The sequence below is a fragment of the Streptomyces netropsis genome, assembly GCF_014203545.1.
Classification (GTDB): Bacteria; Actinomycetota; Actinomycetes; order Streptomycetales; family Streptomycetaceae; genus Streptomyces; species Streptomyces netropsis.
Genome location: NZ_JACHJG010000004.1, coordinates 337,266 through 533,391, shown reverse-complemented (window position 1 = coordinate 533,391; position 196,126 = coordinate 337,266). Strand labels below are relative to the sequence as shown.

Genomic DNA, 196,126 nt, shown 5'->3' with positions numbered 1-196,126 from the left:
GGCGAAGCTGAGAACTTAAGCGCCAGTAAACGGCGGTGGTAACTATAACCATCCTAAGGTAGCGAAATTCCTTGTCGGGTAAGTTCCGACCTGCACGAATGGCGTAACGACTTCTCGACTGTCTCAACCATAGGCCCGGTGAAATTGCACTACGAGTAAAGATGCTCGTTTCGCGCAGCAGGACGGAAAGACCCCGGGACCTTTACTATAGCTTGATATTGGTGTTCGGTTCGGCTTGTGTAGGATAGGTGGGAGACTGTGAAGCATGCACGCCAGTGTGTGTGGAGTCGTCGTTGAAATACCACTCTGGTCGTGCTGGATGTCTAACCTGGGTCCGTGATCCGGATCAGGGACAGTGTCTGGTGGGTAGTTTAACTGGGGCGGTTGCCTCCTAAAGAGTAACGGAGGCGCCCAAAGGTTCCCTCAGCCTGGTTGGCAATCAGGTGTTGAGTGTAAGTGCACAAGGGAGCTTGACTGTGAGACCGACGGGTCGAGCAGGGACGAAAGTCGGGACTAGTGATCCGGCGGTGGCTTGTGGAAGCGCCGTCGCTCAACGGATAAAAGGTACCCCGGGGATAACAGGCTGATCTTCCCCAAGAGTCCATATCGACGGGATGGTTTGGCACCTCGATGTCGGCTCGTCGCATCCTGGGGCTGGAGTCGGTCCCAAGGGTTGGGCTGTTCGCCCATTAAAGCGGTACGCGAGCTGGGTTTAGAACGTCGTGAGACAGTTCGGTCCCTATCCGCTGTGCGCGTAGGAATATTGAGAAGGGCTGTCCCTAGTACGAGAGGACCGGGACGGACGAACCTCTGGTGTGCCAGTTGTCCTGCCAAGGGCATGGCTGGTTGGCTACGTTCGGGAGGGATAACCGCTGAAAGCATCTAAGCGGGAAGCCTGCTTCGAGATGAGTATTCCCACCCCCTTTGAGGGGTTAAGGCTCCCAGTAGACGACTGGGTTGATAGGCCAGGTGTGGAAGACCGGTAACGGTTGGAGCTGACTGGTACTAATAGGCCGAGGGCTTGTCCTCAGTTGCTCGCGTCCACTGTGTGGTTCCCGGGTTGCGAACAGTCGCACCGGTTGAACCAGTATCACCTTAATTAAAGAGTGTGCTTGTTCGCTTGGAACACCCGAAGGTGTTTCGGTGGTCATTGCGTTAGGGAAACGCCCGGTTACATTCCGAACCCGGAAGCTAAGCCTTTCAGCGCCGATGGTACTGCATGGGGGACCGTGTGGGAGAGTAGGACGCCGCCGAACAATATTTCAAGGACCCTTGGTCCCAGCGTTCACGCTGGGACCAAGGGTCCTTTTTGTTTTTTGCCGAAGCGCGCCTGCCAGCCGGGTGCGCGAGAATGACTGCGGTACCCGAAGACAGGAGTCACGTCGATGTCCACCAACTCTCCCGACGATCGATCGGGCAGCGAGCCGAGGCGTGGTGCCCCTCGCGGGCCTCGACGCGACGACACGCGCGGCGGTTTCCGCCGCGACGACCGCCGCGATGACCGTCCTGCCTTCCGTCGTGACGACCGTGGTGACGACCGTCCCCGTGGCCCGCGCCGGGAAGACGACCGTGGTGGACGGCCGTCCGGCGGTGGCTACGGCCAGCGCCGTGACGACGACCGCGGTGGTCGCCCCACCGGTGGTGGCTACGGCGGCCCCCGCCGTGACGACCGTGGTGGTCGTCCCTCCGGGGGCGGTTACGGCGGCCCGCGTCGTGACGACGACCGTGGCGGCTTCCGTCGCGATGACCGTCGTGACGACCGTGGTCCCCGTCGTGATGACGACCGTGGTGGCCGTCCCGGTGGTTTCGACCGCCGTGACGACCGCGGTGGCCGCCCCACCGGTGGCGGCTACGGCGGCCCCCGCCGCGACGACCGTGGCGGCGACCGTCCGGCGTTCCGACGTGACGACCGTCGCGACGACCGCGGCCCGCGCCGCGACGACGACCGTGGCGGCCGTCCCTCCGGCGGTGGCTACGGCGGTCCCCGTCGTGACGACGACCGCGGCGGCTTCCGCGGCGGCCGCGACGACCGTGGCGGCGACCGCCCCGGCTTCCGTCGTGACGACCGTCGTGATGACCGTGGTCCCCGTCGTGATGACGACCGTGGTGGCCGTCCCGGTGGTTTCGACCGCCGTGACGACCGCGGTGGCCGCCCCACCGGTGGCGGCTACGGCGGCCCCCGCCGCGAGGACGACCGCGGTGGCCGTCCCTCCGGCGGTGGCTACGGCGGCCCGCGTCGTGACGACGACCGTGGCGGCTTCCGTCGCGATGACCGTGGTCCCCGTCGTGATGACGACCGTCCGACGTTCCGTCGCGACGAGCGTGCCCCGCGCCGCGAGGACGACCGCGGCGGCTTCCGTCGTGACGACCGCCGTGACGACCGTGGCGGCGACCGTCCGACGTTCCGCCGTGACGAGCGTGCCCCGCGCCGCGAGGACGACCGTGGCGGCCGTCCCTCCGGCGGTGGCTACGGCGGTCCCCGTCGTGACGACGACCGCGGCGGCTTCCGCGGCGGCCGCGACGACCGTGGTCCGCGCCGTGATGACGACCGCGGTGGTTACCGCGGCGGTCGCGATGACCGCGGCTCGCGTCCGTCGTACCGCGACGACCGGCAGGGTGGCGGCGGCTACCGGGGGCGCGACGACCGTTCCGGTGGGTACGGGCGTCGTGACGACCGACGTGACGACCGGCGCGACGACCGCGAGCCGGTGAAGCGCCTGCCCATCCCCGACGACGTGACCGGCGACGAGATCGACAAGGACGTCCGGCAGGAGCTCATGAGCCTGCCCAAGGGCCTTGCCGAGGAGGTCGCGCGCAACCTCGTCATGGTGGCGAACCTGCTGGACGAGGACCCGGAGCAGGCGTACGCGTACTCCCGGATCGCGCTGCGGCTCGCCTCGCGCGTCGCCGCCGTGCGCGAGGCCGCCGGCTTCGCCGCGTACGCGACCGGCAAGTACACCGAGGCGCTCGCCGAGTTCCGTGCCGCCCGCCGTATGACGGGCTCCGTCGAGCTGTGGCCCGTCATGGCGGACTGCGAGCGCGGCATGGGCCGTCCGGAGCGCGCGCTGGCCATGGCCGGCGAGCCCGAGGTGGCGAAGCTGGACAAGGCCGGCCAGGTCGAGATGCGCCTGGTCGCCGCCGGTGCCCGCAAGGACATGGGCCAGGCCGACGCGGCCGTCGTGACGCTGCAGGGCCCCGAGCTGGCGTCGAACTCGATCCAGCCGTGGACCGCCCGACTGCGTTACGCCTACGCCGACGCGCTGCTCGCGGTGGATCGCGAGGGCGAGGCGCGCGAGTGGTTCGCCAAGGCCCTCGAGGCCGACCAGGGCGGGATGACGGACGCGTCCGACCGGCTCGCGGAGCTCGACGGCGTGGAGTTCACGGACGCCATGGGCGACGAGGACACCGCCGAGGCCACCGAGACCGCCGCCACCGTCGAGGTCGTCGCGGACGAGGCCGGGACGGCGGACGAGGAGTCGGCTGACTCCGAGGACGCGGCTGTCGAGGGCGTCGAGGCTGTCGAGGCTGTCGAGGACGTCCAGGGCTCCGACGACAAGGGCTCCGACGACAAGAGCTGATCGCTGAACGTGGAGGGCGGTACCCCGGAGACCCGGGGTACCGCCCTCCACGCATGTCCGGACGCGTGCCCGGTTCAGCTGCTCAGTTCAGCGCGAGGCTGCGCAGGACCAGGCCGGTGGCCGGCTTGGGGCCGAAGGACGTCGACTTGCGGGGCATGGTCACGCCCTGCGCGGCGAGCTCCCGTACGACGTCCTCGTGGACCGGGTGCATCAGCACGGCCGTGCCGCCGTGGCGCTCGGCCTGGGTGACGGCCGCCGCCGTCTCGTGGATGTAGCCGATGTGCTCCGGGTCGTCCGCCACGTGCCAGACGTGCTCCAGGAGCACGGAGTGCAGGACCGTCGCGTCGAGCGTGCGCCACGCCTCCGGGCGGTCGGCGGGGACCGTACGGGCCAGGAGGCCCGGGTCCGGGCGGTCGAGGAGGTGGAAGCGGCCGTCACCGGCGAGCACGAAGGCGTTGCCCCCCTCGCCGACGGCCTCGGCCAGGGCGTCGAGCGCGTTCGACAAGGGGCCCTCGATGGTCCGTACCCGGAAGACGCCCTCCACGGCGGCCAGGGCCTCGGCGACCGGGAGACGGTGCAGGAGACGGTGGATGGCCCGTACCCGCAGCGGGTAGCGGGAGGTGTCCACCAGCAGGACCAGACCGAAGTCCCAGGGGCCGGAGGCGGGCTGCTCGGCGCGCAGCCGCAGGTAGGTGGCCCAGCGGTGGTGGCCGTCGGCGATCAGGGCCTGCTGGTGGGAGAGGTCCTCGTCGATCCGGGCCAGGTCGTCCGCGTCGGTGATGGACCACAGGCGGTGGGCGTAGCCGTCCTCCGTGGTCGTCGACAGCAGCGGCTCGCAGCGGATGACGCGCTCGATGACCTCCGCCGCGCCCGTCGTGGCGTTCTCGCCGCCCCGGTAGGAGAAGAGCAGGGGTTCGAGATTGGCCCCGGTGTCGCGCATCAGGGCGGCGCGGTCCTCGACGATGTGCGGCATGACGTCCTCGTGGGGGAGGACGGCGCCTTCCTCACGGGGGCTGAGACGGAGGGCGCCGATCAGACCGCGCTGCAGTATGCCGTCACCGCGCTGCTCGTAGACGTACAGCGCGGGCTCGGGGTCGGCGGCGAGGATGCGCTCCTCCTGCCATTGCCGCAGCGTCTCCGCGGCCTTCCGGTGCCGGTCGGCGGCGGTGGCGGCCTGCGGGAGGATCAGCCGCACGATGTTGTGCGGGTCGGCGGTCTCCAGGTGGCGCAGCCCGTCCGGCCGCACGACGACGTCATAAGGGGGCGAGGTGACAGCGGCGAGACTGCCCACTCGCTCGGGGACGTAGCGCAGCCCTCGGAAGGGGGCGAGTTGAAGACCCTGCCCTGCGTGACCTGGAGTGCTCATTGGGAAATGTTATGTCTCATGGGCGGATGAGCAATGATCTGGGAAGAGACGTACAGCACAAGGAGAGATCACACGATGAACCAGACCGTCCGGACCGGCCCCGACGGCAGCGCGAAGCGGCTCAGCGAGGCCTATGACACGGCGCTGCTGGATCTCGACGGCGTGGTGTACGCGGGCGGCGAGGCCATCGCGCACGCCGTCGCATCGCTGGGCACGGCCCGGGACGGGGGCATGCATCTCGCCTACGTGACGAACAACGCCGCCCGTACCCCGGAGACGGTGGCCGGGCACCTGACCGAGCTGGGGGTGCCGGCCGAGCCGACCGACGTGATCACCTCCGCGCAGGCGGTGGCGCGGCTGATCGCCGATCAGCTTCCCTCCGGATCACGGGTGTTGGTGATCGGCGCGGAGGGGCTGCGGGTCGCGCTGCGCGAGCGCGGGCTGGTGCCGGTGGACTCGGCGGACGACGATCCGGCCGCCGTGGCGCAGGGCTACGGCGGTCCCGACATGCCGTGGTCGCGGCTGGCGGAGGCGTCGTACGCGGTGGCGCGCGGGCTGCCGTGGTTCGCCTCGAACACGGATCTGACGATTCCGAGTGCGCGGGGCATCGCGCCGGGCAACGGCGCGGCGGTGCAGGTCGTCCGGATAGCCACGGGCGCGGAGCCGCAGGTGGCGGGCAAGCCGCTGCCGCCGATGCACCGGGAGACGGTGCTGCGCACGGGCGCGGAGCGGCCGCTGGTGGTCGGGGACCGGCTCGACACGGACATCGAGGGCGCGCACGTGGGCGGCGTGGACTCGCTGCTGGTCCTCACCGGTGTGACGACGGCGGCGCAGCTGCTCGCGGCGGCGCCCGAGCACCGGCCGACGTACGTGGCCGAGGATCTGCGGGGGCTGCTGGAGCCGCAGCCGTCGGTGGAGGCCGCCGGTGACGGCTTCCGGTGCGGTGGCTGGACGGCTGCCGCCGACGGCGAGGCGCTGGTGCTGGACGGGGACGGCGACCGTGTCGACGCCCTGCGCGCGCTGAGCGCGGCGGCGTGGACGGCGGCGGGGGAGGGCTCCTGCGGGCTGGACGCGGCGGAGGTGCTGGCGCGGCTCGGCTGGTAGCGGGTTGTCCTGCCGACGGCCGGCCGTGTGTGCCGCCTGCGGCGGCGGGCGCCCTGCGGGCGCGTCCTCAAGCGCCGGACGGGCTTATTGCAGCCCGTCCGGCGCTTGAGGACACCGCACAGCAGCCCGTCCGGCGAACGCGGGCCCGCTGTGCCGACGGCTGTCACGCCAGTTCGGCGAGCAGGTCCTCTTCCGAGGCGCCGCGGCGCCAGTAGCCCGTGAAGGTCACCGCGCGGCGGTCGAAGCCGCGTTCGCCGACGAGGTGGCGGCGGAGGGCGCGGACGGTGCCGGACTCGCCGGCTATCCAGGCGTACGGGGTGCCGGCGGGCAGTTCCGCGGCGCGGAGGGCGTCGAGCACGGGCTCCCGGTCGGCGCCGCGGACCAGCCAGGTGATGTCGGCGTCGGCGGCGGTGGGGAGGTCCTGGACGTCGTCGGCGTGCGGGACCTCGATCCAGACCTTGGCCCTGGTGCCCGCCGGGAGCCAGGCGAGGATGCCGGCCGTGGCGGGCAGGGCGGTCTCGTCGGCGGTGACGAGGACCCAGTCGGCGTCGGCCGGCGGCTGGAAGTCCGCGCCGCCGTTCTCCGTGGCGACCGGGGCGAGCAGAACGGCGCGGTCGCCGGGGCGGGCGGCGTGGGCCCAGGTCGAGGCCGGGCCCGCGTGGCCGCCCGACGCGTCCTCCCCGACACCGTGCAGCACGAAGTCGACGTCCATCTCGTCCGGCCCGTAGCGCATCTCCCGGACGGTGTAGGTGCGCATGACGGCCCGTTCGGACGGGTCCTGGGCCCGCCACTCGCCGAACCAGCTCTCGTCGCGGGCGGGCAGGGCCGGCGCCTCCTGCCCCGGCTGGGGCAGGAACAGCTTGAAGCGCTGGTCGCGGCCGTCGACGACCACGTCGCGGAGTTCGTCGCCGCCGAAGGTGATGCGGACCATGGCGGGGCTGATCCGCTCGGTCCGTACGACGTGCGCGTCGAGGAAGCGGTAGGGCGGGGCGTCGGTCATGCGGCGGGTGTCCTTTCGGGCGTCGTCAGGAGGCGTGGCGGGCGGTGGACGCCGGGCGGCCTCAGCTGACCTTCTTGGCCTTCTCGATCGCGGCGGCGAGGCCCTCGAGGAGGGGGGCACAGCCGGCGTAGGAGTAGCGCGGCTCGCTGAGCCAGGGGGTGATCTGGCCGGCCTTGACGGCGGGGAGCCCCGCCCAGGTGGGCTTGGACTCGAGGTCCTTGGGCTGCAGGGCGGAGGTGCGGTTGTCGAGCAGGATCAGATCGGCGGCGTACTTGCCGGCGTTCTCCCAGCTGAGGCTCTCGAAGAAGCCGCCGGTGACCTTGTCGGGGACGATGAAGTCGACGCCGAGCTGCTTGAAGTAGGTGAGGTCGGCGTAGACGCTCGGCTCGGAGACGTAGAGCAGGTCGGCGGAGCCGGACGCGCAGAGGACCTTGAGGCCCTTCTTGGCCTTGGCGGCCTTGCGCAGGGTCTCGGACGCCTTCTCGAAGCGTGCCTTCGCGTCCGTGACCTTCTTGGCCTTGAGGTCGGCGCCGAGCGACCCGGCGAGCTCGGCGTAGCGCCCGATGACCTGGGTCAGCGAGACCTTCGTGACGTTGAGGCCGACGCTGGGGGCGAGGCCGAGGATCTTCTTCTTGCTGTCGTCCGGCACGTACCAGAGGTCCTGCGCCTGGAGCATGTTGGTGACGAGCAGTTCGGGGCTCATGGCCGCGTACTTCTCGACGTTGAACTCGCCCCAGGCGTTGCCGAGGACCGTCACCTTGTCGACGTCGAGGTCGCCGGCCTGCGGGTCGGGCTTGCCGTCCTTGAGCTTCGTCGGGCCGAAGACGCCCGCGCACTCGAAGCCGAAGTCGTGGAGGGCGGCGGCGGTGCCGGTGAAGGCGACGACCTTCTTCGGGGTCTTGTCGGCCTTGACCGTGGTGCCCCGGTCGTCCTTGAAGGTCCAGGGGCCGGAGCCCGAACCCGAGGCTGAGTCGTCCGAGTCCTTCGAGCCGCCACCCCCGCAGGCGGTGAGGAAGGCGCCGATGCCGAGGGCGCCACCGGCGGCGAGGATGCCGCGGCGGGACGGGGAGGAGGTGCGAGGGGTGCTCATGGACGTACTTCTCTCGGGAGTGCGTTCGAACGAACCTCGTTCGATGGGGTGGCGTCAGGGTAGGCTAACCTAACCGGGTGTTGGTCGAGAGTCCCCCCCAAACCTCAGCGGAACCGCCGAAATCGGCGGGGCCCCGCAGTCGGAACACGGCACGTGCCGTGGGGCTGCTCGCCGCGGTCGCGCTGCTGGCGCTGGTCGTCGTCGCGAGCATCGCCGTCGGCGCCAAGCCGATCCCCCTGGACCAGGTCTGGCACGGGCTCTTCCACGCCACGGGCAGCGACACCGATGTGGTCGTGCGGGACGTGCGCGTGCCCCGCACCCTGCTCGGACTGCTCGTCGGCGCCGGGCTCGGACTCGCCGGCGTGGTGATGCAGGCACTCACCCGCAACCCGCTCGCCGACCCCGGACTGCTCGGCGTCAACGCCGGAGCCTCGGCCGCGGTCGTCTCCGCCGTCACCTTCTTCGGCGTCACGTCGGTCCGCGGATACGTATGGTTCGCCTTCCTCGGCGCGGCCGTCGTCGCGGTGGTGGTCTACGCGCTCGGCGGCAGCCGGGGCGCGACCCCCGTACGGCTCGCGCTCGCGGGCACCGCGGTGACGTACGCGCTCTACGGGTTCGTCAACGCCGTCCAGCTCCTCGACTCCGCCGCGCTCGACAAGATGCGCTTCTGGACGGCCGGTTCGCTCGCCGTCGCCGACCTGCACGTCGTACGGCAGATCGCGCCGTTCATCGCGGCCGGTGTGCTGATCGCCCTGGCGCTCGCCCGCCCCCTGAACGCGGTGGCGCTCGGCGACGACACCGCGCGGGCGCTCGGCGCCCGGCTGACCCGGACCCGCGTCCTCGCGATGGCCGCCGTCACGCTGCTGTGCGGCGCGGCGACCGCAGCCTGCGGCCCCATCGTCTTCATCGGTCTGATGGTCCCGCACATCGTCCGCAGCCTCACCGGCCCGGACCTGCGCTGGGTCATGCCGTACGCGGCCGTCCTGTCGCCCGTGCTGCTGCTCGGCGCGGACGTGATCGGCCGGGTCGTCGCCCGGCCCGGCGAACTCCAGGCCGGCATCGTCACCGCGCTCATCGGCGGGCCCGTCTTCATCCATCTCGTACGTCGCCGGAGGATGGCCCAGCTGTGACCGCGAAAACGATCCGCACCCGCGGCGGGCTGTCCCTGCGCGTGGCCCCCCGCTCGGCGCTCGTCGTGCTGCTGCTCCTGGCCCTCGCGCTCACCGCCTCGGTCGTCCTCATCGGCACCGGCGACTTCCCCATGACACCCGCCGAGGTCCTTGCGACCCTGACCGGCGGCGGCACCCCCGCCCAGGAGTTCATCGTCCATGACCTGCGGCTTCCGCGCGTCCTGGTCGGGCTGCTCGTCGGGGCGGCCCTCGGGCTCGCCGGCGCGGTCTTCCAGTCCGTCTCCCGCAACCCGCTGGGCAGCCCCGACGTGATCGGTTTCGGCCAGGGCTCGGCGGCCGGGGCCCTCACCGTCATCGTCCTCTTCCACGGCGACACGTTCGCCGTGGCGGGCGGCGCCGTCGTCGGCGGTGTGATCACCGGTCTCGCCGTCTATCTGCTCTCGTGGCAGAAGGGCATCCACGGCTACCGCCTCGTCCTCGTCGGCATCGGTGCGACCGCCGTGCTCACCGCAGCCCGGGACTACCTCATGACCAAGGCCGACATCGTCGACGCCGCCCGGTCGATGGTGTGGATGGTCGGCTCGCTCAACGGCCGCGACTGGGCCCAGGTATGGCCGCTGCTCATCGTGTGCGGCGTGGTCTTCCCCGTGGTTTTCGGCCAGGGACGGTCCCTTCGGATGCTGGAGATGGGCGACGACGCCGCGTACGCGCTCGGCGTACGGGCCGAGCGGTGCCGGCTCGTGCTGGTGGTGGCCGCCGTCCTGCTGACCGCCGTCGCGACCGCCGCCGCCGGGCCCGTCGCCTTCGTCGCGCTGGCCGCGCCGCAGCTCGCCCGGCGGCTCACCCGCGCCCCCGGCCCCAACCTGGCCGCCGCCACCTGCATGGGCGCGGCCCTGCTGGTCGGCGCCGACTGGGCGTCCCAGCGGGTCTTCGGGGCGGACCAACTGCCCGTCGGGGCCGTGACCGGCATGCTCGGCGGCTGCTATCTGCTGTGGCTGCTGGTCACCGAGCGCAAGGCGGGCCGGATATGAGCGGGCCGCACCCCCACCGCCGGCCTGCTGCCGACCAGCCGCACAGCGCCCAGGATTCCAGGAGAGACCCCATGAGCCGACTGGCGGCCGAATCCGTCACCCTCGCCTACGACCGGCGCGTCATCGCCGAGGACCTCTCGGTCGCGGTGCCCGACAACTCCTTCACGGTCATCGTCGGCCCCAACGCCTGCGGCAAGTCCACGCTGCTGCGCGCCCTGTCGCGGATGCTCAAGCCGACCGCCGGATCCGTCCTCCTGGACGGCTCGGCCATCGACTCCTACCCCGCCAAGCAGGTGGCCCGCACGCTCGGGCTGCTGCCGCAGTCCTCGGTCGCCCCCGACGGGATCACCGTCGGCGACCTCGTCGCCCGCGGCCGCCATCCGCACCAGGGACTGCTGCGGCAGTGGTCGCGGGAGGACGAGCGGATCGTCGTCGAGTCCATGGCCGCGACCGGCGTCGACGCGCTCGCCGAGCGGTACGTCGACGAACTCTCCGGCGGGCAGCGCCAGCGGGTCTGGATCGCGATGGCCCTCGCCCAGCAGACCCCGCTGCTGCTCCTCGACGAGCCGACCACCTACCTCGACATCCAGCACCAGATCGAGGTCCTCGACCTCTGCGCCGAACTGCACGAGGAGCAGGGCCGCACCCTGGTCGCCGTGCTGCACGACCTCAACCACGCCGCGCGCTACGCCACGCATCTGATCGCGATGCGCGACGGGCGGGTCGTCGCCGAGGGGGCGCCGACGGACGTGGTGACGGCCGAGCTGGTGGAGCGGGTGTTCGGGCTGCGCTGCCAGGTCATCGAGGACCCGGAGACCGGGACGCCCCTGGTCGTACCGGCCGCCCGGCGGTCGCGGACCGCTACAGCAGCGACCGCAGGCGCAGTACGTCCCGCAGGCTCGCCTGCACCCTGACCCGGCCGCTGGCCCAGGCCTTCGCGAACTTCAGCCTGCCGTCGACCAGCGCCACCAGATCGTCGCCGGACATCGTCAGGGCGATCTCCGCCCGCCGCTCGGGGGTGCCCGGAAGGGTCTGCACGTCCTGGATGTGGCCGCCCGCGAGATGACCCACGAAGGTGACGTCGAGGTCGGTGATGTGGCAGCTGAGCGAGCGGTCGGGCGTGGCGGCGCTGCGGAGGTCACCGCTCGCCCCCGCGAGGTTCTCCGCCAGCCGGTCGAGTGCGCCGCGGCACTCCTCGATGGTCGCCATCGGTATGGACGGTACCCCAGCGGACCGCGTACGCCGCTCAGGCACCGTTTGGAGGTAGCGTCGGAGCCATGACCGATCCGATGACCGGCGCGCGGGAGCTGCCGGTGCCCGAGCCGGAGCACCCCGCCCCGGACGCCGGTGCCGCCCGGCCGCTGCCGCTGCCGCTGGGCGTCGACCGCACCCCCACCGGCGACGCCGCCGTGGACGCCCAGCTGGCCAGGCTGGCCGACGCCGACCACCTCGCGGCGAGCGGCCACCTGGAGGTGTACGAGGATGTACACCGGGGCCTGCGCGACGCGCTCACCGCGCTCGACCGGCGCCCCGGCCCGTCCGCACCGTCCGTGCCCGTCGGGTCCCCCGCTTCGTACGACAACAGGAGCTGAACCACTCGTGGCAGTGACCCGCCCGCGCCGCAGCCGACTCGACGCCGAGCTGGTGCGCCGGAAACTCGCCCGCTCCCGCGAGCACGCGAGCCAGCTGATCGCGGCGGGCCGGGTGACCGTCGGCGGCACGACCGCGACCAAGGCGGCCACCCAGGTGGAGATCAGCGCCGCCGTCGTCGTCACCCAGGACGAGAACGACCCCGACTACGTCTCCCGCGGCGGCCACAAGCTCGCGGGCGCCTTCGCCGCGTTCGTCCCGCTCGGGCTGAAGGTCGAGGGCCGCCGCGCGCTCGACGCCGGCGCCTCCACGGGCGGCTTCACGGACGTCCTCCTGCGCGCGGGCGCGGCCCACGTCGTCGCCGTGGACGTGGGCTACGGACAGCTCGCCTGGTCGCTCCAGAGCGACGAGCGGGTCACCGTGAAGGACCGCACGAACGTCCGCGAGTTGACGCTGGAGCAGATCGACGACCAGCCCGTCGACCTGATCGTCGGCGACCTGTCCTTCATCCCGCTCGGCCTGGTGCTGCCCGCCCTCGTGCGCTGCGCCGCGCCCGACGCCGACCTGGTGCTGATGGTGAAGCCGCAGTTCGAGGTGGGCAAGGAGCGGCTCGGCACCGGAGGCGTGGTGCGCAGCACCCAGCTGCGGGCCGAGGCGGTCCGCGCGGTCGCCGCCCGGGCGGCGGGGCTCGGGCTCGGCGTGCTGGGCGTGACGGCGAGCCCGCTGCCCGGACCCTCGGGCAACGTCGAGTACTTTCTGTGGCTGCGCGCCGGAGCGCCCGAACTGGACCCGGCGGACGTTGACCGTGCAGTGGCGGAGGGGCCCCGTTGACCACTTCAGAAGCAGCATCAGCAGCATCGCAGGAGCAGATCCCGGCGGGGGAGGAGACCGGCGGACGCAGGGTCTTCCTCCTCGCCCACACCGGCCGCCCGGCGGCCATCCGCAGCGCCGAGCTGGTCGTCCAAGGGCTGCTGCGCTGCGGAATCGGCGTGCGGGTACTGGCCGAGGAGGCCGCCGACCTGCCGCTGCCGCCCTCGGCCGAGCTGGTGGAGGCCGGCCCGGACAAGCCGGACGTCCTGGAGGGGTGCGAGCTCCTGGTGGTGCTCGGCGGGGACGGCACGCTGCTGCGCGGCGCCGAGTTCGCACGGCGCTCCGGGGTGCCGATGCTGGGCGTGAACCTCGGCCGGGTCGGCTTCCTCGCCGAGGCCGAGCGGGACGACCTCGACAAGGTCGTCGACCGGGTCGTGACACGGGCCTACGAGGTCGAGGAGCGGATGACCCTCGACGTCCTCGTGCGCAACGACGGACACGTCGTGCACACCGACTGGGCGCTGAACGAGGCGTCGGTCGAGAAGGCCGCGCGCGAGCGGCTGCTGGAGGTCGTCACCGAGGTCGACGGCCGGCCGGTCTCGCGGTTCGGTGGCGACGGCGTCGTCTGCGCCACCCCGACCGGCTCCACCGCCTACGCCTTCTCGGCCGGCGGCCCGGTGGTCTGGCCGGAGGTCGAGGCGCTGCTGATGGTCCCCATCAGCGCGCACGCGCTCTTCGCCAAGCCCCTGGTCACCGCGCCGGACTCGGTGCTCGCGGTGGAGGTGCAGCCGCAGACGCCCAACGGCGTGCTGTGGTGCGACGGCAGACGGACCGTCGAACTTCCGGCGGGTGCGCGCGTGGAGGTACGGCGGGGCGCGGTGCCGGTGCGTCTGGCGCGCCTGCACCACGCCTCGTTCACGGACCGGTTGGTCGCGAAGTTCGCCCTGCCCGTCGCCGGGTGGCGGGGCGCGCCGCACTAGCCGTGTGGCGGATCTTCGGCTACGGGTGGTCGTGCCGACGGCTGGCCGTGTGTGCCGCCTGCGGGCGTCTTGCCGCCTGCGGCGGCGGGCGCCCTGCGGGCGCGTCCTCGAACGCCGGACGGGCTGGACTGGCTGAGCTCAGCCAATCCAGCCCGTCCGGCGTTCGAGGACGAAACGGCGGGTCAGCCGCCGGACGGGTCCGCCCGTCAGAGCAGTCGCCTGCGTGCCTCGGCGAGAGCCGAGTCGCGGCCTTCCGCCAGTTCCTTCTCCGTGAAGACGTCCGTGCGGATCCGCGGCGGGATGCCCGCGCCGTCGTAGGTCGTTCGGCCGTCCTCCGCGCTCAGGAACTCCTCGTTCGGGAGCCAGAACTTCCAGCCGTTGGGCAGGGTGCGCTCCAGCTTGTCGGAGAACAGCCCCTGGGTGTTCTCACCGATCAGCGTGGGCTTCGGCCCACGGCCCAGCAGCGCCTGGGTGAGCGTCTCGCCCGCGCTCATCGTCAGCCGCCCGGTGAGGACGGCCAGGGGCCCGGTGTAGACCGGCCCCTGGTGCGGGCGGACCCGGACCGGCTCGGCGGGGGTGAACTTGCGGGGGTCGCGGGCGTCGTTCCGCGCGTGCTTGAGGTAGGCCGGGTAGGACCGGTCGGTCAGCCGCTCGGCCACGTCCAGGGCGAGGCGGTCGGAGCCGCCGCCGTTGAGCCGCAGATCGAGGATCAGGCCGCGCAGGGCCTTCGGCCCGCTCGTCCGGGCGGCGGTGAAGACGTCGTCGAGGGCCTTGCCCAGCACGGCCTTGTCGTCCTCGTAGCCGTTGCCCTGCCCGTAGCCCTGGAAACCGGTGATGCGCAGGAAGCCGATCCGGTCGCTGCCCTCGGAGTAGGTGATCATCCCGTTCGCCCGGGAGAGCCGGAGATCCCCGACGGCGCCGGCGAGGACCGCCTTGTCGATGCGCTTCCGCGCGGCCTCGTCGGGCAGGACGGTGTCCTCGCGGATACCGGAGAAGTACTCCTTGGGCCTCGTGAGGTCGACCAGTCCGGTGTGCCCGTCGTGCAGCGGCCGGATCATCTCCGACAGGATCGAGAACAGCTCGGCCGGGCCGGTCGTGCGGGTGATCCGCGGCCGGAAGCGGTCCCGTACGGCGTTCCAGTCGACGTTCCGGGCGGCGAAGAAGGGATAGTTCTCGGCGTAGGTCTGCCAGTAGGCGTCGAAGACGTCCCGCGGGTCCGCCTCGGTGCCCGGGGCGGGGGCGGTCCCGCCGTGGCAGTTCGCGGGCAGCGCGGCCGTGCGGCGCAGCGTGCGGTGGCCCACGTTGTCGGCGAAGGCGAGCTCCGCCCGGTCCGGGCCCGTCGCGTTCACCGTGACCACGTCGCCGTCCTGCCGGAAGGGGCCCGTGGCGGTCGGCCGGGTGGCGGTCAGCTCACCGGGAACGCAGCTGACGGCCGTGGTCTCGTACGTCCGCAGCAGCCGCCCGCCGTTCTCGACGGAGACGACCGTGCCGTAGCCGTCCATCCGCCACGTGCCCTCCAGCCCCGCCGGGCGGGGGCTGTGCGCGACCGCGTCCCCGGTGCCGACGGCGGTGGTCAGGGCGACCGCGGCGGCGAGCAGGAGCGTGGTGACGCGGGGAGTGCAAGATCGAACGGTCATGCGGACCTCATCGTGTGTGCTGTCGGACCGGCGGGAACTGCCGACGACAAGCCTTGTCCGTAAGGGGTTCGGGGGCCATGGAGTGATCACCCGGACCGGTGGTGGGGCTGTCCCCAGGACGGTCGGTGGGGGTGGCCGTCGCGAGGCGCCCTCAGAACCTCGTATGGTCGTATCCGTGTTGGAGGAGATGCGGATCCGGTCCTTGGGCGTCATTGATGACGCGGTGGTCGAGCTGTCACCCGGTTTCACCGCGGTGACCGGCGAGACCGGCGCGGGCAAGACCATGGTCGTCACCAGCCTCGGTCTGCTGCTCGGCGGGCGCGCCGACCCCGCCCTGGTGCGGGTGGGCGCCAAGGCCGCCGTGGTCGAGGGGAGGATCACCGTCGACCACCGGTCGCCCGCGGCCGTACGGGCCGAGGAGGCCGGCGCCGAACTCGACGACGGCACGCTGCTCATCAGCCGCACCCTCTCCGCCGAGGGGCGCTCGCGCGCCCACCTCGGCGGCCGGAGCGTGCCCGTGGGGCTGCTGGCCGAGCTGGCGGACGACCTCGTCGCCGTGCACGGCCAGACCGACCAGCAGGGGCTGCTGCGCCCGGCCCGGCAGCGGCAGGCCCTCGACCGGTACGCGGGCGACGCGGTGTCCGTGCCGCTCGCCAAGTACGGCGGCGCCTACCGCAGGCTGCGGGCCGTCGTCGCCGAGCTGGAGGAGCTGACCACGCGCGCCCGTGAGCGTGCCCAGGAGGCCGATCTGCTGCGCTTCGGCCTGGACGAGATCGCCGCCACCGAACCCCTGCCGGGGGAGGACGCCGAACTCGCCGCCGAGGCCGAGCGGCTCGGCCACGCCGAGGCCCTCTCCTCCGCGGCCACCGCCGCGCACGCCGCCCTCGCCGGGAACCCCGAGGACCCGGAGGCGTTCGACGCCACCAGCCTCGTCGCGGGCGCGCACCGCACCCTGGAGTCCGTGCGCTCCCACGACCCCGCCCTCGCCTCGCTCGCCGAGCGGCTCGGCGAGCTCGGCATCCTGCTCGCGGACGTGGCCGGGGAGCTGGCCGGTTACGCCTCCGACCTCGACGCCGACCCCCGCCGGCTCGCGGCGGTGGAGGAGCGGCGCGCCGCCCTGACCCACCTGACCCGCAAGTACGGGCCGGACATCGCCGCCGTGCTGGCCTGGGCCGAGGAGAGCGCGGCCCGGCTCGGCGAGCTGGAGGGCGACGACGACCGCATCGGCGAACTCACCGCCGAGCGGGACGCGCTCCGCGCCGAGCTGGGCGAGCTGGCGCAGGCACTGACCGACGCCCGTACGGAGGCGGCGAAGCGATTCGCCGACGCGGTCACCGCCGAACTCGCCTCGCTCGCCATGCCGCACGCGCGCGTCACCTTCTCCGTCCGGCAGACCGAGGTGGACGTGCCGGAGTCCGGCATCGAGGTCGCCGGCCGGGCCGTCGCGTACGGTCCGCACGGCGCCGACGACGTCGAGCTGCTGCTCGCCCCGCACCCCGGCGCCCAGCCGCGCCCCATCGCCAAGGGCGCGTCCGGTGGTGAGCTGTCCCGCGTCATGCTCGCCGTCGAGGTGGTCTTCGCGGGCTCCGACCCCGTGCCGACGTACCTCTTCGACGAGGTCGACGCCGGTGTCGGCGGCAAGGCCGCCGTCGAGGTCGGCCGCCGGCTGGCCCGGCTCGCCCGGACCGCGCAGGTCGTGGTGGTCACCCACCTCCCCCAGGTCGCGGCCTTCGCCGACCGCCATTTGGTGGTGGAGAAGACCCACGAGGGCTCGGTGACCCGAAGCGGCGTCCAGGCCATGGAGGGCGAGGACCGGGTGCGCGAACTCTCCCGCATGCTGGCGGGCCAGGAGGACTCCCAGCTGGCCCGCGCCCACGCCGAGGAACTCCTGGCCGCGGCCCGCGAAACGGGGCACTGAGCGGTCCCCCGACGGGCACCGACCGGGCGCGGGGCGACGCCCGGCCGGGCTCTGACCGGGCCGGGGGCGGCCGCTCGTCGGCGATGGCGCGGCCTGGTCTTGGTTACGGACACCCTGGTCACTCATGTGAGTGAATCCGTGGATGCGTGGGCGAGGTAAGGCCGACAAATCACGCAATGCTGGTGCAGGGATGTCGGTGGGGGCTGGCATCCTGGGCTCAGCACCGTGTCGTACGACTCTGCCCGACTCTGCCCGACTCCGCCGACGTCGAATCAGGAGCTCCGCCCGCGTGAGCAGTACACCCGGCCCGTCGCACACGCGGCCGTCCCTGCACGCCGTACAGGTCCTGGGCAGCGGGAGCGCGGGCAGTGGCGCGCACGTACGGTCGCTCGCGGCCGGACTCGTGGCGCGCGGACTGCGGGTGACGGTGTGCGCGCCGCGCGGGACGGGGGAGGGGTACGCCTTCGCGGGCTCGGGAGCCTCGTTCGCCCCGCTGCCGACGTGCGCGGACGCGTCGGCGGTCGCCGGGATCCGGGCCGCCAGCCTCAGCGCCGACGTCGTGCACGCGCACGGACTGCGCTCGGGGGTGCTGGCGGCGCTGGCGCTGCGCGGCCGGCACACCCCGCTGGTCGTCACCTGGCACACGAAGGTGCGCGCGCAGGGCGCGCGGGCCCAGGTCGTGCGGCTGATGGAGCGGCGCGCGGCACGGGCCGCGGCCGTACTGCTCGGCGCCTCGTCGGACCTCGTGGACCGGGCCCGGCGGCGCGGCGCGCGCGACGCCCGGCTGGCGCCGGTGGCGGTGCCCGCGCCGCGCCCCGGACCACCGGATGACGACTCCCTGCGGCACAAGGCTCGCGCCGAACTCGGCGCGGTGGCCCGGCCCTTGCTGGTCGCCGTCGGCCGTCTGGAGCCGGGCCGGGGGTACGGCCCGCTCCTCGACGCCGCCCGGGCCTGGCGCGAGCTGGATCCCGAACCCCTGCTGATCGTGGCGGGCGAGGGCCCCGAGCGGCCGTGGCTGCAGCACCGGATCGAGACCGAGGCCCTGCCGATCCGGCTGGTCGGCCGTCGCGACGACGTGCCCGAACTGCTGGCGGCGGCCGATGTGGCGATCCTGCCGAGCCGTTGGGAGGCCCGCTCGCTCCTTGCCCAGGAGGCGCTGCACGCGGGCGTCCCGCTGGTCGCGACGTCGGTCGGCGGCGTCCCCGACCTGGTCGGCGACGCCGCCGAACTCGTCCCCTACGGTGACCCGGACGCCCTGTCCGCCGCCGTCACCCGTCTCCTCGACGACCCCGCCCGCCGCGCCGAACTCGTCACCGCGGGCCGTGCCCAGGCGGCGAGCTGGCCCTCCGAGGACGACACGGTCGCCCACGTCCTGAGCATCTACGACGAGCTGAGCCAGCGGGGTGCCTGACGGCGTCGGACACGGTGCCGTCCGGCCTCTGCCCGGCCGGGGTCTGCCCGCCGGGACGGTGCACCGTCGCGGTACGAGCCGTCGGGCCCGGCCCGGCCCGACCGGTCCGGCGACGGCCCGGTCCTGAGCGGGCCTGGCTTGTGGCAGCGGCCTGGCGCCGTGCGGCCGGGCAGGTGGGGTGGTGCGGCCCTGTCGGCCGGCAGGCCGCCGGATCCCGGCGGCCGGTAGTGCGGATCGGCACGGTCAGCCAGGTGGTGAGGCCCTCGCAGGGTCGGCGGCCGGACCCCAGCAGCAGCCCGGAGTCCGACTCCGTGCGGCCGGCCAGGCACGGCGGCGCGGTACGTCGTCGGGCGCGCGCCCGACGCCGGATCCCGGCGGCCCCGGCACTGCCGGATGGGCCCGGCCGGCCGGGCGCCGTGGCGCCACCCGGGCCGACGCGCGCCCGCCCGCGCGGGGCCGGTGTGCCCGGCCGGTGGAGCCACCGTGTTCACGTCACTTGCCGCGAGGCGTGCAGGGCCGGGGCGGTGCCGGGGGACGAGGCCTGGTCAGGTGACTGCCCCAGGCGGCGGCCGCCCGGCCGGCACGGCAGACCGGTGGTCCGGCGCCGAGCCGGGGCCCGGCCGGTGGGGCCGCTGTGTTCATGCCACATGCCGCCGGGCCTGGAGGGCCAGGCTCAGGGCCAGGGCCGTCTGTGGGTCCTCCAGGTCCGTGCCCAGCAGACGGGCGATGCGGGCCAGGCGGTCGTAGAGGGTCTGGCGGTTGAGGTGCAGCTCGCGGGCGGTCTCCGCCTTGCGGCCCGCGTGGGCGAGATAGGTCTCCAGAGTCGGCAGGAGCGGCGGGCGGGCGGCGCGGTCGTGGGCGAGGAGCGGGCCGATGACCCGCTCGACGAACGCCGCCAGATCGCCGTGGGAGCGCAGCCGCCACAGCAGCAGGTCGACGTCCAGCCGCCGCACGTCGTGCCAGGGCCGGTCCGGCAGCCCCTGCGCCGCCGTCGCCGCGTCCGCCGCGTGCCGCAGGGCCGCACCCGCCGTCGCCCAGCCGACCGCCGCGCCGACCACCACGACCGGCGGCCGGGAACCCGCCCGTTCCGGCCACGCCCGCTCCACCCCGGCCCGTAGCGCCGCCGCCACCCGCTCGGCGACCGCCGGCCGGTCGGCCTCCTCGCGCAGCCCGACCAGCAGCGGCATCCGGCCCTCCGGCAGGCGCACGCCCAGCAGCACCGGCGCGCCCACCGCCGTCAGCTCCTCCCGCACCGCATGGGCCAGAGCCGCCCAGCTGTCCGCCGGTGCCGGTCCCGCATGCCGGGCCTCCGGCCGCAGGACCACCGGCAGCAGCGGCCCCGGGCCCGGCCTGAAGCCCAGGACCCGGGCCTGGGCGGGCGCGTCCGCCGGGTCGAGCCGCTCCTCGGCGAGGTCCGTCAGGAAGTCGCCGCGCCCCCGCGCCGCCAGCTCCTCCTCCTGGCGCTCCTGGAGCAGGACGACCGCCAGCAGCCCCGCCGTGCGGTCCGCGGCGATGCGGTGCACCGGTGCGAGCGGCGCGTTCACCGGCAGGACGGCCAGCCGTGCCCGTACCGCGTCGGGGCCCGGGCCGCTGCCCGGGATGTCGGCGAGCACGCTGCCCGCGAGGCCCCCGCCCGGGGCGGCCCGGGCCCGCAGGCCCTCCCAGACCTGGAGCGGATCGGCGGCGCCCGGCTGAGGCGTGGGCCCGGTCGCGTACAGCAGCCGGCCGTCCGGCGTCTCCAGGAAGACCGGGTTGCCCGCGAAGCCCGCGAACAGTCTGAGGATCTCGGGCACCCCGCCCCCGTCCAGCAGCACCCGCGTGCACTGGCGGTGCACCTCCTCGGCGCGGCGCAGCAGGGCGTAGTGCTCATTGACCAGCTCGGTGTGGATCTCCTCGGTGACCGCCACGAACGGCACCTCCCGGTGCAGCTGGACGAGCGGCAGACCGTAGGAGCGCGCCGTGTCCACCACCGCGGTGGGCAGCGTCGCGAAGCGCGCGCCCAGCTCCACCACCAGGGCCGCGATGTCCCGCTCCACCAGTCCGCGGACGAAGGCGCGCTGCTCGGCGGGGCGGGTGCCCACTCCCAGGCCGGTGGTCAGCAGCAGCTCGCCGCCCTTGAGCAGGGTGGCGATGTTCGGCGACTCTCCGGCGTGCACCCAGCGCACCGGCCGGTCCAGCCGGTCGGCGGCGGCCACGACCTCGGGCAGCCCCCGGCGCAGCGCGGGCAGTTCGAGAGCCCGCGCCACGGTGATCGTCCCTTGCGGGCCTCGCGGTTCCATGCCCCGATCCTCGCAGGGAACGCCGACGGCCAGGCCGGAAGGCCGCCGCGTCACCCGTCCCGGGCCGCCTCGGCCACGGCGGCCGGAGCGCCGCCGCGACCGTACGCGTTCCGCCCGGTCAGCCCCCGAACGCGCTCGACGCCGTCAGCCGCAGCGCCGTGTCGATCAGCGGCACGTGGCTGAACGCCTGCGGGAAGTTGCCCACCTGCCGCTGCAGGCGCGGATCCCATTCCTCCGCGAGCAGGCCCAGGTCGTTGCGGAGCGCCAGCAGCCGCTCGAAGAGCTGCCGGGCCTCGTCCACCCGGCCGATCATCGCGAGGTCGTCCGCCAGCCAGAACGAGCAGGCCAGGAAGGCCCCTTCGTCACCCTCCAGCCCGTCCACGCCCGCGTCCTCGCCGGCGGTCGGGTAGCGCAGGACGAAGCCGTCCGGCGTCGACAGCTCGCGCTGGATGGCCTCGATGGTGCCGATGACGCGCTTGTCGTCGGGCGGCAGGAAGCCCATCTGCGGGATCAGCAGCAGCGAGGCGTCCAGCTCCTTGGAGCCGTACGACTGCGTGAAGGTGTTGCGCTCCTTGTCGTAACCCTTCTCGCAGACGTCCCGGTGGATGTCGTCGCGCAGCTCGCGCCAGCGCTCCAGCGGGCCGTCCACGTCCCCGGACTCCAGGAGCTTGATGGTGCGGTCCACCGCCACCCAGGCCATCACCTTGGAGTGCACGAAGTGGCGCCTCGGGCCGCGCACCTCCCAGATGCCCTCGTCCGGCTCGTTCCAGTGGTCCTCGAGATAACCGATGAGGCGCAGCTGGAGGAGCGAGGCGTAGTCGTTGCGGGCGAGCCCGGTCATGTGCGCGAGGTGCAGCGCCTCGGTGACCTCGCCGTAGACGTCCAGCTGGAGCTGGCCCGCCGCGCCGTTGCCGATCCGGACCGGGCCGGAGTTCTCATAGCCCGGCAGCCACGGCAGCTCCGCCTCGCCCAGCTCGCGCTCTCCCGCGATGCCGTACATGATCTGGAGGTTCTCCGGGTCGCCGGCGACCGCGCGGAGCAGCCACTCGCGCCAGGCCCGCGCCTCTTCGCGGTAGCCGGTGCGCAGCAGCGAGGAGAGGGTGATCGCGGCGTCCCGCAGCCAGGTGAAGCGGTAGTCCCAGTTCCGGGAGCCGCCGATGTCCTCGGGCAGCGAGGTGGTGGGCGCGGCGACGATGCCGCCCGTCGGGGCGTAGGTGAGCGCCTTGAGGGTGATCAGCGAGCGGACGACGGCGTCCCGGTAGGGGCCGTGGTACGTACAGTGCTCGACCCACTCCCGCCAGAACTCCTCCGTCGACTCCAGCGACCCCTCCGGGTCGGGCAGCGCCGGCGGCTCGCGGTGCGAGGGCTGCCAGCTGATGGTGAAGGCGACCCGCTCGCCGGGGGAGACGGTGAAGTCGGAGTAGGTGGTGAGGTCCTTGCCGAAGGTCTCGGCCGAGGTGTCCAGCCACACCGAGTCGGGGCCCGCGACGGCCACCGTGCGGTCGCCGACCTTGTGCACCCACGGCACGACCCGCCCGTAGGAGAACCGCATCCGCAGCGAGGAGCGCATCGGCACCCGGCCGCTGACGCCTTCCACGATCCGGATCAGCTGGGGCGCGCCGTCACGCGGCGGCATGAAGTCGATCACCCGCACGGTGCCGCGCGGGGTGTCCCATTCGGATTCGAGCACGAGGGAGTCCCCCCGGTACCGCCGCCGGTCCGCGTACGGTGGCGCCGCCCCCGAGGGGTGTGCGGGACCGATGCGCCAGAAGCCGTGCTCCTCGGTGCCCAGCAGCCCGGCGAACGTCGCGTGGGAATCAAAGCGGGGGAGGCACAGCCAGTCGGCCGTGCCGTCCCGGCAGACAAGGGCGGCGGTCTGCATATCGCCGATGAGTGCGTAATCCTCGATACGCCCGGCCACGTCATCTCCAGTCGAACGGCCACGTGACCCCGAAGGGTCCTCTTGCGGTCAAGCGATCTTTGACGAGCTCTTGTTCCGGGGAGGGGCAGGGATGGTGCCGTGCCGGCCGGCTCGCTGCATGTGTCCGTGCAGGATACGACGCCCAGTTGGTGTGACGCGCGACAGTTGGTGGAGGAAACTGTGCCGAATGGGTGGCCCGGGAGGCCGGACCGGACGGGCCGGCGGAGGTGTCCGCGAGGGGTCGCCGAGGGGGCGGGGAAGGGGCGCCGAAGGGACACGAAGGAGGCACCCCGAAGCCCTCGAGGGGCCCGTCGAGGAGCCGCCACGGCCTCGCCGGACGCGTCCGGCCCCGGGCGCTGATACCCTGGTACCCCGTGGACCGGTGGGCGCAAGACCCCCCAACCGCAGCGACGGCACCCCCGAAGAAATCCGGGTGATCGCCGATACGCACCTCACCTCGCGACCACGGGAGCCCCCCTTTGGCCATTGCCGCAAAGCCCACGACGACCAAGCACCTCTTCGTCACCGGGGGTGTCGCTTCCTCGCTCGGCAAGGGGCTGACCGCCTCCAGCCTGGGTGCGCTGCTCAAGGCGCGGGGTCTGCGGGTCACGATGCAGAAGCTCGACCCGTACCTGAACGTCGACCCCGGCACGATGAACCCGTTCCAGCACGGTGAGGTGTTCGTCACCAACGACGGCGCCGAGACCGACCTCGACATCGGCCACTACGAGCGCTTCCTCGACGTCGACCTCGACGGCTCCGCCAACGTCACCACCGGCCAGGTCTACTCCACCGTGATCGCCAAGGAGCGGCGCGGCGAGTACCTGGGCGACACCGTGCAGGTCATCCCGCACATCACCAACGAGATCAAGCACCGCATCCGGCGCATGGCGACCGACGACGTCGACGTCGTGATCACCGAGGTCGGCGGCACCGTCGGCGACATCGAATCGCTGCCGTTCCTGGAGACGGTCCGTCAGGTCCGCCACGAGGTCGGCCGCGACAACGTCTTCGTCGTGCACATCTCGCTCCTGCCGTACATCGGCCCCTCGGGCGAGCTCAAGACCAAGCCGACCCAGCACTCGGTCGCCGCCCTGCGCAACATCGGCATCCAGCCCGACGCGATCGTGCTGCGCGCCGACCGCGAGGTGCCGACCGCGATCAAGCGCAAGATCTCGCTGATGTGCGACGTCGACGAGGACGCCGTGGTGGCCGCGATCGACGCCCCCTCGATCTACGACATCCCCAAGGTGCTGCACACCGAGGGCCTGGACGCCTACGTCGTGCGCAAGCTCGACCTGCCGTTCCGCGACGTGAACTGGACCCAGTGGGAGGACCTGCTGGACCGCGTCCACAACCCCGACCACGAGGTCACCGTCGCGCTCGTCGGCAAGTACATCGACCTGCCCGACGCCTACCTCTCGGTCACCGAGGCCATCCGCGCCGGCGGCTTCGCCAACCGCGCCAAGGTCAAGGTCAAGTGGGTCGCCTCGGACGACTGCAAGACGCCCGCGGGCGCCAAGAAGCAGCTCGCCGACGTCGACGCGATCTGCATCCCGGGCGGCTTCGGCGACCGTGGTGTGAACGGCAAGGTCGGCGCGATCACCTACGCCCGTGAGAACAAGGTCCCGCTGCTGGGCCTGTGCCTGGGTCTGCAGTGCGTCGTCATCGAGGCCGCGCGCAACCTCGCCGGCATCGAGGGCGCGAACTCCACCGAGTTCGACCCGGCCACCGCCAACCCGGTCATCTCCACCATGGCCGAGCAGATGGACATCGTCGCCGGTGAGGGCGACATGGGTGGCACCATGCGCCTGGGCATGTACCCGGCGAAGCTCGCCGAGGGCTCCATCGTCCGTGAGGTCTACGACAACGAGCCCTACGTCGAGGAGCGCCACCGTCACCGCTACGAGGTGAACAACTCCTACCGCGCCGAGCTGGAGAAGAAGGCCGGTCTGGTCTTCTCGGGCACCTCCCCGGACAACAAGCTCGTCGAGTACGTCGAGTACCCGCGCGAGACGCACCCCTACCTGGTCGCCACCCAGGCGCACCCGGAGCTGCGCTCCCGCCCGACCCGTCCGCACCCGCTCTTCGCGGGTCTGGTCAAGGCGGCCGTCGCCCGCCAGCAGTCCGCTCAGCAGGGCTGATCGCGGGCCGACCGGCAGTCGGCCTATACGGTTACCGGGGTGAGGGTCTTCCAGGAGACCCTCACCCCGGTCTCTGTTTTTCGGAAGGACGCACATGGGCATCAAGGACAACGCCGAGGAGTGGCGGGTCACCGAGACGAAGACGCCGTTCGTCGGCAACAAGACCAGCGTGGTCACGGACGCGGTGGTGATGCCGGACGGCTCGACCGTCACGCGCGACTACCAGGTGCACCCCGGCTCGGTCGCCGTCCTCGCCCTCGACGAGCAGGACCGGGTGCTGGTCCTCAAGCAGTACCGCCACCCGGTGCGCCAGCGGCTGTGGGAGATCCCGGCCGGTCTGCTCGACATCCCCGGCGAGAACCCGCTGCGCGCGGCCCAGCGCGAGCTGTACGAGGAGGCGCACGTCAAGGCGGAGGACTGGCGGGTCCTCACCGACGTCTACACCACGCCGGGCGGCTGCGACGAGGCCGTACGGGTCTTCCTGGCCCGCGATCTGTCCGACGTGGAGGGCGAGCGGTTCGAGGTCTCCGAGGAGGAGGCCGACATGGAGCTGGCGCGCGTGCCGCTGGACGAGCTGGTGCGTGGCGTCCTCGCGGGTGACCTCCACAACAACTGCCTGGTCGTGGGCGTCCTCTCGCTCGCCGCGGCGCGGGCCGCGGGTGCCCTCGACGACCTCCGCCCGGCACAGGCGCCGTGGCCTGCCCGGCCGTTCGAGGTGTGAGCGGTCCCCGTAGCCTGATCTTTGCCGTCTGCGGCGGCGGGCGTCCTGCGGGCGCGTCCTCAAGCCCGTCCGGCGCTTGAGGACACCGCCGCGCAGCGGTGGTGCAAGGCGCGACCCCGTCGGACGATACGGCCAACCGAATAGGTGATCTTCGGTGAGGCGGATCGGGCTTCCCCCGAGGTGTGGCGGACGGTGAACTAGGCTCGAAGCGTTCCCGCCGCGGCCGCGACGGGCTCGTGCGTGCAGGTGGACGGGAGTGGGCCCCGTGGCGGAGCAGGCGGTGGAGACCGGAGGACTGGCGGCGGCTCCGCCCGAGCGGCGGCTGTCCGCCATGGGTACCGGGGTGAGAACCCGTCAGGTCCGCGCCGCGTCGGACCGGTTCGTCGGCCGGGGCCGCGAGCTCAAGGCGCTGCGCGCCGACATCGTCCGCGCCGGGCTCGACACGCTCTCCGGCCGCAAGACCCCGCGCAGCCGGGTGCTGCTCATCGCCGGACGGCCCGGCTCCGGACGCACCGCGCTGGCCGAGGAGCTGGTGAGACGGCTGGCCGAGGAGTACCCGGACGGGGTAGTGCGCGCCCGCCTCACGGGGGTCGACGGGGAACCCGTCCCCACCGAACGGACCGCCCGCGCCCTGCTCACCGCGCTCGGCGCGCCCGTACCGGCCGGGGCCGGGGAGGACGAGCTGACCGAGGCGCTGCGCGGCGCGCTGGACGGCCGCCGGGTGGTGCTGCTCTACGACGACGCGGCGGGCGCCGAGCAGGTGGACCCGCTGCTGCCGGACGAATCGGCGTGCTTGGTCGTCGCCGTCTCCCGGGGGCCGCTGACGGGCGTCCCCGATGTGCGGCCCTGCACCCTCGGCGGCCTCGACGTGGCCGCCGCCGTCGATCTCCTGGAGTGGTACGCGGGCCCCACCCGGATCACCTGCGACCCGGTGGCCGCGGCCTGCGTCGTGGAGGAGTGCGGCGGTCAGCCCGCGGCACTGGTCCTCGTCGGTGGCTGGCTCGCGGCCCGGCCCAAGATGTCGGTCGTCGACGTGGCCAAGCGGCTGCGGGAACTGGCGCCCGCCGAAGGTCACGAAGGGGTCGGCGGCCGTCCGCTGGGCCGGGCCTTCCGGCTCGCCTACGAATCGCTGCCGCAGACCCCCGCCCGGATCCTGCGGCTGCTCGCCCTGGCCCCCGCCGGGCTCGTCGACGCCCACACCACCTCCGCGCTGGCGGGCTGTTCGGTCTCCGCCGCCCAGGCCGCGCTGGAGGAATTCACCGTCCAGGGGTTCCTGCGCGCCGAACCCGCCGAGGTGCCGGCCGTGTCCGCCGGGGCACCGGGTGTGCCGGGTGGGCCGCTCGGGGCCGCCACCCGGTCCTGCGAGCCGCCGGCCCCCCAGTACCGGGTGCCCGGCTGCCTCGCGCCGATGCTGCGGGCCGCGCTGTACGAGCGGGAGCGGCCCGCCGAGGTGGAGTTGGCGCGGGCGCGGATGCTGGAGCGGACCGTACGCCAGCTGCACTCCTGCCGGGCCATCACCGAAACGGGGGACCTCGCCACCCGGAAGAGGATCGCCGAACTGCCGCGCCCGCTGCGCTTTCCCACCCGGCAGGCCGCCGAGGAGTGGCTGCTGGCGCGGCTGCCGTCGCTGCTGGCCGCGGCCCGGCTGGCGGTCGAGGACGGTCGGCTCGACACCCTCGCCCGGCGGTTGGTCTCCGCGCTGACCCGGGCGCTGACGGCCCATCTGGGGGCCGAGCGGGCGGCGCCGGAGCTGTACGGACTGCACCAACTGGTCCTCGACGTCGCCCAGCGCTGCGAGATGCCCCTGGAGAAGGGCGCGGCGCTGCTGAACCTCGGTGACCTGGACGCCCGCGCCGGACGCACGACGGAGGCGCTGGACCGCTACCGGGAGGCGCTGCGGGCGGCGCGCGAGTCGGGTGACCCGTACGCCACCAGCCGCTCGTTGGAGTCCATCGCCGCCGCGCACCAGGAGCTCGGCGACTGGCAGCGTGCCGCCGACTGGTACCGGCGCGGACTCGAGCTGCGGCTGACGCGGGGTGAACTCGCCGACGAGGCGCGGCTCTACGGGCGGCTCGGCGCGGTGTACACCTACGCGGGCGAGTGGGGCGACGCGCTGCGCAGCTGGCGCGCGGCGGCGGCCGCGTGCCGCAGGCTGCGGGACCTGCCCGGCCACGCGCGGGCACTGAGCGAGGCCGCCCGGGTGCAGGAGTACGCGGGCCGGCCGCAGGAGGCGTTGCGCACCTGCCTGGAGGCGGTGGAGTGCGCCCGGCAGGCGGGCGACACCAGGCTGCAGGCGGCGGTCCGGCTGCGGCTGGCGGACACCCTGGAGCGCCTCGGCGACCCGGCGGCCGCCGATCTGCACCGCACCGAGGCCGAGCGGCTCCTGGAGGCGGCTCCCGCGGGCGTAGGCGCCGCCGAGCCGGAGGGGGCCGGCGATCCGCAGTCCGGCGCGGCCGGGACCCGGATAGCCGGGGGTGGTGGGATCTCCGGCCTCGCCGGAACCACGACCTCGAAGGCGGCTCAGAACCGGACCCAGAACCGGACCCAGAACCGGCAGGGCCAGCAGGTCCCGAAGGGCAGCCTACGAAATCAGTAGTGGTTCGCGAAAAGATTGACCCTTTACAAGGCTAGACAGCGCGAGATCCTTCATTAGACTGGTCGGGCCGCGATCGACGCGGTCTGCTCTGGTATGCCCCGGCATATCCGGATTAGCCTGTCATTATCTGATTCAAGGACCGTGATCGACGTGAAGGTCGGCATCCCCCGCGAGGTCAAGAACAACGAGTTCCGCGTGGCCATCACGCCCGCCGGCGTGCATGAGCTGGTGCGTAACGGCCACCAGGTCTACGTGGAGAAGAACGCCGGTGTCGGCTCCTCCATCACCGACGCCGAGTACGTCGCCGCCGGGGCGAACATCCTGGAGACGGCCGACGAGGTGTGGGAGACCGCCGACCTGCTGCTGAAGGTCAAGGAGCCCATCGCCGAGGAGTACCACCGCCTCCGCAAGGAGCAGACGCTCTTCACCTACCTGCACCTCGCCGCCTCCCGCGAGTGCACGGACGCGCTGCTGGAGTCCGGCACCACCGCCATCGCGTACGAGACCGTGGAGACCGCGACCCGCGCGCTGCCGCTGCTCGCCCCCATGTCCGAGGTCGCGGGCCGGCTGGCCCCGCAGGTCGGCGCCTACCACCTGATGCGCTCGGCCGGCGGCCGCGGCGTGCTGCCGGGCGGCGTCCCGGGTACCTCGGCGGGCAAGGCCGTCGTCATCGGCGGTGGCGTCTCCGGCTGGAACGCGGCCCAGATCGCCATCGGCATGGGCTTCCACGTCACGCTGCTCGACCGTGACATCAACAAGCTCCGCGAGGCCGACAAGATCTTCGGCACGAAGATCCAGACGATCGTCTCCAACGCCTTCGAGCTGGAGAAGGCCGTCGTCGAGGCCGACCTCGTCATCGGTGCCGTCCTCATCCCGGGCGCCAAGGCCCCGAAGCTGGTCACCAACGAGCTCGTCGCCAAGATGAAGCCCGGAAGTGTCCTTGTCGACATTGCGATCGACCAGGGCGGCTGCTTCGAGGACTCCCGTCCCACCACCCACGCGGAGCCGACCTTCGAGGTCCACAACTCCGTCTTCTACTGCGTCGCCAACATGCCGGGCGCGGTGCCGCACACCTCCACCTACGCGCTGACCAACGCCACGCTGCCCTACATCGTGGAGCTGGCGAACCGCGGCTGGCAGGAGGCGCTGAGCCGGGACGCCGCTCTCGCCAAGGGTCTCAACACCCACGGGGGACAGGTCGTTTACGGCCCCGTCGCCGAGGCGCACGGTCTGCCGCAGGTCGAACTGAGCGCGCTCCTCGGCTGACTTCTCCGCTGAATCCCGGTGCGTCGTCAACGCGACACACCAAGAGCGTGCACCCGGCCGGGCCTTGCTGAGCAAGGCCCGGCCGGGCTGTTTTCGCATCGGCGCACCCGCCCGTGAAAGTTCCGGGTTATGGGCCGTACACCCTTGACAGAAGGCTGTTCGATTGCCGACACATCGCGCTGTCTCCGGCGGATTGTGTTGCTGCGAACCGCCGACACGCCATAGAGTCGCAGACCGTCGGCATGGTGCCACGCTGACCTATCTAGATGTTTCCTGGTCACCAAGGAGGTAGGACGACTTGTGAATGAGTCGACATTTGCTCCCGGGGGTGGTCACCCAGGAATGTCTGCGCAGGGCCAGAGTCCCGTGGGGCTCGAAGCTGTCGGCTCCGTCGCTGTCCACACCTTCGCAGCCCGCCACCACATCCAGAGCACGACGACGACAGCCCACCAGAGCATGGACGGCCATCACGTGAACGCCATGGCCGGCGACCGCGGCGGCAGAGACTCCGCCCCTCTCGCCGACTACGAGGACGTGCCCGAGGGGCACTTTTACGACCCCGACGCGGAGTACGAGCCCGATCCCGAATACGCTGCCACGCTCGCGCCCGACGCCGCCCGTCAACGTCGCGAGCGCATCGGCCCCACCGGACGGCCGCTGCCCTACTTCCCGATCCCGGGGCCGCTGACCGACCACGGCCCCGCGAAGATCATCGCGATGTGCAACCAGAAGGGCGGGGTCGGCAAGACCACCTCGACCATCAACCTGGGCGCCGCGCTCGCGGAGTACGGACGCCGGGTGCTGCTCGTCGACTTCGACCCGCAGGGCGCCCTCTCCGTCGGCCTCGGCGTCAATCCGATGGAGCTGGACCTGACGGTCTACAACCTGCTCATGGAGCGGGGCATGCAGGCCGACGAGGTGCTGCTGAAGACGGCCGTGCCCAACATGGACCTGCTGCCCAGCAACATCGACCTGTCCGCGGCCGAGGTCCAGCTCGTCAGCGAGGTGGCCCGCGAGTCCACCCTCCAGCGGGCGCTCAAGCCGCTGATGGCCGACTACGACTACATCGTCATCGACTGTCAGCCCTCGCTCGGTCTGCTCACCGTCAACGCCCTGACGGCGGCTCACAAGGTGATCGTCCCCCTGGAGTGCGAATTCTTCGCGCTGCGCGGTGTGGCCCTGCTCACCGAGACGATCGAGAAGGTCCAGGAGCGGCTCAACCCCGAGCTGGAGCTGGACGGCATCCTCGCCACGATGTACGACTCGCGGACCGTGCACAGCCGCGAGGTCCTCGCGCGCGTCGTCGAGGCGTTCGACGATCACGTCTACCACACCGTCATCGGCCGTACGGTGCGCTTCCCCGAGACCACGGTCGCGGGCGAGCCCATCACCACGTACGCGTCGAACTCCGTCGGTGCCGCCGCCTACCGTCAGCTCGCCAGGGAGGTGCTCGCCCGGTGTCACGCCGAGTGAGTCTGCCCGGCGCCGACGAACTGTTCCGCACCACCGGAGGGATGGGGCTCCAGTCCTCCTCCCCCCGTCGGCAGGCGAGCGGCGAGGCGCCCCCGCGGGTCCCCGGCCAGGCCGCCGAATCCGACTCCGCGCCCGAGCAGGGCGCCGGGGCCAATCCGGACGGACACGAGCGCGGTGGCCGCGGCGGAGCCGGTACGGACCGTGAGCAGCCCGACGGGCGGCGCTCCGCCGCCGCGGACCGGGACCGCCCCACGGGCGCCCGGCCGGCGGCCGCGCAGAGCGAGCCCGCCGCCTCCGCCCAGGGCCGCCGCCGGGGCCGGGGTGCGGGCCGCCGGCCCAGCGGCCGTGAGCGGCACGACGAGAAGATCACGGTCTATGTCTCCGCCGAGGAGCTGATGGACCTCGAACACGCCCGGCTGGTGCTGCGCGGCGAGCACGGACTCGCCGTCGACCGCGGCCGGATCGTGCGGGAGGCCGTCGCGGTCGTCCTCGCCGACCTGGAGTCGCGCGGCGACGCGAGCATTCTCGTACGGCGGCTGCGCGGGCGCTGAGCGGGTGTGCCCCGATAGCCTGGCCTGCCCCGTACGGGACGGCCCGTACCGGCTCCGGGGGTCCCCGTACCCACGCGTCGTGCCGGGCTCCCGTGCCCGGTCCGTCAGGGCCGCCCCTCCCCAGCACCATGGACCCCGATCGATGCCGACACACCCGCCCGCCCGCCGAACCCTCGGCCACGGCGCGGCCCGGCCACCGCAGGAACCGCCACCGGCACCACGGGCACCGCAGCCCCCGGCCGATGCCGCGGGCGAGGGCGGCACAGCCCCCGCCGACGCCCGGTTCACCGTCCGGCTCGCCAACTTCGAGGGCCCGTTCGACCTGCTCCTCCAGCTGATCGCCAAGCACAAGCTGGACGTCACCGAGGTCGCCCTGTCGAAGGTCACCGACGAGTTCATGGCACACATCCGGGCCATGGGCCCGGACTGGGACCTGGACCAGACCACCGAGTTCCTCGTCGTCGCGGCGACGCTCCTGGACCTCAAGGCCGCCCGGCTGCTGCCCGTCGCCCAGGTCGAGGACGAGGCGGACCTCGCACTGCTGGAGGCCCGGGACCTGCTGTTCGCCCGGCTGTTGCAGTACCGGGCGTACAAACGCATCGCGGAGATCTTCAGCGGGCGGCTGGCGGCGGAGGCCCGCCGGTACGCCCGCACCGTCGGCCTCGAACCGCACCACGCCGAGCTGCTCCCCGAGGTCGTCCTCGGTATCGGCGCGCACGGCCTCGCCGAGCTCGCCGCGAAGGCGATGCGGCCCAAGCCGCGGCCCGAGGTGTACGTCGACCACATCCACGCGCCGCTGGTCAGCGTCCGCGAGCAGGCCGACGTCGTCGTGGCCCGGCTGCGGGACGCGGGCGAGGCGAGCTTCGGACAGCTCACCGCGGACGCCCCGGACACCCTGACGGTCGTGGCGCGCTTCCTGGCGCTGCTGGAGCTCTACCGCGAGCGGGTGGTCGTCCTGGACCAGGAGCAGGCGCTGGGCGCGCTGACGGTCCGCTGGACGGGCGCGGCGGACGCCCGGCCGGTGGTGACGGACGAGTTCGACCGCGAGCCGGGCGAGGACCCCGGGGAAGGCCCGCAGCAGGAGCAGGAGGAGACGGCATGAGCGACGAGGCACACGGACACGAGGACGCGCCCGCGGGGCCGCGGAGGGCGACGGCGGTCGCGGACCTGCCCCTGGGGCCCGCCCTGGAGGCGGTGCTGATGGTCGTCGACGAGCCGGCCACCGAGGAGCACCTCGCCAGGATCCTGGAGCGGCCCCGCCGCGAGGTCGCGCAGGCGCTGCGCGAGCTCTCCGAGGAGTACACCGCGCAGGGGCGCGGCTTCGACCTGCGGATGGTGGCCGGCGGCTGGCGCTTCTTCACCCGTCCCGCGTACGCCGACGCCGTCGAGTGCTTCGTCCTCGACGGCCAGCAGGCCCGGCTGACACAGGCCGCGCTGGAGACCCTGGCCGTGGTCGCGTACCGTCAACCGGTCAGCCGATCGAGGGTCTCCGCCGTTCGTGGAGTGAACTGCGACGGCGTGATGCGCACCCTCCTCCAGCGGGGTCTGGTGGAGGAGACGGGGACGGAACCCGAAACAGGTGCGATCCTGTACAGGACGACGAATTACTTTCTGGAGCGAATGGGCCTGCGTGGCCTGGACGAGCTCCCGGAGCTAGCGCCCTTCCTCCCCGAGGCGGAAGCGATCGAGGGCGACACTCAGGAAGGTGTGCCGTCGTTCGATCCGGACGCACCGGACACCGACGCAGACGACAAGACGGAACTTTGATGCGAAGCAGCGGCAGGAACAGCGGAAGCGGCAACCGGGACGACCGGGGCGCACGAGGCGGGTCCCCCCGGCCGGCGTCCGGGGGCGGACGCTCCGGTGGCGGGCGCCCCGAGGGCGGTCGCTCCGGCGGCGGTCGCCCTGAGGGCGGTCGCTCCGGCGGCGGCTACGGCGGTGGCGGTCGTTCCGGCGGCGGGCGCCCCGAGGGTGGTCGCTCCGGCGGCGGCTACGGCGGCGGTCGCCCCGACGGCGGGCGTTCCGAAGGCGGGCGTTCCGAAGGCGGTCGTTACGACGGCGGCCGCTCCGGGGGCCAGCGCGACGACCGGCCGCAGGAGCGTCCGCGCCGTCCCCGCCCGGAGGAGCGCCGCTACGACGTGGGCCCCGACGCCGAGCGCACCCGCGGCGGCGCCACCAGCGGCCGCACCAGCGGTCCCACCAGCAGCGGCCGCGGCGCGTCGGCCCGCGGCGGCGCCAAGGGCGGCCCCCGCAGGAGCCCCACCGCCGGTGCCGGCGGCCGGACCAGCGGGCCCGCCCGCGGTCACTCCGTCCCGGCCCGCCCGCGCGAGCTCGACGCCAAGATCGAGGAGCGCAACCGGGAGCGGCACAACAAGCCGCAGGTCAAGACCCCCAAGACGTTCCCCGGTGCCGAGCAGGAGGGTGAGCGTCTGCAGAAGGTGCTCGCCCGTGCCGGCATGGGCTCCAGGCGCGCCTGCGAGGAGCTCATCGAGCAGTCCCGGGTCGAGGTCAACGGCGAGATCGTGATCGAGCAGGGCCTGCGCGTGGACCCGGAGAAGGACGAGATCAAGGTCGACGGCCTGACCGTCGCCACCCAGTCCTACCTCTTCTTCGCGCTCAACAAGCCGGCCGGCGTCGTCTCCACCATGGAGGACCCCGACGGCCGCCAGTGCCTCGGCGACTACGTCACCAACCGCGAGACCCGGCTCTTCCACGTCGGCCGTCTCGACACGGAGACCGAGGGCATCATCCTGCTCACCAACCACGGTGAGCTGGCCCACCGCCTCACCCACCCGAAGTACGGCGTCCAGAAGACCTACCTCGCCGCCATCACCGGCCCGCTGCCGCGTGACATCGGCAAGCAGCTCAAGAGCGGCATCCAGCTGGAGGACGGCTGGGCCCGCGCCGACAACTTCCGGGTGATCCAGCAGACCGGCAAGAACTACCTGGTCGAGGTCACCCTCCACGAGGGCCGCAAGCACATCGTGCGCCGCATGCTCGCCGAGGCGGGCTTCCCGGTCGAGAAGCTGGTCCGCACCAGCTTCGGCCCGATCCCCCTCGGCGACCAGAAGTCCGGCTGGCTGCGCCGTCTGACCAACACCGAGGTCGGCATGCTCATGCGCGAGGTCGACCTCTAGGCCTGGCGGCTCTGCTGGACGTCTGGCCGCCTGCGGCGCGTCCTCAAACGCCGGACGGGCTTGATGTGGCCGAGCTCGCCACATCAAGCCCGTCCGGCGTTCGAGACGGCCCCGCGGTGGTCACCCCACCACCCCGGCCGAGGCGCGGCGCACGCGGACGAGGAAGTCCTCGACGCGGGCGCGGTCCGGCTCGGGCGGCAGCGGGGTCCGGTCCGTCGCGGCATCGGTCTCGGCCCGCAGCCGGTCCATCCAGGCCGCGACCTCCGGCCACCCCACCTCTCCGCGCCTGACGGCCAGCAGCCGCTCGCGCTCCTCGCCCACATCGAGGGTCAGCACGCCCGTACGCAGCAGATCGCGCCCGCTCGTCAGGAGGCGAAGCAGATGCATGGCGTGCTTCCAGCGGGGCGCGCCGTGGGTGCGCAGATCGGCATCGATCTTGCGGCGCTGGGCGGTGGCGTAGCCGGTGAAGGACTGGTGGGCCCGGCGGGAGAGGAACGCCTCCCGCAGCGACAGCAGCTCGCGGCCGGTGTCGTCGACGCGCTCGACGAGCGGCGAGTGCAGGCACTCCAGGACGTTGGGGTTGGCGCGCAGCGCCAGCTCGCAGAACCGCTCCAGCTCCCAGGAGAACTGCTCCTCGGCCGGCCCGTCGACGTGCGTCGGCGGCTTGTCGAAGCGCCAGAAGAGCGGTGCCGGCGCGGCGTACACCCCACGCCGGTCGGTGTCGCTGGCCGCCGTCGCCAGCCCGAAGGCGCGCGAGCCCGTCACACAGGCGTAGACCGTGTGCCGGGCGACGAGCCCGTGCCCTTCCGTGACGGACGGGTCGACGGTGGCCGAGGCTTCGGGGGAGGGGCGCATGGCCGCGATTGTTCCCCGGCCCGCCCCTGCGTGTCACCGTGATTTCGACGGTCTACGACCACACCTCGAGGCCCAGCGCCTTGCCCTCCTCGTCGCGCCGGACCTCCATCATCCCCTCGACCGCGTCGCGGCTGATCCGGCCGTACACGTGCGGGAAGAGCGTCTGCGCCGGCACCCCGGGCGGCGGCGTCGGGTCCGCCGCCTCCCAGCGGACCATGACGTCCAGCTTGTGCTCGTCGATCAGCAGCACCATCAGCGGACCGGTGGTCTCGCGGTAGAAGGCGGACGCCACGGCGAGCGTCGTCTCCTCGTCCGGGGAGCAGTGCACGAAGCCGTCGGTCGCCAGCGAGGCGGGGGAGTAGGGGCGGTCGGGCACGGCCAGCCAGTCGTCCAGGGGAACCAAGTGGAAGATCATGGACATGTTCTACCCGACGCGGGCGCGCCCGTCCCGGAGGGCGGTCGCCGGGAACGGGCCGCCGCACGGCTGGCTAGGGTGGGCGGACACGCATGATCCACGTACGAACCACGCGAACGCACACCACCGCGGCCGCCCTCCGCAAGGACATCGCCCAGTGAGAACCGCCCTCGTCATCGGCACCGGACTGATCGGCACCTCCGCCGCGCTCGCCCTCGCGGGCCGCGGGGTCCAGGTGCATCTCATGGACCACGACCCCGCCCAGGCCCGGACGGCCGCCGCCCTCGGCGCCGGTACGGACGAGGCGCCCGAGGGGGCCGTCGACCTCGTCATCGTGGCCGTACCGCCCGCGTACGTCGCGAACACCCTCGCCGAGGCGATCCGGGGCGGGCTCGCCCGCGGCTACCTCGACGTCGCCAGCGTCAAGGGCGGCCCGCGCCGTGAACTGGAGGCGCTCGGCTGCGACCTCACCGGCTACCTCGGCACGCACCCGATGGCCGGCCGGGAGCGCTCCGGCCCGCTGGCGGCCACCGCCGACCTCTTCGAGGGCCGCCCCTGGGTGCTCACCCCCACCCGGGACACCGACACCGAGGTCCTCAACCTCGCCCTCGAGCTCGTCGCACTGTGCCGCGCGGTCCCCGTCGTCATGGACGCCGACGCCCACGACCGGGCCGTCGCGCTCGTCTCGCACACCCCGCAGCTGCTCTCCAGCATGGTCGCGGCCCGGCTGCGGGACGCGGACGAGACGGCCGTGCGCCTGTGCGGGCAGGGCATCCGTGATGTGACCCGGATCGCGGCCTCGGACCCCCGGATGTGGATCGACATCCTCTCCGCCAACCCCGGCCCGGTCGCCGACGTCCTCGCGGCCGTGGCCGGTGACCTCGACGAGACGGTACGGGCCCTGCGCGCCCTGCAGTCCGCCGAGGAGGACAAGCGCGACGAGGGCGCGGCCGGCATCGAGGACGTCCTGCGGCGCGGCAACGCCGGCCGCTCCCGGGTCCCCGGCAAGCACGGCGCCGCCCCGGCCGCGTACGAGACGGTGACCGTGCTCATCGGCGACCAGCCGGGCGAGCTGGCCCGGATCTTCGCGGACGCGGGCCGTGAGGGCGTCAACATCGAGGACGTCCGGATCGAGCACGCCACCGGTCAGCAGGCGGGTCTGATCCAGCTGATGGTCGAGCCGACCATGGCTCCGGGCCTCACGGCGGCGCTGCGGGAGCGGGGCTGGTCGATCCGGCAGTAGGGCCGCCGCCCGTCGGCAGGGGCCCTACGGCGGGGGCCGGAGACCATCGGCTGCGCGGGGCGGTCCGGGGAGCCAGTAACCTTGACCGGAGGCTCTCTCGGGCCCGTACCGCAAAAATTTTCCCGCCCTGTGCTTGAGGAAGGTGTCTGACACCGTGGAAACCGCCGCCCGGACCGTACCGGCAGCAGTGATTGTCGGCATCGACGGCCCCTCCGGCACGGGCAAGTCCAGCACCTCCAAGGCCGTGGCCGCCAAGCTCGGGCTGCGCTACCTGGACACCGGCGCCCAGTACCGGGCGATCACCTGGTGGATGCTGAACAACGGCATCGACGTGAACGACGCCGAGGCCGTCGCCGACGCCGCCGGCAAGCCCGAGATCATCTCCGGCACCGACCCCTCGGCGCCGACCATCACGGTCGACGGGGCCGACGCGGCCGCGCCCATCCGCACCCAGGCGGTCACCGCCGCGGTCAGCGCCGTCAGCGCGGTGCCCGAGGTGCGGACCCGGCTGACCGAGCTGCAGCGCGCGATCGCCGCCGAGGCGCCGCACGGCATCGTGGTCGAGGGCCGCGACGTCGGCACCACCGTGCTGCCGGACGCCGACCTCAAGATCTTCCTCACCGCCTCCGCCGAGGCCCGCGCCGCCCGCCGCAGCGGCGAGCTGAAGGGCAAGGAGGCCACCGACCTGGCCGCCACCCAGGCCGCCCTGATCAAGCGGGACGCCGCCGACTCGGGCCGCAAGACCTCGCCGCTGGCGAAGGCGGCCGACGCCGTCGAGGTGGACACCACCGAGCTGACTCTCGACCAGGTCATCGAGTGCGTCGTCACCCTGGTCGAGGAGAAGCGGGCGGCCGCGTGACGGGTTCGGTGACGGGCTCCGAGCCCGGTGCCGCCGTCGGCCGGCGGATCGGCATCGGGCTCATGTACGGGCTGTGGAAGCCGCGTGTGCTGGGTGCCTGGCGGGTGCCCGCCGCGGGGCCCGTCGTGCTGGCCGTCAACCACTCCCACAACATCGACGGTCCGATGGTGATGGGCACCGCGCCCCGGCCGGTGCACTTCCTGATCAAGCGGGAGGCGTTCGTCGGCCCGCTGGACCCGTTCCTGCGCGGGATCGGCCAGCTGAAGGTGGACCGGACGACGGCCGACCGGGCCGCGATCACCGACGCGCTGGGCGTGCTGGAGCGCGGCGGCGTGCTGGGGATCTTCCCCGAGGGCACCCGGGGCGAGGGCGACTTCGCGTCGCTGCGCGCCGGGCTCGCCTATTTCGCGGTGCGCTCCGGCGCACCGATCGTGCCGGTCGCGGTGCTGGGCAGCGCCGAGCGGCGCGGCCGGGCGATACCGGGCCTGCCGCCGCTGCGCAGCCGCGTCGACGTGGTCTTCGGTGACCCCTTCGAGGCGGGCGACGGCAGCGGCAGGCGCACCCGCGCGGCGCTGGACGCGGCGACGACCCGCATCCAGGGGCGGCTCGCCGCACACCTGGCGGACGCCAAGCGGCTGACCGGCCGCAGCAACGACGAGACTTGAGTAGCGGGACCGCACAGGCGGTCCCGACCGATGACGAAGTACTCCGAAAGAAACAGGGAACGGACTTCATGAACGACCAGATCCACTCCGGCGACGAGCACGGTGAGCTTGGCGACGCCGAGTACGCGGAGTTCATGGAGCTCGCGGCCCAGGAAGGCTTCGACCCGGAGGACATCGAGGGCGAACTCGCCGCCGCCGGGCACGGGCCGCTGCCCCGCCTCGCCGTGGTCGGCCGCCCCAACGTCGGTAAGTCGACGCTGGTGAACCGCATCATCGGCCGCCGCGAGGCCGTCGTCCAGGACAAGCCCGGCGTCACCCGTGACCGTGTGACGTACGAGGCCGAATGGGCCGGCCGCCGCTTCAAGGTCGTCGACACCGGCGGCTGGGAGCAGGACGTGCTGGGCCTCGACGCCTCCGTCGCCGCCCAGGCCGAGTTCGCCATCGAGGCCGCCGACGCGGTGGTCTTCGTCGTGGACGCCACGGTCGGCGCGACCGACACCGACGAGGCCGTCGTCAAGCTGCTGCGCCGGGCCGGCAAGCCCGTCGTGCTCTGCGCCAACAAGGTCGACGGCCCGTCCGCCGAGGCCGACGCCGCGATGCTGTGGTCGCTGGGCCTCGGCGAGCCGCACCCGGTCTCCGCCCTGCACGGCCGCGGCACCGGCGACATGCTGGACGCCGTCCTCGAGGCGCTGCCCGAGGCCCCGGCCCAGACCTTCGGTGCCACGGTCGGCGGTCCGCGCCGGATCGCCCTGATCGGCCGCCCGAACGTCGGCAAGTCCTCGCTGCTGAACAAGGTGGCGGGCGAGGAGCGGGTCGTCGTCAACGAGCTGGCCGGCACCACCCGCGACCCGGTCGACGAGCTGATCGAGCTGGGCGGCGTGACCTGGAAGTTCGTGGACACCGCCGGCATCCGCCGCCGAGTCCACCTCCAGGAGGGCGCCGACTACTACGCCTCGCTGCGTACCGCGGCCGCCGTGGAGAAGGCCGAGGTCGCGGTCATCCTGATCGACGCGAGCGAGTCCATCAGCGTCCAGGACCAGCGGATCATCACGATGGCCGTCGACGCCGGCCGGGCGATGGTCGTGGCGTTCAACAAGTGGGACACGCTGGACGAGGAGCGCCGCTACTACCTCGAGCGCGAGATCGAGACCGAGCTCGGGCAGATCACGTGGGCCCCGCGGGTCAACGTCTCGGCGGCGACCGGTCGCCACATGGAGAAGCTCGTCCCGGCGATCGAGACCGCCCTGGCCGGGTGGGAGACGCGCATCCCGACCGGGCGGCTCAACGCCTTCCTCGGTGAGATCGTCGCCTCGCACCCGCACCCGATCCGTGGCGGCAAGCAGCCCCGCATCCTGTTCGGCACCCAGGCGGGCACCCGCCCGCCGCGGTTCGTGCTCTTCGCCTCCGGCTTCCTGGAGGCCGGCTACCGCCGCTTCATCGAGCGCCGTCTGCGCGAGGAGTTCGGCTTCGAGGGCACGCCGATCCACATCTCGGTCCGAGTGCGTGAGAAGCGCGGTCGTAACAAGTAACGCGAGCCGGGACCGGCCGGGGGTCCGGGGGTTGCCCCCGGGACGGCACGGTTCGGTACGGGTGCGTGAGAAGCGCGGTCGTAACAAGTAACGGCAAGTGGGGCGCGCTTCGCCTCGGACCCGGCCGGGACCCGGGCGAAGCGGTTCCGGACGGGCGCGCGAGCGGCCGTGCGAAGTGACCGGGGCGCGCGGTTCCGGCTAGAAGCCGCGCATCCGGTTGTCGCGTGGAGCGGGCGGCAGCGCGGCGGGCACCGGCCCGCCGCGCTGCCGCCCGTAGTACGAGTCCCAGGAACCGGTGTAGCCCGACTGCCCGGAGTACGACGACTGCCCGGACTGGCCCGGGGAGTTCTGCCCGCCGTACGCCCGGTGCTGGGCGCCGAAGCCCTTGAACCCCAGGTCCTCCTCGCCCGAGCGGTCGCCCGGGAGCGCCCGGAACGACCTGCGGTACTCGGAGTAGAGCGCGTCGTAGATCGGCGTGACCGAGACGGCGAGGGCGTCCGGGGCGGCGTCGCGGGGTGGCCGCATGCCGGGGATGTGGTTGTACGAGGTCCTGGATGCGGGATCGTATGTGTACACATCAGTGCCAACGACCCCGTGGCCCGTCGGATGCGGGCCCGACCGCGAATGGCCCGCCGGTACGTGGCGGGCGGGGTGCATTCCGCTGATCATGTGCCCGCGAGCGGCATCGCGGCCGCGACCAGCTGACCGCGCGCCGCGGCCCGGTCGAGCGCCTCGCGCAGCAGGTCCTCGCGCGGCTGCTGGCCGATCGTGCCGACCGGGGCCGCGAAGACCAGCACCCGCTGTGTCTTGTTGACGGCCGACCGCCACTCGGCGGCGACCTGCATCGCCTGGTGCGCCTGCCACCAGGCGGTGGGCGTGCCGCCGCCGGTGCCCGGCTGGAGGACCGCGTGCAGCTGGCCCATGGCCAGCAGTACCGACCAGCCCGGGGTGGGCGCCGGGACCTGGTCGACGGCGGCGACCGGTGTGAAGCCCTGCTCGATCAGCAGCGGCAGGAAGACGTCGACCGGCCCGTCCGTGCCGGGGCGGGCGATGGGGACGAGCGGCTCGACGACGAGCGCCGGCTGCAGCTCGCCGCCGATCAGGAGCAGCCCGCTGGTCACCCCCAGCTCGGCCTGGAGGGGGCTGTCGGGGGTGATCGGCGCCGGGGCGCTCTGCTCGTTCGCTGCGGTGATGGACCGCACCGCTCCCTGGAGCTGTTCCTCGGAGACGGGAACGACCTGGGAGGGGATGCAGGCGGCGTGCGCGAAGGCGAGCACGGCCGTCTCCTCGCCGACGAAGAGCACGGTGCTGGTGCGCTCCCGCTCGGTGTGGCCGGGGGTGCGGCAGGAGGTGCAGTCGTAGCTGCCCGGGGCACTGTCACCGCCGAGCAGTCGGGCGGCTTCTTCGTCACCGATCTCGGCACGTACGTCGTCGCTGACGTCGAGCATGCGCGGCACGGGGGGCTCCTCGGAACGTGGGTCGTCACGTGCCGGGCGGTTCCCGGCACGTAACGAGACAACGGGCGATCCCGGGCAGGGGTCACGCCCGGGCCGGGCCCCGGGACGGCTTTCGGGGAAGATCACCAAAAGTTCCCCGGATCCGCTACCGATTCCTCATCACTTCGAGAACGAGTTGGTGATCAGGGCCAACCTCGAAGCCCTCACCACGGTCTAACCTCTCAGTAGGCGGGCTGCTTGGTAACGTCCGCGGCAAACGGCTGCATACGGGGACGAATGCACATCTCATTCCTGATTCACAACGCGTACGGAATCGGTGGCACGATCCGCACCACGTACAACCTCGCGAGCACGCTCGCCGAGCAGCACGACGTGGAGATCGTCTCCGTCTTCCGTCATCGCGAGGAGCCCGTCTTCTCCCCCAGCGCGAAGGTGCGGCTGCGCCACCTGGTGGATCTGCGCAAGGGCAGTCCGGGCTACGAGGGCGACGACCCCGAGCAGGAGCGCCCCGCCTCCGTCTTCCCCGCCACCGAGGGCCGCTACAAGCAGTACAGCGCGCTCACCGACCGGCGGATAGCGGAGCACCTGGGGAGCCTCGACTGCGACGTCGTGGTCGGCACCCGCCCGGGCCTCAACGTGCACATCGCGCAGCAGGCCCGGCGCGGTCCGGTCCGCGTCGGCCAGGAGCATCTGACGCTGAGCACCCACACCCCGCAGCTCAAGCTGACCTTGCGCACGCACTACCCACGGCTCGACGCGGTCACCACCGTCACCGAGGCGGACGCCGCGACCTACCGCAAGCTGATGCGGCTGCCCGGCGTGCGCGTCGAGGCGGTGCCCAACAGCATCCCCGCCCCGGCCCTCGCCCCCGCGGACGGCAGCGCCAAGTGGGTGGTCGCCGCCGGCCGGCTCGCCCCCGCCAAGCGCTACGACGTGCTGATCCGCGCCTTCGAGAAGGTCGTCGCCGAGCGTCCCGACTGGCGGCTGCGGATCTACGGCGCCGGCGCGGAGCGCGCGAAGCTGCGCGCCCAGATCGACAAGCGCGGTCTGTACAACCACGTCTTCCTCATGGGCCCCGCCAATCCCCTGGACCCCGAGTGGGTCAAGGGCTCCATCGGCGCGGTGACCTCCAGCCTCGAATCCTTCGGCATGACCATCGTCGAGGCGATGCGCTGCGGGCTGCCCGTCGTCTCCACCGACTGCCCGCACGGGCCCGGCGAGATCATCAACAACGGGGTCGACGGTCTGCTGGTACCCACCGGCAAGGTCGACAAGATAGCCGCCGGGCTGCTGAAGCTGATCAACGACGACGAGCTGCGCCTGCGGATGGGCCGCGAGGCGCTCTCGAGCTCGGCCCGCTTCGACCCGGCCCGGGTCGCCGGGCGCTACGAAGAGCTCTTCACCGACCTGACCGGGCGCGGCGGCCTGCGCGGCTCGCTGCACCGCACCCGGGGCGCCCTGCTCAGCAGCGCGTTCCAGGCCAAGGACGCCAGTCGGTCCGCCCTGCGAAAGGTGCGTGCCTGATGACGTCTCCCGCCCAGCCCGCCGGCGCGTCCGACGCGGCCGGTTCCGGGCAGCCCCACCCGACCGACACTCCCGAGGAGCCCGCCACCGTGTCTGCCCCTCCCCTGGCCTTCGGCATGGGCAACAACCCCACCGCCGACTGCATCGCGGACTCCGCGGGCGGACTCACCTTCGACCTCGACGCCCCCGAGCGCACCGACGCCTCGGACCACTGGTCCGCCGCGCTCGTCCTGCGCCGCCGGGCCGGCGGCGCGGGGGACGGGGGCGAAGAGGCGGAAGAGGTCCGCCTTCCGCTGACCCCCAACGGCGACGGCCGGCTGCGCGCGGTGCTGCCCAGCACCGTCGCGCTGCCCGAGGGCCGCTGGGACGTCCACGTCGCCCAGGGCGACGAGGTCCCGGTGCGGCTCGTGCCCGGTCTGCTCGATCTGCGCTCGCTGGTCGACCGCAGACCCGGCCCCAGCACCTCGCCGCTCGCCGTCCGCATCCCGTACGCGACCAAGCACGGCAACCTCTCGCTGCGCAGCTGGCTGCGCGGCCCCCACGCCGAGGCCGGGGACATCCTCCTCGACGACGACGGCCTGACCGTGCACGGCGTCCTCTACCGGGTCGAGGACCCCGAGGCATGGCTCGCCGACGCGGTGGTGGAGGCCCGCTGCCGCCGCGACGCCGAGCTGGTCGTCACCGCCCCGCTCACCGCCGACGGCCCGGACTTCACCTTCACCCTGCCCTACGCGGAACCGGCCGCCGAGTGGCGGGGCGGCCCGGACGTCTGGGATCTGACGCTGCGCCGCCCGGACGGCACGGACCCGGTCCGGATCGCCCGCATCCTGGACGACGTCGTCGACAAGCAGCAGATTTTTGCTTATCCGCCGCGCGCGATCGACACCCCCTACGCGGCTGCCCAGGCCGGCCCGTATTACACCGCCGACAACGACCTTTCGGTCCGGATCGACGAGCGGCCCCCGGCCGCCCGGTAGTCCTGTCGGCACCCCGGGGCCTTCGACCGTGAAGGAGGGCCGTCGAGGACAGTAGCTGTCCTCGACGGCTGGCAGACTCGGTCACATGTTGGAGACCTCGGCACGACTGCTGCGCCTGCTGTCCCTCTTGCAGGCCCACCGCGACTGGTCCGGCCCGGACCTCGCCGAGCGGCTCGGGGTGACGCCCCGCACGGTGCGGCGGGACGTCGACCGGCTGCGCGAGCTGGGCTACCCGGTGCACTCCGCGCCCGGCACCGCCGGCGGCTACCAGCTGGGCCCCGGCGCCCAGCTGCCGCCGCTGCTGCTGGACGACGAGGAGGCCGTGGCCGTCGCGGTGGGACTGCGGACGGCGGCGAGCGGCGGCGTCGAAGGCATAGAGGAGACGTCCGTACGGGCGCTCGCCAAACTCGAACAGGTCCTGCCCGAACGGCTGCGGCGCCGGGTGAGCGCCCTGAACGCCTTCACCGTGCCGATGCCCGTCGGCCCCGGCCGGCCCGCCGTCGACGCGGAGGTCCTCACCGAGCTCGCCCACGCCTGCCGGGACAGCCACCGACTGCGCTTCGACTACCGCGACCACGGGGGCGGCGCCACCCGGCGGACCGTCGAGCCGCACCGGCTGGTGTACGCCCAGCGCCGCTGGTACCTCGTCGCGTGGGACACAGACCGCGCGGACTGGCGGACCTTCCGCGCCGACCGCATCACCCCCACGCCGCCGCACGGACCGCGCTGCGCCCCCCGGCAACCGCCCGCCGAGGACCTGGCCGCGTACGTCTCCCGGGGCGTCTCCACCAACGTCTACGCCGAGCAGGCCACCGTGCTGCTGCGGGTACCCCTCGAGGAGGCGGCACAGCGCGTCTCGCCCATGGCCGGGGTGCTGGAGGCGGTCGACGAGCACAGCTGTCTGCTGCGTACGGGTGCGCACACCCTCGATGTGATGGTCGTTCACATCGTGCTCATGGGCTTCGACTTCGAGGTACGCGAACCCGAGGAGCTGAACGACCGCATACGGGAGGTCAGGGACCGGCTCGGTCGGGCTCTACCGGAGGCGAAGGCTCAGCCAGCTGCGCCACCTCCGGATGGTGATGGTCGAAGGCCGGTGACTCGGAGCGGATCCGGGGCAGGGTGAGGAAGTTGTGCCGGGGCGGCGGGCAGGAAGTCGCCCACTCCAGCGAACGCCCGTAGCCCCAGGGGTCCTCGATCTCCACCTTCGGAGCGTACTTCGCGGTCTTCCAGACGTTGTAGAGGAACGGCAACGTCGACAGCCCGAGCAGGAACGCGCCGATCGAGGACACCGTGTTGAGCGCGGTGAAGCCGTCGGCCGCGAGGTAGTCCGCGTACCGCCGGGGCATGCCCTCGGCGCCCAGCCAGTGCTGGACCAGGAACGTGAGGTGGAAGCCGACGAACAGGGTCCAGAAGTGGATCTGCGCCAGCCGCTCCTCCAGCATCTTCCCCGTGAACTTCGGCCACCAGAAGTAGAAGCCCGCGAACATCGCGAAGACGACCGTCCCGAACACCACGTAGTGGAAGTGCGCGACCACGAAGTACGAGTCCGTGACCTGGAAGTCCAGCGGTGGCGAGGCCAGGATCACCCCGGTGAGTCCGCCGAAGAGGAAGCTCACCAGGAAGCCGGTCGCCCACAGCATCGGCGCCTCGAAGGACAGCGACCCCTGCCACATCGTGCCGATCCAGTTGAAGAACTTCACCCCGGTCGGCACGGCGATGAGGAAGGACATGAAGGAGAAGAAGGGCAGCAGCACCGCGCCCGTCGCGAACATGTGGTGGGCCCAGACCACCACCGACAGGGCGGTGATCGCCATGGTCGCGCCGATCAGCATCACATAGCCGAAGATCGGCTTGCGGGAGAAGACCGGGATGATCTCCGTGATGATGCCGAAGAACGGCAGCGCGATGATGTAGACCTCCGGGTGGCCGAAGAACCAGAACAGGTGCTGCCACAGCAGCGTCCCGCCGTTCTGCGCCTCGAAGACCATCGAGCCGAACCGCCGGTCCGCCTCCAGGCAGAGCAGCGCCGCGGCGAGCACGGGGAAGGCCATGATGATCAGGATCGAGGTGAACAGCACGTTCCAGGTGAAGACCGGCATCCGGAACATCGTCATCCCCGGGGCGCGCATCCCGATGATGGTGGTGATGAAGTTCACCGCGCCGAGGATCGTGCCGAAACCGGAGAGCGCCAGTCCCATGATCCACATGTCCGTGCCGACACCCGGCGAGCGGACCATGCTGTTGAGCGGCGCGTAGCCGGTCCAGCCGAAGGTCGCGCCGCCCTGCGGGGACAGCAGCGCGGCCACCACGATCAGACCGCCGAAGAGATACAGCCAGTACGCGAACATGTTGAGCCGCGGGAACGCCACGTCCGGGGCGCCGATCTGCAGCGGCATGATCGCGTTGGCGAAGCCCGCGAAGGCCGGTGTCGCGAACAACAGCAGCATGATCGTGCCGTGCGCGGTGAACGCCTCGTTGAACTGCTCGTTGCTGATCAGCTGCAGCCCGGGGCGGGCCAGTTCGGCGCGCATCAGCATGGCCAGCAGTCCGCCCGCGAGGAAGAAGGCGAACGAGGTGATCAGATAGAGATGCCCGATCTTCTTGTGGTCCGTGGTCGACAGCCAGTCGACGACGATCCGCCCGCGGTGCCGCTCCCGGACCTGCCCGGCGGACGCCTGTGCGGTGTCGGTCCCCATCCGCGTACCCCTTCGCTTCAGCTCACACGGGCCCTCGGGCACCCGTCATGATGCTCGTCACGGGGGCGGGGCGCGAGGGTGCCTCACGCGTCCGGCGTGTCGGTCGGCCACCGTCCGGCCGTCTCCGTCGGGCCCCGGGCGAGGTGGCGGAGGGCCGCGAACGGCCCCGGCCGGGCCGGGCGGGAGACCTCTCAAACACGTGCCCGGGACTCGTGTGCCCGACAGGCGGAATTCTTCCTTCCGTTCGACGCGGGCCCGCACTTCCGAAGGCCGGGAATTACCCCGGGGTAATGACTTCGAAGCGCCTTTCCGGTGAAAGTTCCACCGTCCCGGGGGGCGTTTCGGGAGGCGTTCGGAAAAGGCCTGGTGAATTCCCCTCGGAAGTCGCCGGAAGGCCTGGTGCGGGAGATGAGAAGGCCCGTACGAGTGACCTGCGTTACGGCAAACCGGCGCGAGTTTTCTGTAACAGAAGTGTGACCAGTGGCGGACGTGGGGCGGATGTGGTCATGGCACGCCCCGCCTTCCACCGGTCCCGCCCGGCCGCCTACGGTGGCTGTCATGGCACCTCTACCGAACCTTCCGACGGACCCCGACGACGCCCCCGAGGCGTACGTGGGACTCGACGCCACGGCTGCCGCCGACCGGGCGCGGGAACGCGGCTGGGCGACCGTCCGGGCGCTGCCGCCCGGCGCGATCATCACCATGGAGTACCAGGTGGGCCGGCTCAACTTCGAGGTCGAGGGCGACACCGTACGGCGCTGCTGGAAGGGCTGACCGGGTCCGGCGGACCCGCGCGTGCCGCCGCATGCGGATCGGCCCCGGAAGCTCTCATGCAGATCGGCCCCGGAAGCTCGGTGAGAGCTTCCGGGGCCGATCCGTACGGCGCGTCGTTCCGGCGCGGGGGAGTGGTGCGTACCGCCCCGCGCTCGGTGGTCCGGTCAGCCGCCGACGGTGCGGCCGCGGCCCGTGGCCGGGAGCACCGGCGAGGTGCGCGGCGCCCGGTCGGAGTGCGGCGGGCGGCGGCTGCCGGTCGGGGTGACCGGCGTCCGCTCGGAGCGGGTCGTGTGCGGCCGGGGCGACAGGTGGGGCCTGCCGTCGGGCACGCGCGCACCGGCGCGGCTTCCGGCGCCCACCGGCTCGCGGGCGGGCAGTTCGTCGTCGACCGGGGTGCGCGGGCCGCCCAGGGCGATCGGCGCGACGGGGGCCGGTACGAGAGCGGTGCGCTCGCGCAGCCGGTGCCAGATGCCCAGCAGCCACGCCTCGGCGACCGCCATCGGCGCCTCGAACCACGGCAGGGAGAGCAGCACCAGCAGTCCGGCGCTCCAGCCGAGCGTCACATCGCTGATCCAGTGGGTGCCCAGGTACACGGTCGTCATGCCGACCCCGAGCGCGAGGAGCGCGGCGCTGACGGAGGCGACCCGGCGGCTGCGCGGCGTGGTGGCCAGATAGGCGAGGACGCCCCAGGTCACCACCGCGTTCGCGGTGTGGCCGGAGGGGAATATGTCGCCGCCGGCGAACATCTCGTTGGAGCCGATCGAGGTGGCGTAGTGCGGGCCGAGCCGGCCCATGCCGATCTTCGCGGCGCCCACGGTGGCGTTGAGCAGCAGCAGCGAGGTGCCCAGCACCAGCAGCGGACGCAGGGTCTTCTGCCGGTAGGTGCACCAGCCCAGCCAGGCGGCCACCGCGACCGCGGTCGGGCCGCGCTGGCCCAGGACCACGAAGTAGTCGAGGAAGGTGTGGATCTCCGGCCACTGCTTGTACGGCCGGAAGAGCATGACCTGCCAGTCGAAGCGCACGGGCCAGGACGTGGTGAGCACGCCGACCACGATCGCCACGTAGACCGTGAGGGTCGCCACGAAGATCCCCAGACGTGTCCGGGTCATCCGTGGTCGCACGGGTTCGGTGGGGTGCTCCTCCACGTGGGCGAGCTCGTCGTTGGTACGCACTCAATGGACGTTACATTGCGTGACGGGAGGCTTCGGCCGATCAGGCCTCATTGTGATGGCGATGTGATGTGGAATGCGTCTCAAGCCGGACCGTCATCACTTCGAGCAGACTTCGACCAGCGGGAATAAGAAACGCCTAAAGAATCCCCCGCCGGATGCCGTACGAGGTCCGCGATGCGTTAATTCTCTTTTGTGCGACACCGTTTATCAGTGCTTGGCCGAGGCGTTCCGCGCCGTTTCCCGCCGGTCCGGTCCGGCCCCCGAATCAACGATCATGGCGGGCCGGAGCCGTGCAGCCAGAACGCTCCGTAGAGCGCCGACACCAGCGCCACCACCGCGACCGTCCCCACCGCCCGGGCCGTCCGCAGCCGCGCGAGCGCCGCCGCGAGGGGCAGCAGCAGCGGGAAGGCGGGCATCATCAGGCGCGGCTTGGAGCCGAAGTACCCCTTGGCGGTCAGGGCGAGCAGCAGGACCACCCCGGCGTAGACGAGGAGCGGCAGCGGCTGGCGCTGCCGGACCCCCGCCACGTACAGCCGGATCACCAGGGCGACGCCGATCAGCAGGCCGACCCCGGCGGGCCAGGCGGAGCCCGTGAGGCGCCCGGCGATGAAGGAACCGAAGGCCAGCCCCCCGTCGAAGCCGTTGCCCCAGCCGCCCTGCACGTCCAGATAGCCGGTCACGCTCCCGGTCCGCACGCCGACCCAGGCGAAGTACGCGAGCCAGCCGAGCGGAGCGAGCACCACCCCGAGCGCCATCCGGGCGAGCGGCTCCTTCCCGCCCGTGCGGCGTGCCCGCAGCAGCGTCACCGCCGCTGTGATCCACACGGCCGCGACGACCGCCGCCCCCACCGGCCGGGTCAGCCCGGCCAGTGCCGCGAGTGAACCCGCCCACACCCACCGCCCGGTCAGCACGCAGTACACGCTCCACGCGGCCAGCGCCGTGAAGAGCGACTCGGAGTAGGCCATCGACTGCACGATGCCGACCGGCAGCGCCGCCCACAGCGCGGCGAGCGCGATGCCGGTGCGCCGCCCGCCGACCCGGTCGCCGACCGCGAAGACCGCCCAGGCGGCGAAGAGCGAGGCGACGGCGCTGATCGCGAGCCCCGCGTCGGCGGCCGAGAGCGGGAAGACGGCGGACAGCGTCCGCTCCAGCCAGGGCAGCAGCGGGAAGAACGCCAGATCGGAGTGGACCTTGCCGCCACTGAGATGCAGCGTGTAGCCGTAGCCGTCCTCGGCTATCCGGGAGTACCAGAGGGAGTCCCAGCGGGCCGAGAGCAGCTGGTGCGGATCCTTGCCCGCGGCCCACCCCCACACCGCGAGCACCACGATTCCCAAGCACCGGATCCCCGCGTACACCAGCAGCGCGGGGGCGGCGTGCCGCAGCGCCGCGCGGGCGCCGGGAAGACGGCCCGTACCGGCGGCCGCGGGGGCGCCCGAGGTGGTGGGGGAAGCGAGATCGGTCACCGACCGATTGTCCAGCATGCACACCCGTGCCCCGGGCGGTCCGTCGTTCGACGTGAGCGAGGCCACGTATGACGGTCCGGGACTCGCGTACGCTGTCGACTCACTCGCCCAGGTCACCTGCGGGTCCACAGTCCCCCAAGGTCCGCGGTCGGCGGCGAGCGCGCATGACACGGAGGTGTGTGAATGTCCGGGACGACCACGGCCGGCCCCTCACGGGCGGCGGGCGTTCCCCGGCAGCGGTCCCGGTACGGCCAGCGGCAGCGGCCGCGCCGCGGGCACGGGCCGGGAGCCGGGGCGAGCCGCTGGACCGTGCTCGTCGTCCTGTGCGTCAGCCTGCTGCTGGTCGCCGTCGACGCGACCGTGCTGCACGTCGCCGTGCCGGCCGTCACCGAGGACCTGCGGCCCGGTGCGATCCAGCTGCTGTGGATCGTCGACGTCTACCCCCTCGTCTGCGCCTCGCTCCTCATCCTCTTCGGCACCCTCGGCGACCGGGTGGGCCGCCGCCGGGTGCTCCTCCTCGGCTACGGGCTCTTCGGCGTCGCCTCCGCGCTCGCCGCGGTCGCCACCACGCCGGAGGTGCTCATCGGGGCCCGGGCGCTGCTCGGCGTCGGCGGCGCGATGATCATGCCCGCGACGCTCTCGATCCTCCGGCAGGTCTTCCCCGACCGCCGGGAGCGGGCGCTGGCCATCGGCATCTGGAGCGCCGTGGCCGCCGTGGGCGCGGCCGCCGGCCCGCTGCTCGGCGGATTCCTCCTCGAACACTTCTGGTGGGGTTCGGTCTTCCTCATCAACATCCCGCTGATGGTGGTCAGCCTCCCCATCGGACGATGGCTGCTGCCCGAGTCGACCGGCGACCGCAACGGACCGTGGGACGTCCTCGGCGCGCTGATGGCCGCCTTCGGACTGTTCGGCGTGGTCCTCGGCGTGAAGCGGGCGGGCGGCGGCGAGTTGCTGAGCCTCGCCACCGTCGTGCCGACGGCCCTCGGCGTCGCCCTGCTGATCCTCTTCACCCGCCGGCAGCGGCGCCGCAAGCACCCCCTCGTCGACCTCAGCCTGTTCGCCCGGCCGGCCTTCGGCACCTCCGTGGGCTGCATCGTGCTGGCCATGCTGGCGCTGGTCGGCCTCGAGCTGATAGCCGCCCAGTACCTCCAGCTCGTCCTCGGCCTCACCCCGCTCGAAACCGGTCTGCGGCTGCTGCCGCTCACCCTCGCCGCGATGGCCTCGGGCCTCGCCGGCTCCCGCATGCTGCACCGCTTCGGCCCCCGCGCGATGGTGAGCCTTGGCTTCGTCCTGACCGCCGCGGCGGTCCTCTCCCTGACGCTGATGGGCCAGCACGACCGGCCCGGTGTCCTCGTCGCGGGCTTCGTCCTCCTCGGCTTCGGCCTGGAGACCACGCTCTTCGGGGCGTACGAGTCCATGCTCAGCGAGGCCGCCGCCGAGTCCGCGGGCGGCGCCGCCGCGATCGGCGAGACCTCCTACCAACTCGGCGCCGGCATCGGCATCGCCCTCCTGGGCACCGTCATGAACGCCGCCTACGCCCCCGGCGTCACCTCCGCCCCCGGTGTGCCGAGCGCGGCCGGTGCGGCCGCGAGCCACTCGCTCGGCGAGGCGTACGAGGTCGCGCACCGCCTCGGCGGCCCGGCCGGCGAGGCCCTGCGCACCGCCGCACGCGACTCCTTCGTCCACGGCCTGCACGTCACCCTCGTCGTCAGCGCCGGGCTGCTGCTCCTCGGCGCGCTCGCGGCGCTGCGCCTGCCGCGCGTCATGGAGTGCGGCGCGCCGTCCGGCGGGGGTTCGCCCTGTGACGCAGGCGACGGCGAGGCAGCGCCTCGCGACCGTGCCCCGGTGGGCGGGGCCACGGCGGGCTGACGGCGCACCGCGTGGCTCGGCCCACGAGGGTCTGGACGGCGGGGGTTACCCGGTCGTAGCGTCGGGGCGACTGGGATGATCACACCGCGGGCGGAGATCGCGTCCGTCCCGAGCCGGAGGCCGAGCATGTCCGTACGCACGCTGCCGTCGTTCGATCCGCGCGACCCGCTGGGCCTCGACGATCTGCTGACCGACGAGGACCTGGCCGTACGCGACACCGTCCGCCGGTGGGCCACCGACCGGGTGCTGCCCCACATCGCCGACTGGTACGAGCGCGGCGAACTGCCCGACATCCGTGAACTCGCCCGCGAGCTGGGTTCCCTCGGCGCCCTCGGCATGCAGCTCACCGGCTACGGCTGCGCGGGTGCCAGCGCCGTCCAGTACGGCCTCGCCTGCCTGGAGCTGGAGGCCGCCGACTCCGGCATCCGCTCGCTCGTCTCCGTCCAGGGCTCCCTCGCGATGTACGCCATCCACCGCTTCGGCTCCGAGGAGCAGAAGCGGCAGTGGCTGCCCGGCATGGCCGCCGGCGAGATCATCGGCTGCTTCGGGCTCACCGAACCCGACCACGGCTCGGACCCCGCGGGCATGCGCACCCACGCCAAGCGCGACGGCGACGACTGGGTGCTGACGGGCCGCAAAATGTGGATCACCAACGGCTCGGTGGCCGGGGTCGCGGTCGTCTGGGCACAGACCGACGACGGCATCCGCGGTTTCGTCGTCCCCACCGACCGTCCCGGCTTCTCCGCACCCGAGATCCGGCACAAGTGGTCGCTGCGCGCCTCCGTCACCAGCGAGCTCGTCCTCGACGAGGTACGGCTGCCCGCCGACGCGGTGCTCCCGGAGGTCACCGGGCTGCGCGGGCCGCTCAGCTGCCTCAGCCACGCCCGCTACGGCATCGTCTGGGGCTCGATGGGCGCCGCACGCGCGAGCTTCGAGTCGGCGCTCGACTACGCGAGGACCCGTGAGCAGTTCGGCAAGCCGATCGGCGGCTTCCAGCTCACCCAGGCCAAGCTCGCCGACATGGCCGTGGAGCTGCACAAGGGCATCCTGCTCGCCCACCATCTGGGGCGGCGGATGGACGCGGGGAAACTGCGGCCGGAGCAGGTCAGCTTCGGCAAGCTCAACAACGTGCGGGAGGCGATCGAGATCTGTCGTACGGCCCGTACGATCCTCGGCGCGAACGGGATCTCGCTGGAATACCCCGTGATGCGGCACGCCACGAACCTGGAATCGGTGCTCACCTACGAAGGCACCGTCGAGATGCACCAGCTCGTGCTGGGCAAGGCGCTCACCGGCCTCGACGCGTTCCGGTGAGCACCCACCCCCCTGTCGCTTCCGACCCCCGGACCCCCGGCTGGTAACCCCCCGACCGTGCTGGTTCTGGTTGCTGCGTCTTCCGGGGGGCGACCCCCGGACCCCCAGCCGGTAACCCCCGACCGCGCTAGTTCTGGTTGAAGAAGCCGCCGTTCGCGCGGCCCGTGTGCTCGCCGCTGACCACCTTGTAGTCGGCGGGGGTGAGCAGGAAGACGCGGTTGGCCACGCGCTCGATCGTGCCGCGCAGGCCGAAGGTCAGGCCGGCCGCGAAGTCCACGACGCGCTTGGCGTCGTTGGGCTCCATGCTGGTGAGGTTCACGATCACCGGGACACCCTCCCGGAACAGTTCGCCGATGCCACGGGCGTCCCGGAAGCCGTCCGGGGTGACCGTGGCGATGCGGGTGCCCTGCTCCTGCGCGGCCTCGTCGGTCACCAGCACCTTCGGGTTGGTCACCCAGGAGTCGCCGGGCACCGGTCCCTCGGCGTCGGCGTAGTCGTCGTCGTAGTAGCGCTCGTCATCGCTGTCGTCGACGAGGCCAAGCCAGGCACTCGCCTTGCGCACCGATCCCATGGACGCCTCCTCTCACACGCGGTGTGTTCCGCCCGCTCCTCTATGGTCGTCCATGATGCGGATGATGTGCCAAGTGGATAGCCGCCACACGTGGATTTCGTGACGCATCTGGTGCAAAGCGGTTGGCGATGCGTCAGAAACCCCGAGATGTCCGCCACAGGCGCTGGACCTGGGCATATGCGACGACGATCGGGGTGTGGGCCCCGGCTCGGCGCGTTCCTCCGGTCATTAGGATGCCCGGGTTGATCGGCACCACACACGGGGGCGGGATTTGTTCGGGATTATCAGGCCTTGCAGGCACCGGCTGTCCGAAGGGATGCGGGCCGAGTGGATGGCTCATCTCTGCGGACTGTGTCTCACCCTGAGGGGGGATCACGGTCAGTTCGCGCGAATAGCCACGAATTATGACGGGCTGATCATATCCGTCCTCGTCGAGGCGCAGTCGCCCCGTTCCGAAGGGGCGAACTCCTGGCGGCGTACGGCCGGGCCGTGTCCGCTGCGCGGCATGCGCACCGCGTCCGTGGCGAAGGGTGAGGGCGCGCGGCTGGCGGCCTCCGTCTCGCTCGTGCTGGCCTCGGCGAAGATGCGCGACCATGTCGCCGACGGTGACGGAATGTTGGCGCGGCGGCCGGTGGCGGCCGCGGCCCGCAAGGTCGCCGCCAAGTGGGACCGGGCGGGCGCGCGCACCGGTTCGGACCTGGGGTTCGACACCTCCGTGCTGGTCGAGGCCGTCGAGCGGCAGTCGGGGATCGAGGCACTGGCCGGAATCGGCACACCGCTGCTGGAGGTCACCGAGCCGACCGAGACGGCCACCGCCGCCGCCTTCGGGTACACGGCGGTGCTGGCCGGACGGCCGGAGAACCGGGCGCCGTTGGAGGAGGCGGGCCGGCTCTTCGGACGGCTCGCGCATCTGCTGGACGCCGTCGAGGACTTGGCCGAGGACGCCGAGGCCGGTGCGTGGAACCCGATCGCCGCGACGGGGACCGACCTCGCCGAGGCGCGGCGGCTGTGCGACGACGCCGCGCACGGGGTGCGGCTGGCGCTGCGCGAGGTCGAGTTCGGCAGCAAGGGGCAGGGCAGGCTCGCGCACCTGCTGCTGGTGCACGAGCTGGAACGCGCGGTCGACCGGGCGTTCGGCACGTCCGGCTGCGGACACCAGGAGCATCAAGGGGCCGAGGGGCACCAAGCGCACGAGGGGCACCAAGGCGCCTTCGGGCCGCCGCCGGTGATGCCGCCCGGCGCGCCGCCGGAGCCGCCGAGGCGGGGGAGGCGGCGCGGGCTGCTGGCCGGTTGTGCGGTCTGGTCCGCGCTCTTCTGCACGTGCCAGGTGTGCTGCAGCGGGGAGTACCACGACCCCTGGGACGGCGAGAAGCGCGAGGGTTGGTGCCACAAGTGCGACTGCGGTGACTGCGGCGACTGTGGCAATTGCTGTGACTGCTGTGACTGTTGCGGTAAGTGCTGTGAGGGATGCGACTGCGACTGCGGCTGTGACTGCTGACGCCACGTAGGTACGTGTGCCGGGCCGGAGGTGCCAGGACTCCGGCCCGGCGGGCGCGGCAGGGTGGAGCGGATCGTGCGAGGGGGAGGGGATGCGGCCGACGGCCGCGGACGTGAAGACGTGCTGAAACGGCGTGATGCGGGCGGGAGTGCCTCGGCTGCCCCGTCAACGCCGGTGGCCGCGCCATGACATGGCGGGCCGGCGTCGGGCGCCGGCGGGCGGAGTCAGCCCGAACAGGACGCCGACCACACCCGACCGAAGTCGATGTGGCCCCGCGTGACCAGCCGATGTCCTGAGTCCATGGGGTAAGTGGAACAGCCATCCGTTTCCGCGTCAATCCCGTACCGGTCGTCCGGTGAGATGCGGTGCTCAGAGTTCGGACAGGCTTGACAGCGAGCCGTGGCCCCGGAATAGCCTCAAGCCTTGGCCCGTGCTGAGGGGCGCGGCCAACTGTGAAGGCGCCACCGTCCCGTGTTCGATCTCTGCATCCACGGAGCCTGCGCATGCCCGCGTGCCCCCCGTACCCGGCCTCCCTCCCCGTCGACTCCCCGGTCGCCCCCGGCCTCGCCCCCTCCCTCGTCCTCGTCGGCGCGGGCCCGCGCGGCACCGGCCTCGTCGAGCGGCTCGCCGCCAACGCGCCCCGGCTCTTCGCGGGCGGGCGCCTCGACCTGCACCTCGTGGACCCGTACCCGCCCGGCGGCGGCCGGATCTGGCGGTCCGACCAGTCACCGCTGCTGTGGATGAACTCCCTCGCCGAGGACGTCACGATGTACACCGACGCGTCCGTGGAACGCGAGGGCCCGGTCGTGCCCGGCCCCTCGCTCGCCGAGTGGGCGGCCGGGATCCGCGACGGGGCCGAACACGCCCCGCTCGACGCCGAAACGGCGGCCGAGGCACGGGGGCTGACCGGACAGAGCTTCGCCAGTAGGCGGTTGCAGAGCGCCTATCTCGGCTGGGTGTACGAACGATCGGTGGCCGCCCTGCCGCCCGGGATCACCGTCCACGAGCACCGGCGACGAGCCGTACGCGTCTCCGGGCCGCGCGGCGGGCGGCAACGGGTGTGGCTGGAAGGGCAGGCCGAGCCGCTCGTCGCCGACCTGGTCGTGCTCGCCCTCGGCCATCTGACCGCCGAACCCGACGCCGAAGAGAGCACCCTCGCCGCCTTCGCCGCCACCCGTGGACTGACGTACCTGCCACCCGAGTTCACCGCCGACAGCGATCTGCGCGGTCTGCGCCCCGGCGAGCCGGTCATCGTCCGCGGCTTCGGCCTCGCCTTCTTCGACCTGATGGTCCTGCTGACCGAAGGGCGCGGCGGGCGCTACACGACGGATGCCGAAGGCACCGTGACGTACCACCCCTCCGGGCGCGAACCCGTCCTGCACGTCGGATCGCGCCGCGGCGTCCCGTACCGCTCGAAGATCGGCTACACCTGGCGGGGCGAGCGGCCCCCGCTGCCCCGCTTCCTCGGCCCCGCCGAGGTCGAGGAACTGCGCCCCCGGCCCGGGCCGCTCGACTTCCACCGCGACCTGTGGCCCCTGATCGACAAGGAGCTGGGCTTCGCCCACTACCACCGGCTGTTCACCGCCCACCCGGAGCGGACGGGCGTCGACTGGCCGGAGTTCGAGAAGAGGTACGCCGACCTCGACGCGGGCAGCGCCGAACTCCGGGCACTCGTCGCCTCCTGCGTCCCCGACCCCGCCGACCGGCTCGACCTGACCGCGCTCGACCACCCCCTGGACGGGGTGCGCTTCCCGGGCGCCGACTCCCTGCAGGACGGGCTGCGGGCCCACATCGAAGCCGACCTCGCCCGCCGCCACGACCCGCGCCACAGCCCCGACCTCGCCGTCTTCCTCGGTCTGCTCTCCGTCTACGGGCAGCTCGTCCGCCTCGGCGACACCGGCCCCCGGTGGCACGGCTTCTTCAGCTACCTGGCCTCCGGACCGCCCGGCCCCCGGCTGCGACAACTGCTCGCGCTCTCCCGCGCGGGCGTGGTGCGCTTCCTCGGCGCGGACACACGCGTCGAAACCGACGCCGTGCGCGGCCTCTTCCGGGCACGCGGGGCGAGCGCGCCCGGGCCGGGCGTCGAGGCCGCCGCGCTCGTCGAAGCCCGGCTGCCCGCGCCCACCGTCGCCCGCTCCCGCGATCCGCTGCTGCGCGGCCTGTACGGCGAGAGCGCCGTCACGCCCGCCGGGCTGCTCGCCGTCGACCCCGGCGACGCCCGCATCCTGGGCCGCGACGGCCGGCCGCACCCGCGCCGCTTCGCCCTCGGGCCGCACACCGACGCCCGCGCCTCCGGCGCCTTCGCCCGGCCCCGGAGCAACGCGCCCGCCTTCCGGCAGAACGACGCCCTCGCCCGCGCCGCCCTCACCTTCCTGCGCGGGCTCTCCTGTCGCGGCGTGCCAAGCGCCGGTGCCTGAACCTCCGCGACCCTCACCCACACCTACCCAGGGAACCCCCATGCCCGTACCCACCCGGCCCCTGCACCTGGCCGTCGCCATCGACCGGCCCGGCGTCTTCGACGCCGAGCCGTACGTCCGCGCGGCCCGTCTCGCCGAGCGCGGCCGACTCGACTTCGTCACCCTCGGCGACGGCTTCACCCCGCCCCGGCGGGGGCAGGGCCGCCCCGACGCCCTCGCCACGCTGTCCCGGGTCGCGCCCGCCACCCGGCGGATCGGGCTGGTGCCCACCGTCACCACCACCTACACCGAGCCCTTCCACGTCTCCTCCGCCGTCGCCACCCTGGACTGGGTGAGCCGGGGCCGGGCGGGCTGGTCCGTCGGGGTCTCCGCGACCCCGGCCGAGGCACGGCACTTCGGCCCCCGGCCCGCCCTGCCCGCCGCGGAGCTGTGGCGGGAGGCGGAGGCGGTCACCGATGTCGTCGCCCGGCTCTGGGACAGCTGGGAGGACGGCGCGGAGATCCGCGACGTGGCGACCGGACGGTTCATCGACCGCGACAAGCTGCACCACGTCGACTTCGAAAGCCCCCGCTTCAGCGTCCGCGGCCCCGCCATCGTGCCCCGGCCCCCGCAGGGCCGGCCGGTCGTCGCCGTCGACGCCACCGAACCGCTGCCCCGCGCGGCCGCCGCCCGCCACGCCGACGTCGCGTTCATCCGGACCCGGAACGCCTGCGGTCTGAGGGCGGTCCGCGCCGCCGCCGACGACTTACGCCGCCGTGTCCGCGCCGAGGGCCGCGTCCCCGCCCGGACCGTGATCCTCGCCTCCCTGTCCGTCGCGCTCCACACCAGCGCCGACGCCGTCGCCCTCGCGGACCTGGTCGGCACCTGGTACGCGGACGGCGTGGTGGACGGCTTCCACTTCCGGCCGACGGACGTCGACCGCGACCTCGCGCTGCTCGTCGACGGCACAGTGCCCGTACTCCAGCACCGCGGTCTGCCGCGCTCCTTCTACCCGGGCGCGACCCTCCGCGAGCACCTGTGTCTGCCCCGCCCCGCCAACCGCTACGCGCTCGCCAGGGAGACCGCATGACCACCCGCACCGGGCACCGGCAGCTCCACCTCGCCGCGCACTTCCCCGGCGTCAACAACACCACCGTCTGGGCCGTCCCGCCCGCCGGCCCGACCACCACCCCTGCCGGAGACGCTGCGCGCCGCCTCCCTCATTTCGGCAGCCAGATCGACTTCGCCTCCTTCGAGCACCTCGCGCGCACCGCCGAACGCGGGCTGTTCGACTTCTTCTTCCTCGCCGAGGGGCTGCGGCTGCGCGAGCACAAGGGGCAGGTGCACGACCTCGACGTGGTCGGCCGGCCCGAATCGATCACCGTGCTGAACGCCCTCGCGGCCGTCACCGAACGGCTCGGCCTGGCCGCGACGGTCAACACCACCTTCAACGAGCCCTATGAACTCGCCCGCCGGCTCGCCTCCCTCGACCACCTCAGCGGCGGTCGCGCCGCCTGGAACGTGGTCACCACCTCCGACGCCTTCACCGGGGAGAACTTCCGGCGCGGCGGCTATCTCGACCGGGCCGACTGCTACACCCGCGCCGCGGAGTTCGTCGCCACCGCCCGCGAGCTGTGGGACTCCTGGGCACCCGACGGAACGCCACGCCCCTTCGCCCACCACGGGCGGCACTTCGACATCGCCGGGCAGTTCGACGTGGCGCGCTCCCCGCAGGGGCACCCCGTCGTCATCCAGGCGGGCGACTCCGACGAGGGCCGCGACTTCGCCGCCGCCACCGCCGACGTCGTCTTCACCCGGCACGGCACCCTGGAGGCGGGCCGCGCCTTCTACGCCGACGTCAAACGCCGCCTCGCCGCGCACGGCCGACGGCCCGAGGACCTGAAGATCATGCCGGGCGTGACCTTCGTCCTCGGCGACACCGCCGCCGAGGCCCAGGAGAAGGCCGCGGAGATCCGCGCGGCGCAGGTCTCGCCGCAGACCGCGCTGCTCGCCCTGGAACAGGTCTGGGGCCGGGACCTGTCCGGCTACGACCCGGACGGTCCGCTGCCCGAGATCGACCCCGACCCCGGCGGCGAGGTGGCCCAGGGTCGGGTCAGGATCGCCGACCCCCTCGCCGTCGCCGCCAAGTGGCGCGCCCTGTCCCGGGCCAAGGGACTCTCGATACGGCAGACCGTGATCGAGACGACCGGACGGCAGTCCTTCGTCGGCACCCCGTCGGAGGTCGCCGACGGGCTGACGCGGTTCGTCGAGGCGGACGCCGCCGACGGCTTCATCCTCGTTCCGCACCTCACCCCGGGCGGGCTCGACGACTTCGTCGACCAGGTGGTGCCCCTGCTCCAGGAGCGTGGCGCGTTCCGTACGGAGTACACGGGCTCGACTCTCCGCGAGCATCTCGGCCTGCCGCTGCCCGCGGTGAAAATAGCGTGAAAGGTTGGCGACCATGAGCTCTGACGCACAACAGCAGTGGAAGGCGTGGCGCGAGCAGCGCACCGAGGCGGTCTCGGCACCGTACGGGCCACTCGCGCTCACCGGCACATACTGGCTCGCCGATATCGCCCATAACTTGGAGGGGCGAATTCCGGCCGCCCCGGGGCAGTGGACCGACGAGGGTGACGACGTGCTGCTCACCGCCACGGCGGCCGACGGCCTGACCGTCGACGGGCGGCCGTTCACGGGCACGGTCCGGCTCACCGTCGACGGCGGTCCCGAGACAGCCCGCGTCGCACACGGCGACCGGCGGCTGCCGGTGCTGCGCCGCGAGGGGCTGTGGGCGGTCCGGGTCTTCGACCCGGACGCGGCGAACCGCCGGGAGTTCGCCGGCATCGACGTCTTCGACCACGACGAACGCTGGGTGCTGCCCGGGCTGTTCCGCCCGTACGAGCAGCACCGCACGGTCGCGGTGGAGAACGCCGACGGGCGGGAGCGGGGGCTCGGCCTCGCCGGTGAGCTGGCGTTCACCGTCGGCGGCGAGACGCACACGCTGCGGGTCGCGACCGAGGCCGACGGCTCGCTGTGGACGGTGTTCGCCGACGGCACGAGCGGCGGGTCCAGCTACCGCTTCCGCTTCCTGCGGCCGCCGGCGCCCGACGCCGACGGCAAGGTGACCGTCGACTTCAACCGTGCGCTGCTGCCGCCCTGCGCCTTCGCCGACCACTTCGTCTGCCCCTTCCCGCCGCCCGGCAACACCCTGCCGATCGACGTCCCGGCGGGGGAGCGGAACCCCATCGCCCGATGACCCGTCGAAGCGGTGCGACCCGGTGGGTCGAACCGCGCCCCGCCCCGGCGGCACAAGCCGTCGGGGCTCTCGGTCGTGCCCGGACGGGCGTCCGAAAGGTGCTCTTGCGCCGCAAGGTCCACGGCCCGAATACTCCCGAACAGCGCTTGTCAGGGGCACGGCGAAAGCGGAACCCGGTGTGCCTCTTGGCTGCGCCTCACGGGCCCGCGCACCCCGGCGGACCCCCGACCCCACTCGGGAGGAACAACGTGAGGATCAAGCGCACCACCCCCCGCAGCGGTACCGCGAGACGCGCTCGGCTGATCGCCGTGGCGTCCTCGCTCGCGGCCGCGTCCGCACTCGTCGCCACCAACGCCCACGCCGAGGCCGGTTCGGCCGCGGCACCCGCGACCGCCGCCCAGTTGTCCGCGGCGTCCTCGGCCGTGCGGACCGCGGACGTCCCCGGCACCGCCTGGATGGTCGACAAGAAGACCGGCACGCTCCTGGTCTCCGCGGACTCCACCGTCTCCGCGGCGGAGATAGCGAAGATCAAACGGGAGGCGGGCGCCAACGCCGACGCGATACGCGTCGAGCGGGTCTCCGGCACCTTCTCGAAGTTCCTGCGCGGCGGCGACGCCATCTACGCCCCGAGCTGGCGCTGCTCGCTCGGCTTCAACGTCCGCAGCGGCAGCACGTACTACCTTCTGACCGCCGGCCACTGCACCGAGGGCAACCCGGCTTACTACAGCAACTCCGGTCACACGACCAGCATCGGCCCCACCACCGGATCGAGCTTCCCCGGCAACGACTACGGGATCGTGAAGTACACCAACACCTCGATCGCGCACCCGAGCGAGGTCAACCTCTACAACGGCAGCTCCCAGAAGATCACCTCCGCCGCCAACCCGACCGTGGGGCAGAGCGTCCAGCGCAGCGGCTCCACGACCGGTCTCAAGAGCGGCAAGGTCACCGGCCTCAACGCCACGGTCAACTACGGCAACGGCGATGTGGTCTCCGGCCTCATCCGCACCACCGTCTGCGCCGAACCCGGTGACAGCGGCGGCGCCCTGTTCGCCGGCTCGACCGCCCTCGGCCTCACCTCCGGCGGCAGCGGCAACTGCCGCTCCGGCGGGACGACCTTCTTCCAACCGGTCGTCGAGGCACTGAACGCCTACGGGGTGAGCATCCCCTGACACCGGTCCTCGCCTGAGCATCGCGCACGACACCTGAACCCGTCCGACCCCCTTCCGGCCGCGAGCACGCACCTTCTTCCCCCTCGCCTGCGGCCGGCGGGTGCCAGAGCCCCCGATCCGTGCCCGGGTCGGGGGCTCGACCCCTGCCCGCCGGGGGCATACCGTGGAAGACGACACCCGAAGCGGATGGCTGGGGGTCGTGATGGTCGAAGAGCTGGTGGTGGCGGCGGTGGCCGCGGGCTCGGTCTGCGCGCTGTACGTGGCGTCGGCGGCCCGGGTGGTCAAGCAGTACGAGCGCGGCGTGGTGCTGCGGCTCGGGCGGCTGCGGGACGAGATCCGTCCACCGGGGTTCACCATGATCGTGCCGGGCGTCGACCGGCTCCGCAAGGTGAACATGCAGATCGTCACCATGCCCGTCCCCGCGCAGGAGGGCATCACCCGGGACAATGTGACCGTGCGGGTCGACGCGGTCGTCTATTTCAAGGTCGTGGACCCGGCCGAGGCCGTCATCCAGGTCGAGGACTACCGCTTCGCGGTCTCGCAGATGGCCCAGACCTCACTGCGTTCGATCATCGGCAAGAGCGACCTCGACGATCTGCTCTCCAACCGGGAGAAGCTCAACCAGGGGCTCGAGCTGATGCTCGACAGCCCCGCCATCGGCTGGGGCGTGCACATCGACCGCGTCGAGATCAAGGACGTGTCGCTGCCGGAGACGATGAAGCGCTCGATGTCCCGGCAGGCGGAGGCCGAGCGCGAGCGCCGGGCCCGTGTGATCAACGCGGACGCCGAGCTGCTGGCGTCGAAGAAGCTCGCCGAGGCGGCCGCGACCATGTCCGAGCAGCCCTCCGCCCTCCAGCTGCGGCTCCTGCAGACCATCGTGGCGGTCGCGGCCGAGAAGAACTCCACGCTGGTGCTGCCCTTCCCCGTGGAGCTGCTGCGCTTCCTGGAGCGGTCGGCCCAGCAGGGCCCGCCCGCGCCCGCCGCGCCACCGGCTCCACAGCCGGCCCCGCCCCCTCCCGAGCCCGTCCCGCCCGCTCCCGAATCGGTGCCGCTGGACCCGTCGCCGACTCCGGACGCCGCGCTGCCGCCCGGGTTCCCGCAGTCCGTCCGGGCTGATGGCGAGACGCCGGGCACAGGTGGACCGCCGGAGCCAGGCTCCGGAGGGATACCGCCCGGGCCGGTGTGAGCCAGCTTGCTCTGCCGAGGAGTCGCTCCCTCGCGCCCCCTTCCGTAACGCCTGCCTCTCGTAGCGACTGACACCCGCGCCCGCGAGCGTGATGCGCGCGCCCCTGGGCGCGCGCATAGCCATGCGCGCAACCGGAATTCATACTTGTGCACTCCCTCCGCCGGTCGGGATACTCGACGGGCAACTTGGCATGGACGCGCCTTTCGTACAGGGGAGGCGGGCCTGTGTCGCCTGTCCTCCGGGTCCAGGCCACCCCTACCGCCGGGCCCAACCCCCACTGGAGGTGCCGAGTTGAAGCCCAGCCTCATGCGTGCGCGCACCGCCCTGGCCGCCGCGGCGGTGGCCGCGCTCGCGGCAGTGACCCTCGGTCCGCAGAACGCCGGCGCCTCGATCGCCCCGGAACCGCGCGCGTTGTCCGCGGCCTCGGCCGGGCAACTCGCGAGAACGCTTCCCGCTCGGCTGAAGGACGTGGGGGCCGGTTCGTACTACGACGCCGCAGCCAGGAAGCTCGTCGTCAACATCACCGACCGGAAGGCCGCGGGAGAGGTCCGCGAGGCCGGTGCCGAGCCCAGGGTCGTCCGCTTCTCGCAGGTCCGACTCACCTCCGCGAAGTCGGTGCTGGCCTCCCGGGCCGCGATCCCCGGTACCGCCTGGGTGGCGGACCCGAGAGTCAACCGCGTCGTCGTCACCGCCGACCCCACGGTCACGGGCGCGAAGCTGAAGCGACTCAACGAGGTCGTCGGTTCCCTCGGCGAGACGGTGGTGGTGCACAGGTCGTCCGCCAGGCTCATGCGCTTCGTCCAGGGCGGTGACGCGATCTACGGTCCCACCGCGCGCTGCTCGCTCGGGTTCAACGTCCTCAGGGCCGGCAGGCCCGCCTTCCTGACCGCAGGTCACTGCGGCAACGCCGTCACCGACTGGTCCGCGAGCCGGGGCGGGCCGGTGATCGCCCGCACCGCCGGGTCCAGCTTCCCGGGCAACGACCACGCCCTCGCGGAATACACCGACCCGACTGTCGCGCCCCCTCGCTCCGTCAACCTCCACAACGGCCGGTCGCAGACCATCCACGGCTTCCGTGACGCGGTCCTCCGGGAGGCCGTCTCGCGCAGCGGGTCCACGACCGGGCTGCGCGGCGGCAAGGTCACCGGCCTCGACGCCACGGTGAACTACCAGGAGGGCACGGTCACCGGGCTGATCCAGACCGACGTCTGTGCCGAGCCGGGTGACAGCGGCGGCGCCCTCTTCGCCGGTGACCGGGCGCTCGGGCTCACCTCGGGCGGCACCGGCAACTGCACCTCGGGCGGGACGACTTACTATCAGCCGGTGGGGGAGGCCCTGGCGGCGTACGGCGCGACCCTTCCGTAGCGGACGCGGACCGCTCTCCACGGACAGCGGCCCCCGGACACACCTCCACGGTGTCCGGGGGCCGCCCCATGTGCGGGTCGTGCATTTCGTGCGGGTCATGCCGGGCTGTCTGTCGTTCCGGGGCGGTGGCCTCAGAACTCGAAGACGACGCCCTTGCCGTCCGACGCCATGCACGGGTTGGCGAACTTGTGCTCGTACGAGACGCGGTGGCCGTCCCAGACACCTTCCGCGGTGATGACGATCGGGCGGTACTCCTTGGTGCAGACCCGGTCGGACTTCGTGGTGACGAGGGCCTTGAAGTCCCCGTCGACGGCACGCAGCTGGTCGCAGGCGGCGCGTGCGGCCGGGTGGGTACCCGAGGCCTTCGGCGTGCAGGTGAGTGTCACCGCGCGCTGTACGCCCGAGTCCGCCGCGCTCTCGCCCTCACCGACGGTCAGCACCAGTGCAGAGGGCGCGAACAGGCTCTGCGTCTGCGCCGAGGGTGCGGCGGTCGCCGCCGTTCCGACGCTCAACAGGCCGCCCAGCGCCACGGCGGCGCCCAGCGCGATCCCCCCAGTGATGTACCGCATTACGAACACTCCTTTGTTGGTTGCTTCAGATAACGGACGGAGTCTTGCGTAAGGCGAGCATGAACGCACGCTCATCGAACACTTTCAGTCGCTGGTTGAAAACCCTGTGTAGTGGCGCGATTTCGTGTGAGGCAGGTCTCGTATGTGTCCTCGGGGAAACGACGGGTGTTGACGGGTGCCCGGATTGGGTGGGAATAGTGTGAATTAATGTTTCAGGAGTGTTGACCAGCAAGGATTCCTTGTAATCATTGCTGAAATAACAAAGAAGCCTTCAAAAGAATGATTTGCGGCGCGGTTGACCATTGGATCTAATGATCCGCAGCCCGCCTCGAGAGACCCTCGCAGTCCGGCTGAAAAGAGGCTCGCCCGATGACAGCGCGGCGGCCGGAGCGATTCAGGAGCGCCGCAGCAATGGCCGAAGAGCACTCAGGCAGACCCTCGGGCCCCGTCTCACGCGGCCCTTTCGTCACTGCCGTTCGCGCCTTCCGACGCGACCGGACCGGCATGGCCGCGCTCGCCGTCGTCCTGCTGTGTGCCGTCCTCGCGCTCGCCGCCCCGCTGATCGCCGCGCTCTACGGCAAGGACGCCACCGAGCACTACGGGCAGAACACCCCCGGCCTGCTCAGCCCCGAGGGCCTGCCCGTCCTGCCCGGCGGCGGCATCTCGGCCGACCACTGGTTCGGCATCGAACCCGGCCTCGGCCGCGACGTGCTCGCCCAACTCCTCTACGGCATGCGGACGTCACTACTGGTCGCCCTGGCCTCCGTCGCCGTCATCGCCGTCGTCGGCATCGTCCTCGGCGTCACCGTCGGCTACCTCAGCGGCATCGCCGACCGGGCCTTCACCTTCGTATGCAATGTGCTGCTCGCTTTCCCGACACTGCTGCTGCTCCTCGCGCTCGGCCCCGTCGTCGAGACGCGCTTCGTCGACCCCGGCGAGAACGAACCCGTCTGGATGCAGTTCACCGTGCTCATCCTGGTGTTCGCCGCCTTCGGCTGGGTGCCGCTGGCGATGGTCCTGCGCACGGCCGTACGGTCGCTGCGCGAGCGGGAGTTCATCGAAGCGGCACGGGCCCTCGGGGCGAGCCGTCGGCACATCGTCTTCCGTGAACTGCTGCCCAACGTCTGGGCGCCGGTGCTCGTCCACATCACGCTCGCCGTGCCCGGCATCGTCACCGCCGAGGCCGCGCTGTCCTTCCTCGGCGTCGGCATCGACGAGCCCGTCCCCGACTGGGGCCGGATGATCTCCCGGGGCTCCGAGGTCTTCTACGACGACCCGACCTACATGGTCTTCCCCGGCGTGGCCATCCTCGTCTTCGTCCTCGCCTTCAACCTCCTCGGCGACGCGGTCCGGGACGCGCTCGATCCCCGGACCGCGCGCTGAGGCTTCCGCCGGAAGCGTTGCCGACTGCGGGTCGGCTTCGGCTTGTCGCGCGGTTCCCCGCGCCCCTCACGGGGCGCGCCGCTTCCCCTTCCCCTTCCCCTTCCCGATCAACGGAGTTCACCATGGCCCGCATCCGTCCGCGCATCACAGTCGTCCCGGCGCTCGCCACCGCCGCCGCCCTGCTGATGTGCTCCTGCTCGGCGGGCGCGGGCAAGGGCGCGGAGGGGGCCAAGGGCGGCGGCGCCACGGCTGCCAAGAGCGGTCAGCGGCTGACCGTCGCGCTCGGCACCGCCGCGGACAGCCGGGGCCCGGCGCCCGCGGTGTCCGGCGCACGGTCCGGCGGCACCGTCAAGGTCGCCAACCTCAACGACTACTCCCACCTCGACCCGCAGAAGGTCTACGCGGGCGAGGGCTACAGCACCTCGCTGCTGTGGGGCCGCCAGCTGACCCAGTACCAGGTCGTGGACGGCAGGCCCAAGCTGGTCGGCGACCTGGCCACCGACACGGGGAAGTCCTCCGACGGCGGCCGCACCTGGACCTACCGGCTCAAGGACGGCGTCGCCTGGGAGGACGGGAAGCCGATCACCTCCGCGCACATCAAGTACGGCATCGAGCGCACCTTCGCGCCCGGCTTCGAACTCGGCCCCACCTACTGGCCGGAGTGGCTCACCGACTCCGAGGACCGCAGCGCCGCGGTCAAGAAGTACGGCGGTCCGAAGGACGGTGACCTCAAGGCGATCGAGACCCCCGACGACAAGACCATCGTCTTCCGCTTCCCGAAGCCGCAGTCCGACGTGCCGTACATGGCGGCCCAGTCCTCCTCCTCGCCCGTGCGCGAGGACAAGGACACCGGCACCGGCTACGACGTACGGCCGTTCGCCACCGGACCGTACAAGATCGTCGAACACAAGCAGAACCAGAGCCTGACCCTGGAGCGCAATCCGCACTGGAAGGCGGAGACCGACCCGATCCGCCACCAGTACCCCGAACGCTTCGAGTTCACCTTCGGCAAGAAGACCCTCAACACCGCGCAGGAGGTCTTCAACGCCCGCGGCTCCGGCCCCGACACCGTCACCACCAAGGACGAGGTGCCGCCGGAGCTGTACGCCGAGGCCGCGCGCGACCCGAAGAAGAAGGAACTGATCGTCGCGGGCAGCCGGGGCGCCTACACCAACGACCTCTACATCAAGAACAGCCGGGTCACCGACCCCGAGGTCCGCAAGGCCATCCACTACCTCTTCCCGCGCGAGCAGGCCCGCCAGGTCCTCGGCGGCCCGCGCCTGGGCGACTTCGCCACCACCCTCTCCTCACCCGCCGTCGTCGGCTGGAAGAAGTACGACCTCTACCCCGTCAAGCCCACCGGCGACATCGAGAAGGCCAAGGAGCACCTCGCCCGGGCCAAGACCAAGGTCACCACCTTGACCTACGCCTACGAGAGCGACGCCCCCGAGAAGGACCGCCTCGCCCAGGTCCTCGTCGACGCCTTCGCCAAGGCGGGCGTCAAGCTGGTCGTCAAGCCGCTGGAGAAGGCGACCTTCCACAACGAGGTCTTCCGCGGCCCCGCCCCCTACGACATGTGGCTGTCCACCAACTCCGTCGACTGGCCCACCCCGGCCACCCTGCTGCCCGACAGCTTCCACAGCAAGCTCGACGCCCTCGCCAACTCCATCCGCTACGCCAACCCCGAGGTCGACAAGGAGCTGGAGCGCATCGCGGGGATCGGTGACGCCCAGCAGAAGGCCGACGCCCTCATCGCCCTGGAGCGCACCGTGATGAAGGACGTCCCGGTCGTGCCCTTCCTCTACACCAGCGTCTCCCAGTTCCGCGGCGCGAACATCGGCGGCGCCGCCATCCACCCCATCTACGGGTCCATCGCCGCCGCCTCGCTGTACCTCAAGAAGTCCTGAGAAGAGTCCTGAGAAGCATGACCGGCTACGTCTTCCGGCGGGCCCTGCAGGCCGCGGCGGTGCTCCTCGCGATCACCGCCGCCGCCTTCGGGCTCTTCTACGCCGCACCCTCCGACCCGGCGCTCATCGCCTGCGGCCCCAAGTGCGACACCGCACAGGTCGAGGCCGTCCGCCACAGCATGGGACTCGACCAGCCCCTCGTCACCCAGTACACCGACTATCTGCGCGGCCTCGTCGCCGGGCGCACCATCGCCGACGTCGACGGCAGCTCCATCGACTGCGCCGCCCCCTGCCTCGGCTACTCCTACACCCTTCACCAGCCCGTACTCGACGCCATCGGCGACCGGTTCCCCGTGACGCTGTCACTCGCCGCCGGCGCGCTCGTGGTGATCGGGGTGCTCGGCGTCGGCGTGGGCTTCCTCGCCGCCCTCCGCCGCGGCACCCTCACCGACCGGCTGCTGTCGGGCTTCACCCTCGTCGGCGCGAGCGTGCAGATCTACTTCCTCGGCTACGCCCTGCAGTATCTGCTCGTCTACGCGAGCGACCTCTTCCCGCTCCCCGGCTACAGCCCTCTCGGCGACGGGCCGGGCGCGTGGGCGGCGGGCCTGCTGCTGCCGTGGCTCGTCCTCGGCTTCGTCAACGCCGCCGTCTTCGCCCGCCTCGCCCGCGCGCAGATGCTGGAGACGATGCACGAGGGGTACGTGCGCACCGCGCGCGGCAAGGGCCTCGGCGTCCTGCGGGCCCATCTGAAATACACGGCGCGCGGCGCCGCCGCCCCACTGGTGCAGCTGCTCGGCCTGGAGGCGGGTGCGCTGTTCGGCGGGGCGTTCATCACCGAGACCGTCTTCGGACTCGGCGGGGTCGGCAAGCTCGCCGTCGACGCCGTCGTCCAGAACGACCTGCCGACGGTGGTGGGCACGGTGCTGCTCGCCGCCTTCTTCGTGGTGGTGTTCGTGGCCGTCGCCGACCTGGTGGTGGCGTGGCTCGACCCGAGGGTGAGGCTGGCATGACACCGGTTCTTCGCGTACGCGACCTGACCGTCTCCTTCTCCGGCTCGGACGGTGCGGTGACCGCCGTCGACGGCCTCTCCTTCGACCTCGCCCGCGGTGAAGTCCTCGGCCTGGTGGGGGAGTCCGGCTCGGGCAAGTCGACGGTGGGGCTCGCGGCGATGGGGCTGCACGACGCCGCCCGGACGAGTGTCGGGGGCAGCGTCACCGTCGGGGGCGTCGAGGTCGTCGGCGCCCCCGACGCCCGCCTGCGCGGTCTGCGCGGTGCGCGGATCGCCATGGTCTTCCAGGACGCGCTGGCCTCGCTGTCGCCCTTCCACTCCGTGGGGGAGCAACTGGCCGAGGCGTACCGGATCCACTCCGGCGTCGGCCGGGCCGCGGCCCGCACCCGGGCGGCGGACATGCTGGACCGGGTCGGGATCCCGGCCGCCCGGGCCCGGGACTATCCGCACCAGTTCTCGGGCGGGATGCGGCAGCGCGTCATGATCGGCATGGCGCTGGTCAACGCGCCGGACGTACTGATCGCGGACGAGCCGACGACCGCGCTCGACGCGCGGGTGCAGCGGCAGGTGCTCTCCCTCCTCGCGGAGTTGCGCCAGGAGAGCGGCACGGCGGTGCTGCTCATCACGCACGACGTGGGCGTCGTCGCCGAGACGTGCGACCGGATGCTGGTCATGCGCGGCGGCCACCTGATCGAGGAGGGCCCGACCGGCCGACTCCTGACGACCGCCGAACACCCGTACACCCGCGCCCTGATCGGCGCCGCCCCCACCTTGACGTCGACACCGGGCACGCGCTTGCCAACTGTGCCTGCGGCACGGGCCGGGGCGTTTCTTTCCGCCGCGACGGCGAGTCGCCCGGCGGCGGTTTCCGGCGGTGCCGGACTGGGGGCTGGCCTTGCTGGGCACCGCCGGTCCGCGTCGCCGGGGCCGGGCGACGCCGCGGCGGGGGCTGCCCCGGAGGACGCGGCACGGGCCGGGGCGTTTCTTTCCGCCGCGACGGCGAGTCGCCCGGCGGCGGTTTCCGGCGGTCCCGGACTGGGGGCTGGTCTTGCTGGGCACCGCCGGTCAGCACCGCCCGGGCCGGGCGACGTCGCGGCGGACACGACTGCCGCGGCGGAAGAGCTGGGTGCGTCATCGGCCGGGGAGATCCTTTCCGCCGCGACGGCGCGTCGGTCCGCGTCGCCGGGCGCCGTCGCGGCGGACGGCATCGTGATGGGTTCCGGCGCGGCCGAGGGGCCACTCGCCGAAGTCGTCGATCTGCACGTCGAGTTCGGTGGGCGGCGGCGGGGGCCGTGGGGGCGGCGGGGGGAGCCCGTGCGGGCCGTGCGGGGGGTCGGTTTGCGGATCGAGCCGGGGGAGACCCTCGGGCTCGTCGGGGAGTCGGGGTCGGGGAAGTCCACCACCGCCCGCGTCTTCGCGGGGTTGCAGCGGCCCACCGCCGGAGGCGTCCGCTTCGACGGGCGGGACATCGCGCGCGCCGCCGTCGACGCCCGGCTCCGCCGCGAGCTGAGCCGCGATGTGCAGCTGGTCTTCCAGGACCCCTACGCCTCGCTCAACCCGCGCCGCACCGTCGAGGAGATCGTCACCACCGGGCTACGGATCCACACCGACCTGGACGCGGCCGCCCGCCGCGCCCGTGCCGCCGAACTCCTCGAACAGGTCGGGCTGGACCCCGCCCATCTGACCCGCTACCCGCACGAGTTCTCCGGCGGCCAGCGCCAGCGCATCGGCATCGCCCGCGCGCTCGCCCCCCGCCCCCGGCTGATCATCGCGGACGAGCCGGTCTCCGCCCTCGACGTGTCCGTGCAGGCCCAGGTGCTCAACCTGCTCATGGACCTCCGCGACGAGCTCGGGCTCTCCCTGCTCTTCGTGTCGCACGACCTCGCCGTCGTACGGCACTTCTGCGACCGCGTCGCCGTCATGCGGGCCGGGGTCGTCGTGGAGAGCGGCCCGCGCGACGAGGTCTTCGACGAACCGAAGGCCGTCTATACGCGGGAGCTGCTCGCCGCGACGATGTGACCTCCGGGGTGAAAACTCCGCGCCGCCGCTCGTGGAGGGGACGGGCGGTGGCGCGGGACGGTGCTCCGCGCCGCCGCCCGTGGCTTCATTCCCCGGGCAACGGCCCGGGCAGCGGCCCCGGCAGGGGACCGAGCGCCGCCCCGGGCAACAGCCGCAGCGCGTCCTTGCGCGGGGCGGCGCGGAGCAGACGCAGCAGCACCGCGGGGTGGACCAGGCCCGCCGGGCTGCCGAGCATGTGCTGGACGCGGGCGAACCGGCGGTAGACCGCGGGGTCGTCGGGAAGGACGGCGAGGAGGTTGAGCACGTACCAGCGGGCGATCCGGTGGACCATCGACGGCCGGCAGGCACGGCCGGCCGGGTCGACGCCGGTGGTCAGCATCCACGGCGCGCGGACGATCCGGGCGCAGCGCCGCTGGAACCGCTGGGCGAGCCCGGCCGGGTCACCGGCCGTGGCGCACTGCCGGACCATGCTGCGCAGCAGCGTGGCCTCGGCGGCGGCGACGGTCATCCCCTGCCCGTAGACGGGGTTGAAGGTGCACACCGAGTCGCCGAGCGCGATCAGCCCGTCCGGCCAGGGGGTCACCTTGTGGAAGAGCGTCCAGCGGTTGCCGGGGTGGGTGTAGCGGTGGGCGCGGGAGAGCGGTGTGCCCTTGGCCACGCACGCGGCGACGTCGGGATTGCGCAGCGTGGCCGCGAACTCCTTGAACCCCGCCTCGTCCGTGGGGGGCAGGTCGCCGGCCGCCGCGATGAGGCAGACGATCCAGCGCCCGCCGTCGACGGTGAGGATGCCGCCGCCGCGCGGCACGTCGGGGGCGTGCGGGGCTTCGACGGAGGCGAGCCAGTCGTGCCGCTGCCCGGTCTCGGGGATCCGGTACAGCCGTGAGGTGTAGGTGAGCCGGGTGTCGACGACGAGCTGCTCGGGGCGGGGGAAGTCGGCCTTCTCCAGCCAGCGGGGCAGCCGGGAGGCGTGCCCGGTGGCGTCCACGATCAGATCGGCCTCGATGGTGAGGCTGCCGGCGGTGGGCCGCTGGGAGAGCCGGCGGCCGGTGACCCCGCGTGCCTGGTTGGTGGTGCGGTCGATGACCAGGCCGTCGGCGTGGAAGCCGTCGAGGGTGTGCACCCCGGGCAGGGCGCTCACGCGGCTGCGCAGCCGGTCCTCCAGCGTGGGCCGGCTGAAGGACTGCAGCGGTATGCCCAGCGGGGTGCGCGGTGCCCAGCCGGTGGGCAGCAGGGTGCGGTAGGACGCGCCGAAGTCGAAGACGGGGGCCTCGAGGGCGGCGAGCTCACCGCGCAGACCGGGAAAGAGGGCCTCCAGAAGCTGGCCGCCGTGGGCGAGCATGCCGTGCGGGTGATGGGCCTGCGGCACCCCGTCGCGCGGGCCGCCGCCGGGGCGCAGCCGGTCGCGTTCGAGGATGGTGACCCGGGCGAAGGTCTCCGAGAGCACCCGGGCGGCGAGCAGTCCCGCGTATCCGCCGCCGATCACCACGGCGCGGTCCCAGCGGTGTGGCCTCCGGGCTCCGCCCCTGTCCTCGCCCGTTCCGAACGCCACAGCCGCCTCCCCCTTCCGCCGGAGGCGTCGGCGCGCCTCCGCAGCCCGAGCCCACCTCACCAGGGTGGCCTCGCGGCTTGGCCGACACCACCGCTCACCAGAGCATCTGTCGGCGCGCGCGTGCTTCCAAGCGCCGGGCCCGGAGCCTCAAGAGGGCGTCATGCCGTGCGTCTTCCGCCGGAAGGCGGCGCACACGAAAGTAATCACGGTGCCCGCCACCGCCCACGCGGACAGCACCAGCAGCGGGCCGGTCAGCGCGTTGCCCCCGAAGTAGGCGATGGAGCGGGCGGACCAGGTGCCGGCGCCCGGGGGGAGGGCGGGGCCGACGGCCCGCCAGAAGCCCGGCAGCAGTGGGTAGGGGTAGGCGCCGCCCGCGCTCGGATTGCCCATCACCACGACGATCGCGATGGCGAGGCCGATGCCGAGGACGCCCGCCAGCCCCTGGAGGGCCAGTGTGATGGCGCCGACTGCGAAGACCAGCAGCGCGCCCAGGCCCCACAGGCCGAGGATGCTGCCGGGCAGCGCACCCAGGACGGGGCCCGCGATGACGGCGCCGCCCAGACCCGAGGCGATCGAATAGAGGGCGAGCGCGGCCAGCCGGACGAAGGCCCGCCGGGGGTTGGCGGGGCGCGCGCCGCCGCTGATGGCGAGGATCGCGGCGCACAGATATCCGCCCACGCACCAGCCCACCACCAGGTAGAACGAGGACAGCCCCCGGGCGTCGCCCTTGGCGGCGGGGGCGATGTCGACGACCTTCACCTCGCGCTTCTCGGCCCGCTCGGCGCGGGTGACGACCGTCTCGACGGCCTGGGAGAGCGAGGCGCCGGCGCCACTGGCGACGAGCAGGGTGTCGGTGTTGCCGCGCGGGTCGACGATCAGCGCCGCGTCGGTGTCGCGGTCGTGGATCTGCCGCTCGGCCTCCGCCCGGTCGCCGACGGCGCGCGGGTCGAGGGGGTCGCCCGGCAGTTTGCCGAGCTTCTCCGTCAGCTGCCCGCTGATCTGCTGCGGGGCGACGACGCCGAGCGGGACGTCGGTGGGCTTCGGGCTGTGGAAGGCGCCGATGTAGGAGGTGATGAACGCGAGCTGGAGCACCAGCACCCCGACCACCAGCAGCGCGGCACGCCCGGTCACGGCGTTCCGTACCTCCTGGAGGAAGGAGGGGTGGGTGCCGCCGGTCATGTAGCTGGCCATGCGTCGCTCCTCGCCGCGCCGGTTCGTTCTCCGGTTCGTTCGCCGGTGTGATCCTTTTGTCCTCATATGGTGCGGGGCTCGATGGATCGCCGCAGGTGGCGTGGGCCGTTCGAGCGGGCTGGGGGCAGGCCGGGGCCAGGCCGGGGGTGGCTCAGGCCCGGGCGGCCGAATTCATTCGTACGAACGTTCGAGTCGTGGTTTATGGTGGATACGGGAGGGCGGTCCGGGTCGGTCAGGGGGTGCACAAGCGCAGGAGGTGCGATGGCAGGGTTCACGCACCTGCACACCGCGTCGGGGTTCTCGATGCGGTACGGGGCCTCACACCCGGGACGGCTGGCCGAGCGGGCCGCCGAGCGCGGCATGGACGCGATCGCCCTCACCGACCGCGACAGCCTCGCCGGGGCGGTCCGGTTCGCCAAGGCGAGCGCGAAGGCCGGGGTACGGCCGCTGTTCGGCGTGGACCTGGCCGTACGGGAACCCGAGCCCGAGCCGAGCCCGACCGTCCGGCGGCGCACCCCGGTGCGCGGCGGGGCGTTCGTCGACGAGTCTGCGCCCCGCGCGGTCTTCCTCGCCCGGGACGGCGCGGCCGGCTGGGCGGCGCTGTGCGGGCTGGTCTCCGCCGCCCACGCGGGCGGCACCGAGCAGCCCGAACTGACCCGGGCCGATCTCTCGGGTCTCTCAGGTCTCTCGGGTCTTTCCGGCACGGTGGCCGCCACGACCGGGGACTCCCCGGTCACCGTGCTGCTCGGCGCGGACTCCGAGGTCGGCCGCGCGCTCGCCGCCGGCCGCCCCGACCGGGCCGCGCGACTGCTCGCCCCCTGGCGTGAACTGTTCGGTGCCGCCCTGCGGCTGGAGGTCGTCTGCCACGGCCGCACCGGCACCGGCCCCGGCTCCCTGCGGCTCGCTGCCCGTACCACCGGCTTCGCCGTCGAACAGGGCGTACGGGCCGTCCTCAGCAACGCCGTGCGCTACGCCGACCCCGGGCAGGGGCCCGTCGCCGACGTCCTCGACGCGTCCCGGCGGCTGGTGCCGATCGACCTCCGCAGGCCCGAGGGGCTCGACAGCGGTGAGCGCTGGCTCAAGGGGCCCGGCGACATGGCCGCCCTCGCCGGACGGATCGCGGAGGCCGCCGGCTTCCGGCGCGACACCGCGCACCGGCTGCTCGCCATGACCGAGGAGACCGCCGCCGCGTGCCTCGTCGACCCCGAGGACCACCTGGGCCTGGGGTCCGTCCACTTCCCCGAGCCCCATCTGGTCGGAGCCGGGCCGCGCACCGCCGACCGCGTGCTGCGGTCCCGCTGCGCGGCGGGCCTGGTGCTGCGCCGCCACGACCGCGACCGCCGCTACTGGGACCGGCTGGACCTCGAACTGCGCACCATCGAACAGCGCGGCTTCGCCTCGTACTTCCTCACCGTCGCCCAGGTCGTCGACGACACCCGCGCGCTCGGCATCCGGGTCGCCGCCCGGGGCTCCGGCGCGGGCTCCCTCGTCAACCATCTGCTCGGCATCGCCCACGCCGACCCCGTCGAGCACGGACTGCTGATGGAGCGCTTCCTGTCGAGGCGACGGGCCGCGCTGCCCGACATCGACATCGACGTCGAGTCCGCGCGCCGCCTGGACGTCTACCGCGCGATCTTCGACCGGTTCGGCGCGGAGCGGGTCGCGACCGTCGCCATGCCCGAGACCTACCGGGTGCGGCACGCCGTGCGGGACGTGGGCGCGGCCCTCGGCATGGACCCCGCCGAGGTGGACCGGCTCGCCAAGGCCTTCCCGCACATCCGGGCGCGTGACGCCCGGTCCGCCCTGGCGGAACTGCCCGAGCTGCGCGGCGTCGCCGCCGGACGGTACGGGCCCACCGACAAAAGGCTGTGGGACCTCGTCGAGGCGCTGGACGCGCTGCCGCGCGGTATCGCCATGCACCCCTGCGGCGTACTGCTGTCGGACGCGACGCTGCGCGGCCGTACCCCCGTCGTGCCGACCAGCGGCGAGGGGTTCGCGATGTCCCAGTTCGACAAGGACGACGTGGAGGACCTCGGGCTGCTCAAGCTCGACGTCCTGGGGGTGCGGATGCAGTCCGCGATGGCGTACGCGGTGGGGGAGGTCGAACGGGCCACCGGGCGCCGGGTCGACCTGGACGACCCCGCCCAGGTGCGGCCGGGCGACCGGGCGACCTACGAGCTGATCCGGTCCACCGAGACGCTCGGCTGCTTCCAGATCGAATCACCCGGCCAGCGGGATCTGATCGGGCGGCTCCAGCCCTCGACCTTCCACGACCTCGTGGTCGACATCTCGCTCTTCAGGCCCGGCCCGGTCTCGGCCGACATGGTGCGGCCCTTCATCGAGGCCCGGCACGGGCGGGCACCCGTCCGCTTCCCGCACCCGGACCTGGCGGAGGCGCTGGGCGAGACCTACGGCGTGGTCGTCTTCCACGAGCAGATCATCGAGATCCTGCGGATCATGACCGGCTGCGGCCGGGACCTCGCGGACGAGACGCGCCGCGCGCTGTCCGACCCCGAGCTGCTGGGCCGGGTGCGCGCCTGGTTCGCGGCCGAGGCGGCGGGACGCGGCTACTCGCCCGACGTCGTCCACCGCACCTGGGAGATCGTCGAGGCCTTCGGTTCGTACGGCTTCTGCAAGGCGCACGCCGTCGCCTTCGCCGTGCCCACCTACCAGTCCGCCTGGCTGAAGGCGCACCACCCGGCGGCCTTCTACGCCGGGCTGCTCACGCACGACCCGGGGATGTACCCGAAACGCCTGCTGCTGGCGGACGCGCGGCGGCGCGGGGTGCCGATCCTGCCGCTGGACGTGAACCGGTCGGCGGCGGCCTATCGGATCGAACTGGTGTCCGAGAAGGAGGGGTACGGCATCCGGCTCGCGCTCTCCGAGGTGCACGGCATCACCGAGGCCGAGACGGACCGGATCACGGCCGGCCGCCCCTACACCTCGCTCCAGGACCTGTGGCTGCGCGCCCACCCCTCCCGGCCCGTCACCGAACGGCTCGCGCGGGTCGGGGCGCTGGACGCCTTCGGCTCCAACCGCCGGGACCTGCTCCTGCACATCGCCGAGCTCCACCGGCGGCAACGCGGCGCCACGGCTCAACTGCCGCTGGTCGACAGCGCACGGGCCGAGCCGGCCGGTCTGCCCGACCTCGACGACGCCGAGCGCCTCGGCGCGGAGCTGAGCGTGCTCGGCATGGACACCTCGCGTCATCTGATGTCCGACCACCGGGCGTTCCTGGCGGAGCTGGGCGCGCTGCCGGCGAAGCGGCTGCGCGACGCGCGGCACGGCGAGACCGTCCTGGTCGCGGGCGCCAAGTCCGCCGTCCAGACCCCGCCGATCCGCTCGGGGAAGCGGGTCGTCTTCACCACCCTCGACGACGGCACGGGCCTGGTCGACTGCGCCTTCTTCGACGACTCCCACGCCGCGTGCGCGCACACGGTCTTCCACTCCTGGCTGCTGCTGGTCCGCGGGGTGGTGCAGCGCCGCGGACCGCGCAGCCTTAGCGTGGTGGGCGCGGCGGCGTGGGACCTGGCGGAGCTCACCGCGCTGCGCGCGGAGGGCGGGCTGGGCGCGGTGGCGGAGGTGCTGGCGCACCCCGCGGTTCCCGCCGGCGCGGGTCCGGACCGGCGCATCCGGATGTCCACCGGGTACGCCATGCATCCGTGGGCGGATCTGCGGCCGGCGGGTGAAGGGGCGGCCACGGGGCGCAAGTTGTGGCACGCGAGCCAGGGGAGTGCGGGATGAACACGCGAAGGCTTTCCCCGGTCCCGCCCCTTCCCGAAACCGGGGCCAGGCCCCCGGCCCCCGGGGGCGCGCCGCGCGCGGCGGCCCCAAACGTCGGCCGGGCCGACAAGCCGGCCCGTCCGGCGATCGAGGACCGGGGGTCCGGGGGCGGAGGCACCGTCCTGTACGTGCACTTCCACCCCGCCGCCGGGACCGCTCTGGAGGAGGAGACCTACGACGGACTGCTCGCCCTCCTCGCCGAGGTGACGCCCGTCGTCCAGGCGCTGCCCCCCGACGCCGCGCTCATGGACGTCCGGGGCGCGCTGCGCTACTTCGGGCACGACCCGGCCGAACTCGCCGGCATCCTGCGGGTCCGGACGCTCGCCCACCACGCCGTGGACTGTACGGTCGGGATCGCGGGCAACCCGATGCTCGCGCGGATGGTCGCGCAGGACGGGGCGCCCGGAGCGGTCCGCGGACTTCCCGGCGAACCGGACGCGGTGAGGGCGTTCCTCGCGCGCAGACCCGCCGCCGCGCTGTACGGGGTGGGGCCCGCCACCGCCCGCACCCTGTGCTCGTACGGCCTCGACAGCATCGGCCGGATCGCCGAGGCGCCGCTGTCCGCGCTGCAACGGATCCTCGGCGCGGCCGCCGGGCGCCGGATCCACGAACGGGCGCGCGGTATCGACCCGACCCCCGTCACCCCCGACGAGCGGGCCCGCTCGATGGGCGCCGAGCACCGCTTCACCCACGACGAGCTGGACGCGGAGCACCGGCGCCGCGCGCTGCTCACGCTCGCCGACGGCCTGGGAGCCCGGCTGCGGGAGGGCCGGCAGGTCGCCCGCGGGCTGACGCTCACCGTCCGCTACGCCGACGGCTCCTCGACCACCCGCTCCAGGACCTTCGCCGAACCCACCGCGCACACCCCCGCGCTGACCGCCACGGCATACGCGCTGCACGGCGCACTCGGACTGCAGCGCGCCCGGGTGCGGGCCGTGGCGCTGCGCGCGGAGGGGCTCGGCGACGCCGTACTCGCCTCGCGCCAGCTGACGTTCGACCTCGCGGACGACAAGGCGTACCGCATCGAGGCGGCCGTCGACCGGGCGCGGGCGCGCTTCGGGGTGGCCGCGGTGGGGCCCGCGGCGACGCTGGACGTGGCGTGAGCGAGCGCGGGGGCCGATGGGCCGTTCGTGTCGCATGTATTGACCGGTGTCCGACCGGCCCGCATCCTACTCGGAAGTAATGTGACGGGCTCTCAGCCCGCTTTCCGGCCTGCCGCCACCCGGATCGCCGGGTGGACATCAGTGTGCTCATCACCCCATCGCGAGGTGTTCGGATGACGCTGTCCTGGAGACCCCTCCGCACCCTTCTGCCCGCGCTCGCCCTGGCGTTCGCCGCCGTAGCGGCACCGAGCGCCGCGGCCGCCGCCCCGTCCCGCACCCCGGCCGTGAGCAGCGGGTGGAACGACTACTCCTGCAAGCCCACCGCCGCCCACCCCCGGCCCGTCGTCCTCGTGCACGGCACCCTCGCCAACTCCGTCGACAACTGGGTCGCCCTCGCCCCCCACCTGGTGAGCCGCGGCTACTGCGTCTTCTCCCTCGACTACGGACAACTGCCGGGAGTTCCCTTCTTCCACGGCCTCGGTCCGGTCGCGAAGTCGGCCGAACAGCTCTCCGCGTTCGTCGACAAGGTCCTGGCGGCCACCGGCGCGCCCGAGGCCGACCTGGTCGGCCATTCCCAGGGCGGCATGATGCCGCGCCACTACCTCAAATTCCTCGGCGGCGCGGCCAAGGTGAACGCCCTCGTCGGCATCGCCCCCGACAACCACGGCACGACCCTGCTCGGCCTGACCAAGCTCCTCGACCTCGTCCCCGGCGCCCGCGACGCGATCCACGGCCTCACCCCCGGGCTGACCGACCAGGCGGCGGGCTCCGACTTCCTGCGTCGCCTCAACGAGGGCGGTGACACCGTGCCCGGCGTCCGCTACACGGTGATCGCGACGCAGTACGACGAGATCGTCACGCCGTACCGGTCGGGTCATCTCTCCGGCCCCGACGTCCGCAACGTCCTCATCCAGGACCGCTGCTCGCTCGACCTCTCCGGGCACGTGGCGATCGGCGTACTCGACCGCCTGGCCTTCCACGAGATCACCAACGCCCTCGACCCCGCCCACGCCACCCCGACCACCTGCGCCGGCTGACCACGATCACCCGGACGCCGGGAGGGCGCGAGTGCGAGGGGACGCTCGCGCGGGTAAGGGCCTCGCAGCAGACGAGGGCCGTGACCTTCGGTCACGGCCCTCACCGCCGTCCCCCGGCACCCGAGGGGTGCCTGGGAACGGACGAACGGGAGCGGTGATCGCCGGACTCTGTTTGACTGGGCGTCATGCACCAGTGGTCCAGCGGGAACTGACGGGAGAGCTCCCCCGCCCGGAGCGGGGTGAGGCCAGGGTGGGGGATGGTCGAAGGTGCCCGAGAGAACACGAGCGGCCCACGCGGTCCTGACCGATGTGGTCACGCTGCTGTCCGAGCTGGAATTCGCCGGCGATCCCGACCAGCGGGTCTGGTTCGCCGAGCTCGTCGGCGACGGCCTGGCCAGGCCGGTCGAGTGTCTTCGCAAGAACATGCGACTCGATCTCGTCGGCATCGCCCGTGACGCACTGGCGCAACCCGGAGGGGGCGAGGCGCTCACGAGTGCCGTGCGGCTGCTGTGCGGCGACGCCGCGGCCGAGGACGTACTGCGTACGCTCTCCCCGCCCGTCCTGCCGGCCGGTCTCTTCGACGAGCGCACCGAGGCCCAGGTGCGAGAACTGCTGCGGAAGTTCGGTGAGGCGGACACCCGGCGGCTGCGGGACCTCACGGCCCGGTGGACGGGACTGGACCTGTCCGCCGACCGGTCGGCCCCCGTGCTCTTCGACGAGCTCCTGGACCACGCGGCACAGCCCGACGGGGTGCCACCCGCCGTGGTCCTCCTGGAGTGCGCCGCGCGGGTGAACGAGCGGCTGGCGCAGCGGCTGGGGCTCGTCTGTGACGACTGGGCGGGACGCCAGGGCGCCCTCGCCGCCCTCGCCGCGCGCCGGGCCGAGATGGCGGACAGCCAGGCGGACCCCTCGGTGCCCAAATGCCTGGTGGTCATGCTCGAACCGGCCGACGACGGCACCGGCGAAGTGCACGTACGGCACTGGATCAACGATGTCGCCGGTGTCTGGGCGCCCCGGCAGGGCGAATGCGTGACCGTCGCGCCGCACCGGCTGCACCGGGCGGTCGGGCAGGCCCTCGCCCGGGGGGACGCACTGTGGGCCCGGACCCCGGACTCGGATCACGAGATCCCCGCGTACGTGGAGTTCGTCCTCCCCTTCCACCTGCTGAACCTGGACATGGCGGCCCTGGACGTGTCGGAGGGCGGCGCCTCGCCGCTTCCCCTGGGACTGGCGTACGGCGTTCATCTGCGCAGCCTGGAGCGGATGCGCCAGGCGAGCTCACGCCAGATGCGGTTGTGGCGCGAGCGCTGGAAGGTCGCGCACAGCGGGGACGTCGCGCAGCGTCTGATCTGGCGGCAGGAGGACTCCGGCCGGGGCGGCTGGCTGGCCGGGCTGCGCGCCGACAACAAGGTCGCCGTGGTCGAACTGCGGGGTGCGGCCGTCGAGGACCAGGCGCTGCCCGCCCTGCGGGAAGCCGTGTACGAGGGGATCGGCGTCGCGATCTGGGACCGCCGGGAGACCTGGCCCGCGGAGACCGGCGCCACCGTCCGCCAGCTGCTGTCGCACGCGGTCCGTCAGCTGCCGTATCAGGTGTACCGGGAGCGGATCGCCGCCGCCGCCGACGCGGACGGAGCGGGACAGTTGGGCAGACACATAGCGGTTCTGTGGGACGACCCGTACCGGCTCGTCGACCGGGACGCCCTGCACGACCACGAGGAAGAGGAGGTCCCGGCATGACGGAGACGGGGGCGGCGGGAGAACCGCAGACGGCACAGGGGTCGCACGAGGAGGACGCCCGGCGGGGCACGACGGGCTACGGCACCCCGGTATCCGCCCCGTCCGGCTGGCGGGTCTTCCACGCGACGGGCGACGCCCCGGTGGGGGCATCCGTCCGCCTGCCCGCCCCGCCGCCCTGGCGCGAGTTCGGCGGCGAGCCGCTCCAGCCGCCGCCCGGCGACGACCCCCGGGCCACCGAGCGACGCCTCGGCACGGCCCAGGCCAGGCCCCAGTTACGGGACGAAGAGGTCGACCTGGTCAATGCCGCGCTGCTGCTGCGCCGGCCGATCCTGGTCAGCGGGCCGCCCGGAGTCGGCAAGTCCACCCTCGCCTACCTGGTGGCGCGGGAGCTGGGGCTCGGCCGCGTCCTGCCCTGGTCCGTCGTCAGCCGCACCACGCTCAAGGACGGCCTCTACGCCTACGACTCCATCGGCCGGGCGCAGGCGATCGCGGCGTGGCGGGCGGGCGAGGAACGCGAGGAGGCCCCCGAGATCGGTGACTACGTCACCCTCGGCCCCCTCGGCACGGCCCTGCTCGCCTACGAGCGCCCCCGCGTGCTGCTGGTGGACGAGCTGGACAAGAGCGACATCGACCTGCCCAACGACCTGCTCCACGTGATGGAGAACGGCTGCTACGACATCCCCGAACTCGTCCGCAGCCCCCAGCGGGAGGCGACGGTCGTCACCGACGACCCGAACGGGAGGGCCGTCGTCCACGGTGGCCGGGTGGAGTGCCGCGAGTTCCCCGTCGTGATCATCACCAGTAACGGCGAGCGCGAGTTCCCCGCCGCCTTCCGCCGCCGGTGCCTGCCCCTGGAACTCCGTCCGCCCGGCCGCGAGCAACTCGTGTCCATCGTGGTGAGTCATCTGCGGCGCAGGCCGGAGGGGATCGAGGGGCTCCTGGACCACTTCGAGAAGAGCGTGGCCGCCGGTGGTACGCAGACCGTCGACCAGCTCCTCAACGCCGTCCAGTTGATCGCATCGGGCGGTTTCCACGACGACGAGGCGGGGCGTAAGCTCGTCGAGATACTCCTTCGCGACCTCGCGAAAGGCCGCTGATGACCGGGACCCCCAGAGAACGATCCCCTGTCCCCGGCGACGCGCGAGAGGGACAGCCGGCCGACGCGGACCGCACCGGCGTCGGGGAGCCGGACTGGCGGGAGTACGCCGACGCCGTCTGGCTGACCGCCGCCCGGCTGCGCCACCCCCCGGCCGCCCCCTCGGCACACGACCCTCCCCTCCCGACGGCCCACGGCACCGAACGCGACGACGACGTTCCCGGCAGGCCGGACGCGCCGCCCGACGCCGCACCGAAGGCTCCGGTTCCCCCGCCTCCCCTCGACCACGCGCCCCAGGCCGCACCGGAGCCCAAGCCGTACGGGGACGAGGTGCCGATCCCGGTGCGTCCCACCCGCCCCGCGGAACGGCCCGATCCGATCCCGCCCCCCGTCGTGCGGAACCAGTCGTTGCTCGCCAAGGCGCTCCACCGGCTCGGCCGCCGCGTCCCCTCCCGGTACCGGACGGAGCTGGACGAGGAACGCACCGCCCGGCACGGCATCATCGACGGTCTGTGGATGCCGTATCTGCGGCCCACACCGGAGCGAGCCTTCGATCTGGTGGTACTCGCCGACGACGGACCCACGATGCCGGTCTGGGCCCGGGAGGTGGAGCGCATCACCGTCGAGGCGGAGCGCAGCGGCGCCTTTCGTGACGTGCGCACCGCCCGCCTCGCACTGGCACCCGCCCGCGCCGGCCTGCGGCTGCCCGGACATCGCACGGCGGACCCCGCCGAGTTGATCGACGGCCGGGGCACCCGGGTGTTCCTGGTGGTGACCGACGGCCTCGGAGCGGAGTGGGCGGGGCCCGGAGCGCAGCGACTCCTGCACCAGTTGTCCACGGCCGGCCCCACCGCACTGGTACATCTGCTCCCCACCTACCTCTGGCACCGCTCCTCCGTCCGCCCCCGCCCCAGCCGACTGGAGTCGGGCGGTTTCGGCACGTCCAACCAGGCCATGGGGTACGGAGATCCGTCCGTCGGCGGTGATCCGACGCGCCCCATGCCGCCCCGGGGCGGTCCCGGCGGAACGTTCCCCGTTCCGGTCCTGAGCCTGAAACCGGCCGCCTTCGGGCTCTGGGCAGAACTGGTGACCGGAGAGCCGGGGCTGAGCCGGCAACTGCCCGTGGTCTTCCCCGACGAATTACCGAGGGCCGCCGCGGCCTCCGGTCTGCGCGCTCCCCGCACCGGCACACCCGCCGCGGCAGCTCGCGCCGTACGCCGGTTCGAATCCCTGGCCACCCCGACGGCGCGGCGGCTGGCCACCCATATCGCCGCCCTGCCCTTCGAGTTCGAGCTGATCGAGCAGCTGCGGCACCGCATGGTGCCGCAGGCGTCACCCGCCCATCTCTCGGAGATCCTCATGGGCGGGCTGATCGACTGGCGCGCCCCGGACCGGGGCGGCCCCGACTTCGCGAACGGCGTCCGCGAGGCACTGCTCGCCCTCGGCACCCGCAGTCAACTGGCCCGGGTGGTCACCAACTTCGCGGAACTGCGTGACGGCCGTGAGCGGGGCGGCCGGCTCAAGGCCATCCTGCGCGACCCGGGCTCGGTCGCCCTGCCGGAGGTCTCCGAGGCGGGACAGGCGTGGCTCCGGGTGGAGCTCGCGGTGCTGCGCGCACTGTCCGGCCCCTACAGCCGTCGAGCGGGGGAGCTCGCCCGGCGCGCGGCACGGGAGCTGGGCTCCCTCGGGGACGCACCGGGCGTATCCGCGGGGGGTAGCGAAGGATCTTCCTTGGGCATGAATGAAGCGAATGATCCGGATACGTCCGGCACGCCTGAAATTCCAGGAGACGTTGTGCAACCGACATCCCCGATCACCGAGGACCGGAAGGCTGACCCACAGATGGAGCGCGATACTTCGGAGATCCGGGTCATCCGCACCGGCCGGCCCGCGGTCATGGGAAACGTCCCCCAGAAGAACCCCAACTTCACCGGCCGGGAGAGCCTCCTCGACAGCATCGAGGAGCAACTGCGCGGCGACGGCACCACCGCCGTACTGCCGCAGGCGCTGCACGGCATGGGCGGGGTGGGCAAGTCCCAGCTCGCCATCGAATACATCTACCGCCACAGCCACGAGTACAACGTCATCTGGTGGATCCCCGCGGAGCAGGAGAGCCTGATTCTCGGAGCCCTCTCGGAGCTCGCCCGCCGCCTCGGACTCGACGTCGGTCCGCAGGCCAACACCACGGTCCCGGCGGTCCGCGAGGCGCTGCGCAGCGGAAAGCCGTACGACAACTGGCTCCTGGTGTTCGACAACGCCGAGGACATCGACGTCGCACGCCGCTACTTCCCCACCGACGGCCCCGGCAAGATCCTCATCACCTCGCGCAATCGCGAGTGGGAGCGGATCGTCCCACCGCTCAGCGTGGACGTGTTCACCCGGGCGGAGAGCGTGGCACTGCTCCAGCGCCGGGCCCGCGGCATGTCCGACCAGGACGCCGACCGACTGGCCGACGCGCTCGGCGACCTGCCGCTGGCCGTGGAGCAGGCCGGTGCCTGGATCGCCGCCACCGGCATGCCCGTGGCCGAGTACGTCGAACTCCTGGAACAACGCACCCCGGGCATCCTCCAGCTCGATCCCTCACCCGACTATCCGGTCTCGGTGGCCGCGGCCTGGAACATCTCCCTGGAAAGCCTCGCCGAGTCCAACCCGGCCTCCCGGCAACTGCTCGACATCTGCGCCTGCATGTCGCCCGAGCCGATCCCGATCTCCGCGCTGCGCGCCTCCCGGGCGATCGAGATCACCCCGGAACTCGACCCGGTGCTGCGCAATCCCGTGCTGATCGGCCGTGCCACCCGCGACCTCAACCGCCTCTCGCTCATCAAACTCGACCACGGCACAGGCACCCTGCAGATGCACCGGCTGATGCAGGCCGTCCTGCTGGAGTCCATGACCGCGGAGGAAGCCGCCCGGACGCGCCACGCGGCGCACGTCCTGCTCGCGGCGGCCAAACCGGGCGCCCCGCACTCGTCCGACCAATGGGTGGCCTATCAGCGGCTGCTGCCGCACGTCATCGTCTCGGGGGCGGTGCGCAGCGACGATCCATGGGTCCGCGAGCTCATCAACGACATCGTCTTCTACCTCTACTACTGGGGCGCGCACGAGACCGGCGCGTCACTCGCCCGCGAGGCGTGGAACGCCTGGCTCGGCCAGTCGGGCGAGGAAGACACCCAGGTCCTCCAGATGGGCAAACTCCTCGCCTACTTCCTGCGGCTGCTGGGGATCGGCGAGGAGGCGCACGCGCTCAACGAACAGGCGCTGGAGATCTCCCGACGCCCCGGGGTGCCCGAGGAGGAGCTCATCGACTCCATGTGGCAGATGGCGGGAGCGCTGCGCTACCGAGGCGACTTCTACGCGGCGCGCGACCTCGACGTCGAGGCCACCGGCCGGGCTCTGGACCTGTTCGGTCCGGAGGACCCGGGGGCGCTCCAGGCGGCGCACAGCTACGGCGTGTCGCTGCGGCTCTGCGGCGAGTTCGCCAAGGCCAGGGAGCTGGACGAGGAGACGGTGCGACAGTGGGAGCTGCTGTACGGCCCCAACAGCGGTCTCACCCTCAACACGCTCAACGGGCTGGCCATCGACATCCGCGAGAGCGGCGACTATCCGGCAGCCCGCAAGCTCCAGGAGGAGACCTACCGGGTCAGTACCGCGGTCAACGGCGTCGACAACGCCGCCACCGTGCGCGCGGCCCGCAATCTGGCCGTGTGCCGCCGCCGTGACGGATCGCTCGCGGAGGCCGCCGAGTTGAGCGAGGAGACGCTCAAGCGGTTCACCGACCGGTACGGCCGGGATTTCCGGGACACCCTCGCCACGGCGATGAACGTATCCGTCGACCGGCGGCTGCACGGCGATCTGGACTCCGCGCAGGAACTCGGCGAGGACACAGCCCGCCGGTACCGCGCCACGCTCGGTGCGAACCACCCCTTCTCGCTCGCCGCCATGGTCAACCTCGCGGCGACGGAGCGGGCCCGGGGGCGCCACGCGCGGGCCGAGGAGCTGGACGCCGAGGCGGGCCGACGCCTGCGCGCCACCCTGGGCGACCGGCATGTCACCACACTCATCGGTGACCTCGGCGTGGCCAACAACCACTACGCGCGCCTCGACTTCGCCGCCGCCCACGCGGTGGACTCCGCCGCACTCGTGGTGCTGGAGGAGGTCTGCGGGCCGGACCATCCGGTCACCCAGTGCTGCCGGGCCAATCTCGCACTGGACCTGCGGGCGCTGGGGCGCAATCAGGAAGCCGACGACATGCACGCGAGGGCCGTGGGCGCGCTGTCGCGATGCGTCCGCGCCGGGCACTACTGGCTGGAGGCGGCCAACGCGCACCGGCGCATCGAATGCGACATCGCGCCGATGCCGATGTAACCGCCTCCGAAGAGCGGAGCGGGCCGGCCGCTCGGTCCCGATCAGCCGGCGCCGGGCGTGGGTGCCGTGACCGGTCCGGCCCGCTCCGGACTGTCGCCGTACCCCGCGTCCCCCGAACGCCGCCCGCTGCGGTCGGCCAGCCACCGCACCAGGGCGAGCAGCGGCTGGGTCGCGATCGTGGTGGCCAGGGCCATCAGTACGAACACGGAGTACAGCGGTCCCGCGATCAGCCCTGCCTGCAGGCCCGCGTTGAGCGCGATCAGCTCGGTGAGACCCCGCGCACTGAGCAGCACCCCGATGGTCCGGGCATCGTCGCGCCCCACACCGCAGAGCCGGGCGGCACCCAGCCCGCTGCCCACCTTGGCCAGCACACCGAGCAGCGTCACCAACGCCAGGACCACCAGACCCGCACCGTCCAGCCCACCGACCGACACATTGCTGCCCGAAATCACGAAGAAGAAGGGCAGCAGCAGACCCGAGACATCGTTGAGCGGCCGCACCAACTCGGCATCGAGGGTGCCGCCCGCCTCACGCGGAACCACCGCGCCGGCCAGCAGGGCACCGAAGATCACATGCAGCCCCAGGGCACTGGTGACCCAGGCCGAGGCGCAAGCGAAACCCACCAGCACCGCCAATCGGTACGAGGCATCCAGATGACGACGCCACAACAGTCGACGCAGCAATGGTCGCGCCCCGAGCAGCATCGCCGCGGTGAAGAGCAGCGTGAGCCCCAGCCGCACGCCCCAGTGGGGCTCGCCGTGACCACCGGCGTCGAGGAGCGCGCCGACGAGCACCGCCCAGCCCATCACGTCGATCAGCCCGGCGGCGGACATGGCGATCACCCCGGGCAGCGTCCCGGCCAGCCCGTTCTCCCGCACTATGGCCGTCAGGACCGGTACCGCGGTGATCGAGAGCGCCACCCCCAGGAACAGCACGGCGGAAACCGGCATCCCGGCCGGAGCGCCCAGCCGTGCCAGTTCCTCGCGGAAGAGCAACGCGGCTCCGACGCCCGCGGCCATGGGCACGAGGAAGGCCGCGAGCGACACCGTCACCACGGTCCGCGCGCGCTGCCTCAGGATCGAGAGATCGAGCTCGTACCCCACCCCGAACAGGAAGACGACCAGTGCGAGCTGGGAGAGCGCATTGAGCATCGGCGCGATCCCGGGCGGGAACAGCTGACGTGCCACGGCGGGCGCGACCGCGCCGAGCAGCGTCGGTCCCAGGGCGATGCCGGCGATCAGCTGCCCCACGATCACCGGTTGGCGCATCCACCGCGCCAACCGCCCGGCAGCATGGGCGACGACGATGACGACGGCCGCTGCGCCGACGAAGTGCGTGATCATCGCGTCCGGGCTCATGAGACACCTCTGGAGTCGGGTACGGACGAAGTCCAAGCGAAGTATCTTGCCCAGAATACGAGGAAACTGACGGCACGTTATCCGATGGGGGACGCATGACCACGGTGGTTTTCGTTCATGGCACGGGAGTTCGGGAGCCGGGATTCGGGGAGCTGTTCCAACGGGTCGGCGACGGCCTGGCGCACCGCACTCCCGGGGTGAAGCTCATCCCGTACTACTGGGGTGCGGAGCACGGGGCACGCCTCGCGGCGGACGGCGCCAGCCTGCCCGCCGAAGGCACCGCGCGCGGCGTGCCCGACCCCGGCACGACGGAGCCGGACGGCACGGACGCCGACGGCGAGAGCGCCCAGTGGGAGCAGCTGTACCGGGACCCGCTGGCCGAGCTGAGCGCGGTCGCCCTGGCCCCGGCGGGCCCCGTCGCCCGGCCCGAACTCCCGCCCGGCGCCCCGCACCCCTCCGAGCTGCCCCGCCTCCTCCTCGCCCGGCTGGCGTCCTCGCCCGAGGTGAGCGACGCGACTCTGCCCGGTGTCCGCCGCGCCGCCGCCGATGTCTCCCGCAGCCCGCTGCTGGGCCCCGCCGCCCAGGCACTGCCGGCCGCCGACGCCGAAACCGGCGCTCTGGAGCACCTGCTGGCCCGTGCGGTGGTCGCGACGTGCCTGCGCTCCCTCCTCGACGCGGACGCCCCCGTCATCCCCGACGGAGAACAGCGCGACAGGGCGGTGCGGCAACTCGCCACCGCCATGGGGGCGCCGGCGGCCGGCATGGAACGCGGTGCCGCCTCCCTCCTGCTGCGCCCCGTCGTGCGCGCCGGATCCCGCTACGCGGTGCGCCGCCGTCGGGCTCTCACCCAGGCCGCGCACCCCGCCGCCGGGGACGTCCTCCGCTACCTCGCCCACGGTGAACCCGTTCGAGCGGGGCTGTGCGCGACCCTGGAGGGCCTCGAAGGTCCGGTCGCCGTCCTCGGGCACAGCCTGGGCGGCATCATCGCCTTCGACACCTTGGTCCGCCGCGCCCACCCGGCCGTGCGGTCGCTGGTCACTGTGGGATCCCAGGCACCGTTCCTCTACGAGATCGGCGCGCTGCCGAGCCTCGGCCATCCCTCGGTGCTTCCCGGTCACTTCCCCGCCTGGCTCAATCTCTACGACCGCCGCGACCTCCTCTCCCACGTCGGCGGCCCGCTCTTCCCCGGCAGGGTCCGGGACGTCGCCATCGACAATCGGCAGCCCTTCCCCGCATCGCACAGCGCCTACTGGGCCAACCCCGCCGTGTACGCCGCCATCGCCGGGGAACTCACATGACCGCCCCTCCGGCCGACCGGGTCTTCGCGCTCGTCGTCGGCATCGAGCGCTACGCCGCGGGCCCGTCGTGGGAGCTGCCCGGCCCGGCCCGGGACGCCCTGCGCTTCAGGGACTGGCTGCTGGCGCGCGGCGTTCCCGAGCGGAACGTCATGCTGCGCCTCGCACCGGCCGCGGGGTTCACCGCGCGGCCGGACTACGGCCCCGCCGACCACGCGTCCGTCCGTCACGACCTGGTCACCCGTCTTCCCGCTCTGGACGGCGACGTGCTGTGGATCTGGTGGGGCGGTCACGGCGTCCTCGCCGAGGACGAACACATCCGGCTGTACACGGCCGACGCCACCGTCTCCGACAAACGCAATCTGGACCTGGAATCCGCCCGCAGATATCTGGCCAGCGACGCCGTCGCCGGCTTCACCCGCCAGATCTGGGTCGTGGACGCCTGCCAGACCTTCGCCGAGGAGCATGCCCACCGGCAGGGCCTGCCCGGGGAGCAACTGCCGCTCGGCGGTCGGGAGAACGTCCACGAGCAGGTCCTGATGCTCGCCGCCGACCGGGGCCAACGCGCCGCGAACGACCCCGTACGCGCCACCGGCCTGTTCTCCGCCGCCCTCCTCGACATCCTCCACGAGGACACGAACGCCGCGGCGGCGGCCGGTCCGGCGGACATCGAGGCGCTGTTCGGCCGCGTACGCGAACGGATGGCCGAGTTGCGGCTCGCGGGACACACGGGACAGTTGCCGCGACTGGTGCTGCACGGAGCGGACCGCACCGAGACATCGCGACCGGCCCCGGCCGCCATACGCCCAGGCCGCGTCAGGGCACACCTGATCGACGCCCTGCTCGCGTACCCGTTCATGACGGATCCGGCACAGCGGCAGATCATGGTCCGTCTGCTGGACACGCCCGCCGTCCAGACCATGCACCGGGGCAGCGACCCCCGCTCCGACGCCACGGCGGTCTACCTGGGGTTGCGCCGGATCCCCGACGGCCTCTGGTTGCTGTACGACGCCGTGACCCTGCTGGATCCCGACGAGGAACTCGCCACCGGACTGGAATCGGCCGTCCTCGCCTGTTACGCCCTGCAGGAAAGCGGATTGCGATGATCGAGCGGGGTTCCGACACCGGTTCGGTTTCGCCATCATGGGTAACACGTCAGGACGGACGGAACGCCCGGGATGCGCTGTGGCCGGCGATCCGTGCACGAAGTGGGGGACGCTGAGTGGACGAGCCGGTGCGCGCTGACTGCTTGACGTCGGACCTGGCCGACCTGGGCCGCGTGGACATCACCGCCCTGCGGTCCGTGCCGCGCTCGCTCCGGGCCGGCCGCCTGCTCGAAGAGGTGCGGCGGGCCCGCGGCCGGGCCTGTGTGGACACTCCTCCGGGAAGGGCCGAGTGACCCGGTCCGACGCCGGACAGCAGCCGCTCACCCTGCCCGGTGTGTGCTTCGACGCCCTGGCCTCCGGAGGCGGATCCGCACGGGAGTCCTCCTTCCTGGCCGCCGGCGAGCGTACCCGCCGACTGCTGCTGCTCGGTGAACTCCTGGACCTGCTGGAAGAACAACCGGCGGCGCTGGGACCACTGCCGCCGGCGGCGGCCGCCTGGGAAGCCATCGGCCGCGCCGCCCGCGCCCGGCCCTCGGCGGTGGAAGAACTGCTGAGCGCGCCCCAGGTGGGCAACTGGATCGCACATGCCCTGCGGCGCCTGCACGGCACCGCGGGCGGGCCGCCGCTGTGGGTGGACACCGGGCACGTGCACGCGCTCTCCGTCGTCGCCTGCCTGCGGGCCGGTGTGGACGGGGCCACCGAGGTCCCGGTCCGCAACGGTGACGTCATGCTGCCGACCCTCGGGCTGGCCCGGCTGCCCGGTGCCACGTCCCCGTACACCACGGCACGGGCGGACGTCCGGGGCGGCACGCTCCACCTCACCCGCGGCACGCGTTCGACCGCCGTCGAACCCCTGCGAGCGGGCCGGTCCGCCACCTGGCTCGCCCTGCGGAGCGTGGACGACCGGGGCCGGGTGGTCCTCGACGATCTCGACCCGTACCGCGACCTCGACGACCCGGTACCCCCCGACCCCCTCGGCGGCGCCGAATTCCAGGCCTGGCGGACGGTCTTCGGCGAGGCCGTGGAGATCCTCGCGGCCGACCCGGCACCCGGCCCGGGCCGGCCGGTCCTCACCGACCTGCGCTGCCTCGTCCCCTGGGGGCCGGCTCTCGCCGCCGCGGGAGCCGAGCGGCTTCCCGTCCGCAGCGCATCCACCGCGGACGCCTACGGATCCATGGTGCTCTCCCGTCCCCCGGACGGTCTCGCCCTCGCCGAGACGCTCGTGCACGAACTCCAGCACGGCAAGCTCGGGGCGATCATGCACCTCTTCCCCCTGCTCGACGACGACCGGGCCGAGACGTACTACAGCCCGTGGCGCCCGGACCCGAGGCATCTCACCGGCCTGCTGCACGGCGCCTACGCCTTCACCGGCGTCGCCGGCTTCTGGCACGACCGGCTCGGCGGACCGCACCACGACACGGCCGCCTTCCAGTTCGCCCTGCGCCGCCTGCACTGCCGCCACGCCGTGGCCACGTTGCTGCGGCACGCCCGGCTGACCGACGTCGGACGCCGACTGGTGCACGGCCTGGCGGCGACGCTCGACGCATGGCTGAGGCGCCCGCTGGACGTCCGCGTCGTCCGGCGGGCCCGCGCCGCGGCCCGCAGCCACCTCGTCGAATGGCGGCTGCGCAATCTGCGGTGGGACGCCGCCACCGGGACCACGCAGGTGACCGGGGGTCTTCAGCACGGTGTCTGGTACGACGACCGGGTCCGGCTCTACGGCCTGCCTCCCGGTCTGCTCGCCGATCCGCGGACCGCCGACGAGTACCTGTGCGCGGGAGACCCCGCCGCCGCGCTCCCGCGCTACGCGGAGGCCCTGCGCCGCGACCCCGGGGACGCGCACGCGCAAGCGGGCTGGCTCCTCGCGGCGGCCGCCCTGCGACCCCGGCTGCGCCCGGCACTACGACTGCCGGAACGCGCCGCCCACCTCATGGCCTGACCCGCGGCACGCCCTGCGCCCCCGCGCCCCCCGGCAAAACGAAAGCGAGGACCGCGACCATTCGGTCGCGGTCCTCGCTCTGCAAGTGTCCGAGGGGGGACTTGAACCCCCACGCCCGATAAAGGGCACTAGCACCTCAAGCTAGCGCGTCTGCCATTCCGCCACCCGGACAAGGTGTCTGCCTTCGGGGCCGTGGCCCCTCCGACATGGAAAACAATAGCAAACATCCAGGGGTGCTCGATCACCCGGCCGGGCGCCCGGAGGGGACTCGTGACGGGCGTGTGTCGGCAGCATTGCGGCCTTGGGCTGTGCGGGCGGGAGAGAGAGGATGGCCGTGGACCCACGCCGGGGCCGCCGGGCTGCGGCGGCTCCCGGCGGCGAACCACGAGGAGGCAGCGTGAGCGAGTCGAAGCCGGGCCGTAGCGGAACGGGCCGGAGCGCCGAGGACGAGGTCGTCGACCTCTGCCGTGATCTGATCCGGATCGACACCAGCAACTACGGCGACCACTCCGGCCCCGGCGAGCGCGCCGCAGCCGAGTACGTCGCCGAGAAGCTCGCCGAGGTGGGGCTCGAACCCCAGATCTTCGAGTCCCACAAGGGACGGGCCTCGACGGTGGCGCGGATCGAGGGCGAGGACCCCTCCCGGCCCGCGCTGCTGATCCACGGCCACACCGACGTCGTGCCCGCCGACGCCGACGACTGGACCCACCACCCCTTCGCCGGCGAGATCGCGGACGGCTGCCTGTGGGGCCGCGGCGCGGTCGACATGAAGGACATGGACGCGATGACGCTCGCCGTCGTCCGCGACCGGATGCGCTCCGGCCGCAAGCCGCCGCGCGACGTCGTCCTCGCCTTCCTCGCCGACGAGGAGGCCGGCGGCACCTACGGCGCCCGGTTCCTGGTGGACAAGCACCCCGGGCTCTTCGACGGGGTGACCGAGGCGATCAGCGAGGTCGGCGGCTTCTCCTTCACCGTCAACGAGAACCTGCGGCTGTATCTGGTGGAGACCGCCCAGAAGGGCATGCACTGGATGCGGCTCACGGTCGAGGGCACCGCCGGGCACGGCTCCATGACCAACAGTGACAACGCGATCACGGAACTGTGCGAGGCGGTCGGCCGGCTCGGCCGGCACCGGTTCCCGGTCCGGGTGACCAAGACCGTGCGGTCCTTCCTCGACGAGCTGTCCGACGCGCTCGGCACCCCGCTCGACCCCGAGGACATGGAAGCGACCCTCGCCAAGCTCGGCGGCATCGCGAAGCTCATCGGGGCGACGCTGCGCAACACCGCCGCCCCGACGATGCTCGGCGCGGGGTACAAGGTCAATGTGATCCCGGGGCAGGCGACGGCCCACGTCGACGGCCGCTTCCTGCCGGGGTACGAGGAGGAGTTCCTCGCCGATCTCGACCGGATCCTCGGGCCAAAGGTCAAGCGCGAGGACGTTCATGCCGACAAGGCATTGGAGACCACCTTCGACGGCAACCTGGTCGACGCCATGCAGACGGCGCTCAGGGCCGAGGACCCGATCGCGCGCGCCGTGCCGTACATGCTCTCCGGCGGCACCGACGCCAAGTCCTTCGACGACCTGGGCATCCGGGGCTTCGGGTTCGCGCCGCTCAAGCTGCCGCCGGAGCTGGACTTCGCCGGGATGTTCCACGGCGTGGACGAGCGAGTGCCGCTCGACGGACTGAAGTTCGGCGCGCGGGTGCTCGACCGGTTCCTGGACGAGGCCTAGGAATTCGCGAAGCTGTGCGCATCCGCCGCGCGCTTAACCGGAAAGGGTGAATGGCCAAAGCATCACGTAGCTCGCCCACCTCCTCGTCGTTACATCTATGCGGTCCGCGGCTGGGACCGCATTGCCAACAAGGAGGAACCAATGCTCAAGAAGGTTGTCGCTGCTGCGGCTGCCACCAGTGGTCTCGTGCTCGCCGGTGCGGGCGTGGCCGCTGCGCACTCGGGCGCTCAGGGAGCTGCCGTGGCCTCGCCCGGCGTAGTTTCCGGCAACGTGGTGCAGGTCCCGGTCGAGGTGCCGGTGAACATCTGCGGCAACACGGTCAACGTTGTCGGGCTGCTGAACCCTGCCTTCGGCAACACCTGCGTCAACAAGTGACGTTGTTCCTCAACCCGTAAGGGTGTGGACCAAGGCGGCCCCGGAGTGCGCGCCATGCGCTCCGGGGCCGCCGGGCATTCGGCGCACGGCCGACTCGGCCGTGCGCATTTCCGCTTGGTAGAAGGCAGAAGGAATAGCTATGCGACAGGTCGCCAAGAAGGGCTTGCTCACAGCAGCGGCGGCAAGCGGCGTACTCGCCGTGACCGGCGGCTACGCCGCACACGCGGACTCGGGTGCCCTGGGCACCGCCGCGCACTCCCCGGGCATCGCGTCCGGCAACACCGTCCAGGTCCCGGTGCACGTGCCGGTCAACGCCTGTGGCAACACGGTGAACGTGGTCGGGCTGCTCAACCCCGCCTCGGGCAACAAGTGCGCCAACGTGTCCGGCGGTCACGGCAAGGGCCACGATGACAAGGGCCACGGCCACGACGGCAGCCACGGCAACGGCCATGGCAGCAACGGCCACGGCAACGGTCACGGCGGCGGTGCCGCCGCCGACGGGAAGAGCGTCGGCTCGCCGGGCATCGGGTCCGGCAACGTCGTCCAGGTCCCGGTGCACGTGCCGGTCAACGCGTGCGGGAACAGCGTCGACGTCGTCGGCATCGGCAACCCCGCCATCGGCAACGAGTGCGTCAACCACAGCCATGGCCACGGCCAGCAGGGCCCGGGCCACAAGCCGCCGCACGAGCGGCCCGGTCACCCGGCCCCGCACGAGCCCCCGGCGAAGCACAACCCGCCCGCCGAGAAGCCCGGGCACAAGCCCCCGGCGAAGCACACCCCGTCGGCCGAGAAGCCCGGCCACAAGCCGACCGGTCACGCCAAGCCGCCGACCGAGGTGAAGGCCGCCCACGAGGAGGAGGCCTCCTTCCCGGTGGCCAAGGCCAGCGAGCTCGCGCACACCGGTGCGGGCCAGCTCGGCATCGCCGTCCCGGCCGTGGGACTCCTGCTCGGCGGCGCGGTGCTCTACCGCCGCGCGCGTGCCGCGCAGGGCTGAATCACACCGCTTGATCCCGGACATCATTAGTCCGGGACCGGCAGCCAGGCCGACAGCACGGAGCGGGCCCCGCAGTAGCGGGGCCCGCTCCGTACGCTTTCACCACGTGGCACGCACCTGGCGGATGATCCGACGCCGCAGCCGCACCCTGCGGCTGCCGTCGGGATAAAGACGCAGTCGGTCCAACTCCCAGTGTCCGTACTCGGCATGGTCGGTCAGCAAGCGAGTGGCTGCTCCTCGGGAGACCCCTCGAGGCACATACACATCACAGAATTCGTATTCCGGCATCGCATCTATTGTGCGGGAACGGGCTCGGTGCGGATAGCGTCTGCACTATGTCTGATGCTGCGCAGCCAACCGCTGCCGAGGTACGCGCCGCCGCCGAGGCGGTCAAAGCCGCGCTGGACCGCCACCTCGATGCCGTCGAACACCGGTCGGGGGCGACCGATCCGGCTGTCTACGCCGCGTTCAACGAGCTGGCCGCGACAGCCGAGGCGTACGACGAGCTGTTGTACGACGCCTATGACGAGGTCACCCCCTTCGAGATCCCCGGTGACGACACGCTGCCCGCATACGCCGGGCCCGAGGAGCCCAGCGCGCTCAGCGTGCTGATCCGCAGGGACTACGCGGTGGTCGAACCGCACCGGCTCCTCGCCCAGGCCCGGCGCGTCGCCGACCTCGATCCCGACATCGACGCGCCCCCGGGCGCGCCGGGGAACGCGGCGGACCTCGTCGGCAGCAGCGTCCACGCCGCCCTCGGGGTGCTCTTCGGAGAGTACGAACCGGACGAGATCGCATCCCGGCACAAGGAGTTCGGCCTGGAGGAAGGCGATTCCACCCTGTGGGTGGCGGCGGCCGACGACCCCGCCGAGCCCGGCGAATGGCTGTCCGCCCCCTTCGAGCAGGCCGATCCGCAGCGGGTCATCTGCCGCTTCGACGTCAGCGCGGTCTTCGACGAGGAACTCGACCTCGACGAGGACGGTGACGACGAGGACGGTGACGAGGCTGCCCCGGACGGTGCCGAGGAGCAGGACGGGGACGCGGGGCCCGCGGGCCCCGGGCGCTGAGGGACCGTCCTCATCGAGGTCGGTGACCCCGGGCCGGGGCGGGCGGCCGCCCCGGCCCGGGGTCACCCGTCAGCGCTCACACCTCGGACTGTGGTGCCCGCAGCAGGGACCGCAGTCGGGTGGTCCGCTCCTTCGCCGGGATCTCGGCCACCGCGCGGGGCAGTGCCTGGTCCACACCGTGCACGACCGACAGATGCCGCTCGCCCCGGCTGAACGCGGTGTAGATCCACGACCTCGTCAGCTCCTGGGCGGCGTCGCCGGGCAGCACCACCACGGCCGCCGGCCAGCGCGTACCGGCCGCCTGGTGCGCGGTGACGGCCCAGCCGTGCCGCACGGTCCCGCCCACCCGCTCGGGCGGTACGACGACGGGCGAGCCCGCGCAGTCCAGCCGGAGCCCCGCCGCGTCCGCCGAGACGACCGTGCCGGGGACCATGCGGCCCGGCGCCGGTACGTAGGCGACCCGGTCGCCCGGGTCGAAGCCGCCGAAGCGGCCCGGGCCGGGGTTGAGCCGCTCCTTCAGCGCCGCGTTGAGCGCCCGGGTGCCGACGGCACCGCCGTGGCCCGGCGTGATCACCTGGGTGTGCTCGGCGGGCACGCCGATGGCGCGCGGCACCGAGTCCGCGACGAGCTGCACCGTGCGGTGCACGGCCTCGCCCGCGTCCCGGACCGGGACGATCACGACCTCCTTGCCGGGGGCGTCCACCGTGGTCAGCTCACCGACCCCGATCCCCGACACCAGCTCGCCGATCGGGCCCGTGTCCGGGGTGCGCGAGACGACCGCGGGGCAGGCCCGCGCGGCCACCACGTCCGCGAAGACCCGGCCCGGGCCGGCCGACCACAGCACGCCGGGGTCACCGCTCAGCACCAGGCGGGTGCCGTCCGTCAGCGACTCCACCAGCATCGCCGCCGTCTCCACGTCCAGCTGCGGTGCGTCCAGCACGGCCAGCACATCGAGCGCGAGGGCGCCTTCCGCGTCCCGTCCGGGGCCCTCCTGGCCGGACAGCAGCCCGGCGACGGTGACCGCTTCGAGGTCGCCGAGCGCGACGAGACGCCGCTTGCCGTCCTCGGTGTGTGCGGCGGCGCACGCCCGCAGGCCCAGGGCGCGGGCCGCGACGACGAGGGCGAGGGGCTCCGCGCGGGCCGCCTCGCCACCGCTGTGCGTCACCAGCCCGGAGGCCGCGACGGCACGGATCAGTTCCGCGGCGGAGGGGGAGGGCGCGCCGGCCGCGGCGGCCTCCCAGTCGGGAGCGGCACCGGGGCCCGCGTCGGACGCCGGCGGAGCGTCATCGGTCCCGCTGTCGGTACCGGAGCCGGCTCCGGCCTCCTGCCCGTCATCACCGCCGTCCGTGACCGTCTCGGCGTCCGCCTCGGCTGCCACGGTGGCCTCCGCCGGGTCCGCGCCGAAGGTGCTGATCAGCCGGGCGAGGCCGTCGGCCAGGCTTTCCTCCGCCATCGCGTAGCGGTCCAGCCCCAGCAGCAGGCGGACCGGGACCTCCGGCTCCGAGCCGTCCGGCTCGGGGCGGGCGGCTCCCGGGGTCTCCAGGGCCTCCTGGAACACCAGCACCGAGCCCTCCGCGAGCGCGCTCTGCAGCGCCTCGTCCGGCTCCGGCACCGACTGCTTGCCGAGCGCGGTGCGCAGCACCGACGCCTCCAGCACGGTGTGCCCGGCCAGGGCGGCGCGCTCCAGCAGCCAGCCGACCAGGGCCTGGGCCCGGCGCTCGTCACCCGGACCGCACTCCGGGCCCAGCAGCGCCCGCGCGAAGCCGTCGGCCTGCTCCGGGCGCACGCCCGGGACGGCCAGCAGCTGCCAGGGGTCCTCGCGCAGGGCCTCGGCGGCCTGCTCCCTGAGCACCCCGACCACCTGCTCGGCCAGTGTCTGGGGGGCGCCCCCCGCGGTGAGCACCTGCCGTACGCCGTCGAGTCCCTCGGCGCCGATGTGCGGCGTCGGGCGCGGCGGAGCGGGGGCCGCGGCCGCCGTCGGCGCGGGTGCGGGGGTCCGCTCCGGCCGGGGGGAAGCGCCGCTCCCCGGCACCGGCGCACCGGCGGCACGCCTGCCGCCGGACGGCCCGGTGAAGAACGACGCCGCCGAGCGCTCCCCGCTCTCCACGGCCCGCACCGCGGCCGCCAGCGCCTCCGCGGCGGCGGACCGGCTGCCGCCGTCCGATCCGGGGGCTTCGGCGCCCGGCTCGGACGCCGGTGCCGGTTCCTCCCGCGCGCCGTCCTCGGCCTCGGAGACCTCGCCCTCGGAGCCGTCCGCCCCGGCGTCGCCGCCCGAAGCGGCCCCGGCGTCGTCGGCAGGCGATGCGCCGTCGCCCGGCTCGCCCGGCTCGCTCGCGGCGGCCTCCTCGGGGGAGGGCGCGGGCGCGTCCTCTACGGCGAGGGGGTCGCGGTCGGTACTCACAGCGTGCTCCAGTCCTGATCGGGATAGCGGTGCACGGGCGCCGACACATCGTCGAGCGCCTGGCAGATCTCGTCTGGAAGAGTAAGGCTCTCCACTGACAACGTGGCTCTGAGCTGCGTCGCGTTCCGCGCGCCGACGATCGGGGCGACCACGCCGGGGCGGTCGCGCACCCATGCGAGGGCCACCTGTAAGGGGGTCGTGGCGAGGCCGTGGGCCGCCGTGGTGACCGCGTCGACGACGCGGGTGGCGTCGGCGTCCAGATAGGGCTCGACGAAGGGGGCGAGGTGGTCGGAGGCCCCCCGCGAGTCGGTGGGCGTCCCGTGGCGGTACTTGCCCGTCAGCACGCCCCGGCCGAGCGGCGAGGACGGCAGCAGCCCGATGCCGAGGTCGCGCGCGGCGGGCAGCACCTCGCGCTCGATGCCGCGCTGCAGCAGCGAGTACTCCATCTGCGTGCTGGCCAGCCGGGTCCGTGTGCCCGGTCCGGCGAGCTGCCAGGTGGCGGCCTTGGCGAGCTGCCAGCCGCAGAAGTTGGACACCCCGGCATAGCGCGCCCGGCCACTGCCGACCGCTATGTCGAGCGCCTGCAGCGTCTCCTCGATCGGTGTGTGGGGGTCGAAGGCGTGGATCTGCCACACGTCGACGTAGTCCGTGCCCAGCCGCGTCAGCGAGGCGTCGAGCGCCGAGAGCAGATGGCCCCGCGAGCCGTCGAAGCGCCGGTCGGGGTCCGGGACGCTGCCCGCCTTGGTCGCGACGACCAGATCGCGGCGCGGCACCAGGTCCTCCATCAGCCGGCCGAGGAGGTACTCCGCGCCGCCGTCCGCGTAGACGTCGGCGGTGTCGACGAGGGTGCCACCGGCCTCCCAGAACACCTTGAGCTGCTCGGCGGCGTCGAGTTCGCCGGTGTCCCGGGCCCAGGTGAGGGTGCCGAGCCCGATCCGCGATACCCGTAGTCCCGTGCGGCCGAGATGCCTTAGCTCCATGAGGGCTGAGGTTACTGGCCGTGGCCGAGGCCGTGGCCGCCTGTGGACAACGTGCCGATGACGTACCCCAGGTCGGCGCGCTACAGTCCCCGGAACAACGACGTTACTGATCGGTAAGGGGAGCCCGCATGGGTCGGATGAGGCTCGGAATCAACCTCGGCTACTGGGGAGCCGGGATGGACGCGGACAACCTCGCGGTCGCCCGCGAGGCCGACCGGCTGGGCTACGCGGTCTGCTGGGCGGCCGAGGCGTACGGCTCCGACGCGCCCACCGTGCTCTCCTGGGTCGCGGCGCAGACCGAGCGGATCGACGTCGGTTCGGCGATCTTCCAGATCCCGGCCCGTACGCCCACGATGACGGCCATGACGGCCGCGACCCTCGACTCGCTCTCCGGCGGCCGGTTCCGCCTCGGCCTCGGCGTCTCCGGCCCGCAGGTCTCCGAGGGCTGGTACGGCGTGAAGTTCGACAAGCCGCTCGCCCGCACCCGCGAGTACGTCGAGATCATCCGCAAGGCCATGTCCCGCGAGCGCGTCGCCCACGACGGCGAGCACTGGACGCTGCCCCTGCCCGGTGGGCCCGGCAAGCCCATCAAGCTCACCGTTCACCCGGTGCGCGAACAGATCCCGCTCTACATCGCGGCCATCGGCCCGAAGAACCTCGAGCAGACCGGCGAGATCGCCGACGGTGCCCTCGTCGTCTTCTTCGCCCCCGAGCACGCCGAGGAGACCACCCTGGGCGCCCTGCGGGCCGGCCGCGCCAAGGTGGGCAAGGACCTCGACGGCTTCGACCTCGTGCCGACCGTGCCCATGGCCGTCGGCGACGACGTGAACGCCCTCGCGGACCTCTTCCGCCCGTACACCGCCCTCTACGTCGGCGGCATGGGCAGCGCCAAGCAGAACTTCTACAACAAGCTCGCCCAGCGCATGGGGTACGAGAAGGCGGCCGCCGAGATCCAGGAGAAGTACCTCTCCGGGGACAAGGCGGGCGCCGCGGCCGCGGTGCCGCGCGAGCTGATCGACTCCACCACCCTGCTCGGCCCGGTGGAGCGCGTCGCCGACCGGATGCAGGCCTACGCGGAGGCCGGGGTCACCACCCTGTCGCTGGCCCCCGCCGGATTCACCCTGGACGAGCGGATCGCGAGCCTGCGGGCCGGCGTCGACGCCCTGGAGCGGGCCGGCCTCGCCTAGGCCTGTCCGGCGGATCCTCGGGTGCACCTCCGGTGCGCGGAGGCGTCCTCAATCGCCGGACGGGCTCGAATAAGCCTGTCCGGCGATTGAGGACACGCCCGCAGGGCGCCCGCCGCCGCAGGCGGCAAGAAGGTGCAAGCAGCAGTCCGCAGGACGACCGCGGCCGTGGTGGGGGCTCGGGGTGCCTTCCCCGCCACGGCCGTCACCGAGGACAACGCCCCGTACGGCCCCGTGGTTACGCGCCGCGGCCCCCCTTCGTCCTCCCGCCGCCGTCCGGCATTCGGCCGAGTGCACGGCCCCAGCGTTTGCCGCCTCCCGCCCATGGCACTTGACTTTGCCTTCGGGACGTCGTGCACGGAGGTGGCAGTCATGCTCTCGGCCAGAAACGTGTTCCAGGAGATCCTCGACAACGACGAGTCGTACCAGCTCTTCTGCTCCATCGCCGCCAGCGGCGAAACGCAGGGGGGCTGGGAGAACGGCCGGATCGCCGCGCTGGTGCCACCGGAACAGCAGGCGCTCGCGCCAAAGATCGCCCGGCACGGTGCGGACGAGGACAAGCACGGCCGGATCTTCCTGGCTTTGCTGCGCAAACGGGGGCTGCAGCCGGTCGCCGTCCCACCGGAGACCGACTACACGGCCATCCTCGAACGCCAGGGCATCGGTCTTCCCCATGCCAAGCTGCGCGCCGAGACCCCCCTCACCGAGCGGGACATCGTCACCTACCTCGCGCACAGCCGGGTCACCGAGCAGCGCGCCTCCGACCAGATGGACATGCTCACCAAGCACTTCGGCGAGCACCCCGAGGTCGGCAGGGCGATCAAGATGATCTGCCACGACGAGGCCAACCACCTCGCCTACTGCCACGAGGAGCTGCTGCGGCTCGCCGCCGCGGGACACGGCCGGACGATCCAGGCGGTCCTCCGGGAGAGCGCCCTCGCCGAGATCGTGGTCTACCGGGACGTCAGCCTCGCGGTGATGGGCCACATGGGCCGCATCCTGCGGTGGCCGAAGGCCAAGTCCGCGTCGCTCACGGCGGGCATCCGCGCCATGTACGGGTACGAGCGGCTCGGCGGCTGGCGGCGGATGGTCGGCCTGCGGCCGCCCGGCCGCCTCGACGCGCTGGGCGGCCCCGCCGACCCCGCCCCCGAGTTCGCCTGACCCACCGCGGCCCGCCCCACGGGCACCGCGCCCTCAGAGCCAGCCACGCCGCTTGAAGAGCCGGTGCAGCAGGACCTCCAGCACGGCCAACAGGGCCAGCACCGCGGGATATCCCCAGGGCTGGTGGAGCTCCGGCATGTGGTCGAAGTTCATCCCGTACACCCCGGCGATCATCGTCGGGAGGGCCGCCATGGCCGCCCATGCCGAGATCTTGCGCATGTCGTCGTTCTGCTGGACGCCGGTCTGCGCGAGATGGGCCGACAGGATGTCCGAAAGCAGGCGGTCCAGGCCCTCCGCGGACTCGTTGGCCCGGGTCAGGTGATCACTCACATCGCGGAAGAACGGCTGGGATCCGCTGTCCACGAACGGCAGCCGCGCCTCCGCGAGCCGGGTCATCGGCTCGGCCAGCGGGACCGTCGCCCGCCGGAACTCCACGACCTGCCGCTTGAAGGCGTAGATCCGCGAGGCGGTGTTCCTGTTGTCCCCGCCGACCGGCGCGAACACCTCGGCCTCCAGCTCCTCCAGGTCCACCTGGAGCGCCGCCGCCACGTCGATGTAGTGGTCCACGACCGCGTCGCTCACCGCGTACATCACCGCCGTCGGGCCGTGCTTGAGCACCTCCGGCTCGTGTTCCAGCCGCTGCCGCACGCGCGCGAGCGGGCTCTCCTCACCGTGCCGGACCGAGACGACGAAGCAGTCGCCGACGAACAGCATCAGCTCACCGGTGGTGACCGTGCCCGCCGCGTCGTCGTAGGTGGTGGGCTTGAGCACCATGAACAGCGAGTCGTCGTACACCTCCAGCTTCGGCCGCTGGTGCGCGTTGAGCGCGTCCTCGACGGCCAGCGGGTGCAGCCCGAACTCGTTCGTCACCAGGTCGAACTCGTCCTCCGTGGGCTCGTACAGCCCGACCCACACGAAGGAGTGCCCCTTGGCGCGCGCCTCCTCCAGCGCGTCCGAGAGGTCGGCGGGGCCCTCCGTGCGGCGGCCGTCCCGGTAAATGCCGACGTCGACGATCACGACAGGCATTCTTCCGCCAATCCGCCCGCAGCGCACCGGCTGGACGCGTGGGGACGGACGTAGGGTGGTCGTCATGCCCACGCTGATCCTGCTCCGGCACGGCCGGTCCACCGCCAACACCGGCGGAGTGCTCGCCGGGTGGACCCCCGGGGTCGCCCTCGACGAGCGGGGCGCCGCCCAGGCGGCCGCCCTCCCCGCCCGGCTCCGGGCCGTGCCGCTCGCAGCCGCCGTCACCAGCCCGCTCCAGCGCTGCCAGGAGACCCTGGCGCCGCTGCTCGCCGCGCGGCCGGAGCTGCCGTCGCACACCGACGAGCGGATCGGCGAATGCCACTACGGCGACTGGTCGGGCCGCAAGCTCGCCGAGCTGCACGAGGAGCCGCTGATGGCCGTCGTGCAGCAGCACCCCTCCGCCGCCGCCTTCCCCGGCGGGGAGTCCGTACGCGCCATGCAGGCCCGGGCGCTGGACGCGGTCCGCGACTGGAACGAGCGGATCGAGCGGGAACACGGCCCGGACGCCGTCTACCTCATGTGCACGCACGGCGACATCATCAAGGCGCTCGTCGCCGACGCCCTCGGCCTCCACCTCGACCTCTTCCAGCGGATCGCCGTCGACCCCTGCTCGGTCACGGCCATCCGTCACACCCGGCTGCGCCCCTACCTCGCGCGTCTCGGCGACACCGGTGACCTGGCCGATCTCGCCCCCAGCGGGCAGCCGCCCGCGGAGCGCGAGGGGGACGCGGCCGTCGGGGGTGGTGCGGGAGCACCGTGATCGTCGTGCGCAGTAGGGTGGTGAGGCGGGGGCGCCCGCCTCGCTGCCGGTGATCACCTCGCCGGAGCAGGCCATATCGGCCCGCACAGACCCGCACAGCCACTCCGACCACCCGAACCAAATGGAGCAGGACGTTGTCCCGTCAGGTGTTCCTCTATGACCCGCCGGACCGATTCGTCGCCGGCACGGTCGGGCTGCCGGGCCGCCGCATTTTCTTCCTCCAGGCCTCGGCGGCCGGCCGGACCACCAGCGTCGTGCTGGAGAAGACCCAGGTCGAGGCGCTCGCCGAGCGCATCGACGAGCTGCTGGACGAGGTGGTCAGGCGCACCGGCGGCAATGCCCCGGTGCCGGCCGTGGCCCCCGCCGAACTCGCCGACACCGCCCCCCTGGACACCCCCGTCGAGGAGGAGTTCCGGGTCGGCACCATGGCGCTGGCCTGGGACGGCGAGCACGAGCGGATGGTGGTGGAGGCGCAGGCCCTCGTCGAGCTGGCGGCGGACACCGAGGAAGACCTCGCCGAAGCCGAGGAGCGGTTGCTCAAGGACGAGGCGAACGGGCCGCCGATGCTGCGCGTGCGGCTGACCGGCACCATGGCCCGCGCGTTCGCCAAGCGCGCCCTCGAAGTGGTCAACGCCGGCCGCCCGCCGTGCCCGCTGTGCAGCCTGCCGCTCGACCCGGAGGGACACGTATGCCCGCGCCAGAACGGATACCGCCGCGGAGCGTGACCCCGCACGAGCTGCTGGCCCTGGGCGAGCTGACGGTGCGCGGCCGGGTCCGGGAGGCGTCCAACGCGGTCCTGTACTGCACGGTCGCCCACGAGGGCGTCAGCGCCGCCTGCGTCTACAAGCCGGTCGCCGGGGAGCGCCCGCTGTGGGACTTCCCCGACGGGACGCTGGCGCAGCGCGAGGTGGCGGCGTACGAACTCTCCGAGGCCATGGGCTGGGGCCTGATCCCGCCGACGGTGCTGCGCGACGGCCCGTACGGCGAGGGCATGTGCCAGCTGTGGATCGAGGGCCCGGACGAGGAACAGGCCGCCGGCGCGGAGCTGCTGGCGCTGGTCGAGGGCGAGGAGCCGGGGCCGGGCTGGAAGGCCGTCGGCTTCGCGGAGGTGGGGGAGGACCGCACCGCGCTGCTGGTGCACGCCGACGACGTGCGGCTGCGGCGGCTGGCCGTGCTCGACGCGGTGATCAACAACGGTGACCGCAAGGGCGGCCATCTGCTGCCCGCGGCCGACGGACGGCTGTACGCGATCGACCACGGCGTGACCTTCAACGCCGACGACAAGCTGCGCACCCTGCTGTGGGGCTGGGCCGGCGAGCCGCTGACCGAGGAGGCCCTGGAGGCCCTACGGCGACTTTCGGCCGATCTGGCCGAGGGGTGCCCGCTCGCCGCCCGACTGGCCGAGCTGATCACACCCGTCGAGATCGAGGCGTTGCGCGAACGTGTCGCGGATCTCCTGCGGACCGGACGGCACCGCGAACCCAGTGGTCAGTGGCCCGCCATCCCCTGGCCGCCGGTCTGACACGGCCTGTTGGAACAGATTGGCCGAGGACGCGCAAGAGTGCGTCTTCGGCCAAGAGCCGAGTCCGGTTCGTATCCGGAACATGCGTCCGGTTAGGCTTCAGGACATGCATGCCTGGCCCGCTTCTGAGGTACCCGCCCTGTCTGGCAGTGGCCGCGACCTCCGGATCCACGACACCGCGACCGGCGAGCGAGTGACCCTCGCCCCCGGTCCCGTCGCCCGTATCTATGTCTGCGGCATCACGCCGTACGACGCCACCCACATGGGGCACGCGGCGACCTACAACGCGTTCGACCTCGTGCAGCGCGTGTGGCTCGACACCAAGCGGCAGGTCCACTACGTCCAGAACGTCACCGACGTCGACGACCCGCTGCTCGAGCGGGCCCTCGCCAACGGCGACGACTGGACCGCGCTCGCCGAGCGCGAGACCGCCCTCTTCCGCGAGGACATGACCGCGCTGCGGATGCTTCCGCCGCGGCACTACGTGGGCGCCGTGGAGTCGATACCGAAGATCGTCCCCCTGGTGGAGCGGCTGCGCGACGCCGGAGCCGCCTACGAGCTCGAGGGCGACGTCTACTTCTCCGTCGAGTCCGACAGCCACTTCGGCGAGGTCTCCGGCCTCGACGCGGAGGCGATGCGCCTGCTGTCCGCCGAGCGCGGCGGCGACCCGGACCGCCCCGGCAAGAAGAACCCCCTCGACCCCATGCTGTGGATGGCCGCCCGCCCGGGCGAGCCCAGCTGGGACGGCGCCTCCCTCGGCCCCGGCCGCCCGGGCTGGCACATCGAGTGCGTCGCGATCGCCCTCGAGCACTTCGGCATGGGCTTCGACGTGCAGGGCGGCGGCAGCGACCTCGTCTTCCCGCACCACGAGATGGGCGCCTCGCACGCCCAGGCGCTCACCGGTGAGCACCCGTTCGCCAAGACGTACGTCCACGCGGGCATGGTCGCCCTGGACGGCCAGAAGATGTCCAAGTCCAAGGGCAACCTGGTCTTCGTCTCCCGGCTGCGCCGCGACGGCGTCGACCCCGCCGCCATCCGGCTCGCCCTGCTCGCCCACCACTACCGGGCCGACTGGGAGTGGACCGACGCCGTCCTGACCGAGGCCGTCGAGCGCCTCGGCCGCTGGCGCGCGGCCGTCTCGCGCCCGGACGGACCGTCCGCCGACGCCCTGGTCGAGGAGATCCGCGACGCCCTCGCGGACGACCTCGACGCCCCCACCGCGCTCGCCGCGGTCGACCGCTGGGCCGCCGCCCAGGCCGCCGACGGCGGTACGGACGAGGGCGCGCCCGGCGTCGTCTCCCGGGCCGTCGACGCACTGCTCGGCGTGGCCCTGTGACGGGCTGACGCCCGCACGACCCCAAGGAGGGCGCTCCCCGGCTCGAACAGCCGGGGAGCGCCCTCCTTCGTTGGTGAAAGGCGGCGTGTGCGGCGGGCCGCCGGAGGCGCCGGTGTGCTGAGGTGAGGAGCTCGGTTCGTCCCCGTCCACCCTCTGCTCGACGGAAGGCGCACACCATGGAAGCCTCCCTCGCCCGCCGAAGACTCCTCGGCGGCCTCCTGGGCGCCGGCGCCGCCCTCGGCGTCGGCGCGGTCGCCGGGCCGCTCGGCCCCCCGGCCCATGCGGCCCCCCGGCCGGCTCCCCGCCCGGTGGCGGACTGGCCCACCGAATTCCCGCTGCCCGACGGCTTCCGGCCCGAGGGCATCGCCATCGGCCCCGGCCCGTACGCCTGGTTCGGCTCGCTCGGCGGCGGTTCGCTCTACCGCGCGAGCCTGGCCACCGGCCGCGGCAGGACCGTCCCCACCGGCACCGACGCCCCGACCGTCGGCCTCAAGACCGACGAGCGCGGCCGGATCTTCATCGCGGGCGGGGCCTCACGACAGCTCCGCGTCGTCGACGGCCGCACCGGCAGGATCCTCGCCGCCTACGACGTGGGCACCCCCGCGACCTTGGTCAACGACGTGGTGCTCACCCCACGGGCCGCCTGGTTCACCGACTCCACCCAGGCCCGCGTCCACGGTCTGCCGCTCGGCCCGCGCGGCGAACTGCCGCGCCCCCGCGACGTGATCAGCCTCCGTCTGAAGGGCGAGTGGGTCGAGGCCCCCGACGACGGCTTCACCTCGAACGGCATCGCCCGGACCCCCGACGGACGGGCCCTGCTGGTCATCAACGTCCACGCGGCCGGCGGCAGCCTCTTCCGCGTCGACCCCCGCACCGGGGACGCGCGCCGCGTCGACCTGGGGGGCAAGAAACTCCCCGACGGTGACGGCGCGCTGCTGCTCGGCCGCACCCTCTACGTCGTCCAGCAGTTCCAGAACGCCGTCGACGTACTGCGCCTGGACCGCGGCGGTCTGCGGGGCAGGGCGGTCGGCCGGATCACCGACCCCCGCTTCAGGATCCCGACGACGGTGGCCGCCCACCGCGACCGGCTGTACCTGCCCAACTCCCGCTTCGACGTGGAGCCGACGCCCACGACGACCTACACGGCCGTCGCCGTGCCGCGCCGCTGAGACGGCGGCGCCCGGGGCGCCCGCGCCGTTCGCGGTCGTCCCGGGCGCTCCCGCGTCACCGGTCTTCGGAGGGTCGCTCAGTCCTCGCCGTCCGGCCCCTCGGGGGCCGGTCCGGGGCCGGTGTCCTCGTCGGACGCCGGCGGCTGCGACTCGTCCTTGGGCTGCGGCTTCGGCGGCCGCGTACGGCCGCTGGAGGTGTCGCGGAGGTACGAGGAGTCCCGGCCGTCGGCGACCGGGGGGTCGGCCGCGAGGCCGCCCGGCTGGCCCGGTCCGGGCTGGCCGTCGCGGCGCCGCAGATAGCGCTCGAACTCCCGGGCGATGGCCTCGCCGGAGGCCTCCGGCAGCTCGGCGGTGTCCCGCGCCTCCTCCAGCGACTGGACGTACTCCGCGACCTCGCTGTCCTCCGCCGCCAGCTGGTCCACGCCCAGCTGCCAGGCCCGCGCGTCCTCCGGCAGGTCGCCGAGCGGGATACGCAGGTTGGCCAGGTCCTCCAGGCGGTTGAGGAGCGCCAGGGTCGCCTTCGGGTTCGGCGGCTGCGAGACGTAGTGCGGCACGGCCGCCCACAGGCTCACCGTCGGGATGCCCGCGTGGGTGCACGCCTCCTGGAGAATGCCGACGATGCCGGTCGGGCCCTCGTAGCGGGACTCCTCCAGATCCATGGTGCGCGCCAGGTCCGGGTCGGAGGTGACACCGCTGACCGGCACGGGCCGGGTGTGCGGGGTGTCACCGAGCAGCGAGCCCAGGATCACGACCATCTCCACCCCCAACTCGTGGGCGAAGCCGAGGATCTCGTTGCAGAACGAGCGCCAGCGCATGCTCGGCTCGATGCCCCGGACCAGGACCAGATCGCGCGGTGTCGCCCCGCCCGTGCGCACCACGGAGAGCCGGGTGGTCGGCCAGGTGACCTTGCGGACCCCGCCGTCCAGCCACACCGTGGGCCGGTTGACCTGGAAGTCGTAGTAGTCCTCGGCGTCGAGCGCCCCGAAGACCTCGCCCTTCCACTCGCGGTCGAGGTGCGCGACCGCGCTGGAGGCGGCGTCCCCGGCGTCGTTCCACCCCTCGAAGGCACAGATCATGACCGGGTCGATCAGCTCGGGAACCCCCTCAAGCTCGATCACCCAGCGCCTCCTTCCGACCGGGGCGGAACGGGGGTCCGTGCCACCGCCGGTTGCAGTTCCGTGCAGTTCTGTCGCGTGTCGTGGGCCCGCCGGTCGCCCGTCGCCGGCCCGCTCCCCGCGTGCGACCTTAAGCCTACGGCTTCCGCGTCCCGCGGTCGCGGCCCCGGTACGACGGGACCCACCGGTCCGGCCGGTCCCGGGGAGCACCGGCGGGACACGCGTCGAGGGGAGAGACGCGCGTCTCTCCCCTCGACGGGTGATGCCATGCCGCCGGCGGGCCGGCGGCGGCCGGGTGTCAGCCCTTGTCGCCCAGCATGCCCTTGACCTTGGCGCGGACGTCCTCGGAGTCCAGGCCGCGGATCGTCAGGGTCGTGCGGCGGCGCAGCACGTCGTCGACCGTCTCGGCCCACTCGTGGTCACGGGCGTAGACGACCTGCGCCCAGATCTCGGGGCCGTCGGGGTGGATGCGCTCGGCCAGCTCCGGGTTCTCGTTCGCCAGGCGCGCGATGTCGAAGGACAGCGAGCCGTAGTGCGAGGCGAGGTGACGGGCGGTCAGCGGGTCCATCCGGCTGCCGGGCTCGCGGTCCACCAGCAGTCGGTGGGCCACCGCGTTGGGGTTGGAGACACCGGGCAGCGGGGTCCGGCGGACCAGGCTGGAGATGGGCTCCATCTCCTCGGTCAGCGGGCTGCCGGGGAGCTTGGCGAGCTTGCTCATGACCGTACGGCCGATGTGGCGGTAGGTCGTCCACTTGCCGCCGGCGACGGACAGCATGCCGCCCTTGCCCTCGGAGACGACCGTCTCGCGCTTGGCCTGGGCCACGTCGCCGGGGCCGCCCGGCAGCACGCGCAGACCGGCGAAGGCGTACGTCATCAGGTCGCGGTCGAGGTCCGCGTCCTGGATGGAGAACGCCGCCTCGTCGAGGATCTGCTGGATGTCCTCCTCGGTGGCGCGGACGTCGGCGGGGTCGCCCTCGTACGCGGTGTCGGTGGTGCCGAGGAGCAGCTGGTCCTCCCACGGGAGGGCGAAGGTGATGCGGTACTTGTCGATCGGGGTGGCCATGGCGGCCTTCCACGGCGACTTGCGCTTCATCACGATGTGCGCGCCCTTGGAGAGGCGGATGGAGGGGGCCGCGCCCTTGTCCTCCATCGTGCGCAGGTGGTCGACCCAGGGGCCGGTGGCGTTGAGCACGACGCGGGCGTTGACGCCGAACTCGGCGCCGTCGGTGCGGTCCTTGAGCTCCGCGCCGGTCACCTTGCCGTGCGTGAAGCGCAGACCGGTCACCTCGGCGTGGTTGAGGACCACGGCACCGGACTCGACGGCCGCGCGGACCGTCATGACGGCCACGCGCGAGTCGTTCATCTGGTGGTCGTAGTAGACCGCGACGGCCTTGAGGTTGTCCGTGCGCAGACCCGGGTTGGCGGCCTGGGCCTTCGCCGGGGAGATGACCTTGCCGACGCCGTCGCCGAAGGCGGACAGCGCGGAGTAGGCGAAGACACCGGCGCCCAGCTTGGCGGCGCCGACCGGGCCGCCCTTGTAGACCGGCAGGTAGAAGGTGAGCGGGTTGACCAGGTGCGGGGCCACGTCCTTGGCCAGCACCCGACGCTCGTGGTGGTTCTCCGCCACCAGCTTGACCGCGCCGGTCTGCAGGTAGCGCAGACCGCCGTGGACGAGCTTGGAGGAGGCGGAGGAGGTGGCGCCGGCGAAGTCGCCGGCGTCCACCATCGCGACCCGCAGCCCGGACTGCGCGGCGTGCCAGGCCACCGAGGTGCCCAGGATGCCGCCACCGATCACCAGGAGGTCGTATGTCGCGTTCGACAGTCGGTCCCGGGTCTCGGCGCGGCTCGGGTTGGCACCGGCAGCCGGGTGCGTTCCCAGGGTCGGAACGCTCTGCGGGGTTGTCATGATTACTCCTCGTCCTCGATCCAGCCCATGGTCCGCTCGACGGCCTTGAGCCAGCTCTTGTACTCGCGGTCACGCGTGTCCGCATCCATGCGGGGGGTCCACTCGGCGGCCCGGCGCCAGTTGGCGCGAAGGGCGTCGGTGTCCGGCCAGAAGCCGACGGCGAGGCCGGCGGCGTAGGCAGCGCCGAGGCAGGTGGTCTCGGCGACCATCGGGCGCACCACGGGTGCGTCCAGGAAGTCCGAGAGGGTCTGCATCAGCAAGTTGTTGGAGGTCATGCCGCCGTCGACCTTGAGCGCGGTCAGCTCGACGCCGGAGTCCTTCGTCATGGCGTCGGTGATCTCGCGGGTCTGCCAGGCGGTGGCCTCGAGCACGGCGCGGGCGATGTGCGCCTTGGTGACGTAGCGGGTCAGACCCGCGATGACGCCACGCGCGTCGGAGCGCCAGTAGGGGGCGAAGAGGCCGGAGAAGGCCGGCACGAAGTACGCGCCGCCGTTGTCCTCGACGGAGCTGGCGAGCGTCTCGATCTCGGCCGCGCTCTTGATCAGGCCCATCTGGTCGCGCATCCACTGCACGAGGGAGCCGGTGACGGCGATGGAGCCCTCGAGGGCGTAAACCGGCTTCTCGTCACCGATGCGGTAACCGACGGTCGTCAGCAGGCCGTTGTAGGAGTTGACGGGCTCGTCGCCGGTGTTCATCAGCATGAACGTGCCGGTGCCGTACGTCGACTTGGCCTCGCCCTCGGAGAAGCAGGTCTGGCCGAACAGGGCCGCCTGCTGGTCGCCGAGCGCGGAGGCGACGGCCACGCCGTCCAGCGCGCCGCCCTTGGCGGTGCCGTAGACCTCGGCGGAGGAGCGGATCTCCGGCAGCACCGCGACGGGGATCTCCATCGACTCCGCGATGCGCTCGTCCCAGGCGAGGCTGCGCAGGTTCATCAGCATCGTGCGGGAGGCGTTGGTGACGTCGGTGACGTGCACGCCGCCGTCGACACCACCGGTGAGGTTCCAGATGACCCAGGAGTCCATGGTGCCGAAGAGGATGTCGCCGCGCTCGGCGCGCTCGCGCAGGCCCTCGACGTTGTCCAGCAGCCAGCGGACCTTCGGGCCGGAGAAGTAGCTCGCCAGCGGCAGGCCGGTCTCGCGGCGGAAGCGGTCCTGGCCGACGTTGCGGCCGAGCTCCTTGCAGAGCGCGTCGGTGCGGGTGTCCTGCCAGACGATCGCGTTGTGGACCGGCTCGCCGGTGTTCTTGTCCCACAGCAGCGTGGTCTCACGCTGGTTGGTGATGCCGATCGCCTTGACGTCGGCGGAGGTGATGCCCGCCTTCTCGATCGCGCCGGCGACGACCTGCTGGACGTTGGCCCAGATCTCGGTGGCGTCGTGCTCGACCCAGCCCGGCTTCGGGAAGATCTGCTCGTGTTCCTTCTGGTCGACGGAGACGATGCGGCCGTCCCGGTCGAAGACGATGCAGCGGGACGAGGTGGTGCCCTGGTCGATCGCGGCGATGAACGGACCCGTGCCGTGGGAGCCGGTCGTGGTGTTCGCGTCGGTCATGGTGTGTGCTCCTGGAAAAGTCTGAAGGTCTCGGCGGCGGTGCTCAGAACGCGATCTTGTGGATGCCTGCGGCGAGCGCGGCACCGACGAGCGGTCCGACCACCGGTACCCAGGCGTAGCCCCAGTCCGAACCGCCCTTGTTGGGCAGCGGCAGCAGCGCGTGCACTATGCGCGGGCCGAGGTCACGGGCGGGGTTGATGGCGTAACCCGTCGGGCCGCCGAGCGAGAGGCCGATCCCGACGACGACGAAGGCGACCATCAGGGTGCCCGTGCCGCTGGTGGCCAGGCCCTTGGTCAGACCCAGGGTGAGGATGAAGAGCACCAGCGCGGCGGTCCCGATGATCTCCGTGACGAGGTTCTGCACCGCGTTGCGGATCTCGGGGCCGGTGGAGAAGATGCCCAGCACCGGGCCGGCCTGGGGGGTCACGGTCTGGTCGACCATGCCCTCCTTGGGGTTCAGGCTCGCGACCAGCTCGGGGTCGGTGAGGTGAGCCTGGAACTGACCGTAGTAGGCGAGCCACACCAGCGTCGCGCCGATCATCGCGCCCAGCAGCTGGGAGCCGATGTAGAGCGGCACGTCGCTCCACTCGACCGCGCCGTCGAGGGCGAGGCCGAACGTGACGGCGGGGTTGAGGTGCGCACCGGACTTGGCGCCGATGTACGCACCGGCCAGTACGGCGAAGCCCCAGCCGAATGTGATGGCGAGCCAGCCCGCGTTGAGCGCCTTCGAGCGCTTCAGGGTGACGGCGGCGCACACGCCGCCGCCGAGCAGAATCAATACTGCGGTACCGATGAGCTCACCGGTGAAGATGTCGGAGCTGGACACCCGCGACTCCTTTGTCCTTCGTCCAGGGGAAGGCGAACCCCGGGTCCCTCCGGTGGTCCGCGCCCTCCGAGAGGGCGTTGATCGGTCCCGCGGCAGTGTCCACCATAGCGAATATTGTCGTTAGGTGTTCGACAATGCCGACCGATGAACGGCAGTTTTCTGCACGGTTAAGGGCGCGTCAAGGGTCCTGTGACCGAAAACTCGCGGTTCCATGGCTGAAAACCATCGTTCGGCTACTGGCTGGTACTCACTGCTACTGGCCGGTATCCGACGGTGCCGATCTTGGTGAGATGTCGATCTTGATCCGTTTTCCCGGAGTCGATTCTCGCCCCGCGCCCGCCCCTGGCTCAGACTGTTTCCGGTCGGTGGCTGATCGGTTCTCGGCCAGCGCCCCGCCGGGCGGGAGGCCCGACGCTCAGAAACGCCCCGCGCCCAGGTCGCGGGAGACGGCCCGCGCGCAGTCCCGCACCGCCGCCACCAGCTGTGCGCTCAGCTCCCCGCCCTCGCGCACGCGCTCCACCGCGCCGGTGATGCCCACCGCGCCCACCGGCATCCGCCGCCGGTCGTGGATGGGGGCGGCGACCGAGGCCACGCCCTCCCAGGTCTCCTCGACGTCCGCGGCCCAGCCGCGGGCCCGGGTCAGATCGAGGAGCTCCTCGAATTCACCGAGGCCCGTCACCGTGTGCGGCGTGAACGCCTCGCGCTCGGTCTCCGTCACCTCGCTGTGCGCCACCGGGTCGTAGGCGCACAGGACCTTGCCCAGCGCGGTGCTGTGCAGCGGCTGCATCGCGCCGACCTCCAGCACCTGGCGGCTGTCGTCGGGCCGGAAGACATGGTGGATGATCAGCACGCCCTGCTGGTGGAGCACGCCCAGATAGACGCTCTCACCGCTGGACCGCGCCAGGTCGTCCGCCCAGACGAGCGCCCGCGCCCGCAGTTCGTGCACGTCCAGATAGCTGTTGCCCAGGCGCAGCAGTTCCGCGCCGAGCTGGTAGCGCCCGGAGGCGGGGTCCTGCTCGACGAAGCCCTCCTGCTGCAACGTCCGCAGGATGCCGTGCGCGGTGCCCTTCGCGAGCCCCAGCGCGGAGGCCACATCGGACAGACCGAGCCGTCGCTCACCTCCTGCGAGCAGCCGCAGCATCGCCGCCGCCCGTTCGAGCGACTGGATGGTCCGTGCCATCGAGCAACCTCCTCAAATGCCGTTCGGCAATGCTGAACACTATCGGCCGATGCCGACCAAGGGGTAGCTGACCGCGGACCCTTCCATGATCGCCGAGAGCGCGGGGCGACTCGCACCAGGGCCCCCACCAGCCAGTATCGGACGACTGTTTCAGGCCGCGTTCCCGTCGCACCAGTCCGCCCGGCAGATGAGATGCCCACTCCCTTCCGTGGTGGTGCCAGCTACGCTGACGACGTGCGCCTTCTGCCGGAAGGCGTAAAGCCGACAGCCGTCGCAACCCCGGGAGCACTTCCATGGCCTCGTACACGCCATCGACCGCCAGTTCCGCCCGAGCCTCCGCCCTGCGTGAGGCGCTCGCCACCCGCGTCGTGGTGGCCGACGGGGCGATGGGCACGATGCTCCAGGCGCAGGACCCCAGCCTCGAGGACTTCCAGCAGCTGGAGGGCTGCAACGAGATCCTGAACGTCACCCGGCCCGACATCGTGCGCTCGGTGCACGAGGAGTACTTCGCCGTCGGCGTGGACTGCGTGGAGACCAACACCTTCGGCGCCAACCTCGCCGCCCTCGGCGAATACGACATCCCCGAGCGCATCTTCGAGCTGTCGGAGTCGGGCGCGCGGATCGCCCGCGAGGTCGCGGACGAGTTCGCCGCGCGCGACGGCCGTATCCGCTGGGTGCTCGGCTCCGTCGGCCCGGGCACGAAGCTGCCGACCCTCGGCCACGCCCCGTACGTCAAGCTGCGCGACGCCTACCAGCAGAACATCGAGGGCCTGATCGCCGGCGGCGCCGACGCGATCCTGGTGGAGACCACCCAGGACCTGCTCCAGACCAAGGCGTCCGTCATCGGCGCCCGCCGCGCCCTGAAGGCGGCCGGCGCCGATCTGCCGCTGCTGGTCCAGGTGACCGTCGAGACGACCGGCACCATGCTGCTCGGCTCCGAGATCGGTGCGGCGCTCACCGCCCTGGAGCCGCTGGGCATCGACATGATCGGCCTCAACTGCGCGACCGGTCCGGCGGAGATGAGCGAGCACCTGCGCTACCTCTCCCGCCACGCCCGCACCCGGGTCTCCGCGATGCCCAACGCCGGCCTGCCGGTCCTGGGGAAGAACGGGGCGCACTACCCCCTGACGCCCGTGGAGCTGGCGGACGCCCACGAGACCTTCGTCCGGGAGTACGGGCTCTCGCTCGTCGGCGGCTGCTGCGGCACGACCCCCGAGCACCTGCGGCAGGTCGTCGAGCGGGTCCGGGACATGCGGCCCACCGAGCGGCAGCCGCGACCCGAGCCGGGCGCCGCCTCGCTCTACCAGACGGTCCCCTTCCGTCAGGACACCTCGTACCTGGCCATCGGCGAGCGGACGAACGCCAACGGCTCGAAGAAGTTCCGCGAGGCCATGCTGGAAGGCCGCTGGGACGACTGCGTCGAGATGGCCCGTGAGCAGATCCGCGAGGGCGCCCACCTGCTCGACCTCTGTGTCGACTACGTCGGCCGGGACGGCGTCGCGGACATGGCGGAGATCGCGGGCCGGTTCGCCACCGCCTCCACGCTGCCGATCGTGCTGGACTCCACCGAGCTGGAGGTCATCAGGGCGGGCCTGGAGAAGCTGGGCGGCCGGGCCGTCATCAACTCGGTGAACTACGAGGACGGCGACGGGCCCGAGTCCCGCTTCGCCAAGGTCACCGCGCTCGCCGTCGAGCACGGCGCGGCGCTCATCGCGCTGACCATCGACGAGGAGGGCCAGGCCCGTACCGTCGAACACAAAGTCGCCATCGCCGAGCGGCTCATCGACGACCTCACCACCAACTGGGGGGTGCTGGAGTCGGACATCCTCATCGACTGCCTCACCTTCACCATCTGCACCGGCCAGGAGGAATCGAGGGGCGACGGCATCGCCACCATCGAGGCGATCCGCGAGCTCAAGCGCCGCCACCCCGAGGTGCAGACCACGCTCGGCCTGTCCAACATCTCCTTCGGCCTCAACCCGGCCGCCCGGATCGTGCTCAACTCCGTCTTCCTGGACGAGTGCGTCAAGGCCGGCCTCGACTCGGCGATCGTGCACGCCTCGAAGATCCTGCCGATCGCCCGGCTGGAGGAGGAGCAGGTCAAGGTCGCGCTGGACCTGGTCTACGACCGCCGTGCCGAGGGCTACGACCCGCTGCAGCGGCTCATGGAGCTGTTCGAGGGCGTCAACACCAAGTCGATGAAGGCCGGCCGGGCCGAGGAGCTCCTCGCCCTGCCGCTGGACGAGCGGCTCCAGCGCCGCATCATCGACGGCGAGAAGACCGGCCTGGAGGCCGACCTCGACGAGGCGCTCACCACGCGCCCCGCCCTGGACATCGTCAACGACACCCTGCTGGAGGGCATGAAGGTCGTCGGCGAGCTGTTCGGCTCCGGCCAGATGCAGCTGCCGTTCGTGCTCCAGTCCGCCGAGGTCATGAAGACCGCGGTCGCCTATCTCGAGCCGCACATGGAGAAGAGCGACGCGGACGGCAAGGGCACCATCGTGCTGGCCACGGTCCGCGGCGACGTCCACGACATCGGCAAGAACCTCGTGGACATCATCCTCTCCAACAACGGCTACAACGTCGTCAACCTCGGCATCAAGCAGCCCGTCTCCGCGATCCTGGAGGCCGCCGAGGAGCACCGGGCGGACGTGATCGGCATGTCCGGGCTGCTGGTGAAGTCCACCGTGATCATGAAGGAGAACCTGGAGGAGCTGAACCAGCGCAAGCTGGCAGCCGACTACCCGGTGATCCTCGGCGGGGCGGCGCTGACCCGCGCCTACGTCGAGCAGGACCTGCACGAGATCTACGAGGGCGAGGTCCGCTACGCCCGTGACGCGTTCGAGGGCCTGCGGCTGATGGACGCCCTGATCGCCGTCAAGCGCGGGGTGCCCGGCGCGGCGCTCCCCGAGCTGAAGCAGCGCCGGGTGCCCAAGCGCGAGACCGCGGTCGTCGAGGTCGAGGAGCCCGAGGGCTCCGTGCGCTCCGACGTCGCCGTCGACAACCGGGTCCCCGAGCCGCCGTTCTGGGGCACCCGGGTCATCAAGGGCATCCCCCTGAAGGACTACGCGTCGTGGCTGGACGAGGGCGCGCTCTTCAAGGGCCAGTGGGGGCTCAAGCAGGCCCGTGCCGGCGGTCCCACGTACGAGGAGCTGGTGGAGACCGAGGGCCGGCCGCGGCTGCGCGGCTGGTTGGACAAGCTCCACACGGAGAACCTGCTGGAGGCGGCCGTCGTCTACGGCTACTTCCCCTGTGTCTCCAAGGGCGACGACCTGATCCTGCTGCACGAGGACGGCACCGAGCGCACCCGCTTCACCTTCCCCCGGCAGCGGCGCGGGCGCCGGCTGTGCCTCGCGGACTACTTCCGCCCGGAGGAGTCGGGGGAGCGGGACGTGGTGGGCCTGCAGGTCGTCACGGTCGGCTCGCGGATCGGCGGGGCCACGGCCGAGCTGTTCGCCGCCGACGCCTACCGCGACTACCTGGAGCTGCACGGGCTGTCGGTGCAGCTGGCGGAGGCCCTCGCCGAGTACTGGCACGCGCGGGTCCGGTCCGAGCTGGGCTTCGCGGGGGAGGACCCGGCGGACGTGGAGGACATGTTCGCGCTCAAGTACCGCGGCGCCCGCTTCTCCCTCGGCTACGGCGCCTGCCCCAACCTGGAGGACCGCGCGAAGATCGCCGAGCTGCTGGAGCCCGAGCGGATCGGCGTCCAGCTCTCGGAGGAGTTCCAGCTCCACCCGGAGCAGTCCACGGACGCCATCGTCATCCACCACCCGGAGGCGAAGTACTTCAACGCGCGGTAGCGCGGGGCGCGCGTAGCGGGGGGAAACGGCCGGGCCAGGGCCACCCGCCCCCCGCTGAGGCCGGGTACGACGAGTGCTGAATATCGAAGTGACGCACGGTAATGACCGCCGTACACTTGTCGGTCCGGTGAAGGCCGGTTCGCCTCACGTGGCGGACCGGCCTTCTCGTCCCCCGTGGAGGTGTGCCCGTATGACCAGCAGCATTCCCGCTGTCGACGCCCGCTCGGCAGCAGGCTCGGCTCTTCAGGCCGTCCTGCTCGACATGGACGGCACCCTCGTCGACACGGAGGGTTTCTGGTGGGACGTGGAGGTCGCGGTCTTCGCCGAGCTCGGGCATCAGCTCCTCGAGGAGTACCGCGAGGTCGTCGTCGGCGGCCCCATGACCCGCAGCGCCTCGTTCCTCATTCAGGCCACCGGTGCGAAGATCGCCGTCACCGAGCTGGCCGTGCTGCTCAACACGCGCTTCGCCGAGATGATCGGCCAGGGGGTGCCGCTGATGCCGGGTGCCAGACGGCTGCTCGCGGAGCTGGCCGCGCACGGCGTGCCGACCGCCCTGGTCTCCGCCTCGCACCGGCACATCATCGACCGGGTGCTGCTCACCCTCGGGGCGGAGAACTTCGCCCTCACCGTCGCGGGCGACGAGATCGCGCGGACGAAGCCGCACCCGGACCCGTATCTGGAGGCCGCCGCCAGGCTCGGCGTGGACCCGTCGCGGTGTGCCGTGGTCGAGGACACGATGACGGGGGTCACGGCCGCCGAGGCGGCCGGCTGCCGGGTGCTCGCGGTGCCGTCGGTGGCCCCGATCCCGCCCGCCGCGGGCCGCACGGTCGTCGGTTCGCTGGAGGAAGTCGATCTCACTTTCCTGCGCGGCCTGATTACGGGAATGCACTGAACCATGCACTGAGCGTGCCCCGTTTAAAGACCAAGGAACTCTGGGCGCCGGAACGATTGTTTTCCGTGACGAATGTGCTGGCCGAATTCCCGTAGCCCCCGATGAGGCGGAGTGAGTGACGTTCGTCACCGGATTCGGGGGTGTCCGGCATGCCTCCGGCCCCCTGAACGGGCTCCCGTGGAGGCTGAAGCGCACCCTTGTGTCCCGATTGATGATCTAGTGCGTGAATCGTTCCGGCGTCCGGATATCGGTGATCCGTCGGCTGTTATCGCCGCGTGATATTCCTTCAACTTCGCCGTGTTCCGGGGGCAGTGGCCTCGCGCACTAATCTTTTCGCGAGAACTTCACGACTGCCCGGGTGACCAGCACAACCGACATCGGTATGGTCCCGGGATCGATCGCATCGCAGGGAGAACCCCAGACAATGAACCGCAAGACGTTGGTGCTGCCGACCCTGGCAGGCCTGCTGGCCCCCGTCCTCGTCGCCTGCGGCGGGACCGACGGAGCCGGAGCGGGCAAGAGCGCCATCGTCATCGGCACCACCGACCGGTTCGAGGAGACGACGGACGCCCCGGCGCCCTTCGACCCCGCCGTCGCGTACGACATCGGCGCCTGGAACGTCCTGCACAGCACCTTCCAGACGCTGCTGCGGCTGCCCCGCTCGGGCACCGCCCCGATCGCCGACGCCGCCTCCAAGTGCTCCTTCGGGGACCGCCGCAACGAGCAGTTCCGTTGCACGCTGCGCAGCGGGCTGAAGTTCTCCAACGGCCACGCGCTCACCGCCGAGGACGTCAAGTTCTCCATCGACCGCGCCCGGACCATCAACTTCGAGAACGGTCCGGTCTCGCTGCTCAACAACATCGACTCGGTGGAGACGCCGAGCGAACTCGAGGTCGTCTTCCACCTCAAGTCGCCCGACGCGACCTTCCCGCAGAAGATCGCCACCCCGGCCGCGGCCATCGTCGACAGCGAGACCTACTCCAAGAACAAGCTCGACAACGGCTTCGAGGTGGCCGGCTCCGGCCCGTACACCCTGGAGACCGAGCAGAAGGACGGCCGGGTCGTCAAGGCCGTCTTCAGCAAGAACAAGGACTACCAGGGTCCGCTGAAGCTGCAGAACGACAAGGTCGAAATGCGCTTCTACGACGACTCGCAGACGATGGAGAAGGCGCTCAAGTCCGGCGAGATCGACATCATCAACCGGACCCTGTCCCCGCAGCAGATCAGCCGGTTGCGGTCCACCACGACCAAGGGCGTCCGGTTCATCGAGGCCCCGGGCCAGGAGATCAGCATCCTCGCGTTCGACACCGAGGACGCGACGGTCAAGCCGAAGGCCGTGCGCCAGGCCATCGCCCAGCTGGTCGACCGGCAGTCCCTGGCCAAGGAGGACTCGGACCGCACGAACGACCCGCTGTACTCGATCGTGCCGAGCGGCATCACCGGCCACCAGAACTCCTTCTCCAACCGGTACGGGACGCCCAGCGTCGACAAGGCCCGCGCCATCCTGCGCGCCGCGCACATCGACGGCCCGGTGCCGCTGACCCTCTCGTACACCACGGACCACTACGGCGAGGCCACCGGCAAGGCCTTCAAGAACCTGCAGAAGCAGCTGAACTCCAGCGGGCTCTTCAACGCGAAGCTGCAGGGCGTGAAGTGGTCGGAGTTCCGCCCCAACGCCTCGGCCGGCAAGTACGCCGTCTACGGCATGGGCTGGTTCCCCGACTTCCCGGACCCGGACAACTTCGTCGCGCCGTTCATCGGCAAGGACAACTTCCTGCAGTCCCCGTACCGGAACGCGAAGATCAGCAACGAGCTGATCCCGCAGTCCCGTCAGGTGACCCAGCGGGACGCGGCAGCCAAGTACTTCCAGCAGGCCCAGGACATCGTGGCCGATGAAGTTCCGGTGCTGCCGCTGTGGCAGGGCAAGCAGTATGTGGCCGCCCGGGACCGGGTCACCGGTGCCGAGTGGGCGCTCAACTCCGCCTCCGAGATGCAGCCGTGGGAGCTCGGCCGCGGCAAGTGAGGCACCAGCTGTTCAGTCCAACCTTCCGATCTCTTCAGACGATCAAGAAACTGTGAGGAACGTGCACGTGAGGAAACGTGACCAGTGGCTTGCCGCCCCGCTCGGCGCGGGGCTCGCCGCCGCCCTGCTCACCGGGTGCGGTTCGGACGACGGCGAGGCGGCCGGCACCGGTGAGTCGGTGGTCATGGGGATGTCCGACGAGGTCGTTTCCACCGACCCGGCCTCCGGTTACGACCCGGTCTCCTGGCTGCTCTTCAACAACGTCTTCCAGTCGCTCCTGAGCTTCCCCAAGGGCAGCACGACGCCCCAGCCGGAAGCCGCCCAGGAGTGCAGCTTCAAGGACGGGGGCAGCACGGTCTACCAGTGCAAGCTCCGGGACGGCCTGAAGTTCAGCAACGGCCACGAACTCACCTCCGAGGACGTCGCCTACTCCTTCCGCCGCACGCTGAAGATCAACGACAAGAAGGGTCCGGCGTCCACGCTGCTCTCCTCGATCAAGGAGATCAAGACCCCGGACAAGTCGACGGTCGTCTTCCGGCTCAACCGGGCCGACGCGACCTTCCCGCAGAAGATCGCCTCCGGCGCCGGCTCCATCGTGGACCACAACGAGTACCCGATGGACAAGCTGCGCACCGACGGCAAGGCCGTCGGGTCCGGTGTCTACAAGCTCGACTCGTTCGACAAGAAGCAGGCCAAGTTCTCGGTCAGCGGCTCCTACCAGGGCGGCGCCAAGGTCCAGAACAGCGGCGTCACCATGAAGTTCTTCCACGGCCAGCAGGAGGAGCTGAAGGACGCGGTCCAGAAGGGCGACGTCGACATCGCCTACCGCGGTCTGGCCATGAAGGACATCGCCGACCTCGAGGCGGCCGAAGCGGCCGACAAGAAGAACCTCGAGGTCGTCGAAGGCAGCAGCGCCGAGGTCCAGCACCTGGTCTTCAACACCAAGGACCCGGTGGTCGGCAAGGTCGGCGTGCGCAAGGCCATCGCGTACCTGATCGACCGCAGCACCCTCGTCCGTGACGTCTACAAGCGGACCGCCGAGCCGCTGTACTCGATCGTCCCGAGCGGCATCACCGGCCACAAGACGCCGTTCTTCGAGGCCTACGGCGACCGCCCGCAGCCCGAGAAGGCCGCCGCGGCCCTGCGGTCCGCGAACGTCTCCGGCAAGGTCAAGCTCACCCTGTGGGCCACGCCCATCCGTTACGGGCCGGGCACCGTGCCCGCGTTCAAGGAGATCGCCAAGCAGCTCAACGCGAGCGGCCTCTTCGACGCGGACGTCCAGAGCGTCCCGTTCGAGGAGTACGACAAGGCCGTCTCCGAGGGCAAGTACGGCGTCTACGTGAAGGGCTGGATCCCCGACTACCCGGACCCGGACAACTTCACGGCGCCGTTCTTCGGCAAGGACAACGTCCTCGCCAACAACTACGAGTCGAAGGAGATCACGGGGAAGATCCTGCCGACGACCGCCGCCCAGGGCAGCCGCCCGGCGACCGTCCCGGACTTCGCCCGTCTGCAGAACACCGTCGCCCAGGACCTGCCGATCCTGCCGCTGTGGCAGGGCAAGCAGTACGCGGTGGCCAACAAGCGGATCACCGGTCTGCAGTGGACCCTGGACTCCTCGACCGTGTTCCGGTTCTGGGAGATCAGCAAGGCCGCCAAGGACTGACCCGTGAACGACTGAGAGGGGCCGGTACGCCGTCGACGGCGTACCGGCCCCTCCCGGTTTTTCGCTCGGTTTCCCGTTCCGCACGAGCGCGGGCCGCTGCCCGCCGGGCCGCTACTGTGCGCCCGGGCGCACCAGACCGCTCTCGTAGGCGTAGACCGCGGCCTGGACCCGGTCCCGCAGCCCCAGCTTCGTCAGCACGTGCCCCACGTGCGTCTTGACCGTCGTCTCGCTGACGAACAGATCCGCCGCGATCTCCGCGTTCGACAATCCGCGGGCCACCAGCTTCAGGACCTCGACCTCGCGGTCGGTCAGCGTGTGCAGCGTGTCCGGCAGCGGCTCCTCGCCCGACGGCAGATGCCCGGCGTACTTGTCCAACAGCCGCCGGGTGATGCTCGGCGCCAGCATCGCCTCGCCGCCCGCCACCACCCGGATCGCCTGCACCAGCTCATGGGCCGGCGCGTCCTTGAGCAGAAAGCCGCTGGCCCCCGCCCGCAGCGCCTCCACCACGTACTCGTCGAGGTCGAAGGTGGTCAAAACCAGGACCTTGGCCGGGCCGTTCCGCTCGGGGCCGGTGATCTGCCGGGTCGCCTCGACGCCGTCCATCCGCGGCATCCGGATGTCCATCAGCACCACATCGGGCTGCAGCGCCCGGACCTGGTCGAGTGCCTGGAGACCGTCCCCGGCCTCGCCGACGACCGCGAGGTCCTGCTCGGCCTCGAGGATCATGCGGAAGCCGGTGCGCAGCAGCGGCTGGTCGTCGACCAGTAGGACGCGGATCGCCACAGGAACTCCTTAGCTAGACCGGGTCCATTCTGCCCTGACCCTCCCCGTCGGCCACCACCCGGCCGTCGGCGCCCGCACCGGCACCGGCGTCGGTATCGGCGTCGGCATCGACATCAGAGGCGCGCTGAGCGGGCACGGGCAGCGGGTACGGCGGGGGAGTGCCCCCGAACTCCGGACAGACGGCCTGGTGGTCGCACCAGCCGCACAGCTTGGTGGGCCGCGGCCGCCAGTCGCCGGTCTCCGTCGCCAGCGAGATGGCCTCCCACAGCGCGCGCAGCCTGCGCTCCACGGCCAGCAGCTCCGCCTCGGTCGGGTCGTACGTCAGCACATCGCCACTGCCCAGGTAGACCAGCTGGAGCCGGCGCGGGACCTGCCCGCGCAGCCGCCACATCACCAGGGCGTAGAACGTCATCTGGAACAGGGCGTCCGACCGGTACTGCGGGGCCGGGGCCTTGCCGGTCTTGTAGTCGACGATCCGCACCTCGCCCGACGGCGCCACGTCCACCCGGTCGATGAAGCCGCGCAACGTCAGCCCCGCCTCCCCGGCCCCTCCGCCCTCGAGCACCGTCTCCACGTACAGCTCGCGGTCGGCGGGCTCCAGGCGCGTCGGGTCCTCCAGCGTGAACCACCGCTCGACCAGCCGCTCCGCGTTCGCCAGCCACCGGGCCAGCCGCTCGCCGTCCCGCTCCCCGTCCTCCCCCAGGAACAGCTCCGCCAGCTCCGGCCGGGCCGCCAGCAGCTTCTCCCACTCGCCCGGCACCAGCCCCTTGGCCCGCCCGGCCGTGCGCTCGGCCGCCGGGGCGTCGAAGAGCCGCTCCAGCACCGCGTGCACCACCGTGCCCCGGGTCGCCGCCGCGCTCGGCTTCTCCGGCAGCTTGTCGATCACCCGGAAGCGGTAGAGCAGCGGACACCGCATGAAATCGGCCGCGCGCGACGGTGACAGCGCGGCCGGCCGCGCCGCCCCGGCGGGCCCGGCGGCAGGCCCGGCGGCCCGGTCGGCCGCGCGCTCGGAGCCCGGCCCGGTGGAATTGTCGGTGGCGATACCCATGACAGAGACCCTACGGCCCGTCACTGACAGTCGGGCGAATACCATCGACGACAGACCCCCTCGCACTGCATGATCGAACGGCACCGGGCGGTGCGGGGGCCGCAGCCGACGAGGGGACACCGTGGACAACAGCGGGAAGGGCCAGTCCGGCGGGGGCGCCGGTCATCGGGCCGGGCCCGGCGACGGCAAACCGGGACGGCCGCGGATGGGCGGCGGCATCCTCATGGGCCGCCCCTTCGGCGTCCCCGTCTACGTCGCCCCCAGTTGGTTCCTCGTCGCCGCCCTCATCACCTGGGTCTTCGGCGGCCAGCTCGACCGCGTGCTGCCCGAGCTCGGACGCGTCCGCTACCTCGTCGCCCTCTTCTTCGCCGTGGCCTTCTACGCCTCGGTGCTCGTCCACGAACTCGCGCACACGGTCGCCGCCCTCCGCTTCAAGCTCCCGGTGCGCCGCATCCAGCTCCAGTTCTTCGGCGGTGTCTCCGAGATCGAGAAGGAGACCGAGACCCCCGGCCGCGAATTCGTCCTCGCCTTCGTCGGCCCGCTGCTCTCCCTGGTCCTCGCCGGCGTCTTCTACCTCGGCATGCAGGCCGTCGAGCCCGGCACCGTCCCCGGCGTCCTGCTCGCCGGCCTGATGATCTCCAACCTGCTGGTCGCGGTCTTCAACCTGCTGCCCGGCCTGCCGCTGGACGGCGGCCGGATGCTCCGCGCCGTCGTCTGGAAGATCAGCGGCAAGCCCATGACCGGCACCGTCGCCGCCGCCTGGGTCGGCCGCGCGCTCGCCGTCGCCGTGCTCATCGGCCTCCCCCTCCTCACCCACGCCCGCGGCGGCCTCGGCGACGGCGATTCCGAGAGCCTCGGCGGCCTCGACTCGCTCACCGACGCCCTGCTCGCCGCCATCCTCGCCGCGATCATCTGGACCGGGGCGGGCAACGCCCTGCGCATGGCCCGGCTGCGCGAGCGCCTGCCCCACCTGAGCGCCCGAACCCTCACCCGGCGCGCCGTGCCCGTGGAGGCCGCCACACCGCTCTCCGAGGCCCTGCGGCGGGCCAACGAGGCGGGGGCCCGCGCCCTGGTCGTCGTCGACGGACAGGGCCGCCCCGCCGCGCTCGTCCGGGAGTCCGCCATCGTCGGCGTCCCCGAACACCGCCGCCCCTGGGTCGCCGTCAGCGGCCTGGCCACCGATCTCAAGGACGGCATGCGGGTCTCCGCGGAACTCTCCGGCGAAGAGCTCCTCGACACCCTCCGGGCCACCCCCGCCACCGAATACCTCGTGGTCGAGGAGACCGGCGAGGTCTACGGCGTCCTCGCCGCCTCCGACGTCGAGCGGGCCTTCGTGTCCGCCATGGCGCGGCCCTCCTCCTGACACCCGCCGACACCTGCCCGCGCACCCGTCGGCGGCTCGTCCGGCCCCGGCCACCCCGCCGTGGTCAACAGGCGCCGCGCACGCCCGGTAGTCTGGTCACATGTCCGAACCGACCGGTGCCGCCCGCCGACGCGGGCCCTTCCAGGTCGGGGACCAGGTCCAGCTCACCGACCCCAAGGGACGCCACTACACCTTCACGCTCGAAGCCGGGAAGCAGTTCCACACCCACAAGGGTGCCTTCCCGCACGACGAGCTGATCGGTGCTCCCGAGGGCAGTGTTGTCCGTACCACGGGAAACGTCGCCTACCTCGCGCTGCGCCCCCTGCTCCCCGACTATGTCCTGTCCATGCCGCGCGGAGCCGCCGTGGTCTACCCCAAGGACGCGGGGCAGATCCTGGCGATGGCCGACATCTTCCCCGGCGCCCGCGTCGTGGAAGCGGGTGTCGGCTCCGGCTCCCTCAGCAGCTTCCTGCTGCGCGCCATCGGCGACCAGGGCATGCTGCACTCCTACGAGCGCCGTGCCGACTTCGCCGAGATCGCCACGCAGAACGTGGAGCGCTACTTCGGCGGCCCCCACCCCGCGTGGCAGCTCACCGTCGGCGACCTCCAGGACAATCTGTCCGACACGGACGTCGACCGGGTCATCCTCGACATGCTCGCCCCCTGGGAGTGCCTGGAGGTCGTCCGCAAGGCACTCGTGCCCGGCGGCATCCTCTGCTGCTACGTGGCGACCACCACGCAGCTCGCCCGGACCGTCGAGTCCATCCGTGAGATCGGCTGCTTCGCCGAGCCGTCGGCGTGGGAGTCCATGGTCCGCACCTGGCACGTCGAGGGCCTGGCCGTACGCCCCGACCACCGGATGATCGGCCACACCGGCTTCCTGCTCACCGCCCGCCGCCTCGCGGACGGCGTGGAGCCGCCGCTGCGCCGTCGCCGCCCCGCCAAGGGCGCCTACGGCGACGACTACACCGGCCCCGGCAGCGCCAGCGGATCCGCCGAGCGCTGACCCCCACTCAACCCCGGTGCCGCCACCGGGTTCCGTGCGCCGACCGCGCACGGAACTCGGCGGCGGCACTTCTGCGTTGAGGCCGGCCGAAGGCACATCCACGGCGGCTCATCCACGGTCCCCGGCCGAGGAAACCCCATCGGGCGGCACCCCCCGCCCGCTGTTCCCCGGAACCGGACCGTGTGGCACGATGCTGGGCACCCCCCGCAGCCACAGCTCTCACAGGAGTTCAGCCCGCGTGCAGCCTCCGGCCGGCCCAGAGTCTTTCCCGCCGCCCCACCCTGTGGCCTTCCCGCCGCCCCGCCCCGCGTCAGTCCCCGAAAGGCCCGCGCACAACCGCAGCCGCCCCGTGCACTGGATTGCGACCGCCGCGGCACTGGCCGCCGTGCTCCTCGGCGCGGCGCTCCTCGGCCCCGGCGACGCCACGGCGACCACCACAGTCACCGCTTCCGCGCCCGACTCCGCGCCCGGTTCCGCACCCGGCGTCGGCGGCCCGCCCGCGGCGGCACCCGATCCACGGGCGGCGCGCTATCCGGTCGACTGCGGCGGAACGCCGGTGGACGTCGTACGACGGGCCGCGGCCGACCTCGACGGCGACGGACGGCCGGAGACGGTCGCGGTGGTGCGCTGCCACTCGGAGACGGGCACCCGGCCCAGCGGGATCTACGTCCTCGCGCCGCCGAGCGCGAAGGGCGCCGCGCCGCGCGTCACGGCGACCCTGGTCGACCCCGGGCAGAAGATGAGCGTCACCGACTTCGCGGTGAGCGGTCCGGGGACGGTTTCGGCCACGCTGCTCGGCTACTCCGACAAGAAGGTGCCGCGTTGCTGCCCGGATCTGCGCCGGGCCGTCGAATGGCGGTGGAAGGGCGGCAAGTTCGTCCTCACCGCACTTCCCGTCGCGGGGAGTGTGTGAGGCGTCACTCGGCGTCGGGGCCGTAGACCTCGACCTTGTCGGCGACGCGGCGGACGTGGATGCAGTCCCCCGGGCACTCCTTCGCCGAGTCCCGGACATCGCCCAGCAGCGGCAGCGGCACGCGCGTGGTGGCACCCTTGTCCTGCAGCAGCTCGTCGTCCGCGCTCTTCACATACGCCAGCCCGTCGATGTCCAGCTCGAAGACCTCGGGGGCGTACTGCACACAGATGCCGTCGCCGGTGCACAGGTCCTGGTCGATCCAGACTTCCAGCTCGTCGAGGCCTTCGTTCCGCACGGTCATCTCGCCTGCCGTTTCCTACCTACGTGAACCAATTGGAGCCAGCACTGACGGGTGTTGACCGACTCGACGATACAACCGCCCGCTTTCCGATGTTGATGGGTGGGTATTCCCCTGACGTGAGGACGTGCGCAAGGGTGAAGATCGGACACACTCCGACCGGGTTTGTGATCTAGGGGTTTCAACCTGCACCAGCCCAGGTAGGGTCTGGAAGCGTCCAGCTCCCCTTGGAGGAGGTGAGGACCGTGGCAGCCCACGACGACGACATGAACCGCGGCATCCGGCCCGGGCGAGGGTCTGACGACCCCGCGGGCCAGGTTGCCTATCTCGAGCAGGAGATCGCCGTCCTGCGGCGCAAGCTCGCCGACTCTCCGCGTCACACGAGGATTCTCGAAGAGCGGATCGTCGAGCTCCAGACCAACCTGGCCGGGGTGTCCGCTCAGAACGAGCGGCTCGCCAACACCCTCCGCGAGGCCCGCGACCAGATCGTGGCCCTCAAGGAGGAAGTGGACCGGCTCGCACAGCCGCCGGCCGGCTTCGGCGTCTTCCTGCAGACCAATGAGGACGGCACGGCCGACATCTTCACCGGAGGGCGGAAACTCCGGGTCAACGTCAGCCCGAGCGTCGAGGTCGAGGACCTCAGGCGTGGCCAGGAGGTCATGCTCAACGAGGCGCTCAACGTGGTCGAGGCCATGGCGTTCGAGCGGGCCGGGGACATCGTCACCCTCAAGGAGATCCTCGAGGACGGCGAGCGGGCCCTGGTCATCGGGCACACCGACGAGGAGCGGGTGGTGCGGCTCGCCGAGCCGCTGCTGGACGTCACCATCCGCCCCGGCGACGCCCTGCTGCTCGAATCCCGATCCGGCTACGTCTACGAGGTCATCCCGAAGAGCGAGGTCGAGGAGCTCGTCCTCGAAGAGGTCCCGGACATCGACTACACGAAGATCGGCGGACTGGGAAACCAGATCGAGCTGATCCGCGACGCGGTCGAGCTGCCGTACCTCTACCCCGACCTCTTCAAGGAGCACGAACTGCGGCCGCCCAAGGGCGTGCTGCTCTACGGCCCGCCCGGCTGCGGCAAGACGCTCATCGCCAAGGCGGTGGCCAACTCCCTTGCCAAGAAGGTCGCCGAGGTCACCGGCAAGCCCGCGGGGAAGAGCTTCTTCCTCAATATCAAGGGCCCGGAGCTGCTCAACAAGTACGTCGGCGAGACCGAGCGGCACATCCGGCTCATCTTCCAGCGCGCCAGGGAGAAGGCGAGCGAGGGCACGCCGGTCATCGTCTTCTTCGACGAGATGGACTCCCTCTTCCGCACCCGCGGCTCCGGAGTCAGCTCGGACGTGGAGAACACCATCGTCCCGCAGCTGCTCTCCGAGATCGACGGCGTGGAGGGCCTGGAGAACGTCATCGTCATCGGTGCCTCGAACCGCGAGGACATGATCGACCCCGCGATCCTGCGGCCCGGCCGGCTCGACGTCAAGATCAAGATCGAGCGTCCGGACGCCGAGGCGGCCAAGGACATCTTCTCGAAGTACCTCACCGAGACCCTGCCGGTCCACGCGGACGACCTGACCGAGCACGGCGGGTCGGCCAGGGCCGCCGTCGCCGGCATGATCCAGTCGGTCGTCGAGCAGATGTACGCGGAATCCGAGGAAAACCGCTTCCTCGAGGTCACGTACGCAAACGGCGACAAGGAAGTCCTGTATTTCAAGGACTTCAACTCGGGCGCGATGATCCAGAACATCGTGGACCGGGCGAAGAAAATGGCCATCAAGGCATTCCTCGACCAGAACCAGAAGGGCATTCGCGTCTCCCACCTGCTCGCCGCCTGTGTGGACGAGTTCAAGGAGAACGAGGACCTGCCCAACACCACCAACCCGGACGACTGGGCCCGGATCTCCGGAAAGAAGGGCGAGCGGATCGTCTTCATCCGCACCCTTGTCACCGGAAAGCAGGGCGCGGACACCGGTCGCTCGATCGACACCGTGGCCAATACCGGCCAGTATCTGTAACACCGTCGTCCGGCTGCGGATGTCCTCGTCCCGCCCTTGGCGCCTCGGTGCCGGGGCGGGTGCTCCGGGGGCGTCCGCAGCCGGACGCTTTTGCGCCGGACCGGGCACCGGCACGTCCGGAAAGGGGCTCGCGAGGCCTCGGCGGGCCCCGGCGGGCACGAGGCGGCCCGGCCGGGCCGGGCGCGGCACGAACCGGAGCAATGACTGTAATGATCTCCCCACCGCCGCAAAGCCGTTCTAGGCTCTTCGGTACCGGGCCACGAAGCACGTGGGGGATGCGCACGGACCGGAAGAGCAGCGGTACTTGAGCGGCGACCCCACCACGGGGCGCCGCCGGGCTAGGAGGGCCGCATGACCGTACGGCGAGTAATGGGCATCGAGACGGAGTACGGGATCTCCGTCCCCGGTCACCCGAACGCCAATGCCATGCTCACCTCGTCCCAGATCGTCAACGCCTACGCGGCTGCGATGCACCGGGCGCGACGAGCCCGCTGGGACTTCGAGGAGGAGAACCCGCTGCGGGACGCCCGCGGCTTCGACCTCGCCCGCGAGGCCGCAGACTCCAGCCAGCTCACCGACGAGGACATCGGCCTGGCCAATGTCATCCTCACCAATGGCGCGCGGCTGTACGTGGACCACGCCCACCCGGAGTACAGCTCGCCGGAGATCACCAATCCGCGCGACGCCGTGCTGTGGGACAAGGCCGGCGAGCGCATCATGGCCGAGGCCGCCGAGCGCGCCGCCCAGCTGCCCGGCGCCCAGCCGATCCACCTCTACAAGAACAACACCGACAACAAGGGCGCCTCCTACGGCACCCACGAGAACTACCTGATGAAGCGGGAGACCCCCTTCTCGGACATCGTGCGCCATCTGACGCCGTTCTTCGTCTGCCGGCAGGTCGTCACCGGCGCCGGCCGTGTCGGCATCGGCCAGGACGGCCGCGAGCACGGCTTCCAGCTCAGCCAGCGCGCGGACTACTTCGAGGTCGAGGTCGGCCTCGAGACCACCCTCAAGCGGCCCATCATCAACACCCGCGACGAGCCGCACGCCGACGCCGAGAAGTACCGCAGGCTGCACGTCATCATCGGCGACGCCAACCTCTCCGAGATCTCCACCTACCTCAAGCTCGGCACCACCGCCCTGGTGCTGTCGATGATCGAGGACGGCTTCATCGCCGCCGACCTGGCCGTGGACCAGCCGGTCCGCACCCTCCACCAGGTGAGCCACGACCCCACGCTGAGCCGACTGATCACGCTCCGTAGCGGGCGTACGCTCACGGCCGTACAGCTCCAGATGGAGTACTTCGAGCTGGCCCGCAAGTACGTGGAGGACCGCTTCGGCGCGGACGCGGACGAGCAGACCAAGGACGTCCTCGGCCGCTGGGAGGACGTGCTGAACCGCCTCGAGCGCGATCCGATGAGCCTCGCCGGTGAGCTGGACTGGGTGGCCAAGCGCGAGCTGCTGGAGGGCTACCGCCGCCGGGACACCCTGGACTGGGACGCCGCCCGTTTGCACCTGGTGGACCTCCAGTACGCGGACGTACGGCCCGACAAGGGCCTGTACAACCGGCTGGCGGCCCGCGGCCGGATGAAGCGGCTGCTGGAGGAGGACGAGGTCCAGCGGGCCATCGCGGCCCCGCCGGAGGACACCCGGGCGTATTTCCGCGGCCGCTGCCTGGAGCAGTACGCGGACGACGTGGCCGCCGCCTCCTGGGACTCGGTGATCTTCGATCTGCCGGGTCGTGACTCTCTGCAACGGGTGCCCACGCTGGAGCCACTGCGCGGGACCCGCAATCACGTCAAGGAGCTCCTGGACCGCTGTCGCACGGCCGAGGAACTGGTCCGTGTCCTGTCCGGGGGCTGAGTGGGGTCTGAGGAGACTGCGTTCGGGGAATCATCACGGTGGTTCCGGGACGTTGTAGCAAGTGCAGGGCCGATCTCGGACCCTGCTTGTAGGGTCTGAGCAGGTACATCTGATCTTGTACGTCGAACCGAGCGGGGTGAGGGATATGGCGACCAAGGACACCGGCGGCGGGCAGCAGAAGGCCACGCGTTCCACGGAGGAGGTCGAGGAGCAGGCGCAGGACGCGCAGGCTTCGGAGGACCTCAAGGAGCGCCAGGAGAAGCTGTCGGACGACGTGGACTCCGTGCTGGACGAAATCGACGATGTCCTCGAAGAGAATGCCGAGGATTTCGTGAGGTCATTTGTCCAAAAGGGCGGGGAGTAGCGGACAGTGCCCGGATTGCATCAAAAGAGGAAGCGCTTTCGATGCAAGCGGACGTCGCCCGGCGCCGGGTTCGCGGCGCCGGCCACCTCCGTCGTGAACGGGAGTTCCGCCGGGATGAGTTGCGTGCCCCGGCGGAGCGGCGGGACGGGGCACGCGTGAGGCGTCCCGCCGCTCCGGACGGGCATATGGAAAGCGATCATGGGACGGGTAAGGTCCCTGGCGTACTGTGCTCCGGCCGTGGTGCGGCACCGGGGCGGTTCAAGGACCAGGCGGACGTGATGAGGCGGGCCGCCGCATATCTGGAAGGAAACGCGTGGAAGCCAACACTCGTAGCATCGGGCGTCTGCCGGCCCCCTTCCTGACGCCCGGCTCCTCGTCGTTCATGGACTTCCTCGGCGCGCACTCCCCGGACCTGCTGCCGGGCAATCGGCAGCTGCCTCCGCTGAAGGGTGCCGTCCAGGCGCCGCACGGCACGACCATCGTCGCCGCGTCGTTCCCCGGCGGGGTGGTGCTGGCGGGCGACCGGCGGGCGACGATGGGCAACGTCATCGCGCAGCGGGACATCGAGAAGGTCTTCCCGGCCGACGAGTACTCGGCCGTCGGCATCGCCGGCACGGCCGGGCTGGCCGTCGAGATGGTCAAGCTCTTCCAGCTCGAGCTCGAGCACTTCGAGAAGGTCGAGGGCGTCCAACTCTCCCTGGAGGGCAAGGCGAACCGGCTGTCCACGATGATCCGCAGCAACCTCGGCATGGCCATGCAGGGCCTCGCCGTGGTGCCGCTCTTCGCCGGCTGGGACGTCGACCGCAACAAGGGCCGCATCTTCTCCTACGACGTGACCGGCGGGCGCTCCGAGGAGCACGGCTTCGCGGCGACCGGCTCCGGCTCGGTCTTCGCGCGCGGTGCGCTCAAGAAGCTCTTCCGGGAAGACCTGACGGAGGCTCAGACCACCACGCTCGTCGTCCAGGCGCTGTACGACGCGGCCGATGACGACTCGGCGACCGGTGGGCCCGATCTCGCCCGCCGCATCTATCCGATCGTCACCGTCATCACCGACGAGGGGTTCCGGAAGCTGACCGAGGCGCAGTGCTCCGAGGTCGTCCGCGCGATCCACGAGCGGCGTCTCCAGGAGCCGGACGGCCCGCGGGCCGCACTGCTCTGACGCCTTACGGAACCTTTACCCGCCACTGACAGAAAGGGACGGACAGCCGGTGTCGACGCCGTTCTATGTCTCACCCCAGCAGGCCATGGCCGACCGCGCCGAGTACGCCCGCAAGGGCATCGCCCGGGGCCGTAGTGTCGTCGTGCTCCAGTACACCGACGGCGTTCTCTTCGTCGCCGAGAACCCGTCCCGCGCCTTGCACAAGGTCAGCGAGATCTACGACCGGATCGCCTTCGCCGCGGTGGGGAAGTACAACGAGTTCGAGAATCTGCGGATCGGCGGTGTCCGCTACGCCGATCTGCGCGGCTACACCTACGACCGCGACGACGTGACGGCCCGCGGTCTGGCGAACGTCTACGCCCAGACGCTGGGCACGATCTTCTCCAGCGCCGCGGAGAAGCCCTACGAGGTCGAGCTGATCGTCGCCGAGGTCGGGGCCGGCCCCGAGGACGACCAGATCTACCGGCTGCCGCACGACGGCTCGATCGTCGACGAGCACGGCTCGGTCGCGGTCGGTGGCAACGCCGACCAGATCAGCAGCTACCTCGACCAGCGGCACCGGGACGGGATGACCCTCGCCGAGGCGCTCAAGCTCGCCGTCGAGTCGCTCGCCCGCGACAACAACGGCGGTGAGCGCACCCTGACCGCCGAGCAGCTCGAGGTCGCGGTCCTGGACCGGACGCGCCCGCAGCAGCGGAAGTTCAAGCGGCTGCTGGGCCGTCAGCTCTCCCGGCTGCTCGACGGGCACGCCACGGACGTGAGCGTCGACGAAGCCGAGGAGGCGCCGGCCGGCCCGGGCACGGACGAGGCGCCGGGCGCGTCCTAGGGCTGCGGTGTGTGCACCTCCGCTGCGCGGCGGTGTCCTCAAGCGCCGGACGGGCTGGTTTTGGCTGAGCTCAGCCGATTCCAGCCCGTCCGGCGCTTGAGGACGCGCCCGCAGGGCGCCCGCCGCCGCAGGCGGTAAGACACGCCCGCAGCCGATGATCCGCCGGACAGGCGAGAGGCGCTCGCCGCCGCAGGCGGTAAGACGCGCCCGCAGTCACCCCGCTTCGCCGGCGCGCGCGGCGTCGTGCGAGGAGGAGCCGCGGGCGATGAGCTCCACCGGCAGGGTGGTGGGGGCGGCGGGCCGCCCGTCCAGCACGGCCATCAGCGCCCGCATACCCGCCTCGCCCACGGCCTCGGCCGGCAGCCGGACCGTGGTCAGCTCCGGCTCGACGGCCGTCGCCAGGGGCAGATCGTCGAAACCGGTCACCGAGACGTCGTCGGGCACGCGCAGCCCCAGCCGCCGGGCCGCCTTGCAGGCACCCGCCGCCAGGATGTCGCCGTCGCAGATCAGCGCGGTCGGCCTGGGCCCGGGCCCGGCGAGGGCCCGCTCGGCGGCCGCCCGGCCCGCCCGGACGTCGAGGGCCGCGGGCTCCGTCGTCAGCACCGCGTCCGCGACCCCGCCCAGCGTGTCGGCCAGCGCCCGGGCCCGTACGTGGAAGGTCCAGGAGTCGACGTCGGCCGCGAGGTGGGCGAACCGGCGGTGGCCGAGCCCCAGCAGATACTCGGTGACCTGACGCATGCCGTCGGCGATGTCGAGGTTGACGGTCGCCGACGCCTCCGTCCGGCCGGGGTCGCTGTCGAGCATGACGAGGGGCAGGTCGCCGTCGCGGATGTCGGCCAGGGCGTCCACCGCCATGGAGGAGGCGATGACGCCGTCGAGGGTCGCGCGGGCGGAGGCGAAGGGGTCGCGGGCGGGCCCGGTGCCCTCCGGGGAGGGGTAGAGGACCACGCCGACCCCGTGCTCGGCGGCGGCCCGGGCGGCGCCGGTGTAGACGCGGGCGAAGAACTCGTTGGTGAGCGCGGGGACCACCAGCAGCGCCGTACGGGTACGGCCCAGCCGCAGATTGCGCGCCGCGAGATTCGGCCGGTAGCCGAGCTCCCGCGCGGCGGTGCGCACGGCCTCGGCGGTCCGCTCGGAGACCCGGCCGCGCCACTTGTCGCCCATGACCAGCGAGACGGTGGCCTGCGACACCCCCGCGGCGCGCGCCACGTCCCGGCTGGTGATCCGCGCGCGCGGCTGCCCCAGCTCCCGGACGTTCGGCCACCGCTCGTCACCGCGTGCCGCCGCCCGCCCGCGCCACGAGCCCTGCTCTGTCTCCGCCACCGGTCCGCGCCCCTTTTCCCGTTCCCCGCTCTGTTTCCCGCCTGCCCGCGAGTGGACCCGCGGGTTGCCGACATGGTACGTATAACGCCGCAGGTTATACGTAAAACCCGAGGGTGTCTCGGTCAGCGAAGGTGGACAGATGATGGCGGCCGGCTACGGCGAAATGCTCAGGACGCGGCACGCGGCGCGCTTGCTCGCGGGCACGCTGGTGGGGCGGCTGCCGAGCGCCACCGCCGCCCTGGCGATCGTGCTCTTCGCCCGCGCGGAGGGCGGCAGCTACGCCCTCGCGGGCGCGCTGTCGGCCGTCTACGGTGTGGGCAACGCCATCGGCCAGCCGCTGCTGGGCCGGGCCGTGGACCTCTTCGGCCAGCCCCGTGTGATGCTGCCCTCCGCCGTGCTCTCCGCGCTCGGCATGGTGCTGTTCTGCCTGGTCGGCCTGGAACCGCTGCCGCTGGCCTACGCGGCCATGGCCGTCGCCGGTTTCTTCACCCCGCCCCTGGAGGGCGGCCTGCGCGCCCTGTGGCCGGACGTCCTCAAGCGCGAGGACCGCATCCACGCCGCGTACGCGCTCGACGCCGTCGCCCAGGAAGTCATGTACGCGGTCGGCCCGCTGGCCGTCACCCTGATCGTCGCCGCCTGGTCCGAGGCCGCCGCGCTGCTCGTCATCAACGCGATAGGCGTCCTCGGCGCCTTGGCCGTGGTCACCTCCCCGCCCTCCCGCAAGTGGCGCAGCGCGCCCCGTGAGGCGCACTGGCTGGGGGCGCTGCGCTCGCGCGGACTGCTCGTACTGCTCGGGGCGTTCTTCTTCGTCGGCTCGGCGCTCGGCTCGATATCCGTGGCGTCGGTGGCGTACGCCGACGAGCACGGCGGCGGGATGGTCTCCAGCTACCTGCTTTCGGCCCTCGGCGTCGGTGCCCTCATCGGTGGTGTCGTCTACGGCGGCCGTCAGTGGGCGGGCGAGCCCGAGCGCCGGCTGCGGCTGCTCGTCGCGGGTCTCGCGGTCTGCTACCTGCCGCTCCTGCTCGTCCCGGGCGTCGTCGCCATGACCGTGCTCGCCGGTGTGGCGGGAGTCTTCCTCGCACCGTCGCTCGCCTGCGCGTTCGTCGTCGTGGACCGCCACGCACCGCGCGGCACCGTCACCGAGGCCTTCTCCTGGCTGGTGACCGCCTTCGGCGTGGGCGCCTCCATCGGGATCGCCGTCGTCGGCCCGGCCGTGGAGTACGGCGGCTCCGACGCCGGTTTCGCGGTCGCCGTCGGCGGCGGCGCGGTCGCCCTGCTGGTGCTCCTGGCGGCGCAGCGCTCCTTCGGACCTCCGGTCGCCGTGGCCGAAGCCGGTGCGTTGCCGGAAAATGATCGAATCGGTGCTGTCGAACCCGGTTTCAGCGCAGGGCATCAGGCGTAATGTTCAGACATGGATCGCCGCATTTTCGGGCTGGAGAACGAGTACGGCGTCACGTGCACGTTCAGGGGACAGCGCCGACTGTCACCTGACGAAGTGGCGCGCTACCTCTTCCGCCGTGTCGTTTCCTGGGGCCGCAGCAGCAATGTCTTCCTGCGGAACGGCGCCCGCCTCTATCTGGACGTGGGATCGCACCCGGAATACGCAACACCCGAGTGCGACAACGTGATCGAGCTGGTCACGCACGACAAAGCGGGCGAGCGCATTCTCGAAGGTCTGCTCGTCGACGCCGAGCGCCGCCTGCACGAGGAGGGGATCGCGGGCGACGTCTATCTGTTCAAGAACAACACCGATTCCGCCGGGAACTCCTACGGGTGCCACGAGAACTACCTCGTGGCCCGGCACGGGGAGTTCTCCCGGCTGGCGGACATCCTCATCCCCTTCCTCGTCACCCGGCAGTTGCTCTGCGGGGCGGGGAAGGTGCTCCAGACCCCGCGCGGCGCGGTGTACTGCGTCAGCCAGCGCGCCGAGCACATCTGGGAAGGCGTCAGTTCCGCCACCACCCGCTCGCGCCCGATCATCAACACCCGGGACGAGCCGCACGCGGACGCCGAGCGCTACCGCCGGCTGCACGTCATCGTCGGCGATTCGAACATGTCCGAGACGACCATGCTGCTCAAGGTCGGTGCCACCGATCTCGTCCTGCGCATGATCGAGGCGGGCACGGTGATGCGGGACCTGACCCTGGAGAATCCGATCAGGGCCATCCGCGAGGTCAGCCACGACATCACCGGCACCCGCAAGGTGCGCCTCGCCAGCGGCCGGGAGGCCTCCGCCCTGGAGGTCCAACAGGAGTACTACGAGAAGGCCGTGGACTTCTGCGAGCGCCGGGGCATCCGCACGGGCACCGTCGAGCGCGTCCTGGAGCTGTGGGGCCGCACGCTGGAGGCGATCCGGGACGAGGACCTGGACCGGATCTCCACCGAGATCGACTGGGTGATGAAGTACCAGCTGATCGAGAAGTACCGCACGAAGAACAACATCACCATGTCGCATCCGAGGGTCGCCCAGATAGATCTGGCCTACCACGACATCCACCGCCGCCGGGGGTTGTACTACCTCCTGGAGCGGCGCGGCCAGGCCGCCCGGGTCTGCAACGACCTCAAGATCTTCGAGGGCAAGTCCGTGCCCCCGCAGACCACCAGGGCCCGGCTGCGCGGCGACTTCATCCGCCGCGCGCAGGAGCAGCGCCGGGACTTCACCGTCGACTGGGTGCACCTCAAGCTCAACGACCAGGCGCAGCGCACCGTGTTGTGCAAGGACCCCTTCCGGTCGGTGGACGACCGGGTGGAGAAACTGATCGCCGGGATGTGAGCCCGGGCACCGCATGAAGGTTGTATGAGAGTGGTATGAGCGGTCGGGTGCCGGACCCCGGGGTCCGGCACCCGACCGTGTCGGGCAGGGTTGATCGACAGAGCACAAGCCGTAAAGTGGCGGGCACTGCCAAGCCACCCCCCTAGCCCGAGTTGGACTGATGCTGCAATTCCTCGGGGGCCGACCCCCGCACGCTCGCTCGTACTCGAAGAACCCGCGTCGCTTCGCCGTCGCGTTGGCCGTGCCCGCCCTGCTCTTCGCCGCCACGGCGTGCGGGTCCGAGGACGGTGGCTCCTCCGACGCGCAGGTGAAGGTGGAGGGGAAGTTCGGGGAGAAGCCCGAGATCTCCACCCCCAAGGACGCCAAGCCTTCCGACAAGCTCGTCGTCAAGACGATCACCGAGGGCACGGGCGAGAAGGTGGAGAAGGGCGGCTTCGTACGGCTCGACTTCGCCGGGCAGACGATGAAGGACAACAAGTCCCTCGGCGGCACCTGGACGACCCAGCCGGGCGCCAAGGGCCCCCGGCGCCAGATGGTGGCGCAGGTCGGCCAGCCCAGCCAGGAGATGCCCGCCAAGGTGCTGGACGAGGTGATCGGCAAGAAGGCGGGCACCCGCTTCGAGGTCGAGGGCACGGCGAAGGCGCTGATCGGCGATCAGCTCAACCCGCAGGCGGGCGTCAAGCCGGAGGACGGCCTGGTGTGGGTGATCGATGTCGTGGCGACGAAGAAGATCGACCCCAAGAGTGAGGTCAAGGGCGACCAGGCCGCCCCGGCCTCGGGCATGCCCGAGGTGAAGTACAACTCCCAGAAGGCCGCGACCATCACGATCCCCAAGGGCGAGAAGGCACCGGCCGACCTCAAGGAGCAGGTGCTGATCAAGGGCAGCGGCCCGGAGGTCAAGGCGGGCGACGGCCTGATCGCGCAGTACACCGGCGTGAAGTGGGAGAACGGCGAGAAGTTCGACTCCTCCTGGGACCACAACGGCGCCACGGCCTTCCAGATCGGCACCGGCTCGGTCGTCCAGGGCTGGGACAAGGGTCTGGTCGGCAAGCGCGTGGGGGACCGGGTCGAGCTGGTCATCCCGCCGAAGCTGGGTTACGAGGGTCAGCCGCAGAGCGGTCTCGACAAGAACACGCTGGTCTTCGTCGTGGACATCGTGGGCAAGGTCTGACCGTCTCCAGGTCGGGGATCTGCCAGAATTGCACGGTTGTCTGCAAGATTCATTCGTAGGAGCGCTTCGTGAGCATCGACAAGCCCGAGATCGACTTCCCCGAGGGCGAGCCGCCGACCGACCTTGTGATCAAGGACATCTGGGAGGGTGACGGCGCTGTCGCCAAGGCGGGCGACTTCGTCAAGGTCCACTACGTGGGCGTTGCGTTCTCCTCCGGCGAGGAGTTCGACGCGAGCTGGAACCGCGGCAACCCGCTGGAGTTCAAGCTGGGTGCCGGCCAGGTCATCGCGGGCTGGGACCAGGGTGTCCAGGGCATGAAGGTCGGCGGCCGCCGTCGGCTGACCATCCCCGCGCACCTCGCCTACGGCGACCGTGGCGCGGGCGGCGGCGTGATCGCCCCGGGCGAGACGCTGATCTTCGTCTGTGACCTGATCGCGGTCTGAGACGGTCGTCAGTGAAGGCCGAGGGCCCATGCCTCCTGGCATGGGCCCTCGGCTTTTGCCGTACGACGCGCGAGCGGTACGGTCAACGGTTGAGAGCACAAGTAGAGAGGGCGTCGATGGCGATTGCCAAGGCCGAGCGGCTGATGAACCTGGCGCTGTGCCTGCTGGGCACCCGCCGGCCGCTCAGCAAGCGGGAGTTGCGGGGCTCGATCGAGGCTTACCTGGAGGCCTTCGGGCCGGGGAGCGCCGCGGCTTTCGGGCCGGGGAGCGCTGGGGTCGCTGATTCCGGGCCGGACGCCGTCGCCGGTTCCGCTCCGGGCAAGCGCTCCGGGGCGGGCAGCTCCGAGGACGCCTTCAATCGGATGTTCGAGCGCGACAAGGACGATCTGCGCGAGCTGGGCCTGATCATCGAGACCGTCGAGGGCATCGACGGGGAGATCGGCTACCTCGCCCGCCGCGACAGCAACCGGCTGCCCCCGATCACTCTCGACGTCGAGGAGGCCGCCGCCCTCGGCCTGGCCGCCAAGGTGTGGCAGCAGGCCCGGCTCGCCGGTGCCGCCAGTGGCGCGCTGCAGAAGCTGCGCGCGGCCGGGATGCCGCTCGCGGAGGACGCGTACGAGGGCCAGAGCGCTCTCGAACCGCGCATCCCCGTGCACGAGGCGGCTTTCGAGCCGCTGATGCTCGCGGCCCGCGACCGCCGGACCGTCGTCTTCGACTATCACAAGGCCAATGCGGCCCGCCCCGAGCAGCGGCACGTCGAGCCGTGGACCCTGGAGTGCTGGCGCGGCCACTGGTACCTGGCCGGCTGGGACCGCGACCGTGGTGCCGAGCGGGTCTTCAGGCTCTCCCGGATCACGGGGAAGGTCCGTTCGCGGGCCGTGCCGTTCACCGTTCCGGTGCCGGACCATGTCACGGTCCGGGAGACGGTCGAGAGCTGGTCGGGCGAGACGGCCACCCGTACCGCCCGGATCACCGTGCGGGCCGGCCACGGCTATCCGCTGCGGGCCCGGGCCACCGCCACCCGGGACCTGGGTGACGGCTGGGACGAGCTGGAGATTCCGTACGGGCACGGGCTGGACGCCTGGCTGGTGGAGTTCGGTCCCGATGTGAAGGTGCTCGAACCGGCCGAGCTGCGGGCCGATGTGCTCGACCGGCTGCGCGCCGTGGCCAAGGGCTGAGACCGGCGCACCCGAGCGGGACCAGTTCGGACCAGAGTTGACCAGAGTGGAAGGGCACGGACCGACTTCTTATGGCCGGCAACGCCATTGACCAGACCCGGCGGATGCTTTCGCTGGTGACCTATCTGCGCGAGCGCCCCGGCGCCCGTGTCACCGATGTGGCCCGCGCCTTCGGCATCACCGAGGACGAGCTGATCGGTGACCTCGACGTGCTGCCGATGTGCGGGACCAGCTTCCGCGGCGGCGACCTGCTGGACATCGACACCGACGGCGACCGCATCTGGTGGCACAACCCGGACGCCTCGGGCACCAGCACGGGCGAGCCGCTGCGGCTGGCGGCCGACGAGGCCACCGCGCTGCTGGTGGCCGCGCGCGCCGTCGCCACCCTGCCCGGGCTGCGCGAGAGCGACCGGCAGGCCCTGCTGCGCGCCACCGCCAAGCTGGAGGCCGCGGCCGGGGAGGCCGCGGGCGCCAGCTCCCGGCTCTCGGTCACCTTCGAGTCCGAGGGCGGGGTCTTCGCGGACGTCGACCGGGCCATCGCCGAGCGCCGTCGGCTGTGGCTGCGCTACTACTCGCCCGCACGGGACGAGCTCACCGAGCGCGAGGTCGACCCGATCCGGCTGTTCGCCGTGGGCCACACCTACATGGAGGCGTGGTGCCGGCTCTCGGAGGCCCGCCGCACCTTCAGGCTCGACCGGGTCGCCGAGATCAGGCTGCTCGACGAGCCCTCCGACCCGCCGCCGGTCGAGCTGCGCGATCTGTCCGAGAGCCTGGTGCAGCCCGCGGCCGAGGACCCCGAGGTGGTCGTCGAGGTCGGCCCCGGCGGGCGCTGGGTCGCCGAGTACTACCCCCACGACAGCGCCGACGAGCTGCCCGACGGCGGTCTGCGGATCACGCTGCGCACCCCCGACCCGGCCTCGCTGCGCCGGCTGGCGCTGCGGCTCGGCCGGGACGGGCGGATCGTCTCCCCGCGCGCGCTGGCCGACAGCGCGCGGGACGCGGCCCGCGAGGCGCTCGCGGCGTACGGAGAGTAGGAGGGCGGGTCCAGTTGAGAGTGACAGGGGACGTGATGAACGTGAGGACCACGGCCGCCGCCGTCTTCAAGGCGGCCTGCCCCGACTGCCGGGGCCGTTTCGAGCTGGCCGCGGGTGCGCTGCGGCTGGCGATCGGCGCCAGCCACCGGACCACCTTCTACTCCTTCACCTGCCCGGACTGCGGCTCCGCGGTCCGCAAGCCGGCCGGGGAGCGGATCGTGGAGCTGCTGACCGGCGGCGGCGTGCGGACGCTGCGGCTCCACTCCACGGTGTGACCCACGTCTTCCGGCCACCTCTCGGCTCCTTTCCGGTCCTTTCCCGCCCGTTGCCCGCCCCTTTCCGGCCCGTGCCCCCGCTTCCCCGCCGGCCCTTTTCCGCCCGATAGGCTCCTCCCATGCTCTGGCCCATGCTCGCCATCGCCCTCGCCTTCTGCGGCATCGCCGTGCTGGGCGTCCTCGCCGCACGGGTGTTCGTCGAAGTGCGTCGGCTGGCCCGGCAGGTGGCGACGAGCTCCCAGCGCATCACCCGCGCCGCCGAGGACCTCGAACGGGCCGCGACCCCGCTCGCCGCGCAGACCGCGCACACGCTGCGCCAGGACGGATGACCGGCGGGCAGCGGCTCACACGGCCTCTGCTGGGCGTTCGGGCCGGGCGGTAGTCTGGTCCGGATGGCCCTGAGCGAGGCGCAGGGTCACGTACGGGAGTACGCACAGGGATTGCCCAGCGTTTACCCCTGCGCGTTACGATCGCTGACGTACGGCTGGTGGACATATGTCCGATCAGTCGGGCAGCCCCACACCCATGCCGCTTCGGTGAGAAGGTAATCGCTTATGTTCGGAAGGCTCGGCGCCCCCGAGATCATTCTTATTCTCGTCGTCATCGTCCTGCTGTTCGGTGCGAAGAAGCTTCCGGACATGGCCCGCTCCCTCGGCAAGTCCGCCCGCATCCTCAAGAGCGAGGCCAAGGCCATGAAGTCCGAGGGCCAGGACAACGCCTCCGCCCCGGCCGACCCGCCGGCTGCCGCCACCCCCCGTACGATCAAGGCCGCTCCCGGCGATGTCGCCGGTGCCCGCCCGGTGACCGAGCCGAGCGACCGCACCACGCAGCACTGAGCTGCAGTACAGCCCCAGCACTGACCGAGGGATCGGGCCGGCCGTCCTTGGCGTCCGCCTGCCGCACGAGATAGGGACGTGGGTTGCTCAAGTCTGCCCGCAAGAAGGAGAAGGACCCCGAGGGGCGGATGCCGCTCGCGGAGCACCTGCGGGAACTGCGGAACCGCCTGGCGAAGGCGGTGCTGGCCATTGTCGTGGTAGCGCTCCTCGCCGCGTTCTACAACACGCAGCTCATGGACTTCCTGTCCAGCCCCGTTCCCAAGTGCCCCGACCGCGATCTGGCCCAGAGCCACGGCGGTAACTGCGCGGTCCTGACGTTCAACTCCTTGGGAGCGCCGTTCGGGACGGTCGTGAAGGTGTGCCTGCTCGCGGGCGTCACGATCTCCTCCCCGGTCTGGCTCTACCAGCTGTGGGCGTTCCTCGCCCCCGGTCTGCACAAGAACGAGAAGAAGTACACGATCGCCTTCGTGGCGACGGCCGCTCCCCTCTTCGTCGCGGGCGCCTACCTCGCCTACCTGATCATGCCCATGAGCATGCGGGTGCTTCTCAGCATCACCCCGGAGACCGCGGCCAACACCCTCAGCCTGAACGACATCCTCGACTTCACGGTCCGGATGATCCTGGTCTTCGGCCTGGCCTTCGAGCTGCCCCTGATACTTGCCATGATGAACATGGTGGGCATGGTCACCGGCAAGACCATGGCCACGTGGTGGCGCGGCGTCGTGATGGGCATCTTCGTCTTCGGCGCGGTCGCGACGCCCAGCACCGACCCGTTCGGCATGTGCATCCTGGCCGTCCCGATCATCATCCTGTACTTCGGCGCCGTCGGGTTCTCCCTCCTCAACGACAAGCGGCGCGCCAGGAACAACCCCGACGCCCTGCTCGACGACGACGAGGCCGCCCCGCTGGACCTCACCCCGCTGCCCATCGGCGACTCCGAGCCGATGCCGGCCCTGCCGGGACAGGCCGGTGCCGGTTCGAGCGGTGACGCGGGCGGCGAGCGCCCCCGCCGGGGCGGCTACGACGACGCGACCTGATCCGGGCGCGGTCGGATCACGGACACCGACGCCGCGGGGCCCTCGCCATCACGGCGAGGGCCCCGCGGCGTTCCCGTGCCCGGCGGCCGCAAGGTCTCGGCCAGGCGGTGGGCGGGCCGTCGGCGAGCCCGGTAGTGTCCCGGCGTGACCAGCGACATCACGCTCTTCGTCAACCCCACGGCGGGCCGCGGCCGGGGCGCCCGGGCCACCCTGCCCGCCGCCCGGGTGCTGCGCGAGGCCGGCTTCGGCGTCCGGACGGTCCTGGGCGAGGACGCGCCCGACGCCCTGCGGCGGGCACGAGAGGCGGTCGCGGCCGGTACGGACGCGCTGATAGCCGTCGGCGGGGACGGCATGGTCTCGCTCGCCCTCCAGGCCGTCGCCGGGACCACGACCCCCCTCGGCGTGGTGGCCGTCGGCACCGGCAACGACTTCGCCCGCGCGAGCGGCCTGCCCGTCCGCGACCCCGAGGCGGCGGCCCGGCTCATCGCGGGCGCCCTCAAGGGGGACGGCGGGCGGCCCGTCGACCTCGGCAGGGTGGTCCGCGGGGACGGCACGGGCCCGGGCGGCCCCGGGCGGGCCGGCACCTGGTTCGGCACCGTGCTCGCCTCCGGCTTCGACTCCCGGGTCAACGACCGGGGCAACCGCATGCGCCTGCCCATCGGGCGGCTGCGGTACGACGTGGCCGTGCTGGCCGAGCTGGCGACGCTCGGCCCCCTCCCGTACCGGATCGGCTTCGACGACGGACCGAAGCGGCAGGTGGCGGCGACCCTGATCGCGGTCGGCAACGGCGGTTCGTACGGCGGCGGCATGCGGATCTGCGGGGACGCGCGCATGGACGACGGGCTCTTCGACATCACGATCGTCGGCCCGTGCAGCCGCTCGACCCTGCTGAAGGTCTTCCCCCGGGTGTACAAGGGCACTCACCTCGACCATCCCCGGGTGACCGTGCACCGGGCGGCGAAGGTGACGCTGGAGGCCGCCCTCGACACCCCCCGCCGCACGGCAGGCGCCGGCATCACCGGATACGCCGACGGCGAGCCGCTCGGTCCGCTGCCGCTCACCGCCGAGACGGTGCCCGGGGCCGTGCGGCTGCTGGGAGCTCGATAAAGATCGGGTGCGCTGTCAGGGGTCCCCGGTAGGCTCGTACACAAGATGACCGACGACACCATGTCCCCTGCTGAGCGCTACGCCCTGTCGCGGGTGCGCGCCGCGGAGCAGGCCACCGCGCTCGCCCCCTTCCGCGAGATGTACGACTTCGAGCTGGACCCCTTCCAGATAGAGGCCTGCCGGGCCCTGGAAGCCGGGAAGGGAGTGCTGGTCGCGGCGCCGACCGGCTCCGGCAAGACCATCGTGGGCGAATTCGCCGTCCACCTGGCCCTGTCCCAGGGCCGCAAGTGCTTCTACACCACCCCCATCAAGGCGCTGTCGAACCAGAAGTACGGCGACCTCGTCAAGCGCTACGGCGCCGACAAGGTCGGCCTGCTCACCGGCGACAACAGCGTCAACGCCGACGCCCCGGTGCTCGTCATGACCACCGAAGTGCTGCGCAACATGCTCTACGCGGGCTCCCAGGCGCTGGTCGGCCTCGGCCACGTGGTCATGGACGAGGTGCACTACCTCTCCGACCGTTTCCGCGGCGCCGTCTGGGAGGAGGTCATCATCCACCTCCCGGAGTCGGTGCCCCTGGTCTCCCTGTCGGCCACCGTCTCCAACGCCGAGGAGTTCGGCGACTGGCTGGACACGGTGCGCGGCGACACCGAGGTGATCGTCTCCGAGGAGCGGCCCGTCCCGCTCTGGCAGCACGTGCTGGCGGGCCGGCGGATGTACGACCTCTTCGAGGAGGAGACGGACCACGGCGGCCGCGGTGCCGCCCGGCGCGAGGTCAACCCCGACCTGCTGCGCATGGCCCGCATGGAGAACAGCCGCACCTACAACCCGCGCGAGCGCCGCCGCGGCAAGATGGTGCGCGAGGCCGACCGCGAGCGGGAGCGCCGTCAGCGCAGCCGGATCTGGACACCCGGCCGCCCCGAGGTCATCGAGCGGCTCGACTCCGAGGGCCTGCTGCCCGCCATCACCTTCATCTTCAGCCGCGCGGGCTGCGAGGCGGCCGTGCAGCAGTGCCTGTACGCGGGCCTGCGGCTCAACGACGACGCGGCACGGGCCAGGGTCCGGGAGATCGTCGAGGAGCGCACCGCCGCCATCCCCGACGAGGACCTGCACGTCCTGGGGTACTTCGAGTGGCTGGAGGGCCTGGAGCGGGGCATCGCCGCGCACCACGCCGGCATGCTGCCGACCTTCAAGGAGGTCGTCGAGGAGCTCTTCGTCAAGGGCCTGGTCAAGGCCGTCTTCGCCACCGAGACCCTCGCCCTCGGCATCAACATGCCCGCCCGCACCGTCGTGCTGGAAAAGCTCGTCAAGTGGAACGGCGAGCAGCACGCCGACATCACCCCCGGCGAGTACACCCAGCTGACCGGCCGCGCCGGGCGGCGCGGCATCGACGTCGAGGGCCACGCGGTCGTGCTGTGGCAGCGCGCCATGGACCCCGACGCGCTCGCGGGCCTCGCCGGTACGCGCACGTACCCCCTGCGCTCCAGCTTCAAGCCGTCGTACAACATGGCGGTCAACCTCGTCTCGCAGTTCGGCCGGCACCGCTCGAGGGAGCTGCTGGAGACCTCCTTCGCGCAGTTCCAGGCCGACAAGTCAGTCGTCGGGATCTCCCGTCAGGTGCAGAAGAACGAGGAGGGCCTGGCGGGGTACCGCGAGGCCATCGAGTGCCACCTGGGCGACTTCGAGGAGTACGCGCGGCTGCGCCGCGAGCTGAAGGACCGCGAGACCGAGCTGGCCAAGCAGGGCGCCAACCAGCGCCGGGCCGCCGCCGCGGCCGCGCTGGAGAAGCTCAAGCCCGGTGACGTCATCCACGTCCCCACCGGAAAGTTCGCGGGGCTGGCCCTGGTGCTGGATCCCGGACTGCCCGCCGGGCGCACCGACCCCCGCCGCGGCTACGACCCGCACGACGGGCCGCGCCCGCTCGTCCTCACCGCCGAGCGGCAGGTCAAGCGGCTCGCCGCGATCGACTTCCCGGTGCCGGTCGAGGCACTGGAGCGGATGCGGGTGCCGAAGTCCTTCAACCCGCGCAGCCCGCAGTCGCGCCGCGACCTGGCCTCCGCGCTGCGCACGAAGGCCGGGCACATCGAGCCCGACCGGCACCGCAAGCAGCGCTCCGCCGCCGCCGACGACACCGAGATCACCCGGCTGCGCACGGCCCTGCGCGCCCACCCCTGCCACGGCTGCAACGAGCGTGAGGACCACGCCCGCTGGGCCGAGCGCTACCACCGCCTCCAGCGCGACACCCGCCAGCTGGAGCGGCGCATCGAGGGCCGGACGAACACCATCGCCCGCACCTTCGACCGCATCTGCGCGCTGCTGACCGACCTCGGCTATCTGCGCGCCGACGAGGTGACCGACGACGGCCGCCGGCTGGCGCGGCTCTACGGCGAGCTGGACCTGCTGGCCTCCGAGTGCCTGCGCGACGGCGTCTGGGACGGCCTGGGGCCGGCCGAGCTCGCGGCATGCGCCTCGGCACTGGTCTACGAGGCCCGCGCGGCCGACGACGCCGTGGCGCCGAAGCTGCCCACGGGTCCGGCGAAGGAAGCCCTCGGCGAGATGGTCCGGATCTGGGGCCGGCTGGACGCCCTGGAGGAAGAGCACAGGATCAACCAGGCGGAGGGCGTCGGCCAGCGCGAGCCCGATCTCGGCTTCGCGTGGCCCGCCTACCGCTGGGCGTCGGGGCACGGGCTGGACGAGGTGCTCCGCGAGATCGAGATGCCCGCGGGCGACTTCGTGCGCTGGACCAAGCAGCTGATCGACGTCCTCGGACAGATCGCCGCGGCGGCCCCGCAGGGCAGCCCGGTCGCCCGCAACGCCCGCAAGGCCGTGGACGGTCTGCTGCGCGGCGTCGTCGCGTACTCGTCCGTGGGCTGACGACTGCCGTCTGCGGCGGCGAGCGCCCTGCGGGCGCGTCCTCAAGCGCCGGACGGGCTGGTTGTGGCTGAGCTCAGCCGATTCCAGCCTGTCCGGCGTTTGAGGACACCGCCGCGCAGCGGTGGTGCGGACGACACGGGCCCGCTCTTCAGGCCCCCTGGGCCAACCGCTCCGCGAGCCGCAGGAATTCGGGCAGGCGCAGCACCCGGTCGCCGTAGCCGGGCAGCGGCAGATGCAGGGCCGCCGTCCACCGCTCGGGGATCGCCTCGTACCCGTACACCGCTCCGGCCAGGCCGCCCGTGACCGCCGCGACGGTGTCCGTGTCGCCGCCGAGGTCGATCGCCGCGCGCAGGGCGTCCTCGAACGAACCGGTCGTCCGCACCGCCCACAGGGCCGAGCCGAGGCAGGGCCAGACCGCGCCGTTGACCTCGGTGGCGTCCGAGGGGTGCCAGTCGGGGGCCAGGACCGTCGCCCAGCGGGCGCGGTGGCCGGGGTCGACGGCGGCGAGGGCGTCGGGCACGGCGGCCTGCGGGTCGCCGCCGTCGAGCGCGACGCGCACCAGGTCGTGGAAGACGGCGGTGCCCTCCCCGGTGGCGGGATCGCCGTGGGTGAGGGCCGAGATGCGGCGGGCCGCGTCCATGGTCGCCCCGCGCCCGTCACCCGCGAAGTGGACGGCCGAGGTGGCGGCGCGCATCAGGGAGCCGTTGCCGGCGGCGCGCAGATTGATCTGGAAGTGCAGGGCCGCGGCCCGGTCCCAGGGTTGGCCGTTGGTGAGGACGTCCCGGGTCTGGAGCCCGATGTCCTTGGGAGCGCCCGCCTCCCACCGCTGGAAGCGTTCGAAGATGTCGGGCAGATCGAGCCCGCTCCGTTCGACGAGGGACTCACCGACGAGCACGGCCATCTGCGTGTCGTCGGTGGCCTCACCGGGGTCCCAGCCGCCGCCCCCGCACATCTGCCCGCGGCCGTCGGGGAAGCGCGCGGTGTACGCGCCGGGCGGTCCGAACTCGAAGGGTGCGCCGAGCGCGTCCCCGACCGCCGAACCGACGACGGCCCCGATGGCCCTGCTGCTGCGATCCATCCGCTGGCGCCCTTTCCCACGACGATCCGGTCATCATGCCGCATGCCGGAATCACGGCGCCGGGCGATGACCGGCCGTACCGCCGGGGCGGCCGGTTGCCCTCACACGGAGGCGTCGGGGCCGCTCCCGCCGGGGCCCGCGCGGTGTCGGCGCCGGGCCAGGGCGTACGCACCGGCGGCGGCCAGCACGGCGGCACCGGCGCCCACGCCGACCACCGTGCCGACGCCGAAGCCGTCCTCCTCGTCCTCGTCCTCGTCGTCCTCCGCGCCCAGGGCGGACTCGCTGGTCTTGTCCTTGACCTCGTCGTAGTCCTTCGGGCCGGCGCAGAACTCGCGGTTGCCGGGGTCCATTTCGGCCACCACGGTCAGGTCGACGGTGTCCACGGCCTCGCCCTGGCCGTGGTCCTTCAGCTCCACCGGATAGGTGCCGGGCTTGATGTCGCAGAGCACCATGCCCCTCCCCGCGGCGCGGGGCGTGCCGTCCTTGCCCTCGCGGAACTCCTCCGCCTTGAGCTTGACCGGTTCGACGAAGGCGGGTGATTCGAGGGTCACGTACCCCTTGTCGTCGTCGAGCGTGGCCTCTTCGATCGTCACGACGAACTCGGCCTCACGGCCGCGCTGGGTGGGATCGCTGGTCGAGAGGGTCCAGTAGGGGTCCTCCGCCGAGGCGCCCGCGGCGGCGGTGAGGACGAGGGCCGCGGCGGCCACGCTGGTGAGGGCTATCCGGACACGCTTCATGGGCCGAGGATATCCGTGGCCGCGGGCCGCTCCCGCGCTCAGGAGCCGGAGGCAGCGGCTCCACCCGCCTGCGCCGCAGACCCTGCCTCCTGCTCCGCCTCCACCTGCTGGTTCCACTCGCGCTTGGAGGCCTGCCAGCCGTCCTCGTCGTGACCGCGACGCCAGTAGCCGGAGATGGACAGCCGCTCGCGCGGCACCTCGCGCTCCATGCGCAGATGGCGGCGCAGCTCCTTCACGAAGCCCGCCTCGCCGTGCACGAAGGCCTGCACCTCGCCGGGCGGGAACGCGAGGGCGCGCACGGCCTCGACGAGGGCGTCGCCGACGGGAGCGTCGCCGCGGTGCAGCCAGGTGATCTCGACGCCGTCGGGGAGGGTCAGCTTCTGCTCGTCGCGGGCGTCCGCGACCTCGACGAACGCGGTGACGCGGGCGCCCGAGGGCATCCGCTCCAGGGCGGCGGCGATCGCGGGCAGCGCGCTCTCGTCACCGGCCAGCAGATGCCAGTCGGCGGCCGGGTCGGGGGCATAGGCGCCGCCGGGACCGAGGAAGTAGATCTCCGCGCCCGGCCGGGCGGCCGCGGCCCACGGGCCGGCCAGGCCCTCGTCGCCGTGGACCACGAAGTCCACCGCCAGCTCGCGCGCGGCGGGGTCCCAGGAGCGCACGGTGTAGGTGCGGGTGCTGGGCCACTGGTCACGGGGGAGGTCCCGGCGGATGACCTCCATGTCGAACGGCTCGGGGTAGGTGACGCCCGGGACGGGGAAGAGCAGCTTGACGTAGTGGTCGGTGTGCTCGCCGGCGGTGAACTCCGCGAGCCCGTCGCCGCCCAGGACCACGCGCACCATGTGGGGGGTCAGCTGCTCGGTGTGGACCACGCGCGCGTGGTGGAGCATCGGCTTCTTGCGAACGGGACGGTCTGCCATGGCGGTCTCCCCTGAACACTGCTAAGTAAGGTACACCTAACCTAACAGCTGTCCGGGGAAAACCGGTGAGAAATGGTGCTCAGCGGGCGAGAACGGTGACCAGCCGCTGCAGGGCCCCGCCCAGTCCCCATCGCTCCGCGAGGGCGAGCAGCGCCTCCGGATCGCGGGGCACGGACGGCAGCCTGGGGTCGAAGGGCGCCAGTGCCACCTCGGAGGCGACGCGCACCACCTTCGGCGCCACCGCCAGATACGGGCGGGCCTCGTCCAGCCGCTTGCGCTGGGTCGGGGTGAGCTTGGCCGCCGGGTCGTCGACCGCCGCCATGATCCCGGCCAGGTCGCCGTAGGCGGCCAGCAGCTTCGCGGCCGTCTTCTCCCCGACCCCCGGCACCCCGGGCAGCCCGTCGCTGGGGTCGCCGCGCAGCAGCGCCAGGTCGGCGTAGCCGGGGCCGTCGACCCCGTACTTCTCCCGCAGCAGGGCCTCGTCCACGATCTGGAGCGTGCCGACGCCCTTGAGCGGATACAGCACCCGCACCTCGCGCCGGTCGTCGACGAGCTGATAGAGGTCGCGGTCGCCGGTGACGATGTCCACCGGGCCCGTCGCCCGCCCGGCGAGCGTGCCGATCACGTCGTCGGCCTCGTACCCGAGCGCGCCGACGCGGGCGATGCCGAGCGCGTCGAGCACGCTGTCGATGATCGGCACCTGGGGGGAGAGGGTGTCGGGGATCTCCTCCTCGTCCGGCGCGCCGGTGAGCTCCTCCGCGACCCGGTGCGCCTTGTACGACGGGATCAGCTCGACCCGCCACTCCGGCCGCCAGTCGAAGTCCATGCAGGCCACGAGGTCGTCCGGGTGGTGGTCCTGGACGAGCCGGGCGATGAAGTCCAGCAGGCCGCGCACCGCGTTCACCGGGGTGCCGTCGGGAGCGCGGACCGAGTCCGGCACCCCGAAATAGGCGCGGAAGTACAGGGAGGCGGTGTCGAGGAGCATCAGGCGTCGCGTCACGGGGTCGATGATGCCGCACGCCTGTGACAGCCGGTCGCAGGCCCACCGCCCCGTCGGCCGCACCCGGGCCCGAGTGTGAGGCCGATCACTGTTCGGTTTGCGGCGAATGCGCCTGGGCAGGCGCGGCACCGGAGCGGACCCCGGTCACACGTGACTCACACGTTGCCCGGGCGCGCGGACCGATACCGCGCCGCTCCACGGCCCGTCACCCGTTCACCCGGGGGCGCCCCACCGGGGGCGGCGGACCGTCATCAGTTCGACCCGAGAGGTGTATGTGTCCAGGCTGCACGTCGAGCACTTGTACAAGGTGTTCGGCAGACGACCCGAAGCCGCCGTGAAGCGGCTCGAAAGCGGCGCCGACCGCGACGAGCTGCGCGCCGACGGCACCACCGCGGCGGTCATCGACGCCTCGTTCGACGTCGAGGCGGGTCAGATCTTCGTGGTCATGGGCCTTTCCGGATCCGGCAAGTCCACGCTGCTGCGCATGCTGAACGGACTGCTGGAACCGACCGCCGGACGCGTGCTCTTCGACGGCCAGGACCTGACCGCGCTGCCCCCCGCCGAGCTGCGCTCGGTCCGCTCCCGGAAGATCAGCATGGTCTTCCAGCACTTCGCCCTCTTCCCGCACCGCAGCGTGCTGGAGAACGCCGCGTACGGCCTGGAGGTGCAGGGCGTGCCCCGCGCGGAGCGTGAGCGGCGCGCCACCGAGGCCCTGGAGCTCACCGGCCTCAAGGGCTGGGAGACCTCCTGGCCCGACGAGCTGTCCGGCGGCATGCAGCAGCGCGTGGGTCTCGCCCGCGCGCTCGCCACCGACGCCGACCTGCTGCTGATGGACGAGTCCTTCAGCGCGCTCGACCCGCTGATCCGCCGGGACATGCAGGACCAGCTGCTGGAGCTGCAGACGCGGCTGAAGAAGACCATCGTCTTCATCACCCACGACCTCAACGAGGCCATGCGCCTCGGCGACCGGATCGCGGTCATGCGCGACGGCCGGATCGTGCAGAACGGCACCGCCGAGGACATCCTCGTGCGCCCCGCCAACGACTACGTCGCCTCCTTCATCCAGGACGTGGACCGCTCCCGGGTCCTCACCGCCGGATCGATCATGGACGAGCCGGGCAGTGCCCTGGCGGTCGACGGCACCGCCCGTACCGCGCAGGACGTCCTCGACGCCGCGCCCGCCACGGTGGACGCCGACACCCCCGTCGCCGAGCTGTTCACCCCCTTCTCGCACAGCGGTGACGCGGTCGCCGTCACCGACGCCGACGGCACGCTCACCGGGGTCGTCACCCGCGACCGGATGCTGGCCGCGCTCGGCGACCAGCCGCGAGGCCCCGAAGCGCCCCTTGCGAAGGAGTCCGAGCGGGAGGTGACCGCCGATGCCTAGGATCAACCTCGGTGACGGCGTCGAGAGCGCCGTCGACTGGCTCCAGAACCACCTGGGCTGGCTGTTCGACTTCATCAACACCGTCCTGACCGGGATGTACGACGGCGTCGAGACCGTGCTCGGCGCGCCCCACGCGCTGCTCATGGCCGGCATCCTGGCCGTCGTCGCCTGCTGGCTGCGCGGACTGCTCGCCGGTGTGTGCACCTTCGCCGGCATGGCGCTCATCGACTCCTTCGGCCTGTGGGACGAGGCGATGGCGACGCTGTCGCTCGTGCTCGTCGCCAGCGTCATCACGCTGCTGGCCGCCGTGCCGCTGGGCATCTGGGCGGCGCGCAGCCGCACCGTGAGCGGTGTGCTGCGGCCCGTGCTGGACGTCATGCAGACGATGCCCGCCTTCGTCTATCTGATCCCCGGCGTGATGTTCTTCTCCATCGGGCCCATCCCGGGTCTGATCGCGACCATCGTCTTCTCGATGCCGCCCGGCGTCCGGATGACCGAACTGGGCATCCGGCAGGTCGACGGCGAACTCGTCGAGGCCGCCCGGGCCTTCGGCACCACCCCGCGCGACACCCTCACCCGGGTGCAGCTGCCCCTCGCCCTGCCCACGATCATGGCGGGCGTCAACCAGGTCATCATGCTGGCGCTGTCCATGGTCGTCATCGCCGGCATGGCGGGCGCGGGCGGCCTCGGCGAGTCCGTGTACGCGGCCGTCACCCAGGTCCAGATCGGCGGCGGTGTCGAGAGCGGCCTCGCCGTCGTCGTCCTCGCCATGTACCTGGACCGGATGACCGGCGCCCTGGGCCAGCGGGTCTCCCCGATCGGCCGCCGGGCCGCCGCCAAGGCCGCCGCGTCGGTGCGGGGTCTGGCCTTCCTGCGCTACCGGCCCGGCGCGGCGGTCGCCACCGTCGGCGTCGTGGTCCTCGCGCTCGTCGCCGGTGGCATGAACCTCACCCACGGCGACGACCGGGAGACCACCGCGAGCGGTCCGAACGTCGGCCAGGGCAAGCAGATCAAGCTGGGCTACTTCCCCTGGGACGAGGCCGTCGCCTCCACCTACCTCTGGCAGAACATCCTGGAGGACCGGGGCTACAAGCCGACCGTCCAGCAGCTCGACCCCGGGCCGCTGTACACCGCGCTCGCCCAGGGCCAGATGGACGTGCAGTTCGACTCCTGGCTGCCCACGACCCACAAGCAGTACATGGACCGCTACCGCGACAAGCTCACCGACCTCGGCGCCTGGTACGGCCCGACGTCGCTGGAGCTGGCCGTGCCCGAGTACGTCAAGGGCGTCGACTCGCTCGAGGACCTGAAGGGCAAGGGCGGGCAGTTCGGCGGGAAGATCGTCGGCATCGAGTCCAGCGCCGGGATGATGGGCACGCTGAACGACAAGGTGATGGGGGAGTACGGCCTGGACGGCGAGTACAAGGTGCTCTCGTCCTCCACCTCCTCGATGCTCGCCGGGCTGGACCGGGCGTACAAGAAGCAGGAACCGATCGTCACCACCCTGTGGTCCCCGCACTGGGCGTACGGGAAGTACAAGCTGAAGAAGCTCAAGGACCCCAAGGGTGCCTGGGGCAAGGGCGAGGAGATCCACGCCGTCGCCAAGAAGGACTTCGGCTCGGACTTCCCCGACGTCACCCGGTGGCTGAAGAAGTTCAAGATGTCCGAGAAGGACCTCGCCTCGCTGGAGGTCGAGATCCAGAACGGCGGCAAGGGCAAGGAGAAGGAATCCGCCCGCCGCTGGATGGACAAGAACCCCGGCCTGGTCGACAAGCTCGCACCGGCTGCCGGCGCGGCGTCGTAACGTCTGTCCTGCCGACGGCGGGCCGTCTTGCCGCCTGCGGCGGCGGGCGCCCTGCGGGCGCGTCCTCAAACGCCGGACGGGCTATTGAGCCTGTCCGGCGTTTGAGGACAGAGCGCAGCTAGCCCGTCCGGCGTTCGAGGTCACCGCCAAGAGCCCCAAAGGGGCTCGTACGGCCGTACGGTGGACGGATGGCCGGTCACAGCGCCGTACGGCGCGTCGTCTCCCTCGTCCCCTCCCTCACCGAGGCCGTGGCCGCCGGTGCGCCCGAGCTGCTCGTCGGGGCCACCGACTGGTGCGAGCACCCCGCCGGGCTCGACGTCGTACGGATCGGGGGCACCAAGAACCCCGACCTGGGCCGGATCGCCGCCCTCGCGCCCGACCTCGTCATCGCCAACGAGGAGGAGAACCGCGCCCCCGACCTCGGCGCGCTGCGCGCCGCCGGGCTGGAGGTGCTGGTCACCGAAGTGCGCTCGCTGGACCAGGCGTTCAGAGAACTGGAGCGGGTCCTGGTGCGCGGCTGCGGGCTCGCCCGGCCCGGGTGGCTGGGCGACGCGGAGGACGCGTGGCGGGACGTCACCGCCCCGGGCCCGCCCCGCCGGGCGGTGGTGCCGGTGTGGCGGCGGCCGTGGATGGTCCTCGGCCGCGACACCTTCGCGGGCGACGTGCTCGCCCGGCTCGGTGTGGTCAACATCCACGCCGGGCACGGCGAGCGCTATCCGCGGATCCCGCTGGAGGAGCTGAACGCCTGCGGCGCCGACCTCGTCGTCCTGCCCGACGAGCCGTACCGCTTCAGCGCCGACGACGGTCCGGAAGCGTTCCCCGGGCTGCCGTCGGCGCTGGTCAGCGGCCGTCATCTCACGTGGTACGGACCGTCGCTGACCCGGGCGCCGCAGGTGCTGGGAGCGGCGCTCGCAGCAGCCGGCCGCTGAACAGCCCGCGCAGCGTGCCCGACGCGGCGACGGCCCACGCCACGACGAGCAGGGCGTAGAGCCCGACCGCCAGGTACGTGAAGGCGGTCAGCCCGGTGTGACGGGCGAGTCCCGCGGCGCCCGTCACGCAGGTGCCGACGGGGAAGGTGAAGCCCCACCAGGTCATCGCGAAGCGCATCCCGCCGCGGAAGGCGCGGACCGTCATGGCCGTGGCGAGCGCGAGCCACAGCAGCGCGAAGCCCGTCACCGGGACGCCGTACAGCACGGCGAAGGAGGCCGCCGCGTGTGCGTGGGGCGCGGCGACGGCGCCGGGGGCCGCGTCGGCGAGGTTGCCCACGGCGGTCGTCGACTGGCCCAGCGGGCCGAGCACGAGGAAGAGCGTCGGCGTCAGGGCGAGGGGCAGCGGGCCGTGGTGCACGAGCCGGCCGAAGACGACCGGCAGCATGATCAGGACGGCCAGCAGGCTCATGCCGAACATCGCGTAACAGCCCAGGAGCATCGCCTCCCGCCACTGCCCGGCGGGCAGCCGCGGCACGAGGGCCGGGCCGAGCGCCGCGGACACCATGGGGGCGACGACGGGCAGCAGCCACACGGGGGAGGCGCTGCCCGGCGCTATCGAGTGCCGGGTCACCATCAGATACGGAATGCCCGCCGCGGCGGCCAGCCCGATCACCGTGCCGACCACCCAGAGCACGGCGTCGACGGCCACCGCCGCGGGTTCGCCGATGACGCCTGCCCCCACGGAGAGCGTGGCACCGCCGACGGCGAGGAGCGCCATCGCCAGGCACCCGTAGAACGGGGCGACGGCGGGATCGGCCAGGTGCCGCCTGGCCTGATCGGAATGCCGCCCCCAGTGCGCGGCCCGCGCGACGACGAGCACGATCAGTGCCAGCGCGGCCAGCCCCCACACCATCTCCAGCGCCCCGCGCAGCCCGGGCACCCGCACGGGCAGCGCCGCCCCGGACCCCGCCACGATCGCGGTGCCCATCACGGCGGCGTACCAGTTCGGCCCGAGGTGCCGGACGCCCGGCCGGGGCAGGGGCCGGAGGAGGGGACTGGGGCGCGGGTGCGTGAGCGTGGTCATGGTTCAACGGTGGGGCCGGGCGGCGCCGGCCACCAGGGACCACGGACCTATGAGGGCATAAAGTGGGCTTATGAGTGAAGCGGGTGCGGGCAGCGGACGGCCGTCGTCGGAGACCGCCGTCCCGCCCGGCGGGATGCTCGCGCACCGGGTGCCGGACCTCGGGGCGCTGGAGCTGCTGCTCGCCGTGGCGCGGCTGGGGAGCCTCGGGCGGGCGGCGCGGGAGCTGGGCATCACCCAGCCGGCCGCCAGCAGCCGGGTGCGGACCATGGAGCGGATGCTCGGCGTAGCGCTCGTCGAGCGGTCCCCGCGCGGCTCACGGCTGACCGACGCCGGGGTGCTCGTCACCGACTGGGCCCGGCGGATCGTGGAGGCGGCCGAGGCCTTCGACGCCGGGGCGCAGGCGCTGCGGGGCCGCCGGGACTCGCGGCTGCGGGTGGCGGCCAGCATGACCATCGCGGAGTATCTGCTGCCGGGCTGGCTGATCGCCCTGCGGACGTCGCGGCCCGGCACGGCGGTCTCGCTGCTCGCCGGGAACTCGTCGGCCGTCGCCGAGCGGCTGCTGGCCGCGGAGGCCGACCTCGGCTTCGTCGAGGGCCTGGCGGTGCCGCCCGGCCTGGACGGCGCGGTCATCGGCCACGACCGGCTCGTGGTCGTCACCGCGCCCGGCCACCCGTGGGCCCGCCGCCGCGCCCCGCTGGACGCGGCGGAACTGGCGGCGACCCCGCTCATCCTCCGGGAGCGCGGCTCGGGCACCCGGCAGGTCCTGGACGCGGCGCTGGCCTCGCACGGGGGCGTGGCGGAGCCGCTGCTGGAACTGGCCTCGACGACCGCCGCCAAGGCGGCCGTCGTCAGTGGTGCCGGCCCCTCGGTCCTCAGCGAACTGGCCGTCGGCGAGGAGCTGGCGGCCCGCCGTCTGGTGGAGATCCCGGTCCCGGGCGTGGGCCTCCGCCGCGACCTGCGCGCCGTCTGGCCCACGGGCCACCGCCCCACGGGCCCGGCCCGGGACCTCCTGGGGCTGACGCGCTGAGCCCGGCCCGTCCGGGAGCTCAGCCCCGCCGGGCCGCGGCGTGCACCAGGGCCTCGATCAGACGCAGGTCGTCCCGGGCCTCCGGGTGCCACTGGACGCCCACCCGGAAGGAATCGCCCGGGTACTCCAGGGCCTCGACCGTGCCGTCCTCCGCGTGGGCCGTCGCGACGAGGCCCTCGCCGAGGCGGTCCACCGCCTGGTGGTGGTGGGTGGCCACGTCGCAGCTCTCGGGCAGCAGCCCGCCGGTGAAGGTGCCCGGCACCGGCTTGACCGGATGTTCGGTGAAGGAACCCGCCACCGGGTTGTGGTCCTCGTGCCCCACCTCGTCCGGCAGGTGCTGGATGAGCGTGCCGCCGGCGTGGACGTTCATCAGCTGCATGCCGCGGCAGATGCCGAGCACCGGTACGTCCTGTTCCAGCGCGGCGGCCAGCAGCGCCAGCTCCCAGCGGTCCCGCTCGGGCACCGGGGCGCCCGCGCGGGGGTGCGGCCGGTCGCCGTACAGCGCCGGGTCCAGGTCCTCGCCGCCGGCGAGGACCAGACCGTCGAGGCGCCGGACCACCGCGGCGGCGGTGGCCGGGTCGTCGGGCGGCAGCATCACGGCCAGGCCGCCGGCCCGCTGTACGTACCGGGGGTAGGCGGCCGGGAGCAGCGCGGCCGGGAGGTCCCACGCCACCCCCCAACGGGCCTGCGTGAGGTACGTGGTGACACCGATCAGCGGCTGGTTGTCCAACGTTCTTCCTCCCCTTGCCCCGCCCGCGTCCGTACGCGGCGGCGTGGTCATTCGCGTGCCAACTCTGCCTCGGCCGCGGCCAGTGCGGCGAATTCCTCCTCGGGGGCGCTCGCCACCAGCCGGTGCCGGCTGTAGAAGGCGAAGTAGCCCGCGGCCACGGCGTACACGCACAGGGCGATGACCGCCGCGGTGACGTCCACCAGGAAGGTGGCCACCAGCGCCGAGCAGGCCAGCACGAAGGCGACCGTCGAGGTGACGACGCCGCCGGGGGTGCGGTACGGGCGGGCGAGACCGGGTTCGCGGCGGCGGAGCACGATGTGGGAGAGCGACATCAGGGCGTACGAGATGGTGGCGCCGAAGACGGCGACGTTGAGCATGCGCGCCCCGTCCCCGCTCGCCGCGGCCAGGGCGAAGCCGAGCGCGCCGGGCACCAGCAGACCGAGATAGGGGGCCTTGCGGCGGCTGGTGAGGGAGAGGAAGCGGGGCAGGTAGCCGGCCCGGGAGAGGGCGAAGAGCTGCCGGGAGCCGGCGTAGATGAGGGAGAAGAAGGAGGCCACGAGCCCGGCGAGCCCCGCGTAGTTGACGATGCGGCCCAGCGTGGTGGGGTGGCCGTCGTCCTGGAGCGCGGCGACGAGCGGGTTGCCCGCGTCCTTCATGGCGTCGGCGCCGCCGGCGCCCGTGGAGGCGAGGAAGGTGAGCAGGGCGAGGAGCAGCAGGATGCCCATGGCGGTGGCCATGGCGCGCGGCAGGGTGCGCGCGGGGTCCTTGGTCTCCTCGGCGGCCAGCGGCACGCCTTCGACCCCCAGGAAGAACCACATGCCGAACGGGAACGCCGCCCAGATGCCCAGCAGCCCGAACGGCAGCCAGGAGGAGGCGCCGAACGCGTCCGGGTCGACGGGGATGTCGTGCAGCCGCCCGGCGTCGAAGTCGGTGAACGCGCCGACCGCGAAGACCAGCAGCGCGGCGACCGCGATGCCGGTGACCACGAAGCTGAACCGCAGGGCCTCGCCGACGCCCCACAGATGGATGCCGATGAAGATGACGAAGCAGGCCAGGTACACCGGCCAGCCGGAGGTGAGGCCGAACAGGTGCAGCGACTCGACGTAGTCGCCGATGAAGAGGGAGATCGCGGCGGGCGCGAGGACGTACTCGATGAGGATCGCGGTCCCGGTGAGGAAACCGCCCCAGGGGCCGAGCGCACGGCGGGCGAAGCCGTAACCGCCGCCGGCGGTGGGCAGGATGGACGCCAGCTCGGCGAGTGCGAAGACCATGCAGGTGTACATCAGGCCCATCAGGACGGCGGCGATGGCGAGTCCGCCGAAGCCGCCGTGCGCGAGACCGAAGTTCCAGCCGGAGAAGTCACCGGAGACGACGTACGCCACGCCCAGGCCGGTGAGCAGCAGGGGGCCCGCGCTGCCCCGGCGCAGGGTGCGTTTGTCCAGATAGGCCTGCGAGTCGGAGCCCTCCCCGGACGGGGCGGCCGGCGGTGCGCTGGGTGACTCCGTGCGATCGGCCATGAGCCGCTCCTGCCTCGGGGGTAAAGGTTTTGCGCCATACCTTTGCCGTGGCGTCGACCGAAAAGCAACCCCCTTGCGTAAAACGCTGGTTACCAGCGCGTTACTCAGCCGAGAAATCCCCGCAGAAGGGCCGCCGTGCCGCAGCAGTGCTCCCGCATCACCTCGCGCGCCCCGTCCGCGTCCCCGTCCAGGACCGCCTCGACCAGCGCGGTGTGCTGCGCCTGCGAGTGCTCCAGGTTCCGCACCAGCAGGGGGATGCAGTCCAGCAGGTCGTTGACCGAAGCCCGGACCGCGGCGTACTGGGCGGCGAGGGAGGGGGAGCCGGACAGTTCCGCGAGGGTCAGATGCAGCATCGTGTCCAGCCGGCGGTAGTCGGCGAGCGGCGCGTCGTGGGTGGCGGCCAGCGCCCCGCGCAGCCGGGCGCCCTGGTCGCGGGTCAGCCCGTGCGCGGCGCACAGTCCGGCCGCGCCCACCTCCAGGACCTCGCGGAAGCGCAGCGTGTCCTCGACGTCCACCGTCGCCACCCGCCGCCGCAGCTCCTCCGCGCCGGTCGCGGCCGGCGCCGCCGGGCGATCGAGGACGAACGTGCCGCCGTACCGGCCGCGCCGGCTCTCCACCAGCCCCTGGTCCTGGAGCACTTTCAGCACCTCGCGCAGCGTCACCCGGCTGATCTGGAGCCGCTCGGCCAACTCGCGCTCGGCGGGCAGTCGTTCGCCGTGCGCGACCAGGCCCAGGCGCACGATCTGGAGTATCTGCTCCAGGGCCTCCTCGAAGCCGTTGCCCGCGCGGACCGGCCGCAGTACCGGCGCCAGCCGGTCCGCACCGCTTCCGCCCGCCGCGTCCATCGAGTTCATGAAGCCCCTTCCCAATCAATGGTCTACGGGCCTACCTTAAGACCTCCGGTCGCACCGACAGGAGGCAACACTGTGGCAGACCGCACGCCCCCGCTCGCCGTCGAGGAGCTGCGCATGCTCGTCGACCGCGGGGAGATCGACACTGTCGTCCTCGCCTTCACCGATATGCAAGGAAGGCTCCAGGGCAAGCGGTTCGCGGCCCGGTACTTCCTCGATCAGGTCCTCGAGCACGGCACCGAGGGGTGCAACTACCTCCTCGCCGTGGACGTCGACCTCAACACCGTCGCCGGCTACACCATGTCGTCCTGGGAGCGCGGCTACGGCGACTTCGCCATGCACGCCGACAGCGCCACCCTGCGCCTCGCCCCCTGGAACCCCGGCACCGCGCTCGTCACCGCCGACCTCGCCTGGCACGACGGCTCCCCCGTCCTCGCCTCGCCCCGGCAGATCCTGCGCGGCCAGCTCGACCGGCTCGCCGAACGCGGCTGGACCGCCTACGCGGGCACCGAGCTGGAGTTCATCGTCTTCAAGGACACCTACGAGGAGGCGTGGGGCCGCGGCTACCGCGGCATGACCCCCGCCAACCAGTACAACGCCGACTACTCCGTCCTCGGCACCGGCCGCGTCGAGCCGCTGCTGCGCCGCATCCGCAACGAGATGGGCGCGGCCGGCATGACGGTGGAGTCCGCGAAGGGCGAGTGCAATCTCGGCCAGCACGAGATCGTCTTCGTCTACGACGACGCCCTGACCACCTGCGACCAGCACTCCGTCTACAAGACCGGCGCCAAGGAGATCGCCGCCCAGGAGGGCATGGCGCTCACCTTCATGGCCAAGTACGACGAGCGCGAGGGCAACTCCTGCCACATCCACCTCTCGCTGCGCGACGAGACCGGGGCGCCGGTGCTGGCCGACGACGACGGCCCGTACGGCATGTCGAAGACCATGCGGCACTTCCTCGCCGGACAGCTCGCCGCCCTGCGCGACTTCACCCTGCTGTACGCGCCGAACATCAACTCCTACAAGCGCTTCCGTCCGGGTTCCTTCGCGCCCACCGCCGTCGCCTGGGGCCCGGACAACCGCACCTGCGCCCTGCGCGTCGTCGGCCACGGCCCCTCGCACCGCTTCGAGAACCGGCTGCCCGGCGGTGACGTGAACCCCTACCTCGCCGTCGCGGGCATGGTCGCCGCCGGCCTGTACGGCGTCGAGAACGAGCTGGAGCTGCCCGAGGCCTGTACCGGCAACGCCTACACCGGCGACGCCGCCCATGTGCCGACGACGCTGCGCGAGGCCGCCGAACTGTGGGGCAACAGCCCCATAGCGCGCGCCGCGTTCGGCGACGAGGTGGTCGAGCACTACCTGCACATGGCACGCGTCGAGCAGGAGGCGTACGACGCGGCCGTCACGGACTGGGAGCGGTTCCGCTCCTTCGAGCGGATGTAAGGACGCGCGTGAGCGGCGCACGCGAGGCGGCCGGGTCGCGGACGACAACGAGCCCCGCGCTTTCGCCGAGTGGTCGAGAAGCGAACAACCAGGAGCTGTACGTGCACGAGATCATCAATCCGGCGACCGAAGAGGTCGTGGCGACCGTTCCCACCGCCACGCCGGAGGACGTCGACGCCGCCGTCGTGCGGGCCGCAAGGGCCCAGGCCGGGTGGGCGGCGCTCGCCCCCGGCGACCGGGCCCGGCAACTGCGCCGCTTCGCCGCCGTCGTCGACAGCCACCTCGAGGAGCTGGCGCTCCTGGAGGTCCGGGAGGCCGGCCACCCCGTCGGCAACGCCCGCTGGGAGGCGGGCAACGTCCGTGACCTGCTCGACTACGCCGCGGGCGGCGTCGAGCGGCTCACCGGCAGCCAGATCCCCGTCGCCGGCGGGCTGAACGTCACCTTCCACGAGCCGCTCGGCGTCATCGCCGTCATCGCCCCGTGGAACTTCCCGATGCCCATCGCGGCCTGGGGCCTCGCCCCCGCGCTCGCCGCGGGCAACGCCGTCCTCCTCAAACCGGCCGAGACCACCCCGCTCACCGCCCTGCGGCTGGCCGAACTCGCGCTGGCGGCCGGACTGCCCGAGGGCCTCTTCCAGGTCCTCCCGGGGGACGGGCCCGTCGTGGGCGACGCCCTCGTGGAGCACCCCGGCATCGCCAAGGTCGTCTTCACCGGCTCCACCGCGGTCGGCAAGCAGATCATGGCCAAGTGCGCGGCGAACGTGAAACGCGTGACCCTCGAACTCGGCGGCAAGAACCCCAACATCGTCTTCGCCGACGCCGACCTCGAGCAGGCGGCCGCGAGCGCCCCCGGCTCGTTCCTCGACAACACCGGCCAGGACTGCTGCGCCCGCAGCCGCATCCTCGTGCAGCGAAGCGTCTACGACCGCTTCATGGAACTGCTGGAGCCCGCGGTGAAGGGCTTCGTGGTCGGCGACCCCACCGACCCGGCCACCCAGATGGGCCCGCTCGTCTCGGCCGCGCACCGCGAGCGCGTACGGTCCTTCGTCCCCGAGTCCGCGCCCGCGGCGATCCGCGGCGATGCCCCCACGGGCAAGGGCTTCTGGTACCCGGCGACCGTCCTGGAAGGTTCCCCCGACGACCGCGCGGCCGTCGAGGAGGTCTTCGGGCCCGTGGCCGTCGTCCTGCCCTTCGAGGACGAGGCGGACGCGGTACGCATCGCCAACGCCACCCCCTACGGGCTGTCCGGGTCGATCTGGACCCGGGACGTGGGCCGGGCCGTCCGCGTCTCGCGGGGCGTCGCCGCGGGCAACCTCTCCGTCAACTCCCACAGCAGCGTCCGCTACTGGACGCCGTTCGGCGGCTTCAAGCAGTCCGGCCTCGGCCGGGAACTGGGGCCCGACGCGCTGGCCGCCTTCACCGAGACCAAGAACGTGTTCCTCAGCACCTAGGCCTGTCCGGCGGAACCTCCCGGGCCCACGACACCCGGCACGCGCGCTCGTGGCGTTGGCCGAGCCGTCCGAACAGCCCGGCACGAGCCCGGCACGAGAACGATCCATCGCGGCGCGGTCGCACGCACCGAGCACCGCTCGCCGATCCACGAAAGTCTGCGGCGAAGGCCCCGGGGGCCTGAGCCGCCGGGCTTCCGGGACGGCCACATCGGCGGCCGTCCCGGCCCACCCCTCTCCTCATGCACCGCCCCCACGCTGTCCCAGCCAGAGAAAGGCCACTGCCTTGACCGACCAGACCCCCGTCTGCCGCCGACTCGTCGGCCGCACCGCCGTCATCACCGGAGCCGGCAGCGGCATCGGCCTGGCCACCGCCCGACGGCTCGCCTCCGAGGGCGCCAACGTCGTCTGCGCCGACATCGACGAGACGGCCGGCAAAGCGGCCGCCGCCGAGGTCGGCGGGCTCTTCGTCAAGGTGAACGTGACCGACCCCGACGAGGTCGAGGCGCTCTTCAAGGCCGCCTTCGACACCTACGGCTCGGTCGACATCGCCTTCAACAACGCCGGCATCTCCCCGCCCGACGACGACTCCATCCTCACCACCGGACTCGACGCCTGGAAGCGCGTCCAGGAGGTCAACCTGACCTCCGTCTACCTCTGCTGCAAGGCGGCGCTGCCCTACATGCAGCGCCAGGGCAAGGGCTCCATCATCAACACCGCCTCCTTCGTCGCCCGGATGGGCGCCGCCACCTCGCAGATCAGCTACACCGCCTCCAAGGGCGGCGTGCTGGCCATGTCCCGCGAGCTGGGCGTGCAGTTCGCCCGCGAGGGCATCCGCGTCAACGCCCTGTGCCCGGGGCCGGTCAACACCCCGCTGCTCAAGGAGCTCTTCGCCAAGGACCCCGAGCGGGCCGCGCGCCGGCTGGTGCACGTGCCGGTGGGCCGGTTCGCCGAACCCGACGAGATCGCCGCCGCCGTGGCCTTCCTCGCCAGCGACGACTCGTCCTTCGTGAACGCCGCCGACTTCCTCGTCGACGGAGGAATCGCGGGCGCGTACGTCACCCCGCTGTAAGGTCCATGATCAGTACCGGGACCGGCCGTCCGGCCGGTCCCGGTGTGTGTCCTGCCCCCATGCGCCAATGAGGACGTATGCGTAACAAGCACGCCATAGTCATCGGTCTCGCGATCACCGCGGCCCTCACCGCCTCGGTGCCCGCCACCGCCGCGGCCCCCGCCGCCGCGCCCCGGTCGCACTGCCCGCAGCTCGACAAGAACATCAAGTGGTTCGGCGACAACCGCGCCAAGCTCCAGAAGATGATCGACGAGCGCGGCACGTGCTCCGGCAAGGGCGGCCCCCGCCCCGTCGCCGCCTTCGACTGGGACAACACGGTCGTCAAGAACGACATCACCGATGCCACCCTCGCCTGGGCCCTCAAGCACGACAGGATCCTGCGGCCGAAGAGCTGGAAGGACACCAGCGCCTGGCTCACCCCGGCCGCCGACAAGGCCCTCACCAAGGCGTGCGGTACGTCCGTACCGGTCGGCAAGCCGCTGCGCACCTCGAAGAACACCGCCTGCGCCGACGAGATCTTCGAGATCCGTGAGAAGTCGCAGACCATGGCCGGCGAGGCGGCCTTCGCCGGCGACTGGAACCACCGGCGCACGGTGCCCGCGTACGCCTGGATCCCGCAGCTGTTCAGCGGTCACACCCCGGCCGCGCTGACGCACTTCGCCAAGAAGGCGCGCGCCGAGCAGCTCGCCGCGCCCATCGGCACCAAGCAGACCGTCGGCACGCACACGCTCGCCGGCTACGTCCGCTACTACGACCAGCAGAAGGACCTGATCCGTACGCTCAAGGCGGCCGGCTTCGACGTCTACATCGTCTCCGCCTCCGCCGAGCCGATCGCCGAGGCGTGGTCCAGCGGTGTCGGTCTCGACCGCAAGCACACCATCGGCATCCGCAGCATCCTCGACCGCGGCCGCCTCACCCCCGGGATCAAGGGCTGCGGCGGCGTCGCGGACGGCCCCGGCGGGGCGCTCCCGTACATGGACGGCAAGCGCTGCATGATCAACCAGGAGATCTTCAAGATCAAGGGCGCCAAGGCCTGGAAGCAGCAGGACTACGCGCACCGCATCGCGCTCGGCGCCGGTGACGCCGACACCGATGTGACGTTCGTGAACGACGCGACCGGTGCCCACGTCGCCATCAACCGCAACAAGGCCGAGCTGATGTGCCGCGCCTTCGACGACGCGGACGGCCGCTGGGTGGCCAACCCGATGTTCATCGAGCCCATGCCGCGCAAGTCCGGCAGCTACCCGTGCGCGACCGCCGGCGCCACGAACGAGGACGGCACGCACGGCCCGGTGCGCCGCGCCGACGGCTCGGTCATCCCCGACCAGCTGGACCTCGCCTACTGAGCGGGAGCGGACAACGAACGGAGCGGGGGCCGGCGTCGACGCCGGCCCCCGCTCCGTTCGTCACCCGACGGCCCTCAGAGAAAGGTGCGGCCCTCACCCCGGTAGGTGGGCACGCTCTCCACCACCCGGTCGCCGTCGACGAGCCGCAGCAGCGCGAAACGCTCGCACAGCTCCCCGGCCTTCGCGTGCCGGAACCACACCTTGTCGCCCACCAGCAGATCGTCGGCGGGCTGCCCGATCAGCGGCGTCTGCACCTCGCCCGCGCTCTCCCGCGCGTCGAGACGCAGCCCCGCCGGCAGATACGGCACCGGCAGCCGGTCCGCGCCCGCCGCCCCCGACGCCGGATAGCCGCCGCCCAGCACGGTCACCACCCCGACCCCCGGGCGGCGCACCACCGGCAGGGCGAACAGCGCGGCCGGACGGCCCCGGAAGGAGGTGTAGTGGTCGAACAGCCGCGGCGCGTACAGCGCCGACCCCGCCGCCACCTCCGTGACCGCCGCCTCCGCCGCGGTGTGCTGCACACTGCCCGAACCGCCGCCGTTGACGAACTCCAGCTCCGCCACGGCCCGTACCGCCCGCACCGCCTCGGCCCGACGGACCGCCAGCTCCCTGCGCGCCGCCGCCTGCATCAGCCGGACCGCCCGCGACCGCACCGGCCGCCCCGCGACCGCGTCCCCGACGCCCGCCACATGGGCCTCGTACGCCATCAGCCCCACCAGCCGGAACCCCGGCCGACGGTCGATCAGCCGGGCCAGCTCCGCCAGCGCCCCCGGCTCCCACAGCGGCGAGCGCAGCGCACCGATCCGCACCCGGCCGCCCAGTAATCGCAGCGAGGTGTCCAACTCCAGGCACACCCGCACCTCTTCGGTCCGGCCCAGCCCGGCCCGCGCCGCGTCGATCAGCGCCAGCTGCGCCGGATCGTCCACCATCACCGTGACCGCGCCCGCGAGCTTGGCGTCCGAGACCAGCTCGGCGAAGCCCTCCCGGTCGGCCGACGGATACGCCAACAACACATCGTCGAGGCCCGAACGCGCCAGCCACAGCGACTCCGCCAGCGTATGGCTCATCACCCCCGCGAACCCCTCGCGCGCCAGCACCCGCTCCAGCAGCGCCCGGCAGCGCACGGACTTGCTCGCCACCCGGACCGGCTTCCCCCGCGCCCGCCGCACCAGATCCCCGGCGTTGGCGTCGAACGCCCCGAGGTCGACCACGGCCAGCGGGGCGTCCAGATGGGCCGTCGCCCGGTCGTAGCGGACCCGGTCGGCGGCGGAACCGACGGTGTGAGCAGCCATGGCGGGCAGCCTGCCAGAGGGAATCACCCCTGAACAGAGGGCCGGTACGGGCGAATGGCCCGTGCGGATCCCCGCCCCGTAGAGTGTTCGCGCACGCCACGGGCCACCTGCCGGTGGCGGGTTGTACGGATACGAACCGACCTGTCCCGATGGGCGATCGGGCGGTACGGCGAGCCGGCTCGCGAGGGGGAGCGCAAGTTGAGCACCGAAGCGGACCCCATGCCGTCGTCCGCCCCCCTCGCCCGGACCCCCCTGCCCGTCATGGCCCCGGACGCATGGCCGCCCCCGCCATGGCGCCGCGTCCCCGCGCCGCCACCGGGCGCCGGGCCCGGCGACCCCCACCGGCGGCCCGGGCGCACGGCCGCGGCCGCCGCGTGCGCGGTACTCGGCCTCGGCCTCATCGGCGGCGCCGTCGCCGGCACCTGGCTCACCACCGGCCCGGGGGAGCGCGGCGCGGCCCAGGCCGCCTACGCGCGCGGCGCCGACCTCTGGCGGACCGTGCCCGTGGACACCCTCTTCCCCCGCACCATTCACAGCGCCACGGCCGGTCCCGGTGGTGCGGCCCGGCACTGGACCCGGATCGGCGTCGCCGCCGACGCCGGCTGCGTGGGCGCCTTCGACCCCCTGCTGGCCAGGGCGTTGGCGCCGGTCGGCTGCAAGCGCCTGCTGCGGGCCGCGTACACCGACGCCACGTCGACCCGGGTGACCACCGTCGGTCTGCTCGTCACCGACGCCGACGCCGCCGGCATGCGCTCCCTGGGCAAGCGGTTCACCGACGAACGCCTCGGCGAACGCCCGGATCTGATGCCCCGCCCGTACGCCCCGAAGGGCACCGCGGCCGAACGCTTCGGCGACGCCCAGCGCGCCAGCTGGCGCATCAGCGTCCTGACCGACGCCCCGGCCGTCGTCTACGCCGTGACCGGCTTCGCCGACGCCCGCACGGGCACCCCGCCCCAGCCCGCCGAACAAGCCGCCCGCCCCGGCGCGACCACCGCCCCCGCCCAGGCAGGCCTCGGCCACGACGCGAACGCGCTCGCCGACCGACTGGAACAAGGCTTCCGGCACGCCATGACACGACCTCAGGAGACCCCTCGATGACGGTGCGCAGGCCGGCCGGCCCGGCCCGGGACGGCGTCCGCCGCGCCGTCACCGCGCTGGCCGCCGCCACTCTCGTCGCCCTGCCCGCCGGGCCCGCCCGGGCCGACACCATACGGGCCCAGGAGTGGGCCCTCGACGCCCTGCGCACGCAGGACGCATGGAAGACGACCAAGGGCGCGGGGGTCACCGTCGCGGTCCTCGACACCGGTGTCGACGAGGAACACCCCGACCTCAAGAGCCAGGTCCTGCCCGGCGAGGACCTCATCGGCTTCGGCGCACGGCGGGGCGACCGCGCGTGGGCCCGGCACGGGACCGCCATGGCGGGCATCATCGCCGGGCGCGGCCACGGCGACGACAACGCCGACGGAGTCCTCGGCATCGCCCCGGAAGCGAAGATCCTGCCGGTCCGGGTGATCCTGGAGGACAAGGACCCGGCTCGCCCCCGGGCCCGCACCGCACGCGGCGGCGCCCTCGCCGACGGCATCCGCTGGGCCGCCGACCACGGCGCCGACGTGATCAACCTGTCCCTCGGCGACGACAGCGACTCCGCGCACCCCGAACCGCGCGAGGACGCCGCCGTCCGGTACGCCCTGAGCAAGGGCGCCGTCGTCGTCGCCTCCGCCGGCAACGGCGGCGAACACGGCGACCACGTCTCCTACCCCGCCGCCTACCCCGGCGTGATCGCCGTGGCCGCCGTCGACCGCTACGGCAGCCGCGCCTCGTTCTCCACCCGCCGCTGGTACGCGGCCGTCAGCGCGCCCGGCGTCGACGTCGTCATCGCCGACCCCGACCGCCGCTACTACGAGGGCTGGGGCACGAGCGCCGCCGCCGCCTTCGTCTCGGGCGCGGTGGCCCTCGTCCGCGCCGCGCACCCGGGCCTGAGCCCCGCACAGATCCGCGGCCTGCTCACGTCCACGGCCCGGGACGCTCCGCGGGGCGGCCGCACGGATGCGCTGGGCGCCGGCCTGGTCGACCCCGCCGCGGCGATCGAGCGCGGCGCGCGTCTGCGCCCCGAGGCGCCTGGTCCGCGGGTCGCCCGCGACTACGCGGGGCGGTACTTCGGGCCGGGCCCGCGGCCGGAATCCGATTCCGCGGGCCCCACGGTGGGCCTGCCGGCCTGGGGGGCGGCCGTGGCGGGGGTGACGCTGCTGTGCGCAGCGGTGGTGCTGTGGCGTGGCCGTCGCCGTGTCCACTGCGTGAGGCTTTGACGGTTGCCGGGTGCGGCGCCGTTTCCGCCGGCGCGGTGTGGTGTCCGCTGCGCGGGGCGCCCACTGGTTCTTTCTCCCCCCACCGGCAGGAGGGGGCGGGTCGGAGGGGGCCTTGTGTGGGGCGTATAGCGAAGCAGCCCCACACAAGGCCCCCGGAGGCCCGACACCGACCTGTCACAGCCCCGCGCAGCGGATTCGGCTCCGCGCCGGCGGAAACGGCGCCGCACAGCGGCATCGGTCAAAGCCCCGGGGGCACCCGTAAAGCCCCTCATCACCGGCCGGTAGGCTCAAACCGTGGAGCGAAAGAACATCCCGGACCCCGGTTTCTCCGACGACAACGGCTCCGCCGATCCCGCCCTCGCGGCGGCGCTCGCCGCCTGGTCGGCCGACCCCGAAGCCGAGGCCGGCGTCCTTGCCGCCCTGCGGGCCGCACGGCTGCTCGTGCCGGTGGTGGCCGTGCTCGGTGAGGTGGAGACCGGGCCGGACGGGTTGCGGCGCGAGAAGACCAGCGACATGGCCGTGCCGACGCTCCAGGCCCCTGACGGCCGCAAGGCGCTGCCCGCGTTCACCTCCATCGAGACCCTGGCCCGCTGGCGCGCGGACGCGCGCCCCGTGGCCGTGCCCCTGCACCAGGCGCTCCAGGCGGCCGCCCACGAGAAGGCGGACACGATCGTGCTGGACCTCGCGGGGCCCGTGTCGTACCAGCTGACGGGCCCGGCCCTGCTGGCCCTGGCCGAGGGGCGGGACAGCGCGGACCCGTCGGCCGACCCGGCCGTCACCGACGCCCTGCGGTCCGTGCTGGCCGACGAGGCCGGGGTGCTGCGCGCGCACCTCGCGCCCTCCGCGGACGCCGACGGCACCCTGGCGCTCACCCTGGCCGACGGCGCCGTACCCGCCGAGGTGGTCCGGAAGGTCGCGGAGGCCCTCGCGGCGGACGACGTGCTGCGGTCCCGGCTCGTCAAGGGGCTGGACCTGGCCCTGCTGCCGCCCGGGGCGGCAGCACCTGGGGAACCGCTCTTCAGCCGCTGACCCCCTGCGGGCTGCTCCGCACTGATCCGGGGGTCCGGCGGGTCTTCGGCCACCGGCCGTCTTTGCCGCCTGCGGCGGCGGGCGCCCTGCGGGCGCGCCCTCAAGCGCCGGACGGGCTGCTGTGCTGTGTCCTCGAACGCCGGACGGGCTCGGCGGCTGAGCTCAGCGCCCGCCGGCTGCGAAGCCGAGAGGCGCCCGGCCGGAGATCGTCCGACAATGCGAGGACAGTCCACGAGATCCTCGGGAGGACGCCATGGACGCCGTGAAACTGGGATCACTGCGGCTCGACCGGCTCGACCCCGTGCAGACACGGACCGTCGCGGCCGAATTCCTCGGGACCCTGCTGCTGGTCTTCTTCGCCGTGGGATCCGCGGTCCTCGCGGCCGACTACATCGGCGTGCTCGGCATCGCGCTGGCCTTCGGCTTCACTCTTCTGGCCCTGGCGTACGCCCTCGGGCCCATCTCGGGCGCTCACGTCAACCCGGCGGTCACGCTCGGCCTGCTGCTGGAGGGGCGGATCACCCGGCGTACGGCGCTGGAGTACTGGATCGCGCAACTGCTCGGCGGCATCGTGGGGGCGGCGCTGCTGTTCCTGCTGGCCAAGCAGGTGCCGGGGCTCCAGACCGACGGCGCCTTCGGCAGCAACGGCTTCGCCGACCGGTCGGCCGTGCACCTCAACACCGGTGGCGCGTTCCTCGCGGAGGTCGCGATGACCTTCGTGCTGGTCCTCGTCGTCCTGTCGGTGACCCACAAGGTCGCCGTCGTGGGCTTCGACGGGCTGCCCATCGGCCTGACCCTCGCGGTGGTCCACCTGGTGGGCATTCCGCTGACCGGTACGTCCGTGAACCCGGCCCGCAGCCTCGGCCCGGCCCTCTTCGCGGGCGGCGGGGCGCTCTCCCAGCTGTGGCTGTTCCTCGTCGCCCCGCCGATCGGGGCCGCGCTCGCGGCCTACGCGCACCGGGTCACCCATCCCCGCACGGGGCCGGCCAACCTCGCGGACGAGCTCTCCACGGCGCCCCGCCCGGCGGCCTGAGGCCGCCGGGACCGGGAGCGGGACTCAGCCGAAGACCGGGCCGGTGTACTGCTCGCCCGGGCCCTTGCCCGGCTCGTCCGGTACGACGGAGGCCTCGCGGAAGGCCAGCTGGAGCGACTTCAGGCCGTCGCGCAGCGGTCCGGCGTGGAAGTTGCTGACCTCGGTGGCGCTGGCGGTGACCAGCCCGGCGAGGGCGGTGATCAGCTTCCGGGCCTCGTCCAGGTCCTTGTGGTCCTCGCCCTCCTCGGCGAGGCCGAGGTTGACCGCCGCCGAGCTCATCAAGTGCACCGCGACCGTCGTGATCACCTCGACCGCGGGCACGTCCGCGATGTCACGGGTCATGCTGTCGAAGTCCGGCGCCCCTTCGGAGGGGGCCGACGGGGTGGACTCGGGGGTGGCGTCGCTCATCGTTGCTCTTCCGCTTCGGGTCCGGCCGCTCGTACGGGATCGAAAGTACGAGCCCTTGTGCCGGACGTTTCTCGTGCCGGACGATGTGTCCCGGCCGATGGGCCCCAGCCTAGGGCCCGGGTTCGCCCGAGTGGGGACCGGGCCGGGTCACTGCTATGCTGGACCTCGACCGGCTGGACACTTGCGTGCCCGGCCCACAAGTGGAGGCTCCGATCTCCCACCTCGCACGACCCCCGGGTCGGCAGGTCTCCGGTCAGGCGACGCCCATCGTTCCGTACGGACGATGTGGAATTGCCCGATGCGCCTCGCGGTTGATCGCGGCGGTGCTCCCGGTGTTTGAGGAGCCCCTGCCTGTGTCCCGTCCGGGGCGTTTTTTGCGTCACGAATCACGACGCGGGGGTCATCCCGAACAGACGTTACGCGGCTGTCCGCCAGACAACCGTGTGGTGCTACCTAGGAGGCCCCATCAGCACCGAGCCCCGCATCAACGACCGGATTCGCGTCCCCGAGGTGCGACTCGTCGGTCCGAGCGGCGAGCAGGTGGGCATTGTGCCGCTCGCCAAGGCCCTTGAGCTCGCGCAGGAGTACGACCTCGACCTGGTCGAGGTCGCCGCTTCCGCCAGGCCGCCGGTCTGCAAGCTCATGGACTACGGCAAGTTCAAGTACGAGTCGGCCATGAAGGCCCGTGAGGCGCGCAAGAACCAGGCGCACACGGTCATCAAGGAGATGAAGCTCCGGCCGAAGATCGACCCGCACGACTATGACACCAAGAAGGGTCACGTCGTCCGGTTCCTCAAGCAGGGCGACAAGGTCAAGATCACGATCATGTTCCGTGGTCGCGAGCAGTCCCGCCCCGAGCTGGGCTACCGACTGCTGCAGCGTCTGGCGGAGGACGTCCAGGACCTCGGTTTCGTCGAGTCGAACCCGAAGCAGGACGGCCGAAACATGATCATGGTTCTCGGTCCTCACAAGAAGAAGACCGAGGCGATGGCCGAAGCCCGCGAGGCGCAGGCCGCTCGCAAGGCGGAGCGCCAGGGTGTCTCCACCGAGCAGGAGCAGCCCGCCGAGCAGGAGCAGTCCGCCGAGGAGCCTGCAGAGGCGTGATCCAGGGGGCCCTGTGGCCCCGGATTACCCGGCCCGGGGCCACCGCCCCGGGCACCAACCGAACCAAGCTGACGCTCCCGTGCGCCCGTCTTCCGGGCCGGGGGGAGTGCCACCGACGAGGAGATACGGCGCATGCCGAAGAACAAGACGCACTCCGGTGCCAGCAAGCGCTTCAAGATCACTGGCTCCGGCAAGGTCATGCGCGAGCGCGCCGGCAAGCGCCACCTGCTCGAGCACAAGTCGTCCAAGCTGACGCGCCGCCTCACCGGCACCGTCGAGTTGGCCCCGGGCGACGCCAAGAAGATCAAGAAGCTTCTCGGCAAGTGACGTTTCGCACCCCGCTCGCCCGGGGTGCGCGTCGGACCGGGACCCAATCGAATTCGGGCCGCGTGAGAATCCACCGCGGCCCCGCTACAAGGAGTTAACAAGTGGCACGCGTCAAGCGGGCAGTCAACGCCCACAAGAAGCGCCGGGCGATCCTCGAGGCGGCCAAGGGCTACCGCGGCCAGCGGTCGCGCCTGTACCGCAAGGCCAAGGAGCAGGTCACCCACTCCCTGGTCTACAACTACAACGACCGCAAGAAGCGCAAGGGCGACTTCCGTCAGCTGTGGATCCAGCGCATCAACGCCGCTGCCCGCCAGAACGGCATGACGTACAACCGCCTCATCCAGGGTCTGAAGGCCGCCAACATCGAGGTGGACCGCAAGATCCTGGCCGAGCTCGCGGTCAACGACATGAACGCGTTCGCCGCGCTCGTCGAGGTCGCGCAGAAGGCTCTGCCGGCCGACGTCAACGCCCCGAAGGCCGCCGCCTGATCCGGCGCCCCAGGCAGTCGATCGGACCCGCAGGCCCCCGCGGCCTGCGGGTCCATCGTTTTTGCGCCGTCCCGTTCCGCGCCGCCGCGCCCCTTTCTCCCGCCGTCCTCTCGTGACTACGAAGTGAGCCGCCGTCCATGGGCACCCCCGAGCTGATCTCCCCGCGCTCTCCCCGCGTCATCGCCGCCCGCCGGCTGGCCAAGCGCAATTTCCGGGTCAAGGAGCGACGGTTCATCGCCGAGGGCCCCCAGGCGGTGCGCGAGGCGATCGAGCACCGCAGCGGCGGCGAGCCCACCCTCCTCGAGCTGTTCGCGACCGTCGAGGCCGCCGAGCGGCACGCCGAGATCACGGACGCGGCCCGCGCCGCCGGGGTCCGGGTGCACTACGCCGAGGACGACGTGATCGCCGAGCTCTCGCAGACGGTCACCCCGCAGGGCCTGGTCGGCGTCTGCCGCTTCCTCGACTCGCCCTTCGAGGAGATCCTCGCCGCCCGCCCCAAGCTGATCGCCGTCCTCGCGCACGTCCGCGACCCCGGCAACGCCGGTACGGTCCTGCGCTGCGCCGACGCCGCCGGCGCGGACGCCGTGGTGCTGACCGACGCCTCGGTGGACCTGTACAACCCCAAGTCCGTACGGGCCTCCGTGGGCTCCCTGTTCCACCTGCCGGTCGCCGTCGGGGTCCCCGTCGAGCAGGCCGTGCGCGGGCTGCGGGACGCCGGGGTCCGGGTGCTGGCCGCCGACGGCGCGGGCATCGACCTCGACGCCGAGCTGGACCGGGGCACGATGGGCACGCCCACCGCCTGGATCTTCGGCAACGAGGCGTGGGGCCTGCCGGAGGAGACCCGGGCGCTCGCCGACGAGGTGGTACGGGTACCGATCCACGGCAAGGCCGAGAGCCTGAACCTCGCGACGGCCGCCGCCGTGTGCCTGTATGCCTCCGCCCGTGCGCAGCGTGCAGCCGGAGGGTGCCGCTCCGTGACCTCCAGCTAGTAGGGTTGCGGTCCGGGGGCTCGGGAGGGGGTGCGGGTTGTGAACGTCAGGACTTCCGGGAGAGTGGCCGACACCTGTCCGGACGCCTCCCACGGTTCCCACGGGACGCCGGTCACCGGCGCGGGCGGGCTCGGGCTGCACCCCGACGACCTGCCGGACGGGCTGGTCGTCGCCGACGACACCGGCCGGGTCACCTGCTTCAACGCCGCCGCGGCCCGCATCACGGCCGTCCGGGCCGGTGACGCGCTGGGCCGGCCGCTGGAGCGGGCCCTGCCGCTGGAGGATCTGGACGGCCGCCGCTGGTGGACCCTGACCGATCCCTACGGCGGGCTCAGCACCCGGGTCGGCCAGCCGGAGCGGAAGCTGCTGCTCCCCGGCGGCCGCGAGGTGCTCGTCTCCGCCCGGTACGTCCGCGAGCGGCCGAACGGGCCCGTGGTCCGGCTCGTCGTCCAGCTGCGCGGCACCGAGGCGCGCCGGCGCACCGAGCGCAGCCACGCCGAGCTGATCGCCACCGTCGCCCACGAGCTGCGCTCGCCGCTGACCTCCGTCAAGGGCTTCACCGCGACGCTGCTGGCGAAGTGGGAGCGGTTCACCGACGACCAGAAGCGGCTGATGCTGGAGACCGTCGACGCCGACGCCGACCGGGTCAACCGGCTCATCGCCGAGCTGCTCGACATCTCCCGGATCGACTCCGGGCGCCTGGAGGTGCGCCGCCAGCCCGTCGACATCGTCGGCGCCGTCCGCCGGCACGTCCAGGCCCACACCACGGCCGGACAGCGTGCCGAGCGGTTCCGGGTCAGCGTCGTGGAGCCGCTGCCCGCGCTCTGGGCCGATCCCGACAAGATCGACCAGGTGCTGGGCAACCTGCTGGAAAACGCGGTGCGCCACGGCGAGGGAACGGTCACCATAGAGGTCGCACCGGCCCGGATGAAGGCCCACACGGAGGGAACGGCGGTCACCGTGAGCGATGAGGGCCCCGGCATCCCCGAGGAGTCGATGGGCCGCGTCTTCACCCGCTTCTGGCGGGGCAGCAAGCGCGGCGGCACCGGCCTGGGCCTCTACATCGTCAAGGGCATCGTCGAGGCGCACGGTGGGACGATCACGGTGGGACGTACCCCACACGGTGGCGCGCAGTTCCGATTTACCCTGCCCGTGGGCGCCCCGGCCTTTCTGACCCAGGCCTGAGCGCAGCCCGCGGGCCCACCCGACCACCCGCGCCCTTTAGACTCGACCTTTGGCACCTTTGGCACGACCTTGGGCACCAACTCAGTCGGGCAAAGCCGCGCAGCGAAGCGAAGCCAGCCAATCGGAAGCACGGGAAGAGATGTCCGCACCCAATAAGTCGTACGACCCTGTCGAGGTCGAGGCACTGAAACCGGAAGAGATCGAGCGGATGCGGGACGAGGCGCTCGCCGCCTTCGCCGCCGCCGGCGACCTCGAGGCCCTCCACGAGGCGAAGATCGCGCACACCGGTCCCGCGTCGCCGCTGTCCCTCGCCAACCGCGAGATCGGCGCGCTCCCGCCGCAGGCCAAGGCCGAGGCCGGCAAGCGCGTGGGCATGGCCCGCGGCGCCGTGAGCAAGGCGCTCGCCGCCCGCCAGGTGGAGCTGGAGGCGGAGCGCGACGCCCGCGTGCTGGTCGAGGAGGCCGTCGACGTCACCCTGGCGTACGACCGCGTCCCCACCGGCGCCCGGCACCCGCTGACCACGCTCTCCGAGCGCATCGAGGACGTCTTCGTCGCGATGGGCTACGAGGTCGCCGAGGGCCCCGAGGTCGAGGCCGAGTGGTTCAACTTCGACGCCCTGAACTTCGAGCCGGACCACCCGGCCCGCGCCATGCAGGACACCTTCTTCGTCCAGGACGGTGACGGCAAGGCCGACTCCGGCGTCGTGCTGCGCACCCACACCTCCCCGGTGCAGGTCCGCAGCATGCTCGACCGCGAGCCGCCCATCTACGTGATCTGCCCGGGCCGCGTCTACCGCACCGACGAGCTGGACGCCACGCACACCCCGGTCTTCCACCAGGTCGAGCTGCTCGCCATCGACGAGGGCCTGACCATGGCGGACCTCAAGGGCACCCTGGACCACATGGTCCAGGCGCTCTTCGGGGCCGGTGTGACCACCCGGCTGCGGCCGAACTACTTCCCGTTCACCGAGCCGTCCGCCGAGATGGACATGCGGTGCTACGTGTGCCGCGGCGAGTCGGTCGGCAACCCCGACCGCCCCTGCCGCACCTGCTCCAGCGAGGGCTGGATCGAGCTGGGCGGCTGCGGCATGGTCAACCCCCGGGTGCTGGTCGCCGCGGGCATCGACCCGGAGAAGTACAGCGGATTCGCCTTCGGGTTCGGCATCGAGCGAATGCTGATGTTCCGCCACAACGTCGAAGACATGCGAGACATGGTCGAGGGTGACGTGCGCTTCACCCGGCCGTTCGGGATGGAGATCTGATGCGGGTCCCGCTTTCTTGGCTGCGGGAATACGTCGACCTGCCGGCCGGTGAGACCGGTCGCGACGTGCAGGCCAAACTCGTCGCCGCCGGCCTCGAGGTCGAGCGTGTCGAGCAGCTCGGCGCCGGCCTCCAGGGCCCCCTGGTCGTCGGCAAGGTCCTCACGATCGAGGAGCTGGAGGGCTTCCGCAAGCCCATCCGCTTCTGCACGGTCGACGTCGGCCAGGCCAACGGCACGGGCGAGCCGCAGGAGATCGTCTGTGGCGCGCGCAACTTCTCCGTCGGCGACAAGGTCGTCGTGGTGCTCCCCGGCGCCGTGCTGCCGGGCGACTTCGCGATCGCCGCGCGCAAGACCTACGGCCGCACCTCCCACGGCATGATCTGCTCGGGCGACGAGCTGGGCATGGGCGACGACGGCACGGGCGGCATCATCGTCCTGCCGCCGGAGCACGAGGTGGGCACCGACGCCATCGAGCTGCTCGAGCTGGTCGACGAGGTCCTCGACATCGCCGTCACCCCCGACCGGGGCTACTGCCTGTCGATGCGCGGCGTGGCCCGCGAGGCGGCGACCGCCTACGGGCTGCCGCTGCGCGACCCGGCCCTGCTGGACGTACCCGCGCCCAACAGCTACGGCTACATGGTCAAGGTCGCCGACCCGGCCGGCTGCGGCCGTTTCACCGCCCGCACGGTCACCGGTCTCGACCCCGAGGCGCACTCCCCGATCTGGCTCCGCCGCCGGCTGCAGAAGGCGGGCATGCGCCCGGTCTCGCTGGCCGTCGACGTCACGAACTACGTGATGCTCGAGCTGGGCCAGCCGCTGCACGCCTACGACCGGTCCCGCATCGACGGGCCGATCGGCGTGCGCCGCGCCGAGCAGGGCGAGAAGCTCGTCACCCTCGACGGCACCAAGCGCGTGCTGGACGCCGAGGACCTGGTCATCACCGACAACAACGGGCCGATCGGGCTCGCGGGCGTCATGGGCGGGGCCAACACCGAGATCGCCGATGCCACGGCCGACCCCGAGACGGGCGCGGTCAGCGGCACCACCGAGATCATCGTCGAGGCGGCGCACTTCGACGCCGTCTCCATCGCGCGGACGGCCCGTCGCCACAAGCTGTCCTCCGAGGCGTCCAAGCGCTTCGAGCGCGGTGTCGACCCGAACGCCGCCTCCGCGGCGGCCCAGCGGACCGTGGACCTGATGGTCCTGCTGGCGGGCGGCAGCGCCGAGGCCGGCGTCACCGAGATCGTCGCCCCCAGCGGGCCCCGCACCATCTCGATCAGCGCCGACCACCCCGACCGGGTGGCCGGTGTCGAGTACGGCCGGGAGACCGTCGTCCGTCGCCTCCAGGAGGTCGGCTGCGACGTCTACGGGCAGGACGAGCTGATCGTCACCGTGCCCAGCTGGCGGCCGGACCTCACCGACCCCAACGACCTGGCCGAAGAGGTCATCCGTCTGGAGGGCTACGAGAACCTGCCCTCCACCCTGCCGCAGCCCCCCGCCGGGCGTGGCCTGACCGAGCGGCAGCGCCTGCACCGCCGGGTCGGCCGCGCGCTCGCCGGCGCGGGTTTCGTCGAGGCGCCCAACTACCCCTTCATCGGGGAAGAGGCCCTCGACCACCTCGGCCTGGAGGCCGACGACGCGCGCCGTTCCGTGGTGCGTCTGGTCAACCCGCTCGCCGACACCGAGCCGGCGCTGCGCACCACGCTGCTGCCGGGGCTCTTCGGCGCCCTGCGCCGCAACGACGGCCGCGGTGAGCGCGACCTCGCGCTCTTCGAGACCGGCCTGGTCTTCCAGCCGACCGGTGACGAGCGTCGCGCGGTCCGGCTGCCGGTCGACCGCCGCCCGACCGACGAGGAGATCGCCGGCCTCGACGCCGCGCTGCCCCGGCAGCCGCGGCACGTGGCCGCCGTCCTCGCCGGGGCGCGGGAGCTGCCCGGCTGGTGGGGCCAGGGCCGCCCGTCGGGCTGGGCGGACGCCGTCGAGGCGGCCCGCGTGGTCGCCCGCGAGGCCGGTGCCGAGCTGATCGTCCGCCAGGACCAGCGGGCGCCGTTCCACCCCGGCCGGTGCGCCGCCTTCTTCGTGGTGGTCGACGGTGCGGAGGTGTTCGTCGGCAGCGCCGGCGAGCTGCACCCGCGCGTGACCAAGGCGTTCGGCCTGCCGGAGCGCACCTGCGCGATGGAGCTCGAGCTCGACCTGCTGGAGCGTGCGGGCACCGGTGTCGCCCGGGCCCCGCACGTGTCCGCCTTCCCGGTGGCCACCCAGGACGTCGCGCTCGTCGTGGACGCGTCGGTCCCCGCGGCCGACGTCGAGGCCGCGCTGCGCTCCGGCGCGGGCGAACTCCTCGAGTCGCTGCGCCTGTTCGACGTCTTCACCGGCGAACAGCTCGGCGCGGGTAAGAAGTCGCTGGCCTACGCGCTGCGCTTCCGCGCCGCGGACCGCACGCTGACCGCCGAGGAGGCCACGGCCGCCCGCGACGCCGCGGTCGCCGCGGCCGTCGAGCGCACGGGAGCCGCCCTGCGCGGCGCGTAACACCGAGCGCGCGGCCCGCCGCCCGAACGGCGGCCGTAGGTACAGCGCAGGGGCGCATCCGGATCTCCGGGTGCGCCCCTCGCGTATGCCCGCATATGTCTGACCCACGTTCCGAATATCACTCAATAGGGTGGAAATGGGCGTTCTGGTCGTTACTTCGGCGTGAGTGCTCGCGAGAATCGAGCGCGTCATTGCTGCTAGGGGGGCTGCCGGTGATCCGTACAGGGGCAGGGCGGTGCTGGCGGGGTCTGGTGTTCGCGCTACCCGGAGTGTGGGTGCTCGGGGTGGTGGTCTCGGAACTCCTGAGTCCGATGGGCACCCCGTTCATCCAACTCCTCGCCGCCGCGCCCGCCATCGCCTGCGCCGGCAGCGGCCGCCGCCAGTGCGTCGTGCTCGGCGGCGCCTGCGCGCTCTTCGCGCTCGTCCCCCTCGGCTCGACCGGCCACGCGGACCCGACGGGCCGCGCGGGCACCTGCTGTGCGATCCTCGCCGTCGTCGTGGCCGGCTACTTCACCACGGGCCGCAGACTGCGGCTGCTGCGGGAGCTGGAGCGGCTGCGCGAGATCGCCGCCACCGCGCAGCAGGCCCTGCTGCGTCCCCTGCCGCCCCGGATCGACGGGATCACCGTCGCGGGCGGGTATCTGTCGGCGAGCGAAGGGGCCCTGGTCGGCGGCGATCTGTACGAGGCGCTCGCCACCCCGCACGGAGTGCGCATCGTGATGGGCGACGTCCGCGGCCACGGCCTCGGCGCGATCGGCACCGTCGCCGCCGTGCTCGGCAGCTTCCGCGAGGCCGCCCACGACGAGGTGGAACTGCCGGGCGTGCTGCGGAGGTTGGAGCGCGCCCTGCAGCGGCATCTGGGCCAGCGGGCGGGCACCGAGCCCCAGGCGGCACCGCTCGGCGTGCCCGTGGGGGTGCCCCCGCCGAAGCAGGAGGACGAGCGGGAGCGGTCCTGCGCCGAGGAGTTCGTGACCGTGCTGCTGCTGGAGCTGCGGGCCGACGGCGAGGTCGCGGTGCTCAACTGCGGGCACCCGTGGCCGTATCGGCTCCGCGGCACGGCCGACGGTGGCGCGCGGGCCGTCGTGGTGACCCCCGGGGAGCCGCTGCCGCCGCTCGGGGCCTTCCCGCTGCCGGCCGAGGTGCCCGTCATGCGGCTGCCCCGGCTGCTGCCCGGGGACGCCCTGGTGCTGCACACCGACGGTGCCGAGGACGCGCGGAACGCATCGGGGGCGTTCTTCCCGCTGGAGAGCACCCTGGCCGAGGCGGCACACGGCGCTCCCATCGTGCCCGCGACGGTCGTCGAGCACGTCCGGGGCGCGCTGTTGCGGCACACCGGGGGCCTGCTGACCGACGACGTCGCCCTGTTGGCCCTGCGGGACGACCGGCAGCGCATCCCGGTGCGAACGCCCCACGCGGACCTCGCACGAGTCTGCCGACCGCACACCTGACGGCTCCTGACGGTTCGTGAAGCCTCGTGACGGCCGGAAAGCGCCGCTGTGCGGCCACGCTCGACAGTGGCCCGTTCACACCCCGTGCGAAGGGATCTCCACTACGCTGATCCCATTGAGCGTTTTCGGAGGGCAGGATGGAGCCCAACACTCTGCTCGACGCCATTCTCGACGAGGCGGGGATCTCCCACGCGGGCCTGGCCGCCCATGTCAACGCGGCCGGCCGCGCCCGGGGACTGGCGTTGCGCTACGAACACACCGCCGTCGCACGCTGGTTGCGCGGTCAGCGGCCGCGTGGCCAGGTGCCGGACCTGATCTGCGAGGTCCTCGGCGAGCGGCTGCACCGCGCGCTGACCCTCGACGACATCGGCCTCGGCACCCCCGGCAGCCCCCGGGTGCCGGGCACCCCGCTCTCCGGCTTCGTCGAACGCGCCACCGCACTGTGGCGATCCGACGAGCAGCAGCGCGAACACGTCGTCAGCGCCCCGGCCGTGACCGGCACCCCCGCCGTGATCCCGGTCTGGGAGTGGGAGAACCCTCCCGAGGACGCCGACGTCTCCCGGCGCGGCCTGACCCGGGTGTCCATGGACGACATCGAGATGCTGCGCGCGGCCCGTGCGCACTACGAGCAGATGTACCGCAAGGCGGGCGGCATCGCGACCCGCGCCCGCGTCGTCGGCTTCCTCAACTCCGAGGCCGCGCCCCTGCTGCGCGGCAGCTACCCCGACGAGACGGGCCGTCAGCTGCACCGCGCCACCGGGGGCCTGGTCGCGGTCGCCGGGATCTGCGCGTACGACTCCGACGCGCACGGACTGGCCCAGCGCTACTTCCACCAGGCACTGCGGCTCGCCAAGGCCAGCGGGGACCGCGGGCTCGGCGCGTACGTCATAGCCCTCCTCGTCAACCAGTCGCTGTTCATGGGGGAGTACCGGCAGGCGGTCGCCTTCGCCGAGTCCGCGCTGCGGGCGGCGGGCGCGCACCTCACCCCGGCGCTCGCCGCCGACCTCTACGCCATGCAGGCCAAGGCCTACGCCCGGCTCGGTGACGGCGGTGGGGCACTCGCCTGCATCCGCCGCGCCGAGACCGCCGCCGAGCGCATCCACCGCGGCCAGGAGCCCGCAGAGACCGGCTACGTACAGCCCGGACTGGTGAACGTACAGGTCGCCGAGGCGCTGCTCAGCCTCGGCGACCTCGGGCCCGCCCGTGAGCACGCGGACCGGGCGGTCGACACCCCCGCGCACGACCGGGGCCGTGTCCACCGGCTCGCCATGCTCACGCACATCGAGCTGCGTCAAGGAGACGCGGACAAGGCGGTGGCCACCGCGCGGGAGATGACCGAGCAGGCGAGAGGCATGGAATCGCAGCGGTTACGGGACCGGCTCCGAGCGGTGCGCGAGCACCTGATCGAAAGTGGGTGCGCGGCCACGGCCGAGGCCGCCGAGATGATCGACGGGGCGCTGCGCGTGCCCTTGTGAGGACAGCGCCCGGGAGGTGGCCACCTCGGCGGAAGGTGGCATACACGTGCGTTGGAAGAATCTCAGCGAGCGGAGCGTCTACGAGAACCGGTGGTTCCGGGTCAATCTCGCGGACGTCGAACTCCCCGACGGCCGCCACCTCGACCACTTCCTGATCCGGCTGCGGCCCGTCGCCGTGGCCACGGTGGTCAACGAGGCGAACGAGGTTCTGCTCCTGTGGCGGCACCGTTTCATCACCGACAACTGGGGCTGGGAGCTGGCCGCCGGGGTCGTGGAGGACGGCGAGGACATCGCCCGCGCCGCGGCCCGTGAGATGGAGGAGGAGACCGGATGGCGGCCGGGCCCCCTACAACACCTGATGACGGTCGAGCCGTCCAACGGTCTCACCGACGCCCGCCATCACATCTACTGGACGGACGAGGCCGAGTACCTCGGTGAGCCGGAGGACGGCTTCGAGTCGGACCGCCGGGAGTGGGTGCCGCTCAAGCTGGTACCCGACATGATCACCCGCGGTGAGGTCCCGGCCGCCAACATGGCGGCCGCGCTACTGCTGCTGCACCATTTGCGGCTCGGCTGACCGCGGGGCCCGCAGCGCGGGCAGGGAGCGTCCCGCGCTCACCGGCCGGCCGCCTGCCAGACGGCGATCCCCAGGGCGGCGAGGCCGGTGAGCGCGGCAAGTGACGGCAACGGCCACCTGCCGTGCTCCAGGGCCCGTACCCGGCCCGTCATCTCGTTGATCTCGCGTTCCGACTGATCGCTGCGCTGGGTGAGGAGGGCGAGGTGGCCGTCGATGCGGGCGACCCCGACATCGAGGCTACGACGTAATTCCGCGAGCTCGGCCGACTTGACGGCGTGCTCGGGATGGCTGGTCACGGTCCGTTCCCCTTCCGGAGGGCTCTGCCGGGTGGTGTCCGACGAGGTGAGTCAACCGCGTGGACAGGCGGGGCGGGAGCGTGTGCGGGGGGTATATGCGAGTCACCGCCGCACACCCCGTGTGAACACGGGGTGTGCGGCGGTGACGCAGCGCGGTGGGCCGGCTCTCAGTACGAGTAGAAGCCCGAGCCCGTCTTGCGGCCCAGCCGGCCCGCGTCGACCATGCGCTGGAGCAGCGGGGGAGCGGCGTACAGCGGCTCCTTGTACTCCTGGTACATGCTGTCGGCGACCGAGGCGACGGTGTCCAGGCCGATCAGGTCCGAGAGCTTGAGCGGGCCCATGGGGTGGGCGCAGCCGAGCTCCATGCCGTTGTCGATGTCCTCGCGGCTGGCGATGCCGGACTCGAACATCCGGATCGCGGAGAGCAGGTACGGGATCAGCAGCGCGTTCACGACGAAGCCGGAACGGTCCTGGGCGCGGATGGCGTGCTTGCCCAGGATCTTGCCGACCAGCGCCTCGGCGCGCTTGATCGTCTCCTCGCCGGTGGTCAGCGCGGGGATCAGCTCGACGAGCTGCTGCACCGGGGCCGGGTTGAAGAAGTGGATGCCGATGACGCGGTCGGGCCGCGAGGTCGCGACGGCCAGCTTCACCAGCGGGATGGAGGAGGTGTTGGAGGCCAGGATCGCGTCCGGGCGGGTGACCACCTGGTCGAGCACCTGGAAGATCTCGGTCTTCACCTGCTCGTTCTCGACGACTGCCTCGATGACCAGGTCGCGGTCGGCGAACTCGCCCAGGTCGGTGGTGAAGCTCAGCCGTGCCAGGGTCGCGTCGCGCTCCTCCTCGGTGATCTTGCCGCGTTCGGCGGCCTTGCCGAGGGAGTTGGTCAGACGGGTGCGGCCGAGCTCCAGGGCCTCACCGGTGGTCTCCGCGACCTTGACGTCCAGGCCGGAACGGGCACACACCTCCGCGATGCCCGCGCCCATCTGACCGCAGCCCACCACTCCGACGCGTGTCACGTCGGCCACTGAGTCCGTCACATCGTGCCTTTCGCTGATCTTGGTCGACCGGCGGGGAGCCCGTCCTCCCACCGATCGTGTCGGTGGGGAGACCCCCGGCTCCCGCCTCGGTCCAGACGTTACTCCGCGACAGGCGGTGCTGATGGGGCCGGGGCGGGCATGCTCTGCGCATACGGTGTGACCGATCCGACAAGGAGTGGCACGCATATGGGACGTATCAGCCGAAGAGGGTTCACTGCGGCGGCCGCGGGTGCGATGTCCGTCATGCTGGCGACGGGTGAAGCACGGGCGCGGAACCGGGCGGCGGAGGACGTGGACGGCGAAGCCAGGCGGAAGCGTGAATTCCGAGGCATGTGGACCGCGACCGTCGTGAACATCGACTGGCCGTCCAAGCCGGGGCTCGCCCCCGAGGTACAGCGGGCCGAGCTGCTCGCCCTGTTCGACACGGCCGTCGCGCGGCGGCTCAACGCCGTGATCCTGCAGATCCGCCCCACCGCCGACGCCTTCTGGCCCTCCCCGTACGAGCCGTGGTCGGAGTACCTGACCGGCACTCAGGGCAAGCACCCCGGCTGGGATCCGCTCGCCTTCGCGGTGCGGGAGGCACACAAACGCCGTCTGGAGCTGCACGGTTGGTTCAACCCCTACCGCGTCGCCAACCACACCGACCCGGCCCGGCTGGTCGCCACCCATCCCGCGCGGCAGCACCCCGACTGGGTGCTGCCCTACGGCGGAAAGCTCTACTACAACCCCGGCCTGCCCGAGGTCCGCCGCTTCGTCCAGGACGCGATCCTCGACGCGGTCACCCGCTACGACCTCGACGGCGTGCACTTCGACGACTACTTCTACCCGTACCCGGTGGCCGGGCAGACCTTCGACGACACCGCCGCGTTCGAGCGCTACGGCACGGGCTTCCCCGACCGGGCGGCCTGGCGGCGGGACAACATCGACCGGCTGGTGCAGGAGATGGGGGTGCGCATCAAGGGACGCAAGCAGCATGTGAAATTCGGGATCAGCCCCTTCGCCATCTGGCGCAACCGGGCCACCGATCCGCTGGGCTCCGACACCCGCGCCGGGGTGCAGACCTACGACGATCTGCATGCCGACACCCGAAGATGGGTCCGCGAGGAGTGGATCGACTACATCGTCCCGCAGATCTACTGGCACATCGGCTTCGCCGCCGCCGACTACGCCAAGCTGCTCCCCTGGTGGGCGGAGACCGTGCGCGGCACGGACGTGCACCTCTACATCGGCGAGGCCCTGTACAAGGCGGGAGCCCCGGGCCAGCCCGCGCCCTGGCAGGACCCGGCCGAACTCTCCCGCCACGTCGCCCTCGGCCGCAGCCGCCCCGAGGTGCGCGGCAACGTCTACTTCTCCACGAAGCAGGTCGTCGCCGACCCCGTCGGGGCGATGGCGCGCGTGATCGCCGATCACTATCCCGACCGCGCGCGCCCGCCGCGCTGAACCCGGAGGGACGCGGGTGGGGAGGCGCTAGACCTGGTCTCCGGACTTGCGGTGGTCCACGCTGGTGTCGGGGCCCGGCGACATGATCGACTCGTGCCCGTTCGCCGCGCGGACGCGGAACGGCGGTGTGCCGTTGGGGCCCAGCACTTCCACGATCTCCACGACGCGGTCGTGCTCCCCGACAACGCGGCCGTGCGTCACCAAGCGGTCGCCCTTGCTCGCATGCATCGACGGTGCCCTTCCGTTCGAGGTCCCCGATTCGAGGTCCGACACGTGCACTGGGATGTGCCGCCAATTCTACGGTGACCGCCGGTATATGGCTCGCTCCTCGGCCATTCGGGTCGGGGGGCGGCCACGGCCCGGCCGGTGGCGGGCCGCCCCTCAGCCGCGGGCACGCTGGGTGACCGCGATGCAGACGAGCACGGCGACGGCGGCGGCGGGCGCGGCGGGCGTCAGCCGCTCGCCGAGCAGCGTCACGGACCACAGCAGGGTGAGCAGCGGCTGCGCCAGCTGGAACTGGCTGGCCTTGGCCACGCCGATCACGGCCATGCCGCGGTACCAGACCACCATGCCCAGCAGCTGGGAGCCCGCCACCAGCCAGATGATCCCGGCGACGGCGTGCCCGGTCAGCCGCACGGGCTCGGAGAGCAGGGCGACGGCCGCGCCCGCCAGCGCGAGGGGCAGGCACAGGACGAGCGCCCAGCCGACGACCTGCCACCCGGGGATCTCGCGCGAGAGCCGGCCGCCCTCCGCGTAGCCCGCCGCGCACACCAGCAGGGCGACGAACAGATACAGGTCGCCGACGGTCGGCGTGCCACCGCTCTGCAGCAGCGCGAACGTGATGACCACGGCCGCGCCCGCCAGCGCCGCCGTCCAGAACATGCGCGAGTGCCGGGCCCCGGTCCGTACCGCCGAGTACGCGGCCGTGCTCAGCGGCAGCAGCCCGACGACGACGGCGGCGTGCGCGGTCGTGGACGTCTGGAGGGCGAGCGTCGTCAGCAGCGGGAAGCCCACGACGACACCCGCGGCGACGATGGCCAGCCCGCCCCAGTGGCGGCGGGCGGGCACCGGCACCCGCAGCGCGAGCAGCCCGGCGCACGCGATCAGCGCGGCCAGCACCATCCGGCACGTGACCACGGACCACGGCCCGAGCCCCTCCAGGGCCCAGGCGGTGGCGGGGAAGGTCAGCGAGAAGGCGCAGACGCCGAGCGCGGCGAGGACGGTGCCGACGGTGAGGCGGGCGGAGTCGCCGCCGGGACGCTTCGGCGTGCCCGCCGTCGCGGCGGGCTGCTCGGTGCCGCTCACTGCTATCGCTATGGGGCGGGTAGCGCTATCTTGTGCTCTCATGCAAGAGCGTAGCAGCGTCGCTGAACTGGCAGGAGTCCTCCGAGGAGAGCTGAACCGCTACTCCGAAGGTGAGAAGCTGCCGTCCAGTCGGGCCCTGGTCGACCGGTTCCGGGTCAGTCCCGTCACCGTCTCCCGGGCCCTGGCCGTCCTGGCCGCCGAAGGCCTGGTCGTCACCCGCCCCGGCGCCGGAGCCTTCCGTGCCGTCCCGCACGGCCCGGCCGTCCGCCTCGGGGACACCTCCTGGCAGCAGGTCGCCCTCAGTGTCGAGACCCCCGGGGAGTCGGTGCCCCGGTCGGTGGACGCCTCGGGCGTGCTCGCCACCCTCTCCGAGCCGCCGCCCGGCGTCATCGAGCTCAACGGCGGCTATCTCCACCCCACCCTCCAGCCCGAGCGCGCCATGGCCGCCGCCCTCGCCCGGGCCGGCCGCAGACCGGGCGCCTGGGGCCGGCCACCGGTCGAGGGCGTCGGGGAACTGCGGGCCTGGTTCGCCCGCCAGATCAGCGGCCCGACCGGTACGGTCGCCGCCTCCGATGTGCTGATCACCGCCGGCGGTCAGAGCGCCCTCACCGCCGCACTGCGCGCCCTCGCCCCGCCCGGCGCCCCCGTGCTCGTCGAATCCCCCACCTACCCCGGCATGCTCGCCGCCGCCCGCGCCTCCGGGCTGCGACCGGTGCCCGTACCGACCGACGAGCGGGGGGTGCGCACCGATCTGCTCGCCGAGGCGTTCCGGGCCAGCGAGGCCCGGGTCTTCGTCTGCCAGCCGCTCTTCCAGAACCCGACCGGCGCGGTCCTCGCCGACGAGCGGCGGCGCGAGGTCCTCCGGGTCGCGAGGGAGGCCGGCGCCTTCGTCATCGAGGACGACTTCGCCCGCCGCCTCGTCCACGAGGACGCCCCGCCGCTGCCGCCCACGCTGGCCGCCGACGACCCCGACGGCATCGTCGTCCACGTCTGCTCACTGACCAAGGCCACCTCGGCCAGCCTGCGGGTGGGCGCCCTCGCCGCCCGGGGCCCGGTCCTCGACCGGCTGCGGGCCATCCAGGTGGTCGACAGCTTCTTCGTGCCCCGGCCCGTGCAGGAGGCCGCCCTCGAGCTCGTCGGCTCACCCGCCTGGCCACGCCACCTGCGCAACATCGCCGCCCAGCTGCGCACCCGGCGCGAGGCACTGCTCACCGCGCTGGCCCGGGAACTCCCGGGGCTCACCGTGGAGTTCGTACCGCCCGGCGGCTACCACATGTGGCTACGGCTCCCCGACGGCACCGACGAGAGCGCCCTGGTCGCCGCCGCCCTGCGGGCCGGGGTCGCCCTCGCCGCCGGCCGCCCGTACTTCTCCGCCGAGCCCCCCGCCCCCTACCTGCGCCTCAGCTTCGCGGCCGTCGCGGGCCCGGCGGAGCTGGCGGAGGGCGTGAGCCGGCTGCGCAGGGCCTGCGAGGAGACGCTGGGGTGAGCGCCCCCGCGCGGTGGCCGGGCGGTCCCGGGACTCGGCTAGCCTGAACGCACAATGAACTGTTTGACGACGTCATGGGGCGAGTTCGCACTCACCCGCTTCCCCGAGGACTCCCGCGACAGACTGCGCGCCTGGGACGCCTCCGACGAGTACCTGCTACGGCACCTCGAGGGAATCGACGGCGAGCCCACGGACCTGTCGGGCACGGTCGTGGTGCTGGGCGACCGGTGGGGCGCCCTCGCCACCACGCTCGCCCGACACCGCCCCGTACAGATCACCGACTCCTACCTCGGCCGGCAGGCGACCCGCGCGAACCTCGCGCGCGCCGGCGTCGACGAGGACGCGGTGCGGCTGCTGTCGACCAGGGACACGCCGCCGGAGCGGATCGACGTCCTGCTCGTCCGGGTGCCCAAGAGCCTCGCGCTCCTGGAGGACCAGCTGCGCCGCCTCGCGCCCGCCGTCCACGCGGGAACCGTCGTCGTCGGCACGGGCATGGTCACCGAGATCCACACCTCGACGCTCAAGCTGTTCGAACAGATCCTCGGGCCGACCCGCACCTCGCTCGCGGTGAAGAAGGCACGCCTCATCTTCTGCACGCCCGACCTCCGGCTCGCCCGGACCGCCAGCCCCTGGCCGCGCAGCTACGCGCTGCCCACCGACATCGGAACGGCCTCGGGCCTGACGGTCACCAACCACGCGGGAATCTTCTGCGCCGAACGCCTCGACATCGGCACCCGCTTCTTCCTGCGCAACCTCCCGCGCCGCCGCGGCCCCGAGCGCGTCGTGGACCTCGGCTGCGGCAACGGCGTGGTCGGCACGGCCGCGGCCCTCGCCAACCCCGAGGCCGAGGTGCTCTTCATCGACGAGTCCTACCAGGCGGTGGCCTCGGCGGAAGCCACGTTCCGCGCGAACGTCGAGACCGCCGCCCGGGCGGAGTTCCGGGTGGGCGACGGACTGTCGGGCGTACCGGCCGCGTCGGTGGACCTGGTGCTGAACAACCCGCCGTTCCACACCCACCAGGCGATGACCGACGCGACCGCGTACCGCATGTTCGCCGGGTCGCGCGAGGCGCTGCGCCCCGGCGGCGAGCTGTGGGTCATCGGCAACCGCCACCTCGGCTACCACGTCAAGCTGCGCCGTCTCTTCGGCAACTGCGAGGTCGTCACGAGCGACCCGAAGTTCGTCATCCTGCGCGCGGTCAAACGCTGACGGCGCCGGGCCCGGACGGCGCCGGGAATGTTGCGGGGGTCTCCCGGCAGGCGGAGATTGGGTACGAGGCCGCCACCGCGACGGTCGGGGGAGGGACCGGACCGACCACCCGAGGAGACCCACGTGGCGATCTTCATGCACGCCATCCTGCCGGGCGTCACGGCGGCGCAGTACGACGCCCTGAACTCCGCACTGCGGGACCTGCCCGGCGACACCTTCGCGGGGTGCCTCGCCCATGTCGCCGTCACCACCGACGCCGGGCTCCAGGTCTTCGACCTGTGGGAGAGCGAGGAGGCGATGGCGGCGTTCACCGAGCGACTGATGCCGCACGCCGAGCGGGCGGGCTTCCCCTCGACGGGCGAACCGCCCCAGGTCCTTCCGGTGCACAACTACTGGCTGCCCGGGGCGTAGCGGGGCGGGCCGCGCCACCGGTCAGGCCGCCCGGGACGCGGCGACGCGGCCTTCGCTCAACACCAGACGGGACCCGGTGAAGCGGGATCGCATCCGGCGGTCGTGGGTGACCACCACCAGGGCGCCCCGGTAGTCTGCCAGCGCCTCTTCCAGCTCTTCCACGAGCGCGGGGGCCAGATGGTTGGTGGGCTCGTCCAGCAACAACAGGTCGACCGGTTCGCTCACCAGCCGGGCCAGCTCGATCCGGCGTCGTTGCCCGTAGGACAGCCCGCCCACCCGCAGGCGCAGGTCGGCCGGGCCGAACAGGCCCAGTGAGAGCAGCGTCTCGGCGTGCTCGTCCAGATCCCCGGGGCGACCCTGTGCGAAGGCCCGGAGCACGGTCAGCCCGGGCCGCCACGGTGTTTCCTCCTGCCGTAGGTGCCCCACCTTCCCGGGGGCGCGCACCGAACCGGCGTCCGGTGTCAGCTCGCCCGCCAGGACCCGCATGAGGGTGCTCTTGCCGGCGCCGTTGGGGCCGGTCACCAGCAGCCGCTCGCCGGGCCGGACCCGCAGGGACGGCACATGGAGCCGGCCGCCGACCCGGACGTCGGCGAGTTCGGCGACGGGGGCCGAACCCTCGCGTCCGCACGGCTGTGGACTGCTCGTGCCGATGCGGGCGGTGAAGACGAGCGGTTCGGGCGGGGGCGTGACGGGGTTGTCGGTCAGCCGCGCGAGACGTTCCTTGGCGTTGCGGATCCGGCCCATCGCGCCGTGCCCGCGTCCGCGCGCCCGGAAACCGCCGTGGCCGAAGACGGTCAGCGGCACCTTCTGCGGGATGGCGCCCAGCCGGGCCGCGTTGGACGCGACCAGCCGCCGGTTGCGGCCCAGCTCGGCGCTCCACTCCTCGTACTCCCGCAGGCGCCGCTGGCGTTCCGCGGCCTTGGCGGCCAGGTAGCCGTCGTAGCCGTTCCCGTAGCGGGTCACCGTGCCGGAACCGACTTCCAGGACCGTGGTGGTGAGCCGTTCCAGGAACACCCGGTCGTGGGTGACGGCGACCACGGTGCCGCGATGCGCGCGCAGCCGCGCCTCCAGCCAGCCGACGGCCCGGTCGTCCAGGTCGTTGGTCGGCTCGTCCAACAGCAGCAGCTCCGGCCGGGCCGCCAGCGTGGCGGCCAGGGCCAGCCGGGACCGTTCGCCACCGGACAGGGTGCCGAGCCGCCTGCCGCGCCCGAGGCCCGGCAGGCCGAGGCCGTGCAGCGCGAGATCCACCCGGGCGTCGGCGCCGTAGCCGCCGCGGGCCTCGTACCGCTGGACCAGCCGGGCGTAGGCCCCCAGAGCGGCGTCGAGTTCCGCTCCCGCCGAACCGGGCAGCTCGGCCTCGGCCCGGCGCATCCGGGCTTCGAGGTCGCGCAGGTCGGCCAGGGCCAGGTCGACGGCGTCCTGGACGGTGGCCTCGGGCGGGAGGTCCGACGCCTGTGCCAAGTACCCGGTGCCACCGGGTGCGAGCACGGTCAACTCGCCGTTGTCCACCGGTTCATGACCGGCCATCAGTTTGAGGAGCGTGGACTTGCCGGAGCCGTTGTCGCCGATGACGCCGACCTTCTCGCCGGGCTTGACGGTGAAGGAGATGCGGTCGAGTACGACGTGCTCGTCGTAGCGCTTGGTGACGTTCCGCAGGGCCAATTGGGCGGTGTGCATGGAGGTGTCCCCCTGTTCTCGGCCGGGCGGGCCGGGACGGATCATCGGAAACGGATCGGTCGATGACGCATCCGCGCACCGGGTCCGCCCGACGGGCGGCCGCGATGAAGGCATCGGCACGCGGATGATCGCGGCGACGGCGGAGCGAGGCTCTACGCGGTCGCGCGGCTGGTGATTACAGGGTCCCCATGCCGATCACCTTAGGCGGTCGCAGACATATTGGCAAGACGGAACGTCTCGGTTCGTCCTCCGCCTCGAATGCCTGGAGGGATTGCATAAAACTTCTTAAGTCCGTATAGTCATGCCATCACCAAGGAGGACCGATGGCAGTGCGTGCGGCAGTGGCGGGAGCGAGTGGATACGCGGGCGGGGAGTTGCTGCGCCTGCTGCTCGCCCATCCCGAGGTGCGGATCGGGGCGCTGACCGGGAATTCCAACGCCGGGCAGCGGCTCGGGGCCCTGCAGCCGCATCTGCCGCAGCTCGCCGAGCGGGTGCTGGAGCCGACGACCGCCGAGGTCCTCGCGGGCCACGACGTCGTGTTCCTCGCGCTGCCGCACGGGCAGTCCGCCGCCGTCGCCGAGGAGCTCGGGGACGGGGTGCTCGTCGTCGACTGCGGGGCGGACTTCCGGCTCAAGGACGCGGGGGACTGGGAGCGGTTCTACGGGTCGCCGCACGCCGGGACCTGGCCGTACGGGCTGCCGGAGCTGCCCGGCGCGCGGCAGGCGCTGAGCGGCGGGAAGCGGATCGCCGTTCCCGGCTGCTATCCGACCGCCGTCTCGCTCGCGCTCTTCCCCGCGTACGCCGCCGGGCTCGCCGAGCCCGAGGCCGTGATCGTCGCCGCGTCCGGCACGTCCGGCGCGGGCAAGGCGGCCAAGCCGCACCTGCTCGGCAGCGAGGTCATGGGGTCCATGAGCCCGTACGGCGTCGGCGGCGGCCACCGGCACACCCCCGAGATGATCCAGAACCTCTCCGCCGCCGCCGGCGAGCGGGTCACCGTCTCCTTCACCCCGACCCTGGCGCCGATGCCGCGTGGCATCCTCGCCACGTGTGGCGCGAAGGCCCGGCCGGGCGTCACGACGGAGAGCCTGCGGGCCGCGTACGAGAAGGCGTTCCAGGACGAGCCGTTCGTACGGCTCCTTCCCGAGGGCCAGTGGCCGTCGACCGCCGTCGTCTACGGGGCGAACACCGTGCTGGTCCAGGTCGCCCTCGACGAGGCGGCCGGGCGGATCGTCGCCATCAGCGCGATCGACAACCTCACCAAGGGCACCGCGGGCGGCGCGGTACAGAGCATGAACATCGCCCTCGGCCTCCCCGAGGAGCTGGGGCTGCCGGTCACCGGGGTCGCGCCGTGATCATCCGGCGCGTCTTCGCCACGGTGCTCGCCCGCATCGCGCCGTGCGACACCCCGGCCGGGCCCCAGCAGAAGAAGACCGAGCCGGCCCGACTGCTTCTTGCGGCCGGGGCGGCGAAAAAGGGGATGCAGTGAGCGACGCACGCGCAGCCGCCGGGCTGTGGGCGACGACGAAAGCCGCGCCGCTGTGCTGCGCGGGCGGAGAAGCGAACAAGGGGATGCAGTGAGCGACGCACGCGCAGCCGCCGGGCTGTGGGCGACGACGAAAGCCGCGCCGCTGTGCTGCGCGGGCGGAGAAGCGAACAAGG

General features: G+C 72.4%; 162 protein-coding genes, 1 tRNA gene, 2 rRNA genes and 1 pseudogene. 118 read left to right on the top strand and 48 right to left on the bottom strand.

The window, feature by feature from the left end; genetic code table 11:
• The 4 genes and pseudogenes from FHS38_RS13495 to FHS38_RS13480 form a co-directional block, all read left to right on the top strand.
• Positions 1 to 1,029: ribosomal RNA gene (locus FHS38_RS13495) — 23S ribosomal RNA — on the top strand; the annotation flags it as partial.
• Between the two features lie 110 nt (positions 1,030 to 1,139).
• Positions 1,140 to 1,256, top strand: a 5S ribosomal RNA gene (gene rrf, locus FHS38_RS13490).
• A 393-nt stretch (positions 1,257 to 1,649) separates the two neighbouring features.
• Positions 1,650 to 2,144 (top strand): annotated as a pseudogene (locus FHS38_RS36525) (hypothetical protein); the annotation flags it as partial.
• A 573-nt stretch (positions 2,145 to 2,717) separates the two neighbouring features.
• A complete protein-coding gene (locus tag FHS38_RS13480; protein WP_184733797.1) occupies positions 2,718 to 3,578 on the top strand; it encodes a tetratricopeptide repeat protein in 861 nt (286 codons plus the stop codon).
• 82 nt (positions 3,579 to 3,660) lie between these two features.
• Here FHS38_RS13480 and FHS38_RS13475 read toward each other — a convergent pair whose 3' ends face one another.
• Entirely contained in the window at positions 3,661 to 4,944 is a 1,284-nt protein-coding gene (locus FHS38_RS13475; RefSeq protein ID WP_184733749.1) for a DUF1015 family protein, read from the bottom strand.
• 75 nt (positions 4,945 to 5,019) lie between these two features.
• Between FHS38_RS13475 and FHS38_RS13470 the strand changes: the two genes are divergently transcribed.
• Positions 5,020 to 6,048: an HAD hydrolase-like protein gene (locus FHS38_RS13470; RefSeq protein ID WP_184733748.1), complete on the top strand. Its 1,029-nt coding sequence runs from the start codon at positions 5,020 to 5,022 to the stop codon at positions 6,046 to 6,048.
• Positions 6,049 to 6,211: 163 nt separating this feature from the next.
• Here the strand turns inward: FHS38_RS13470 and FHS38_RS13465 are convergent, their stop codons facing one another.
• Both FHS38_RS13465 and FHS38_RS13460 read right to left on the bottom strand, forming a co-directional pair.
• On the bottom strand, positions 6,212 to 7,048 hold the full coding sequence (locus FHS38_RS13465) for a siderophore-interacting protein (RefSeq protein ID WP_184733747.1): 837 nt from the start codon (positions 7,046 to 7,048) through the stop codon (positions 6,212 to 6,214).
• Between the two features lie 61 nt (positions 7,049 to 7,109).
• Positions 7,110 to 8,138, bottom strand: coding sequence for an ABC transporter substrate-binding protein (locus tag FHS38_RS13460; protein ID WP_184733746.1), 1,029 nt, complete (start codon positions 8,136 to 8,138; stop codon positions 7,110 to 7,112).
• An 80-nt stretch (positions 8,139 to 8,218) separates the two neighbouring features.
• Between FHS38_RS13460 and FHS38_RS13455 the strand changes: the two genes are divergently transcribed.
• The 3 genes from FHS38_RS13455 to FHS38_RS13445 all read left to right on the top strand — a co-directional run bounded on the left by FHS38_RS13455 (position 8,219) and on the right by FHS38_RS13445 (position 11,213).
• Entirely contained in the window at positions 8,219 to 9,268 is a 1,050-nt protein-coding gene (locus tag FHS38_RS13455) for a FecCD family ABC transporter permease (protein WP_184733796.1), read from the top strand.
• Positions 9,265 to 10,299 (top strand): FecCD family ABC transporter permease, encoded by a 1,035-nt coding sequence (locus FHS38_RS13450; RefSeq protein ID WP_184733745.1) that lies wholly within the window; start codon positions 9,265 to 9,267, stop codon positions 10,297 to 10,299. Before FHS38_RS13455 ends, FHS38_RS13450 begins: the two co-directional genes overlap by 4 nt.
• A 71-nt stretch (positions 10,300 to 10,370) precedes the next feature.
• On the top strand, positions 10,371 to 11,213 hold the full coding sequence (locus tag FHS38_RS13445; protein ID WP_184733744.1) for an ABC transporter ATP-binding protein: 843 nt from the start codon (positions 10,371 to 10,373) through the stop codon (positions 11,211 to 11,213).
• On the opposite strand, the gene FHS38_RS13440 is transcribed toward FHS38_RS13445, so the two are convergent.
• The gene (locus FHS38_RS13440) at positions 11,161 to 11,508 is read right to left on the bottom strand and encodes a sterol-binding protein (protein WP_184733743.1); all 348 of its coding nucleotides are present in this window, start codon (positions 11,506 to 11,508) and stop codon (positions 11,161 to 11,163) included. The two genes, FHS38_RS13445 and FHS38_RS13440, sit on opposite strands and share 53 nt — an antisense overlap.
• Before the next feature lie 68 nt (positions 11,509 to 11,576).
• On the opposite strand from FHS38_RS13440, the gene FHS38_RS13435 reads away from it, so the two are divergent.
• Genes FHS38_RS13435 through FHS38_RS13425 form a run of 3 tightly spaced genes read left to right on the top strand, consistent with a single transcriptional unit; the run spans position 11,577 to position 13,679 of the window.
• Entirely contained in the window at positions 11,577 to 11,891 is a 315-nt protein-coding gene (locus FHS38_RS13435; protein WP_229822425.1) for a hypothetical protein, read from the top strand.
• 13 nt (positions 11,892 to 11,904) lie between these two features.
• Positions 11,905 to 12,720 (top strand): TlyA family RNA methyltransferase, encoded by an 816-nt coding sequence (locus FHS38_RS13430; RefSeq protein WP_184733794.1) that lies wholly within the window; start codon positions 11,905 to 11,907, stop codon positions 12,718 to 12,720.
• Between the two features lie 38 nt (positions 12,721 to 12,758).
• Entirely contained in the window at positions 12,759 to 13,679 is a 921-nt protein-coding gene (locus FHS38_RS13425) for an NAD kinase (RefSeq protein WP_184733793.1), read from the top strand.
• Between the two features lie 206 nt (positions 13,680 to 13,885).
• Here the strand turns inward: FHS38_RS13425 and FHS38_RS13420 are convergent, their stop codons facing one another.
• A complete protein-coding gene (locus FHS38_RS13420) occupies positions 13,886 to 15,316 on the bottom strand; it encodes a S41 family peptidase (protein ID WP_184733742.1) in 1,431 nt (476 codons plus the stop codon).
• Between the two features lie 163 nt (positions 15,317 to 15,479).
• Here FHS38_RS13420 and recN point away from each other — a divergent pair, with 163 nt between their 5' ends.
• The gene (gene recN, locus FHS38_RS13415) at positions 15,480 to 17,234 is read left to right on the top strand and encodes a DNA repair protein RecN (RefSeq protein WP_184733741.1); all 1,755 of its coding nucleotides are present in this window, start codon (positions 15,480 to 15,482) and stop codon (positions 17,232 to 17,234) included.
• A gap of 289 nt (positions 17,235 to 17,523) precedes the next feature.
• Positions 17,524 to 18,645, top strand: coding sequence for a glycosyltransferase family 4 protein (locus FHS38_RS13410; RefSeq protein WP_229822424.1), 1,122 nt, complete (start codon positions 17,524 to 17,526; stop codon positions 18,643 to 18,645).
• A gap of 638 nt (positions 18,646 to 19,283) precedes the next feature.
• Here FHS38_RS13410 and FHS38_RS13405 read toward each other — a convergent pair.
• Together FHS38_RS13405 and FHS38_RS13400 are read right to left on the bottom strand one after the other, a co-directional pair.
• On the bottom strand, positions 19,284 to 20,924 hold the full coding sequence (locus tag FHS38_RS13405; protein ID WP_184733739.1) for a PucR family transcriptional regulator: 1,641 nt from the start codon (positions 20,922 to 20,924) through the stop codon (positions 19,284 to 19,286).
• A gap of 118 nt (positions 20,925 to 21,042) precedes the next feature.
• Positions 21,043 to 22,845 carry a glycoside hydrolase family 15 protein gene (locus FHS38_RS13400; RefSeq protein ID WP_184733738.1) on the bottom strand — a complete coding sequence of 601 codons (1,803 nt, stop codon included), beginning with the start codon at positions 22,843 to 22,845 and terminating at the stop codon, positions 21,043 to 21,045.
• A gap of 479 nt (positions 22,846 to 23,324) precedes the next feature.
• Here FHS38_RS13400 and pyrG point away from each other — a divergent pair, with 479 nt between their 5' ends.
• The 9 genes from pyrG (at position 23,325) to FHS38_RS13355 (ending at position 34,733) form a co-directional block, all read left to right on the top strand.
• On the top strand, positions 23,325 to 24,989 hold the full coding sequence (gene pyrG / locus FHS38_RS13395; protein ID WP_221494912.1) for a CTP synthase: 1,665 nt from the start codon (positions 23,325 to 23,327) through the stop codon (positions 24,987 to 24,989).
• 94 nt (positions 24,990 to 25,083) lie between these two features.
• Positions 25,084 to 25,710 (top strand): NUDIX domain-containing protein, encoded by a 627-nt coding sequence (locus FHS38_RS13390; protein WP_130877044.1) that lies wholly within the window; start codon positions 25,084 to 25,086, stop codon positions 25,708 to 25,710.
• A 265-nt stretch (positions 25,711 to 25,975) separates the two neighbouring features.
• Complete coding sequence (locus tag FHS38_RS13385) at positions 25,976 to 28,306, top strand: tetratricopeptide repeat protein (protein WP_229822423.1); 2,331 nt, start codon at positions 25,976 to 25,978, stop codon at positions 28,304 to 28,306.
• Between the two features lie 150 nt (positions 28,307 to 28,456).
• Positions 28,457 to 29,572: an alanine dehydrogenase gene (gene ald, locus FHS38_RS13380; protein ID WP_184733790.1), complete on the top strand. Its 1,116-nt coding sequence runs from the start codon at positions 28,457 to 28,459 to the stop codon at positions 29,570 to 29,572.
• A gap of 342 nt (positions 29,573 to 29,914) precedes the next feature.
• Positions 29,915 to 31,045, top strand: coding sequence for a ParA family protein (locus FHS38_RS13375; protein ID WP_130877043.1), 1,131 nt, complete (start codon positions 29,915 to 29,917; stop codon positions 31,043 to 31,045).
• Complete coding sequence (locus tag FHS38_RS13370; RefSeq protein ID WP_184733737.1) at positions 31,030 to 31,596, top strand: hypothetical protein; 567 nt, start codon at positions 31,030 to 31,032, stop codon at positions 31,594 to 31,596. Before FHS38_RS13375 ends, FHS38_RS13370 begins: the two co-directional genes overlap by 16 nt.
• 142 nt (positions 31,597 to 31,738) lie before the next feature.
• Positions 31,739 to 32,698: a segregation and condensation protein A gene (locus tag FHS38_RS13365; RefSeq protein WP_184733736.1), complete on the top strand. Its 960-nt coding sequence runs from the start codon at positions 31,739 to 31,741 to the stop codon at positions 32,696 to 32,698.
• Positions 32,695 to 33,363 carry an SMC-Scp complex subunit ScpB gene (gene scpB, locus FHS38_RS13360; RefSeq protein ID WP_184733735.1) on the top strand — a complete coding sequence of 223 codons (669 nt, stop codon included), beginning with the start codon at positions 32,695 to 32,697 and terminating at the stop codon, positions 33,361 to 33,363. The genes FHS38_RS13365 and scpB overlap by 4 nt, the downstream gene beginning before the upstream one ends.
• A complete protein-coding gene (locus FHS38_RS13355; RefSeq protein WP_184733734.1) occupies positions 33,363 to 34,733 on the top strand; it encodes a pseudouridine synthase in 1,371 nt (456 codons plus the stop codon). The genes scpB and FHS38_RS13355 overlap by 1 nt, the downstream gene beginning before the upstream one ends.
• Positions 34,734 to 34,853: 120 nt before the next feature.
• Here the strand turns inward: FHS38_RS13355 and FHS38_RS13350 are convergent, their stop codons facing one another.
• On the bottom strand, positions 34,854 to 35,588 hold the full coding sequence (locus FHS38_RS13350) for a nucleotidyltransferase domain-containing protein (RefSeq protein WP_184733733.1): 735 nt from the start codon (positions 35,586 to 35,588) through the stop codon (positions 34,854 to 34,856).
• 52 nt (positions 35,589 to 35,640) lie between these two features.
• Entirely contained in the window at positions 35,641 to 36,003 is a 363-nt protein-coding gene (locus tag FHS38_RS13345) for a DUF952 domain-containing protein (protein ID WP_184733732.1), read from the bottom strand.
• A 157-nt stretch (positions 36,004 to 36,160) separates the two neighbouring features.
• Here FHS38_RS13345 and FHS38_RS13340 point away from each other — a divergent pair, with 157 nt between their 5' ends.
• The 4 genes from FHS38_RS13340 (at position 36,161) to der (ending at position 40,299) form a co-directional block, all read left to right on the top strand.
• On the top strand, positions 36,161 to 37,246 hold the full coding sequence (locus FHS38_RS13340; protein WP_184733731.1) for a prephenate dehydrogenase: 1,086 nt from the start codon (positions 36,161 to 36,163) through the stop codon (positions 37,244 to 37,246).
• Between the two features lie 154 nt (positions 37,247 to 37,400).
• Positions 37,401 to 38,105, top strand: a complete 705-nt coding sequence (gene cmk, locus FHS38_RS13335; RefSeq protein WP_184733730.1) for a (d)CMP kinase — start codon at positions 37,401 to 37,403, stop codon at positions 38,103 to 38,105.
• Positions 38,063 to 38,770 carry a lysophospholipid acyltransferase family protein gene (locus FHS38_RS13330; RefSeq protein WP_184733729.1) on the top strand — a complete coding sequence of 236 codons (708 nt, stop codon included), beginning with the start codon at positions 38,063 to 38,065 and terminating at the stop codon, positions 38,768 to 38,770. Before cmk ends, FHS38_RS13330 begins: the two co-directional genes overlap by 43 nt.
• Positions 38,771 to 38,838: 68 nt before the next feature.
• Positions 38,839 to 40,299, top strand: a complete 1,461-nt coding sequence (gene der, locus FHS38_RS13325; RefSeq protein WP_184733728.1) for a ribosome biogenesis GTPase Der — start codon at positions 38,839 to 38,841, stop codon at positions 40,297 to 40,299.
• A gap of 198 nt (positions 40,300 to 40,497) precedes the next feature.
• On the opposite strand, the gene FHS38_RS13320 is transcribed toward der, so the two are convergent.
• Together FHS38_RS13320 and FHS38_RS13315 are read right to left on the bottom strand one after the other, a co-directional pair.
• Positions 40,498 to 40,824 carry a hypothetical protein gene (locus tag FHS38_RS13320; protein ID WP_184733727.1) on the bottom strand — a complete coding sequence of 109 codons (327 nt, stop codon included), beginning with the start codon at positions 40,822 to 40,824 and terminating at the stop codon, positions 40,498 to 40,500.
• A gap of 140 nt (positions 40,825 to 40,964) precedes the next feature.
• A complete protein-coding gene (locus FHS38_RS13315) occupies positions 40,965 to 41,756 on the bottom strand; it encodes a DUF8842 C-terminal domain-containing protein (protein WP_184733726.1) in 792 nt (263 codons plus the stop codon).
• Positions 41,757 to 42,032: 276 nt separating this feature from the next.
• On the opposite strand from FHS38_RS13315, the gene FHS38_RS13310 reads away from it, so the two are divergent.
• The 3 genes from FHS38_RS13310 (at position 42,033) to FHS38_RS13300 (ending at position 45,383) form a co-directional block, all read left to right on the top strand.
• The gene (locus tag FHS38_RS13310; RefSeq protein ID WP_184733725.1) at positions 42,033 to 43,280 is read left to right on the top strand and encodes a glycosyltransferase family 4 protein; all 1,248 of its coding nucleotides are present in this window, start codon (positions 42,033 to 42,035) and stop codon (positions 43,278 to 43,280) included.
• Positions 43,280 to 44,257, top strand: a complete 978-nt coding sequence (locus FHS38_RS13305) for a hypothetical protein (protein ID WP_373301807.1) — start codon at positions 43,280 to 43,282, stop codon at positions 44,255 to 44,257. Before FHS38_RS13310 ends, FHS38_RS13305 begins: the two co-directional genes overlap by 1 nt.
• An 85-nt stretch (positions 44,258 to 44,342) precedes the next feature.
• The gene (locus FHS38_RS13300) at positions 44,343 to 45,383 is read left to right on the top strand and encodes a helix-turn-helix transcriptional regulator (protein WP_184733724.1); all 1,041 of its coding nucleotides are present in this window, start codon (positions 44,343 to 44,345) and stop codon (positions 45,381 to 45,383) included.
• Here FHS38_RS13300 and ctaD read toward each other — a convergent pair.
• Complete coding sequence (gene ctaD, locus FHS38_RS13295; protein WP_184733723.1) at positions 45,271 to 46,956, bottom strand: aa3-type cytochrome oxidase subunit I; 1,686 nt, start codon at positions 46,954 to 46,956, stop codon at positions 45,271 to 45,273. The two genes, FHS38_RS13300 and ctaD, sit on opposite strands and share 113 nt — an antisense overlap.
• 558 nt (positions 46,957 to 47,514) lie before the next feature.
• Here ctaD and FHS38_RS13290 point away from each other — a divergent pair.
• Complete coding sequence (locus FHS38_RS13290; protein WP_184733722.1) at positions 47,515 to 47,730, top strand: I78 family peptidase inhibitor; 216 nt, start codon at positions 47,515 to 47,517, stop codon at positions 47,728 to 47,730.
• 164 nt (positions 47,731 to 47,894) lie between these two features.
• Here FHS38_RS13290 and FHS38_RS13285 read toward each other — a convergent pair whose 3' ends face one another.
• Both FHS38_RS13285 and FHS38_RS13280 read right to left on the bottom strand, forming a co-directional pair.
• Positions 47,895 to 48,902, bottom strand: coding sequence for a phosphatase PAP2 family protein (locus FHS38_RS13285; protein WP_184733721.1), 1,008 nt, complete (start codon positions 48,900 to 48,902; stop codon positions 47,895 to 47,897).
• A gap of 272 nt (positions 48,903 to 49,174) precedes the next feature.
• Positions 49,175 to 50,365 carry a putative hexosyltransferase gene (locus FHS38_RS13280; protein WP_229822422.1) on the bottom strand — a complete coding sequence of 397 codons (1,191 nt, stop codon included), beginning with the start codon at positions 50,363 to 50,365 and terminating at the stop codon, positions 49,175 to 49,177.
• A 183-nt stretch (positions 50,366 to 50,548) separates the two neighbouring features.
• On the opposite strand from FHS38_RS13280, the gene FHS38_RS13275 reads away from it, so the two are divergent.
• Both FHS38_RS13275 and FHS38_RS13270 read left to right on the top strand, forming a co-directional pair.
• Positions 50,549 to 52,234, top strand: coding sequence for an MFS transporter (locus FHS38_RS13275; protein ID WP_184733719.1), 1,686 nt, complete (start codon positions 50,549 to 50,551; stop codon positions 52,232 to 52,234).
• A gap of 126 nt (positions 52,235 to 52,360) precedes the next feature.
• Positions 52,361 to 53,548, top strand: a complete 1,188-nt coding sequence (locus FHS38_RS13270; RefSeq protein ID WP_184733718.1) for an acyl-CoA dehydrogenase family protein — start codon at positions 52,361 to 52,363, stop codon at positions 53,546 to 53,548.
• 127 nt (positions 53,549 to 53,675) lie between these two features.
• Here FHS38_RS13270 and FHS38_RS13265 read toward each other — a convergent pair whose 3' ends face one another.
• Positions 53,676 to 54,119, bottom strand: a complete 444-nt coding sequence (locus tag FHS38_RS13265; protein ID WP_184733717.1) for a cell division protein SepF — start codon at positions 54,117 to 54,119, stop codon at positions 53,676 to 53,678.
• A 271-nt stretch (positions 54,120 to 54,390) separates the two neighbouring features.
• Here FHS38_RS13265 and FHS38_RS13260 point away from each other — a divergent pair, with 271 nt between their 5' ends.
• The 8 genes from FHS38_RS13260 to FHS38_RS13225 all read left to right on the top strand — a co-directional run bounded on the left by FHS38_RS13260 (position 54,391) and on the right by FHS38_RS13225 (position 64,992).
• Positions 54,391 to 55,617 carry a DUF5685 family protein gene (locus FHS38_RS13260; protein WP_184733716.1) on the top strand — a complete coding sequence of 409 codons (1,227 nt, stop codon included), beginning with the start codon at positions 54,391 to 54,393 and terminating at the stop codon, positions 55,615 to 55,617.
• Positions 55,618 to 56,120: 503 nt separating this feature from the next.
• Positions 56,121 to 58,034 carry an FAD/NAD(P)-binding protein gene (locus FHS38_RS13255; protein WP_184733715.1) on the top strand — a complete coding sequence of 638 codons (1,914 nt, stop codon included), beginning with the start codon at positions 56,121 to 56,123 and terminating at the stop codon, positions 58,032 to 58,034.
• 40 nt (positions 58,035 to 58,074) lie between these two features.
• Positions 58,075 to 59,103 (top strand): LLM class flavin-dependent oxidoreductase, encoded by a 1,029-nt coding sequence (locus FHS38_RS13250; RefSeq protein WP_184733714.1) that lies wholly within the window; start codon positions 58,075 to 58,077, stop codon positions 59,101 to 59,103.
• The gene (locus FHS38_RS13245) at positions 59,100 to 60,461 is read left to right on the top strand and encodes an NtaA/DmoA family FMN-dependent monooxygenase (RefSeq protein ID WP_184733713.1); all 1,362 of its coding nucleotides are present in this window, start codon (positions 59,100 to 59,102) and stop codon (positions 60,459 to 60,461) included. The genes FHS38_RS13250 and FHS38_RS13245 overlap by 4 nt, the downstream gene beginning before the upstream one ends.
• Positions 60,462 to 60,474: 13 nt before the next feature.
• On the top strand, positions 60,475 to 61,269 hold the full coding sequence (locus FHS38_RS13240; protein ID WP_184733712.1) for a DUF1684 domain-containing protein: 795 nt from the start codon (positions 60,475 to 60,477) through the stop codon (positions 61,267 to 61,269).
• 248 nt (positions 61,270 to 61,517) lie between these two features.
• Entirely contained in the window at positions 61,518 to 62,441 is a 924-nt protein-coding gene (locus FHS38_RS13235) for a S1 family peptidase (protein ID WP_184733711.1), read from the top strand.
• Between the two features lie 202 nt (positions 62,442 to 62,643).
• The gene (locus tag FHS38_RS13230) at positions 62,644 to 63,627 is read left to right on the top strand and encodes a slipin family protein (RefSeq protein ID WP_229822439.1); all 984 of its coding nucleotides are present in this window, start codon (positions 62,644 to 62,646) and stop codon (positions 63,625 to 63,627) included.
• A 306-nt stretch (positions 63,628 to 63,933) separates the two neighbouring features.
• Complete coding sequence (locus FHS38_RS13225; protein WP_184733788.1) at positions 63,934 to 64,992, top strand: S1 family peptidase; 1,059 nt, start codon at positions 63,934 to 63,936, stop codon at positions 64,990 to 64,992.
• Positions 64,993 to 65,123: 131 nt separating this feature from the next.
• Here FHS38_RS13225 and FHS38_RS13220 read toward each other — a convergent pair whose 3' ends face one another.
• Positions 65,124 to 65,561, bottom strand: a complete 438-nt coding sequence (locus tag FHS38_RS13220) for a subtilase-type protease inhibitor (protein WP_184733710.1) — start codon at positions 65,559 to 65,561, stop codon at positions 65,124 to 65,126.
• 369 nt (positions 65,562 to 65,930) lie between these two features.
• Here FHS38_RS13220 and FHS38_RS13215 point away from each other — a divergent pair, with 369 nt between their 5' ends.
• From FHS38_RS13215 to FHS38_RS35300, 4 genes are all read left to right on the top strand, one after another.
• Entirely contained in the window at positions 65,931 to 66,944 is a 1,014-nt protein-coding gene (locus tag FHS38_RS13215; protein WP_373301806.1) for an ABC transporter permease, read from the top strand.
• A 122-nt stretch (positions 66,945 to 67,066) separates the two neighbouring features.
• Positions 67,067 to 68,851, top strand: coding sequence for an ABC transporter substrate-binding protein (locus tag FHS38_RS13210; RefSeq protein ID WP_184733708.1), 1,785 nt, complete (start codon positions 67,067 to 67,069; stop codon positions 68,849 to 68,851).
• A gap of 17 nt (positions 68,852 to 68,868) precedes the next feature.
• Positions 68,869 to 69,861: an ABC transporter permease gene (locus tag FHS38_RS13205; RefSeq protein ID WP_184733707.1), complete on the top strand. Its 993-nt coding sequence runs from the start codon at positions 68,869 to 68,871 to the stop codon at positions 69,859 to 69,861.
• Positions 69,858 to 71,879 (top strand): dipeptide ABC transporter ATP-binding protein, encoded by a 2,022-nt coding sequence (locus tag FHS38_RS35300; RefSeq protein ID WP_229822418.1) that lies wholly within the window; start codon positions 69,858 to 69,860, stop codon positions 71,877 to 71,879. The genes FHS38_RS13205 and FHS38_RS35300 overlap by 4 nt, the downstream gene beginning before the upstream one ends.
• A gap of 85 nt (positions 71,880 to 71,964) precedes the next feature.
• Here FHS38_RS35300 and FHS38_RS13190 read toward each other — a convergent pair whose 3' ends face one another.
• Positions 71,965 to 73,428 (bottom strand): NAD(P)/FAD-dependent oxidoreductase, encoded by a 1,464-nt coding sequence (locus FHS38_RS13190; protein WP_184733706.1) that lies wholly within the window; start codon positions 73,426 to 73,428, stop codon positions 71,965 to 71,967.
• 147 nt (positions 73,429 to 73,575) lie between these two features.
• Complete coding sequence (locus tag FHS38_RS13185) at positions 73,576 to 74,619, bottom strand: DUF3533 domain-containing protein (protein WP_184733705.1); 1,044 nt, start codon at positions 74,617 to 74,619, stop codon at positions 73,576 to 73,578.
• Between the two features lie 261 nt (positions 74,620 to 74,880).
• Here FHS38_RS13185 and FHS38_RS13180 point away from each other — a divergent pair, with 261 nt between their 5' ends.
• The 6 genes from FHS38_RS13180 to fxsT all read left to right on the top strand — a co-directional run bounded on the left by FHS38_RS13180 (position 74,881) and on the right by fxsT (position 87,740).
• A complete protein-coding gene (locus tag FHS38_RS13180) occupies positions 74,881 to 78,363 on the top strand; it encodes a DNA polymerase III subunit alpha (RefSeq protein WP_184733704.1) in 3,483 nt (1,160 codons plus the stop codon).
• A 167-nt stretch (positions 78,364 to 78,530) separates the two neighbouring features.
• Positions 78,531 to 79,505, top strand: a complete 975-nt coding sequence (locus FHS38_RS13175) for a DNA polymerase Y family protein (protein WP_308433523.1) — start codon at positions 78,531 to 78,533, stop codon at positions 79,503 to 79,505.
• 173 nt (positions 79,506 to 79,678) lie between these two features.
• The gene (locus FHS38_RS13170; RefSeq protein ID WP_184733702.1) at positions 79,679 to 80,542 is read left to right on the top strand and encodes an esterase/lipase family protein; all 864 of its coding nucleotides are present in this window, start codon (positions 79,679 to 79,681) and stop codon (positions 80,540 to 80,542) included.
• 267 nt (positions 80,543 to 80,809) lie between these two features.
• The gene (locus FHS38_RS13165) at positions 80,810 to 82,279 is read left to right on the top strand and encodes a VMAP-C domain-containing protein (protein ID WP_184733701.1); all 1,470 of its coding nucleotides are present in this window, start codon (positions 80,810 to 80,812) and stop codon (positions 82,277 to 82,279) included.
• A complete protein-coding gene (locus tag FHS38_RS13160; RefSeq protein ID WP_184733700.1) occupies positions 82,276 to 83,376 on the top strand; it encodes an AAA family ATPase in 1,101 nt (366 codons plus the stop codon). Before FHS38_RS13165 ends, FHS38_RS13160 begins: the two co-directional genes overlap by 4 nt.
• Positions 83,376 to 87,740 carry an FxSxx-COOH system tetratricopeptide repeat protein gene (fxsT, locus tag FHS38_RS13155; RefSeq protein ID WP_184733699.1) on the top strand — a complete coding sequence of 1,455 codons (4,365 nt, stop codon included), beginning with the start codon at positions 83,376 to 83,378 and terminating at the stop codon, positions 87,738 to 87,740. Before FHS38_RS13160 ends, fxsT begins: the two co-directional genes overlap by 1 nt.
• A gap of 41 nt (positions 87,741 to 87,781) precedes the next feature.
• On the opposite strand, the gene FHS38_RS13150 is transcribed toward fxsT, so the two are convergent.
• Complete coding sequence (locus tag FHS38_RS13150) at positions 87,782 to 89,098, bottom strand: cation:proton antiporter (protein WP_184733698.1); 1,317 nt, start codon at positions 89,096 to 89,098, stop codon at positions 87,782 to 87,784.
• A 95-nt stretch (positions 89,099 to 89,193) separates the two neighbouring features.
• On the opposite strand from FHS38_RS13150, the gene FHS38_RS13145 reads away from it, so the two are divergent.
• The 4 genes from FHS38_RS13145 to FHS38_RS13130 all read left to right on the top strand — a co-directional run bounded on the left by FHS38_RS13145 (position 89,194) and on the right by FHS38_RS13130 (position 93,438).
• Positions 89,194 to 90,396 (top strand): hypothetical protein, encoded by a 1,203-nt coding sequence (locus FHS38_RS13145; protein ID WP_184733697.1) that lies wholly within the window; start codon positions 89,194 to 89,196, stop codon positions 90,394 to 90,396.
• Positions 90,393 to 91,499, top strand: a complete 1,107-nt coding sequence (locus tag FHS38_RS13140) for an effector-associated domain 2-containing protein (protein WP_184733696.1) — start codon at positions 90,393 to 90,395, stop codon at positions 91,497 to 91,499. The genes FHS38_RS13145 and FHS38_RS13140 overlap by 4 nt, the downstream gene beginning before the upstream one ends.
• A gap of 143 nt (positions 91,500 to 91,642) precedes the next feature.
• Positions 91,643 to 91,792, top strand: coding sequence for an aldo/keto reductase (locus FHS38_RS13135; protein WP_221494908.1), 150 nt, complete (start codon positions 91,643 to 91,645; stop codon positions 91,790 to 91,792).
• Positions 91,789 to 93,438 (top strand): HEXXH motif domain-containing protein, encoded by a 1,650-nt coding sequence (locus tag FHS38_RS13130; protein ID WP_184733694.1) that lies wholly within the window; start codon positions 91,789 to 91,791, stop codon positions 93,436 to 93,438. The genes FHS38_RS13135 and FHS38_RS13130 overlap by 4 nt, the downstream gene beginning before the upstream one ends.
• Before the next feature lie 86 nt (positions 93,439 to 93,524).
• Here FHS38_RS13130 and FHS38_RS13125 read toward each other — a convergent pair.
• Positions 93,525 to 93,609, bottom strand: a tRNA-Leu gene (locus FHS38_RS13125).
• 226 nt (positions 93,610 to 93,835) lie between these two features.
• Between FHS38_RS13125 and FHS38_RS13120 the strand changes: the two genes are divergently transcribed.
• From FHS38_RS13120 to FHS38_RS36050, 3 genes are all read left to right on the top strand, one after another.
• On the top strand, positions 93,836 to 95,170 hold the full coding sequence (locus tag FHS38_RS13120) for a M20/M25/M40 family metallo-hydrolase (protein WP_184733693.1): 1,335 nt from the start codon (positions 93,836 to 93,838) through the stop codon (positions 95,168 to 95,170).
• 141 nt (positions 95,171 to 95,311) lie between these two features.
• A complete protein-coding gene (locus FHS38_RS13115; RefSeq protein ID WP_184733692.1) occupies positions 95,312 to 95,545 on the top strand; it encodes a chaplin in 234 nt (77 codons plus the stop codon).
• A gap of 139 nt (positions 95,546 to 95,684) precedes the next feature.
• Positions 95,685 to 96,539 carry a chaplin gene (locus FHS38_RS36050; RefSeq protein WP_184733691.1) on the top strand — a complete coding sequence of 285 codons (855 nt, stop codon included), beginning with the start codon at positions 95,685 to 95,687 and terminating at the stop codon, positions 96,537 to 96,539.
• Between the two features lie 99 nt (positions 96,540 to 96,638).
• Here FHS38_RS36050 and FHS38_RS13105 read toward each other — a convergent pair whose 3' ends face one another.
• Entirely contained in the window at positions 96,639 to 96,827 is a 189-nt protein-coding gene (locus tag FHS38_RS13105) for a DUF5703 family protein (protein WP_106678739.1), read from the bottom strand.
• A 47-nt stretch (positions 96,828 to 96,874) separates the two neighbouring features.
• On the opposite strand from FHS38_RS13105, the gene FHS38_RS13100 reads away from it, so the two are divergent.
• Positions 96,875 to 97,606, top strand: coding sequence for a hypothetical protein (locus tag FHS38_RS13100; RefSeq protein WP_184733690.1), 732 nt, complete (start codon positions 96,875 to 96,877; stop codon positions 97,604 to 97,606).
• 76 nt (positions 97,607 to 97,682) lie between these two features.
• Here the strand turns inward: FHS38_RS13100 and FHS38_RS13095 are convergent, their stop codons facing one another.
• Positions 97,683 to 100,007, bottom strand: a complete 2,325-nt coding sequence (locus tag FHS38_RS13095; RefSeq protein ID WP_229822416.1) for a helix-hairpin-helix domain-containing protein — start codon at positions 100,005 to 100,007, stop codon at positions 97,683 to 97,685.
• The gene (locus FHS38_RS13090; protein WP_184733689.1) at positions 100,004 to 100,987 is read right to left on the bottom strand and encodes an aldo/keto reductase; all 984 of its coding nucleotides are present in this window, start codon (positions 100,985 to 100,987) and stop codon (positions 100,004 to 100,006) included. The genes FHS38_RS13095 and FHS38_RS13090 overlap by 4 nt, the downstream gene beginning before the upstream one ends.
• A 137-nt stretch (positions 100,988 to 101,124) precedes the next feature.
• On the opposite strand from FHS38_RS13090, the gene FHS38_RS13085 reads away from it, so the two are divergent.
• Together FHS38_RS13085 and FHS38_RS13080 are read left to right on the top strand one after the other, a co-directional pair.
• Positions 101,125 to 102,174 carry an LLM class F420-dependent oxidoreductase gene (locus tag FHS38_RS13085; RefSeq protein WP_184733786.1) on the top strand — a complete coding sequence of 350 codons (1,050 nt, stop codon included), beginning with the start codon at positions 101,125 to 101,127 and terminating at the stop codon, positions 102,172 to 102,174.
• 369 nt (positions 102,175 to 102,543) lie between these two features.
• Entirely contained in the window at positions 102,544 to 103,332 is a 789-nt protein-coding gene (locus FHS38_RS13080) for a ferritin-like domain-containing protein (protein ID WP_184733688.1), read from the top strand.
• Positions 103,333 to 103,365: 33 nt separating this feature from the next.
• On the opposite strand, the gene corA is transcribed toward FHS38_RS13080, so the two are convergent.
• Positions 103,366 to 104,358 (bottom strand): magnesium/cobalt transporter CorA, encoded by a 993-nt coding sequence (corA, locus tag FHS38_RS13075; protein WP_184733687.1) that lies wholly within the window; start codon positions 104,356 to 104,358, stop codon positions 103,366 to 103,368.
• Between the two features lie 64 nt (positions 104,359 to 104,422).
• On the opposite strand from corA, the gene FHS38_RS13070 reads away from it, so the two are divergent.
• The 5 genes from FHS38_RS13070 (at position 104,423) to FHS38_RS13050 (ending at position 109,145) form a co-directional block, all read left to right on the top strand.
• Complete coding sequence (locus FHS38_RS13070) at positions 104,423 to 105,118, top strand: histidine phosphatase family protein (RefSeq protein WP_184733686.1); 696 nt, start codon at positions 104,423 to 104,425, stop codon at positions 105,116 to 105,118.
• Positions 105,119 to 105,252: 134 nt separating this feature from the next.
• Positions 105,253 to 105,843 carry an Rv2134c family protein gene (locus tag FHS38_RS13065; protein WP_184733685.1) on the top strand — a complete coding sequence of 197 codons (591 nt, stop codon included), beginning with the start codon at positions 105,253 to 105,255 and terminating at the stop codon, positions 105,841 to 105,843.
• A complete protein-coding gene (locus tag FHS38_RS13060; RefSeq protein ID WP_184733684.1) occupies positions 105,807 to 106,640 on the top strand; it encodes an Rv2133c family protein in 834 nt (277 codons plus the stop codon). Before FHS38_RS13065 ends, FHS38_RS13060 begins: the two co-directional genes overlap by 37 nt.
• 106 nt (positions 106,641 to 106,746) lie before the next feature.
• Positions 106,747 to 107,976 (top strand): cysteine--1-D-myo-inosityl 2-amino-2-deoxy-alpha-D-glucopyranoside ligase, encoded by a 1,230-nt coding sequence (gene mshC, locus FHS38_RS13055; RefSeq protein ID WP_184733683.1) that lies wholly within the window; start codon positions 106,747 to 106,749, stop codon positions 107,974 to 107,976.
• Positions 107,977 to 108,152: 176 nt separating this feature from the next.
• A complete protein-coding gene (locus FHS38_RS13050) occupies positions 108,153 to 109,145 on the top strand; it encodes an SMP-30/gluconolactonase/LRE family protein (RefSeq protein WP_184733682.1) in 993 nt (330 codons plus the stop codon).
• A 77-nt stretch (positions 109,146 to 109,222) separates the two neighbouring features.
• On the opposite strand, the gene FHS38_RS13045 is transcribed toward FHS38_RS13050, so the two are convergent.
• From FHS38_RS13045 to FHS38_RS13025, 5 genes are all read right to left on the bottom strand, one after another.
• Positions 109,223 to 110,263, bottom strand: coding sequence for a PAC2 family protein (locus tag FHS38_RS13045; RefSeq protein WP_229822415.1), 1,041 nt, complete (start codon positions 110,261 to 110,263; stop codon positions 109,223 to 109,225).
• A gap of 295 nt (positions 110,264 to 110,558) precedes the next feature.
• Complete coding sequence (locus FHS38_RS13040) at positions 110,559 to 112,166, bottom strand: glycerol-3-phosphate dehydrogenase/oxidase (protein ID WP_184733681.1); 1,608 nt, start codon at positions 112,164 to 112,166, stop codon at positions 110,559 to 110,561.
• A 2-nt stretch (positions 112,167 to 112,168) separates the two neighbouring features.
• Positions 112,169 to 113,713, bottom strand: coding sequence for a glycerol kinase GlpK (gene glpK, locus FHS38_RS13035; RefSeq protein WP_184733680.1), 1,545 nt, complete (start codon positions 113,711 to 113,713; stop codon positions 112,169 to 112,171).
• A gap of 43 nt (positions 113,714 to 113,756) precedes the next feature.
• Complete coding sequence (locus FHS38_RS13030; RefSeq protein WP_184733679.1) at positions 113,757 to 114,539, bottom strand: MIP/aquaporin family protein; 783 nt, start codon at positions 114,537 to 114,539, stop codon at positions 113,757 to 113,759.
• 415 nt (positions 114,540 to 114,954) lie between these two features.
• A complete protein-coding gene (locus FHS38_RS13025) occupies positions 114,955 to 115,719 on the bottom strand; it encodes an IclR family transcriptional regulator (protein ID WP_184733678.1) in 765 nt (254 codons plus the stop codon).
• A gap of 293 nt (positions 115,720 to 116,012) precedes the next feature.
• On the opposite strand from FHS38_RS13025, the gene metH reads away from it, so the two are divergent.
• The 4 genes from metH to FHS38_RS13005 all read left to right on the top strand — a co-directional run bounded on the left by metH (position 116,013) and on the right by FHS38_RS13005 (position 124,100).
• A complete protein-coding gene (metH, locus tag FHS38_RS13020) occupies positions 116,013 to 119,519 on the top strand; it encodes a methionine synthase (RefSeq protein WP_184733677.1) in 3,507 nt (1,168 codons plus the stop codon).
• Positions 119,520 to 119,709: 190 nt separating this feature from the next.
• Positions 119,710 to 120,411 (top strand): HAD family hydrolase, encoded by a 702-nt coding sequence (locus FHS38_RS13015; protein WP_184733676.1) that lies wholly within the window; start codon positions 119,710 to 119,712, stop codon positions 120,409 to 120,411.
• A 424-nt stretch (positions 120,412 to 120,835) separates the two neighbouring features.
• Positions 120,836 to 122,434, top strand: coding sequence for an ABC transporter substrate-binding protein (locus FHS38_RS13010; protein WP_184733675.1), 1,599 nt, complete (start codon positions 120,836 to 120,838; stop codon positions 122,432 to 122,434).
• A 67-nt stretch (positions 122,435 to 122,501) separates the two neighbouring features.
• A complete protein-coding gene (locus FHS38_RS13005; RefSeq protein ID WP_184733674.1) occupies positions 122,502 to 124,100 on the top strand; it encodes an ABC transporter substrate-binding protein in 1,599 nt (532 codons plus the stop codon).
• A gap of 111 nt (positions 124,101 to 124,211) precedes the next feature.
• Here the strand turns inward: FHS38_RS13005 and FHS38_RS13000 are convergent, their stop codons facing one another.
• On the bottom strand, positions 124,212 to 124,883 hold the full coding sequence (locus FHS38_RS13000; RefSeq protein WP_087928839.1) for a response regulator: 672 nt from the start codon (positions 124,881 to 124,883) through the stop codon (positions 124,212 to 124,214).
• A gap of 13 nt (positions 124,884 to 124,896) precedes the next feature.
• Positions 124,897 to 125,931, bottom strand: a complete 1,035-nt coding sequence (locus FHS38_RS12995) for a RecB family exonuclease (protein WP_373301805.1) — start codon at positions 125,929 to 125,931, stop codon at positions 124,897 to 124,899.
• A 121-nt stretch (positions 125,932 to 126,052) separates the two neighbouring features.
• Between FHS38_RS12995 and FHS38_RS12990 the strand changes: the two genes are divergently transcribed.
• The 3 genes from FHS38_RS12990 to FHS38_RS12980 all read left to right on the top strand — a co-directional run bounded on the left by FHS38_RS12990 (position 126,053) and on the right by FHS38_RS12980 (position 129,213).
• Positions 126,053 to 127,294: a site-2 protease family protein gene (locus FHS38_RS12990; RefSeq protein ID WP_229822413.1), complete on the top strand. Its 1,242-nt coding sequence runs from the start codon at positions 126,053 to 126,055 to the stop codon at positions 127,292 to 127,294.
• Between the two features lie 100 nt (positions 127,295 to 127,394).
• The gene (locus FHS38_RS12985) at positions 127,395 to 128,300 is read left to right on the top strand and encodes a tRNA (adenine-N1)-methyltransferase (protein WP_130876989.1); all 906 of its coding nucleotides are present in this window, start codon (positions 127,395 to 127,397) and stop codon (positions 128,298 to 128,300) included.
• Positions 128,301 to 128,658: 358 nt separating this feature from the next.
• The gene (locus FHS38_RS12980) at positions 128,659 to 129,213 is read left to right on the top strand and encodes a hypothetical protein (protein ID WP_373301809.1); all 555 of its coding nucleotides are present in this window, start codon (positions 128,659 to 128,661) and stop codon (positions 129,211 to 129,213) included.
• 4 nt (positions 129,214 to 129,217) lie between these two features.
• On the opposite strand, the gene FHS38_RS12975 is transcribed toward FHS38_RS12980, so the two are convergent.
• Complete coding sequence (locus tag FHS38_RS12975; RefSeq protein ID WP_184733671.1) at positions 129,218 to 129,514, bottom strand: ferredoxin; 297 nt, start codon at positions 129,512 to 129,514, stop codon at positions 129,218 to 129,220.
• A 242-nt stretch (positions 129,515 to 129,756) separates the two neighbouring features.
• Here FHS38_RS12975 and arc point away from each other — a divergent pair, with 242 nt between their 5' ends.
• The 6 genes from arc to prcA all read left to right on the top strand — a co-directional run bounded on the left by arc (position 129,757) and on the right by prcA (position 135,735).
• Entirely contained in the window at positions 129,757 to 131,523 is a 1,767-nt protein-coding gene (gene arc / locus FHS38_RS12970) for a proteasome ATPase (protein WP_184733670.1), read from the top strand.
• A 351-nt stretch (positions 131,524 to 131,874) separates the two neighbouring features.
• Entirely contained in the window at positions 131,875 to 133,386 is a 1,512-nt protein-coding gene (gene dop / locus FHS38_RS12965) for a depupylase/deamidase Dop (RefSeq protein WP_338931062.1), read from the top strand.
• Positions 133,387 to 133,531: 145 nt separating this feature from the next.
• Positions 133,532 to 133,750 (top strand): ubiquitin-like protein Pup, encoded by a 219-nt coding sequence (locus tag FHS38_RS12960; protein ID WP_011027899.1) that lies wholly within the window; start codon positions 133,532 to 133,534, stop codon positions 133,748 to 133,750.
• Between the two features lie 41 nt (positions 133,751 to 133,791).
• Positions 133,792 to 134,112, top strand: coding sequence for an endonuclease domain-containing protein (locus FHS38_RS36325; protein WP_338931061.1), 321 nt, complete (start codon positions 133,792 to 133,794; stop codon positions 134,110 to 134,112).
• Positions 134,064 to 134,909: a proteasome subunit beta gene (gene prcB, locus FHS38_RS12955; RefSeq protein WP_184733669.1), complete on the top strand. Its 846-nt coding sequence runs from the start codon at positions 134,064 to 134,066 to the stop codon at positions 134,907 to 134,909. Before FHS38_RS36325 ends, prcB begins: the two co-directional genes overlap by 49 nt.
• Before the next feature lie 49 nt (positions 134,910 to 134,958).
• On the top strand, positions 134,959 to 135,735 hold the full coding sequence (gene prcA, locus FHS38_RS12950; RefSeq protein WP_184733668.1) for a proteasome subunit alpha: 777 nt from the start codon (positions 134,959 to 134,961) through the stop codon (positions 135,733 to 135,735).
• Positions 135,736 to 135,948: 213 nt separating this feature from the next.
• On the opposite strand, the gene FHS38_RS12945 is transcribed toward prcA, so the two are convergent.
• Positions 135,949 to 136,944 carry a LacI family DNA-binding transcriptional regulator gene (locus tag FHS38_RS12945; protein ID WP_184733783.1) on the bottom strand — a complete coding sequence of 332 codons (996 nt, stop codon included), beginning with the start codon at positions 136,942 to 136,944 and terminating at the stop codon, positions 135,949 to 135,951.
• 256 nt (positions 136,945 to 137,200) lie between these two features.
• On the opposite strand from FHS38_RS12945, the gene FHS38_RS12940 reads away from it, so the two are divergent.
• The 12 genes from FHS38_RS12940 to FHS38_RS12885 all read left to right on the top strand — a co-directional run bounded on the left by FHS38_RS12940 (position 137,201) and on the right by FHS38_RS12885 (position 149,786).
• Complete coding sequence (locus tag FHS38_RS12940; RefSeq protein ID WP_184733782.1) at positions 137,201 to 138,460, top strand: MFS transporter; 1,260 nt, start codon at positions 137,201 to 137,203, stop codon at positions 138,458 to 138,460.
• 9 nt (positions 138,461 to 138,469) lie between these two features.
• Positions 138,470 to 139,831 (top strand): Pup--protein ligase, encoded by a 1,362-nt coding sequence (gene pafA, locus FHS38_RS12935; RefSeq protein ID WP_184733667.1) that lies wholly within the window; start codon positions 138,470 to 138,472, stop codon positions 139,829 to 139,831.
• Positions 139,832 to 139,991: 160 nt separating this feature from the next.
• Positions 139,992 to 141,002 carry an FKBP-type peptidyl-prolyl cis-trans isomerase gene (locus FHS38_RS12930; protein ID WP_184733666.1) on the top strand — a complete coding sequence of 337 codons (1,011 nt, stop codon included), beginning with the start codon at positions 139,992 to 139,994 and terminating at the stop codon, positions 141,000 to 141,002.
• A 68-nt stretch (positions 141,003 to 141,070) separates the two neighbouring features.
• Positions 141,071 to 141,445, top strand: coding sequence for an FKBP-type peptidyl-prolyl cis-trans isomerase (locus tag FHS38_RS12925; RefSeq protein WP_184733665.1), 375 nt, complete (start codon positions 141,071 to 141,073; stop codon positions 141,443 to 141,445).
• Positions 141,446 to 141,561: 116 nt separating this feature from the next.
• Positions 141,562 to 142,623 (top strand): helix-turn-helix transcriptional regulator, encoded by a 1,062-nt coding sequence (locus tag FHS38_RS12920; RefSeq protein WP_184733664.1) that lies wholly within the window; start codon positions 141,562 to 141,564, stop codon positions 142,621 to 142,623.
• A gap of 71 nt (positions 142,624 to 142,694) precedes the next feature.
• The gene (locus FHS38_RS12915) at positions 142,695 to 143,657 is read left to right on the top strand and encodes a helix-turn-helix transcriptional regulator (RefSeq protein ID WP_184733663.1); all 963 of its coding nucleotides are present in this window, start codon (positions 142,695 to 142,697) and stop codon (positions 143,655 to 143,657) included.
• Positions 143,658 to 143,692: 35 nt separating this feature from the next.
• Complete coding sequence (locus tag FHS38_RS12910) at positions 143,693 to 143,932, top strand: hypothetical protein (RefSeq protein ID WP_184733662.1); 240 nt, start codon at positions 143,693 to 143,695, stop codon at positions 143,930 to 143,932.
• A 119-nt stretch (positions 143,933 to 144,051) separates the two neighbouring features.
• Positions 144,052 to 144,261: a hypothetical protein gene (locus tag FHS38_RS12905; protein WP_130876975.1), complete on the top strand. Its 210-nt coding sequence runs from the start codon at positions 144,052 to 144,054 to the stop codon at positions 144,259 to 144,261.
• Positions 144,262 to 144,486: 225 nt separating this feature from the next.
• Complete coding sequence (gene tatA / locus FHS38_RS12900) at positions 144,487 to 144,768, top strand: Sec-independent protein translocase subunit TatA (RefSeq protein WP_184733661.1); 282 nt, start codon at positions 144,487 to 144,489, stop codon at positions 144,766 to 144,768.
• An 83-nt stretch (positions 144,769 to 144,851) separates the two neighbouring features.
• Positions 144,852 to 145,805: a twin-arginine translocase subunit TatC gene (tatC, locus tag FHS38_RS12895; protein WP_506417198.1), complete on the top strand. Its 954-nt coding sequence runs from the start codon at positions 144,852 to 144,854 to the stop codon at positions 145,803 to 145,805.
• Positions 145,806 to 145,949: 144 nt separating this feature from the next.
• Positions 145,950 to 146,912 carry a diacylglycerol kinase gene (locus FHS38_RS12890; RefSeq protein WP_184733660.1) on the top strand — a complete coding sequence of 321 codons (963 nt, stop codon included), beginning with the start codon at positions 145,950 to 145,952 and terminating at the stop codon, positions 146,910 to 146,912.
• A 45-nt stretch (positions 146,913 to 146,957) separates the two neighbouring features.
• The gene (locus tag FHS38_RS12885) at positions 146,958 to 149,786 is read left to right on the top strand and encodes a DEAD/DEAH box helicase (protein WP_184733659.1); all 2,829 of its coding nucleotides are present in this window, start codon (positions 146,958 to 146,960) and stop codon (positions 149,784 to 149,786) included.
• Between the two features lie 148 nt (positions 149,787 to 149,934).
• Here FHS38_RS12885 and FHS38_RS12880 read toward each other — a convergent pair whose 3' ends face one another.
• From FHS38_RS12880 to FHS38_RS12865, 4 genes are all read right to left on the bottom strand, one after another.
• Entirely contained in the window at positions 149,935 to 150,864 is a 930-nt protein-coding gene (locus FHS38_RS12880) for an ADP-ribosylglycohydrolase family protein (RefSeq protein WP_184733658.1), read from the bottom strand.
• Positions 150,865 to 150,965: 101 nt separating this feature from the next.
• Positions 150,966 to 151,601, bottom strand: a complete 636-nt coding sequence (locus FHS38_RS12875) for a hypothetical protein (RefSeq protein ID WP_184733657.1) — start codon at positions 151,599 to 151,601, stop codon at positions 150,966 to 150,968.
• A gap of 38 nt (positions 151,602 to 151,639) precedes the next feature.
• Positions 151,640 to 152,518: a siderophore-interacting protein gene (locus FHS38_RS12870; RefSeq protein ID WP_184733656.1), complete on the bottom strand. Its 879-nt coding sequence runs from the start codon at positions 152,516 to 152,518 to the stop codon at positions 151,640 to 151,642.
• Between the two features lie 79 nt (positions 152,519 to 152,597).
• Positions 152,598 to 153,503, bottom strand: a complete 906-nt coding sequence (locus tag FHS38_RS12865) for a 5'-3' exonuclease (RefSeq protein WP_184733780.1) — start codon at positions 153,501 to 153,503, stop codon at positions 152,598 to 152,600.
• Positions 153,504 to 153,792: 289 nt separating this feature from the next.
• Between FHS38_RS12865 and FHS38_RS12860 the strand changes: the two genes are divergently transcribed.
• From FHS38_RS12860 to FHS38_RS12850, 3 genes are all read left to right on the top strand, one after another.
• Positions 153,793 to 154,905 (top strand): quaternary amine ABC transporter ATP-binding protein, encoded by a 1,113-nt coding sequence (locus FHS38_RS12860; protein WP_184733655.1) that lies wholly within the window; start codon positions 153,793 to 153,795, stop codon positions 154,903 to 154,905.
• Entirely contained in the window at positions 154,898 to 156,709 is a 1,812-nt protein-coding gene (locus FHS38_RS12855) for an ABC transporter permease/substrate binding protein (protein WP_184733654.1), read from the top strand. The genes FHS38_RS12860 and FHS38_RS12855 overlap by 8 nt, the downstream gene beginning before the upstream one ends.
• Positions 156,710 to 156,897: 188 nt before the next feature.
• Positions 156,898 to 157,638, top strand: a complete 741-nt coding sequence (locus FHS38_RS12850) for a helical backbone metal receptor (protein ID WP_184733653.1) — start codon at positions 156,898 to 156,900, stop codon at positions 157,636 to 157,638.
• Here the strand turns inward: FHS38_RS12850 and FHS38_RS12845 are convergent.
• Positions 157,565 to 158,722: a TDT family transporter gene (locus tag FHS38_RS12845; protein WP_184733652.1), complete on the bottom strand. Its 1,158-nt coding sequence runs from the start codon at positions 158,720 to 158,722 to the stop codon at positions 157,565 to 157,567. The two genes, FHS38_RS12850 and FHS38_RS12845, sit on opposite strands and share 74 nt — an antisense overlap.
• A gap of 133 nt (positions 158,723 to 158,855) precedes the next feature.
• On the opposite strand from FHS38_RS12845, the gene FHS38_RS12840 reads away from it, so the two are divergent.
• On the top strand, positions 158,856 to 159,749 hold the full coding sequence (locus tag FHS38_RS12840; RefSeq protein WP_229822436.1) for a LysR family transcriptional regulator: 894 nt from the start codon (positions 158,856 to 158,858) through the stop codon (positions 159,747 to 159,749).
• A gap of 19 nt (positions 159,750 to 159,768) precedes the next feature.
• Here the strand turns inward: FHS38_RS12840 and FHS38_RS12835 are convergent, their stop codons facing one another.
• From FHS38_RS12835 to FHS38_RS12825, 3 genes are all read right to left on the bottom strand, one after another.
• On the bottom strand, positions 159,769 to 160,479 hold the full coding sequence (locus FHS38_RS12835) for a gamma-glutamyl-gamma-aminobutyrate hydrolase family protein (RefSeq protein WP_229822410.1): 711 nt from the start codon (positions 160,477 to 160,479) through the stop codon (positions 159,769 to 159,771).
• Between the two features lie 47 nt (positions 160,480 to 160,526).
• A complete protein-coding gene (gene eat / locus FHS38_RS12830) occupies positions 160,527 to 161,996 on the bottom strand; it encodes an ethanolamine permease (RefSeq protein WP_184733649.1) in 1,470 nt (489 codons plus the stop codon).
• Between the two features lie 104 nt (positions 161,997 to 162,100).
• Positions 162,101 to 162,850 (bottom strand): FadR/GntR family transcriptional regulator, encoded by a 750-nt coding sequence (locus tag FHS38_RS12825; protein ID WP_373301804.1) that lies wholly within the window; start codon positions 162,848 to 162,850, stop codon positions 162,101 to 162,103.
• Positions 162,851 to 162,922: 72 nt separating this feature from the next.
• Here FHS38_RS12825 and FHS38_RS12820 point away from each other — a divergent pair, with 72 nt between their 5' ends.
• The 4 genes from FHS38_RS12820 (at position 162,923) to FHS38_RS12805 (ending at position 168,156) form a co-directional block, all read left to right on the top strand.
• Positions 162,923 to 164,290: a glutamine synthetase family protein gene (locus FHS38_RS12820; RefSeq protein WP_184733648.1), complete on the top strand. Its 1,368-nt coding sequence runs from the start codon at positions 162,923 to 162,925 to the stop codon at positions 164,288 to 164,290.
• Positions 164,291 to 164,391: 101 nt separating this feature from the next.
• Entirely contained in the window at positions 164,392 to 165,741 is a 1,350-nt protein-coding gene (locus tag FHS38_RS12815) for an aldehyde dehydrogenase family protein (protein WP_373301803.1), read from the top strand.
• 283 nt (positions 165,742 to 166,024) lie between these two features.
• Entirely contained in the window at positions 166,025 to 166,810 is a 786-nt protein-coding gene (locus tag FHS38_RS12810) for a 3-oxoacyl-ACP reductase (RefSeq protein WP_184733647.1), read from the top strand.
• Positions 166,811 to 166,887: 77 nt separating this feature from the next.
• Positions 166,888 to 168,156: an HAD family hydrolase gene (locus FHS38_RS12805; RefSeq protein WP_184733646.1), complete on the top strand. Its 1,269-nt coding sequence runs from the start codon at positions 166,888 to 166,890 to the stop codon at positions 168,154 to 168,156.
• 74 nt (positions 168,157 to 168,230) lie between these two features.
• Here the strand turns inward: FHS38_RS12805 and FHS38_RS12800 are convergent, their stop codons facing one another.
• The gene (locus tag FHS38_RS12800) at positions 168,231 to 169,448 is read right to left on the bottom strand and encodes an alanine racemase (RefSeq protein ID WP_184733645.1); all 1,218 of its coding nucleotides are present in this window, start codon (positions 169,446 to 169,448) and stop codon (positions 168,231 to 168,233) included.
• A gap of 198 nt (positions 169,449 to 169,646) precedes the next feature.
• Between FHS38_RS12800 and FHS38_RS12795 the strand changes: the two genes are divergently transcribed.
• The 4 genes from FHS38_RS12795 to FHS38_RS12780 all read left to right on the top strand — a co-directional run bounded on the left by FHS38_RS12795 (position 169,647) and on the right by FHS38_RS12780 (position 173,816).
• Positions 169,647 to 170,546 (top strand): hypothetical protein, encoded by a 900-nt coding sequence (locus FHS38_RS12795; protein ID WP_229822408.1) that lies wholly within the window; start codon positions 169,647 to 169,649, stop codon positions 170,544 to 170,546.
• Positions 170,543 to 171,754: a type VII secretion-associated serine protease mycosin gene (mycP, locus tag FHS38_RS12790; protein WP_184733644.1), complete on the top strand. Its 1,212-nt coding sequence runs from the start codon at positions 170,543 to 170,545 to the stop codon at positions 171,752 to 171,754. The genes FHS38_RS12795 and mycP overlap by 4 nt, the downstream gene beginning before the upstream one ends.
• 294 nt (positions 171,755 to 172,048) lie before the next feature.
• Positions 172,049 to 172,783 carry an SseB family protein gene (locus FHS38_RS12785; protein ID WP_184733643.1) on the top strand — a complete coding sequence of 245 codons (735 nt, stop codon included), beginning with the start codon at positions 172,049 to 172,051 and terminating at the stop codon, positions 172,781 to 172,783.
• A 301-nt stretch (positions 172,784 to 173,084) separates the two neighbouring features.
• Positions 173,085 to 173,816 (top strand): MIP family channel protein, encoded by a 732-nt coding sequence (locus FHS38_RS12780; protein ID WP_184733776.1) that lies wholly within the window; start codon positions 173,085 to 173,087, stop codon positions 173,814 to 173,816.
• 24 nt (positions 173,817 to 173,840) lie between these two features.
• On the opposite strand, the gene FHS38_RS12775 is transcribed toward FHS38_RS12780, so the two are convergent.
• Positions 173,841 to 174,224 (bottom strand): DUF1844 domain-containing protein, encoded by a 384-nt coding sequence (locus FHS38_RS12775; protein ID WP_184733642.1) that lies wholly within the window; start codon positions 174,222 to 174,224, stop codon positions 173,841 to 173,843.
• 441 nt (positions 174,225 to 174,665) lie between these two features.
• On the opposite strand from FHS38_RS12775, the gene infC reads away from it, so the two are divergent.
• From infC to FHS38_RS12725, 10 genes are all read left to right on the top strand, one after another.
• Positions 174,666 to 175,328, top strand: coding sequence for a translation initiation factor IF-3 (gene infC, locus FHS38_RS12770; RefSeq protein WP_184733641.1), 663 nt, complete (start codon positions 174,666 to 174,668; stop codon positions 175,326 to 175,328).
• 132 nt (positions 175,329 to 175,460) lie between these two features.
• Positions 175,461 to 175,655 carry a 50S ribosomal protein L35 gene (gene rpmI / locus FHS38_RS12765; RefSeq protein WP_184733640.1) on the top strand — a complete coding sequence of 65 codons (195 nt, stop codon included), beginning with the start codon at positions 175,461 to 175,463 and terminating at the stop codon, positions 175,653 to 175,655.
• Positions 175,656 to 175,756: 101 nt separating this feature from the next.
• Positions 175,757 to 176,143, top strand: a complete 387-nt coding sequence (gene rplT, locus FHS38_RS12760; protein ID WP_102921913.1) for a 50S ribosomal protein L20 — start codon at positions 175,757 to 175,759, stop codon at positions 176,141 to 176,143.
• Between the two features lie 137 nt (positions 176,144 to 176,280).
• Positions 176,281 to 177,132 carry a TrmH family RNA methyltransferase gene (locus tag FHS38_RS12755; protein ID WP_184733639.1) on the top strand — a complete coding sequence of 284 codons (852 nt, stop codon included), beginning with the start codon at positions 176,281 to 176,283 and terminating at the stop codon, positions 177,130 to 177,132.
• A gap of 135 nt (positions 177,133 to 177,267) precedes the next feature.
• Complete coding sequence (locus tag FHS38_RS12750; RefSeq protein ID WP_221494956.1) at positions 177,268 to 178,317, top strand: sensor histidine kinase; 1,050 nt, start codon at positions 177,268 to 177,270, stop codon at positions 178,315 to 178,317.
• 139 nt (positions 178,318 to 178,456) lie between these two features.
• Positions 178,457 to 179,578, top strand: coding sequence for a phenylalanine--tRNA ligase subunit alpha (gene pheS, locus FHS38_RS12745; protein WP_184733637.1), 1,122 nt, complete (start codon positions 178,457 to 178,459; stop codon positions 179,576 to 179,578).
• Positions 179,578 to 182,106, top strand: a complete 2,529-nt coding sequence (gene pheT, locus FHS38_RS12740) for a phenylalanine--tRNA ligase subunit beta (RefSeq protein WP_184733636.1) — start codon at positions 179,578 to 179,580, stop codon at positions 182,104 to 182,106. The genes pheS and pheT overlap by 1 nt, the downstream gene beginning before the upstream one ends.
• A gap of 248 nt (positions 182,107 to 182,354) precedes the next feature.
• Entirely contained in the window at positions 182,355 to 183,554 is a 1,200-nt protein-coding gene (locus tag FHS38_RS12735) for a PP2C family protein-serine/threonine phosphatase (RefSeq protein ID WP_260420726.1), read from the top strand.
• A 137-nt stretch (positions 183,555 to 183,691) separates the two neighbouring features.
• Entirely contained in the window at positions 183,692 to 185,029 is a 1,338-nt protein-coding gene (locus FHS38_RS12730) for a tetratricopeptide repeat protein (RefSeq protein WP_184733634.1), read from the top strand.
• Positions 185,030 to 185,075: 46 nt separating this feature from the next.
• Positions 185,076 to 185,606 (top strand): NUDIX hydrolase, encoded by a 531-nt coding sequence (locus FHS38_RS12725; RefSeq protein WP_184733633.1) that lies wholly within the window; start codon positions 185,076 to 185,078, stop codon positions 185,604 to 185,606.
• A 38-nt stretch (positions 185,607 to 185,644) separates the two neighbouring features.
• Here the strand turns inward: FHS38_RS12725 and FHS38_RS12720 are convergent, their stop codons facing one another.
• A complete protein-coding gene (locus FHS38_RS12720) occupies positions 185,645 to 185,902 on the bottom strand; it encodes a hypothetical protein (protein WP_184733632.1) in 258 nt (85 codons plus the stop codon).
• A gap of 167 nt (positions 185,903 to 186,069) precedes the next feature.
• Positions 186,070 to 186,927, bottom strand: a complete 858-nt coding sequence (locus FHS38_RS12715; protein WP_184733631.1) for a 3-hydroxybutyryl-CoA dehydrogenase — start codon at positions 186,925 to 186,927, stop codon at positions 186,070 to 186,072.
• Positions 186,928 to 187,173: 246 nt separating this feature from the next.
• Here FHS38_RS12715 and FHS38_RS12710 point away from each other — a divergent pair, with 246 nt between their 5' ends.
• Positions 187,174 to 188,379 carry a glycoside hydrolase family 10-like protein gene (locus tag FHS38_RS12710; RefSeq protein ID WP_444545770.1) on the top strand — a complete coding sequence of 402 codons (1,206 nt, stop codon included), beginning with the start codon at positions 187,174 to 187,176 and terminating at the stop codon, positions 188,377 to 188,379.
• Positions 188,380 to 188,406: 27 nt separating this feature from the next.
• Here the strand turns inward: FHS38_RS12710 and FHS38_RS12705 are convergent, their stop codons facing one another.
• Entirely contained in the window at positions 188,407 to 188,607 is a 201-nt protein-coding gene (locus FHS38_RS12705; RefSeq protein ID WP_184733629.1) for a DUF1918 domain-containing protein, read from the bottom strand.
• A 153-nt stretch (positions 188,608 to 188,760) separates the two neighbouring features.
• Positions 188,761 to 189,726, bottom strand: a complete 966-nt coding sequence (locus tag FHS38_RS12700; protein WP_184733628.1) for a DMT family transporter — start codon at positions 189,724 to 189,726, stop codon at positions 188,761 to 188,763.
• On the opposite strand from FHS38_RS12700, the gene FHS38_RS12695 reads away from it, so the two are divergent.
• The 3 genes from FHS38_RS12695 (at position 189,725) to FHS38_RS12685 (ending at position 192,790) form a co-directional block, all read left to right on the top strand.
• On the top strand, positions 189,725 to 191,170 hold the full coding sequence (locus FHS38_RS12695; RefSeq protein WP_184733627.1) for an aminotransferase-like domain-containing protein: 1,446 nt from the start codon (positions 189,725 to 189,727) through the stop codon (positions 191,168 to 191,170). The two genes, FHS38_RS12700 and FHS38_RS12695, sit on opposite strands and share 2 nt — an antisense overlap.
• 54 nt (positions 191,171 to 191,224) lie before the next feature.
• Positions 191,225 to 192,379, top strand: coding sequence for a methyltransferase (locus tag FHS38_RS12690; protein WP_184733626.1), 1,155 nt, complete (start codon positions 191,225 to 191,227; stop codon positions 192,377 to 192,379).
• Positions 192,380 to 192,502: 123 nt separating this feature from the next.
• Positions 192,503 to 192,790, top strand: coding sequence for a hypothetical protein (locus FHS38_RS12685; RefSeq protein WP_184733625.1), 288 nt, complete (start codon positions 192,503 to 192,505; stop codon positions 192,788 to 192,790).
• 21 nt (positions 192,791 to 192,811) lie between these two features.
• Here the strand turns inward: FHS38_RS12685 and FHS38_RS12680 are convergent, their stop codons facing one another.
• Entirely contained in the window at positions 192,812 to 194,467 is a 1,656-nt protein-coding gene (locus tag FHS38_RS12680) for a TlrC/CarA/OleB/SrmB family ABC-F type ribosomal protection protein (RefSeq protein ID WP_184733624.1), read from the bottom strand.
• A 323-nt stretch (positions 194,468 to 194,790) separates the two neighbouring features.
• Between FHS38_RS12680 and argC the strand changes: the two genes are divergently transcribed.
• Both argC and FHS38_RS12670 read left to right on the top strand, forming a co-directional pair.
• A complete protein-coding gene (gene argC, locus FHS38_RS12675) occupies positions 194,791 to 195,819 on the top strand; it encodes an N-acetyl-gamma-glutamyl-phosphate reductase (RefSeq protein WP_184733623.1) in 1,029 nt (342 codons plus the stop codon).
• Positions 195,816 to 195,953 carry a hypothetical protein gene (locus FHS38_RS12670; protein ID WP_184733622.1) on the top strand — a complete coding sequence of 46 codons (138 nt, stop codon included), beginning with the start codon at positions 195,816 to 195,818 and terminating at the stop codon, positions 195,951 to 195,953. Before argC ends, FHS38_RS12670 begins: the two co-directional genes overlap by 4 nt.
• The last annotated feature ends 173 nt before the right edge of the window (positions 195,954 to 196,126 follow it).

Coding starts and splice junctions, on each gene's coding strand:
- FHS38_RS12705 (WP_184733629.1), bottom strand. CDS start 188,607: ATGCATGCGAGCAAGGGCGACCGCTTGGTGACGCACGGCCGCGTTGTC.
- FHS38_RS12690 (WP_184733626.1), top strand. CDS start 191,225: ATGAACTGTTTGACGACGTCATGGGGCGAGTTCGCACTCACCCGCTTC.
- recN (WP_184733741.1), top strand. CDS start 15,480: ATGGTCGTATCCGTGTTGGAGGAGATGCGGATCCGGTCCTTGGGCGTC.
- FHS38_RS13160 (WP_184733700.1), top strand. CDS start 82,276: ATGACGGAGACGGGGGCGGCGGGAGAACCGCAGACGGCACAGGGGTCG.
- FHS38_RS12865 (WP_184733780.1), bottom strand. CDS start 153,503: ATGCTCCTCGACACCGCCTCCCTGTACTTCCGCGCCTATTTCGGGGTG.
- FHS38_RS13440 (WP_184733743.1), bottom strand. CDS start 11,508: ATGGCGACCATCGAGGAGTGCCGCGGCGCACTCGACCGGCTGGCGGAG.
- pafA (WP_184733667.1), top strand. CDS start 138,470: ATGGATCGCCGCATTTTCGGGCTGGAGAACGAGTACGGCGTCACGTGC.
- FHS38_RS13210 (WP_184733708.1), top strand. CDS start 67,067: ATGGCCCGCATCCGTCCGCGCATCACAGTCGTCCCGGCGCTCGCCACC.
- FHS38_RS13355 (WP_184733734.1), top strand. CDS start 33,363: ATGCGAAGCAGCGGCAGGAACAGCGGAAGCGGCAACCGGGACGACCGG.
- FHS38_RS12850 (WP_184733653.1), top strand. CDS start 156,898: ATGGCCGGTCACAGCGCCGTACGGCGCGTCGTCTCCCTCGTCCCCTCC.
- FHS38_RS12800 (WP_184733645.1), bottom strand. CDS start 169,448: ATGGCTGCTCACACCGTCGGTTCCGCCGCCGACCGGGTCCGCTACGAC.
- FHS38_RS12920 (WP_184733664.1), top strand. CDS start 141,562: ATGGCGATTGCCAAGGCCGAGCGGCTGATGAACCTGGCGCTGTGCCTG.
- FHS38_RS13390 (WP_130877044.1), top strand. CDS start 25,084: ATGGGCATCAAGGACAACGCCGAGGAGTGGCGGGTCACCGAGACGAAG.
- fxsT (WP_184733699.1), top strand. CDS start 83,376: ATGACCGGGACCCCCAGAGAACGATCCCCTGTCCCCGGCGACGCGCGA.
- argC (WP_184733623.1), top strand. CDS start 194,791: ATGGCAGTGCGTGCGGCAGTGGCGGGAGCGAGTGGATACGCGGGCGGG.
- eat (WP_184733649.1), bottom strand. CDS start 161,996: ATGGCCGATCGCACGGAGTCACCCAGCGCACCGCCGGCCGCCCCGTCC.
- FHS38_RS13145 (WP_184733697.1), top strand. CDS start 89,194: ATGACCACGGTGGTTTTCGTTCATGGCACGGGAGTTCGGGAGCCGGGA.
- FHS38_RS13375 (WP_130877043.1), top strand. CDS start 29,915: ATGTCTGCGCAGGGCCAGAGTCCCGTGGGGCTCGAAGCTGTCGGCTCC.
- FHS38_RS13255 (WP_184733715.1), top strand. CDS start 56,121: ATGCCCGCGTGCCCCCCGTACCCGGCCTCCCTCCCCGTCGACTCCCCG.
- FHS38_RS13270 (WP_184733718.1), top strand. CDS start 52,361: ATGTCCGTACGCACGCTGCCGTCGTTCGATCCGCGCGACCCGCTGGGC.
- FHS38_RS13015 (WP_184733676.1), top strand. CDS start 119,710: ATGACCAGCAGCATTCCCGCTGTCGACGCCCGCTCGGCAGCAGGCTCG.
- corA (WP_184733687.1), bottom strand. CDS start 104,358: ATGCCTGTCGTGATCGTCGACGTCGGCATTTACCGGGACGGCCGCCGC.
- FHS38_RS13420 (WP_184733742.1), bottom strand. CDS start 15,316: ATGACCGTTCGATCTTGCACTCCCCGCGTCACCACGCTCCTGCTCGCC.
- FHS38_RS13100 (WP_184733690.1), top strand. CDS start 96,875: ATGTCTGATGCTGCGCAGCCAACCGCTGCCGAGGTACGCGCCGCCGCC.
- FHS38_RS12825 (WP_373301804.1), bottom strand. CDS start 162,850: ATGAACTCGATGGACGCGGCGGGCGGAAGCGGTGCGGACCGGCTGGCG.
- FHS38_RS12905 (WP_130876975.1), top strand. CDS start 144,052: ATGCTCTGGCCCATGCTCGCCATCGCCCTCGCCTTCTGCGGCATCGCC.
- FHS38_RS13205 (WP_184733707.1), top strand. CDS start 68,869: ATGACCGGCTACGTCTTCCGGCGGGCCCTGCAGGCCGCGGCGGTGCTC.
- FHS38_RS12940 (WP_184733782.1), top strand. CDS start 137,201: ATGGCGGCCGGCTACGGCGAAATGCTCAGGACGCGGCACGCGGCGCGC.
- FHS38_RS13010 (WP_184733675.1), top strand. CDS start 120,836: ATGAACCGCAAGACGTTGGTGCTGCCGACCCTGGCAGGCCTGCTGGCC.
- FHS38_RS13320 (WP_184733727.1), bottom strand. CDS start 40,824: ATGCGGCCACCCCGCGACGCCGCCCCGGACGCCCTCGCCGTCTCGGTC.
- FHS38_RS13290 (WP_184733722.1), top strand. CDS start 47,515: ATGGCACCTCTACCGAACCTTCCGACGGACCCCGACGACGCCCCCGAG.
- FHS38_RS13445 (WP_184733744.1), top strand. CDS start 10,371: ATGAGCCGACTGGCGGCCGAATCCGTCACCCTCGCCTACGACCGGCGC.
- metH (WP_184733677.1), top strand. CDS start 116,013: ATGGCCTCGTACACGCCATCGACCGCCAGTTCCGCCCGAGCCTCCGCC.
- FHS38_RS13180 (WP_184733704.1), top strand. CDS start 74,881: ATGGCAGGGTTCACGCACCTGCACACCGCGTCGGGGTTCTCGATGCGG.
- FHS38_RS12805 (WP_184733646.1), top strand. CDS start 166,888: ATGCGTAACAAGCACGCCATAGTCATCGGTCTCGCGATCACCGCGGCC.
- FHS38_RS13070 (WP_184733686.1), top strand. CDS start 104,423: ATGCCCACGCTGATCCTGCTCCGGCACGGCCGGTCCACCGCCAACACC.
- FHS38_RS13245 (WP_184733713.1), top strand. CDS start 59,100: ATGACCACCCGCACCGGGCACCGGCAGCTCCACCTCGCCGCGCACTTC.
- FHS38_RS13085 (WP_184733786.1), top strand. CDS start 101,125: ATGAGGCTCGGAATCAACCTCGGCTACTGGGGAGCCGGGATGGACGCG.
- FHS38_RS13405 (WP_184733739.1), bottom strand. CDS start 20,924: ATGGAACCGCGAGGCCCGCAAGGGACGATCACCGTGGCGCGGGCTCTC.
- mshC (WP_184733683.1), top strand. CDS start 106,747: ATGCATGCCTGGCCCGCTTCTGAGGTACCCGCCCTGTCTGGCAGTGGC.
- ctaD (WP_184733723.1), bottom strand. CDS start 46,956: ATGGGGACCGACACCGCACAGGCGTCCGCCGGGCAGGTCCGGGAGCGG.
- FHS38_RS12880 (WP_184733658.1), bottom strand. CDS start 150,864: ATGGATCGCAGCAGCAGGGCCATCGGGGCCGTCGTCGGTTCGGCGGTC.
- FHS38_RS12915 (WP_184733663.1), top strand. CDS start 142,695: ATGGCCGGCAACGCCATTGACCAGACCCGGCGGATGCTTTCGCTGGTG.
- FHS38_RS13170 (WP_184733702.1), top strand. CDS start 79,679: ATGACGCTGTCCTGGAGACCCCTCCGCACCCTTCTGCCCGCGCTCGCC.
- FHS38_RS12875 (WP_184733657.1), bottom strand. CDS start 151,601: ATGAAGCGTGTCCGGATAGCCCTCACCAGCGTGGCCGCCGCGGCCCTC.
- FHS38_RS12695 (WP_184733627.1), top strand. CDS start 189,725: ATGCAAGAGCGTAGCAGCGTCGCTGAACTGGCAGGAGTCCTCCGAGGA.
- FHS38_RS12930 (WP_184733666.1), top strand. CDS start 139,992: ATGCTGCAATTCCTCGGGGGCCGACCCCCGCACGCTCGCTCGTACTCG.
- glpK (WP_184733680.1), bottom strand. CDS start 113,713: ATGACCGACGCGAACACCACGACCGGCTCCCACGGCACGGGTCCGTTC.
- scpB (WP_184733735.1), top strand. CDS start 32,695: ATGAGCGACGAGGCACACGGACACGAGGACGCGCCCGCGGGGCCGCGG.
- tatA (WP_184733661.1), top strand. CDS start 144,487: ATGTTCGGAAGGCTCGGCGCCCCCGAGATCATTCTTATTCTCGTCGTC.
- FHS38_RS13060 (WP_184733684.1), top strand. CDS start 105,807: ATGCCCGCGCCAGAACGGATACCGCCGCGGAGCGTGACCCCGCACGAG.
- FHS38_RS13080 (WP_184733688.1), top strand. CDS start 102,544: ATGCTCTCGGCCAGAAACGTGTTCCAGGAGATCCTCGACAACGACGAG.
- FHS38_RS12710 (WP_444545770.1), top strand. CDS start 187,174: ATGTCCGTCATGCTGGCGACGGGTGAAGCACGGGCGCGGAACCGGGCG.
- pheT (WP_184733636.1), top strand. CDS start 179,578: ATGCGGGTCCCGCTTTCTTGGCTGCGGGAATACGTCGACCTGCCGGCC.
- FHS38_RS12975 (WP_184733671.1), bottom strand. CDS start 129,514: ATGACCGTGCGGAACGAAGGCCTCGACGAGCTGGAAGTCTGGATCGAC.
- FHS38_RS36325 (WP_338931061.1), top strand. CDS start 133,792: ATGCAAGCGGACGTCGCCCGGCGCCGGGTTCGCGGCGCCGGCCACCTC.
- FHS38_RS13475 (WP_184733749.1), bottom strand. CDS start 4,944: ATGAGCACTCCAGGTCACGCAGGGCAGGGTCTTCAACTCGCCCCCTTC.
- FHS38_RS13230 (WP_229822439.1), top strand. CDS start 62,644: ATGGTCGAAGAGCTGGTGGTGGCGGCGGTGGCCGCGGGCTCGGTCTGC.
- FHS38_RS13470 (WP_184733748.1), top strand. CDS start 5,020: ATGAACCAGACCGTCCGGACCGGCCCCGACGGCAGCGCGAAGCGGCTC.
- FHS38_RS12755 (WP_184733639.1), top strand. CDS start 176,281: ATGGGCACCCCCGAGCTGATCTCCCCGCGCTCTCCCCGCGTCATCGCC.
- FHS38_RS12995 (WP_373301805.1), bottom strand. CDS start 125,931: ATGGGTATCGCCACCGACAATTCCACCGGGCCGGGCTCCGAGCGCGCG.
- FHS38_RS13435 (WP_229822425.1), top strand. CDS start 11,577: ATGACCGATCCGATGACCGGCGCGCGGGAGCTGCCGGTGCCCGAGCCG.
- FHS38_RS13215 (WP_373301806.1), top strand. CDS start 65,931: ATGACAGCGCGGCGGCCGGAGCGATTCAGGAGCGCCGCAGCAATGGCC.
- FHS38_RS35300 (WP_229822418.1), top strand. CDS start 69,858: ATGACACCGGTTCTTCGCGTACGCGACCTGACCGTCTCCTTCTCCGGC.
- pheS (WP_184733637.1), top strand. CDS start 178,457: ATGTCCGCACCCAATAAGTCGTACGACCCTGTCGAGGTCGAGGCACTG.
- FHS38_RS12700 (WP_184733628.1), bottom strand. CDS start 189,726: ATGAGAGCACAAGATAGCGCTACCCGCCCCATAGCGATAGCAGTGAGC.
- FHS38_RS12845 (WP_184733652.1), bottom strand. CDS start 158,722: ATGACCACGCTCACGCACCCGCGCCCCAGTCCCCTCCTCCGGCCCCTG.
- FHS38_RS13345 (WP_184733732.1), bottom strand. CDS start 36,003: ATGATCTTCCACTTGGTTCCCCTGGACGACTGGCTGGCCGTGCCCGAC.
- FHS38_RS12840 (WP_229822436.1), top strand. CDS start 158,856: ATGCTCGCGCACCGGGTGCCGGACCTCGGGGCGCTGGAGCTGCTGCTC.
- FHS38_RS13305 (WP_373301807.1), top strand. CDS start 43,280: ATGACGTCTCCCGCCCAGCCCGCCGGCGCGTCCGACGCGGCCGGTTCC.
- FHS38_RS13185 (WP_184733705.1), bottom strand. CDS start 74,619: ATGGCCAGCTACATGACCGGCGGCACCCACCCCTCCTTCCTCCAGGAG.
- FHS38_RS36050 (WP_184733691.1), top strand. CDS start 95,685: ATGCGACAGGTCGCCAAGAAGGGCTTGCTCACAGCAGCGGCGGCAAGC.
- FHS38_RS13115 (WP_184733692.1), top strand. CDS start 95,312: ATGCTCAAGAAGGTTGTCGCTGCTGCGGCTGCCACCAGTGGTCTCGTG.
- FHS38_RS12885 (WP_184733659.1), top strand. CDS start 146,958: ATGACCGACGACACCATGTCCCCTGCTGAGCGCTACGCCCTGTCGCGG.
- FHS38_RS13275 (WP_184733719.1), top strand. CDS start 50,549: ATGTCCGGGACGACCACGGCCGGCCCCTCACGGGCGGCGGGCGTTCCC.
- FHS38_RS12985 (WP_130876989.1), top strand. CDS start 127,395: ATGTCCGAACCGACCGGTGCCGCCCGCCGACGCGGGCCCTTCCAGGTC.
- FHS38_RS13090 (WP_184733689.1), bottom strand. CDS start 100,987: ATGGAGCTAAGGCATCTCGGCCGCACGGGACTACGGGTATCGCGGATC.
- FHS38_RS12960 (WP_011027899.1), top strand. CDS start 133,532: ATGGCGACCAAGGACACCGGCGGCGGGCAGCAGAAGGCCACGCGTTCC.
- FHS38_RS13300 (WP_184733724.1), top strand. CDS start 44,343: ATGTTGGAGACCTCGGCACGACTGCTGCGCCTGCTGTCCCTCTTGCAG.
- FHS38_RS13250 (WP_184733714.1), top strand. CDS start 58,075: ATGCCCGTACCCACCCGGCCCCTGCACCTGGCCGTCGCCATCGACCGG.
- mycP (WP_184733644.1), top strand. CDS start 170,543: ATGACGGTGCGCAGGCCGGCCGGCCCGGCCCGGGACGGCGTCCGCCGC.
- FHS38_RS13465 (WP_184733747.1), bottom strand. CDS start 7,048: ATGACCGACGCCCCGCCCTACCGCTTCCTCGACGCGCACGTCGTACGG.
- FHS38_RS12680 (WP_184733624.1), bottom strand. CDS start 194,467: ATGCACACCGCCCAATTGGCCCTGCGGAACGTCACCAAGCGCTACGAC.
- FHS38_RS13050 (WP_184733682.1), top strand. CDS start 108,153: ATGGAAGCCTCCCTCGCCCGCCGAAGACTCCTCGGCGGCCTCCTGGGC.
- FHS38_RS13025 (WP_184733678.1), bottom strand. CDS start 115,719: ATGGCACGGACCATCCAGTCGCTCGAACGGGCGGCGGCGATGCTGCGG.
- FHS38_RS13310 (WP_184733725.1), top strand. CDS start 42,033: ATGCACATCTCATTCCTGATTCACAACGCGTACGGAATCGGTGGCACG.
- FHS38_RS13225 (WP_184733788.1), top strand. CDS start 63,934: ATGCGTGCGCGCACCGCCCTGGCCGCCGCGGCGGTGGCCGCGCTCGCG.
- FHS38_RS13350 (WP_184733733.1), bottom strand. CDS start 35,588: ATGCGCCCCTCCCCCGAAGCCTCGGCCACCGTCGACCCGTCCGTCACG.
- FHS38_RS12910 (WP_184733662.1), top strand. CDS start 143,693: ATGAACGTGAGGACCACGGCCGCCGCCGTCTTCAAGGCGGCCTGCCCC.
- FHS38_RS13365 (WP_184733736.1), top strand. CDS start 31,739: ATGCCGACACACCCGCCCGCCCGCCGAACCCTCGGCCACGGCGCGGCC.
- FHS38_RS13460 (WP_184733746.1), bottom strand. CDS start 8,138: ATGAGCACCCCTCGCACCTCCTCCCCGTCCCGCCGCGGCATCCTCGCC.
- FHS38_RS13220 (WP_184733710.1), bottom strand. CDS start 65,561: ATGCGGTACATCACTGGGGGGATCGCGCTGGGCGCCGCCGTGGCGCTG.
- FHS38_RS13140 (WP_184733696.1), top strand. CDS start 90,393: ATGACCGCCCCTCCGGCCGACCGGGTCTTCGCGCTCGTCGTCGGCATC.
- dop (WP_338931062.1), top strand. CDS start 131,875: ATGACCGTACGGCGAGTAATGGGCATCGAGACGGAGTACGGGATCTCC.
- der (WP_184733728.1), top strand. CDS start 38,839: ATGAACGACCAGATCCACTCCGGCGACGAGCACGGTGAGCTTGGCGAC.
- FHS38_RS12775 (WP_184733642.1), bottom strand. CDS start 174,224: ATGAGCGACGCCACCCCCGAGTCCACCCCGTCGGCCCCCTCCGAAGGG.
- FHS38_RS13105 (WP_106678739.1), bottom strand. CDS start 96,827: ATGCCGGAATACGAATTCTGTGATGTGTATGTGCCTCGAGGGGTCTCC.
- FHS38_RS12855 (WP_184733654.1), top strand. CDS start 154,898: ATGCCTAGGATCAACCTCGGTGACGGCGTCGAGAGCGCCGTCGACTGG.
- FHS38_RS13265 (WP_184733717.1), bottom strand. CDS start 54,119: ATGGGATCGGTGCGCAAGGCGAGTGCCTGGCTTGGCCTCGTCGACGAC.
- FHS38_RS13040 (WP_184733681.1), bottom strand. CDS start 112,166: ATGACAACCCCGCAGAGCGTTCCGACCCTGGGAACGCACCCGGCTGCC.
- FHS38_RS13240 (WP_184733712.1), top strand. CDS start 60,475: ATGAGCTCTGACGCACAACAGCAGTGGAAGGCGTGGCGCGAGCAGCGC.
- FHS38_RS12870 (WP_184733656.1), bottom strand. CDS start 152,518: ATGGCAGACCGTCCCGTTCGCAAGAAGCCGATGCTCCACCACGCGCGC.
- rpmI (WP_184733640.1), top strand. CDS start 175,461: ATGCCGAAGAACAAGACGCACTCCGGTGCCAGCAAGCGCTTCAAGATC.
- FHS38_RS12730 (WP_184733634.1), top strand. CDS start 183,692: ATGGAGCCCAACACTCTGCTCGACGCCATTCTCGACGAGGCGGGGATC.
- FHS38_RS13150 (WP_184733698.1), bottom strand. CDS start 89,098: ATGAGCCCGGACGCGATGATCACGCACTTCGTCGGCGCAGCGGCCGTC.